Source organism: Hydrogenophaga sp. GW101-3F08 (assembly GCF_059424585.1).
This window is the reverse complement of sequence record NZ_JBWKZP010000003.1, coordinates 394,078-555,643: the sequence shown is the minus strand read 5'-3', so window position 1 is coordinate 555,643 and position 161,566 is coordinate 394,078. Positions and strand designations below refer to the sequence as shown.

Below are 161,566 nucleotides of genomic sequence, written 5' to 3'. Positions count from 1 at the left end.
GGCAACGCCCGCGGCCCGGCCGGTGCCGGCACCCGCTGCCGCGCCGCTCGCCGCCGCCGCGCCCCTGGGCCCCCGGCCGGCCGGGATCGACACCATGGACTGGCCGGCGCTGCAGGCCGCCGTGGCCGGCTGCGAAGCCTGCGGCCTGTGCCGCAGCCGCAAGAACACTGTGTTCGGCGTGGGCGACACCCAGGCCGACTGGATGGTGATCGGCGAAGCGCCGGGCGAAAACGAAGACCTGCAGGGCGAGCCCTTCGTGGGCGCGGCCGGCCAGCTGCTCGACAACATGCTGCGCGCCGTGGGCCGCAGCCGCAGCGGGTCGGGGCAACAGGCGGCCTACATCGCCAATGTGCTCAAGTGCCGCCCGCCGGCCAACCGCAACCCGCAGCCGCAGGAAGTGGCGCAGTGCGAGCCCTACCTGGCGCGCCAGGTGGCGCTGGTCCAGCCCAAGGTCATCATCGCCATGGGCCGTTTCGCGGTGCAGTCGCTGCTGCAGACCAGCGAGCCCATCGGCCGCCTGCGTGGTCAGGTGCACCGTTACCAGGGCGTGCCGGTGATCGTCACCTACCACCCGGCCTACCTGCTGCGCACCCCCGGCGACAAGGGCAAGGCCTGGGCCGACCTGTGCCTGGCGATGGAGACCGTCGCCGCCGAGTCCGGCGGGCAGCCCTGAGCGGCAGGGTTCGCCGCGGCATTGCAAGCGCTGGCAGGGTGCCGACCCGACGGGTGCTGGCAGGCGTGACACTTAAAAACGCGGCTTTTCGCGTTTTCCGGTCATTCCACCATGCACACATCGCCCTTGTCCTCCCCGGGGCCGAGCCCCCGGATGTCCCGTGGGTCAGCCCACCTCCCCACCCTTGAATCCACCCCGCCCGCCCGCCGAGACGAACCGCTGGACCTGGCCAGCGCCTTTCTGGCCTGCCTGCGACCCGAGATCGCGCGCACCGAGCCCCAGCGGCGCGAGGTCCACCGGCTGCGCCACCAGGTGTATTGCGAGGAACTGCGGTTCGAGCCCCTGCGGCCCGACGGGCAGGAGACCGATCCGTTCGACCCGCAGTCGGTCCATGGCATGGTGCGTCACCGGCGCTCCGGCGTGCTCGCCGGCACCGTGCGCCTCGTGGGCAAGCGCCATGCCGGCGAGCAGTTGCCGATGGAGGCGCATTGCGCCCCCGGGCTCACGCACGAGAGCCTGCTGCCGCGCCATTTCCCGCCCCACGAGGTCTGCGAAGTCTCGCGGCTGGCCGTGCCGGCCCGCTTTCGCCAACCGCGCGTCGAGCCGGCCGAAGGCGCCAGCGCCATCGGGCACATGGGTTTTTCGGCCGAGGAACTGCGCACCTTTCCCTACATCGCGGTCGGCCTGTATCTGTCGGCCATCGCCATGGCCCGCCACACCGGCCGCTTCCACATGTACGCGGTGATGGAGCCGCGCCTGGCGCGCGGGATGGGTTTCGCGGGCATCCGCTTCGAGCGCCTGGGCCCGGTCATCGAATACCACGGTCAGCGCGCGGCCTACCACCTCGACAGCCGCATCGCCCCGGAACGCCTCGCGCCCCCGTACCAGGACCTGCTGCAGCGCATCGATGCCCGGCTGTTCCCGGCCGTGGCCGCCCGCGAGGATGTGCCCGGGCTCTGGCCGTTCAGGGTCCCACCGTCCGCTGGGGCCACAGCACCGTCGCAATCGCCACCATGACCAGCGCCACGGCGGCCCAGTCCTGCCAGTGCAGCACCTCGCCCAGCCACCAGGCGCCGCTGAACACGCCCAGCACCGGGATGAACATGACCGACAGCGAGGAGGCGATCGGGGGCAGGTCGCGCGCCAGCATCAGCCAGGCCACCTGGGCAAACGCGAACACACCGACGGCGTTGTAGACGATGGCGCCCCACACCGGCAGCGTGGGCCAGGCCCAGGCGTCGCGCTCGAACAGCAGCGCCAGCAGGCTCATCCACAGCGTGGTGAACACGGTCATCCAGAAACAGATCGCCAGCGTGGGGTGCGGGATGCGGGTGCGCCGCATCAGCTGCGTGCCCAGCGCCCAGGTGGCCGCGGCCACCAGCATCATGGCCACGCCCAGCGGCTTGCCCGAGAGCGTGCTCAGCTCGTGCCAGAGCAGCAGCACCACGCCCAGCGCCGCGGCCGCCACGCCGCCCCAGGCCCGGTGGGGCAGGCGCTGGCCGAACCAGGCCGCGCCGATCAGCGCCGAAAACACCGGCATGGTGTAGCCCAGGATCGCCGCCCGCCCGCTCGACAGCGTCTGGATCGCCAGGATCGCCAGCGTGTGCCAGAAGAACATGTTGAACACGGTGAGCCAGCCCAGCTCACGCCAGTGTTCGCGCCCGATCACGAACGGCACCCGCCGCGCCACCAGGAACAGCGCCAACACCGGCAGGCCCAGCCACATGCACAGCGAGCGAAAGCTCAGCGCGGGAAAACCCGTCACGCCGAACTTCATGATCGGCCAGTTGATGCCCCAGACCAGGGTGAGCAGGGCGAGAATGGCCAGTTGCCGGCGTGAGAGGGCTTGCATGGGGCGTGATCTTAGGCGGAGGGGCCTTTGTAGGCGGAGCGTGGGGGCGAGCGAGCCGGTGCCGGGCCGCCCCAAGCCGGGTCAGCCCCCTCGGGGGGCAGCGACCCGCGCAGCGGCGGAGCGTGGGGGCCAGTCTCCTAAAATCAGTGCCCATGACCTTCCTCGACATGCTCGGCGCGGCAGAGCGCCAGAACCAGTCCCTGCTCTGCGTTGGCCTGGACCCGGACCCGGCCAGGTTCCCCGCCGGCATGAAGGGCGACGCCAGCCGCATCTACGACTTCTGCGCCGCCATCGTCGAGGCCACGGCCGACACCGCGATCGCCTTCAAGCCGCAGATCGCCTACTTCGCCGCCCACCGCGCCGAGGACCAGCTTGAACGCCTGATGGCGCACATGAAGCGCATCGCGCCCCAGGTGCCGGTGATCCTGGACGCCAAGCGCGGCGACATCGGCAGCACGGCCGAGCAGTACGCCATCGAGGCCTTCGAGCGCTACGGCGCCGACGCGGTCACGCTCTCGCCCTTCATGGGCTTCGACTCGGTGCAGCCCTACCTGAAGTACCACGGCAAGGGCGCCTTCCTGCTCTGCCGCACCTCCAACCCCGGTGGCGACGACCTGCAGAACCAGCGCCTGGCGTCGGTGGACGGCCAGCCGCGGCTGTACGAACACATCGCGCGCCTGGCCCAGGGGCCGTGGAACCTCAACGGCCAGCTCGGCCTGGTGGTGGGCGCCACCTATCCCGAAGAAATCGAGCGCGTGCGCGAACTCGCGCCCACGCTGCCGCTGCTGATCCCCGGCGTGGGCGCGCAGGGCGGCGACGCCGTGGCCACCATCCGCGCCGGTTATCGCCGGCAGGGCGACGCGACCACCGGCCCGGTCATCGTCAACAGCTCGCGCGCCATTCTCTACGCCTCCAGCGGTGACGACTTCGCCGCCGCCGCGCGCACCGAAGCCCTGCGCACGCGCGAGGTGCTGAACGCCGCCCAGGGCTGAGCCGCTGAGCCGGGGGCGGCCTGCGCCCCATGATCGAAGACGCCAAGGCGGGGGCGGATTCTGGTGCCGATTCCAGACAGATTCGACCTGCCTTTTCGCTGGGCCGTCAGGTCGGCCCCGTTGAAGCATGGCCAGTGAGTGCATTTTTGGCGCTGGCCACATCCATGTCGCGGGAAAGTGGTACGCCGTTTTTTACCGCCAGCACCTCCGCCATGATGCTCACGGCAATCTCCGGTGGCGTCTTGCTGCCGATGTAGATGCCAATGGGGCCGCGCAGCCGCGCCAGACTTTGCGGAGTTTGTTCGAAGTGTTCGATCAAGCGCGTGTGGCGGGCCTCGTTGTTGCGCCGCGAGCCGATGGCCCCCACGTAGAAGGCCTCGGTGTCCAGCGCCTCCAGCAGAGCAAGGTCGTCGAGCTTCGGGTCGTGCGTGAGTGCGATCAGGCAGCTGCGGCGGTCGAACTTGAAGTCGCGCACCACGTCGTCCGGCATTCCGGTCAGCAGGCTGACGCCAGGCACCGACCAGGAAGCGCGGTACTCCTCGCGCGGGTCGCATACGGTGACCTTGAAGCCACTGAAGAGTGCCATTGTGGCGAGGTATTCGGTGAGTTGGCCTGCGCCGATCAGCAGCATGCGGTACTCGGGGCCGAAAGTGTTGAAAAGCACTTTGCCATCGTCAACCAGTGGCAAGGGCGAGGTGACCGCACGCAACTCCACCCGGCCGCTGACCATCTCCATGCACCGCTGGACCATGTGGCCATCGGTCAGAGATTGCACCAGCCCCAGCAGAGATGCCGGATCGGGGTTGTACTCCAGCACCAGTTCCAGCGTGCCGCCACACGGCAGACCGAAGCGGTGGGCTTCATCGGCGCTCACGCCGTACTTGACCCGCTGTGGCTTGCTGTCCGGAATCTCGTGCGTGATGCCCGTCTCGCTCGTGCTGGCTTCGACCTGCTGGCCTCGGCTGTAGCGGTAAATCAGATCGTCTTCAATGCAGCCGCCCGAGACCGAGCCCACCAACAAGCCACTCTCGCACAGCGCCATGATGGACCCGACCGGGCGCGGGGACGAACCCCAGGTGCGTACCACCGTGGCAAGCAGGGCGCGCTGCCCTTGGGCACGCCAGCCATGCAGCGTGCGAAGGACGGTGACGTCGAGGTTTTCCATGTCGCATTCCGTTGGATGGCCGCAGCACCGAGCTGGTTTGATCGTGGCGTCGCTTGTCCTGCGATGGTGTTCCGTCGTCGAGTGTCGGCTTCCGACGGTCAGCTCAGGCGGCCGCCCGCATCTCCGCGGCTTTGTGGATGGCCGCGCGGATGCGCGGGTAGGTGCCGCAGCGGCAGATGTTGCCGGCCATGGCCGCGTCAATGTCCGCGTCGGTCGGCTTCGGGACTTTCTTCAGCAACGCAGCGGCAGCCATCAGCTGCCCGCTCTGGCAGTAACCGCACTGCACCACGTCGACATCGATCCATGCCGCTTTCAGCACCGCCACCTGCGGCCCGGACAGCCCTTCGATCGTGGTCACCTCGCGCGGGCCGACCGCCGAGATCGGCGTGACGCAGGATCGCGTCGGCTCGCCGTCGACGTGCACCGTGCACGCGCCGCACAGCGCCATGCCGCAACCGAACTTGGTACCGGTCAGCTGCAGCTCGCCACGCAACACCCACAGCAGGGGTGTGTCGGGCTCGGCCTGCACTTCAACGGGTTTGCGATTGATCGTCAACGTGGTCATCGGGCTTCTCCGGGTCAGGTCAGTTTCAGCGGCAGGCTGCGCAGCCGCTGGCCAGTGATGGTGAACAGGGCATTCGCCACCGCCGGGGCAATCGGCGGCGTGCCGGGTTCGCCGACCCCTTCGGGGTTCTCGTTGCTGGCGATGATCTCTGTCTCGATCACCGGGCATTCGTCGAACCGCAGCACCGGGTTGTTGTGGAAGTTGGTCTGCTGGACCTGGCCCTTCTCGATGCGCACTTCGTCGTTCAGCGCGGCCGACAAGCCGTAGACGATGCCACTTTCCATCTGCTGGCAGACCAGGTTCGGGTTGATGGCGATGCCGCAGTCGATCACGCAGACGACGCGGTGGACGCGAATGCGCTTGTCGGTGGACACCGACACTTCGGCCACCTGCGCCACGATGGAGCCGAAAGACTGGTGCAAGGCCACGCCACGGGCACGCTTGCTGCCGTCGGCCGCTGCAGGCAAGGGCTTGTCCCAGCCGGACAACTCGGCGGCGCGCTTCAGCACCTTCAGGTGCCTGGGGTGTTTCGCCAGGAGCGCGGCGCGCAAGGCCACCGGGTCGCGCCCGGCGGCATGGGCCACTTCGTCGAGGAAGCTTTCCTTGAAGAACGCGTGGTGCGAATGCCCGACCGAACGCCAGAAGCCCACGGGAATGGGCAGTTCGAACACCTCGTGGCCAATGCGCGCGGCGGGCCATTCGTAGGGCTGGTCGAAGGCGCCTTCCGAGGTGGTTCGGTCGGGTAGCGCGCTGCCCACGCCGATCATGCGCTCGATGATCTGCGGCATGATGGCCTGGCCGGCCGACGTGTTCACCCAGCCCAGCAGCTGGCCCGACGCATCGAGGCCGGCCTGGAAACGCGCTACGCAAGCCGGGCGGTAGAAGTCGTGCGTCATGTCCTGCTCGCGCGACCAGATGGTCTGCACCGGCGCGCCACCGGCCTCGCGGGCGATGGCCGCGGCCTGCGCGACCACGTCGACTTCGCAGCGCCGGCCGAAGCCACCGCCGAGCAACTGCATCTGCACGTCGACCTGTTCGGGCGCGAGGCCCAGCACCTTGGCCACCGCGTGGCGTGCCATGTCAGGTACCTGCGTGGCCGCCCACACGGTGGCACGGCCGTCCTTGAACTGCACGGTGCAGTTCATCGGCTCCATGGTTGCGTGGGCCAGGTACGGCGCGCGGTATTCGGCCTTGATCGTCTTCGCGGCGCTCTTCAGCGCGGCATCGACGTCACCATGCTGGTAGAAGCTGAAGCCATCGTCCGTGTCCAGCGATTGCGCCAGCCGCCGATAGATCACGTCGGTGGACAACTGGGCGGTCGCGCCATGGTCCCATTCGATGCGCACCGCCTTGACGGCGCGCATCGCGTGGTACGGCGTGTCGGCAATCACCGCGACGCCGCCGGTGCTGCCGTAGAGGCCGGGCACCGCGAGCACCTTCTTCACGCCGGGCAGCTTCTGTGCGTCGGCGGCATCGAAGCTGGCGACGCGGCCGCCGAGGGTCGGGCACATCTCGACGCTGGCGTACTGCATGCCGGGCGGCAGCACGTCGATGCCGAAGCGCGCGCTGCCGTCCATCTTGGACGCCGCCTCCAGGCGCTTGCGCGGCTGGCCGATCAGCTTGAAGGTCTTGGGGTCCTTCAGCACCACCGATTCAGGCAAGGGCTGGCTCGCGGCGGCGGCCGCCAGCTCGCCGAACGAAGCGCTCTTGCCCGACGGGTGCAGCACGCGGCCCGCCTCGGCACGGCACTCACCGGCCGGCACCTGCCACTGCCCGGCCGCAGCGGCCACCAGCATCGCGCGCGCCGACGCCCCGGCCTGGCGCATCGGCAGCCACAGGTCCCGCATGCTGGAGGACGCGCCGGTGAGCATCAGGCCGAACTCGCGCATCGCCTTGCCGGTGACCCGCCCGGCGATGGCCTTCAGCATGCCGTGGTCATCGGGGTGGAAGGGCAGGCTTTCGATCATCCCTTCGACGTTCTGGTAGATCTTGTCGATCGGCGCGCGTTCAACGCGAACCTGCGCCCAGTCGGCGTCCAGCTCCTCGGCCAGCACCATCGCCAGGCCGGTGTAGATGCCCTGGCCCATCTCGGCCTTGCACATCACGATGCCGACCGTGTTGTCTGCGCCGATCTTGACCCAGCCGTTCAGCGCCGACTGGCCCGGGCCGACCGGCAGCGGATCGGACGTGACCAGGCGCGGCTTGGGCGGCAACGCCGTCCAGCCCACCATCAGGGCGCCGAGCGCTCCGGCCACCCCAGCACCGCTGAGTAGGACTGTTCTGCGGGTTACCATGATCACTCTCCTGTTGCGCGGCGTGCGCACGTTCTTCGTCAGTGGGATGCAGTGGAACTCTTTCAGCCAATCGCAAGCTGGATGCCGTGTCGAATTGCTTGCCGTGCTGGCGCCATTAAGAGACCGATAGTCTGCAATATAGCAGACTATCGGTCTCTTGAGGAGATCAACGTTCCCTGACACATCCTTATGAGCAACCCATCACCGTATCTGCGCGCGCGTTCTCCCGAGCAGAAGGAGGAGCGTCGGCGCCATCTGCTCGATACCGCGAAGTTCCTGCTGCTGCAGATGCCCGACGTGCACGCACTGGGCATCAACGAACTGGCGCGGCAGGCGCAGATGACCAAGTCAAACGTCTACCGATACTTCGAGAGCAGCGAAGCCGTCCTGCTTGAGGTGCTTGTTGAGGAGTTCATGGCCTGGCGCAGCGAGCTGGTCAAGGCGCTGAACCGAGGGGGCAAGCGCAGAGGGACCATCGAACACATTGCCTGGGCGTTCACCACCACCTGGGTCGCCCGCCCGCTGCTGTGCAGACTCACCAGCATCTTCCCTTCCATCCTTGAGCGCAACGTCTCCACCGAACGCGTGGTCCAGTTCAAACAAGGCTTGCTGGCCGTGCGCCAGGAGACCGCGATCGACTTCCATCGCTGCATTCCAAGCATCCCGGCCTCGACCTTCGATAGATTCATCCACCTCGCCCTGCCACTGCTCATCGGTCTATGGCCGCTGGCAAGCCCTGGGGAAGTCTCTGCTGTGGTGATTGCACGCCCCGACCTGGCACCGCTGCGATACCGATTCGAGCAGGATCTGGAAGAGGGGATGCTGATGCTGTTGCGCAGTCTTTCCCGGGGATAGCGCATTCGAATGGCTCTTTTTCTTGATGAGGACGGTGAGCTCGAACGGTTTCCAGACCTGCACGGCGTCTTTTTGGGCGCCGACCAGAAGGCGGCTGCTGCCAGGCTGCCGTCGGCGGCCGGCGTGCTGGGCACGGTCTACGACGCCAGGAACCAGGTCGACGCCGCCATCGATACCGCGATGCCGGAGATCCACATGGGCTGAGCGGGTGGTGTGCGAACATCTCGTCCTGTCATTCATAACGAGCATTTTCCAGGGACATCGACATGACCAACTCCACCGAAAACCCACCCGTACCCAAGGTGCTGCAGGAGGCACTCAAGGACTATCCAGAGCTGCTTGCCAAGCTGGAGGAAGGACTCAAGACCGTTGGCCGCTCGCCGGACATGAGCAAGATGCAACGGAGTGACCAGCTGGAACGGGCTTTCTGGTTGCTTGAAGGTGACATGGACGGTTTCGTCGAGCGCGCAAATGACGAGCTGGCCTCTGCTGAGGCTTCCGGCGATGCCGACAAGGGCGCTGAAGTGCGAAAGAAGCTGCACCTTCTGCGGTTGCACCGACGTGATGGTGGCGACGAACTGATGAGGTTCTTCAGCTGGGGTCAGGACTGAGGGAGCGGGCCATGGGAAAGGTGGGCTGGCCCGCACAACGCTGTCAGAGATGGGCGGGAATGCGGCCGTGATCGATCCGGACGATCTGCGCAGCGCTCATCCCGACGCACGCAACCTGCGCGACCATAAGCCATACATCTGGTCTGGAGAGACGCACAGCGATGCCGGTCGCTGGGCGCAGGAGCTTCGGGCCGACGCAGTGGCCCAGCGCAAGAACCTCGTGCTGGACACGACCATGCCTCGCGCCCGCGAATGGCTGGCGTGGGGACAGCGGATGGTGTGCGAACATTCCGCGCTGTCACCCACTCCAACCGTTTCCCAGGGAAGCCACCATGACCGAAAAAATCGACCCCGTCCGACTGAAGGCCGCCGCCGAGCGCCTTGAATGGGTATGCCAGCAGTACCCGAACGAAGAGCGCGTGCAACATGTGTTGAAGGTCATGCAACCCATGATCGACGACGCCAAGGCGGGTCGCATTCTGGAGCCGATACCGGACAGGTTCAAGCTGCCGTTTCGCTGGGCGATGTCGTCTGAAGGTCTGTTTCGCGACTTCGCGGATCCTGACGTCGAGGGTGCCTATGTGGACTTCGGCATCGAACTGGAGGGCGGTCTGTCAGAGCAAGAAAAGCGAATCCTTGCCGACATGGAGGCCCAGCGGGCAGCGATTCTGAAAGGCACTCAATCATGAGTGACCCTGGTCTGACTCCCGATGAACTCAAACGGCCATACGACGAGAAGACCCTCAAGGAAGCACGGACCTTTGAGACCCAGGGCGTCAACCGGCAGGCGGCCCTGGACTATCTGGAAACGCCCGAAGGAAAGTTGTATCGGCAGCGGCTCCTCGAAGCATCTCCCGACACACCGCTGAACAAACTCAACGACCGGGCCATCGACCAGATCACCTCCGGCCGCGAGCTCCCCCGCATGGAGACCCTCCACGAGCCTTTGGTCAAGATCGTCCCCAAAGGCCAGCAGCCTTCGCCGTATTCTCCGTTCTGGGCCAAGGAAGCCGACCTCGACGCTGCGATCAAGGAAGGCCGAAACCTCTCCCAGCACTTCGCCCTGCCGGTCGCCAGCGAATCGCCCCAGTACGACGTCTACAAGATCACCCCGAAAGCGCCCACCGAGGTCTTCGTCAACACCGTGGCGCCGACCAGTGAGCTGGACGGCCAGGTGACGAAATCCGGTGGCGCACGCCAGTACCTCACACCCAACCGCAACCTGTACGAACCGCACGAATTCGTGCGAAGCGTCGACAACCACCTGCACCTCCCCACCAAAGGACGGGCCGTGCGCCCCACGGTCAAGGCCGCCGGCGTGCTGGGCACGGCCTACGGCGCCTACGACGCGAAGAACCAGATCGACGCCGCCATCGACACCGCGCGCTCCAACCGCGAGCAGTGGGTGCGTGGCGGCGAAGAGGCGGCGAACCAGACCGTCAAGACAGCGGTGACCGGCACGGCCGCCACGCTCGGTGCGATTCCCGGTGCGGCCGGCGGCGCACTCACCAGCCCGGTGACGGGGCCGGTCGGTCCGGTGGCGGGCGGCCTGCTCACCGGTGGCGCGGCCGCCGTCGGTGCCGAGAAGCTGTACGAAGACTCGCGCCTGCAGCAGTGGAGCAAGGTCCTCGGGCGCGAGGTGGGCCAGTTGGGTTACGACCACGTGTCCCGGGAAGGCCGCCTGCTGCGCCAAGTCAACGGCCTGAAGGAGGAGCTGCAGCACACCACCGACCCGGCTGAGCGCGCGCGCCTGCAGACCCGGCTGGATTCGACCAGCGCCGCTTTCGGCAATGAGGCCGAGCGCAACGGCCGCTATTTCGAGGGTCGGGCCGGCATCGACCAGGGCTGGGAAGCGATGCATGCGCGTTTCCCCAAGGTCGACAAGGACGATGTCAGCGACGCGCTGGCCAGGCACATCGACGCTGGCAAGCCGCCCGCCGATGCGGTGCGCGGCGCCTACAGTGACGCGGTGCACGAGAAGTACCCCCGCGCCCTGCCGCACCAGCCGCTGGAAAACTACCGGGCACTGAGCAGCGAGCAACTGGCCGACAAACACCGCCAATACGTGGGCGAGGTCGGCCAGGGCCGCAAGGCCGTGATGGCGCTGGCGGCCAACCGGGATTCGCACAACAACCTCGATCAGGGCTGGCCCAGATCGCTGGCGCAGCAGCGCCAGGCGGGCCGGGTGCAGGAAGGCCTGAACGAGCTCTGGCGCGACACCGGCCACCTGGGCGCGATCCGAGAGGCCCACAAGGAACGCGGGCTGATGCCACCCGAACTGCCGGCCGAGCTGCGCCCGGACGCGCGCTCTCGGGACCCGCAGGCGGTGGCGCCGATACGCTCGGGCCAGCTTCCGCTCACGCCCGGGCAGGCGCGCCACCGTCAACTGGCCATGGACCAGCTCGGGCCAGGTCTGCGCGAACGCGGCCTGGACGCCGACGGTATCGACCGCGTCAGCGCCGCCGCCGTGAGCCACGCCCAGACCCATGCGCACCGAGGCGAGGTGCGTGCCTTCCACCTGAGCAAAGACGGGGAGCGCGTGGCGGTGGTGCAGGAACATGCGCCGATCAGCGAGTTCAGCGTGCGGCAGGCACAGGCGCAGCCCGCGGAACAGCATCTCGCGCACGCGCACCAGGCGGCCCATGCCCAGGCGCAGGAGGCGACCCGTACTGCGGAAGCAGCTTCCGCGCCCACACACGCGGCGCCCGAACGCGCGATGGCCTGAGGTTTCTTGCGTTGGTGACAGCCAACCGATGCGGCCGTCCCTACCATGCGGTGTTCCAACCAGGAAAAACCGCATGATCGACTTGTATACCGCCGCCACGCCCAACGGGCACAAGGTGTCCATCGCGCTCGAAGAGCTGGGCCTGCCCTATACGCTGCGGGTGCTGGACCTGGCGCGGAGCGAACAAAAGGCTCCCGCCTTCCTGGCCATCAACCCCAACGGCCGCATCCCGGCCATCGTGGACCGCGAGGCCGACGATTTCGCGGTGTTTGAATCGGGCGCCATCCTCATCTACCTGGCCGAAAAGACCGGCCGGCTCATGCCCGCGGACGCCAGGGGCCGCTCGCGCGTGCTGCAGTGGCTGATGTTCCAGATGGGCGGCATCGGCCCGATGATGGGCCAGGCCAATGTGTTTTTCCGCTACTTTCCCGAGAAGATCCCGGCCGTGATTGACCGCTACCAGGGGGAGAGCAAGCGCCTGTTCCGCGTGCTCGACGGCCAGCTGAAAGACCACGAATACCTGGCGGGCGACTACTCCATCGCCGACATCGCCAACTGGGCCTGGGTGCGCACGCACCGCTGGTCGGGCGTGGACATGGACGACCTGCCGCACCTGCGGCGCTGGCGCGACGCGATCCGGGCGCGCCCGGCGGTGCAGCGTGGCATCGAACAGCCGTCGTCCAGGGTGGACCTCACGCGCGACGGCGACGCGGGCGCGCAGCGTTTCGCCGAAGACGCGCGCCGCATGGTGGAGATGGGGCAGAGCCTGGGCCCCGCCCCGGCGCGCGGAGGCGCCGCATGAAGCTCTACGTGTCGCCGCGAGCACCCAACCCCCGGCGCGTGCTCATGTTCCTGGTGGAAAAGAACATCAACGGGCTCGATCTGGTCAACGTGGACCTCAACGCGCTGGAGCACCAGAGCGAGCAGTACCGCCGCAAGAGCCCGCTGGCGCGCGTGCCCGCGCTGGAACTGGACGACGGACGGATGCTGACCGAAACCCGCGCCATCTGCACCTACATGGAGGGGCTCCACCCCGAGCCCAACCTGATGGGCGCGGACGCCACCGAGCGCGCCTTCATCGAAATGGCCGACCGGCGGGTGGAGTGGTATTTCATGCTGCCGATCGCCAACTGCGTGCGCCATACCCACCCGGGGCTGGCGCCGCTGGAGCAGCCGCAGTTCCCCGAGTTCGGCCAGTCACAAGGCCAGAAGCTGCGCGACACCGCCGCCTGGCTCGATGGTGAGCTGCAGCGCCAGCCCTGGGTGGCCGGTGAGCGCTTCACCATCGCCGACATCACGGCCTTCTGTGCGCTGGAGTTCGCGAAGCTGATGCGCTTCCACGCGGGCCAACAGGGCTTTGCCGCCTTGCAGGCCTGGCGCGACCGGATGGCGGCACGCCCCAGCGCCCTGGCTTGACAAAGGTTCACCTATTCCAGGGGGGCCGGGCGCGTGCTCTCGAACTGGGCGCGGGCGCTGCTGGCCAGTGCCATTTCACCGGGGGTTTCGGGGGTCCAGCGGTTGACCAGCATGGGCCGGCCCTCGGTGTCCAGCGCGATCATCACCACCAGGCATTCCGCGATCTTCTCCATGCGGCCGTCGGTCACGTCGCCGCCGCGCACCTCCACGCCGATGTTCATGTTGGTTTCGCCGGTGAAGGCCAGGCGGGCGCGCACTTCCACCATGTCACCGAGTTTCAGGATTCGCTGAAACCGGATGCTGCTGACGTAGACCGTGCGGCAGCGGCCGCGCGACCAGGCGGTGGCGCAGGCGTGGCCGGCGTCGTCGATCCACTTCATCACGGTGCCGCCGTGCACATCGCCGCCGGGGCCGACGGCGCTCTGTTCAACCAGAAAACGCAAGGTGGTGGACGACATGAGAGCTTCCTTGTGTCACAGGGTGAAGGCCCCATTGTGGGCCGCCAGCGAGGCGTTTGCCAAGCTTTCGGCCGACCGGGGGGCGGAACCGGTCTTACCCCCAGGGCGTGGGGGTGTTCATCAGCGTTCGCTCCAGGCGCGGCAGGGCGCGCAGGTCCTCGCGCAGGCGGGTCTGTGCCCGGTCGAGCAGGTCGTTTGCCACCGGCAGCGGGCAGGCGCCCAGCAGGGTCTGTGCCGTGCTCAGGTCGTTGAGAGAACCCAGCAGCTCCTGGGCTTCGGTCAGGGTCGCGGTGCTGCGCCGCAGCCGCTTGGCGGGCAGCAGGCTGGTCAGGAACTCCTGGGCGTAGCGCAGCTTTTTCAGCTGGATGCGCAGCGCATGCCGGCCTTCGCTGCCCTGGCGCAGGGCCTGGCGGGCCTGCCGCCGCAGCCGCGCGTGCCGCTGGCGCAGGGTGTTGCGCGCCCAGCCCGGCAAGGGACGCGCCGCCCGCCGGGGCGCCGGGGGCGCCAGCGCCAGCAGCGCGCGGGTGAAGGCGAGCAGGTTCAGCGCGTGGGCCGGGTCGGTGAGGGTGGCCATGGCCCGCTGGTGGGCGGCGCGGCGCTCGGTGTCGACCCAGTCGCGCAGGGCCGGAATTTGGGGGTCGGTCCCGGCGTCTTTCGCCTCCTGCAGCAGCTCGGGCAGCCATTCGGTGGCGAACACGTCCCAGTTGCGCGCGTCGCCCAGGCGGTTGGCGGTGGCTTTCCATTGCGCGCCCCAGTGGCTGGCAAAGCGGCGCGGCAGGGCCGGGCCGAACAGCCGCAGTCCGGTGCGCAGCCGGCGCAGCGCCACCCGGGCCTGGTGGACGAACTCCGGGTCGGGCGGGGTCTGCGGGTCGCGCGCCTGCAGCAGCCCGGCCACATTGGCCTGCAGGTGGGCCAGGCAGCTCAGGGCCGCCGCACGGAAAGCGGCGCGGGGGTGCATGTCGGGCGCCAGCAGCACCGGGCCGGCCTTGACCGGCTGCAGGCGCTGCCCCTGGAACAGCGCCAGACCGCGCTCGGCCTTGCTGCGGTCCGAGGGGTGCAGCCACAGGCCGCGCGCGGCGTCGCCGTCGGGGCCCAGCGCCAGGGTGTGCGCCAGATCGAGCAGCGCGTCCACCGGGCCGCTCTTGAGTTCGAGCTCCAGCTCCAGGATCGGCTCGCGCTGCGTGCCCCGGGGCGTGCTGGGCGTGTGGCCGGTGGTGATGGCGCCGTCGTCGAGCGCCACCTCGATCAGGGCCTCGCCGTGGCGCAGCAGCCAGCTGCGGCGCGTGAAGTCGGTGCGGAACACCGGGACCAGCTGCCAGGCCAGGCGGCCGAGCTCCTGCGCCAGGGCCGGGTCGTCCACCAGCGCCGCGAAGTCGAACGCGCCCGCTCGGGTCGGGCCTTCCCATTCGCCGCGCCGCGACAGCCCGCCCACCGACGAGCCGGCGGTCTTCACGGTGAGCAGCGTGCGCCGGCCCACGCGCCGTTCGCGCACCGCGATGCGCCGTTGCAACAGTGCCTGCGTGGGGGTGTCGAAATAGGTGTTGAACAGGCGTTCGCGCCGCGCGGTCTGGGCCAGCAGTGGGTGCGCCAGCAGGCGCGGCAGCTCGTGTGGCCGCAGCGCGAGCTTGAGTTCGGTTTCCAGTGCCATGGCTCCGAGTGTGCCGCAATGGGGCAAATCCTCCGGCACGCTTGCATCTGGTTGCCATTTGCCCCGGCGCGCGCTGGCTATGATGCCCGGATGTCTGGAATCAATTGGTGTGGTGTGTGTTGGGTGGTGGGCAGCTGTCTGGCCTGGGAGGCGCGTGCCGACGATCAGATCGTGATCGGCGGCGATACGGGTTACCTGGTGGGGGCTTCGGTGGTCAGCGCCACCGGGCACGTGGGCAGCGGCGGGCGCGTTTCGCTGGACCTCAAGCCCATGTGGGCCTTTCAGCTCGGGCCGTTCAGGGTGTCGAGATCGCGGGCCAATTCGCTCATGAACACCGGCCGCGAACGGCTGGAAACCGGCCTGAGCACCGAATTCGACTGGTTGACCGACTGGCGGCTCGGCGCCTCGCTGCGCCTGGACAACGGGCGGTCTTTCGACGACGACCCCGTGTTCCGCGGCCTGCCCGACGTGCCCACCACCCTGCGCGGGCGTGTCTCCACCGGCCACCCCCTGGGCGAGCGCTGGGACTGGAGCATGAGCGTCGATCACGACCTGCTGGGGCGCAACGGCGGCATGCGCCTGGGCACGGGCGTGAATTACCGCTATCCGCTGTCGCCCCGCACGAACTGGGATTTTTCGCTTGGGGGCGGTTGGGGCGATTCGAGGTACCTGCGCACCCACTACGGCATCACGAACGAGGCCGCGCAGGCCACTGGGCGCTCCCCCTACCGGCTGGGCGGCGGCTGGGAAAACGTCCGGCTGGCCGCGAACTTCGAAACGGCGATGACCCACCACTGGGTGATCTTCGGGGGGCTGGAGGTGTCGCGCCTGCTCGGGGCCACCTCGCGCAGCCCGCTGGTCGGGCGGGTCACCACGCACGGTCTGAGCGTGGGGCTGGCCTACCGCAGCAAGTGATAGGAGCACCCCCCGCGTCGCCTGCGGCGCCACCCCCCTGAAGGGGGGCGATACCAGCGGCCCGGCGAAGCCGGTTCCGCGGTATCTCTGGGGTGGCGTTGCCTCGTGCGGAACGGGTCACGCTCCGGTTCCCGGTGTCCCTGATTGGGGGCATGTCGCTCCCGCTTCGGGTGCCTTTGGTTGGGGTGCTTCGCGCCTGCGGGCCTCGCTTCGGCTCGGTCGTTCAGCGCTTGAGCAGCCTGGCCAGGTAGCGCCCGGTGTGGCTTTCGCCGTTGGCGGCCAGGTCTTCGGGGGTGCCCACGCCCACCACGGTGCCGCCGCCCGAGCCGCCTTCGGGGCCCATGTCGATCAGCCAGTCGGCGGTCTTGATCACGTCGAGGTTGTGCTCGATCACCACGATGGTGTTGCCGGCATCGCGCAGCTGGTGCAGCACCTTCAGCAGCAGCTCGATGTCGGCGAAGTGCAGACCGGTGGTGGGTTCGTCCAGGATGTAGAGCGTGCGGCCGGTGTCGCGCTTGCTCAGTTCCAGCGCGAGCTTGACGCGCTGCGCCTCGCCGCCGGAGAGCGTGGTCGCGCTCTGGCCGAGCTGGATGTAGGTCAGGCCCACGTCCATCAGCGTCTGCAGCTTGCGGTGCAGTGTGGGCACGGCGCCGAAGAAGGTGTGGGCCTGCTCCACCGTCATGTCCAGGATCTGCGCGATGTTCCTGCCCTTGTACTGCACGTCCAGCGTTTCGCGGTTGTAGCGCTGGCCGTGGCAGACCTCGCAGGGCACGTAGACGTCGGGCAAAAAGTGCATTTCCACCTTCACCACACCGTCGCCCTGGCAGGCCTCGCAGCGGCCGCCGGCCACGTTGAAACTGAAGCGGCCCGGGCCGTAGCCGCGCTCTTTCGCGGTCGGCATCTCGGCCATCAGCTCGCGGATGCCGGTGAACAGGCCGGTGTAGGTGGCCGGGTTGCTGCGCGGCGTGCGGCCGATGGGTGACTGATCGACGTTGATGACCTTGTCGAAATGTTCGATGCCTTCGATGGCGTCGTGTTCGGCCGGTTCTTCGTGCGAGCGGTAGAGCGTGCGCGAGACGGCGGCGTAGAGCGTGTCGTTCACCAGGGTCGATTTGCCCGAGCCCGAGACGCCGGTCACGCAGGTGAGCAGGCCCACGGGGAAGGCCACGCTCACGCCCTTCAGGTTGTGGCCGGTGGCGTTGACCACGCGGATTTCCTGCAGCTCGCCCAGCGAGGCCAGGTGCGCGGCCTCGCGCGCGCTGCGCCGCTCGGCCGCCGGGCTCATGGGGAAGCGCGACTTGATGGGCGCGGCCCTGGCCGCGGCGGCGGATTTGTTCACCGGCAGCCAGGGCGTGCGCCGCGTGGGCACGGCGATCTCGCGCGCACCGCTCAGGTACTGGCCGGTCATCGAACCGGGCGTGGCCATCACCTGTGCGCACGTGCCCTGCGCCATCACGTGGCCGCCGTGCACGCCCGCGCCCGGGCCCATGTCGATCACGTGGTCGGCGCAGCGGATCATGTCCTCGTCGTGCTCCACCACCAGCACCGTGTTGCCCAGGTCGCGCAGGTGCTGCAGCGTGGCGATCAGGCGGTCGTTGTCGCGCTGGTGCAGGCCGATGCTGGGCTCGTCCAGCACGTACATCACGCCCGTGAGGCCGCTGCCGATCTGGCTCGCCAGGCGGATGCGCTGCGCCTCGCCGCCGGAGAGCGTGTCGGCGCTGCGGTCCAGGCTCAGGTAATTCAGGCCCACGTCGTTGAGGAACTTCAGGCGCTGGCGGATTTCGTTGATCACGCGCGCGGCGATGTCGCCTTTGGCGCCCGGCAGCTGCAGGCGCGTGAAATAGGCCAGCGACTCGCCCAGCGTGATGTGGCTGATCTTGTAGATGGGTTGTTTCTGCTCGCCTTCGCCCACGAACACGTGGCGCGCTTCCTTGCGCAGGCGCGAGCCGCCGCACTCGGGGCAGGGCTGGGTGGCGCGGTAGCGCGCCAGCTCTTCGCGCACGTTGGCGCTGTCGGTCTCGCGGTAGCGGCGCTCGAAGTTGCGGATGATGCCTTCGAAGGGGTGTTTTTTGCTGATCTTCTTGCCCGCGCGTTCGCCCGATTCGAGCGCGTAGCTGAACTTGATCTCTTCCTCGCCCGAGCCGTAGAGCAGCACCTGTTGCACCGCTTCTGGCAACGATTCCCAGGCCGCATCGGCGCTGAACTTGTAGTGCGCCGCCAGGCTTTCGATCATCGCGAAGTAGTAACCGTTGCGCCGGTCCCAGCCCTTGATGGCGCCGCTGGCCAGGCTGAGCGTGGGGAAGGCGACCACGCGCTCGGCGTCGAACACCTCCGTGTGGCCCAGGCCGTCGCAGCTCGGGCAGGCGCCCATGGGCGAGTTGAACGAAAACAGCCGCGGCTCCAGCTCGCCCACGGTGTAGCTGCAGACCGGGCAGGCGAACTTGGCGGAAAAGCCGTGTTCGGCGCCGCTGTCCATCTCCACCGCGATCGCTTTCCCCTCGGCCAGGCGCAGCGCGGCCTCGAAGCTTTCGGCAAGCCGTTGGCGCAGTGGATTCACCGCTTCGTCCTCGCCGCCGGTGCGCACCTTGATGCGGTCGATCACCACGTCGATGTTGTGTTTCTCGGTCTTCTTCAGCGCGGGCAGGGCGTCGAAGTCGAGCACCTCGCCGTTGATGCGGAAGCGCACGTAGCCCTGGGCCTGCATGTCGGCGAACAGCTCCAGGAACTCGCCCTTTTTCTCGCGCGCCACGGGTGCCAGGATCATGAGGCGCGTGTCCTGCGGCAGCGCCAGCACCGTGTCCACCATCTGCGCCACGCTCTGCGAGGCCAGCGGCAGGTCGTGGTCCGGGCAGTGCGGCGTGCCGGCGCGGGCGTACAAGAGGCGCAGGTAGTCGTGGATCTCGGTCACCGTGCCCACGGTGGAACGCGGGTTGTGGCTGGTGGCCTTCTGCTCGATGGCGATCGCGGGCGACAGGCCTTCGATCATGTCCACGTCGGGCTTGTCCATCAGCTGCAGAAACTGCCGGGCGTAGGCGCTCAGGCTTTCCACGTAGCGGCGCTGGCCTTCGGCGTACAGCGTGTCGAACGCCAGGCTCGATTTGCCCGAGCCCGACAGCCCGGTGATCACCACCAGCGCGTGCTTGGGGATGTCGAGGTCGATGTTCTTGAGGTTGTGCGTGCGCGCGCCGCGCACGGACAGCACGGCGGCCGTGCGCAGGGCCGCGGCGTGGGCGGGGCTGAGCGGGGCGGGCGGCGCGTCCGGCGCGGTGCCGGTCAGCGGGGTCGGGTTCTGGTTCAAGGCGGGGTCACCAGGGCTGGGTTCTGGCGTCAAAAAGGCAACCCGACATGATACGGCGGGACCACTTCCGGGGTGCGCCCACCGGACCGGGCGGCGTCCAGGGCATGACGGAGCGCAAACACCGCGCAGCGGCGGATGACGGGACTTGGTTTTTCGGGCGGATTGGGCGTACTGTGCAAACCTTGGTGGCAACAAGAAGGGCGGTTCCCCATGGATTTTCTGGACTGGGTGCGCGGCCCGCTGCTGGCGCTGTCGCTTTTCGTCTTTGTCGCGGGCGTCGCCTGGCGGTTGCTGGCGCTCTGGCGCCTGCCCCACTTGGCCGCCCCCGGCGCACCCGAGCGCCAGCCCTTCGGCACCGGTGCGGCGATGCGCGCAGCCTTCACCCGCATGCTGCCGCGCGGCGGTTTTCACCCGAGCGCCACGCTCGTCACCGCGAACCCTTATGTGTTCCACATCGGGCTCGCGCTGGTGTTTTTCGGCTATGCGCCCCACATCGCCTTCATCCGCCGCCTGACCGGCCTGTCGTGGCCAGCCTTTCCCGATGCCGTGATGTACGCCGCGGCGGCGGCCACCATCGTGTCCCTGCTGATGGCCTTGATGTTCCGCCTGACCGATCCGGTGCTGAGACGGATCTCGACCGCCGACGACGGGATCACCTGGGTGCTCACCTTCCTGCCCTTCGTCACCGGCATGGCGGTGATCGGCGATCCGTCGTCGACCATCCTCGCGCGTGACCACGTGATCTACCGCGACCCGCTGGCGGTGCACCTGTTGTCGCTGGAGCTGCTGTTGATCTGGTTTCCGTTCGGCAAGCTGATGCACGCCTTCCTGTTCCTGCCGGCGCGCATGCAGCTGGCCACGTTCTTTGGCCGTCGCGGGGTGCGTTCATGATCAACATGGATGTCTTCCATGGCTTCCTGCAAGCCATCCACCACCTGCCGGAGATGGCGCAGCCCGATGCGCTGAGCGACGCCGACCGCCTGGGCCGCGCCAAGGCGGTCATGCGGGCCAAGACCGACCGCGGTCTGGCGCTGGACCTGGAGGCCTGCGTGAACTGCGGCTACTGCTCGGAAGCCTGTCACTTCTACCAGAGCACGAACGACCCCAAATACAGCCCCAGCCGCAAGCTGGACCTGCTGCGCCGGGTGCACGCGCGCGAAACCTCGGCGTTTGCGCCCCTCAAGCGCCTGTTCCTGCCCGACATCACCCTGGACGACCTCAAGGAATGGCAGGAGCTGGTCTACGACTCGTGCACGGAATGCGGGCGCTGCAGCATGATCTGCCCGATGGGCATCAACACCGCACGCGGGGTGAACGTGATGCGCGAAGCGCTGTTCGAGGCCGGGCTGGCCCCGCTGGAGCTGACGGCGGTGGCGCAGGAACAGGCCGGGCGGGGCACGGTGTTCGGCGTCGGCCCGGGCGAACTCCGGCAGGTGGTGGACCAGCTGCGAGCCCAGGGCATCACGATCCCGCTGGACGAACCGCAGGCCGACCTGATGATGGTGACCACGGTGATCGACGTGCTGCTGTACCAGGACGCGCTGGCCGCCACGGCGCGCATCCTCAACCACCTGGGCGTGCGCTGGACCCTGCGCAGCGCGGGGTTTGAGGCGGCGAATTTCGGCCTGCTGTCCGGCAGCGAATCGCTGCAGAAGGCGGCCAGCCAGCGCCTGATCGACGAGGCGCTGGCCATCGGGGCCAAAACCGTCATCCTGCCGGAGTGCGGACACGCCTACCCGGCGCTGCGCTGGGAAGCGCGGCTCGCCAACGGCCAGCCGTTGCCCTTCGAGGTGCTGGCGGCGTCCGAATTCGTGGGGCGCGAAATCACCGCCGGGCGGCTGCGGCTGCGGCCCCCCGAAGACCCCAGCCGCAAGATCACCTACCACGACGCCTGCAAGCTGGCCCGCCACGGTGGCGTGGTGGACGAGCCGCGCGCAGCCCTGAAGGCCCTGGGCATGGACCTGCGCGAAACCACGCCCACGGCCGAGCAGAACTGGTGTTGCGGCGGCGGCGCGGGCGTGTTCCTGATCAATCGCGCCGAGGGCTTGCGGCACCAGGCCTGGGCCATCAAGCGCGAGCAGATTGACGCCACCGGGGCCGACACGGTGGTGGTGTCCTGCGGCAGCTGCCGCCTGAACGCGATGGCCGGCGCCGAAGCCGACGCCTGGCCCACGAAGATTGAAAGCGTGGTCGAAATGGTGGCCCGGCAGTTGCCGGCCTGATGCCCTCGGTGCCGCGCCAGCGGCGCTTCGGTCCGTCAAACTGCAGCCGCGCGCGCCGGGACCCGTGCCGACCAGCGGCGTGCCAGGCGCATGCCGGGCTGCTCGACCCAGCGGTACAGCCCATAGGAACACAGGTAGATCACCGGCAATGTGACCAACAAATGGATCGGGCCAAAGCGGCCGAGCTTGTAGAAGCCATAGAGGATGAGCGGGACGTGCAGCAGGTAAATCGAATACGAAATCTGACCGGTCCAGGCCAGAAAAGGCAGGCGCAGCGCCGGTGTGTTCAGCATCCAGACAAACAGGGCCGCGACCCCCAGGCCCGCCACCTGCTCTGCCACGGGCAGGAGGTGGAAATAAAACGGCATTGCGCCAAGGCAGGTCAGCCAGACCAGGGCCGGAACCCATGGGTTGAGATCGCGCAGCCGATCGCGCAGGTGAAAGGCCACGGCACCCAGGCCGAAATACACCAACTGAGCGGGGAAGGCGGCGCCCATGAGCACGTTCAATTGACTGGGTGACCAGGGCCGGGTCATGGCCTCCAGCGACGGTCGGTACAAGGTGTCAAGCCCGTGGTGGCGGGCCATCCAGGTCCATGCCACGGAGAGCAGCAACAGCCCCCCGAGCATCCACCAGGGCCGGCGAAGCCCGGCCACCAGCAGCAGGGGCGCCAGCGCGTACCAGACCATCTCGACCGTCAGCGTCCAGGAGACGCTGAGCACGTTGAATTCCAGCAAGGCCACCGCGTGCAGCTGCTGGAGGTTGATCAGGTTGAGGAAAAAGGGGAACGGGTGCTCGCCGATGCGCTCCAGATCGAGCATCCCGAACACCGCCCCGATCGACAGGTAGGTCACCCAGTACGCCGGGAAAATCCGCAGCACCCGGTGCAGCCAATAGACCGATGTGGGGTGCCTGCTGGCGCTGTCGGTGATCAGATAGCCGCTGAGGACAAAAAACAGCTGGACCCCCAGCAGGCCCCCATACGTGCCCAGCATGGGCACCGAAAAGCCCGTGTGAGCGAAGACATGGTGGACCACCACCGCCAGGATCGCCATGCCCCTCAGGACGTCGATGTTCGGCGAGTGGCGGTGGGTCGTCATGCGGGTTTGGTGAGATGAGGCTTCGATTTTGGCCGATTAAAAAAATGCGCCAGTGGCCCGCGACGTGCCATGAGTCCTTGGCCCACGCCGGGCAAGCGGGTTGGCGCACAATCATGACCTGCACCAACAGTTCCATGCCGGCCATCGGGTCGATCGGCCCGATGGCCGGCGTTTTGATCGTGTCCTCCACCCCCGCTCCTGCCATTTCTTCCCCCGCTCCCGCCGCCGATGCCGCCCGCATGACGCCCGAAGAGCGCCGTGCCAGCGGCGCGCTGGCGCTGGTGTTCGCGTTGCGCATGCTGGGGCTGTTCATCGTGTTGCCGGTGTTCGCGCTGGAGGCCGCGCGCCTGCCCGGGGGCGATGACGCGGGCCGCGTCGGGCTGGCGATGGGGCTGTACGGCCTGACCCAGGCCTTCCTGCAGATTCCGTTTGGACTGGCCTCCGACCGTTTCGGCCGCAAACCCACCATCGTGGCCGGCTTGCTGGTGTTCGCGCTGGGCAGCGCCATCGCGGCCTGGGCGCCCGACCTCACCTGGCTCTCCATCGGCCGCGCGGTGCAGGGCGCGGGCGCGATCTCGGCCGCCGTCACCGCCTTCCTGGCCGACGTGACGCGCGACAGCGTGCGCACCAAGGCCATGGCGATGGTGGGTGCGAGCATCGCACTCATGTTCGCGCTCTCGCTGGTGATCGCCCCGCTGCTGGCGGGCTGGGTCGGCCTGGCGGGCATCTTCGGCCTGACCAGCGTGCTCGCGCTGGCCGGCATCGCGGTGGTGATCTGGGTCGCGCCGCCCGAGCCGCGTGTGCACAAGCCGGCCGACATCGCGCAGGTGAAGGGCGCGGGGCTGGGCCTGGTGCTGCGCGACAAGGGTCTGCTGCGGCTGAACCTGGGCGTGTTCGTGTTGCACGCGGTGCAGCTCGCCATGTGGATGGCCGTGCCCGCCATGCTGGTGCAGGCCGGACTGGCCAAACCCGATCACTGGCAGGTCTACCTGCCGGCGGTGGCGGCCTCGCTGCTGGTCATGGGCGGGGTGCTGTTTCCCATGGAGCGCAAGGGCCATCTGCGCACGGCCTTCCTGATCGCCATCGCGCTCATCGGCGCGGTGCAGATCGGCCTGTGGTGGCTGGCCGGCAGCGGCGCGGCGCCGGGCCTGTGGACGCTGGGCGGGCTGATGTTCGTCTTCTTCATCGGCTTCAACACGCTCGAAGCCAGCCAGCCCAGCCTGGTCTCGAAGCTGGCGCCGGCGCATGCGCGCGGTGCGGCGCTGGGGGTCTACAACACGCTGCAGTCGGTCGGTTTTTTTGTGGGCGGCGCGGTCGGCGGCTGGCTGGCCCAGGCGCACGGCGCCACCGGGTTGTTCGCCGCCTGCGCGCTGGCCATGCTGATCTGGCTGGTGGTGGCCTGGCCAATGCGGGTGCCCACCGCGCAGCGCTGAACCTCAGCCGGGGCCCGTGGCCCCACCGTGGCAGGTGCAATGGCCACGACGCCACAGGCCGGCGTCGTGCGCGAGCTGCCAGGCACCGGTCTGCAGCCAGCAGCCCCAGATGCGTTGCCGGCTGCCGAAGAAGCCACTGAGCAGCACGCTGGCTTCGAGGTTCACGACCTCATGCCACCAGCCATGGGGCACGTACAGCGCGTCGCCGGGTTCCATGTCCACCACGCGGGGCGCGGCCAGGCCCTGGGCTTCGAGCCGCTGCGCCAGGGCATCCACCCCCAGCACCGACAGCCTGGCCCAGCGGTCGAACTTGCGCGACACCCCGCGCAACGCTTCCACGCTGCCCGGCGGCAGCAGGTAAAACCGTTTGCGCCCGCGCAGGGTCAGGGCCACGTTGTCCAGCAGGTCGTGGTGCAGACCGGTGCGCGCGTGGGCGGGCCCGATCCAAGCCTGGTGCGAGACCACCGACCCGGGCGGAAACAGCGCGCTGGGGGCCAGGTCGTTGCGCAAGGCCGGAAAGTGCTTCAGGAGATCGAACTCTTTCAGATGGCCCACGGGTTCGCGGGTGGCGCACGCGCCTTGATCCAGCCGCGCCAGGTGCTCGCCCCAGGTGGTGTGGACCAAGCGGGCGGGGGCGGTTTCGCGGTTGCCTTGCACCACCTGGACGGGTCGATGGGGGTCGAGTGCGCCCAGGTGCGCGAAGGTCCAGCGTTGCAGGGCGGGCCAGTCCCGTGCGGCACCGCGCCACAGCTGCGGTGTGTCGCCCCATTCGCGGGGCGGTGGTAGAGGCCGCGTCACGGCAGGCTGGACAGCCAGCGCTGCATCGACTGGATGTGGCTCAACGACACGCGGCGCCACAGCGGCGCCCAGCGGGCACCCGGCACCTGGCCGCGCAGCAAGACGCCATGGTCCAGCGAGCCGGCATGCGGAAAGTAGTCCGGCAGCACCGCTTCGATGTGCCGGAAACCTTTGCCGTGGTAGTAGCGCAGTTGGGGGTCCAGCGGCAGGCCGTGGCGTTGCTGCCGGACGTAGGCCTGGGCATTGCCCTGGGGGTGGCGCTGGAGCCAGTTCGCCAGACCGGGAATCGGTGAGCCCAGAAAGATGTGGCGCCAACCGCCCTTGAGCGCGTGGGGCCAGAAGTACCCGAAGATCGCTTTCACGGCCGCCGGATCGATGCTGCTCAGGCTGATGCCGAACAGGGCATTGCCGGGCCCGGCGGTGGTGCCCGCCGGGTTGCCCTCGACGCAGTCGCGCCATGTCCTGGCCTGCGACATGGCGTGGATGCTGGTGGGTTTCATGAACAGCGAGGCCAGGGCTTTGCCGGTGCGCGGGCAAAACGCGCCCAGGCAATGGCCGGGGTGGCGGCGCATGCGGTCGAGCAGGTCCGATGCCTGCGCGGCTTGTTCGGCGGTCCAGCACGCGTGTTCCAGCGCCATCAGGGCGGGGATGTCGGCTGGCCGCAGCTCTCGAACGGTGATCGGCGCCGATGCCGCCTTGGCCATCGACCAGCGTCTGGGCAGCAGGTACGACGCCCAACCCAGACCGGCGGACCACAGGTCGGGGAGCGCCTGCACCGCCGAGGCGAGGCTGGAGGCCCAGAACCGCGATGGGCTCAGGCGCCCCGTCGCCACGTCGTGCCGGTAGAAGGCCCGCATGTGGCGCAGCACATCGCCCAGCATGGCGGCCGAGGCCACCAGAAACCAGCCCACCCGCGCGCCATAAGACAAGTCCCGCGCCGCCATCAGCTCGACCGTGACACCCAGGTGGGCCATCTCTTCGGCGCAATGCCAGCGCCACAGACGCGTTTGCGCGTTGGGGGTTGCGGTCAGCACCCGTTCGCTGCGCAGGGCCACCGCTGAAATGGTGGCGGTGACGTGCTCGAACGCCGCCGCCAGGCACAGGCGCTGGTCCGCCGACAGGCGGGTCTTGATGTTGCCCAGATCGTGGGCGATGCGCGCTTCCATGGCCGCCACGCCGTGGCCTTGTTGTTCGAGCCGTGCGTTGTAGAGCCGGTGCGCGCGCTGGTGGGCCTCTTCTTCCTTGACGAACCGGGCGCACTCAAGGCGCAGTTCGTCGTCCGGGGGCAGGTGCTGGGCGGCCTCTGTCACGGCGTCCATCACAAAAGCTTCCCCTTCCGGAAGCATCACGGAGAACGCGTCGAAGAGATGGGTTCGGGCGGCGGTCTGATTCCAGAAGATCGTGGGTGAGCCGGTGGTGTGGGTCGAGGCGGTCGTTGGCGGGGAGGACATGTGCAACGGGAGAAGGGCAGACAGAGCCTGTCACCCTAGCGTCGCCATGTTTCATCTGCGTGACGGTACACCCCCCGTCACCTTCGGACCTGCACCGGCCCGGGTTCGCGGACCGGCCGGGCTTATCGGTCCGCGGGCGGTGTGGGCGCCGGCGACCCCTCCAACGGGGCGAGGCCGCTGCTGCGCGGTGCCAGGTTCGCGTCGCCGCGCAGCGACCGCATCATCAGGAGCGACATGGTGCTGTAGAGCGGGCGGCTGATCATGCGCGAGAGCAGGCTGGCCAGCAGCGCGCAGGCCATCAGGCTGAGCACCATGCTGTGGCCGTCGGTCATCTCCATCACGATGATCATGGCCGTGATCGGTGTCTGCGTCACGGCCGCCAGAAAGCCGCACATGCCCAGCGCGATCAGCGCCGGGCCGTGCGGCGAGTCGAGCAGCCAGGCCACGTCGGCGCCCAGGCCGGCGCCCAGCGACAGGCTGGGGCCGAAGATGCCGCCGGGCACGCCGGCCCAGGCCGAGAGCCAGGAGGCGATGAACTTCAGGCCGGTGAACACCAGCGGCTGGTGCTCGCCGCCGCTGTCTGCCGCGTCCAGCAGGGCGTGGGTGTGGTGGTGGCCTACGCCCACCGCGTTGCCGTCGCTCACGATGGCGATCACCGCCACGACGAAGCCGCAGAGGGCCGCGAACGTGACCGGGCGTTTGCGGCGGTAGGCGCAGAAGCGGTCGGGCAGGCCGGTGAACGAGGCCAGCATCAGGCGCGAGAGCAGACCGCCCAGCAGGCCACAGCCCAGCGCCACCAGCAGACCGGGGCCGAGCAGGTTCCACCACGAGACACCGTCGGCGCGGATGCGGCCGAAATACGAGAGGTTGCCGAACGCCGACACCGCCACCAGGCCGGCCACCACGATGGCCGCCAGCATCAGGCCGCTGCTGCGGTCCTGCAGCCGGCGCGAGAGTTCTTCGATGGCGAACACAATGCCGCCCAGCGGCGTGTTGAAGGCCGCGGCGATGCCGGCGGCGCCACCGGCCACCAGCAGCTCGCGCGTGCTGATGTCGGTCTTGGGCGAGAGCCAGCGCCGCGCGTGCAGCATCACGCCCGCGGCGATCTGCACCGACGGCCCCTGCCGGCCGATCGACAGGCCGGCCAGCAGGCCACCCGCAACCGCCGCGATCTTGGCCAGCGAGAGCCGCAGCGACACGAAGCGCGAGCGGCTGGCGATCGGGGTTTCCGGCGCCAGCGCGGTCAGCACCTGCGGCACGCCCGAACCCGCCGCGCCCGGTGCCCAGCGCCGGATGCTCCAGACCACCAGCGCGGTGAGCGCCGGTGTCCAGAACAGTGGCGCCCACCAGACGGCACCGCGCAGGCTCTGGTACAGGCCGAAGGCGGCGTCGGCCAGCAGCGTGAACCCCACCACCGCCAGACCGGTCAGCACCGCGTAGGCGATCACGACGCCCCGGTCCAGCCATTGCCGGCCGTCGCCCATCTCGTCGCGCAGGTTCTGCAGGAAGTCCGGTTCGCCTTTCATCGGGGGCAGTGTAGGGCCCGGGGCGGGGTGGCCGATACCGGCGGGCGGCGTATTGGGCGCGGCCGGCACTTGCGGCACAATGGTTGACCGTTTTGCGGCCCGGGTTCCCGGTGCCGCCCGCTAATTCCCCCAAGGGCACACACATGGCATCCGTCAACAAAGTCATCCTCGTCGGCAACTGCGGCCGCGACCCCGAAATCCGTTACCTGCCCTCGGGCCAGGCCGTGGCCAACGTGAGCGTGGCCACCTCCAGCCGCCGCAAGGACAAGAACAGTGGCGAGATGATCGAAGACACCCAGTGGCACCGCGTCACCTTCTACGACCGCCTGGCCGAGATCGCCGGTGAATACGTGAAGAAGGGCCGTCCGATCTATGTCGAGGGCCGCCTGAAATACGGCACCTACGTCGACAAGGCCACCGGCGTGGAAAAGAACACCGTGGACATCATCGCCACCGAAATGCAGCTGCTCGGCGGCCGCGAAGGCATGGGCGGGGGCGACGAAGGCGGTGGTGGTGGCAGCGGCGGTTATTCGCGCCCGGCCGCCGCGCCGCGCCAGGCACCGCCCGCGGCCCGCCCGGCCCCGGCGCCCGCTGCCGCCCGCCCGGCCAGCGGTTTCGACGACATGGACGACGACATTCCGTTCTGATTTTCCCGATCCCTGATGCCACGTCGATCCCCAAGGACGTGGCCTTGCACCCGCCCGACCCCCGGTCCGGCGGGTTTTTTTTGCCGTGGCGGTGCGCGGCACAGCCGGCACAATCGGGCCCCATGGACACCACCTCCACCGGCGCCGCCACCCCCCACCGCCTGCCCGCCAGCGACCCGCAGCGCGAGCTGCTGCACAACGAGGTGCACGCGCGCCCGCCCGCGCGCATCCGCCTGCCCACGCTGGTCACCTACGTGGCGGTCTTCAACGAGGACGTGACGCGCGAACAGGAGTGTGAACAGCTGCGCCGGCTGCCCGGGCAGGACGCGCTCACCGTGGACGACCTGCAGGGCAACTTCCTGCGGCTGCGCCTGCCGGGCTACACGCTCAAGTGGGAGCGCCACACCGAGTTCACCCGCTACTCCATCGTGCAGGCGCTGCCCGAGGGCTGCGGCCTGGGCACCCGCGAGCCCGACCTGCTCTCGCACATCGCCACGCCCCCAGGCTGGCTGCAGACCATTCCCGGGCGCACCTTCGCCGCCATCCAGCTCGCCATGGTGGTCGGCGAGCTCCACCCGCTGAGCGACGGGCTGGCGCAGGCCCGCACCTGGCTGGGCGAGCACACCGTGGTGGCGTCGCTCATGGGCAACAACGGCCACTCGGTGGCCGTGACCGACTTCTGGCTGCGGCCCGGCGGCTTCGAGCGCATGCTGGTGATCGCGCCCGAGGACACCTCCGAAACGCGCGCCGGGCGCATCGTCTCGCGGCTGTTCGAGCTCGAAACCTACCGCCTCATGGCCCTGCGCGCCCTGCCCGTGGTCAAGCAGCTCGCCCCGCTGCTCGCGGCCTCCGAGCGGCAGCTGGCCGACATCACGGCCCAGCTGCAGAACAAGAGCGCGTCCGACCAGGCGCTGCTCGACACCCTGGTCTCGCTGGCCGGCGGCGTGGAGCGCGCCACGGCCGAAAACATCTACCGCTTCTCGGCCACCCGCGCCTACGACACCCTGGTGGCCCAGCGCATCGCCGAACTGCGCGAACGGCCCATCCAGGGCACGCAGACCCTGGGCGAGTTCATGCAGCGCCGGCTCTCGCCGGCCATGGCCACCGTGGCCGCCACGGCGCAGCGCCTGGCCTCGCTCTCCGAACGCGTCACCCGCACCAGCGCGCTGCTGCGCACCCGGGTGGACATCGCCACCGAAGAGCAGAACCAGCAACTGCTGGCCAAGCTCACCAAAGGGCAGGAACTGCAGCTGCGGCTGCAGAGCACGGTGGAAGGCCTGTCCATCGCGGCGATCTCGTACTACGTGATCAGCCTGCTGCTCTACCTGGGCAAGGCCGGCAAGGCCGCGGGCCTGCCGATCAACCCCGAGATGGCCGCCGGGGCCTTGATCCCGCTGGTGCTGTGGGCGGTGTGGCGCACCACCAAGCGCATCCACGAGAAGCTGCACGCGGGGCACTGAGGCCACTGCGGCCTGAACCATCGACGGCGCGCCGGCTCCAACGCTGGCGCGGCGCTGGCCGCTGGCCGGTGCCGCACGCCTTCAACCCACAGGAGCGCGCCATGAGCACCCACACCTTTCCTTCGCTGGCCCCCGATGCGGCCGGACACGACGCCGAGCGCCGCACCTGGCTGCGGCTCGCCACCTCGCTCGGTGGCGTGGCCACGGTGGGCGTGGCCGTGCCATTCGTGGCCAATTTCGCGCCCAGCGAGCGCGCCAAGGCGCAGGGCGCGCCGGTCGAGGTCGACATCAGCGACGTCGCCCCCGGCGGCCTGAAGACGGTGGAATGGCGGGGCAAGCCGGTGTGGATCCTGCGGCGCACGCCCGACATGCTGGCCGCGCTCGAACAGACGGCCGATCTGGCCGACCCGGCGTCGGAACGCGAGCAGCAGCCCCCCTACGCCGCCAACAACGTGCGCTCCGTGAAGCCCGAGGTGCTGGTGGTGGTGGGCATCTGCACCCACCTGGGTTGCTCCCCGACCAACCAGCCCGCCAGTTCGGACAACCCGAGCCTGCCGGCCGGCTGGAAGGGCGGTTTCTTCTGCCCCTGCCACGGCTCGACCTTCGATTACGCCGGTCGGGTGTTCCGCAACAAGCCGGCCCCCAGCAACCTGGAAGTGCCGCCCTACCGGTTCCTGGCCGACAACCGTTTGTTGATCGGTGAGGATGGCCAGGCCTGAGCTGTCGTGGCCGGTGGTGAGCGGCTCAGAAAGCGTGCCGATCAAGCTCCCTTTCGATCCAGTTGAGGGTGGTGCTGGACCAAGTCCAGAAACCATCCCGTGTCCGACGTGCGGTGCAACAGGAGTATCTGCACCAGCGCTTGCAGCCGATCCTGGCGCAGACCGAAAACGCCGTGTGGGGACTCATCAATGCCCTTGGCCGGTGCCGTACCGGGTGAAGTCGGTGGGAGAATGGATCAAGAGCGGGTGCACCGATATCCTCGGGTGCGCTCAGCCGTCCTCACACCAACCGTCAGCATGAACCCAGAATCACGAAAAAATGAATACCTTCCCTTAAAAATCCTGTTGATTTCATGCCTTGTGGTTTCGTTGTCCTTCGCATGGCAGGGAAATAAAGGATTCAGCCTTTGGGACGAAGGGTTTCTTTGGTACGGCGTCCAGCGGGTGTTGCTGGGCGAAGTGCCGATCCGTGATTTCATGGCCTACGATCCTGGGCGCTATTACTGGTCTGCGGCTTTTCTGCGTGTGGCGGGCGACAACGGCATCATGGGCGTGCGGGCGGCCGTGGCCGTGTTTCAGGTGCTGGGGCTGTTCACGGGCATGTTGCTGATTGCGCGGTCGGGGAAAAGTGAGCGCACAGACCGGTTCCTTTTCTGGATGGTGTCGGCCGCGATCCTTGTGCTCTGGATGTTTCCGCGACACAAGCTGTTTGATATCTCGTTGTCGATGCTGCTGATGGGCGTTCTGACCGTTCTCGTCAAACATCCCACCGCACAAAACCATCTGATCGCCGGCGTTTGCCTGGGGTTGGTCGCCGTTTTCGGGCGCAATCACGGCGTGTACGGTGCCGTCGCGAGCCTGGGTGTCATCGCCTGGCTGTCCTTGAACAAACCCTTGGGGCTCCAGTTCTTGAAGGGCATCGTGCTGTGGGGAGCGGGGATCCTGATCGGTTTTCTCCCGATTGTTTTCATGGGACTTCTGATCCCGGATTTCGCCAGGGCTTTCTGGGAAAGCATACGTCTCTTGTTTGAGCAAAAAGCCACGAATTTGCCGTTGCCCGTGCCTTGGCCGTGGACAGTCGCTTTTTCCACGGTCTCTGTCGACGAAGCGGTTCGTGGCGTGCTGACCGGACTGTTCTTCATGGGCGTGCTGGCCTTTGGTGGAATGTCTGTGCTGTGGGTGGTGTACCGCCAATGGAAAGGGAAAGGCCAACCCGTGGCGCCGGCGTTGGTCGCGTCCGCATTCCTGGCACTTCCCTACGCGCACTACGCGTTTTCACGCGCCGATCTCGGGCATCTCGCACAAGGCATCTTCCCGCTGCTGGTCGGATGCCTGGTGATGTTGTCCACCGCGCGGGCATGGGTCCAATGGCCGCTGGCCCTCGCCCTGTGTGCCGCCAGCTGGGGCGTGGTGCATGCGTCTCACCCAGGCTGGCAATGCATCGAACCCACGGCGTGCGTCGAGGTTGACATTTCCGGGGACACACTCCAGATCGATCCCGGCACGGCGAGCGATGTGGCGTTGCTGCGTCAACTTGCCGAGCAATTTTCCCCCGACGGACGGACGTTTCTGGCGGTCCCTTTCTGGCCAGGTGCGTACGCGTTGCTGGAGCGCCCGTCACCGATGTGGGAGATCTATGCGCTTTTCCCCCGCTCCGGTGATTTCGAGAAAAAGGAAATCGACCGCATTCGAAAATCAAATCCGAGATTTGCATTTGTAGTGGATATTCCACTTGATGGGCGTCAGGATTTGCGATTCCAAAAGACACATCCGTTGATTTATGAATATATCTTGAGTAATTTTGAATCGATGCCGCACTCTGGTAGTCCGGCTTATCAAATATACAAAGCGAGAAGTGCGGGAAAATGAAAAAGGTCGCCATCCTTCAGTCCAACTACATTCCGTGGAAGGGCTACTTTGACCTGATTGCCTCCGTCGACGAGTTCATCCTCTACGACGATATGCAGTACACGCGACGCGACTGGCGCAACCGAAACCAGATCAAGACCCCGCAAGGCGTTCAGTGGCTGACGGTTCCCGTGCTGGTGAAGGGAAAATACCATCAGAAAATCCGCGACACCGAGATAGACGGTGTCGACTGGGCGGCGGCGCATTGGAAGGCGCTGGAGCAGAACTATCGTCGTGCGCCCCATTTCTCGGACATTGCTGAATGGCTGAAGCCCCTCTATCTCGAGGAAACCTTCACCCATCTGTCTCGAATGAACCACCGTTTCATCGAAGCCGTCTGCCGCTATCTGGGCGTCCAGACGGCGATCACCCATTCATGGGATTACACGATGGTCGATGGAAAAACCGAACGGCTCGCGGATCTCTGTGTGCAGGCCGGTGCGACTGAGTACATTTCGGGCCCTGCGGCCAAAGACTATGTGGACGAAACGATCTTTTCGAATCTGGGGATTCGGCTCACCTGGTTCGACTACGCCGGATACCCCGAGTACCCGCAACTGTGGGGCGATTTTTCACACGGCGTCACCGTCTTGGACCTGTTGTTCAATTGTGGCAAGGACGCTCCTCGTTACATGAGGTATGTCGCATGAAGCTTTCGGTTGTCGCCACGCTCTACCAATCCGCTCCGTACATCGATGAGTTCTATCGGAGAGTCAGTGCGGCGGCGCGGCATCTGGTGGGAGAAGACCATGAAATCGTTTTCGTCAACGACGGCTCACCCGATACGAGTTTGGAGCGGGTAATTCGGCTGGCCGAAAGCGACGCCCATGTCGTCGTGGTCGACCTGTCACGCAATTTCGGCCACCACAAGGCCATGATGACGGGTTTGGCCCATGCGAAAGGTGCTCGCGTCTTTCTGATCGACAGCGATCTCGAAGAAGAGCCCGAGTGGCTGCTGAACTTCGACGCGCAGATGAACCGGGAGGGCTGTGACGTGGTGTACGGCGTCCAGGAGTCCCGAAAGGGCGATTGGTTCGAGCGCTGGAGCGGCCGCTGGTTCTATCGCTTTTTCAAGGCACTGACGGGTTTGGCATTGCCAGAAAATATCGTCACCGCCCGGTTGATGACCCGCCGGTATGTGGATGCGCTTTTGCGTCACGAAGAGCGTGAGGTGTTCATGGCGGGACTGTGGCATACCACCGGGTTTGACCAGCGTCCTCACCCCATCAAAAAGCACAAAACCAGCGAAACCACTTACACCTTCCGCCGCAAAATGGCCTTGCTGGTCAATTCGGTGACGTCATTCAGCAATGCCCCATTGGTTGGTATATTTTACATCGGGGTTTCGATTTCGTTGTTTGCTTTGATGTACATCGCCTACCTTGTCGTGCATTGGCTCGTCCTTGCAAGGCCATTGAGTGGATGGACCTCGGTGATGGCATCCATCTGGCTCCTTGGGGGTATGGTGATATCCTTTATCGGGGTGGTGGGCATTTATCTGTCGAAAATATTCTCGGAAACCAAACAGCGGCCGTACACCATCGTTAGGAAGATTTATGCCAAGCAACCAGACTGAGCTGCTCAATGACGTGGCCAGTTACTATTCCGACAAACTGGCGGAATATGGCGACACCCCCCGAGGCGTGGACTGGAACGGTGAAGAAAGCCAGTTCGTCCGGTTTGAGCAGCTGTGCAAGATCATTGCCTCTGATGCACCCGGCTTTTCTCTGAACGATCTGGGCTGTGGTTATGGTGCGCTGTTTGACTTTCTCTCGAAACGGTACCCCTCGTGTTCATACCTTGGGGTGGATGTCTCGGCGCAGATGACACAGGCCGCAGAGGCCCGTCACCCATCACCCGGCCGTGCCCGATTCATCACGGCTGCAGCACCCGATGCGATCGGTGATTATGGTGTGGCCAGCGGCATTTTCAATGTTCGTCTGAAGCGGACGGACGCGGAGTGGTTTGACTATCTTCAATCCACCCTGGATGTTCTGGACCGAACCAGCCGCATGGGGTTCGCCTTCAATTGTCTGACCTCCTATTCCGATGAGGACAAGAAGCGCGATTATCTGTATTACGCCGACCCGTGTCGGATTTTTGATTTGTGCAAGCGCCGCTATTCTCGTCAGGTGGCCCTGCTTCACGACTACGGGTTGTATGAGTTTTCGATCCTGGTGAGGAAGATGCAATGAAAAAACCGCTGGTGATATTCGGTGCGGGCGATATTGCCCAGCTGGCTCATTATTATTTTCATTCCGATACGGAGCATGAGGTCGCTGCATTCACCGTGGACGCGAGCCATATTCAGGCGAATGAGTTCTGTGGCTTACCTGTGGTGGCCTTTGAAGAGGTGGCCCACCGGTATCCCCCTGATCGATACGATTTTTTCGTGGCCCTGAGTTATTCGAAACTCAATGCCATACGGAAAGACAAATTTCTGGCGGCGAAAGAAAAGGGCTACCAGCTTGTCAGCTACATCAGCTCTCGCGCAACGGTGCTCAACAACGGGCTCATCGGAGACAACTGTTTCATTCTGGAAGACAACACGATCCAGCCGTTTGTGAGGATCGGCCACAACGTCTCCCTGTGGAGCGGCAACCATATTGGTCACCACTCGGTCATCCGTGACCATACCTTCATGGCGTCCCATGTCGTGGTGTCCGGCGGGGTGGACATCGGCGAGCAATGTTTTGTGGGGGTGAACGCGACGCTAAGGGATCACATCAAGGTCGGGGACCGGTGTGTGGTGGGTGCTGGCGCTCTGTTGTTGGCGGACGCAGCGGCCGAAGGCGTCTATATCGGGGCCGCCACGGAGCGCTCAAAGGTGCCAAGCAGCCGGCTGAGGGGCATATGAGCACCGCCTGGACCAAACTGGGTCGGCTGTACGTCCCCGCAGCAAGCGGCCGGCACCCCAAGCTGGCCACCCACGCCGCGAACCCCTTGCCCGTACACCTGCAGGGAGATGTCTACCGGGTGTTTTACAGCGGTCGCGACGATACCAACCGCTCGTCCGTGGGAGCGGTTGATATCGACATCGTTCGGCGCGAAGTGGTCACGGATCACCACCACCCCTTCTTCGAGCACGGGCCGGCCGGGAGCTTTTTCGCTGATGGCGTCAGCATTGGCAATTGTTACGAAGCGGGCGGTGTCCGGTACATGCTGTTCATGGGATGGCAGGCACCCGCGGGCGGTCATTGGCGCGGGGACATCGGTCGTCTGGTTGTGGACCCCGACCTTACCCTCCGGCTGGATGGCGTCGGGCCCTTCATGGGCGGCGACGCTACCGATCCGATCAGTTTGTCGTATCCCTGGGTGCTTCGCAGTGGGGTGAGAGGCTTCGATATGTGGTACGGGTCCACGCGCACGTGGGACGCGGGCAACGGGGAGATGCTGCACACCCTTCGGCACGCCCGTTCCGACGACGGTCATCAGTGGACGCGGACTGGTGGGGAGGTGCCTCACGCGCTCGGGCACGCGCAGGCTTTTTCACGGCCGACCGTGGTGAGGAACGGGCGCGGCGATCTGGAGATGTGGTTTTCCTATCGCAGCGGTTCCGGCGAAAGCTACCGCATCGGGTATGCCAGAAGTGATGACGGTATTCACTGGACGCTCGATCTCAATAGCGCTGGCATTTCCATTTCGGACAACGGCTGGGATGCCGAAATGATTGAATACCCCTACGTCTTTGACCACAAGGGTCAACGGTACATGCTCTACAACGGCAATGGTTATGGGCGAACGGGCTTTGGTTTGGCGGTTCTGAATGCCTGACGCACACCAACAGGCGGGGCGAGGCGCTGTCGTTCAGCAGCTGTTCCGTTACGCAGTGATTGGCCTGTTCACCAATCTGATCGGCTATCTGCTGTACCTACTTTTGACGTATCTCTGGGACGCCCCAAAATTGACCATGACCGCACTGTATTCCATCGGGGCATTGGCCGGTTTCTTTGCCAACCGTCGATTGACTTTTCGCCACCGCGGCCAGATCGGGGCGGCGGGGCTGCGCTACCTGGTGGCGCAACTGTCGGGCTATCTCCTGAATCTGTTGTTGCTGGTGCTGTTTGTCGACTGGTTGGGCTTTCCCCACCAGATCGTCCAGGCGGTGGCCATTGTGGTTGTGGCGTTGGTCCTGTTTGCCTTGTCTCGCTATTTCGTGTTTGCGCCCCCGGCAGCGGACCAGGGAGTCGTTCGGTCATGAAAGCCTGCCTTCGGTGCCATCGTGTTTTTTCGTCGGACGGCTGGACGTGTCCCGTGTGTGGGTACGGGCCCGCCAGGCTGAATGGTGTCGAAGCCCACGCCGCAGAGATGGCCCATGGGGGCGGTGGATTCAAGCCCGAGTACTTTGCTGAACTGGCCCGGTCGGAGTCCGCGAACTTCTGGTTCAAGGCGCGCAACGCATTGATTCTGTGGGCGCTGCGTCGCTACAGCCCTGATGCCCAACATTTTCTCGAGGTCGGCTGCGGCACGGGTTTTGTGCTGTCCGGGATTGCCGGGGCGCATCCCGGGATGGCCCTGAGTGGCAGTGAGATTTTTCTGGCCGGGTTGTCCCACGCGGCCCAGCGGGTGCCCTCTGCGCGGTTCATGCAGATGGACGCACGCCATGTTCCGTTCGTGGAGGAGTTTGATGCGGTGGGGGCCTTTGATGTGCTTGAACACATTGCGGAGGATGAGGCGGTTCTGGCTCAACTCCACAAGGCATTGAAGCCGGGCGGGATCTTGCTGCTCTCCGTGCCCCAGCACCCCTGGTTGTGGAGCGCGTCCGACGAGTACGCCTGCCACGTGCGCCGATACACCCGTTCCGACATTGAAGCCAAGGTTCGGGCGGCGGGCTTTTCGCTGCTCAGAAGCACCTCCTTTGTCACCTCGCTGCTGCCCGCCATGGTGTTGTCGCGAGCGCTTCAGAAGCGCCGACCCACGGCGTTTGATCCCGCCGCTGAGCTGAATGTCCATGTGATCCTCAACCAGATTTTCTACGCCGCCATGAAGATCGAGTTGGCGGGTATCCGGTGGGGACTGAATTATCCGGTGGGGGGATCCCGGCTGATCGTTGCCGCCAAGCGATAGCTCGGCCCCTCACATGCGCTTGATAAATTCCTACAAAAAGGCCTTGATTGGCTACGTGGCGGTCATTGCAATTCTGTTTTCGGGGTTCTGGTCTTTTGTTGTGGCGCCCCACCGGCAAGGCCTGGAGATGGGTGTGGAGGCCGCTCCGGCGTCAGACCTTCTGTCTCTCGAAAACAGAAAATTCAGTGATTATTCGAACGCCTATATTCCTGAAATCACCGAGCATTTGACGGCAGCCCGATCGGGATGGTTGGCTTTGTGGACGAAAAACACCGAGCTGGGACGGCCCCTCTACCAGATCTGGGGCTTTGGGGCGGCCTACCCTCCATCCTGGATCATCGCCAAACTGGTCGATCAACCGTGGCGGTTCTTGACCACGTTGTCGCTGAGTTTCTGTTTCATGGCCGGGTTGTTTGTCCTGCTGTTTGCCAGGGAGCGGGGTCTGGCACCTGTCGCCGGGCTGGTGGCCGGCACCAGCCTGGCCACCTCTCCGCTGTTCATGTACTGGCTGACGTTTCCCATGTTCCCGGCGGTGTGGTGTTGGTCGGCCGGAGCCCTGTGGTCGGTCACCCGCTTGGCCAGACGCCCGGACCTCGTGGGCTGGGGCGTGCTGGCCTTCAGCGGCTACAGCCTGTTGATGACGGCTTACCCTCAGCCCGTGGTCTTTCAGGCCTATCTGCTGGGTGGGTACGGCGTTTACCTGGTGCATCGGCTGGCCCGCAATGGCCGGGGTGCGGTGCTGACCTTCATGGCGTTGGCCGTCTCCGCCTTGTTGGTTGGGGCCGCGTTGTCTTTGCCTGTGTACCGGGACCTGGCCTTTCGGGCCTCGGAATCGGCGCGCGTCGCGCCCGATCCCGCCTTTTTCACGGTCGTTTTGCCCACGCTCAACGGCCTGGCCGACCTGACGCGCCTGGTGGTGTTGGGCACCGTGCCTGAGCTGTTCGGTCGCCCGGTGGCGCCGTCGTATCCTTTTGCCTACGACGGACTCAGCGTGACGCCGGTGGTGGTGTTCTTTGCTGTCGTGGCGCTTCTGACCAGGCTCAGGGCCACCTGGGGCTGGTGGCTGGCCGTGGTGATTCTGTGCCTGCTGGCGTTTGTTCACCCGCTCTACGCGTTCGGTGTCCAGCACCTGGGGTTCCATCTGTCGCGCAGCACCCCGCTGGGCAGCGTCCTGCTGCCATTGACCGTGATCACCGCGTTCGGGGTGGACGCGCTGGCCAAACAACGCCCTCATGGCCCGCGCTCGCGCGCCGTCCTGGTGGCGGGTGCCGTGACACTGGCCGTGATCGCATCCGGTGTGGCCTATGGCGCTGCGCAGCAGCTCTCCATCCGTTGGGGCGTGGTGGCCGGCATGCTGGCGGTCGCCGCCTTGCTGGTCTCGCAATACGTGAGATTTCGTCCCGTCTTGGTGATGTTGGCCATGGCATCCGTCATCGCCATGACCTCGTATCCATTGATGCTGAAGCAAGACCCGGCACAGATCGTCACGTCCTCCCTGCTGGTTGACAAGGTTCGAGACCATCTGCCGCCCGGTTCGCGTTATGCGGTTGTGGAGCCGGGGGTGTCGGTGCTGCCGCCCAACCTGAACGCCGCGTTGGGTCTGGCGTCGGTGCACAGCTACAACAGCCTGTCACCCACCCGGTACCACCGCTTCATCCAGGCACTGGGTGGACAGGTTCAAACCTATGGCCGCTGGAACGGTGCCATCGCACCCGACTACGGTGACGCCCTGTTCTGGATGAGCAATATCGGCCTGATCCTGTCGCCTGGCTCTCTGGCGCACGACAATCTCGCGCCGGTGGGCGAGATCTCCGGCGTGCGCCTTTACAAGGTGGTGTCTCGCATGGGTGAGGCCTTGCAGGTGTTTCCTCCGGGGCTGGATGAGGGGGCGAACGCGTGGCGCATCCCCGATCCGCGGAGCCTGCCGCGCCATGCGCCCGACAAGCTGCTGGATCAGGGGGACGTCCTGGAGTTCGAGGTCAAGCCCTCGATCCCCTCCGTGCTGTTGTTGAGCCAAAAATTCCATCGCGACTGGCGCGCGCGCGCGCGTACACCCTCAAAGGGTGGCGCCCGGCTCAAATGACGGAAATCAACGGCGTATTCCAAGGGGTGATGTTGCCCCCGGAGACGCTTCGGGTGCGGCTGGAATTCAAGCCTTTTGCTCGCCACGCGTGGATTGCGCACGCATTTTGGTTTCTATTGCTCCTGCTGGTGGGCGTCAGGTCCTGGCAGGCACATCGACACAAAGCCTTGGAAAGCGCATGAAAAAGATGAACACCACCGTCCCGTTCAACTGGCCTCATATGACAGGCAAGGAGCTCTATTACATCGCCGAGGCCCATTTCAATGGCAGTCTGGCCGGTGATGGGCCATTCACCAAGCGCTGTCACGGCTGGCTGGAGCAGCGGACCGGATGCCATAAGGGGCTGCTCACCCATTCATGTACAGCGGCGTTGGAAATGGCGGCCTTGTTGCTGGATATCCAGCCTGGCGATGAAGTCATCATGCCGTCGTACACCTTTGTCTCCACGGCCAACGCCTTTGTGTTGCGCGGAGGTGTTCCGGTGTTTGTCGATATTCGGGAAGACACGTTGAATCTGGACGAGACGCTGGTGGAGTCGGCCATCACGCCGCGCACGCGGGCGATTGTTCCGGTGCATTACGCGGGGGTTGCCTGCGAGATGGACACCATCCTGGACGTGGCCAAGCGCCATGATGTGAGGCTCGTCGAGGATGCCGCCCAGGGGGTCATGTCCACCTACAAGGGCCGCGCATTGGGCAGCATCGGCGATCTGGGGGCCTTCAGCTTTCATGAAACGAAAAACGTGATCTCCGGCGAGGGGGGGGCCTTGCTGGTCAATAATCCTGCTTTGGCATTGCGTGCAGAAGTCATACGCGAGAAGGGGACCGATCGCAGCCGCTTTTTCCGGGGAGAGGTGGACAAATACACTTGGCAGGAAGTGGGTTCATCGTTCCTTCCCGGAGAGTTGATTGCGGCCTTTCTGTGGGCGCAGCTCGAAGAGGCGGATCGCATCACCCATCAGCGTTTGGCCAGCTGGCAGCGCTACCACGATCTCCTGGCGCCGCTCGAAGCCAGGGGCATTCTGCGGCGTCCCATCGTGCCCGACGAATGTCGCCACAACGCCCACATGTATTACGTGCTGTTGGCGCCGGAAATGGATCGTCAGACCGTGCTGCAGGAGTTCAAGCAAAACGGCATCTCCTCGGTGTTTCATTATGTTCCGCTGCATGCTTCGCCGGCTGGCCGGCGATACGGTCGGGCGCACGGCAGCCTGGATGTGACCGTGCGGCAGTCCGAGCGGCTGGTCCGACTGCCGCTTTGGGTGGGTTTGTCCGACGCGCAACAAGACCGGGTGGTGGCGGTCCTGCAGGGAGTGGCCGATGGATCGGCCCGGAAGCGTTCAGGCTGAGTGCGGGTCCGGCGCTCGACAAGCCCCCACACCCGATCACGATCGATGAGATGTTGGGGGTCAGCCACACCCGTTGTGCCGCTTCCAGGTCGCTTCGAGGCCGATGGCTTTGGCGAAGGCGGACACCTGGCAGCGTTCGGCGTCGGCCGTGCTTGCCTGGCCAGGCGTAGGCTTGAGCCCCATGTCCTCCAGCGTCGCCATGTCGTCAAAGCCACCCAGCGGGCCGGTCTCGTCCACCCAGCCCTTGGCCAGCGTGAGGGCGCCCACGAACAGCACCAGCACGACCGCCTGGGGCAGGGCGATGCCCCAGCCTGGGCGCCGGGCCGGCACCTCGCACACGCCGCCGGGGCAGAGCTGCGCTTTCTCGCGGTTGAAGACGTTGTAGAGCTTGCAGCCCAGGCAGATGCCGAAGGCGGTCTCGAAGAACATCAGCGTCAGGCAGCTGGCGCAGACCAGCATGTTCACCGGGCCCATGAAGCGGTTGAGCACCATCAGGTACAGCATGGCGATGCCCAGCAGCAGGCCCAGGCCCCAGGCGAAGCGCTTTTGCGGCGCGCCCACCCATTCGGGCGTCTGGTGGCGCACGATCCAGCCGCCCACGATCATGCTGGGCGCCCAGCGCGGGGTGAGCATGCGCAGCGTCATGTCGATCAGGAACACGATCACGAACAGGCGCGTGGGCTGGTAGTTGGCCGTGAGCAGGGCGTTCATGAAGGACACCACGGCGGGGAAGAACAGCAGGCCAGCGGCGGCGCGCACCGTGCGCTCGTTGACCACGCGCACCGGGTAGCCGTCCACGGTTTCGCCAAACTGGAACAGGTTATTCATAGTTGCCTCCGAATATTCGGATGGTTATGGTATCGAGGTCCGAGTCCCGTGTCGTGGGGAAATTCCCTCGGTGCCCGATCCGCCATGCATGCCGGAGGGGTTCCATCCCGAACGGTTCCTGTGCTTTTGACAGCGGATCCCAGCCAATGCTTTGAGCTTGCTGGAAAGCGGGCGCTCACTGACGCCCTGGCACTCGATCAGCCCGACGCGGCTGCTGCGCCGCAAAGGCCGACCGCGGCTCAGGCGGGCGCGTTGGCTGCCTCGGTCGTGATCACACCGCCGCCCAGGCAGACTTCGCCGTCGTACAGCACGGCGCTCTGGCCGGGCGTCACCGCCCATTGCGGCTCGGTGAAATGCAGCGTGATGCCGGTGGCGTCGGTTTGCAGCGTGCAGGGTGCGTCGGCCTGGCGGTAGCGCGTCTTGGCCGCGATGTCTGCGACCTGCGGCGCCTCGCCCGCGACCCAGCTCAGGTCTTCGGCGCGCAGGCTGGGCGAGAGCAACCAGGGGTGGTCGTGGCCCTGCACCACCCAGAGGATGTTCTTTTTCATGTCCTTGCGCGCGACGAACCAGGGCTCGTGCTCGTTGCCGCCCTTCTGCGCGCCTTTTTCACGGATCCCTCCGATCCCCAGGCCCTGGCGCTGGCCCAGCGTGTAGAACGACAGGCCCACGTGTTTCCCGATGGTGCGGCCGTTCGGGTCCTTGATCGGCCCCGGTTCCTTGGCGATGTAGCGGTTCAGGAAATCGCGGAACGGCCGCTCGCCGATGAAGCAGATGCCGGTGCTGTCCTTTTTCTTCGCGTTGGGCAGGCCGATTTCTGCGGCGATGCGGCGCACCTCGGTCTTGGGCAGCTCGCCCACCGGAAACAGCGTCTTGCTCAGTTGCGCCTGGTTCAGGCGGTGCAGAAAGTAGCTTTGGTCCTTCAGCGGGTCCAGTCCCTTGAGCAGCTCGTGTTTTCCGGTCGCCGCGTTCAGCCGCACGCGGGCGTAATGCCCTGTCGCGATCTTCTCGGCGCCCAGGCGCATGGCGTGGTCCAGGAAGGCCTTGAACTTGATCTCGGCGTTGCACAGGATGTCGGGGTTGGGCGTGCGGCCGGCCGAGTACTCGCGCAGGAACTCTGCGAACACGCGGTCCTTGTACTCGGCGGCGAAATTGACGTGTTCGATCTCGATGCCCAGCACGTCGGCCACCGAGGCGGCGTCCACGAAGTCGATGTTGGACGAACAGTATTCGCTGTTGTCGTCGTCCTCCCAGTTCTTCATGAAGATGCCGATGACCTCGTAGCCCTGCTGCTTGAGCAGGTGCGCGCTCACCGCGGAGTCCACGCCCCCGCTCAAACCCACCACCACACGCTGTTTGTTTGCCATCCGGGGATTATCCCAGCCGTGTACCAGGCCCTGGGCGCGGTCGACATGGCCCAGCGCCGGCCTTCATCGGCCGGTCGGTGGTTTGCCGGTGAAAACCGCCCGTTGGGCGTCGAAAGCGCGCTGGTAGGCAGGGCGCGCTTCCCCGCGGGCCACGTAGGCGCAAAGGTTCGGGTAGTCGTCCAGCATTCCCGATGGTTTCAACCTGAGCAGCACCGCCACCATCATCAGGTCGCCCGCGCTGAATCCACCATCGAGCCAGTCGGCACGCCCCAGGCGAGCGGAAAGTTCGCCCAGCCGAATGCGGACGCGGCCCTCGACGAGCGGCAGGCGCTGTTCGGACCAGGGCTTGTCGCCCTCCAGGAGTCTGGCGTTCTGGAGTTCAAGGATCGGCGGCTCAACCGTGTTGAGCGCGGCAAACATCCATGTGATCGCGCGCGCCCGGGCATTCGCATCGTCAGGCAGCAGGCCTGCGTGGCGTTGCGCAACATGGAACACGATCGCCCCCGATTCGAAGAGGACAAGATCGCCTTCTTCGTAGGTCGGGATCTGCCCGAACGGATGAAGCGCGCGATGCGCGGTCTCCTTCATGGCGCCGAAGGAAACCAGACGAACCTCGTAGGCTTGGCCCGCTTCTTCAAGCGCCCAGCGAACGCGCATGTCGCGCGCGAGTCCCTTGCCACGATCGGGCGACCGTTCAAAGGCGGTGATGGTGGGGGTCATTGGAAAGGTCATGGCAGTTTCTCCTTGGCTGGGTATCTGGTGGAGCGCCGGCAACGCCATCTGGCCGCCCACTGACCCGACGTTCGAGACGGGCCGGAATCGACAACGGGGGCGGTTTCCGTCGTGGGTGCCGTGAAAGCCCAGGCCGGGGCATGACCCGATTCCAATCGTGGGTACGGCTTCATCGGATCGGCGCCGTGGCGTAAGGTCGCCCCTGAGCGCTGCCCCAGGGCAGTTTTCCATGGCGTCGAAGCGCCCCCGCAACGCATGACACGGTCCAGCCCAGGGCGCCGCCGGGCCACCCCGTGAGGGAGTGCGCGCAGCGCGGCGGGGGTGTTTCATCTCAGGAGAACCCGGATGACCAGCAAGAACGCGATTTGTCTCTGGTACGACGGCACCGCGCTGGATGCCGCGAGCTTCTATGCCGAAACCTTTCCGGACAGCGCGGTGGGCGCGGTCTATCGTGCGCCGGGCGACTATCCCTCGGGCAAGCAGGGCGATGTCCTGACGGTGGAGTTCACGGTGATGGGTATCCCTTGCCTCGGCCTGAACGGGGGCCCGGCGTTCAAGCACAGCGAAGCGTTCTCGTTCCAGGTCGCGACCGACGATCAGGCCGAAACGGACCGCTTGTGGAACGCGATTGTCGGCAACGGTGGTCAGGAAAGCGCGTGCGGCTGGTGCAAGGACAAATGGGGGCTGTCGTGGCAGATCACCCCCCGCGCCTTGACGGCCGCGATCGCCGATCCCGATCCGGCGGCGGCCAAGCGCTCGTTCGAAGCCATGATGGAGATGAGAAAGATCGACATCGCCGCGATCGAAGCGGCCCGACGCGGCTGACGCGTGCCGATGCCGACCGCCATGCCGAGGCGTGCCTCCATCAACAAATTTGACGCCAACCTGCAAACGGCTAGAACCCACGCGCCGGGCCTGCGTCCTAAAGTCTGAGCCATCGCCACCGCCCGGTGGCTCTGCGAAAGACCAGGATGCCCCGACTGCCCACGCTCTTCATCTCCCACGGCTCACCCACCTTCGCCATCGAACCCGGCCTGGCCGGCCCGGCGCTCACCGTTTTGAGCAAGACGTTGCCGCGCCCGAAGGCCGTGCTGGTGGTCTCGCCGCACTGGATGACGCGCGAGCCGCGCGTGTCCACCAGCGCCGCGCCGCAGACCGTGCACGATTTCGGTGGTTTCCCGCCGGCGCTCTACCAGTTGCAATACCCCGCGCCGGGTGCGCCAGCGGTGGCGCAGCGGGCCGTCGAGGTGCTGCGCGCCGCGGGCTGGGCGGTCGAGGCGGCCCCGCAGCAGGGGCTGGACCACGGCGCCTGGGTGCCGCTGCTGTACCTGTTCCCGCAGGCCGATGTGCCGGTGTTTCAGGTGTCGCTGCCGGCGCGGCTGGACGGCGCGCGCGCCTACGCCTTTGGGCAGGCGCTGGCGCCGCTGGCCGAGGAGGGCGTGTTGATCATCGGCTCGGGCAGCCTGACCCACAACCTCCACGAAGTGCGCTTCGACGCACCCGACGCCCGCGCGGAAACCTACGCGGCTGAGTTCGTCGCCTGGATCCAGCAGACCCTGGGTCAGCACGACCACGCGCGCCTGCAGCAGACTATGGCGGTGGCGCCCCACGCGCAGCGCGCCCACCCCACGGCCGAACACCTGTGGCCGCTGATGGTGGCCGCCGGTGCGGCGGGCGCCGAAGCGCCGGCCACGCGCATCGACGGCGGCATCACCCACGGCGTGTTGTCCATGGACGCGTACCTGTTCGGTGCGGTGCCCGACGCGGCTGCCGCTGCGCTGGCGGCCTGAAGCGGGCCGCCATGTCACAGCCCGCCACGTCAACCACCCTGCGGCTGGACGTCGGCGCACGGGAAACCGGTGTCTTGCTGCAGCGCCCGGGCGCGGACGACGAACGTTTCACCTTGCCCATCGGGCTGACCACCTTGTGGCCCATGAGCGGGCCGGGCGGCGGCCCGTCGCCGTGGGCGATCGAGCAGGCCATTCAAGTGGTGGAAGACCAGATCGAAGGGCTGCACCGCCGCGTGCCGGCCGGTGCCCGGCTGTCGCTGGCCCGTGGCGCAGTGGCGCCCTTGCGACGGGATGGAGCCATTCGGGGGGTGGATCATGAGGCCATTTCGCTGGACACGGTCGAGCGGTGGTACCAGGCGCTGGCGGCGCGCGCCGTTGGGGCTGTGTCGGCGCGCGGCACGGGCTTCGACGACCCCGCGGGCGACGCCCTGGTGCTGATCCTGCGCGAGTTCATGCACCACCTGGGCTTTGACGCCGTGCACCTCGCCGGCTGAGCGGCGGCGCGGCGTGCGCCTGTCACACCACTTTCACAGCCTTGACTTATTCTGGCCTTTACCGGATTCTGCGTGCTGCAAATCCGGCGGGCGCCCGCGGCAAAGCTCGCGGGCGTCTTTCTGTTCCGATCTGTCACACACCCACTCTGAAAGCGAGTTCCTCCATGAAGAACAAGTTGTCCACCCTCGTTCTGGCCACACTGGTGTTGGCCGCCGGCGGCGCCCAGGCGCAAGAGAAAACCCTGCGCCTGCTGACCTGGGGCGGTTATGTGCCCAAGGACGTGATGGAGCAGTTCACCAAGGAAACCGGTTTCAAGGTCGAGGTGACCACCTCCAACAACGAAGAGATGATCTCCAAGCTGCGCGCCACCGCGGGCGCCGGCTTCGACCTCGCCCAGCCCAGCCAGGACCGCATCGCCGGCCCGCAGACCGAGTTCAAGATCTACAAGCCGCTGGATCTTTCGAAGATCAAGGCCGATCTGTTCATCCCGTCCATGCTCGATGCGACCAAGAAAAACACCACGGTCGGCGGCAAGGTCTACGGCCTGCCGCACATCTGGGGCACCGACGGTCTGGTGGTCAACACCAAGACCTCCAAGGCCGCCGATTACGCCGACCTGTGCGCGGCCGAAAACGCCGGCAAGGTCAGCATGCGCCTGAAGCGCCCGACGCTGATCGCCATGGCCTTCGCCTCCGGCAAGGACCCGTTTGCCCTCTACGGCGACGCCAAGGCCTACAGCGCGCTGATGGACGACATGGGCAAGAAGCTCACCGAGTGCAAGAAGAACGTGAAGTTCTACTGGGACGGCAAGGACCAGTTGCTCGCCGGCATCCGCTCGGGTGAACTCACCACGGCCATGATGTGGGACACCGGCGGCTGGGAGCTCAACAAGGCCAACCCCGACGTGAAATTCATCGCGCCGAAGTCGGGCGCGCTGGGCTGGGTGGACACCTTCGCCATCCCCGCCAAAGGCAAGAACGACGCCGCCGCCTACGCCTGGATCAACTTCAACATGCGCCCCGAGATCGCCGCCAAGGTGGCGTCCTCGGCCGGCAACTTCACCGCCAGCAAGGGCGCCGACCAGATGATGGACCCGGTGCTCAAGAAACAGTTCGCCGACAGCTTCCCCGAAGCCGCGCTGAAGAACATCAAGTGGTACCCGGCCGTGCCGGCCGGCATCGAGGACATCGAAGGCCGCGTGCTCGACCGCGTCAAGGCCGCTCAGTAAGCCGTGGCGGTGCCGACACCGGCCGCGGGCGGCTCCGCCACGCACGATCTCGACATCCAGGCCGTGCGCAAACGCTATGGCGCGTTTGCGGCGGTGGATGACCTGAGCTTTTCCGTGCGGCGGGGCTCGTTCTTCTCCATCCTCGGCCCCTCGGGCTGCGGCAAGACCACGCTGCTGCGCATGGTGGCGGGCTTCATCGCCCCCGATGCCGGCGACATCGTGATCAAGGGCGCGTCCATGCGCGGCGTGGCGCCCAACCGGCGCCCGGTCAACATGGTGTTCCAGCACCTCGCGCTGTTCCCCATGATGAGCGTGGGCGAGAACATCGCCTATGGCCTGGAGCGCCGCGGCATCAAGGGCGCCGCCGCCAAGGCCAAGGTGACCGACATGCTCCAGCGCGTGGGCCTGCCCGGCAGCGAAGGCAAGCGCATCGACCAGCTTTCGGGCGGGCAGAAGCAGCGCGTGGCCATCGCGCGCTCGCTGGTGCTGGAGCCCGCGCTGCTGCTGCTCGACGAACCGCTGGGCGCGCTCGACCTCAAGCTGCGCGAGCACATGAAGGTGGAGCTCAAACAACTGCAGGCCGAGGTCGGAACCACCTTCGTCTACATCACGCACGACCAGTCGGAAGCGCTGGTCATGTCCGACCAGGTCGCCGTGATGAACCACGGCCGCTTCGAGCAGCTGGGCACGCCGCAGCAGCTGTATTACCAGCCGCAGACCGCGTTCGTGGCGGGCTTCGTGGGCAACAACAACCGCTTCGAGGGGACCATCGAATCGCGCAACGGCGAGCAGGTGCTGCTGCGCACGGCCAGTGGCATGGGCCTGTGGTCGCAGCGTGTGGGCACGCTGGATGTGGGCCAGTCGGCCACCGTGTTCATCCGGCCCGAAGCCATCGAGATCGGGCGCAGCCCGCGCGAGCTGCCCGAGGGCGCTCCCGCCTGGAGCGCCGGCGTGCAGAGCGTGTTGTTCGATGGCGGCAACTCCACCGTGCAGGTGCTCGAAGACCGGAGCCAGACGCCGCTGCACATCGCGCTGCCCCTCACCGGCCGCCTGGCCGATCTGCAGCACGGTGAAACGGTGCATTTCGCCTACCAGCCCGCACAGGCCTGGTGCTTTGCGGCCTGATCCATGAGCACCGCCACGCACCGCCGTTTCCTTCTTGGGGTGCTGCTCGCGCCGGCGCTGTTGTGGTTGCTGGGGCTGGTGATCCTGCCGCACGTGGAGCTGCTCTTCCTGTCGCTGCAGGCGCGCGTGGGGCCGGGCGAGTACGCGGCCAGCCTGGACCAGTTCCGCACCTTCGTGGACGAGCCGCTGTACTGGAACACCTTCGTGCGCACGGCGGTGATGTCGGTGCTGGCCACGGTGATCACGCTGCTGCTGGCGTTCCCCGCCGCCTGGTACATCGCCAAGGTGGCCCAGGGCCGGGCCCGGCTGGTGCTCTTGGTGCTGTGCCTGCTGCCGTTCTGGGTGAGCGAGATGGTGCGCACCCTGGGCTGGCTGATCCTGCTGCGCGAAACCGGCGTGGTCTCGGGCCTGCTGCAGGCCGTGGGCCTGGCCGATCAACCGGTGGAACTGCTGTACCACGACGCCACCATCCTGGTGGGTCTGGTCTACGCCTCGCTGCTGTTCATGGTGATCCCGCTCGTGAACAGCCTGGAGAGCCTGGACGACAGTCTGATCGAAGCCGCCTACGACCTCGGCGGCTCGACGGCCAATATCGTGCGCCGCATCGTGATCCCGCACGCCGCGCCGGGCATCGCCGCCGGCTGCATCGTCGTCTTCATGCTCTGCCTGGGCAACTACCTCACGCCCACGCTGCTGGGCGGCAAGAACTCGCTCTGGTTCACCGAGCAGATCTACACCCAGTTCATCACCCGCTTCAACTGGAACCAGGGCGCGGCGTTTGGCTTCCTGCTGCTGTTCCTCTCCAGTCTGCTGGTGTGGGCCGGACTCAAACTGACCGGCCAGCGCTTCGGCGCCGTGATGAAGGCGAGCTGACATGATCCCCAGCCTGCCCCGCCCCGCCTTGCAGCGCTTCGGCCTCGGCACCTTCGTTGCCGGCTTCTTCGTGTTCCTGTTCGTGCCGCTGCTGGTGGTTGCGCTGTTCGCATTCAACAACGCCGACTACCCCACGCCGCCGTGGATGGGGTTCACGCTGGACTGGTTCACCGCCAACAGCGACGCGCGCACCGGTCTGCTGCACGACGCCGAACTGCTGCAGAGCATGGGCGTGAGCGCCTGGGTGGCGCTGTGGGTCACGCTGCTCTCGGTGGGCGTGGGCACCTGCAACGCGTTCCTGCTGGAGCGTTTTGAATTCCCGGGCAAGAGTGCCATCGCGTTGCTCAGCATGTTGCCGCTGGTGATCCCGGGCGTGATCCTGGGCATCTCCATCCTCGCCTTCGCCAGCCGCATTGCCAACTTCGCCGACGAGACCTGGGGCCTGGAGCTGGACTTTCTGCGGCCCGGTCTGCCGCTGGTGATCCTGGGGCAGTTCTGCTACATCGTGACCATCGCCACGCTCACCATCTCGGCCAGCCTGCGCCGCTTCGACCGCACGCTCGAAGAGGCCGCCTACAACCTGGGCGCGAGCCGCCTCGCGGTGCTCTGGACCATCACCTTGCCCTACCTGCGCCCCAGCATGATCGGCGCCGCGGCCATGGCCTTTCTGATGTCGTTCGAGAACTTCAACACCACGCTGATGCTGGTGGGCTCGGACTCGCCGCTCACGGTGCTGATGTACGGCCGCATGCGCGAGGGCGCCACGCCGGTGCTCAACGCCATCAGCCTTTTTCTGATGGTGGCCTCGGCCCTGCTGGCGTTGATGCTGCTGTGGCGCAGCGGTGCGCGGCGACCCAGCGAACACGCCTGAGTCGGTGGTGTGGGGCATGGCGCGAAGCGCCGAATCCACGCGTTTCGCCCACCTGTAACCGTGCTCACGGGTCGTCACACTTTCACACAGGGCTCTTAAGGCTCGCTTCATGTGAACCCCTTTCAATACGCGCACCAGCACTTGCTGGGGTGCTATTGAAAAAGGATGTTCCATGAAATCATTTGTTGTCTCCGCCCTGTTGATCGCTGTCTCCGGCGTGGCTCTCGCCGGCCCGACCTGCAATGTGCCCAAAGAGAAGTGGATGCCCGAAGCCACGTTCAAGAAGGGGCTGGAAGAAAAGGGCTACCAGATCAAGACCTTCAAGGTCTCCAAGGGCGAGTGTTACGAGATCTACGGCTTCGACAAGGACGGCAAGAAGGTCGAAATCTATTTCGATCCCGCCACCGCGGCCATTCTCGAAACCAAGTGATTCCGATTGAACGATGAAGCCCTCTGCCACCCTCGAAGCCAGCCGACCGGTCTGGGACCTGTTTGTCCGCGTTTTCCACTGGACCCTGGTGGTCTGCGTGCTGTTGAACAGCTTCGTGCTCGACGACGGCGAGACCGTCCACCAGTGGGCGGGTTACCTCGCTTCGGCCCTGGTGTTGGCGCGGGTGGTGTGGGGCTTTGTCGGATCGCGCCATGCGCGGTTCACCGATTTTTTCCCGACGCCGGGGCGCATCGCGCGCCACGTGCGCGGGGTGTTGTCGGGTCGCGCCGAATTCCACTGGGGGCACAACCCGCTGGGCGCGCTGATGATGATGGCGCTCATGGGCCTGGTGCTCGCGCTGGGCGTGACCGGCTGGATGCAGGGGCTTGACGCCTACTGGGGCGAAGAGTGGCTGCAGGATTTGCACGAGGGGATCGGCGAGGCGCTGATCATCCTGGTGGGCCTGCATGCGGCGGCAGCGCTGATCATGGGGCGCATCGAGCGCGCCCGCCTCCTGAAGGCCATGGTCACGGGTGTCAAGGAACGGTATTGACTGAGCCCCCACACTCCGCCGCTGTGCGGGTCGCTGCCCCCCGCGGGGGCTGACCTGCCTTGGGGCGGCCCGGCAGCAGGTCGTTTCATGCGTGGCACACTGCCGCGCATGCCCCGCATCGATCCTTCCGAAGTCGAATTCACCGCCATCCGCGCGCAGGGTGCGGGCGGGCAGAACGTGAACAAGGTGTCCAACGCGGTGCACCTGCGCTTCGCCATTCACGCGTCGTCGTTGCCCGAGGCCATCAAGGAACGGTTGCTGGCCCTGAGCGACCAGCGCATCACCACCGAGGGTGTGGTGGTCATCAAGGCACAGACCAGCCGCAGCCTGGAGCAGAACAAGGCCGAGGCGCTGGAGCGGCTGCAGGCGCTGGTGGACAGTGTGGCCACGCTGCCCAAGGCGCGCAAGCCCACCAAGCCGACCTTCGGCTCCAAACAACGGCGACTCGAAGGCAAGGCCACGCGCTCGCAGGTCAAGCAGCAGCGCGGTCGTGTGCGCGGTCTGGATTGACTTCGGGTCCATTTCGCGCGCTTAAGATGTTTTTAGGGTTCCTTTAAGCGCTATTTAGCAGCGCGCCGAAGGGCCGGTTCCTAGACTGCTTTCCATGGCAGGCGACGCACGGGGCGTCGCCGCCACCCACGAAGCAGCCGGGCCTGGCCCGCGAAAGGAATCCCATGCAATCGAACACCCACGAACTGGCGCAGGTCGCCGCCACCGCCCAGGCCGTCGAGGCCGGAACGGGCCGCGTCAATCTGTACGCCGGTATTCACAAGGCCCTGCGCGCCTTCATGACCGACACCCTGCTGGCCGTGGGCCGGACCGACCCGGCCGACGCCGAGGAGGTGGCCGCCACCCACGAGCGCCTGGGCGCGCTGCTGGACCTGTGCGCCGCGCACGTGCGCCATGAGAACGGTTTCGTGCACCCGGCCATCGAGGCGCGCAGCCCGGGTGTGGTTGAGGGCGTGGCCGACGAACACGTCAGGCATTTGGAGCAGATCGCGCGACTGCGCTCCATGGCCGATGGTCTGCAGGGGCTGGCGCCGGCCGCGTGCGCGCTGGCGCTGCAGAACCTGTACCTGGCGCTGGCGCTGTTCGTGGCCGAGAACCTGCAGCACATGCACATCGAAGAAACCGTGCACAACACCGCCCTCTGGCAAGCCTTCAGCGACGCCGAGCTGGTGGGCATCCACGACGGCCTGCTGGCCACCGTGCCGCCGGCCGAAATGATGCTGGTGATGCGCTGGATGCTGCCGCACATGAACGCGCCGGAACGGCTGGAGATGCTGGGCGGCATGCGCCAGGGCGCACCGGCCCCGGTGTTCCAGGCGGTGCTGGACGGGGTGCGCGCGCAACTGGCGGAGCGCGACTGGGCCAAGCTGGCGCAGGGGCTGGGTCTGGCGCCGGTGGACGGCCTGGTGATGGCCTGAAGCCGCTGGCCTCAGGCGGCGACGTCCTCGAGCTCGACAGGACCGGCGGTGTCGAAGTGGAAACAGCCGCGGCCGGTTTTTTCGATGTGCAGCTGGGGGCATTGCTCGGCCAGCCGGCGCTGCAGCAGCAGCAAGCGCGCTTCGAGGTTGTCGGCCACGTCCGGCAGGCGCAGCGCGCGGTCCAGCCGCAGTTCGCGGTTGGTGAACTCGCGGCGGCCCTGGCGCTGCCGGTCCTGCAGCAGTTTCCACAGGATGGCGCCGGCCACGCCCTTGATCAGGTAGGCGTTGTTGACGAACACGCTGTCGTTGCTGCGGTAGTGGCGCACCTGCAGGCGTGGACCGGCCGGGGCTTTCGCGGGCGCGGCGGGGTGCTCGGTGCCGGGCATGTCGGGGCAGGGCTCGGCGCTTTCCTGCATGAGGTCGATGCCGGCGGCGAGTTGCCCGCCCAGCGTGACCAGCAGGTCTTCGTCCTCGAAGCTGAACTGCAGCTCCAGCGGGCTCTCCACGAACAGCACGCCCAGCACCCGGCCGGCCGAGAGCAGGGGCACGGCCAACTGGCTGCGTGGTTCGGGCAGACCGGGGTAGGGGATGTCGGTGCTGATCGCAGCGCTGCCATCGCCCGCCAGGCTGTCGCGCAGCGCCCGGCTGTACAGGTAGGCGCTGGCCATGTGCATGATGCGCACCGGCGTGCGCTCGCGCGCGGCCACGCCGATCACGCCGTCGCCCAGCGCGATCTCCGAGCCCACGCCCGAGGTGGCGTAGCCCCGGCTGGCCACGGTGTAGAGCCGCTCGGTGACCGGGTCGAGGATGAGCACCATGGCATGCCGGATGCCCAGGTCCTGCTCCAGCGTCTGCAGGGTGGCGTCGAGCAGCGCGTCGAGCGTGGCGCAGGCCGCCAGTCGCGCGCTGCCGCGGCGCAACGCGCCCAGCAGGTTGCAGCGCGGGGGCGCCGGCGGCAGTGGTGTGGACGAAGGGTCGCCGGGCACACGCTCGATCTCGCACACCTCGTGGATGTCCGAGCCCAGCAGGCGAAACACATGGGCCATGCCGCTGTGCGAGGCGATGCCCGCCAACTGGGCCTTCATGCTTTCAAACACCGGGCCGCTGTCTTCGGTGCGCAGGTAGCGCAGGTGCAGGCGGTAGAAGCACGCCGTCAGTGGATGCAGCACCAACACCGTGGAGCGCGGTTGCGCCAGCAGGTTCTTGCGCGTCTTGTTGAAGAACTGGAACGACAGCGCCACGTGCCGCTCGTCGACGTAGAACACCTGGGATATGTAGGCGACGTTGGGTGTGCCGTCGGCCGCGCAGGTGGCCATCATGGCCGGGATCGCGCCTTCCAGACAGGGCCGCAGCTCGGCCAGGTCCACCGCGGTCATGGGGCCGGCCCACCCAGGGGCTGGCCAGCGCGGGGCCCGGGCGTCTGGTCAAAGGCTTCGTCGGGGGTGAATTCCACCGCCACCACGTCGTCGATCCGGTGCGCGAACATCGCCGAGACGAACGCCGGGCCGAAACCAAGGCCACCCAGCTCCTGCTGCATGGCGAGCCGGTAGCGCTGCAGCACGGCGGCGTCTTCCGGGCGCGCCTCGCGCAACCGGGCGCGGCGGGTCTTGAGCTGCACCGTGCGGTGGGTGCTGGGCTCGCTGAACACCACCGCCATGCGGCCGCTGGCGGCCACGTCGCGCAGCAACTGCGCCGAGGGGCGCTGCCCGAGGTAGACCGTGACGAAGTCGCCCGAAGCGCTGATCTGGCTGCCCAGTGCCCGCATGACGCTGGGGGTGAGGTCGTGCCCGCAGGCACTGACGATGACCGACACCCCGCGGGCCATCATGTCGAGCAGGTCACGGTTGAGCTGGGGCGGGGCGGCGGGGTGTTCCAAGGTGGGTGAGCCGAAGGCACCGAACGCCGGAGATCATAGCGATGGCGTGGCCGGCGGCAAAGGGTCGGCGCCACCGGGCGCGTTCACGGACGGTTCGGTGTGCACCAGTTCCATCGGATAGCGCTGGCCCGCCAGGTGGTCCTCCACGCAGCGCAGCACCAGCGGGCTGCGGTGGCGCCCGGCGCTGGCGCGGATTTCGTCGGGCGTCATCCACAGGGTGCGCACGATGCTGGTGTCGAGCTCGCGTTGTGGATCGAAGTCGCCCAGTTCGCCGCAATAGGCGAAGCGCAGGTAGGTGATGTCTTCGCCGGTGCTGGCCCGCTGGAAGCGCGAGAGGTAGACGCCGACCAGGGCCGTGGGCGTGAAGTGGTGGGCGGTTTCTTCCAGCGTTTCGCGCGTCACGCCTTCGGTGGGGCTCTCCCCGGGGTCGAGGTGGCCGGCCGGGTTGTTCAGGCACAGGCCCTCGGGCGTGTGCTCTTCGACCAGCAGGTAGCGGCCGTCGCGCTCGATGATGGCCGCCACGGTGACACTGGGTTTCCAACGGGTGTTCATTCGGGCATTATCCCGACCGATCGTCTGGCTGTCCCTTGAGGTGGTAGTTCTTGCCGCATGATGAAACGTTGCACGGGTGCGGTGGCCTCTGCGCACCCGGTGCTTGGTACAAACCCTTGTGCGACAAGGGCTTGCCGGCGGCGAAGACCCGAAACGCGTCGGTTAAGCTGGCGCGCTGCCAGAAGAGCCCAGGGACGGGTGCCGGCGCCGACCAGGGACGGCGTCCGGCTGGCAAAACAGACGACACCGGGCGGAGGGCCCGGCACACACGATGGGAACCAACAAAAATGTCCAGAAGAATGTGGAAGGCCATGGTCTGCGGGTGCATGCTGTGGGGGGCTGTGACCAGCCACGCGGCCGAGTTCTCGGTCGGGCGGGTGGACATCCGGTTCGCCGACGAGGGCTGGAAGGAAGTGCCGCTGCCGGATCGCGCGCAGAGCTACGGGGGAGAAAAGTCGGGCGCGCTGGCGGTGCAGGCCAAGCTTTTTGTCCGCGACGGGAGCGCCAGCGAAGTGCCTGTGCTGGTCCTGGTGAGCGCCAATTCGCAAGGCATGGGCGGTGGCCGGGGTGGCTACATGACCTACTCGCCCAATTGCAAGTCGGATGAACACAACTATCGCGAAGGCAATGAAGGCTTCAATGCGTCGCTCCTCCAATGCCTGACCGTGATGCCCCGGTACAACGGTTCCAGCGTGATCAAGGCCCTGGCGCCCCAGCTGGAAGGTGCCCTCAAGACCGAAGAAGGCACGGAGCTGCCACCCTTCTACACCGTGTGGAGCCGGCATGCGATCTCCACGGGCTCGTTCGTGGACGTGCGCGTCTTCACGGTGTTTCCGATCAGCGCTGACGGCAGCGCTGCCGTGGGCGCCCTGCCCCAGGACGTGCCGCCCGCCCACGTGGTGTGGGGGCGGCAGCTGAAGGACGCGGTCAAGAGCAGCGTCTATTCGCTCTCCGGCCGTCTGGAGATGCCGCCCATCCAGGTGGTCGTACCGCCGCAGCCTGCTGCTGCGGCCGACGGCGGCTGACCGGCCACCCATCCTGTTTTTTGAACTCCCAGCATTGAGGACCTGTCCATGACTTCTGGCGCACCGACCGACACCGCCGCTGCCACCCCGCAGCGCATCGGCATTCCCCGTGAAACCTTCCCCGGCGAAAAACGTGTGGCCACTGTGCCCGACGTGGTCACCAAACTCGCCAAGCTGGGCTTTGGCGTGGTGGTGGAAACGGGCGCGGGCGAACTGGCCGATCTGAGCGACGAGGCTTACCGCGAAGCGGGCGCCAGCATCGCCGGCTCGGCCACCGAACTCTGGAACAGCGCCGACATCGTCTTCAAAGTGCGCGCCCCCACGCCCGACGAAGTGGCGCTGATGCACGAAGGGCAGACGCTGATCGGCTTCATCTGGCCGGCCCAGAACCCGGAGCTGATGCAGCAGCTGGCCGCGAAGAAGGTCACCGTGTTGTCCATCGACGCGCTGCCGCGCACGCTCAGCCGGGCGCAGAAGATGGACGCGCTGACCTCGATGGCCGGCGTCAGCGGCTACCGCGCCGTGGTCGAGGCGGCCAACGCTTTTGGCCGCTTCTTCAATGGCCAGATCACGGCCGCGGGCAAGGTGCCCCCGGCCAAGGTCTTCATCGCCGGTGCCGGCGTGGCCGGCCTGGCCGCCATCGGCGCGGCCGCCAGCCTGGGCGCCATCGTGCGCGCCAACGACACGCGTGCCGAGGTGGCCGACCAGGTGGTCTCGCTGGGCGGCGAGTTCGTCAAGGTGGACTACGAAGAAGAGGGCTCGGGCGGCGGCGGTTACGCCAAGGTCATGAGTGAGGGCTTCCAGGCCGCGCAGCGCGAGATGTACGCCAAGCAGGCGCGCGAGGTGGACATCATCATCACCACCGCGCTGATCCCCGGCAAACCGGCGCCCAAGCTGATCACCGCCGAGATGGTGAAGAGCATGAAGCCCGGCAGCGTGATCGTGGACATGGCGGCCGAGCAGGGCGGCAACTGCGAGCTGACCGTGCCCGGCGAGGCGGTGGTGCGCCACGGCGTCACCATCGTCGGCTACACCGACCTGGCCTCGCGCATGGCGCGCCAGTCGTCCACGCTGTACGCGACCAACCTGTTCCGCCTGAGCGAAGAGCTGTGCAAGACCAAGGACGGCGTGATCAATGTCAACATGGAAGACGACGCCATCCGTGGCCTGACCGTGATCAAGAACGGCGAGATCACCTGGCCGGCCCCGCCGCTGGCGGCTGCGCCCAAACCGGCGCCCAAGCCCGCTGTCGCGCCGGTGGCCAAGAAGGGCCACGGCGAGCCTTCGGGGCCGATGCCGGCGGGCAAGCTGGCCATCGTGGCCGGTGTCACGGCGGTGTTGTTCGCGCTGGTGGGCGCCTACGCACCGGCCGAATTCCTGTCGCACTTCACGGTGTTCGTGCTGGCCTGCTTCGTCGGCTACATGGTGGTGTGGAACGTGAAGCCCGCGCTGCACACGCCGCTGATGAGCGTGACCAACGCCATCAGCTCCATCATCGCCATCGGCGCGCTGGTGCAGATATCGCCCATGGCCAATGCCACCGAGCGGCCCAACACGCTGATCGTCGCCCTGGCCGCGCTGGCGCTGGTGCTCACCGCCATCAATATGTTCGGCGGCTTCGCCGTCACCCAGCGCATGCTGGCGATGTTCCGCAAATAAGAAGGAGACCCTGAATGTCTGCAAGTCTGGCCACGGTCTCCTACATTGGTGCGACCATTCTCTTCATCCTCAGCCTGGGCGGCCTGTCCAACCAGGAAACCTCGCGCCGCGGCAACCTGTTCGGCATGGTCGGCATGGCGCTGGCCGTCGCGGCCACGGTGTTCGGCCCGCAGGTCACCGCCGCCGGGCTTCCCTGGATCATCGGCGCCATGGTGGTCGGCGGAGCCATCGGCCTGACCGCCGCCCGCAAAGTGCAAATGACTCAGATGCCCGAGCTGGTGGCGCTGATGCACAGCATGGTCGGCATGGCCGCGGTGCTGGTGGGTTACGCCACCTACGTTGACCCAGAGGCGACCAAGGGCTTCGAGGGGGCGGCGCACACGATCCACGCGATGGAGATCTACATCGGCATCTTCATCGGCGCGGTCACTTTCTCGGGCTCGGTCATCGCCTTCGGCAAACTCTCGGGCCGTGTCGGCGGCAAGCCCATGCTGCTGCCCGGGCGCCACTGGATGAACCTGGCCGGTCTGCTGGCGGTGATCTATTTCGGCCGTCTGTTCCTGCAGGCCGAGACGCTGCAGGACGGCATGCTCCCGCTGTTCGTGATGAGCGCCATCGCGCTGCTGTTCGGCATCCACATGGTGATGGCCATTGGCGGCGCCGACATGCCGGTGGTGGTGTCCATGCTCAACAGCTACTCGGGCTGGGCGGCCGCGGCCACGGGCTTCATGCTGTCCAACGACCTGCTGATCGTGACCGGGGCACTGGTCGGCTCCAGCGGCGCCATCCTGTCCTACATCATGTGCAATGCGATGAACCGCAGCTTCATCAGCGTGATCGCCGGCGGCTTCGGCTCCACCAGCGCCGCGCCCAAGGCGGCGGGCGGTGCGGCAGCCGAGCCGGCCGGCGAGGTGACCCCCATCCTCGCCGCCGAGACCGCCGAGATGCTGCGCGAGGCCAAGAACGTGATCATCGTGCCGGGCTACGGCATGGCGGTGGCGCAGGCGCAGCACACGGTGTTCGAGATCACCCGGCATCTGCGCGAAAAGGGCGTGAACGTGCGCTTTGGCATCCACCCGGTGGCCGGCCGCATGCCCGGCCACATGAACGTGCTGCTGGCCGAGGCCAAGGTGCCTTACGACATCGTGTTCGAGATGGACGAACTCAACGAAGACTTTCCCGACACCGATGTGACGATGGTGATCGGCGCCAACGACATCGTGAACCCCGCGGCGCAGGAAGACCCGACCAGTCCCATCGCCGGCATGCCGGTGCTGGAAGTCTGGAAGGCGCGCACCTCCATCGTGATGAAGCGCAGCATGGCCTCGGGTTACGCCGGCGTGGACAACCCGCTCTTCTACAAGGACAACAACCGGATGTTGTTCGGCGACGCCAAGAAGATGCTCGACGAGGTGCTGGTGGCGTTGAAGACCTGAGCGCGCGTTGGCCGCCGTCGATGGGCGGGCCGTGAGGGATGCGGCTTTGGTGTGCACCGGGCCGATGCGGCACCGGAAAAGGCCGTGAGCCTGTGGTGACACGGGCTCTTTGTTTCTGTAGCACCGAGGCAAGGACACCCCAGGTTTTAGAGTAGGCTGTCAGTCGTTCATAAGGGAAAAACACGAGAGCTGGCCCGTGTGCCCCGAAGGAGAATGTCAGGTTATGGTTTCAAACAAAACTAACGGAGATCACGCATGACCGAACCGACGGCCGATCGTCCCTGGCTGGGCGTTTACCCCAGTGGTGTACCCGCCGATATCGATGTCGCGCAGTACCCGTCGCTGGTGCATCTGATGGAGGAGAGTTTTCAGAAATACGCCGGCCGCCCCGCCTACAGCTTCATGGGCAAGGAGCTCAGCTTTGCCCAGGCCGACAGCCTGTCGCAGGCTTTCGCGGCCTACCTGCAGGGGCTGGGTTTGGTCAAGGGCGACCGCGTCGCCATCATGATGCCCAACGTGCCCCAGTACCCGGTGGCGGTAGCGGGCATCCTGCGCGCGGGCTTCGTGGTGGTCAACGTGAACCCGCTGTACACGCCGCGTGAGCTGGAGCACCAGCTCAAGGACTCGGGCGCCAAGGCCATCGTCATCATCGAAAACTTCGCGCACACGCTGGAGCAGTGCATTGCCAGCACGCCGGTCAAGCACGTGGTGCTCGCGGCCATGGGCGATCTGCTCGGTCTGCTCAAGGGCGCGATCGTCAACTACGTGGTGCGCAACGTCAAAAAGATGGTGCCGGCGTTCAGCCTGCCGCAGGCGGTGCGTTTCAACGACGCCATCGCCAAAGGCACCCGGGGCAGCTTCAAGCGCCCCGAGATCCGGCCCGACGACGTGGCCGTGCTGCAATACACCGGTGGCACCACCGGGGTGAGCAAAGGCGCCGTGCTGCTGCAGAGCAACGTGATCGCCAACGTGCTGCAGTCCGAGGCCTGGAACGACCCGGTGATGAAGACCGTGCCGGCCGGCGAGCAGCCCACCAGCGTCTGCGCTCTGCCGCTGTACCACATCTTCGCCTTCACGGTGAACATGATGCTGTCCCTGCGCACCGGCGGCAAGACCATCCTGATCCCCAACCCGCGCGATCTGCCCGCGGTGCTCAAGGAACTGGGCAAGCACACCTTCCACAGCTTCCCGGCCGTCAACACCCTGTTCAACGGCCTGGCGAACCACCCCGATTTCAACACCGTCAACTGGAGCAACCTGAAGGTGTCGGTTGGTGGTGGCATGGCGGTGCAGGCCGCCGTGGCCAGGCTCTGGCTGGAGAAAACCGGCTGCCCGATCTGCGAAGGCTATGGCCTGTCGGAGACCAGTCCGTCGGCCAGTTGCAACCCCACCACCAGCACCGAATACAGCGGCACCATCGGCGTGCCGCTGCCGAACACCTGGATGAAGTGCCTGGACGACGACGGCAACGAAGTGCCCCAGGGCCAGCCCGGTGAGATCGCCATCAAGGGGCCGCAGGTGATGGCCGGTTACTGGCAGCGCCCGGACGAGACCGCCAAGGTCATGACACCCGACGGCTACTTCAAGACCGGTGACGTGGGCGTGATGGACGCGCGCGGCTATTTCAAGATCGTGGACCGCAAGAAGGACATGGTCCTGGTCAGCGGCTTCAACGTGTACCCCAACGAGGTCGAGGACGTGGTGGCCCAGTTGCCCGGCGTGATGGAGTGCGCCGTGGTCGGTGTGCCCGACGAGAAGTCGGGCGAGGCGGTCAAGCTGGTGATCGTGAAGAAGGATGCGTCGCTGACCGAGTCGCAGGTGCGCGACTTCTGCAAGGCCAACCTCACCGGCTACAAGCAGCCCAAGGTGGTGGAGTTCCGCACCGAGATGCCCAAGACCCCTGTGGGCAAGATCCTGCGCCGCGAACTCAGAGACAAGAAGTAGCCCCCCGCGCCGCCTGCGGCGTCACCCCCCCCAGGGGGGCAACGCGAGTGGCCCGGCAAAGCCGGTTCCACCGCGTTTGGGATCGAGGCCCGCGCGCCGGTGAGGCGTTCGCTTCTGGTCCAATACGGGCATGAAGACCAGTGCCCCAATCGCCATTGTCTCGGCTCTGCACGACGAACTTGCCAGTGTGCTGGCGCTGATGCCAGACGAACAGAAAAAGATCGTGGGTGGGCGCGAGTTCTGGGTGGGCCATCTGCATGGGCAGGATGTCGTGGCGGTGCTCAGCGGCATCGGCAAGGTGTCGGCCGCGACCACGGCCACGCTGCTCATTCAGCGCTTCGGTGTGAACCGCATCGTCTTCACCGGTGTGGCGGGCGGGCTGGGCGCTGGCGTCAACGTGGGTGACGTGGTGCTCGCGCGCAGTTTCCTGCAGCACGACATGGACGCTTCGCCCCTCTTCCCGCGCCACGAGGTACCCGGCTATGGCCGCGCGCGCTTCGGCGCCGACGCCTCGCTCACCGACGCCCTGGAACTGGCCTGCGAGCGCATGCTGCACACCCTGCCGCAGCAGCTGGGCACTGAGACGGTAGCGGCCTTCGGCCTGCACGCGCCACGCCTGCACCAGGGGTTGCTCATCAGCGGCGACCGCTTCGTCGCGACCACGGCGGAGGGCGCGGCCCTGCAGCGCGAACTGCCCGAGGCGCTGGCGGTGGAAATGGAAGGCGCGGCCTTCGCGCAGGTGTGCCACGACTTCGGCGTGCCCCTGGCCGTGGTGCGCACCATCTCCGACCGCGCCGACGACGCAGCCCACGTGGACTTCCCGCGCTTCCTGCGCGAGGTGGCCAGCCGCTACAGCGGCGCCATCATCGAATCGATGATGGTCTGATGGACCACCCCCGCGCCGGGCTCACTGCGTGGCCCGTCACCCCCTCAAGGGGGCGGCACTGGCGGCCCGGAAAAGCCGGTTCCGCGGTGCCCTGGCACCAACTCCCCCTCCGGCGTGACGTGCCCTGACCCCGGACGCCGCGAAACTGGTTCCGCCAGGCCGCATGCATCAACACCTTGAGTCGGTTCCGCGGTGCCCCGGCACCAACGTCCTCTACGGCGTGGAGTGCCTTGACCCAGGATGCCGCGGAACTGGCTTTGCCAGGCCGCAGGCATCGCCCCCTTGAGGGGGTGACGGGCGCAGCCCGGCGCGGGGGTGGGCCTACCGCAACCAGCCGCGCTTGCGGAAGTACAGCATCGGCACCACGGCCGACAGCACCATCAGTGCCAGCGCGAACGGATAGCCCCACTTCTGGCTCAGCTCGGGCATGTACTGGAAGTTCATACCGTAGAGGCTGGCGATCAGCGTGGGGGGCAGCAGGGCGACGCTGGCCACCGAGAAGATCTTGATGATCTTGTTCTGGTTGATGTTGATGAAACCGACCGTGGCGTCCATCAGGAAGTTGATCTTGTCGAACAGGAAGGCGGTGTGGCTGTCGAGCGAATCGAGGTCGCGCAGGATCTGGCGCGCGTCCTCGAACTGCTCGGCGCTGAGCATGCGGCTGCGCATCATGAAGCTGACCGCGCGGCGCGTGTCCATCACGTTGCGGCGGATGCGGCCCGACATGTCTTCGTGGCGCGCGATCGCCGAGAGCACCTCGCCGGCCTTGTTGTCCGTCACGTCGCCGGCCAGCACCTGGCGGCTCACATCGTCCAGATCGTCGTAGATGTCTTCGAGCGTGTCGGCGCAGTATTCGGCGTCGGCATCGAACAGCATCAGCAGCACGTCGCGGGCGTTTTCGATCAGGCCTGGCATGCGGCGCGCGCGCATGCGCAGCAGGCGGAACACCGGCACGTCTTCATCGTGGATGGAAAACAGCACCCCCTGGCTCTTGAGCTCGGCGTTGTGCTCGTTGAGGATGAAGGCCACGCGCACCGCATGCGGGCTTTCATCGTCATCGATCAGGAAGTCGGAGCGGATGTGCAGTTCGCCGTTGTCTTCCTCGAAGAAGCGGGCCGATTCTTCGATGTCGTCGTCCATCGCGTCTTCGGGGATCGACAGGCCGAAGTGCTGCTTGACCCAGCGCCGCTCCTCGGGCGTGGGTTCTTCAAGGTCGACCCAGATGGGCTTGAACCGGGCCAGCTCTTCGAGCGACTCGATCTCTTCCTGGAACAGACGGCCATTGGCCAGGGTGAATACGTTGAGCATGGGGCGCTCCCGGCGGGGAATGTCTGAGGGGGGCAGGCCTGCGGGGCCTCGGGGCGGTTCGGGCGGCGCTTTCAGCCGGCCGGCCACCGAATCTCAGGGGCTGCGAGGGGCAGCGCTCAGACGGTCGCGGGGGAGGCTGAAAGCACACAACTGGGGGGTGTGCTTTCCATGGGGGCTCTTTGCGGGTTGAAACTGGTGCCGATTATGGCACCGTGGCCTGCACGTCGGCCTCCAGCGGGAGGCCGAAAAACCCCATCAATTCGTCCTTTCGTCGCCAGGCGTCGCCTTCGCCCAGTTCGATCAGGGCGTTGACGAAATCGGGTTCGAACAGCAGGTAGCTGGCCAGGGCGGCGGCGCTGCCGGCGGCGCCCTGGCCGGTGTCGAGCGCGCCCAGGCCGGTGAGGGTGTTGCGCGTCGGCGCGGGCAGGGCACCGATGTGTTTGCGTGCGAGTTCGTCGAGCGAAAAACTGGGCTGCACCGCCATCACGTGCACCGGCCGGTAGGGCAGGCGCGCGGCCAGTTCGGGGGGGAGCCTGGCCAGCGTCTCGCTCACCCGCTGGGCCTGCTCCACGTCGGCCTGCAGGGTGTCGTGGAACACGCTGGCCATGGCATGTCCGGCGATGGTGCCGGCCGTCGGCTCGTCGTTGGCGCGCGCGACCAGGCCCGAGCGCTGGGGTTGCCCCACGCCGATCACCAGCACCCGGCGCGCCCGGAAGTGGATGGCCGGCGACAGGGGCGAGAGCTGGCGCATCGAGCCGTCGCCAAAATGCTCCTTGTGGCCGTTCACCCACAGGGGCACGGCCGGAAACAGGAAAGGAATGGCGCTGGAGGCCATCAGGTGTTCGATGGTGATGGGCTGGAAGTCGGCGCGCCGCCCGGGGCGGTGCCAGGGCGGCACCGGGTGGTCGGGCCGGGTCTGGCAGAAGGTCCAGTGTTCGCCCGTGGTGTAGCTGGACGCGGTGACCCCCAGCACATCGATGTGGCCTTGCTGCAGCGCGCGCTCCAGCCCGTCGAGGTCGATCGCGCGGTGCAGGGTGTCCACCAGGGGCAGGGTGTCGAGCAGGGCGCGGTAGCGCCGCACCTGGCGCGCCAGGGTGAGCCCGGCGATGATGCGGTTGGCGCGCACCCAGCCCGGTGCTTCGAGCCGGTAGATGTGCTCCGAGCGCAGGCCGCCCCAGAACGCGGCCAGGCGGGGCAGGGCGTGCAGCCCATCGGTGGCGTGGCTGGCGAGGTAGGCCGCGTTGAGGGCGCCGGCCGAGGTGCCGAACAGCCCCTGGAAGGGGAAGGGGGTGGGCGAGGAGCCGGCGGTCGTGGGGGCCCGGCTCGCCAGCATGGACGCCACCGCCTTGAGCACGCCGGCCTGGTAGGCCGTGCGGGCGCCGCCGCCCATCAGCACCAGCGCGCAATGGCCCGAGGCGGTCTCGGACAGTTGGGTGTCGAGCAGGTTGCGCGAGATCAGCGTATCGAGTGACACAATCGGAGCCTTGAGCCCAGGCGCGGGCGGTGCCTGCGATGACGTTGGGCGGTTGCCCAAAATCATGACACATCCCCCCCGTGTTTTCGACGGTTGCCGTGAATATGGAGGGGCCTGGGCGGCCCGTGCACAAGGATGCAACCATGCTCAAAGCCATCTGGAGCCTGCCGCGCACCGTCTGGTTTATCGGGCTCATCAGCCTGGTCAACGACAGCGCGAGCGAGATGCTCTACCCGTTGGTGCCGCTGTATCTCGCCTCCGTGCTGATGGCGGGGCCCCGCGCCCTGGGCATCATCGAAGGCATCGCCGAGGCGACCGCGAGCCTGCTCAAGCTGTTCTCCGGCGTCGTTGTGGACCGCACGCGCAAGTCCAAGCCCTGGATCGTGTTCGGCTATGCCCTGGCCGGCTTTGGGCGGCCCCTGATCGCTTTTGCCAGCAGCTGGCCCTTCCTGCTGGCCATCCGGTTCGCCGATCGCGTTGGCAAGGGGCTGCGCAGTTCCCCCAGGGACGCCCTGCTGGCCGCCAGCGTCACACCGGACCGGCGCGGGCTGGCTTTCGGCCTGCACCGCGCCATGGACAACGCGGGCGCGGTCGTGGGCCCCTTGCTGGCGTTTGGCCTGCTGGCGGCACAGGTGTCGCTCAGGGACATCTTCCTGTGGTCCATCGTGCCCGCGCTCATCTGCGTCGGGCTGGCGCTGGCCATCCGGGAGCCGAAGGCCGAGCCACACCCGGTGAGCGCGGGGTTCGACTGGCGGCTGGGCGACATGCCCCCGGTCTTCCGGCGCTACCTGCTGGTGGTGGCCCTGTTCACGCTGGGCAACTCCTCCAACATGTTCCTGTTGCTGCGCGCCAACGAACTGGGCGTGCCCCAGGCGCAGGTGCCGCTGCTGTGGGCGGCGGTCTCGGTCATTGCCATGCTGTTCGCCACGCCCCTGTCCGCGCTCTCCGACCGGCTGGGCCGCGTCAGGCTGCTGCTGCTGGGCTATGTGGCCTATGCCATCTTCTACGCCACGCTGGGCCTCATCAACACCGATGGCTGGGTGCTGTTTGCCCTGTTCGGCTTCTACGGCCTGTTCATGGCGGCGACCGAAGGGGTGGAAAAAGCGCTGGTGGCCGACCTGGCGCCGCAGAACCGGCGCGGCACGGCCTTTGGCTGGTTCAACCTGACCGCCGGCCTCTTCCTGCTGCCCGCCTCCGTCGTGTTTGGCTGGATCTACCAGGCCATCGCGCCCTGGGCGGCGTTCCTGTTTTCGACCGCCTGCGCGATGGCCGCCGCGCTGCTTCTGCTGTTCACCGTAAAGGAAGGCCGTGGCGATGCGCCGCCGGACGGATCGCCGATCAGTCCAGCAGCGGCAGGATCACGCAGCCTTGTTCGTCCCAATCCACCTGGGTGATGCCGGGTTCCAGGGCTTCGAGCCGGCGCCGCTCCAGCTCTTCGGCGCCGACCTGGCTGGCCACCCACTGCGTGGCCTGATCCTGCTGCGCACGTTGCGCCAGGCTGAAGGCCAGGGCCGATGAAACGTGATGAACCAGCTCGTCGGTGTCCCAGGGTTTGGTGAGGTAGCGGTACAGGCCGAACTGGTTCACCGCCTCCTGGGCGGTCGCGAAATCCGCCGTTCCCGTCAGAATCATCCGCACGCACCCGGGCTGCATGTCCGCCGCCGTGGCCAGCAGCTCCATGCCGCCCATGCTGGGCATGCGCAGATCGCTGACGATGACGTCAAACCGTCGCACCCGCAACTCGGCGAGAGCGTCCGCACCGCTGCAGTGCGTCACGATCGTCACCTGACTGCCCAGGGGGCCGCGCAATGCACGGTGCAGGGCGCGAACGATGGGGGCTTCGTCATCGACGAGGAGAAGGCTGCCTTGAAGTGCTGGGTTCATGGGTGCTCCGACAACGTGGTTCATGCACAGGACATGACGGACAGCTCGCTCACGACGCGCTGCGTCAGACGGCGCAGCTGCGGCTCGCTGGCGTCCAGGACGGACCACATCGGGTCCATCAGGAACTCGGCCTCCGCTTCCGGACCCGCGCCCCCGGTGGGTGCGGCTTCCAGGCCATGGGCCATGTGGTTGGCCAACTGCACCAGGTGCGAGAAGGTCAGACGCTCACCCTCAGGGATGGAAGCCGGAAGATGGTGGGTGGCAATCGCCGCCGAGAGGGTGGCCGGGAAGTTCCATTGCTGGGCCACGGTGGCGCCGACCTCGGCGTGTGACACACCGAGCACCCGCTGCTCCGCCTCGTGCAAGGCCAGCCCTTCGGCCGCGCAGAGCCGCAGCGCCTGTGCCTCCAGTTCCGGGCTGGTGATGGCCAGAATCAGCTTGCCCACGTCGTGCAGCAAGCCCAGCAGAAAGGCCTCGCCGGTGTCCAGCGACGCGATCCGGGCCAATTCCCTGGCCGAGATGGCGGTGCACAAGGTGTGGCGCCAATAGGTGTCGAAGCTGAACCCCTCGCACCGCACCGCCCCGAAGCTGGACCGCAGGGAAATGGCCGCCAGCGTGCTCGCCACGGTTCGCAGGCCCAGCATCTGCACGGCATCGCCGATGCTGGCGACCTGCCCCTGCGCCCCATAGAACGCGGAGTTGGCCAGCCGCAGGATGCGTACGGACAGCGCTTGATCGCGCTCGATCGCTTCGATGCAGGTCGAAGCCGGTGCGTCGTCCTTGCTCAGCGCTTCGACCGCCGCGATGAAGGCGCCGGGCAGCGAAGGCAGCTCGCCGATGCACCGGGCCAGCGTGGCGGGTTTCAGATGTCGCGGCGGGGCCGCAGACTCAACTGGTTCCACATACATGATGAACTCTCCCTGAAGGCACTGTTGTTGGATGACCGACCAGAACCGTTGTCGTGCGCGGGCCCATGCGCCGGGTGACACCGGCGGGATTCTGGGTGCGCAGCGGCGGGTTCATGCCAGCCGGTCCGGGGCCGCGACGGCGGCGTCTTCCAGCAGCTGAACCATCATCAGATGGCCCAGGGGCTTTTTTTGTCCAGGCACCTGGTGGAGCCAGACGAGGGCGTTTCGACCGTTGATGGCGGTGCACAGCCCGTCCGTGTCGGAGCGCTGGGCGGGTTGTCCCAGCGCGGTCAGCAGTTGCAGCATGGAGGGCGCCGGGTCTCCCCCCAAGGCCGACGACCATTCGGGCCATTGGCGCACGGCCAGGCGGTTGACGTAGGCCAGCATGCCGTCTTCTCCGATGCCGAAAACGGCCATCGGCAGCCCGTCCAGGGCGTCCCTGGAGGCGCCCGCGGCGCTCTGCATGGCCAGCCGGCGGGCGCTTTCGTCGCGCGCCATGCGCGAGAGCCGCTGGTTGGCCACGATCAACTCCCGGTTGGCCCGGTGGACCGCGCCCCCGAGGCGGCAGTTTTCCGCGGCCAGTTCACTCTGTTCAAAGGCCTTGGCCACGTGGTTGCGCAGGAGGTCGTCGTCCCAGGGCTTGGTGAGGAACTTGTACACGGAACCCTCGTTGACCGCCTCGATGATCGATTGCAGATCGGTGTAGCCCGACAAGGTCAGGCGCACGGTGTTGGGGTACAGGCGCTTGGCTTCGCGCAGGAACTCGATGCCCGTCATTTCCGGCATGCGCTGGTCCGAAACGATCACGTCCACCGGTTGACTGGCCAGCAGCTCCAACCCCTGGCGGCCGCTGGTGGCGGTGAGGATGTGGTAACCATCGCGGCGAAACAGGCGCTTGAGCGACGACAGGATCGCCGCCTCGTCGTCCACCAGGAGCAGGGTGCGGCGGCGTGGACGCGTGCCCAGCAGGCCCTGGGGCATGGATGCGCCCGCGTGCAGCAGGGCATGCAGACCCTCGGCGGTCTGCGCGGCGCCGAAACAGTCGCCCTGCGCGAGATCGCATCCGTGGTCCACCAGGCGTTGCAGCTGGTCGTCGTGGGTCACGCCGTCGGCCATGACGCGCATGTGCAGCCCATGAACGAGCTGGATCAGCGATCGGGTCAACGAGGTGTCGTGGCTGTCGGTCACGATGTCGGGCACCACGGCGCGGTCGATCCGGATCACGTCCAGAGGCAGCTCCCGCAGTTCGGACAGGCTCGACGCGCCGGCCCCGAAGCCACCCAGGATCACCTCCACGCCCGCCGCGCGCAAGGGCGTCAGCGTTGTCGCCAGCGCCTTGCCATCGGCTGCCGCCCGGCGCTCCGGAACCAGCACCGACAACAGCGAGGCCTTCAGACCCCACGCCGCCAGCGTGGTCAGCCAGTCGTCCACCGTGCCGGGCAGCGCCAGCTCCAGCCATTCCAGGGGAAGGCACAGCCGCACATCGCCCACGTGTCCGTCCAGCACGGTGGCCACTTGTCGGCAGGCGGCCTCCTGGCGCTCGCGCAGCGGGTGACCGCAAGCGTCCAGTCCGTCCAGGATCTCGCCTTGCCAGAGCAGTTCCACCGCGACCAACTGGCCGCTGACCAGGTTCCAGTGTGTCTGGAAGCGTGGCACCGTTGCCGGGTCGGGGCTTTCCGTGTTGATGCGATCCGTCTGCGGCATGGCGCGCTCAGACTGTGTGTTCATGTTCGTGCTCCCACACCGGTGGAATGGTGTCTTTTCCTTGCGCAACGGGTCCCGCGACCGGCAGCCAGACGCGGATGGCTGTGCCCTCCCCGACGGTGGAGCGCACCTGGATCGTGCCGCCGTGTTTCTGGACGATGGAGAACGACAGCGACATGCCCAGCCCGGTTCCCTTGCCCACGTCCTTGGTGGTGAAGAAGGGCTCGAAGATCCGGCGCTGGACTTCGGCACTCATGCCGCAGCCCGTGTCCTCCACCTGCACCCAGACCCAGTCCTGCTCGACGCCGGACAACAAGGTGATCGTTCCCTTGTCCACAATGGCGTGCGCCGCGTTGACGATCAGGTTCATGAACACCTGGTTGAGCTGGGCGGCCAGGCACAGCACCGGTGGCAGCGGCGCGAGCTTCTTGACCACCTCGGCCTTGTATTTCACTTCGTGGCGCACGACGTTGAGGGTGGACTCCAGGCCCACGTTCAGATCGGCCTCCTGCCAGTCCGAATGATCGACGCGCGAGAAGTCCTTGAGGTCCTGCACGATCTTCTTGACGCGCCCCAGGCCCTCGGCGCATTCGTCCAGCAGCAGCGGGAGGTCCTCGCGCAGGAACTCGATCTCGACCTCTTCCCGCTTCTTCGTCAGCGCGGCGGCCGCGGTGGCGTCGCCCGGGGCGGCCACCGCCGCGTCGCAGGCCTCGCTCAGGTCCAGGAGACCGGTGACGTATTGGCGCAGGGAGTTGAGGTTGGAGCTGACGAAGCCGATCGGGTTGTTGATCTCGTGCGCCACGCCGGCCGCCAGTTGCCCGATCGACGCCATCTTGTCCTGCTGAAGCAGCTGGTTCTGCGCTTCCTCCAACTGATGGTTCATCGCATCGAGCTGGTTGATCCGCTCCTGCAGCTGTGCCTGGGCATCGCGGATGTCGGAGCGGTCCTGCATCATCCACCAGGTGCCAAGACCTGGGGCCGCCGAGTTGGCCACGTAAGCATCGACCTGCACCCAGATGGGATGGCCATCGGCGCGGCGCATCCACATCTCCAGGTGAATGGGTTCGCCTTTTTTGAACCGGGGAATGACATGGCTTTCAAAGTTGGCGAAGTCCTCTTCCGTCAGGTAGGTCGCACGGGCCGGCAGACCGGCCATGTCGGACGCGGCATAACCGAACATGTCGGCCATGGCGGGATTGACGCGCTGGATCACGCCTTTCTTGGCATAGGCCACCCCGATGGGCGAATTGGCGATGAACAGCTCCAGGTCACGGGCGGTGGCCGCCAGCTCGGCCGAGCGTTGCCGGACGAGTTCTTCGAGCTCGTTGCGGTGCCGCAGCAGCTCGTCTTCCGAGGTCCTGCGGGCGGTCACGTCCTGCAGGGTTTCGATGGCCCCGATCACCGCGCCCCGGGCGTCGTAGAGGGGGGCGGCCGTGAAAAACAGCCACTTGCCCGAGGTGCCGAACTGTGGAAAGAAGGCCTCGACCTCGACACCGCCGGCGATGATGGAGGAACGGTGCATCTGCCCGCCGTAGAACGACCGCATGGTCGCTTCATCGACCCCATCGACGATCATGTCCGCGAGCAAGGGGCGCTGTTCCGGGTAGAACGCTTTCCAGCCCTCTCGCGACCCGAGCACCTCGTTGCGCTTGATGCCCGTCATGCGCTCGCAGGCCGTGTTCCAGTGCGTCACCCGGTGGTACTGGTCGATCACCAGCGACGCCACCGAGGCCCCGTCGATGATCTGCGACAGCATCTCGGTCATGCCCAGCAAACTGCTTTGCACGTGCATCACGTCGCTGAGATCCACGCAGGTCACCACCACCTGGACCCGATCGTCGAAACAGACCTGCCGGGCATGGATCTCCACCGGACGAAGCCCCCCGTCGGGGGTCATGACCGAACCCGAAACCACGGGCGGTACCTCGCCGTGCTCCGAGCAGGTCAGGATCGCGGCGTGCAGAGGCGCGCGCGTGCTCTCGTCCACCAGGTCCAGCAAGGACATGCCGAGCAGCGCCGACGGACTGCGCGAGCCCAGCCGGCACAACGCATCGTTGGCCGCCAGGATCCGCCCATCTCCCAGCAAGGCCGAGGGAACGGCCACCGCGTCGACGATCTCCCGGGCCACCGCGGCATTCGATTTCTGTTGGTCCGCGACGTCCATCATGACTGGCTCCTCGGCACATCCAGGGCTTTGGCGTCCTGCGGGATCGAGCTCTTGCGGATCCACAGCGTGAGCCGAACGCCTTCCCTCGCGGAAAAGTCGCCCACCTGCTTGACCACGCGTTCGTCGAACACATAGCCCGCCGCCAGCAGGATGGCTCCTCTGGACGACACCAGGTCGCGTGCCAGCACCATGCCGGGACGCAGATCGCGCACATCCATGTGCACGTCCGCCTTGGCCGCGGCCGCCAGGTCATCGACGACCTTGATCATGGTTTCGACCACGGAGCGGTCGTAGCGCGTGTCAATGCCGCCGTGGAGCAATTTCTGCGCGCGTTCCACGGTGCAGCGCTGGTCCCCCAGGTTGCCGTTGATCATGTCGTCCAGATCGCTGGCCGCTGCCACGATGCGCGCGCCCATCACGATCTCGGGCGCCGCCAGGCCATCGGGAAAACCTTTTCCGTCCACGCGTTCGTGGTGCTGGCGCACGATGCGCGCCACCCCTTGCAGCTGCGACAGCGCCATCAACGTGGTTTCGCCGTCGATCGGGTGGCGCCGGTAGCGCTGGGTTTCTTCCGGGTTGTAGGCGGAGACCGACTTGCCCAGCATCGCGTCGGGAAACCCGATGTTGCCCACGTCGTGGACCAGCGCGGCCAGATGGATGTCGCGGATCTCGCGGTCCGACAAGCCCAGGCGCCTGGCGGTCTCGCGGCTCAGATCCGCCACCCGGCGTGAATGGCCGGAGTTGCCGACGCGCATCTCCATCAGGCTGGAAAACACGTTGACCGCCAGCACGAAGGTGTTGTCCAGATCCTCGTATGCCGCGTCCAGCATGCCGTTGATCTGCTGGAGTTCGGCGGTTCGCGCGGCCACGCGCGACTCCAGGGTCTGGTTGGCGTCGCGAAGCTGTTCGTTCTGCCGCTTCGTCAACTCGGTCAGTTCGGCGTTCTGCTGTTCCAGGCCGCGCCGGATCAGGGCTTCGCGCACCACCAGAACGAGGTCCTGGTCGTCCCATGGCTTGGAGATGTACCGGTGGATGGCGCCTTTGTTGATGGCCGCGATCGTGGCTGAAATGTCGGCGTAACCGGTCAGCAGAATGCGCGCGATGCCCTCGTCATGGGAGCGCACCAGTTCCAGGAAACGCGCCCCGTCCATTTCGGGCATGCGCATGTCCGAGATCACCAGATCCACCCGGTGGGTCTTCAGCAGCGCCAGGCCTTCGGCGGCGCTGGTGGCCTGCAGGGTCGCGATGCCCTGTGCCCGGAAGACGCGGCGCAATGCGCTCAATACGGAGGGTTCGTCATCGACGGTCAGAACCGTCGGTGCCGCCAGTGGCCCGGCATTCGCCGCGGCGGATGGTGGCTCTTGAAGGGCAATGGTGGTCATGGCGTCACGGACTCCCGGTGTGTCCTGGGTATTTCGACACCCGGGCATCACACTTGAGCCCCTTCGTGTCCGCCCCCTCCTGGGCGGTGGGAAGTCAGGGCAGCCTGTCAGGGCATTGGCGGTGCGTCGGGAGCGGGGTCGCCTGGCTGCGTATCCTCCACCGCTGGCCTCTCGGAGGGCCGGACCGGACCCCATTCATGAACAACAAGACCATTTCCCTGTCACACCGGCGCGAGCTGTGGTTGCTGATCACCATCGCCGGCATCCAGTTCACCCACATCCTCGATTTCATGATCATGATGCCGCTGGGGCCGCAGTTCACGCGGCTCTTCGGCATCAGCGATGCGCAGTTCGGGCTGCTGGTGTCGGCGTACACGCTCTCGGCCGGCGCCTCGGGCCTGGCGGCGGCCACCTATGTGGATCGTTTTGATCGCAAACGCCTGCTGATCACCCTGTACGGGCTGTTCGCGCTGGCCACGCTGGCCTGCGGCCTCGCGCCCGGCTACGGTTTCCTGATGGTCGCGCGCGTGGCCGCCGGCATGTTCGGCGGCGTGCTCTCGGCGCTGTCGCAGACCATCGTGGCCGACGTGGTGCCCTTCGAGCGGCGCGGTCGCGCCATGGGCATCGTGATGTCGTCCTTTTCGGTGTCCACCGTCGCGGGCGTTCCCCTGGGGCTGTTCCTGGCGAGCCACTGGAGCTGGCAGGCGCCCTTCATCGGCATCGCGCTGCTCAGTGGCGTGCTGGCGCTGGGGGCCGCGCTGACCTTGCCCAGGCTCAACCACCACCTGCTGGTCAAGGACCGGCCCTCGATCTGGCGCGGCATCGGCATGGTGCTCGCGGAGCCCAACCACCAGCGGGCGTTCGCCTTTTCCGCCTTGCTGATGTTCACCGGCTTCACCGTTCTGCCCTACCTCACCATCTACATGCAGACCAATGTGGGGGTGCAGGAGACCCAGATTCCCTACCTGTACCTGTGTGGCGGGGTGGCCACCCTGTTCACCGCGCGGCTGTTTGGCCGGCTGGCCGACCGGCTGGGCAAGGTCCGGACCTTCACCATGCTCGCGCTGGCGGTGATCGTGCCCATGCTCGCCACCACCCTGATGCCGCTGTGGCCGCTGTGGGGCGTGTTGATCGTGTCCACCGCGCTGTTCATCTGCATGAGCGGGCGCATGATCCCCGGCATGGCGCTCGTGACCGGCGCGGCCAACCCCGCCCTGCGCGGCACCTTCATGGCCCTCAATGCGTCGGTGCAATCCGCCGCGATGGGACTGGCCTCGTTTCTGGGCGGGCTCATCATCAGCCGGGACACGGCGGGGCTCGTTCAACACTACTGGGTGTCGGGTCTTTTGGGGGCCTGCGCCAGCCTGGCCGCCATCTTCATGGCGCGCCGCCTGCGCGTGCATGGCGCTGGCGTGGGGCAGGCTGCAACGCCATGACCCATGGGCGGTCAGCTGAGTGCCAAGGTTCGCGTTTTCATCCTTTGTTGCGGTGCGTGCTTGCGTCGCCCCGGTTTCATGGGCATAGTGGGCTCAAGACATCCCCGTGCCGCCGGGAGGTCTGACCGCCCGGCGGCTTGTGTCAACCCGGAGCATTAGGAGGCTCTTCCATGAACTTGACGATCAGCGGTCACCACCTCGAGGTCACGCCCGCCCTGCGCGGTTACGTCACGACCAAGCTTGAACGCATATCCCGACACTTCGACCAGGTGGTCGATATCAAGGTGCTGCTGACAGTGGACAACCTGAAAGAAAAAGACATGCGCCAGAAGGCCGAATGCAACATCCACGTCAAGGGACGGGATCTGTTCGCCGAAAGCGCTCACGCCGATCTGTACGCCGCCGTGGACGAGCTGGCCGACAAGCTGGACCGGCAGGTGTTGCGCTACAAGGACAAAGCACAAGACCATGCCCACGAGAGTGCCAAACGTTTGATGTGATGGAAATCACGGGTCGCCCACCGGCGGCCCGGTCGTTATGTTGCAATGCAGCGAGCCGCTTCAAAAGTCAAGCGGCTTTTTTGTTTTCCCGGTCTAGCCAACGCCGCCCAACTCGGCATAATTTGCGGTCCAAGAGGCCCACATGAACCGACTCTCTGCCATATTGCCCGCCGCGCAAGTGCTCGTCGGCGTCGATGCCACCAGCAAAAAACGCGCCTTCGAAGAAGCGGGCCTGTTGTTTGAAACCCTGCATGGCCTCAACCGTGCGCTGATCACCGACAGCCTCTTTGCTCGTGAACGCCTGGGCTCCACCGGGCTGGGTCACGGCGTGGCCATTCCCCATGGCCGCATCAAGGGACTGAAGCAGCCGCTGGCCGCGGTGTTCCAACTGGCCAGTCCGATCGGTTTCGATGCCCCGGACGAGCAGCCGGTGCAGCTCATGATCTTTCTCCTGGTGCCCGAAGCGGCGACCCAGAAGCATCTGGAAATCCTCTCCGAAATCGCCGAGCTGCTCAGCGACAGCGCCTTGCGCGAGCAGATGAAGACATCGAGCGATGCCGTGGCGCTGCACGGCCAGATCACATCCTGGCAGTCGGCGCACGCCGCCGCCTGAGCTTGTCCGCTCTTTTGCGTCCCTTGCTGGCCAGTCCGTTGCAGGACGCCCATCGCTCGGGGGACGGCCTTCGGCGCGGGCGGGTCCATCGGGGTGAGCGCCGGTCGATCGTCGGGCCCGGCGCCGTTGTTCGGAGAGTCTGCGCTTGAAACCCACCGTCGTCAGTGCCGACGTTCTGTTCGAAGACCACCGGGATGCTCTCAAGTGGCAGTGGATCGCGGGGCTCGGGGCGTCGGAGCGACGGTTTGACGAGGTCGCGATCCGTGAGGCGCGCTCAGGGGCCGATCTGGTCGGTTACCTCAATTACATCCATCCCTACCGGGTGCAGGTGTTTGGCGAGCGCGAGGTGGCCTACCTCACCAGCCCCAGCGAAGACGACAACCGCCGCCGGGTGGCGCGCATCGTGACGCTGGAGCCGCCGGTGCTCGTGGTGGCCGACGGGCAGACCGCGCCCGATGCCCTCATGGCCATGTGCGAGCGGGCGCAGATTCCGATGTTCGCCACCCAGGAGTCGGCGGCCTTTGTCATCGATGTGCTGCGCGCCTATCTGTCGCGCCATTTCGCGGATCGTGCGTCGATGCACGGCGTCTTCATGGACATCCTGGGCATGGGCGTGATGATCACGGGCGAATCCGGACTGGGCAAGAGCGAGCTCGGTCTGGAGCTCATTTCGCGCGGGCACGGCTTGGTGGCCGACGACGCGGTGGACCTCTACCGGATCAACCAGACCAGCATCGAGGGCCGTTGCCCCGAGTTGTTGCAGAACCTGTTGGAAGTGCGCGGCATCGGCCTGCTCGACATCAAGGCCATCTTTGGCGAGACCGCGGTGCGCCGCAAGATGCGGCTGTCCCTGATCGTGCACCTGGTGCGCCGCGAAACCATGGAGCGCGACTTCGAGCGCATGCCCCACGAGCCGTTGTACCAGGATGTGCTGGGCGTGCCGGTGCGCAAGGCGGTCATCCAGGTGGTGGCCGGCCGCAACATCGCCGTGCTGGTCGAGGCCGCGGTGCGCAACACCATCTTGCAGTTGCGCGGAATCGATACCTACCAGGAATTCGTGGCGCGCCACCGCGCGGCCATGGCGCGCGGCGAATAGGGCGGGGCGGCCCGCCCGTGCGGGGGGGCTTCTGCCTTCAGCGATGCCCCGGGTTGTTGTGCCGGTGAGGGCAGTCGGGCTTGCTGCAATTGGCGTACAGCGAGAGCGCGTGCTCCTGCAGGATGAAGCCGCGGGTCTTGGCCACCATCTGCTGGCGTTTTTCAATTTCCGAATCAAAAAATTCCTCGACCCGGCCGCAGTCCAGGCAGACCAGGTGATCGTGGTGCTGGCCTTCGTTGAGTTCGTAGACCGCCTTGCCCGACTCAAAGTTGCTGCGCGTGAGCAGGCCGGCCTGTTCGAATTGCATGAGGACGCGGTAGACCGTGGCCAGCCCGATGTCGGAGCGCTCGTCCAGCAGGACACGGAACACATCCTCGGCCGTCATGTGGCGCTGCTTGGCGTTCTGGAAGACTTCCAGAATCTTCAGCCGTGGCAGGGTGGCCTTGAGTCCCGTGCTTTTCAGTTCATCGATATTGGTCATGGGCGGTGTGCAGGGGTTGAACGGGCCGATTTCAGGGGGTTGTGGTGCCACCCTGGCAGCGCAGGGCGGCAACGTGGGCGGACCTACCCCGGGGCTACAATGAAGATCATATCGCCAGCGTGCGCCGGGGGAGACATTGTCCCCCGTCGGCGCATGCGAATCCGAGTGCCTTTCACGGTTTATCCCTATGCACCAACACACCCCCTTCCCACCGTCCCACCCGGGCCCGCGACAGAAGCCCCGCCACCTGGTGCGGGTGCTGTGCGCGCTCGCGGGAGCCGCCGCGTTGTCCGCCTGTGGCAGCGTCGGGGACAAACTGCCTTCGGTGGGGAGCCTGGTCACGCCGTACAAGATCGACATCCTCCAGGGCAACGTGGTCACGCGCGAACAGGCCCAGGCGCTGCAGCCGGGCATGTCCCGTTCCCAGGTGCGCGATCTGCTCGGTTCGCCCTTGTTGACCAGCGTTTTCCATGCCGATCGCTGGGACTACGTGTTCACCTTCCGCCGGCAGGGGCAATCGCCCCAGCAGCGCAAGGTGGCGCTGTTTTTCAAAGGGGATGTGCTGGAGCGCTTCGAGGCCGATGAGCTGCCCAGCGAGGCCGACTTCGTGGCTTCGCTCGATGTGCGCCGCAAGTCCGACAAGGTCCCCGTGCTCAAAGCCACCGAAGAGCAGTTGAAGAAGTTCCAGGAAAACAACCCCGAGTCCAAGAGCGACACCGCGCCCGCTGCGCCGACCGCCGCACCGGCCACCAGCTATCCGCCACTGGAAACCCCGGGGGCGTCCCGGTGAGCGCCGCGTCTCAGGGACTGCACCGCGTATGTGTCGCCGGTGCCAGCGGACGCATGGGGCATATGCTGGTCGAGGCCGTGCGTGACAGCGCGGACTGCGTGCTCAGCGGTGCGCTGGACAGGGCGGGCAGCCCCGCTGTTGGCCAGGATGCGGGGGCCTTCGCGGGACACACGATGGGCGTGACCATCAGCGCCGATCTCGGTGCCGGGCTCTCGGGCAGCCGGTTCCTGATCGACTTCACGCGACCGGAAGGGACATTGGCGCACCTGCACGAATGTGTGAAGCACGGCGTCAACGTGGTGATCGGTACCACCGGTTTCAGCGAGGCGCAGAAGGTCGAGATCGCCGACGCTGCACGGCAGATCGCCATCGTGATGGCGCCCAACATGAGCGTGGGCGTGAATGTCACGCTCAAGCTGTTGGAGATGGCTGCCAAGGCGCTGTCCACCGGCTACGACATCGAGATCATCGAAGCGCACCACCGGCACAAGGTGGACGCGCCCAGCGGTACCGCGCTCAAGATGGGTGAGGTGATCGCCGACGCACTGGGCCGCGATCTGAAGGACTGCGCGGTCTATGCCCGTGAGGGTGTGACCGGCGAGCGCGATCCGTCAAGCATCGGTTTTGCCACCATCCGGGGGGGCGACATCGTGGGCGACCACACGGTGCTGTTTGCCGGGACGGGCGAGCGCATCGAGGTCACGCACAAGTCCAGCAGCCGGGTCACCTACGCCCAGGGCAGCCTGCGCGCGGTGCGTTTCCTGGCGGACAAGCGCAGCGGTCTGTACGACATGTTTGATGTGCTCGGCTTGCGCTGAGCACGAAGTACCGGAGAACGATCTTGGGTGTCTGGCAAAGTGTGATGCAGGGTGACGCGATCAGTCGCAGCGTGGCCCTGCTGTTGCTGTCCATGTCGGTGTCGAGCTGGGTGGTGATCCTCTGGAAGGCCTGGATGCTGCGCCGCGCGGTGTCCGACGTGCGCCTCTCCACGGCGGCGTTCTGGCAGGCGGCGCATCTGGACGACGCGCAGCAGCGCCTGTCCACGTTTGACGCGCAACGCCTGGTGTTGCCGCTGTTGCAGGCCGCGCGGACCATCGAGCAGGCCATGCCCCAGACACTGGCTGCGGCGGGCGATCGGTCTCAGCAGCTCACCCGTGTGCTGCGCGATGCCCTGCACCGGGTGTTGCACCGGTTGCAGTTTGGCCAGGTGTTGTTGGCCACCGTGGGGTCCACCGCACCCTTCGTGGGTTTGCTGGGCACGGTCTGGGGCATTTACAACGCCCTCATCGCCATCGGGGAAGACGGCCGTTTTCGCATCGAGCAGGTGTCCGGCCCCGTGGGCGAAGCGCTGGTGATGACCGCCGCCGGTCTTGCCGTCGCGATTCCCGCTGTGCTGGCCTATAACGTGCTGGGTCGCCAGATCGCACGCATCGAGGCCGATCTGGAAGGTTTTGCGCGCGATCTGCGCGAACTGCTCCTGCACAAGGAGCCCACCCTGTGAGCTGCCGAACCGCCGCCAGGCCCCTCGGGCCGCGCCTGCGAAGGAGCGAGAGATCATGAGTTTCGGGCGCCTGGAAAAACCCGCGGGCCACCAGCCCATGAGCGACATCAACGTCACACCCCTGGTGGACGTGATGCTGGTTCTGCTGGTCATCTTCATCATCACCGCGCCGCTGATGGCGAGCCGGCTGGAGCTGGAGTTGCCGAAGACCAGCACCCCCGTGCAGGCGGAGGAGCCCGAAGCCTTCGTCTCCATCGGTCTGGATGCGCAGGGACAGATCTTCTGGGATGAACAGCCGATTGACCTCGTCACCTTGCGCCAGCGGCTGGAGGAAACCGCCCGCCGCGATCCGGCCACCGAACTGCAGCTGCGCGCCGATGCGGCCGTGCCTTATGGCAAGCTGGCCCAGCTCATTGGCGTTGCGCAGCAGGCCGGGCTGGCGCGGATCGGGTTCGTGACCGATGCCGAAACCGCCAAGGCGCTGCAACTCCCGGGTGCCAGCGCACAGCCCTGAACGCCGGTGTTTCCGGGCGCGGGTGCCGCCGGATCGCGCATTTCGCTGTCGTTTTCTGTGCACCATCGGGTCCCGGCTTGGGGCTATGCTATAGGCCTTCACGAGCGGGGCGAGGGAACATGCCAGCTCCATCCATTCAGAGTCCGTTTGAAACCCAAGGAGAGCGTTGATGAAGCAGGGACACAAGCCAGCCGGGCGGCGGGCATTCGCACAACTGGCGCTGGCCGGCGCCGCCGCGCTGGTGTTGTCGGCATGCGGTGGCAGCGACAGCGATGACGGTCTGGACAAGCAGGGCGTGCTCAACCTGGAGGGCGCCTACAACACCGTGGGCTCCGGCATGAGCAAGGCGCAGGTCATTGGCATCGTGGGTGAACCACCTCATCAGGAATCCGACTTCATGCTGGGATGGTCGGACTATTCCTATGGCTCGACGCAGGGCCTGACGGTACGGTTCCACACGGTGGGCGGTCAGCTGGTGACCGATAGCGCTTCGTGGTTCGTGCAGGCCAATGGAACGGTGAGCCGTTCCTTGAACAAGAATCTCTGATCTTCTTTTTCGCTGATCGACGGGACGGTCCAGGCCTTGACCGGTCCCCCGCACCGTGGTCTGCCATCCGGCGTGACCCAGAAAGCGGTGCCTGACGGGGTTGTCCGCGTGCGCAGCGGACGGTTCTGTCCACGCCTTTTCCCACTGCCTCCCGCACCCGCTCACGACCGGGCATGGGTGCCGCGTCCGGCCCGGTGTGCCAAGCCCTAAAATCCAGGCTTTGCGACGCACCCGCCCTGGGCCATTCTTCCGGGCCACCGAGGCGGGTCCGCACTGGCTCACACAACCCCTGCCGCCGGGCAACTGGCCCGCTGTTTCATGCAACCGACCTATCAGCACAAAGACGTCGAGCGCGCCGCGCACGCCCACTGGAATGCCAACGACGCCTACCGCGTGAGCGAAGACGCGGGCAAGAAGAAGTTCTACGCCTGCTCCATGCTGCCCTACCCCAGCGGCAAGCTGCACATGGGCCATGTGCGCAACTACACCATCAACGACATGCTCACGCGCTACCTGCGCATGAACGGCCACAACGTGCTCATGCCCATGGGGTGGGACGCCTTCGGCCTGCCGGCCGAGAACGCGGCGCTGAAAAACGGCGTGCCGCCGGCCAAGTGGACGTACGAGAACATCGCCTACATGAAGCAGCAGATGCAGGCGATGGGCCTGGCCATCGACTGGTCGCGCGAAGTGGCCACCTGCGACCCCAGTTACTACAAGTGGAACCAGTGGCTGTTCCTCAAGATGCTGGAAAAAGGCATCGCCTACCGCAAGACCCAGATCGTCAACTGGGACCCGGTGGACCAGACCGTGCTGGCCAACGAGCAGGTGATCGACGGCAAGGGCTGGCGCACCGGCGCCACGGTGGAAAAGCGCGAGATCCCCGGCTATTACCTGAACATCACCTCCTACGCTGACGAACTGCTGGACCACGTGCAACTGGGCAACCCCAAGGCCACGCTCAACGGCTGGCCCGACAAGGTGCGCCTGATGCAGGAAAACTGGATCGGCAAGAGCGAGGGCGTGCGCTTCGCGTTCACCCACGGCATCCAGGGTGCTGATGGCACGCTGATCGGCGACGGCAAGATGTACGTGTTCACCACGCGCGCCGACACCATCATGGGCGTGACCTTCTGCGCCGTGGCCGCCGAACACCCGCTGGCCCACCACGCCGCTTTGAGCAACCCGGCGCTGGCCGCCTTCATCGAAGAATGCAAGACCGGCGGCACCACCGAAGCCGAGCTGGCCACGCAGGAAAAGAAGGGCATGGCCACAGGCCTGTTCGTCACCCACCCGCTGACCGGCGCGCAGGTCGAGGTCTGGGTCGGCAACTACGTGCTCATGAGCTACGGCGACGGCGCTGTGATGGGCGTGCCGGCGCACGACGAGCGCGACTTCGCGTTCGCGCTGAAGTACGACCTGAAGATCCAGCAGGTCGTGGCGGTGGAGGGCGAAACCTTCTCGACCGCCGCCTGGGCCGACTGGTACGGCGACAAGCAGCGCTGTGTGTGCGTGAACTCCGGCGTGCTGGATGGTCTGACCCAGAAGGCCGCCGTCGACAAGGTCGCCGAACTGCTGGCTGCCCAGGGTCTGGGCGAAAAGAAGACCACCTTCCGCCTGCGCGACTGGGGCATCAGCCGCCAGCGCTACTGGGGCACGCCCATCCCCATCATCCACTGCGCCGAACACGGCGCGGTGCCGGTGCCCGCGCAGGACCTGCCGGTGGTGCTGCCGCAGGACTGCATCCCCGACGGCTCGGGCAACCCGCTGCACAAGCACGAAGGCTTCCACGCCGGCGTCACCTGCCCCATCTGCGGCAAAGCGGCGCGGCGCGAGACCGACACCATGGACACCTTCGTGGATTCGTCCTGGTACTTCATGCGCTATTGCGACCCCACCAACAGCGAGAAAATGGTGGCCGAGGGGGCGGACTACTGGATGCCGATGGACCAGTACATCGGCGGCATCGAACACGCGATCCTGCACCTGCTGTACGCCCGCTTCTGGACCAAGGTCATGCGTGACCTCGGCCTGGTGAAGGTGGACGAACCCTTCAGCAAGCTGCTGACCCAGGGCATGGTGCTCAACCACATCTACTCGCGCCGCACCGAGAAGGGCGGCAAGGACTACTTCTGGCCGCAGGACGTGGAGCACGTGTTCGACGAGGCCGGCAAGGTGATCGGCGCAAAGCTGATCAAGGCGGTGGGCGACCTGCCCGTGGGCACGGCCATCGACTACGAGGGCGTGGGCACCATGTCCAAGTCCAAGAACAACGGCGTCGACCCGCAGGACCTGATCGAGAAGTACGGCGCCGACACCGCGCGCCTGTACACCATGTTCACCGCGCCGCCCGAGGCCACGCTGGAGTGGAACGATGCGGCGGTGGAAGGCAGTTACCGCTTCCTGCGCCGGGTCTGGGGCTTCGGCCACAAGCTCAGCGCCATCGGGGGACTGGGCGCCCTGGCCGCTGGCGTGTCGGGCCAGAGTCTGTCCAAGGTCGCCAAGGCGTTGCGCCTGGAGATCCACACCGTGCTCAAGCAGGTGGACTACGACTACCAGCGCATGCAGTACAACACCGTGGTCTCGGGCGCGATGAAGATGCTCAACGCGCTGGACGACTTCAAGTCCGACGGCTCCGCGGGTGACAACGCCGCGCTCGCCGAAGGCTTCGCCATCCTGCTGCGCTGCATCTACCCGGCCACGCCGCACATCGCCCACAGCCTCTGGGTCGAACTCGGCTACGCCGCCGCATCGGGCGAACTGCTTGACGCCCCCTGGCCGCAGGCCGACGAAGCCGCGCTGCAGCGCGACGAAATCGAACTCGTGCTGCAGATCAACGGCAAGCTGCGTGGCTCGATCACCGTGCTGGCCAACGCCGACAAGGCCACCATCGAAGCGGCGGCGTTGGCGAGCGAAGCGTTCCAGAAACAGGCCAACGGCGCCGCCCCGAAAAAGGTGGTGGTGGTGCCCGGCCGGCTGGTCAACCTGGTGGTATAAAACTCCGTGCCATGACGCCCATTTCAAACCCCCACTCCCCCATTTCCGGCCAGCCCTTGACGGGCGCCACTGGCGTCGCCGCCGAACGGCGTGCGCTCCTGCGTGGCTTGGCCGGGGCGGGCGTCGTGCTCTCCGGCGGCCTGCTCACCGGGTGTGGCTTCGCGCTGCGCCAGGCGCCGACATTTGCGTTTGACTCGGTGAGGGTGTCGAACTATGAGAACTCGCCGGTGTCGCGCGCCCTGCAGCGCGCGCTCGCGGCGTCCGATATCCGCGTGTTGAATTCGTCCTCCCCCGCCGCCCAGGCGGCGGCCCAGGTGGTGCTGGCGGTGCTGGTGGACCAGCGCGAGCGCGCGGTGGTGGGGCAGACCGCGGCGGGCCAGGTGCGCGAACTGCAGTTGCGCACCCGGTTTCGCTTCAGCCTGAGCACCACGGCGGGCAAAAGCCTGATCGAGAGCACCGAGATACTGCTGGAGCGCGACATCAGCTTCACCGAAACGGCCGCGCTCGCCAAGGCCTCCGAGGAATACATGATGTTCAACGACATGCAGGGCGACATCGTGCAGCAGGTCATGCGCCGCCTGGCTGCCGTGAAGTCGCTCTGAGCGCCGCCCCATGCAGGTCGCGGCGCCGCAGCTCGCCAGCCAGCTCCAGCGCGGCCTGCGCAGCCTCTACACCTTGTACGGCGACGAGCCGCTGCTGATCCAGGAAGCGGGCGACGCCATCCGGGCGGCCGCGGGCGAACAGGGCTACACCGAACGCACGGTGCACACCGTGGCCGGCGCGCACTTCGACTGGAGCGAGGTGCTCGCCAGCGGCGGCTCGTTGAGCCTGTTCGCCGACAAACAACTGATCGAGATCCGGGTCCCTTCGGGCAAACCCGGCAAGGACGGTTCGCAGGTGCTGCAGCAGCTGGCCGCCAGCGCCGAAGGCAACGACAGCGTGCTCACGCTGGTGGTCCTGCCCCGGCTGGACGCCGCGACCCAGAAGGGCGCCTGGTTTGCCGCGCTCGACAGCTTCGGGGTGACGGTGCGCGTGGACCCGGTGGACCGCAAGGCCCTGCCGCAGTGGATCGCGCAGCGCCTGCAGCAGCAGGGCCAGCGTGTGGCCGCGGGTGAAGAGGGGCAGCGCACGCTGCAGTTTTTCGCCGACCGGGTCGAGGGCAACCTGCTCGCCGCGCACCAGGAAATCCAGAAGCTCGCGCTGCTGCACCCGCCGGGTGAGCTTGGCTTTGACCAGGTGGAGGCCGCCGTGCTCAACGTGGCGCGCTACGACGCCTTCAAGCTCGCCGAAGCGGTGCTGGGCGGCCAGAGCCTGCGTGTGCAGCGCATGCTCGATGGTCTGCAGGCTGAGGGCGAGGCCGCGGTGCTGGTGCATTGGGCCCTGGCCGAAGACATCCGCACGCTCAACCGCGTGCGCCACGCCATGGACGCGGGCCGCCCGCTGCCCATGGCCTTGCGCGAGAACCGGGTCTGGGGCGTCAAGGAAAAGCTCATGGAGCGCGTGTTGCCGCAACTGGGCACCGCCACCCTGGCGCGCTGGCTGCGCGATGCCCACACGGTCGATGGCATCGTCAAGGGCCTCAAACAGCCCGACTGGCCGGCCGACCCCTGGGTGGCGCTGCAGCAGCTCGCGCAGCGCGTGTCCCAGGCCTGTGCGGTGAGATAGGGCCTGTTGACAGAGCTTCAGGCCCTGGTCACCGGGCTTCGGTGTCCAGGGCCTGGCGCAGTGCGGTGTCGCGAAAGTCGCTCGGCGACAGACCGGTGTGTTCGCGGAACACCCGGCTGAAATGCGCGCCGTTGTTGAAACCCCAGGAAAACGCGATGTCGGTGATGGTGCGATGCGCCTGGGCCGGGTCCTTCAGCTCGCGCATGCAGGCCTGCAGGCGCCGACGCAGGATGTGGTGGGCCAGCGTGTCGTCCTCGGCGTTGAAGGCGTTGTGCAGGTGGCGCTTGCTGCAGTTGAGCGACTGCGCGATGCGCTCGATCGACAGCCCGGGGTCGCGCAGGTGCTGGCCGATGTGCTCGCGGATGCGGTCGCGAAAGGCTTCGAGCTGGGTGGTGGCGTTCTCGCGGCCCGCCAGTTCCTGCAGCGACAGCCGCACCAGCTCGATGATCAGCTCACCGGCGCCGCGCGCGGCGTGGTCGCTCATGACCGGCAGCTCCTGGTAGGTGCTGCGCATGGTTTCCAACGCCACCCGTGAGATGCCGCTGGCGCCGCCCACGTGGCGGGCCATCAGCGGCTCCAGCCGCAGGCCGCGCTCGGCCACCTGCTCCTTGGGCAACATCACGATGAGGTGTTCCACCCGCTCCGGGTTGGCGATCTCGTAGCTGCCGGTGGTGTCGTAGATCGCCCAGCCGCCTGGGCGCACCCAGGCCTGTCGGCCCTGCTGTTCCACCGCGGCACTGCCCCGCCAGGGCGCCACGATCTTCAGGTAGCTGGTGTCGCCAGCGCGCGCCAGGCGCGGGCTGCGCAACACGCGGTGGCGGTTGGCTTCGAGCTTGGTCAGCACCACGTCGCCCGCGTGCGAGGCGCTCAGGTGGCCGTCGAAACCGGTGTCGCCGTAGAGGTCGGATTCGAGGCCGCCGAAGTGCTTCCAGATCCAGTCGCGCCAGGCGGGCGCGCGTTCGCTGGGGGCGACGGCGTCGGTGCTCATCACGGAGGAGGGGGTCATGTCGAGGCTCCGGCACTGGGGTGCGCAAATTATGGGCGGCGGTGCACGGCCCTGGGGGGCCTGGGGTTGAGGGTTATCCCGCATGCGTGTGCACGCTCCGGCAAGCGGCTTGTGCACCACCAGCACAGCCGGGCAGGGGTGGGCTGCCTAGCATTCGGGGGTCCGCATCCCGAACACCACAGGAGACCTGCCATGGCCCAGTCCACCCGCCGTCTGATCCTCAAGAGCGCCGCCACCACGGTGGGCGCGATGGCCGTTGCGCCCCGGTTGCTGGCCCAGTCCGCAGCGGTGCGCGTGGGCTACGCCATGGCCCGCACCGGCCCCTGGACCGGTGGTGCCCAGGTCAGCCAGGAGCCCAACTACCTGCTCTGGGCCGAACAGCAGAACGCCGCGGGCGGCCTCAGCGTCAAGGGGGTGAAGCGCCCGATCGAACTCGTCAGCTACGACGATCGCAGCGAGGTCGAAACCTGCGTGCGCACCTACGAAAAGCTCATGGGCAGCGACAAGGTGGACCTGGTGCTGCCGCCCTGGGGCAGCAACGCCAACTTCGCCGTGGCGCCGCTGGCCAACCGCTTTGGCTATCCCTTCCTGGCGCCCACCGCGCTCTCGAAACGGCTGGCGGAAATGAAGCTGCCGTACTTCTTCCTGCTGCTGCAGCAGCCCGCGCCCATGACCGGCGCGCTGGTGGACATGCTCAAGGCCAACGGCTGCAAGACCCTGGCCTGCATCTACGTGGACGATCTGTTCGGCCTGGAAAACTACGCCGCGCTCAAGGTGGCGCTGCAGGGCAGTGGCATCCAGATGGTGGAGGACAAGAGCTACCCCGGGGGCGTGAAAGACCTCTCGCCCGTGCTGCGCAGCATCAAGGACAAGAACCCCGACGCCTTCGTCGGTTTCACCTACCCGCCCGACACCATCCTGGCCAGCAAGCAGGCCAAGGAAGTGGGCTTCAACCCCAAGTTCTTCTACGCCTCGGTCGGCACCGCTTTCCAGCTGTATCGCAACGTGATGACGCCCGCGGGTGCCGAAGGGGTGCTGGGCATGGGCTCGTGGAACGCCAAGACCAGCCCGGCGGCCAAGGCCTACTTCGATGCCCACACCAAGAAGTTCGCTGGCAAGGAACCCGACCGCTGGGCCAGCGGGGCCTGTTGGGCGGGGCTGGAGATCCTCACCAACGCGGTGGCACGCCAGGGGCTGGACCGCAAGGCGATCCGCGACTACGTGGCCGGCACCACGCACAAGACCATCCTCGGCGACATCCGGTTCAACGGCAGCGAGAACGTGGGCACCCCGGGCACGGTGAGCCAGTGGCAGAACGGCGAGTTCGAGGTGGTGTGGCCGAAGAACGTGGCGACGGCTGCGTTGAACCCCAACAAGCCGGCATGGAGATAAGGCCCACCCCCGCGTCGGCCTGACGGCCGCCACCCCCTCTCGGGGGCAACGTCTGCGGCCCGGCCAAGCCGGTTCCGCGACGTTCTGGACAACTTCCTCTTCGCTCGCATGTCTTTTTCTGCCTGGCTCGAACTCCTCGCCTCCGGTCTCATCACCGGAGGCATCTACGCGCTCGTCGCGCTGGGGCTGAACCTGCAGTACGGGCTGATGCGCATCCTCAACATCGCGCATGGCGAGTTCCTGATGGTGGGGGCCTACCTGACCTGGATGGTGCAGACCACGTTCGGCCTGTCGCCGCTGTGGATGGTGCCGGTGTCGTTCGGCCTGCTGATGGGGCTGGGGCTGGTCGTGCATTGGTTGTGTTTCCGGCGCCTGACCGCCACCTCGCCCAACCTCGACATCTTCGAGGCGCGTGGTCTCATGGTGTCGTTCGGCCTGATGTTCCTGGTGCAGAACGTGGTGTCCTACGTCTGGGGCGGCGACCTGCGTGGCTACGACTTCCTGACCGACCCGGTGCCGGTGGGCAACGCGCAGTTCGCCGCCAACAAGCTGCTGGTGTTCGCTCTGGCCTTGCTGTTTTCGGGTGCGCTCATCGCGCTGCTGCGGCTCACCTTGCTGGGCAAGGGCGTGCGCGCGCTGATGCAGTCGCCGGTGGGCGCGCAGCTGGTGGGCATCGACACCCGGCGGCTGCACCCGCTGATGTTCGGCGTGGGCCTGGGGCTCTCGGGCGTGGCGGGCTGCCTGCTCTCCATGGCCTACACCATCAGCCCTTCCATGGGCGAGCCCTACACCGTCACCGCGCTGATCGTGATCACGCTGGGGGGCTTCGGCAGCATGAGCGGCGCGCTCGCCGGTGGCCTGCTGCTGGGCGTGATCGAGGCCCTGGGCATGCATTTCACCAACCCCTCCCTCAAGGCGCTGCTGAGCTACGTCGTGTTCATTGGCGTGCTGCTGCTGCGACCCGAGGGCCTGTTTGCCCGCCAAGGACGCAGGGCATGACCCGCACCGAAAACCCATGAGCTCCCGACAACTCTTCGTGCGCGACCTGCTGGTGTTGTTCGGGCTCACCGGCTGGGCGCTGGCCATCCCCGGTTTCGGCAGCGAGTTCGCCGTGTCCATGGCCCTCACCTGCCTGATGTACATCGCGCTCTCATCGAGCTGGGCGCTGTTCTGCGGCAGCACGCGCTACCTCTCGCTGGCCACCTCGGCCTTCTTCGGCATCGGCGCCTATACCGGCGCGCTGCTGCTGGAGCAACTGGCCTGGCTGCCCGTGATCGCGCTGGGCGCGGCCGTGGCCGCCGCCGTGGCGGTGCTCATGGGCGCGGCCGTGCTGCACCTGCGCGGCACCTACTTCGCGGTGCTCACCTTCGGCATGACCGAGCTGATCCGCCACGCCATCAGCTACTTCGAAAAGAGCGTCACCGGCACCGTGGGCCGCGTGCTCATGGTGGTGCCCGAACGCGACACGGTGTACTTCACCCTGCTCGCGCTGGCCGTGATCGCGGTGGCGCTGTCCATTGCCATCCGCCGCACGCGTTTCGGCCTGGCCATGAGGGGCATCGGCGCCGACGAGCAACGCGCGCAGACCCTGGGCGTGAACACCCGCTTCATCAAGATCGCCGGCTTCGCGCTCACCGCCGCCGTGGCCGGCGCGGTGGGGGCGGCCATGTCGGTGCGCTGGACCTACATCGACCCGCACACCGTGTTCAACCCCTTCATCGGCTTCCAGACCGTGCTGATCGCGCTCATCGGCGGCGCCATGACGCTGTGGGGCCCGCTCATTGCCGCCATCGTGTTCAGCGTGCTGGCCGAGACGCTGCGCCTGCAGGTGCCGCAGCTCTACATGGTGTCGCTGGGGCTGTTGCTCATCTTGTCGGTGCTGTATTTGCCGGGTGGTCTGGCGTCGTTGCGCGCCGAGACCTTCCGGGGCTGGCGCGAGGGTGCCAAGGCCTGGTGGACTGAGACGCGCGACGACCTGAGCGGTGAGACGAAACGCCGCAAACAACTTGAAAAGAGCTTGAGGGAGCGCCGCGATGTGTTTTGAATGGACCCTCACCCCAACCCTCTCCCGCCAGCGGGAGAGGGAGTGCAAGCCCCCTCTCCCGCTGGCGGGAGAGGGCCGGGGTGAGGGTCGCGCGCACCTGGAAGCCATGCCATGAGCGAGCCCCTTCTCGACGCCCGCGACATCACCGTGCGCTTCGGCGGCCTCACCGCCGTGGACGCCGTGAGCGCGCGTTTCCTGCCCGGTGAACTCGTCGGCATCATCGGCCCCAACGGCGCGGGCAAGACCACCTTCTTCAACGCCATCTCGGGCGTCACCCAGCCCACCAGCGGCGCACTGCTGATGCAGGGGCGCGAGCTGAGCGGCCAAGGCCCGCACCGCTTTGCCGCCCGCGGCCTGGCGCGCACCTTCCAGACCCCGCGCGTGTTCGCCGACATGCTGGTGCGCGACAACATCGCCTTCGGCCTGAAGTTCGCCGGCCGCCGGCCGCGCAAGTACCTCTGGTGGGGCGAAGAGACGGCGGTGCCCTGGGTGCTGCGCACGCCCGAGAGCATCCTGGGGTTGATCGGCCTGTCCGCGCAGGCCGAGCTGCCGGCCGCCGCCATCACGCCGTCGCAGCAGCGCCTGCTGGAGATCGGCATGGCGCTGGCCACGCGCCCGCGCATGCTGCTGCTCGACGAGGTGGCCGCCGGCCTGACCGAAAACGAGGTGGAGGAGATGGCCCGCCTGATCCGCCGACTGCGCGATGAACTCGACCTCACCGTGGTCTGGATCGAACACGCCGTGACCACGCTGCTGCGCCACGTGGAGCGCGTGATCGTGCTGCACCAAGGCCGCAAGATCGCCGACGGCCCACCAGCCGAGGTGGTGCGCAACGCCGAGGTGATCGAGGCCTACCTGGGCGACGAGATGGCCGAGGAGAGCCCCGCATGATGTGGTACCGCGACACCCCCTTTGCGCTGGGCGGCAGCGGGCGCGCCCACCTCCGGGTCGAAGGCCTGTCGGCCGGCTACGGCGCCTTCCTCGTGCTGCGCGATCTCAAGCTCGACATCCGGCCCGGCCTGACCGTGGTGCTCGGCCCCAACGGCGCGGGCAAGACCACGCTGCTCAAGGCGCTCAACGGCCTCATCCCACGCAGCGGCACGGTGCTGCTCGACGGCACCGAGATGCCCGAGAAGACCCACGAGATCGTGCAGGCCGGCGTGGCCCTGGTGCCCGAAGGCCGGCAGCTGTTTCCGCAACTCACTGTGGCTGAAAACCTGGAGCTTGGCGGCTGGCTGGTGCCCAAGGCCCGACGCGCCGAGCGCCTGGTGCAAGCCTTCGTGGACTTTCCAAAACTCAAGGAGCGCGCCACGCAACTGGCCGGCACCATGAGCGGCGGCGAACAGCAGATGGTGGCCGTCGCGCGCGCCATGATGTGCGCGCCGCGCCTGCTCATGCTCGACGAGCCGTCGCTCGGCCTCGCGCCCAAGATGGTGGACGAGCTGCTCACCATCGTGCGCCGCATTGCCGACGCCGGCACCACCGTGCTCATGGTGGAGCAGAACGTGAAGAAGGCGTTGGCGGTGGCCGACCGTGGCTACGTGATGGAGCGCGGCACCCTGGTGGCCAGTGGGCCGGCCAAGCTGCTTGCCCGCTCCACCGTGATCCGCGAGGCCTACCTCGGCGCCGACAAGGACCCCGCCACCGGCACCACCAGCGCGGTCGATGCGGTGCAGCGCCGCAAGGCCGTGGCCACCACCTGACAACCCTTTCATCTGAACCCAAGGAGAACCCCATGTCCGACCTGTCCATGCTCATCAACGGCCTCAAGGTCACGGCCGAAAAAGGCGCCACCTTCGAGCGCCGAAACCCACTCGACGGCAGCGTCGCCACGCGCGCCCCGGCCGCCTCGCCGGCCGACGCGGTGATGGCGGTGGAAGCCGCCGCCGAAGCCTTCAAGACCTGGAGCGAAACCGGCCCCAGCGAGCGCCGCGCCCTGCTGCTCAAGGCCGCCGACGCGCTGGAAGCCAAGACGCCCAGCTTCGTGGAGGCTGTGCCGGCCGAGACCGGGGCCACCGCCATGTGGGCCGGCTTCAACGTGATGCTGGCCGCCGGCATGATCCGCGAGGCCGCCGCGCTCACCACCCAGGTGGCGGGCGAGGTGATCCCGTCCGACGTGCCCGGCTCGCTCGCCATGGGCATCCGCCAGCCGGCCGGCGTGGTACTCGGCATCGCGCCCTGGAACGCGCCCATCATCCTGGGCGTGCGCGCCATCGCCACACCGCTGGCCTGCGGCAACACCGTCATCTTCAAAGGCAGCGAGAACTGCCCGCGCACCCACCAGCTCATCGCCGAAGCGTTCGAAGACGCTGGCTTCCCGCCTGGCGTGCTGAACTACATCACCAACGCCCCGGCCGACGCGGGCGCCGTGGTCGAAGCCATGGTCGCGCACCCGGCGGTGCGGCGCGTCAACTTCACCGGCTCCACCAAGGTCGGCAAGATCATCGCCGCCACCTGCGCCAAGTACCTCAAGCCCGTGGTGCTCGAACTCGGCGGCAAGGCGCCCCTGGTGGTGCTGGACGACGCCAACATCGACGACGCCGTCAACGGCGCGGCCTTCGGCGCCTTCGCCAACAGCGGCCAGATCTGCATGAGCACCGAGCGCATCATCGTGGACCAGAAAATCGCCGACGAATTCGTCAAGAAGTTCAGCGACAAGGCCAAGAACCTGCCCCTGGGCGACCCGCGCAAGCCCGATCCGGTGGTGCTCGGCTCCGTCATCGGCATGGGCACGGTCAACCACTGCAATCAACTGATCGACGACGCGCTCGCCAAAGGCGCCAAGCTGGTGTGCGGCGGCAAGGCCGACACCACGCTGATGCCCGCCACCGTGCTCGACCACGTCACGCCCGCCATGCGCATCTACCACGAAGAAACCTTCGGTCCGGTGAAGTGCGTGGTGCGCGTCAAGGGCGTGGAAGAGGCCATTGCCTGCGCCAACGACAACGAATACGGCCTCTCGGCCGCGGTGTTCGGCGGCGACATCGCGCGCGCCTTCAACGTGGCGCGCAAGATCGACTCCGGCATCTGCCACGTCAACGGCCCCACCGTGCACGACGAAGCGCAAATGCCCTTCGGCGGCGTGAAGGGCTCGGGCATCGGGCGCTTCGGCGGCAAGGCCGGCATCGCCGAATTCACCGAACTGCGCTGGATCACGGTGCAGACCACGCCGCGGCACTACCCGTTCTGAAGGAACGGAGGGCGCCGGTGGTGTCCCGGCTCAGGTTTCGAGATCACGCCGCTTCTGTTCGAACTCGTCCCGCTCGATTTCGCCGCGTGCGTAGCGTTCCCTCAGGAGGTCCAGCGCCGCGTTGCGCGGCGGGTCGGGTTGCCTGGGCCTGGCCATGTCGCCCGTGACCAGCCAGCGCACCAGCAGCACCACGCCCACGATCAAGAGTATCCAGAACAGGAGCATGAGCGGGCCCCCGAAACCCATGCCACCCCAACTGTGGTCCCAGTAGCGGTCCATCATGTCCGTCTCCTGCGCGAGCGCCGGGCAGCGGGTTGCTGCGCGAATGCCCACCATCCAAGCGTAGACCGGTGCCCGCCGACCGGCAAGCGCTTCGGGTGTCTGCCCGGGCAACGACCGCATGGCCAGGCGCTGTGGCCCCAGGTCCGTCAGCCGTTTCACGATCGCACGCGGCCCTCGCTTTACGGGCGCTGACTGTTGTCGGATCGACACGCTAAGAGATCCTTAAGTATTCAAACCCTAGCATCGCCATCGCCACGACCCTGGCGTGCTCACCCCTGCCTGGACGGGCCCCACCGACCGGTTTCCGACTGCCTTGTCCGTCCATGCGCGCTCTTGCCATCGCCTTTCTTCGCACGCCGACGCCCGCATTCGCGGTGCTGCGGGCTTTGGTGCTCGGCAGCCTGGTCGCGCTGTCCTTCTTCGCCCTGGAGAACCTCAACAAGGAGTTGAGGCTGTCGCTCTCGGTGTGGACCGCGGGGCGCACCCCTTTGCAGGTCTACCACGCAGCCCGCGACCAGACCTTTGACGAGCGGCAGGTGATCACCCGGTCCGCCTTGGAGGGTGGCTGGCAGCAGCATGTGCTCGATTTCCGGGGCTACCGCGACGTGACCCTGTTCCGCATCGATCCGATGACGACCCGGGGGCCCCTGCAACTGGGGCCGGTGGTGCTGACCGGGCGCTGGACCGAGCTGAAGCTGCAGGGCCCCGACCTGGAGCGTGCCCTGAGCGCCTGGAACGACCTGCGCGTCACGTCGGCCGACCGCGAGACGCTCCGCCTGGAGGCCACTGGGCCCGATCCGCATTTCAACCTGACGGTGCCCGACGCGCTGTTCGACCCGCCCCTGGGCCGGCTGAGCGCTGCGGCGGCTCTGCTGGGCGCCATGGTCGTGCTGGCCTGGCTGACCCTGGAAACCGCGACCGCGTTCTTGCGCCGCTATTTCCCGTTTGCCTACGTCCGCCTGCGCAACACGCTGATGTTCGGCTGGGTGTTGCCGGTGCTGATCTGCGCCGGCCTCACGTACCACGCCTCCGACAACATCACCGACAGCCCTGTCCTGGGTGACGCCATCCAGAACCTGCTGATCGCGCGCAATGTGTATCAGCACAACACCTTTTCCATCGACAACAGCGGCTTATACGCCCGGCCGAGCAATTTCCGGGAGCCGTTGCCGCCCCTGGTCGTGGGGCTGTACCTGAAGGCGCTGCTGCCCGCCGGCCAGCACCCTTCGTTTGCCCAGCTGCGGGCGGGTGACAAGACGCGTTTCGTCAAACTGAGCAACCTGATCTGGGTCTTTGCCGGCCTGGTCGGCGTGTGGCTGCTGATGATCCGGTTGACCCGCCACGGCGCCGCCGGCCTGGCCACCACCTTGCTGGCGTACCTGTACTTCTTTCACGCGCCGGCCTACATCGACACGCTCTACACCGAGCTGCCCACCGCCACCTTGCTCATCTGGTGCACTTACGCCCTGTTCCGGGCGGTGCGCAAGCTGCAGGCGCGTTACTTCGCCACCGCGGGCGTGTTGATGGGGCTGCTGGCGCTGTGCAAGGCCTCGTTTTTCTACATCGGCTGGGCCGCGCTGCTGCTCCTGGTGCTGGCCATGCTGTTCAGCCGTCGCGATCCGAAAGCCACCCGCTGGCAGGTGTTGCGCTGGGGGGCGGTGGCCGGGCTGTGCATGAGCCTGACCCTGGCGCCCTGGATGCTGCGCAACCAGTTGCAGTTCGGTTACAGCCAGGTGTCCGACCGGGGCGGCCTGATCCTGCTGGGCCGCGCGACCCTCAACCAAATGTCGGACGAAGAGGTGCTGGGCCTGCTCTATGAAAAAAGTCCCCGGCTCTACCGCCGGCTGGTGGAAGGCACCCGTTTCGCTGCCCGCCCGGGCGATTTCGAGCGGGGTGGCCGCTGGCAGCGCCTGAACCGGGGCGTCTCGTCGTTTTTTGAAAATGACCGCCGGGCCGCTTACCAGGGGCAACCGGATGGGGTGGTCAGCTTTCACTTCAAGTCCGGTGCCGAGGCCAAGCGGCGGCTCAATGAGTTGCGCGCCCAAGGGGTTCCCCACGCCGAGCAGGTGCTCGATCAGGCCATGAAGCGCGAGGCCATGGCCATGCTGCGGGCCGATCCCTGGCGCCACGTCTGGATGAGCGGCCCTTTCCTGTGGCACGGCTTCTGGAGCTTCCAGAAGTTCGAGATTCCGCTGCTCGATCCCGATCTGCAGGAAGTGCTGGTCGAGTTGCTGAACCTGGTGGCCGGGGCGGCCCTGCTGGCGGCTTTCGTGTTCGGCCTGTTCGCCCTGCGCCCCCGGCTGATCGCCCTGACGGTCATGCCGGTGGGGCTGTTGCTGTTCTACGCCTTCCTGACGCACAACATCCCCCGTTACTCCACACCCGCCCATCCCCTGATGCTGGTCGTGCTCGGGGTGGTGGCGCACCGGGGCCTGGCCTGGGTCCGTCGGCGGGGCCTGCTCCAGGGGTCGCCGCGCCAGGTGTTCCAGCGGTTGCGGCTGGTGGGCCGATGAGCGGCATGGGGCCTGTCTGTGGCGTGAGGGCCACGGCTTAAGGGGCATTTAACTTTGCCTTTCTAAGCTACTGCACCACGACCCCCGAGCCCCCGTGTGGACATGCGGCCCAGCTCCTGCACCGGTCGATCTTGCGCGGAACAGAACAGCATGTTGCATCAGTGGCTCCGGATGTCGCCCTCGGACAGCTTTGACTCGGTGTTGAAGCGCTACCGGGGCGTCGGACCGGGCTTTGATTTTCTGCGCATCTTTCTCGCGTTGGTGATTTTTGTGGGGCATGCCAAGTGGCTGGCCGGTCTCAGCGGCATGGCCATCGAGGCCGTGGCCCACCAGGCGTCTCTCGCGGCGAGCCACGCCGCCGGGCTTGATGGGGGTGTCCTGAATGTCACGCCCTGGACCGGCCTGGGTCGCCCCTTCAAGCTGGCCCTGGTGCCCATGTTCTTTGCCTTGAGCGGCTTTCTGGTCATGGGCAGCGCCGTGCGGCTGAAGAGCACGTCGACCTTTCTCGCCCACCGCGTGCTGCGGATCTTTCCCGCGCTGGTGGTCGAGGTGGCCCTGTCGGCCTGTGTGCTGGGCTGGTGGTTCACCACCGTGCCGCTGGACCAGTATGTCTCCGACCCCCAGTTCTTCCGGTACTTCCGGAACACCTGGGGCGACATCAGCTATTCGCTGCCGGGCGTGTTCGCCAGCAACCCGGTGCCCTTCCTGGTCAACGTCAACCTCTGGACCCTGCCGAGCGAGTTCTACTGCTACCTCACCATGGCGCTGCTGATGGTGACCCGGCTGGTCTACCACCGTGGGGTGTTCTCCGTGCTCATGCTGCTGGTCACCCTGGGCCTGGCCATGGCGCATGCGTTGACCGGCATGTCCGCGCCCCAGGGGCCCTACCCGGCGCATGTGGTGGTGTATTACTTCTTCATGGGCGTGCTGTTCTTCCACTGGAAGGAGCGCATTCCCGCCAATCCGTGGCTGTTTCTGGTCAGCATGCCGCTGAGCTACCTCCTGCTCATGTCCAACGCCATGACCTACGTGGCGCCGGTGGTGGTGGCCTACATGACGCTGTTCGTCGGCCTGTTGCCGATCCCCAAAAGCCGGCTGCTGTCCAGCGGGGACTACAGCTACGGCCTGTACCTCTACGGCTTCCCGATCACCCAGGCGCTGGTGGCCTGGCGCCCGCAGTGGTTCTCGGGCAGCCTGCCGGCGTTCCTGTGGCTGCTGCTGGCCGCCACCGGGCTGTCGTTCGCTTTCGCCGCGATCTCCTGGCACCTGATCGAGAAGCACGCTCTGGCGCTCAAGTCCTGGCTGCCGCCGCGGTGGTTTCCCGTGCCGGCCCGGGGCTCCAAGGCCTGAGGGCCGTGCCCCTGCGCTGCGGCCGCGGGGGAGCCTATGAAAAAAGCCCATGCAATCCCGCGAGGGGTTTGCATGGGCTCAGAGGCTGAGCGTCGTTCTGACGATGGGCGATCAGCCGCGCTTCTGGATCGTGTTGGCCAGATGGCGTTCCCGGAAGCGGCGCATCGCCCGGAACAGCACCGGGGGCATGTAGTCCTGCGAGACGCGCCAGCGCATGCCGCCGATTCTTTCGTGCGGCCGCTCGGCGAAGATCGTCGTGTGGGACTGGTTGGTCTCGTTCGCGGGCCGGCCGTTGGTGTAATAGAACAGCGCCAGCGACTTGCGCGAGTCACCGTCGGGGCAGGTCAACGGGTCGGGGTGGCCGTGAAACGTCTTGCTGGTGGGTGAAAAGATCGCCAGGCGGTTGAAGACGGGCAGGATCTTGACCTCGCACTTCGTCACCTCCTGGTCCCACAGCTCCAGGCTGCCGCCGTACTCTTCCTTCCAGTTCTTGTTCAGGTAGAGGATGACGTTGATGCGGCGGTCCAGGAAGTTGGCGTCGTGCTTGTTGAAGTCGGCGTGCAGCTTGAGCAGACCTCCCTTGGGGGTCTGGTGCAGACCGCCGCCCCGCATCGTGGGGTCGGAGATCATGTTGTCGATGCCCGTGACCTTTTCCAGGAAGCGCAGGAAAGGCGCGGAATTGAACTGGTACAGCATGCTGCGCGTGACTGGGCCGAACTTGGTCTCGTCCACGCAGACCAGTTTCTGCTCGGCCGGGCGGTTGTAGTTGTGCCACTCGATGTCTTGCGCCTTGGGGAATTCGGCGAGCATGGCCTCTGCCACGTCCTGCGGCAGGAAGTTGTCGAAAGCCATGTGGTTGAACGGCGTGCCCAGCTGGTACTTGACCGCGCCTTCGGCGGCCAGCGCCTCGTACCGGGGGTCGTCAAATATGAAACGGTTGCCAAAGTCGCAGATTTGCATGTTCAGGGTTCCTGGGGGAAAAGACACGAAGTGCTCCGGCGGGGATTGGAGCAGTAGCCCGAAAGCATGCGGTTGATCAAGATCAAGAGAGTGGCGGGTTGGTGCGCCGCGGGGCGTCGGGCATCTCATCACCGCGGTCCTTCGGCCGGAGCCTGGCAGCCCTTGGCCCCAAAACGCCCAAACCCCGGCCCCTCTGCGAAAATCTTCCCCATGAACGCGACCAACACCACCGAACTCATGAACACCCTGGGGCTGCAGGCCAAGGCGGCCTCGGCGCTCATGGCCAAGGCCAGTGCGGCCACCAAGCTGCGGGCGCTGCGCTCCCTGGCCGCGCTGCTGCGGGCCAACGTGGCACCGCTGCAGGTGGAAAACGCCAAGGACCTGGAGCGCGCCCGCGCCGCCGGCCTGAGCGAGCCCATGGTGGACCGCCTCAAGCTCACGCCCAAAGTGATCGAGACCTGCGCCGAAGGCTGCGAGCAGCTCGCCGCCATGGCCGACATCATTGGTGAGATCTCGGGCCTGAAGCAGATGCCCAGCGGCATCCGCGTCGGCCAGATGCGCGTGCCCATCGGCGTGTTCGGCATGATCTACGAGAGCCGGCCGAACGTGACCATCGAGGCCGCCTCGCTGTCCATCAAGAGCGGCAACGCCTGCATCCTGCGCGGCGGCTCGGAGGCCATCGACTCCAACCGGGCGCTGGCCGCGCTGGTGCAGCAGGCGCTGGCCGCCGCCGGCCTGCCGACCGACGCCGTGCAGCTCGTGCCCACCACGGACCGCGCCGCCGTGGGCCAGCTCATCACCATGCCGCAGTACGTGGACGTGATCATCCCGCGCGGCGGCAAAGGCCTGATCGAGCGCATCAGCGCCGAAGCCAAGGTGCCGGTGATCAAGCACCTGGACGGCAACTGTCACACCTACGTGGACGACCCCTGCGACATCGCGATGGCGGTGAAGGTGGCCGACAACGCCAAGACCCAGAAATACAGCCCTTGCAACGCCACCGAAAGCCTGCTCGTGGCGCGCGGCGTGGCGGCCGAGTTCCTGCCGAAGATCGGCGCGATCTACGCGGCCAAGGGCGTGGAGATGCGCGGCTGCCCGGAGGCGATGGCCATCCTGTCCGCCGTGCCGGGCGCGAACGTGGCGGCCGCCAGCGAGCAGGACTGGAGCGAGGAGTACCTGGCCCCTATCGTGAGTGTGAAGGTGGTGGCCGGCGTGGACGAGGCCATCGCCCACATCAACCACTACAGCAGCCACCACACCGACGCCATCCTCACCACCGACCACATGCACGCCCAGCGCTTCCTGCGCGAGGTGGATTCGGCCAGCGTGATGGTGAATGCGAGCACCCGCTTCGCCGACGGTTTCGAGTTCGGCCTGGGGGCCGAAATCGGCATCAGCACCGACAAGTTCCACGCGCGTGGGCCGGTGGGGGTGGAAGGCCTGACATCCCTGAAATACGTTGTGTTGGGTGAAGGCGAGGTCAGGAGCTGACCCGTTGGTGCTTGCAAGCCCCGCCATCGCCCCCATATCCTCCAGTCCTCCCCCTAAATCCCTCACTTCCAGCCCACACGCAACGCAAAAGCGTCCAGGGCCAGCACGGAACCGGCTTTGCCGGGCCCAGCTGGCGCCCCCCACCGGGGGGTGACGCCAAAAGGCGGCGCGGGGGGCTCTCCAATATGGTTCCGCACCTCGTCACCGCTCTCACCGGCCCCATCAACGAACTGGAACAGCGCATCCTCGAATCCACCCCCGTGATCGAGCGCTGGTTCCGGCTGGAGTGGATGGAGCACACGCCGCCGTTCTATTCTTCGGTGGACGTGCGCAACGCCGGTTTCAAGCTCGCGCCGGTGGACACCAACCTCTACCCCGGCGGCTGGAACCACCTCACGCCCGAGATGCTGCCGCTGGCGGTGCAGGCGGCCATGGCGGCGATCGAAAAGATCTGCCCCGAGGCCAAGAACCTGCTGCTGGTGCCCGAGAACACGCACGACACCTTCTACCTGAGCAACCTGGCCCAGCTGCAGCGCATCTTCTACATGGCCGGCCTCAATGTGCGCCTGGGCTCCTTGTCCAACGACATCAAGGCGCCCACCACCATCGACCTGCCGGGCGGTGAGTCGATCACGCTGGAGCCGCTGATCCGCAGCCGGCGCCGGCTGGGCCTCAAGCATTTCGACCCCTGCACCATCCTGCTCAACAACGACCTGAGCGCGGGCGTGCCCGGCATCCTGGAAGACCTGCACGAGCAGTACCTGCTGCCGCCGCTGCACGCGGGCTGGGGCACGCGGCGCAAGAGCCACCATTTCAAGGCGTATGAAGAAATTGCCAAACGCTTTGGCAAGCTGCTGGGCATGGACCACTGGCTCATCAACCCCATGTTCAACCAGTGCGGCGAGGTGAATTTCGCCGAAGAACACGGGCTGGAGTGCCTGCGCAGCAACACCGACGCGCTGCTGGGCAAGATCCGCCGCAAATACAAGGAATACGGCATCAACGAGAAGCCGTTCGTGGTGGTCAAGGCCGACAACGGCACCGGTGGCATGGGCATCCTGACCGTGCGCGACGCCAAGGACATCGACGCGCTGAGCCCCAAGGCGCGTGAGCGCATGGCCACCGTGCAGGCCGGTCAGCCGGTCACCGAGGTCATCATCCAGGAAGGCGTGCTGACCAACGAGCGCATCAACGCTGCGGTGGCCGAGCCGGTGGTCTACATGATGGACCGCTACGTGGTGGGCGGTTTCTACCGTGTGCACGCGGAGCGCGGCGCCGATGAAAACCTGAGCGCCCCGGGGTCGAGCTTCGTGCCGCTGGCCTTCGAGCAGAGCGCGCAGCTGCCGCAGCCCGGCGTGAAGCCCGGCGCCAGCGTGCCCAACCGCTTTTACATGTATGGCGTGATCGGGCGGCTGGCCATGCTGGCCGCGAGCTACGAACTGGAAGCGACCGACCCGGACGCAGAAGTTTACGAGTGACCCCCCGCGCCGCGCCTGCGGCGCGTCACCCCCCCAGGGGGCGATGCGAGTGGCCCGGCGGAGCCGGTTCCACCGCATCCTGGTGGCAGGCACGCCGCGCCGGAATGGGGTGGGTTCCGCGATGTTCTGGGTGAGGGCACCTCTCGCGTTTTGAGTTGTTGCGCTGCAACATTTGTCACGCGCCGGCCTTTTCGGCGATACCCCCCCACTGGCGGCGCGCGGGCGGTGGGCGCAGAATCGCCCCCATCCTGACAGCCGAACCCGGGCCGACCAGTCCCGGGTATTTTTTTGTGTCCAGCAACAAGTCTTCGCTCGCCGCGCTCACCCTGGGCGCCATTGGTGTGGTGTATGGCGATATCGGCACCAGCGTGCTGTACGCCATCAAAGAGATCTTCGGGTCCGGCCACGTGCCTTTCACGCACGACAACGTCTATGGCGTGCTCTCCATCGTTTTCTGGACCCTCACCGTCATCGTCTCGCTCAAATACGTGGTGCTGGTGCTGCGCGCCGACAATGCGGGCGAGGGTGGTCTGATCGCCATGCTGGCGCTGGCCTCGCAGGCGGTGAAGGAGCGGCCCGAGCTGCGCAAATGGCTGCTGGCCATCGGCATCTTCGGCACCTCGCTGTTCTATGGCGACGGCGTCATCACCCCGGCGATCTCGGTGCTCTCGGCGGTTGAGGGCCTGGAGGTGGTGTCGCCGGCCTTCAAGCAGTACGTGGTGCCGATCACGCTGGTAGTACTGTTCGGCCTGTTCTTCGTGCAGAAACGCGGCACCGGCGGCATCGGCAAGTTCTTCGGCCCGATCACGGTGCTGTGGTTTCTGGCGATCGCGGTGCTCGGCGTGTCGCACATCGTGGGCCACCCCGAAATCCTGGGCGCGCTCAGCCCGCACCACGCGCTGCGCTTCATGTGGCAGCAGCCGGGCACCACCTTCATCATCCTGGGCGCCGTGGTGCTGTGCGTGACAGGCGGTGAGGCGCTCTACGCCGACATGGGGCACTTCGGCAAGAAGCCGATCCGCGTGGCCTGGTTCGCCATCGTCATGCCCTGCCTGACGCTGAATTACTTCGGCCAGGGCGCGCTGCTGCTGACCGACCCCGCCGCGGTGAAAAACCCGTTCTTCAACATGGCGCCCGACTGGGCGCTGCTGCCCCTGGTGGGGCTGGCCACCATGGCCACGGTGATCGCTTCGCAGGCGCTGATTTCGGGCGCCTTCAGCGTCACCAAGCAGGCGGTGCAGCTCGGTTACCTGCCGCGCCTGAACGTGCAGCACACCAGCGTGCACGACACCGGCCAGATCTACCTGCCTTTCGTCAACTGGGGCCTGTTTGCCGCCATCGTGCTGGCGGTGGTGATGTTCAAGTCTTCCACCAACCTGGCCGCGGCCTACGGCATCGCCGTGACGCTGGACATGCTGATCACCACCGTGCTCACCTTTTTCGTGATCCGCTACGGCTGGAAATTCCCGCTGTGGCTGTGCCTGGTGGCCACCGGGTTTTTCTTCATGGTCGATCTGGCCTTCTTCAGCTCCAACCTGCTCAAGCTGTTCGCCGGCGGCTGGTTCCCACTGCTGATCGGTGGCGTGGTGTTCACCCTGATGATGACCTGGAAGCGGGGCCGTGAGCTGCTGTCACAGAAGCAGCAGGCCGAGGCCATCGAACTCGACAGCTTTCTCGAATCGGTGTTCATGGCGCCGCCCACGCGCGTTGAAGGCACGGCGGTGTTCCTCACGGCCGAGGCCGGCACCGTGCCCAACGCGCTGCTGCACAACCTCAAGCACAACAAGGTGCTGCATCAGCAGAACCTGTTCGTCACCGTGCGCAACCACGAAGTGCCCTGGATCGGGCTCGACAAGCGGCTGGCCGTGGAGCCGCTGGGCCACGACTGCTGGCAGGTGGCGATCCACTACGGGTTCAAGAACGATCCGGATGTGCCCAAGGCCTTGCAGCTCATGAGCGGCCGGGGTTGCGAACTCGAACCCATGGCCACCAGCTACTTCCTTTCGCGCGACCTGGTCGTGCCCACCCTGGGCAGTGGCATGGCGCCCTGGCGTGAAAAGATCTTTGCCCAGATGCACCACAACGCTGGCGCGGCGGCCGAGTTCCTGAACCTGCCGAGCAACTCGGTGATCGAGCTGGGTTCAAAAATAGAGATATAGGGCGCCCGGACAAGGCGTTCGCGCCGTCGCCGACGCGTTGGCGCTGTTTGTGCAACAGTACGGGGCCGCCCGAAAAGCCACCTGACCACGCCCATGAACATCCTCTTCGTTGCCGACCCGCTCGCATCTTTCAAGATCTACAAGGACACCACCTTCGCCATGATGCGCGAGCTGCAGCGGCGCGGCCACACCCTGGCCGCGACCGAGCCGCAGCACATGGCCTGGCAAAGCGGCCAGTCGGTGAGCGCCAAGGTGCGCCACATCGGCCTCACGGGCGATGCCGATGCGTGGTTCCGCGTCAGCCGCGAGGCCATCGAGCCGCTGCACGGTTTCGACGCCGTGATCATGCGCAAGGACCCGCCGTTCGACAGCGAATTCTTCTACGCCACCCACCTGCTGGAGCAGGCCGAGCGCGAGGGCGCGCGCGTGTTCAACAGCCCGCGCGCGCTGCGCGACCACCCGGAAAAGCTCGCCCTCATGGAGTTCGCCCGCTTCGCGCCGCCCACGCTGGTGACGCGCCAGGCCGCCGCGATCCGGGCTTTCCACGCCGAACACCGGGACATCATCCTCAAGCCGCTCGATGGCATGGGCGGCATGGGCATCTTCCGCGTCGGTCCGGACGGGATGAACCTGGGCTCCATCATCGAGACGCTCAACCAGGGCGGCGCCACCAGCGTGATGGTGCAGCGCTACCTGCCGCAGATCGTGGACGGTGACAAGCGCCTGCTGCTGATCGGCGGGAAGGTGGCGCCCTTCGTGCTGGCGCGCATCCCGCAGGGCAACGAGGTGCGCGGCAACCTCGCCGCGGGCGGCAAGGGCGTGGCGCAGCCCCTGAGCGATGCCGACCGCGCGGTGGCCGAGGCCATCGCCCCCACGCTGGCCGCGCGGGGCCTGCTGCTGGTGGGTCTGGACATGATCGGCAACAGCGTGACCGAGATCAACGTGACGAGCCCGACCTGCTTCCAGGAGATCACCGAGCAGACCGGCTTCGACGTGCCGGCGATGTTCGTGGACGCGCTGGAAGCCGCGTTGGGATGAAACACCCCCGCAGCGCTTCGCGCGACCCCCTCAAGGGGGCGGCGCTGTGGCATGCGCAGGGATGGCGCTCCGGCGACATGGAGAACTGACATGAGCGACATCGAAAAGCCCGCAGTGCCGATCAAGCAGGTGCGCAACCCGCTGCACGGCCTGACGCTGGAGGCCATCGTCACCGCGCTGGCGGAGCACTACGGCTGGGAAGAGCTGGGCCAGCGCATCCCGGTGCGCTGTTTCAACGTGGACCCGAGCGTGGGCTCCAGTCTGCGTTTCCTGCGCAAGACGCCCTGGGCGCGTGAGAAGGTGGAAGGCCTGTACCTGTTCATGCTGCGCGAGCGCAGCCGGGCGGCGGGCCGGCAACCCCGCTGAGGGTATCGCGGCACCCTGTCGTGTGGGAACCACGGCAGGGCTCGCCCGCCGGCCGGTGCGCGCGAGGCGAAAGACAACGAAATGGCTCGCAACTTCATGGCCAATTCGGTCAACTCCATCATTGGCCAGAACATGCGCATCTCGCTGGTGAGCGACATCTCCTGCGCCCAGACCACGAGCAGTTGCGCGAGGTCTACCTCGCCTGGGAGCGCAGCCTGTTGAACCACAGCATGGGCGCCCGGCGCCTGCCGGAGTTGCGCGAGAAGCTGTTCAAGGTGCGCTGAGCGGAGCACCGCCCTGGCCCTCGCGAGGGTGCTTCAGTGGGCCGCCGCCTTGGAAAACACGTTGAGCACCACCACGCCGGCGATGATCAGGCCCATGCCGATCAGGCCGGGCAGGTCGATCTTCTGACCGTACATCACCAGCGCCACGAGGGTGATGAGCACGATGCCAAGGCCCGACCAGACCGCGTAGGTGACGCCCACCGGCAGCGACTTGAGCACCAGCGAGAGGCAATAAAACGCCACCGCATAGCCCACCACCACGACGGCCGAAGGCCCCAGCCGCGTGAAGCCGTCGCTGGCCTTGAGCGCGCTGGTGCCGATCACTTCGGCCACGATGGCCAAGCCCAGGGTGAGCCAGGCGTTCACCGGACCACCCCCCGTGCTGCGCAATGCGGGGCTGAGCGCCTTCGGAACGGCCGTGCGGCGCTCACAGGAGTACCTACGCCCTGCGGGCTGCGGTGCGAGCTTGCTTGGGAGCGGCCCTGCGCGGCGCTCATGCCGCGCTCCGCGCCACTGCCAGCGGCAGCCCGTCCACGAACACCTTGAGCTCGTCGGGCTCGAAGGCGGTCCACTGTTCGTTGCGGGTCAGCGGGGTGGTGACGATCACCGCGGCGCGGTCGCCGGGCTGGTTGAGCTCGGCGAAGTTCACCGTCCAGTCCTGGTCCATCAGCGTGGCCTGGGTGAACGGGTGCTGGCGCACCAGGTAGTGCAGCTTGGTGCTGCAGTGCGCCCACAGCGCGTCGCCGTTGGAGAGCAGGAAGTTGACGCTGCCAAAGCGCCGCACCTGGGGCAGGAGCTCGTGCAGGGTCAGCGTGAGTTCTTCGATGCTGGGCAGGCCGGCGTGCGACTTGGCCAGTTCCTGCAGCAACCAGCAGAACGCGCGCTCGCTGTCGGTGGTGCCCACGGGCTGGAACTGGCCGTGCAGCTTCGGGTGGTAGTCCTTGAGGTCGCCGTTGTGGGCGAACACCCAGTGGCGGCCCCAGAGCTCGCGCGAGAACGGGTGGGCGTTTTCCAGCCGCACGTCGCCGATGGTGGCCTTGCGCACGTGGGCAATGATGTTGCGGCTCTTGAGCGGGTAGCTGCGCAGGAACTCGGCCATGCGCGATTCGGCGGCGCACTGGTGGTCCACGAACAGCCGCAGACCGCGGCCTTCAAAGAAGGCAATGCCCCAGCCGTCGGCGTGGTGGTCGGTGGCGCCCCCGCGCTGGCAAAAGCCGGTGAAGCTGAACGAGGCGTCGGTGGGGGTGGCGCAGTTGAGACCCAGCAGTTGGCACATGTGGAATGACCCCCCTGCGCCGCTGCGCGGCTTCCCCCCTGGAAGGGGGGACCGCACTGGTGGCCCGGCAAAGCCGGTTCCACGGTGCGTGCTGGACGAGGCTTCTTCGCTCCAGCGCTGCGCCTCGGTCGGAGGCTTGGTGGTGGTGAAGCTCGTATTGTGCGACGGACTGTTCGCCGTGGGGCGGGGCCGCTTCGGCCGGGTTGCGCGGGTCCACCGTGGGATCAGTCTGCCTCGCGCTGCGCACGCAGCTTCCAGGCTGCCCCCAAGGCCAGCGCGCAGATGGCCGCGAGCATCAGAAAGGTCTCGCTGAACGCCGCCAGCCGCGCAGGGCTGGTGTTGGCGGTGTCCAGGCGGAAACCGTGGGCGGCCACGCGCCATTCGAGCACGATGCCGCACAGGCTCACACCGGCCGCGCCGCCGAGCATGCGCAGGAAGTTGATCACGCTCGAACCCTGCGGGATGTGGCTGCGCTCCAGGCCGCGCATGGCGCCGATGTTGAGCGAGGGCAGGATGAAGCCCAGGCCGATGCGCCCCAGGATGGCCCAGCTCACCAGCAGGGGGATGATCTGCGTGGGCTGGCGCAGGTCGATGGTCGCCATCAGCGCGAACGAGGCCGCCAGCAGCACCAGGCCCACGCTCACCAGCCGGTGTGTGGGCTGCCGATCGGCCAGGCGGCCCACGATGGCGATCGTGACCGCCAGCACCAGCCCGGCCGGCAGCAGGATGCTGCCCACGTAGGACGGCGACAGGCCCAGCCCCATCTGCATGTAGACCGGCAGCAGGTAGGTGGAGCCGAACAGCGCAATGCCATAGATGAAGGCCACGATGCTGCCCATGGTGAAACGCCGGTCGGCGAACATCGAGAGGTTCATCAGGGGGTCCACACCCTCGCCGGGCCGGTGGTGGCGGGCCTTGAGCGTGCGCCGCTGCAGCCACACGAAGAGCAGCAGCAGCGCCAGCGCGCCGCCCAGCAGGGCCAGGCCCTGGGCCGGGGTGTCGCCCTGCAGTTGCACCAGGCCGTTGAGCAGGCACAGCGTGCCCGCGGCGGCCAGCAGCAGGCCGCGCCAGTCCAGCCCCGCGCCTTGGGGGTTGGCTGCGACGCCGCCCGGCGAGGTGGTGGGCACGAATCGGCGCGCCAGCCAGAGCGAGGCCAGGCAGAACGGCACCACCATGAAGAAGATTGAGCGCCAGCCAAAGCCATCGACCAGCAGGCCGCCGATGCTGGGGCCGATGGCCGGGGCCAGCACCACGCCCATGCCGAAGATGCCGCTGGCACGGCCCTGCTCGTGCGGCTCGAAGGCTCGCAGGATGATGATGGCCGGGATGGGCTGCACCACCCCAGCGGCCAGGCCCTCGGCCACGCGCGCGGCCAGCACGAGCGGGAAGTGGTTGGCGAAACCGCCGGCCACGCCACCGGCCATCAGCAGCCACATGCAGCCCGCGTAGGTGCGCCGGTAGCCATGGCGCGCGAGCAGCCAGGGCGTGGTCAGCATGGACACGGTCATGGCCGCCATGAAGCCCGAGGTGACCCACTGCGCGCGTTCCTGGCCCAGCGTGAAGTGCTGGCTCATGTCGGGGATCGCCACGTTGATGATGGTCGAGGACATGATGGCCGCCATCGTGCCCACCATCACCGAGAGCAGCAGCAACCAGCGGTAGCGCGCGCCGTAGCGTTCGCGCAGCGCGGTGATGGAGTGGTCGGGGGGCGGTGTCATGGCGGGGAGGGTGGGAAGGCTGCAACGATAACCGCCCGCGCAATTCCCGGCACCGGGTGCGGCCTCAGTTTCGCCTAAGTTTGGCTTGGGGAGCGCTGGCAGAATGGCCGTGTGGGCCGTTCGGCCCCGGACTTCCGAAGGAATCCACCATGCGGCTGCTGCTGGTTGAAGACGACACGATGATCGGTGAGACCGTGCTCGATCTGCTGCGCGCCGAACACTACGCGGTGGACTGGGTGAAAGACGGCGAGCTGGCCGACACGGCGCTGCGCACGCAGGACTACGACCTGCTGCTGCTCGACCTGGGCCTGCCCCGGCGCGATGGCCTGTCGGTGCTGCGGGCGCTGCGCGCGCGCAGGAACCGCCTGCCGGTGCTGATCGCCACCGCGCGCGACTCGGTGCAGCAGCGCATCGAAGGCCTGGACGCCGGGGCCGACGACTACGTGCTCAAGCCCTACGACATGGACGAACTGCTCGCGCGCATCCGCGCCCTGCTGCGCCGCGCCGCCGGGCGCGCCGAGCCGGTGTACGAGCACCAGGGCGTGAGCATCGACCCGGCCACCCGCGAGGTCACGGTGAACGGCCAGCCGGTGGTGCTGTCGGCGCGCGAATGGGCGGTGCTCGAACCCCTGCTGGCGCGGCCCGGCCTGGTGCTCTCGCGGGCGCAGCTGGAGGAAAAGCTCTACGGCTGGAAAGACGAGGTCAGCTCCAACGCGGTGGAGGTCTACATCCACGGCCTGCGCAAGAAGCTCGGGGCCGAACTGATCCAGAACGTGCGCGGCGTGGGCTACATGGTGAAGAAGATATGAATCCCCCCTGCGCCGCTTCGCGGCTTCCCTCCGCTGGGGGGACGATGCCTGTGGCCCGGCGGAGCCGGTTCCACGGCATCCCTGGGCCAAGGCACGTCGCACCGGCGCTTGGGCGGGGAGTGCTGACGTGAAGCGTTACCTCTCATCCTTGCGCGCCCGGCTGCTGGTCTTCGTGCTGCTGGCCATCCTGGCCACGGCGCTGTTGCAGGCGGGGCTGGCCTGGCGGGCCGCGCGGGCCGAGGCCGACGAGATTTTTGACTACCACATGCAGCAGACCGCGCTGTCGCTGCGCGCCGGCCTGCCGCAGGGCCTCGTCACCGGCGTGATCCCCGTGCCCGCCGAGGGGCAGGACTTCGACTTCGTGCTGCAGATCTGGACGCTCGATGGCGAGCTGGTGTTCGAGTCGGCCGCGCGCGCCGAGCTGCCGCAGCGCGCGGTGTTGGGCTTCACCGATGTGCTGGCGCACGGCACGCGTTACCGCGTGTTTTCGGTGCAGGCGCGCAGCTTTGTGATCCAGGTGGCGCAGGACCTGGCGGTGCGCCAGCGCATGGCCGGTTCGCTCGCGCTGCGCACGGCGGTACCGATCCTGCTGCTGGCGCCGCTGCTCATGTTGCTGGTGGGCTGGGTGGTCAGCACCTCGCTGGCGCCGGTGGCGCGCGCGCGGCGCCAGGTGGCGCAGCGCCAGGCCGACGACCTGACCGAGCTCACCGAGACCGACCTGCCCGACGAGGTGCGCCCGCTGGTGCACGAGTTCAACGGCCTGTTGCGGCGCGTGGCGCAGGCCTTTGACGCGCAGCAGCGCTTCGTGGCCGACGCCGCGCACGAACTGCGCTCGCCGCTGGCCGCGCTCAAGCTGCAGGTGCAGGGCCTGCAAAGGGCGTCCGACGACCTCACCCGCGAGCGCGCGCTGGAGCGCCTGGGCTCGGGCATCGACCGCGCCACGCGGCTGATCGAGCAGTTGCTGGTGCTGGCGCGCCAGCAGGCCAGTGCGGCCTCGGGCGTGCGGCCCGAGCCGGTGGCGCTGGACGAGCTGGTGCGCCTGGCCGTGGCCGAGATGGCACCCGCGGCCCAGGTGCGCAGCATCGACCTCGGCCTGGCCCAGGCCGACGCCGCGCGGGTGAGCGGCCACGCCGAGGCGCTGCGCATCCTGGTGCGCAACCTGCTGGAGAACGCGGTCAAGTACACGCCGGCGGGCGGGCGGGTCGATGTGGCGCTGCGGGCCGGTGCCGGCACGCTGGAGCTCAGCGTGGAAGACAGCGGACCGGGCATTCCCGAGGCCGAACGCGAGCGTGTGCTGGACCGCTTCTACCGCGTGCCGGACGCGGCCTCCGCGGGCAGTGGCCTCGGTCTGGCCATCGTCAAGGCGGTGGCCGATCTGCACGGCGCCACGCTGCAGCTGGACACCTCGCCAGCGCTGGGTGGCCTGCGTGTGCGGGTGGTCTTCCACCCGGGCGCCATGGGGTGAGTGGGGCTTGGGGGCCGGCTTTTTGAGCTTCTTCTCTCCCTTCTTCTGACGGGTGTGTTCGTCGGTGCGCGTTCAGAAGGTGCAGTACCTCGCGCTGCGGCAGGCGCTGTCCGGCGGGGGCTCATACTGGGGCGGTCGGCGCTTTGCGCCGACTCCGCTGCGCCCACCAGCCTGGGGCCGGCGCGGCCAAACTCGCTGCGTTCGCTGCGCTCTCTCCGCTCAAACAATGGCCGCGAGCCAGAAACGAAGCGCGCACTTGCGCGCCCGGCCCAGGCTGGCGGTCACAGCCGCCCCAGAAATCGCCCCCACCGGACAGCGCCTGCCGCAGCAAGAAATGAAATGGCGCTCCACCGGTGGCGAACCCACACCTTTGTCGCCCAAGCGCTGTGGCCTGCCCGCGCACGTCTTGGCTTGCGAGGTGCTGCAAGCGAGATCTCCCGCTCACTGGCGTCGCATCGGGCAAGACCCTGCCAGCAGTGGTTCTTAAGCCCGGTCTAAGTGTCTGCTTCGACAGTGAAGCCATGTCCAACCCATGGTTTCACAAGGAGCACACATGAACACCCGAAACCTCACACCCGCCCGCCTCGTGCTGGCCCTGCTCACCGCTGGTGTGCTGGGCGGCGCCGGGGCCACCTATGTGGTCGGCGGCCTCGCGCGGGCCGAGGCGCCTGTCAGCGCGACGGTGGCCAGCAGCAGCGCCGCCCCGCCGGCCAGCCCGCAGGGCGCGCCCGATTTTTCAAAGATCACCGAGCGCTACGGACCGGCCGTGGTCAACATCAGCGTCAGCGGTGTGCGCCACGCGTCCGCCGAGGGCGAAGAGGCCGCTGCGGCGCGTGGCTTGCCGCCCGGCATCGACCCCAACGATCCGTTCTTTGAATTCTTCCGCCGTTTCCAGGGCCCAGGCGGTGGCATGCCCGACCAGCGCGACACCCCGGTGCGCGGTCAGGGCTCGGGCTTCATCATCAGCGCCGACGGCCTGATCCTCACCAACGCCCACGTGGTGCGCGACGCCAGCGAGGTGATCGTCAAGCTCACCGACCGGCGTGAGTTCAAGGCCAAGGTGCTGGGCTCGGACCCGAAGACCGACGTGGCCGTGTTGAGGATCGACGCCAAGGACCTGCCCACCGTGCCGATGGGCAGCACGCGCGACCTCAAGGTGGGCGAGTGGGTGCTGGCCATCGGCTCGCCCTTTGGCTTCGAGAACAGCGTGACCGCGGGCGTGGTCAGCGCCAAGGGCCGCTCGCTGCCCGACGACAGCTTCGTGCCCTTCATCCAGACCGACGTGGCGGTGAACCCCGGCAACTCGGGCGGGCCGCTGTTCAACAGCCGCGGTGAGGTGGTGGGCATCAACTCGCAGATCTACAGCCAGTCCGGCGGTTACCAGGGCCTGTCGTTCGCCATTCCCATCGAGCTGGTCACGCAGGTCAAGGACCAGATCGTGGCCACCGGTAAGGCCAGCCACGCGCGTCTGGGCGTGACGGTGCAGGAGGTGAACCAGGCCCTGGCCGACTCCTTCAAGCTCGACCGGCCCGAAGGCGCGCTGGTCGCCAGCGTGGAGCCCGGTGGCCCGGCCGACAAGGCCGGCCTGAAGCCGGGCGACGTGATCCGCCAGGCGAACGGCCAGCGCATCGTGGCCTCGGGCGACCTGCCGGCGCTGATCGGCCAGTCCACCCCGGGCAGCCAGATGGCGCTGGAGGTCTGGCGCCAGGGCCAGCGCGAGACGCTCACCGCGAAGCTGGGCGACGCCAGCGACAAGAAGGCCCAGGTGGCGCAGGCCGGCGACGGCGTGGGCCAGGGCAAGCTCGGCCTGGCCCTGCGCCCGCTGCAGCCGCAGGAAAAACGCCAGTCCGGCGTGAGCGCGGGCCTGGTGGTGGAGGGCGTGGGCGGCCCCGCCGAACGTGCGGGGGTGATGCCGGGCGACCTGCTGATGGCCGTGAACGGCACGCCGGTGCAGAGCGTCGAGCAGGTGCGTGCGGTGGTGGCGAAGTCGCCGAAATCGGTGGCGCTGCTGATCCGGCGCGAGGGCGACACGATCTTCGTGCCGGTGCGGCTCGGCTGATGGCGGGCACTGGAAGTACAGGGGCGGGCCCGGTGCCTCGTGGCACCGGCCTGTCGGCCCACATCCTGCCGACCTCGGCCACCATGATCGGGGTCTGCCTGACCGCGCTCTACATCAGCCTGCTCAGCCCCTTCAGCGCCGGGCGGATGGTGGTGGACAAGCTGCTCGCGGTGGACGCGTTGGTGTTCCTCGTCAGCGCGGTGTTGTCGTTCCTGTCCATGCGCGTGCACGGGCGGGCGGCGCGTTTCGAGTCGCTGGCCGAAAACGTGTTCATCGGTGCGCTGGGCCTGCTCGCCCTGGGGGCGCTGGTGCTGGCGTTTGCCGTGAGCTGAAGGCGGATCACGGCGCCGGGTCTGGCGGCGTGGCCGGGCCGGTGGGGCGCTGGTCGAACGCCGCGAGGCAGGCGACGCAGATGCAGGCCTTGCCCCGCGCCTCGGTGGGCAGGCGGTCCAGCAGCTCGGCGCTGAAGCGCTGCGAGGTGCACCAGCACGGCGCCTGCGGCAGGCCGGTTTCCCGCTCGACCTCCATCGCGCAGCGGTTGTCGCCGCCGCACAGCGGGCAGCGGGTGGGGTCGGGGAGTCGGGCGTCGGTGGGCATGGGTGCGGGAAGGGAATGGGCCAGTTTAGCGAGGCTGTGCACGGGGCGGTATGGTATTTTCGAGCTCCCCGAAACCCGTCCGCCACCGCTGCCCGCCGGGCGCCTGCCGCCTCCCCCTGGAATGTTCATGCGCCCCATCTGTCCGCCGCACCGGTCCGCGCGCTCCGCCCGCCGGGGCCCGGCAGGGTGGGGTCTGTTGGGCCTTTGGTTCTGGCTGTGGAGTGTGCCCGCCCTGGGCCTGGCGGCCGACGCTCCCGCGCGCACCGTGCCCGACACCCTCGCCCAGCGCGCCATGGCCTGCACCCTGTGCCACGGCAAGGAAGGCCGCGCCACCAACGCCGGCTACTTCCCGCGCATCGCGGGCAAGCCAGCGGGTTACCTCTACAACCAGCTCACCCACTTCCGCGACGGCCGACGCCAGAACCCCGGCATGGCCACGCTGCTCGACAACCTGTCCGACAGCTACCTGCGCGAGATCGCCGACCACTTCGCGGGCCTCGATCTGCCGTACCCGCCGCCACAGACGGTCAACGCGCCCCGCGATCAGCTCGCGCGCGGCGAGGCGCTGATCCGGCGCGGCGACCCGGCGCGCCAACTGCCCGCCTGTGCGGACTGCCACGGCCAGGCGCTCACCGGAAGGCAACCCGCCATCCCCGGCCTGCTCGGCCTGCCGCGCGACTACCTGATCGGGCAACTCGGCGCCTGGCAAACCGGCCTGCGCCATGCGCACGCGCCCGACTGCATGGCGCAGATCGCCAAGGGCCTGACGCCCGACGACGTGGGCGCGCTCGCCACCTGGCTCTCGGCCCAGCCGCTGCCCGCCGACACGCATGCCGTCGCGCCGTCGGCCCAGCCGCTGCCGATGCGTTGCGGGAGCGTGGCGCGATGAGCTCGCCCCGCAGTCCGCAGGGCGGAGGTCCGCCCATGAACGCCGCGAACCCTGCCGTGGTGCGCCGCCTGCTCGCCGTCGCGCTGGGCGCGGCACTGCTGCTGTTGGTCGCGCTCGCGGTGCTGATCGCGCGGCAGCTCGGCGCCGAGGGGCTGCCACCGCTGACCGCAGCGCCCGCGCCCGCCGACCCGGCGCTGGTCGCGCGCGGCGCCTACCTGGCGCGCGCCGGCAACTGCGCCGCCTGCCACACCACGCGCGGCGGCCCGCCCTACGCGGGCGGGCGCGGCATCGAGACACCCTTTGGCACCGTGTTCGCCGGCAACCTCACGCCCGACCCCGAGCATGGCCTGGGCCGCTGGAGCGCCGAGGCCTTCTGGCGCGCCCTGCACCATGGCCAGTCGCGCGACGGCCGGTTGCTCTACCCCGCGTTTCCCTACACCAGCTTCACCCAGATCAGCCGCGAAGACAGCGATGCGCTGCACGCCTTCCTGCGCAGCCTGCCGCCGGTGGCGCAGCCCAATCGGCCCCATGCGCTGCGCTTTCCCTACCGCACCCGGGCCGCGCTGGCGGTCTGGCGCGCGCTGTATTTCGAACCAGGCGGTTTCCAGCCCGACCCTGCGCAGCCGGCCGACTGGAACCGCGGCGCCTACCTGGTGCGCGGGCTGGCCCACTGCGCGGCCTGCCACGCCCCGCGCGATGCGCTCGGCGGCGTGGCGGCGGGGCGCGAGTTCGACGGCGGGCTCATGGCCGGGCAGGGCTGGTACGCGCCGTCGCTGCGCAACCGCTTCGAAGCGGGCCTGGCCGACTGGGCGGCGCAGGACATCGTGGACCTGCTCAAGACCGGCGTGGCGCACGGCGGCACCGGCGCGGCCAAGGGCGCGGCCATGGGGCCGATGGCCGAGGTGGTGTTCCACAGCACCCAGCACCTGAGCGACGCCGACCTGCGCGCCATGGCCCGCTACCTGCGCAGCCTGGGCCTCGACGCTGGGGCACCGCCACCGGCCGCGCCGCGCGCCGCCTCGGCGCAGCTGGCGCTCGGCCAGCGGGTCTACGAGGCGCAATGCACCGACTGCCATGGCGCCCAGGGCGAAGGCGCGCGCCAGGCCTACCCGCCGCTGGCCGGCAACCGCGCGCTCACCCTGGCCTCAGCGGTCAACCCGGTGCAGGCCGTTCTCAACGGCGGCTTCGCCCCCGCCACCGCCGGCAACCCCCGGCCCTACGGCATGCCGCCCTACCGCACCCTGCTCAGCGACGCCGAGATCGCCGCCGTGATCACCTACGCGCGCCAGAGCTGGGGCAACCAGGCCGCGGCGGTGTCGCCGCTGGAGGTGCAGCGGCTGCGCTGAAAGGCTTGCGCGCTAAGCGGCGTGCCCGCCGGCGATCCACTCGGCCCAGAAGTCGATGCAGGCCTTGATCTTCGGCAGCCGCTGGCGCGCGCTGGCGATGACGGCGTAGACCGGCACCGGCTGGGGGTCGATGCAATCGGCCAGCACCGGCACCAGCCGCCCCTGCCGCACCAGCGGGTCGGCGGCCACCGTGGCGAGCCGGCCGATGCCCAGGCCCTCCAGCACCATGTTGGCCGCCAGGCCGGTGTCGTTGGCGCGCCAGTAGCCTTCGGCCGTCAGCCGCACCGGGGCCCCGTCCACGATGAACGGCCAGTGGTTGAGGTGGGGAGCGGCGCTGTTGACGATGAGCCGGTGCTCGCGCAGCTCGTCGGGGTGCCGGGGCAGGCCGGCCCGGGCGGCATAGTCCGGCGCCGCGTACAGCGCACGGCCCAGCAGCCCGATCTGCCGCGCCACCAGGGTCTCGGGCAGCGAGGTGCTGGTGCGGATGGCGATGTCGATGCCGTCGCGCGCCAGATCGGCCATCCGGTCGCTCACCTCCAGCTCCAGGCGCAGCTGCGGGTGTCGCTCGTTCAGGGCCTGCAGGCTGGGCAGCAGCAGGTACTGCGCCATCACGGAGCTGACCGCCACGCGCACCAGGCCGCGCGCTTCGCCGGCCTGGGTGGCGAACTCGCTCTCCAGCTGTTCCAGCGTGCCGGTGATGCGGTGGCAATAGTCCAGAAAGGTCTCGCCCTCGGCGGTGAGCGCGAGCCCGTGGGTGGAGCGGTGGATCAGGCGCGCCGCGCAGGTCTTTTCGATGCGGGTGAGCGCGCGGGAAATCTGGCTCACCGGCACATCGCGTTCGCGCGCCACGGCCGACAGATTGCGCAGCGCCGCGACGCGGGCGAACAGCTGGAGGTCGTCGAAGGCCAGATCGTTCATGACCGCGATGGTAGGCCAGGTGGTTTTGCGCCGGGCGCAAAACGCTTTTGAACCGCATGCCGTTTCCCCGACACCCGGCCTTGCCTAGAGTTCAGGCACCCCTTCAAAGGAGCTTCACCATGAACACCGAGCACCTCCACCAGACCCTTTCCCCCCAGGCCTACGCGGCCCTGCTCGACGGCCTGCAGGCCCAGGCCGAGCGCCAGCGCCGGGCCGAGCAGCGCGCCTTTGGCACGGGCGGGTGGCGCCGCATCTGGCGGGCCGCCCTGCGGGCACAGACGCCGACCGCGCCGTTCAGCGCCTGCGCCGCCGCTCGGAAGGCCTGAGCATGCCCACCTTGCTCCTCAAGATCGCCCCGCTGCAGAACCCCGAGCGCTACCAGGCCCTGGCCGCCGCGCTGACCGCCATCACCGCCGACACCCTGGGCAAACGGCCCGAAGTCACGGCGGTGGTGATCGATGACCTGCCGCTGGCACGCTGGGCCGTGGGTGGGCGCACGGTGCAGGGAGCCACGGCGCTGCTGGAGATCAGCGTCACAGCGGGCACCAATACCGAGGCGCAGAAAGCGCGCTTCATCGGGGCCGCGTTCAACGAACTGCGGCGCCAGCTCGCCCCCGATGGCGCGCTCGAAGAGGCCAGCTACGTGATCGTGCGCGAGCTGCCGGCCAGCGACTGGGGCTATGGCGGGCAGACCCAGGCGGCGCGTCGCGCGGGTCCGGTGGCCAGCGCAACGGGTGGGTAGGCCCAGAGGCCCAGAGGCCCGGGCTGCTCGGTCAGGCGTTCGCCAGGCTCACCACATGGGCTGTGCGCGGGTCGGTGCGGCCGGCCTGCAGCTCGGCGATCACCTCGCTGGCGGCGGCGAACCCCTGGCCGTGCCGGATCTGCATCCACGGTTGGTGCGGGTCGCTGATCGTGCGCAGGAACCGCGTCTGCGCGGCCCGCAGGCGCTGCTCGAACCCCTCGGCGCCCCAGTCGGCCCGGCGCTTCTGGATCTGCGTCGGGGCGAAGAAGAACGTGGGGCGGGGATCCGGCCAGCGCACCCCCGTGGCCTCGCCGCTGGGGTTCGCCGAGCCGACCACGCAGTCGTACACCAGCGCCGGCCCGAAGTGCTCGCGCACCTGCGCGCGCACATCCGGGCTGCCGGCGAAATCGAGGTAGAGCGTGGGCGTGGTGGCCGGCAGGCTGGCCAGCCCGTCGTAGCCGAGCACGCGGTCGTAGCAGCCGAGCGAGCGCAGAAAGTCCTGGTGGCGCGGCGAGGTCAGGGCGATGCGCGTGATGCCCGGGTGCGCGCCCAGGCAATGGGCGGTGCCATAGGCCGTCTTGCTCGACGCGCTGGAAATGACCACCTGCTGCGCGCCGAAAAACGCCTGATCGGCCAGGAAATCCGCGCAGACAAAGGACGTGGTGAACAAGGGGCGCACCACCAGCAGCGGGTGCTCCAGCCCGGGCTGGTGGGCCGGGTCGGCGCTGCAGCGCTGGTAATGGTTGTACACCGGCGCCAGGAGCTGGCGGTGCTCGGCAGCGTCGGAAAAGCCGTGCGGTTTCACCCGGGTGGCCCGCACCTTGAGGTGGCTGGCGATGGGGAAGAACCCATAGAAGCGTTCACCCACCGCGATGCCCTCGGCGCTGGACAGCACGACATCGCCAAACCCCCACACCGGTATCTGCCCCCAGCCGGCCTCGCCGGTGGGAAACAGGTCCCAGTAGTGCATGCTGTCGCCGAACGCGGCGTAGGTGAGGTTGTTGGTGGTGAGCGCGAAGCAGTCCAGCCGGAAGACGACTTCGCCGGCCTGCAGCGGAAGGGGCATGGACACGGTGTCCAGGCGGGAGGTGGCGACCGCGTCCTTGCGCGTGCGCAGGCTCGTGACCGAGAGGGCATCGCGCATGGCGCGTCTCCTGGGAATGGGGTGGAAGGGCGAGTCTCCCCGCGACGGGCGGGCGGCGCTGAAACCTGGGTGACAGCGGCGGGCCGTCGGCCCCTGCGACGGCGCGGCTGGAGCGCCGGGAGAGGCTCAGTCGGCCGGCGTGAAATGCGCCACCAGCGCCTCGCCCCATTCCCAGGGCCCGGTGATCGTCAGCGTCACCGTGGTCCAGCCGCCATCGGTCTGCGCCTGCTGGTCGGCGTCCCAGGTGCCGCCCTCGTCCAGCGGGCCACGCAGGCCGGGGCTGTGGCGCTCGGCCCAGTCCAGCACGGTCCGCACCTCGGCCATCACCGCGGGCAGCTCAGCCGCGCGCACGCTGGCCATGGCGTCCCAGGTGCCAGTGCCTTCGCCATCGTCGCTGGCGTCGAAGATCAGGTATTGAAGCGTCATGCCGCGATTGTCTTCGTGGCTTCTCTGCGCCATGCAAAACGGCGCCCGAAGGTGCCGTTTGAACGAAGGGTTGGCTCGGGGAGAGCCCTCACCCCCAGCCCTCTCCCAGAGGGAGAGGGGGCAAGAGGGGACGCCTCTCCCGGAATGTGCATGCGGGATCAGGCCGCCTTCACTTTCAAGCGCCAGGCATGCAGCAGCGGCTCGGTGTAGCCGCTCGGCTGGGCCAGGCCCTTGAACACCAGGTCGCAGGCGGCCTGGTAGGCCATGCTGGTGCTGAAGTTGCCGGCCATCTTCTTGTAGAACGGGTCGCTGGCGTTCTGCTGGTCCACCACGGCGGCCATGCGCTCGAAGGTTTCCTTCACTTGGGGCAAGGTCACCACGCCATGTTTGAGCCAGTTGGCCATGTGCTGGCTGGAAATGCGCAGCGTGGCGCGGTCTTCCATCAGGCCCACGTTGTGGATGTCGGGCACCTTGGAACAGCCCACGCCCTGGTCGACCCAGCGCACCACGTAGCCCAGGATGCCCTGGGCGTTGTTGTCCAGCTCCTGCTGCTTCTCGGCGGCGCTCCAGCTGGGGCTGGCGGCCACGGGGATGGTCAGCAGGCCGGTGAGCAGGTTGTCGCGCTCCTTGGTGGCGTCGATCTTCTCCAGCTCCTTCTGCACGTCGGACACCAGCACCTGGTGGTAGTGCAGGGCGTGCAGGGTGGCGCCGGTGGGGCTGGGCACCCAGGCGGTGTTGGCACCGGCCTTGGGGTGGGCGATCTTCTGCTCCATCATGGCCTTCATCAGGTCGGGCATGGCCCACATGCCTTTGCCGATCTGGGCCTTGCCGCGCAGGCCGCAGGCCAGGCCCACCAGCACGTTGTTGCGCTCGTAGGCCTGGATCCAGGCGCTGGTCTTCATGTCGCCCTTGCGCACCATGGGGCCGGCCAGCATGGCGCTGTGCATCTCGTCGCCGGTGCGGTCCAGGAAGCCGGTGTTGATGAAGGCCACGCGGCTGGCGGCGGCGGCGATGCAGGCTTTGAGGTTGACGCTGGTGCGGCGCTCTTCGTCCATGATGCCGAGCTTGACCGTGCTCTCTTTCAGACCCAGCACCTGCTCGACGCGGCCGAACAGCTCGTCGGCGAAGGCCACTTCCTTGGGACCGTGCATCTTGGGCTTGACGATGTAGACCGAGCCCTTGCGCGAGTTGCGGATCGGATCTTTCTTGGTGCGCTTGAGGTCGTGCATGGCGATGGTGGTGGTGACCATCGCGTCCAGGATGCCTTCGGGAATCTCTTGGCCTTCCGGTCCCCACAGCACGGCGGGGTTGGTCATGAGGTGGCCGACGTTGCGCACGAACATGAGCGAGCGGCCGTGCAGGCGCACACCCTTCTTGCCCGTGGGCGCGGTGTATTCGCGGTCGGCGTTCAGGCCGCGGGTCAGCGTCTTGCCGCCCTTTTCGAACGATTCGGTCAGCGTGCCCTGCAGGATGCCGAGCCAGTTGCGGTAGGCCAGCACCTTGTCTTGTGCGTCCACCGCGGCCACGGAGTCTTCCAGGTCGAGGATGGTGGAGAGCGCGGCTTCCACCACCAGGTCGCTCACGCCGGCGGCGTCGCTCGCGCCGATGGGCGTGGCGCGGTTGATCTGGATCTCCAGGTGCAGGCCGTTGTGCTTGAGCAGCACGGCGGTCGGGGCCTTGGCCTCGCCCTGGTAGCCGATGAACTGGCTCTTGTCGGTCAGTTTGCTGGTGCCGCCTTCGGCCAGGCCGACCACGAGTTCACCGTCCTTGTTGACCTTGTAACCGGTGGAGCCGACGTGCGAACCCTTCTTCAGCGGGGCGCAGCGGTCGAGCACGTGGCGCGCGTATTCGATGACCTTGGCGCCGCGCTTGGGGTTGTAGCCACCCTTCTTGCCGACTTTCTCGCAGCCCTTGTCTTCGCTCAGCACGTCGGTGCCGTAGAGCGCGTCGTACAGGCTGCCCCAGCGGGCGTTGGCGGCGTTGAGCGCGTAGCGCGCGTTCAGGATCGGCACCACCAGCTGGGGCCCGGCCTGAACGGCCAGCTCGTCGTCCACGTGGCGGGTCGTGGCCTTGACCTTTTTGGGCTCGGGCACCAGGTAGCCGATGGATTCGAGGAACTGGCGGTAGGCCGCCATGTCGGTGATGGGGCCGGGGTGGGCGCTGTGCCAGGTGTCCAGTTCGGTCTGCAGGCGGTCGCGTTCGGCCAGCAGGGCGGCGTTCTTCGGGGCCAGGTCGGCCACGATGGCGTCAAAGCCTTTCCAGAAAGTGGCGCTGGCCACGCCGGTGCCGGGCAGCACGCTGTTGTTGATGAACTCGTAGAGCTCGGTGGCGACCTGCAGGCCGTGGACGGGGGTGCGCGGGGTGGATGCGGACATGGCGGACCTCGAAAAAAGGAAGAACAGGAAACGGGAGAAGGGCAAGGGCTTCCAACCGGGCCGGCGGCGTCTGGCGCGGGCGGGCCAGCGCGGGGCGCACCGACCGTGGGCCACGACAGCATGTTATTTGATACCTGGTTCGGTATTAAACAACTCGATGCCGAAGAATAAGTGACATTTATGGTGGTAATGGTGGTGTCGGCTGATTTCAGACCTGCCCGCTCAGACGGCGGGCGGCGGCCAGCACCGGCTTGACGTGCCGCTCTTCAAAACGGTGGGCCGGCATGGTCAGCGTCAGGGCGGCGGCGATGCGGCCGTCGGCGTGGAACACCGGCGCGGAGATGCCCGCCACCTCGGCCAGGCGGTCCCCTTCGGCGATCCAGTAGCCCTGTTCGCGGATGGTCGCGCTGATGCGTTTTTCGCCCTGCGTCGGGCGGTGGCTGTCGTCGCCCGCGCCGAAGGCCGTGAGCACGCGCCCGCCGCTGCCCCGGTTCAGCGGCAGCACCTCGCCGGCCCGGATGTGGTCGCGCACGGGCTGCGGCGAATCCACCCGGTACAGGCACAGCCGGGTCTGGTTCGGGGCCTGGCCTTGCCGCACGTGGTAGGCCGCGCTTTCGCCGGTCTGGCGCACCAGCTCGCGCAACACCGGCAGCACGATGCGGTCGAGCGAAAACGAGGCGGCGTAGATGCCGTGCAGCCGTGCTACCTCGCCGCCGAGCGCGTAGCGGCCGTCGTCGAGCCGCTGCAGCAGCCGTGCGTGCTCCAGCGAGGCCAGCAGCCGCAGCGCCGTGCTTTTGTAGAGTCGCGTGCGCTCGGCCAGCTCGGCCAGCGTCAGCGCGGTGTCGCCAGCGCGGAACGCGCCCAGCAGCGAAAGCGCACGATCGACCGCCGCGGCGCCACCGGGGGCGGCGTTGTCGTCGGCCATGGAATGGGTCTGGGCTTTGCGGGGCATGGGGCTGGATTGACACGGGGGCAAGGCTCTGCCATGATTTCTTTAGAAAGAATACTGTTCTAACTAACAGAACGCAAGCCCATTCATGAATTTTTCCAAACACGGCCCCGCTGGGCCCCAGGTGCTGATCAGCGAGGTCGGCCCACGCGACGGTCTGCAGTCGGTGCGCGCCACCATGGCCACGGTCGACAAATGCCGCTGGATCGACGCGCTGGCCGCCGCCGGTCTGCGCGAGATCGAGGTGGGCTCTTTTGTTCCGGCCAAGCTGCTGCCCCAGATGGCCGACGTGGCCGAGGTGGTGCGCCACGCGCTCACCCTCACGGCCCGGTACCCCGGCCTTACCGTGATGGCCCTGGTGCCCAACCGGCGCGGTGCCGAGGCGGCGCTGGCCGCGGGCGTGCACAAGCTCACTCTGCCGGTGTCGGCCAGCGAGGCGCATTCGCTGGCCAATGTGCGCAAGACGCGCGAACAGATGCTGGACGAGCTGCGCGAGGTGCTCGCGCTGCGGCGCGAGCGCGCGCCCGGCGTGTTGGTCGAGGTGGGGCTGTCCACCGCGTTCGGCTGCACGCTGCAGGGCGTGGTGGACGAAGACGACGTGATCCGCCTGGCGGTGGCCTGCGCGCAGGCGGGTGTGGACGAGGTTGGCCTGTCCGACACCACCGGCATGGCCCACCCGGCCCAGGTGCGCCGCCTGTTCACCCGACTGCGCGCCGAGCTGGGCGGGCACGCCGGCGCGGCCCACATGCACAACACCCGTGGCCTGGGCCTGGCCAACTGCCTGGCCGCGTTCGACGTGGGCGTGCGCACGTTTGACGCCTCGCTCGGCGGCCTGGGCGGTTGCCCGTATGCGCCCGGCGCCTCGGGCAACGTGGTCACCGAAGACCTGGTGTTCATGTTCGAGGCCATGGGCCTGCGCACCGGCGTCGATCTGGAAAAGCTCATCGCCGCGCGCGCGCCGCTGCAGGCCGGCCTGCCCGGCGAGCCGGTCTACGGCATGATCCCCGAGGCCGGCCTGCCCAAGGGCTGGCACGTCGCCTGAAGCTTTCTGATTCAACCCCATGCAAGACAACACCGCCACCACCGAGTTGCCCCGCCACCTCCCCTACGAAGGCATCCGCGTCGTTGAATTCACCCACATGGTGATGGGCCCCACCTGCGGCATGGTGCTGGCCGACCTGGGTGCCGAAGTCATCAAGGTGGAGCCGCCCGCGGGCGACAACACGCGCCGCCTGCTCGGCTCGGGCGCGGGCTTCTACCCGCTGTTCAACCGCAACAAGAAGAGCCTGGTGCTCGACCTGCAGTCGCCCGAGGGCAGGGAAGCCGCGCTCAGGCTCATCGCCACCGCCGACGTGGTGAGCGAGAACTTCAAGCCCGGCACCATGAAGAAGCTCGGGCTCGACCACGAGAGCCTGAAGGCGCTCAACCCGCGCCTCATCTATGTGAGCCACAAAGGCTTCCTGCCCGGCCCCTACGACCACCGCACCGCGCTCGACGAGGTGGTGCAGATGATGGGCGGCCTGGCCTACATGACCGGGCGCCCCGGCGACCCGCTGCGCGCGGGCTCCAGCGTGAACGACATCATGGGCGGCCTGTTCGGCGCCATCGGCGTCATGGCCGCGCTCAGCGCGCGCGAGAAGACCGGTCGGGGCTGCGAGGTGCAGAGCGCGCTGTTCGAGAACAACGTGTTCCTGGTGGCGCAGCACATGATGCAGTACGCCGTGACCGGCCAGCCCGCCGCGCCCATGCCCGAGCGCATCTCGTCCTGGGGCATCTACGACGTGTTCAAGGTGCAGGGCGGCGAGCAGATCTTCCTGGCGGTGGTGAGCGACACGCAGTGGGCCATCTTCTGCGACGCCTTCGGCTACGCCGACCTGCGCGACGACCCGCGCCTGCAGACCAACAACCACCGCGTGCGCGAGCGCGACTGGCTGATTCCGCTGCTGCGCGAGCGCCTGGGTGCGCGGGCCGCGAGCGAGCTGGCCGAGGTGTTCGAGGCCCATGGCCTGCCGTTCGCCCCCATCACACGGCCGCACGACCTGCTGGACGACCCCCACCTCAAGGCCACCGGCGGCCTGGCGCCCATCACCTTGACCGACGGCGCGGCCGCGGGCCGGCAGGCGCAGACGGTGCTGCTGCCGTTCACGCTCGACGGCGAGCGCCCCGGCGTGCGCATGAGCCCACCCCGGCTGGGCGAGCACAACGAGGAACTGCTGCGGGCGCTGGGCTACGACACGCAGGCCATAGACCGTCTCAGCGGGCGCTGACGGGACGACCCGCCGGGCATAAACTGCGCGCTGGCGGGTGATCCGTGTGGACGCCCTGTGTGGTCTTTGTGACTTTGCATCTTTTCAAGGAGGTTGGTATGACGGACTCTCAATCGCTGCGCTGGACCGCGGCACTGCTGGTGTCTCTGACGGTGGCCGCTTGCGGCGGGAATGACGACGGCTACGGCGCGGTTGCGGTGAGCACGTCCACGAACCGGGTGGCCATTTCCGCCGGGGAACTGACCCAGTCGGTCGCCAACGACGAGGCGCGCGACGAGTGCGACGCGAACGACTGCACGGTGGTGCTGCAGTTCGAGGACTGTGGGGCCGCGTCCGCCGGCACCATCGGCCAGACCCTGGTGATCGCGGCGGCGGCCGGCGGCTCGGCGTTCGACGCCCAGACGGCGGCCAACAACGCGTGCACCGCCCAGGGTGCGGTGGGTTGTGGCGAGATCCCCAATCTGCCGGCGCAGTGCAACTGAACGGTTGAGCGGATACGGCGGCGTGGCCGCCAATGTTGCGAATTTGGTAAAAAATGAACCCGAGGTGGCCGTTGATTACCCCGCTTTGATGCGGTAATCTGGCCCCCCATGGACAAGCTCAAGCAGCTCGAAACCTTTGTGGCCGTGGCCACGCGCGGCAGCCTCACCGCCGCGGCCAAGGCCGAGGGGGTGGCGCCGGCCATCATCGGCCGCCGGCTTGACGGGCTGGAGTCCCGTCTTGGCGTCAAGCTCATGGTGCGCACCACGCGCCGCATCACGCTCACGCACGAAGGCAGTGCCTTTCTGGAAGACTGCCAGCGCCTGCTGACCGACCTGGCCAATGCCGAAGCCAGTGTCAGCGCCGGCGGCGTCAAGGCCAGTGGGCATTTGCGCCTCACCGCGCCGGCCGGCTTTGGCCGCCGCCACGTGGCGCCGCTGGTGCCCCGCTTTCGAGAGCTGCACCCCGAGGTGACGATCTCGCTCAACCTGAGCGACCGCGTGGTGGACGTGGCCGGCGAGGCCTACGACTGCGCGGTGCGCGTGGGCGATCTGGCCGACTCTTCCCTGGTGAGCGTGCGCCTGGCCGACAACCGCCGCCTGTGCGTGGCCACGCCGAGATACCTGCAGCAGCACGGCCGCCCCGCGAACCCGGCCGATCTGGTGCGCTTTGACTGCCTCACGCTGTCCTCCGACGCGTCCCAGACGCGGGGCTGGGCGTTTTCCGTGCCGGCGGCCGGCGGCGAGGGCGCCGAGATCGTGCACCTGCGCCCGGGCGGCCCGCTCGATTGTTCGGACGGGCAGGTGCTGCACGAGTGGTGTCTGGCGGGCTACGGCATCGCCTGGCGCAGCGCCTGGGAGGTCGAGGCCGACATCGCGGCCGGGCGGCTGCAGAGCGTGCTCGACGAATTCGCCGCCCCGCCCAATGGCATCTTTGCCCTGTTTCCACAGCGCAAACACCTGGCGTTGCGCGTGCGGCTGTGGATCGACTTCCTCAAGCACCACTACAGCCAGCCCGATTTCTGGTCGGCAGGACGGGCCTGAATTGGCGCTACAGTGATGCCCGGGCGCAAGCCCTCCGCGATGTGCGGAATCTGTTGAAAACCACCCACCAATGGAAAGAGGGAGCGATATGCGGCGATGGATTCAAGGTCTGGGGATGGCGCTGGTGCTGTTGCTGGCCGGCTGCGGCGGCGGCGATGGCGCATCGGTCGCCGAAACGCAATGTGGCAGCCTGGGCCTGTCGCCCAAGGTCCTCAATGGCACCAACTGCGCCACGCCCGAGCTCTCGCCCGTGGTGCTGCTGTATGTGGTGAATTCCGCGGGTGCGGTGTCCGCCTGCTCCGGCACCATGATCAGCAGCGACAAGATCCTCACCGCCGCCCACTGCGTACGCGGCAGCGTGCGCCGGGTGGTGACGCCGGTCTGGCGCGCCGACGGCAGCGCGGGCGAGATGAACGCCAGCCGCTGGGTGGCCCACCCGGGGTTCCAGTGGACGGCAGAGGGGTTTGTGAACGACGTGGCGGTGATCTTCCTGCCCGCGGCGCTGCCCAACCCCACCATGCCGCTGCTGGTGAGCCAGCCGGCTGCGGTGGGGCAGTCGGTGTTCGTGGCGGGCTGGGGTGGTCCCGGGTTCCAGCTGGCCGTCGGCACGGTCACCCTTGAAATGGTCAAGACGGCGCAGCTGGGACACCATTACACGGGCGGCGCTGGCAGCAACACCTGCGGCGGCGATTCCGGTGGCCCCATGTACCGCCAGACCGGTGCGGGCAATGGCCTGATCGGCATCACCTCGTTTGGCACGGCCACCAGTTGTGGCGCCGACGATTATTCGTACTACACCAACCTGCAGAGCCCGGCGGTGCAGAGCTTCATCCGGGCCCAGGTGCCTGAGGCGGCCACGATCTAAACAGGGGTTGACGGGGTTCCGATGAGTGGGCCGTACAGCCCGCTGCGCCGGCTCTCCAGATAGCTGTGCCCGCGAGCTGCGGCCAAAGCGCTCGGGTCCAGCGTCACCCACAACAGTTCCTCGCCGCGCCCGGCGCGCGCCAGCACCGCGCCCGTGGCGTCGGCCACGGTGCTCAGGCCACCATAGGCGGTGCCGTTTTCCTGGCCACAGGCGTTGGCGTAGGCCACGAACACCCGGTTTTCGCAGGCCCGCGCGGGCACCAGCAGCTGGGGTACCTCGTCGAACGCCGCCATGTTGGCCGTGGGCACCAGCACCGCGTCCACCCCTTGCAGCGCCAGCAGGCGCACGGTCTCGGGAAACTCCACGTCGTAGCAGATCAGCAGGCCCAGGCGCCAGCCGCGCCATACGAACACCTGCGAGGCCGTCTCGCCCGCGCTGAACTGCGCGCGGTCCATGGCGCCGTAGAGGTGGGTCTTGCGGTAGCGGGCCTGCGACCGGCCGTCGGGGCCGATGGCCTGCACGGCGTTGAAGGGTGGGCCCAGCGGGTTGTGTTCGGGGTAGCCGTAGACGATGCCGAGGCCGTGGCGCTGCGCGATGACGGCCACGGCCTGCGCCAGCGCGCCGTCGGCCGGCTCGGCCAGATCCCGCACGCGCTCGGCGCCGATGGCGTAACCGGTGAGACCCATCTCGGGACACAGCAGCAGCTGCGCGCCCTGCGCGCGGGCCCGGGCGGCCGCGTCGTCGAGCCGCTGCAGCGCCTCGGCTGGGGTGGCGGCGTAAGGGGTTTGCCAGAGGGCGAGGGTGAGCGGTTCGGTGTTCATGGAGGTGCGCGGCGGGGGTGTTTCATCTACTCGGGCAAGGCCATCGGGCCGATCTGCGCGAACACATCGCCCGGCCCCGGGTTCGCGGCGTGGCACCGTCCGCCCAGGTGGCGCACGATGCCCCAGACCGCGTTCAGCGAGGTCTGTACCGCGCCCTCGACCCAGGCCGGCGTCCAGGACACGTCGTCGCCGGCGATGAAGATGCCGCGCTCGGCTTCGGGAAAGGCGTCCTGCATGAAGTGGCTGTACATGCGGTGGTTGTAGCGGTAGTGGCCGGGCAGGGCGCCCTTGAAGGCGCCGAGGAAATGCGGGTCGGCTTCCCACGACACGCTGATCGGGTCGCCCACGATGTGGCTGGCGATGTCCACGTCGGGGTAGATCTTCTGCAGCGCCGAAAGTGCGAGCTGCACGCGCTTGTGCGTGTCGTGCGGCAGCATCTTGAGCGCGTCGCCCATCCAGGCGTAACTCAGGCAGATCACGCCCGGCTGGTCCGGCCCGTTGTCGAACAGGTAGGTGCCGCGCGTGAGGCGGTCGGTGAGCGTCATGCCCAGCGTGGGCCAGCCGTTGGCCTTCAGGTCGTTCCAGAACGGGCGGTCCACCATGACGAAGGTCTTGCTCGACTGCATGTAGCGCGTGCGGTCCAGCGCCATCCAGTGCTTCTGCGAAAACAGCGTCTCTTCCACCGCGATCTGCGTGGTCAGCAGCCAGCTCTGGCAGGTGGTGAGCGCGGCCGGGTAGTGGCGCGTGTTGCCCCAGGTGTCGGTCAGCGCGAGCTGGCCGTCGGGCGCGCGCGCGATGGCCGTCACGCCCGGGCGCGGCGCGCCGTGGTGCAGGCCGGCCAGCGTGGTGCCCGCCGGCCAGTGGCGCAGCTCGTGCGCGGCGGGCGCGTGGTGCCACAGGCCCACGGGCACCTGCTGGGCGCCGCCCACGATCAGGTGCTGGTTTTCGTCGCAGCCCGTGAGCACCACGCGCAGGATCTCCAGCATGGAGTTGGGGAAGTCCGAGTCCCAGCCGCCGGTGCCGAAGCCCACCTGGCCAAACACCTCGCGGTGGCGGAACGAGAGCGCGGCAAAGGCGGGGGACTGCGCCACGAAGTCGTAAAAGGTGCGGTCGTCCCACAGCGGCACCAGGCGGTCCCACAGGGCTTTGAGGCGCGGCACGTCGCGCTCGCGCAGCGCCTGCTGCAGGCCGCTGAAGCCGGCGCCGTCTTCCAGCGCGCTGGCCCAGGCTTCGGCCACCTCGGCAAACAGCGGCGGCAGATCGGCCAGGTCGCGCGCCCAGTGGGTCTGGCCTTCGAGGTCGATCACGGTGCAGCCCGCGGCGGGCGTGAGCGGGTTGGGGAAGGGCCGGGTCCGCAGGCCGAGCCGGTTCACGTAATGGAAAAACGCCGTGCTCGACGCCGGAAAGCGCATGCCGCCGAGCTCGGCCACCACGCCCTGGCCGCCCTCAAACGGCTGCGAGCGCAGCCGCCCGCCCATGCGCGAAGCCTCGTAGACCACCGGCTTCAAGCCCAGTTTCATCAGCTCGTAGGCCGCCACCATGCCGGCCATGCCCGCGCCCACGATGGCGACCTCGCTGCCCAGCCGCTCCGGCGGCAGCTCGCCCAGCCCCTGCGGGTGGGTGATCCAGTCGTCAAAGGCGAATGGGAAGTCCGGGCCGAAGATGGTGACGGGGGCGGTGGCGGGGCGGGTGGTGTTCATGGGGCGCAATCTGGAGAGGGGAGGTGCCGCGTTGATCCGGTTCAGGTGTGTGTGTGGCGACGGCCAGAAGGTCGGCGCGGGGGTTAGGTCAGGCTCATCATGAGCCAGCCCGCCGTGCCCCACATCATGAGCGCGACCAGGCCGTCGAGCGCGCGCCAGACCCGCAGCGAGTTGAGCCGGCGGCCGAGCCAGAACGCGGCCGCGCCCAGCGCGAAGAACCACACCACCGAGCCCGCCGCAGCGCCCAAGCCGAACACGGCGCTGCGCTGGCCATAGGCCAGGGAGGCCGAGCCGATCAACACGGCGGTGTCGAGCCAGGCGTGCGGGTTGAGCCAGGAAAAAGCCAGGGCCGACAGCACCGCCCGGCTGCGCGAGACCGGCTTCGCCACCGGGCCGGCGGCCTCAGTGGGCGCGTCGCCCATGGCGCCGGGCAGCTCGCCGGGGCGCAGAAAACGCTGGAACGCCTGCCAGCCGTACACCGAGAGGAACAGCATGCCGGCCCCCACCAGGGCGCCCTGCAGCTTGTCGGACAGGCCACCGAGCTGGGCCAGACCGAGCACCCCCAGCGAGATCAGCACCACGTCGGACAGCGCGCACACCGCCACGGTGAGCCACAGGTGCTGGCGCTGCAGGCCCATGCGCAGCACATGGGCGTTTTGCGGGCCGATCGCCATGATCAGCGACATGCTCAGCACCATGCCGGCGGTGAAGGCGGGCGAGAGAAAAGCGGGCAGGGGCGGCAGTGTGAAGGCCAGGGCGGACATGGTGGGTTCCTCGCAAGCGGGTTCGGTTCGGGCGTTGGCCCGGGTGTGTGACGCGAACCGAGTGTGCTTGAACCGCGCTTGAAGTTAATGGGTATTAACCAAAACTGAGTTTGGTTTAATTTTTATTAACTTAATGAGGTCAGCAGTACAGGGGAGAACCTCTCCGGAGCGCCGCACCCCAACCGAGAACGCGGCGGAACTGGCTTCGCCAGGCCGCACGCGTTGCCCCCTTTCAGGGGGTCGCGCGCAGCGCGGCGGGGGTGTTTCAAATCTGCTGGCGGGTCTGCGACGGTGTCTCGCCAAACAGGACCTTGTACTCCTGGGAGAAGTGGCCCATGTGCCAGAAGCCCCAGCGCGCGGCGGTGTCGGCGATGGTGGTCGCGGGCGGTCCTTCGCGCAGGGCGCGCCGCACCGCGTTGAGCCGCACGGTGCGCAGGTAGCTCGCCGGGCTCATGCCCAGCGCCTCCTGGAAACAGTTCTGCAGGGTCCGCCGCGTCACGTGCAGGCGGGTGCACAGCTCGGCCACGCTCAGCGGTTCGTCGGGCTGTTCGAACACCAGCTCCCGCACCCGGTGCACCAGCTCCTGGCGCCGCTGCTGCCGGGGGTTGACGGCCTCGCTCAGTGTCTGGGGCATCACGATGTCGCTGAGCACGGTCAGCAGGGCTTCGCGCAGCGTGCGGCGGCTGGCCGCGTGGAGCAGCACCTCGGGCTGGCTCTGCAGGCTGCGCAGCACCTCGCGCACCAGGCCCACCAGCCGGTAACGCTGCAGCGCCGTCAGCGCCTGCACCTGCGGCACACCGGCCCAGTCCTCGGGCCAGGGCCGGTGGTGCAGCGCCTGGGCGTGTTGCACCAGCTGTGCCTGGTCCAGCACCATGCCGTAGAGGCCGTGGCCGGCCGGCACCTGGAGGTCGAACGGGGTGTCGCCACAGGCCAGCATGAGCTGCAGGCCGCTGGTCGGGCGGCCCATGAAGCGCAGCCCGCCATCGGTCTCCGGCACGGCCAGGCCGATCCAGACGCCGCCGTGCCAGGGCCGGCAGCGCTGGTTGGTGGCGCAATTGGCCACCTCCTCGAACACCTGCAGGTCGTGGTCGACCAGCTCGCGCACCTCGCCGCTGAATGCGCCGGCGGACGTCTGCTCGTAGTGTTGCTCCCAGGCGTCCAGGTTGCGGGCGTGGATGTCCACATCCTGCGTGCGTTTGACGCGGAAGCAGGCGGCGGCGGTGTCGGACTGCACCAACATGGCGTGCTCCTTCGGACGGGGTTCTGGCCGGGCCTGAGTATCAAGTTTCATGCCACCGGGCGCTCTGCAGGAAAACCCGCCCCACGCTATCCCGAATCGGAAAAAATGCGGCCCGGGCCCCGACGCTTGCCCAAACGGGATACCACCGGGCGCACCGGATTGGACACACTGCGCCCCAGGCTGCCCGAGCCGTTTCGGGCGACTCTGGATGCGAGCAACAACATGTCAACCCCCCCCAAACAGGTATCGCGCGAGCTCAAGCCCGTGCTGGGCGTCTTCTCCCTCTGGGGCATCGCCGTCGGTCTGGTCATTTCCGGCGAATACTTCGGCTGGAGCTATGGCTGGGCCAGCGCGGGCACCCTGGGCTTTCTGCTGGCCACGGTGTTCGTGGCGCTGATGTACACCACCTTCATCTTCAGCTTCACCGAGCTGTCCACCGCCATCCCCCACGCCGGCGGTCCCTTCGCCTACGCCCGGCGCGCCTTCGGCCCCACCGGCGGTTTCATCGCGGGCTTCGCCACGCTGGTGGAGTTCGTCTTCGCGCCGCCGGCGATCTCGCTGGCCATCGGCGCCTACCTGGGGCTGCAGTTCCCCTCGCTCGACCCCAAGATGGCGGCGCTGGGCGCCTACGCCATCTTCATCACCCTCAACGCTCTGGGCGTGGGCATCGCCGCCATGTTCGAGCTGGTGGTGACCCTGCTGGCCGTGGCCGAGCTGCTGGTGTTCGCCGGCGTGGTCGCGCCCGGCTGGTCGCTGGCCAATTTCACCGCCAACGGCTGGGCCGGTTCCAGCGAATTCACCATGGGCACCTGGGCCGGCATCTTCGCCTCCATCCCCTTTGCCATCTGGTTCTTCCTGGCCATTGAAGGCGCCGCCATGGCCGCCGAAGAAGCCAAGGAACCGCGCCGCACCATCCCCGTGGCCTACATCACCGGCATCCTCACCCTGGTGGCGCTGGCCTTCCTGGTGATGGTCATGGCCGGTGGCGTGGGCGACTGGAAACAGCTCTCCAACATCAACGACCCGCTGCCCCAGGCCATGAAGATGGTGGTGGGTGAGTCCAGCACCTGGCTGCACATGCTGGTGTGGATCGGCCTGTTCGGCCTGGTGGCCTCGTTCCACGGCATCATCCTGGGCTACTCGCGCCAGATGTTCGCCCTGGCCCGCGCCGGCTACCTGCCCGCCTACTTCGCCAAGGTGCACCCGCGTTTCAAGACCCCGGTGCGCGCCCTGGTGGGCGGCGGCGTGATCGGCGTGATCGCCGTCTTCAGCGACGAATGGGTCAGCTTCGGCGGCCTGCCGCTCACCGCCAACATCGTGACCATGGCCGTGCTGGGCGCGCTGGTGATGTACATCATCTCCATGGCCGCGCTGTTCAAGCTGCGCGCCAGCGAACCGCTGCTGGAGCGTCCGTTCCGCGCACCGTTCTACCCGCTGTTTCCGGCGATTGCCCTGGTCTGTGGCCTGGTGTGCCTGCTCGCGGTGGTGTACTTCAACGCCATGCTCTCGGTGCTGTTCCTGGGCCTGATGGCACTGGCCTACGGCTACTTCCGGGTCACTTCCGCGCAGCGCGACGCCGCCCCGGTGGATGCCATGCTGGGCGTGGTGGAATGAAAGCTCCTTAGACTGAACACCCCCCGCCGCGCTGCGCGCGACCCCCTCCAGGGGGCGACACCAGTCGTCCGGCAGAGCCGGCCCGACGGTGTCTCCCGGCTGGACCACTTCGTGCGCCATGGGTCGCGCACGGCGTGGTGGAAGAACTGGGATCAGGTCGAACCTGCTGGCTGAAAGGATGCATCCGTGAGTCTGGGCACCACCCTCGGGCAGCGCGCCTACCGTTTCGAGAACCTGCGCGAGGTCATGGCCAAGGCCACGCCCCTGCGCTCGGGCGACTGCCTGGCCGGCCTGGCCGCCGCCACCGAGCAGGAGCGCGTGGCCGCGCGCTGGGTGCTGGCCGACGTGCCGCTGCGGCGCTTTCTGGACGAAGCACTCATCCCCTACGAAGACGACGAGGTCACCCGGCTCATCATCGACAGCCACGACGCCGCCGCCTTCGCCCCGGTGGCCTCGCTCACCGTGGGCGGTTTTCGCGACTGGCTGCTCGGCGTGCAGGCCACGCCCGAGGCGCTGTGCCGGCTCGCGCCCGGCCTCACGCCCGAGATGGTGGCCGCCGTGAGCAAGCTCATGCGCAACCAGGACCTGATGCTGGTGGCGCGCCGCTGCGAGGTGATCACCCGCTTTCGCAACACCCAGGGCCTGCGCGGCCACCTCTCGGTGCGGCTGCAGCCCAACCACCCCACCGACGACCCCGCCGGCATCGTCGCCAGCATGATCGACGGCCTGATGCACGGCGCGGGCGACGCGGTGGTCGGCATCAACCCGGTGTCCGACAGCGTGCCCGACCTGGTGCGGCTGAACCACCTGCTGGCCGAGGTGCTGGCGCGCGGCGCCATCCCCACCCAGACCTGCGTGCTTACCCACGTCACCAACACCATGCAGGCCATGCAGCTGGGCGCGCCGGTGGACCTGGTGTTCCAGTCCATCGCCGGCACCCAGGCCGCCAACCACTCCTTCGGCATCGACCTGGCCCTGCTCGACGAAGCCCACGCCATGGCCCAGGCGCTGGGCCGGGGCACGGTGGGCCACAACGTGATGTATTTCGAGACCGGCCAGGGCAGCGCCCTGTCGGCCAACGCCCACCACGGCGTGGACCAGCAGACCTGCGAGGCCCGCGCCTACGCCGTGGCGCGGCGCTACCAGCCGCTGCTGGTGAACACCGTGGTCGGCTTCATCGGCCCCGAGTACCTGTACGACGGCAAGCAGATCACCCGCGCCGGCCTGGAAGACCACTTCTGCGGCAAGCTGCTGGGCCTGCCCATGGGCTGCGACATCTGCTACACCAACCACGCCGAGGCCGACAGCGACGACATGGACAACCTCATGGTGCTGCTGGCCACCGCGGGGCTGAACTTCCTGATCGGCGTGCCCGGTGCCGACGACGTGATGCTGAACTACCAGAGCACCTCGTTCCACGACGCGCTGGTGCTGCGCGAGCTGCTGGGCCTCAAACGCGCGCCCGAGTTCGAGGCCTGGCTGCAGGGCGTGGGTGTGACCGGCGCGCAGGGCCAGCTGCTGCCCGCGCCGCGCCAGCCCGCCTTGCCCGCCACGCTGTGGGCGCTGCCAGAGACGCCATGACCCAACCCCCACCGCCCACGCTCCCCGTGCTCCCCGTGCTCCCCGATGCGCCCGGCCCGGACCCCTGGGCCCACCTGCGCCGCCACACGCCGGCGCGCATCGCGCTCGGCCGCAGCGGGGTCAGCCTGCCCACGCGCGAGGTGCTGGACTTCGCGCTCGCCCACGCCCAGGCGCGCGACGCGATCCACCTGCCACTGGACACCGAGGCGCTGCAGGACGGCCTGCGCTCGGCCGGCTGGCCGGCCCCGCTGGTGCTGCAGAGCCAGGCGCGCGACCGGCACGAATACCTCCTGCGGCCCGACCTGGGCCGGCGCCTGGACACCGACAGCGCCACCCGCCTGGCACAGAGCCGGGTCGACGCGGCGCCCGCCGGCGGCGCACCCGATCTGGTGCTGGTGCTGGGCGACGGCCTGTCGGCGCTGGGCATCCAGCAGCACGCCGTGCCCCTGCTCGGCGCCATCCGAGACGCGCTCGACCCGGCCCTGCGCCTGGGCCCGCTGGTGCTGGTGCGCCAGGCCCGTGTGGCGGTGGCCGACGAGGTGGGCCAGCTGCTGGGCGCGGCCATGGTGGCCATGATCGTGGGCGAACGCCCGGGCCTGAGCTCGCCCGACAGCGTGGGCATCTACCTCACCCACGCGCCCCGGCTGGGCTGCACCGACGCGCAACGCAACTGCATCTCCAACGTGCGGCCGGCCGGGCAGGACGTGGTCACCGCCGCGCGGCGCCTGGCCTGGCTGGTCGGCGAAGGCCGCCGTCTGGGCGTCACGGGCGTGGGGCTCAAGGACCACAGCGGCCTGCCCATGGTGAGCCCGGCGGCCATTGCTGGGGGTTGAGGGGCCTCTTCCGGGTTTTGCCGGATGCCGTGTGGGTGAACGGAAGGTCTCGTTCGTGGCACCTCGCGTGCCAAGGCGTGCGCGGACAGGCCGCAGCGCTTCAGTGAGGCGGTCGGCGCGATGCGCCGACTCCCCTGCGATGCTCGCGGCCGTGGCCCGTCGCACAACTCGCTGCGTTCGCTGCGCTCTCTCCGCTCAAACAAGTGCGACGAGTCAGACAACGAAGCGCGCTGCGCGCGCGGCCACGGCCACTGCGCTTCTCGGCGCCTCACAAGGCGCGCTGCGGCTTGCCCACGCACGCCTTGGCAGAAAAGGTGTGGGTTCTCCACCGGTAGAGAGCCACTTCATTTCTTGCTGCGGCAGGCGCTGTCCGGTGGGGGCGATTTCTGGGGCGGCTGTGACCGCCAGCCTGGGGCCGGGCGCGCAAGTGCGCGCTTCGTTTCTGACTCGCGGCCATTGTTTGAGCGGAGAGAGCGCAGCGAACGCAGCGAGTTTGGCCGCGCCGGCCCCAGGCTGGTGGGCGTAGCGGAGTCGGCGCAAAGCGCCGACCGTCCCAGTATGAGCCCCCGCCGGGCAGCGCCTGCCGCAGCGCGCGAGGTGCAACGAACGACACCGCCCGTTCAGCGACAGAGCATCTAGGCAGACGATGAAAAGGAGGGAGCGAGCAGCGCCCCTCGGCAGGCTACTGGCTGGCGAGGGAAAAGATACGGTCCATGAATACCCACTTTTCCCCTGCCGGCGTCCAGGGCGTGGGTGCCTGGTAGGTCCACATCAGCGTCTCCCAGCGCTGAATGTCCGGGTTGGCCAGCGAGGCCTCGGCCATGGCCTGCACGCTGTACACGGCGGGGTCCACCTCCATCACCATGAACAGGCGCGTGCCCAGGCGGTAGATCTCCATGTCCAGCACACCCTGCGCGCGCAGGTGGTCGCGCACCTCGGGCCAGATGCGTTCGTGGGCCTGTTCGTACTCGGCGATGCGTTGGGCGTCGTCCACCAGATCGAGTGCCAGGGCGTAGCGCATGCGGGCTCCTTCGGTGGCTTGCTCAGGACAGGGCGCGGTCCAGATGGGTGTAGCCCCCATCGACGAACAACCATTGCCCGGTGGTGTGGGACGAGGCGTCCGACAACAGGAACACGCAGGTGCGCGCGATCTCTTCCGAGGTGGTCATGCGCTGGCCGAGCGGGATCTTGCGCGTGATGCTGGCGAGCTTGTCTTCGGGGTTTTCGAAGCTCTCGATCCAGCGCGCGTACAGCGGTGTCATGACCTCGGCGGGCAGCACCGCGTTCACCCGCACGCCGTCGGCGAGCAGGGAGGCGGCCCACTCCCGGGTCAGGGACAGTTGCGCGCCCTTGGACGCGGTGTAGCCGCTGGTGTTGCCCTGGCCCGTGAGCGCGGTCTTGGACGACACGTTGACGATGGCGCCGCGCGTGGCCTTCAGGTGCGGCACGCAGTAATGCGCCATCACGTAGTAGTGGATCAGGTTGCGCTCCAGCGAACCGAGGAAGGCGTCGCGCCCGGCGTCCAGGCCCACGCTGTCGTTGACGCCTGCGTTGTTCACCAGGCCGTCGATGCGGCCGAACTCGCCCACCGTCTGCGCCACCGCGGCGGCGCAGGCGGCCTCGTCGGACAGCTCCAGCTGGATGAACCGGTGGCGCGCCCCCGTGGCCTGCAGCTGCTGCGTGAACGCCGCCGACATCGGGCTCTTGCCCAGGATCACGGGCACGGCGCCCTCCTGGGCCAGGGTGAGCGAGATGGCGGCGCCGATGCCGCTGGCGCCACCGGTGACGATGACCACTTTGTCTTTCAGATGCAGGTCCATGGAAACGTTTCTCTTTGGGGGTTGTCGGGGTCTTATGGAATGGCGGGCGGCGGCGGGCTCAGGTCGTAACAGCGCAGGGCGTTGCCGCTCCAGAACGCCTCTTGCTCCGCGGCATTCAGGCGCGAGCGCGCCCACTGCTCGGCCAGGCCGTGCACCACGTCGTACGAGGATGACAACTGGCACACCGGCCAGTCGGAGCCGAACATCAGGCGCTGCGGGCCGAACGCCTCCAGCGCCTGGTCGAAGCAGGCGAGGATGTTGCGGGTGTCTTGCAGCGTCAGGCCGTGGTTGTTCAGCCAGTCGGTTTCGGTCACCGCGCCGGAGAGCTTGCACATCACGTGCGGCATCGCCGCGAGCTCGCGCAGGGCGTGGCCCCAGCCGGGCGAGGCCTGCGCTCCTGCGTCAACCCAGTCGCGCAGCGCGGGTTTGCCCACATGGTCGAGCACCAGCCAGTGCGCGTCGTGGCGGGCGCACAGCGCCACCGCGGCGGGCAACTGGTGTTCAAACACCAGCACGTCGTACACGCGCTGCTGCCGTTGCAGCGTTTGCAGGCCGCGCTGGTGGGCCGGCGCGGCCACCCAGGCCGATGCATCGGCCTCGTCCTGCAGGATGTGGCGCAGGCCCTTGAAGGCCGGGTGTGCGCACCAGGCCCGCAGCCGGGGCTCCAGATCGGCGGCGCCCAGGTCGGCCCAGCCCACCACGCCCAGCACCTCGGGGCACTGGTCGGCCAGCCCCAGCAGGAAGTCGGTCTCGTCGGCCAGCGTGCGCGCCTGCACGGCCACCACACCGTCCACGCCGGCCGTGCGCATGGCCGCCGCGTTGTCGGACGGCAGGCAGTCGCGCCGCAGGGCCGGCATGGCCTCGCTGATCCAGGGAAACTCCGGCGCGCTGTAGCGCCAGAAGTGCTGGTGGGTGTCGATCTTCATGCGGCCCGGGGCTGGAATTCGTACTGCTTCAGGGACGCCGGCTTCATCTCGATCGAGAAGCCCGCGGCCCGCGGCGGCATGTAGGCCGCGCCCCGGATGACGCAAGGATCCCTGAAATGTTCGTGCAGGTGGTCCACGTACTCGATCACGCGACCCACGCGGGTGCCGGCGATGCACAGGTAGTCGATCATCGAGAGGTGTTGCACGTACTCGCACAAGCCCACGCCGCCCGCGTGCGGGCACACCGGCAGCTTGTACTTGGCGGCCATCAGCATCACGGCCAGGATCTCGTTCACACCGCCCAGGCGGCAGGCATCGATTTGCACCACGTCGATGGCGCCGCGCATGATGAGCTGCTTGAAGACGATGCGGTTCTGGCACATCTCGCCCGTGGCCACCTTCACCGGGGCCACGCCCTCGCGGATCACGCGGTGGCCTTCGATGTCGTCCGGGCTGGTGGGCTCTTCGATGAACCAGGGCTTGGCGAAAGCCAGTTCGCGCACCCAGTCCACGGCCTGGTTCACTTCCCACACCTGGTTGGCGTCGATCATGAGGTGGCGGTTCGGCCCGAGCACCTCGCGCGCGATGCGCAGGCGGCGGATGTCGTCGGCCTTGTCGCGGCCCACCTTGAGCTTGATGTGGTTGAAGCCGGCGTCGATGGCCTCCTGGCAGAGGCGGCGCAGTTTGTCGTCGTCGTAGCCCAGCCAGCCGGCCGAGGTGGTGTAGCAGGGGTAGCCTTCGCGCTCCAGCGTTTCCCAGCGCTCTTCCTTGCCCACGGCGCGCTCCTTGAGCAGGGCCAGGGCTTCTTCGGGTGTGATGCAGTCGGTGATGTAGCGGAAGTCGATCAGCTTGACGATTTCCTCGGGGCTCATACGCGCCACCAGTTCCCACACCGGCACGCCTTCCTGCTTGGCCCACAGGTCCCACACGGCGTTGACCACCGCGCCCGTGGCCAGGTGGATCGCGCCCTTGTCGGGGCCGATCCAGCGCAGCTGGCTGTCCGACGTGATGTAGCGCCAGAAGCGGCCCATGTCCTCGGTCACCCAGGCCATGTCCAGGCCCACCACCAGGTGGCGCATGGCCTCGATGGCGGCGCAGCAGATTTCATTGCCGCGCCCGATGGTGAAGGTCAGGCCGTGGCCCTCCAGACCGGGCAGGTCGGTCTCCAGAATCACATAGGCCGCGGAATAGTCCGGGTCCGGATTCATGGCGTCCGAGCCATCCAGGTGTTGGGACGTGGGGAAGCGCACGTCTACGACGCGCATGGAAACGATGACGCTCATCTCGGTACCTGTGTCGGGGGTCGGGGCGGGCCTCTCAGGCCTGCACCGTGGTTTGTGTCTGGATGCCCAGGCCGTCGATGCCCAGGCGCATGGTCTGTCCGGCGCGCAGGTAGACCGGGGGTTTCTGCCCCAGGCCCACGCCCGGAGGGGTGCCGGTGGAGATCACGTCGCCCGGTTGCAGGCTCATGAAACGGCTCAGGTAACTGATCAGGAAGGCCACGCCGTAGACCATGGTGGCGGTGCTGCCGTCCTGGTAACGCTTGCCGTCCACCTCCAGCCACATCTTGAGCGCCTGCGGGTCGGGCACTTCGTCGGCGGTCACCAGCCAGGGGCCGGTGGGGCCGAAGGTGTCGCAGCCCTTGCCCTTGTCCCAGGTGCCGCTGCGGTCGAGCTGGTATTCGCGTTCGGACACGTCGTTCACCACGCAGTAGCCCGCCACGTGGGACAGCGCGTCGGCCTCCTCGATGTAGCGCCCGCCGCGGCCGATCACCACGCCCAGCTCCACTTCCCAGTCGGTCTTCACCGAGCCGCGCGGAATCTCCACCGCGTCGTCGGGGCCGACGATGGCGCTGGTCCATTTGTTGAACACCACCGGCTCGGGCGGCACCGGCATGCCGCTCTCGGCCGCGTGGTCCGAGTAGTTCAGGCCGATGCAGATGAATTTGCCCACCTGGCCCACGCAGGCACCCAGGCGCAGGTCCTGTTGCGGCGTGCCGGCCACCAGCGGCAGGCTGTCGATGTTGAGGCTTCGCAGGCGCGCCAGGCTCTCGGGCAGCAGGGCCGAGCCGGCCACGTCGGCGATCACGCCGGAGAGGTCGCGCACGCGACCCTGGGCGTCGAGCACGCCGGGTTTTTCCTGGCCGGGGGATCCGTAGCGCAAGAGTTTCACAGTGAGTCCTTAGATGACCCCCCGCGCCGCGCCAGGGCGCGTCACCCCCCAGGGGGCAACACGAGCGGCCCGGCGAAGCCGGTTCCGCCGTGTTCTGGAGCGGAGCGGGAGTGGGTTGGTAGGTCGTGGATCAGTCGTACAGAACCGCGGCGATCTTGGGATCGTTCATGTTCGACTTGTCGTAGTAGTAGAAACCGGTGTCGATGATTTTGGGCAGCTTCTCGCCCTTGAGCGCCTTCACGGCCGCTTCCACCGTCTTGTAGCCAATGCCGACCGGGTTCTGGGTGATCGCGCCGGCGATGGTGCCGTCGTTGATCATGTCCTTCTGGGCCTTGCCGGAGTCGAAGCCGATGATCACCACACCCGTCTTCTTGGCTTCCTTGACGCCCTTGCCCGCGCCGATGGCGCCGGGTTCATTGGTGCCGAAAATGCCCTTGAGCTTGGGGTGTGCCTGCATCAGCGCCTTGGCGATCTCGGCCGACTTCAGCTGGTCGCCACCGTACTGCACGTCCACCACCTTGATCTTGGGGTACTTGGCCTTGATCTGGTTCAGGAAACCATCGCGGCGGTCCACGCCGGTGCGGCTGGTCTGGTCGTGGGCGATCACCGCCACTTCGCCTTCGCCACCGATCTTCTCGGCCAGCTTGTCGGCGGCCAGGGCCGCGGCCGACACGTTGTTGGTGGTCGCCGTGGTCACGGGGATGTCGCTGTCCACACCCGAGTCAAAGGCGATCACCGGAATCTTGGCCGCTTGCGCCTTCTTCAGCAGGGGAATGGCGGCCTTGCTGTCGAGCGCGGCGAAGCCGATGGCCGCCGGTTTTTTCGCCATGGCGGCCGAGAGCATGTCGATCTGCTTGTCCACCTGCTGTTCGGTTTCCGGTCCTTCGAAAGTCACCTTCACCTTGTAGTCCTTGGCGGCCTGATCGGCTCCCTGCTTCACGGCCTGCCAGAACTGGTGCTGGAAGCCCTTGGACACCAGGGGGATGTACACCTCCTGGGCCGATGCGAAGCTGGTGAAGCCAGCCAGTGCCAGGCCGGCGGTCAAGGCCAGCAGTTTTCTCTTTGCGTTCATGTTTGTCTCCAGTTGAAAAAGTGCGTTTGAAACGGAATCACGGGAAGGAAAGCGGGGGCAGGTGAAGGGCTTGTGGCGTGGCGCGGTCTCCTTGTCTATTTCTTGTTGCGACGCAGGTTGTCGGTGTAGACGGCCAGGATGATGATCAGCCCGGTCAAGACCATTTGCCACTCCTGCGCCACCGACATGATGCGCAAGCCGTTGATCAGCACGCTCATGATGAAAGCGCCGATGATGGTTCCCAGAATCGTGCCCACCCCCCCGCTGAGCGAGGTGCCGCCGATCACCACGGCGGCGATGGCGTCGAGTTCGTAGCCCTGGCCCAGGGCCGGTTGGGCCGAATTCAGGCGCGAGGCGATCAGCAGGCCCGAGATGCCGCAGATACCGCCCGCGAAGGTGTAGATGATGACCTTCCAGCGGTCCACGTTCACACCCGACAGGCGCACCGCTTCCTCGTTGCTGCCCAGGGCGAAGGTGTAGCGGCCCAGGGCGGTCTTGTTCAGCACCACCGCGCACACCGCCGCCACCAGGAACAGGATCAGCACCCCGTTGGGAATCGGCAGGCTGGGGATCAGATCGCCGATCAGCGAGCCCAGCGAAATCTGGTCGAAACCTTCCACGTCGCTGAAGTAGATCGGGCGTGTCTGCGTGATCAGCAGCGACAGGCCTTTGAGCAGCATCATCATGCCCAGCGTGGCGATGAAGGGCGGCACCTTGAGTTTGGTGATGACCAGCCCTGAGATGCAGCCCGACAGCGCGCCCATGGCCAGGGCACACGCGATGCCCAGCGGCAGCGGGAAGCCCAGGTTCACGATGAAGACGCCCGCCATCACGGCACAGAAGGTCATCAGCACGCCCACCGAGAGGTCGATGCCCGAGGTGATGATGACGAAGGTGCTGGCGATGGCGAGCACGCCGATCACCGTGGTGGACTGCAGGATGCCGATGATGTTGTCCTGCGTCATGAAGGCGTCGGGCTTGAGCACACTGAACACCACGAGCAGCGCGATCAGGCTGGCAAAGGCCAGCAGCTTTTGTTTGGCCTGCGCCCCGAAAAAGCGGGCCAGCCAGGAGAAGGGGGAAGTGGTTTGTGTCATGGAATGCCTAGTTGGTCTGAATCAGTCGCGGCGGGTGGCCAGGGCCATCAGGTTTTCCTGCGTCGCCTGGTGGCCCGGCACCTCGCCGGTGATGCGGCCTTCGCACATCACCAGCACGCGGTGGCTCAGCTGCAGCACCTCGGGCAGTTCGGAGGAGATCACCACGATGGCGCGACCCTGGGCGGCCAGGTCGATCAGCAGTTTGTAGATCTCGCTCTTGGCACCCACGTCGATGCCGCGCGTGGGTTCGTCGAAGAACAGGATCTCGCAGTCCTGCACCAGCCATTTGGCGATCACCACCTTCTGCTGGTTGCCGCCCGAGAGCAGGCGCGCGGTCTGGGTGAGCGAGGGCGTCTTGATGCGCAGCTTGTCCACCATCTGCTGCGACACCTGGTGGATCGCCGCGCGGTTCAGGAACATGCCCCACTTCAGCCAGCGCTTGAGGCTGGGCAGGGTGATGTTGGACTCCACGTCCATGCCCGTGGCCAGGCCGAAGTGTTTGCGGTCTTCGGAGAGGTAGCCCATGCCCGCGCGCACCGCGTCCTGCGGCGAGCCGATGCGCACGCGCTGGCCGCGCACAAGAATCTCGCCCGAGTCCAGCGGGTCGGCGCCAAACACGGCGCGCGCCACCTCGGTGCGCCCCGCGCCCATGAGGCCGGCGAAGCCGACGATCTCGCCGCGGCGCACCGAGAAACTCACGTCGCGGATCGTGCGGCCCCGGTTCAGGCCACGCACCTCCAGCAGCACCTCGTTGGCCGAGGTGTCGGGGATGTGTTTGTCGGCATGCTCCAGGTAGCGCCCCACCATCATCGCGATCACCTGCGGCATGGGGGTGTCGGCCGGCACGGTGTCGATGGTGGTGCCGTCGCGCATCACGGTGACGCGGTCGGCGATGCGCTGGATCTCGTCCATCTTGTGCGAGATGTAGACGATGCCCACGCCCTCGCTCTTGAGCTTGCGGATGATGCGGAACAGCTCCTCGATCTCGGCGTTGTTCAGCGCGGCGGTGGGCTCGTCCATGATGAGCACGCGCGTCTTGAACGACAGCGCCTTGGCGATCTCCACCATCTGCTGGCGCGCCACCGTGAGCTCGCCCACGGGGGTGGTGGGTGCGAGCACCAGGTGCAGGCGGTCGAACAGCGCCTGGGTGTCGCGGTTGAGCTGGTCTTCGTCCAGCAGCAGGCCCGCGGCCTTGCGGGGTTCGCGCCCCAGAAAGATGTTCTGCGCCGCCGTGAGGTGCGCCATCAGGTGCAGCTCCTGGTGGATGATGCCGATGGCCAGCGACTGCGCGTGCGCCGGGCTTTCGATCTCCACCGGTTCGCCGTCGAGCCGCACCTCGCCGCTGTCCTTGCGGTAGACCCCCGCCAGGATCTTCATCAACGTGGACTTGCCCGCGCCGTTTTCGCCCATCAGGGCGTGGACCTCGCCGGCGCGCAGGTCGAAGCGCACCCCGTCCAGCGCCTTGACACCGGGGAAGGACTTGCTGAGGTTCTGGACCGAAATCAGAGGTGTCACGACGTGACCCTGGCTGGACAGGCTGTCCATGGTCAGATGGTCACGCCGCCGTCGACCAGCAGCGTCTGCCCGGTCACGAAGCGCGATTCGTCGCTGGCCAGGTACACCACCATGGGCGAGATGTCGTCCACCGTGGCCAGGCGGCCCATGGGCTGGCGGGCGATGAAGTCCTTTTCGGCCTGCACCGGGTCGGCCGCGGAGGCGATGCGCCCGCGCAGCGACGGCGTGTCCACCGTGCCCGGGCACAGCGCGTTGGCGCGCAGGCCCTGTTTCACGTAGTCGGCCGCGAGCGACTTGGTCAGCCCGATCACGGCCGCCTTGGTGGCCCCGTAGGCGCAGCGGTTGGCAAAACCCTTGATGCTCGACGCCATCGACGCCATGTTGATGACGGACACGCTGCCGTCCTGCGTGCGGGCCTTTTCCAGCATGGCCGGCATGAAGGCGCGTGTCATGCGGAACATGCTCTTCACGTTCAGGTCGAAGCTCAGGTCCCAGTCGGCCTCGGTGCAGTCGAGCACGCTGCCATTGGCCACCATGCCCGCGCAGTTGAACAGGGCATCGAGCGCGGGGGTGCGCTGCGCCAGTGCCTGCACGGCTTCGCTGTCGCGCACGTCCAGCCACACCGCCTCGATGCCCGGGTGTTCGGCGGCCAGCTGGTCGAGCAGCGGCTGGTTGATGTCGGTGGCGATCACCCGGGCGCCCTCGGTGGCACAGGCCAGGGCGCTGGCGCGGCCAATGCCCTGCGCCGCCGCGGTGATGAGGATGGTTTTGCCTGCCAGACGACCTTCACGCATACGGGAAACCTCGGTTGAATAAATTCACAGATAAACAAACAATCCATGTATGAATAAAATCATAGGTGCAAATCGCCCACAACCGGCTCGGTAGTTTCCCTAGCCACGGCTGCGGTACAAAGCAGCTCGACCCGAGTCACCCCATTGAGAGACCCGCATGCCAGCCACCGCCCCCAAACCCCGCGGCCGCCGCCCCAAGACCGACGCCGCACCCGACACCGCCGCCTCTGCCGACGACCGCTACCGCGCCCCCGCGCTGGACAAGGGGCTGGACATCCTGGAGCTGCTGGCCACCCAGCCGCACGGCCTCACGCGCGCCGAGATCGTGAAAGAGATGGACCGCAGCGCCAGCGAGATCTACCGCATGCTCGAACGCCTGGTGGCGCGCCAGTACGTGATGCGCACCCTCTCGGGCGACCGCTACGCGCTGAGCCTCAAGCTGTTCGCGCTGGCCCACATGCACCCCCCGCTCAGCCGCCTGATCAACCAGGCGCTGCCCATCATGGACGACTTCACGCGAAAAGCCGAACAGTCGTGCCATATGGGGGTGTACGACCGGGGCAACGTGCTGATCAGTGCGCAGATCAACAGCCCCAGCGGCTGGAGCTTTGCCGTGCAGCGCGGCGCCCGCGTGGGCCTGCTGGACACGGCCTCGGGCCACCTGTTGCTGGCCTATGCCGACGAGGGGCGCTTCAACCGCATGCTGGCCGAGCACACCCCGCTGGACGGGGAGGTGCCGATCACCCAGGACGAGCTGCGGGCCACGCTGGGCAGCATTCGTGAGCGCGGTTACCTGGAGCGCGAGAGCGCGCAGACCCTGGGCGTGGTGGACATCTCCTTCCCCATCCTCGGCCCCGACAACACCGCCCTGGCCACGCTCACCTGCCCCTACATCCGCCGCATCGACCGCCACGTGGGCCCCGACATGGTGCAGGTGCGCGAATACCTGCGCGACGCGGCCAACGCGTTGTCGCTGACCCAGGGCATGAACGCCGCGTGAATCCCGGACCGGGTGGCCCTCGTGTGGCCCGTGTGGGCGGCTGGCCGGATGGCATAGACTGGATCGGCATGAAACCCGGTTCGGTTAAATTTTTTTAAAACATGCTCGACGCCCGCCAACTGGAGGCCCTCACCGCCGTGATCGAGCACGGCAGCTTCAGCGCGGCCGCGGCCTCCCTGCACCTGACCCTGGCGGCGGTGTCCTTGCGCATCAAGGCGCTGGAAGACGCCCTGGGTCAGCGCCTGCTGGTGCGCGGCAAGCAGGTGCGCGCCACGCCGGCCGGGCAGGCCCTGCTCGGGCATGTGAAGCAGCTGCGGCTGATGGAGGCCGACCTGCTGGACGGCCTGCGCACCGGTGGCCCGGGCATCCGCGACGGCGCGCGCTGGCAGAGCCTGAGCGTGGCGATCAACGCCGACTCGGTGGCGAGCTGGTTCCTGCCCGGGGTGGCGGCCATGCTGCAGCGCCACCGCCTGCTGCTCGACATCATGATCGACGACCAGGACCACACGCACGACGCACTCAAGAGCGGCGACGTGATCGGCTGCGTGACCACGCTGGCCGAGCCCATGCGCGGCTGCGTGGCCGAACCGCTGGGCGTGATGCGCTACCGCTGCGTGGCCGCGCCCGAGGTGGTGCAGCGCTGCACCACGCCGCAGGGCGAGGTCTCGCCGCACCAGCTGCTGGCCCTGCCGGCCATCATCTTCAACCGCAAGGACGCGCTGCAGGACAGCTTTCTGGAACAGCATTTCGGCCTGCGCCAGCCCAACTACCCGCGCCACTTCGCGCCCGCCGTGGACGCCTTCGAGACCGCCATCGAACTCGGGCTGGGCTGGGGCATGGTGCCCGAGCACCACCTCGCGGGCCGCCCGCGCCTGCAGGAAGTGCTGCCCGGATCGACGGTGGACGTGGCGCTGTACTGGCAGCACTGGGCGCGCGAACCGCTCAGCGCGCAGCGCCTGACCCAGGCGGTCAAGGCGGCGGCGCGGACCAGCCTGTCGCCGCTGGCGGCGGCGCCTCCGCCCGCCCCGTAAAATCCCGCCCCATGCTCTCTGTCAAACACGAACTGCTGGGTGGCCTCGCCGCCGAGCTGGAACTGCTCTCTCCTGGTGCGGGCAGCCGCGCCGCCTTCGAATCGCCCAAGGTGGCCGCGCACGGCGACTTCGCCTGCACCGCCGCCATGCAACTGGCCAAACCGCTCAAGCTCAACCCGCGCCAGCTCGCCGACACCCTGCGCACGGCCCTGTTGGCGCAGCCGGTGTACCAGCAGTGGGTGTCCGACATCGACATCGCCGGACCCGGTTTCATCAACATCCGCCTCAAGCCCGCGGCCAAGCAGCAGATCGTGCGCGAGGTGCTGCGGGCCGGCGAGGGCTTCGGGGTGGTTCCGCCCAACGGCCAGCGCCTGATGGTCGAATTCGTCTCGGCCAACCCCACCGGCCCGCTGCACGTGGGCCACGGCCGCCAGGCTGCGCTCGGTGACGCGATCTGCAGCCTGTACCAGACGCAGGGCTGGGACGTGCACCGCGAGTTCTATTACAACGATGCCGGCGTGCAGATCGGCACGCTCGCCAACAGCACCCAGCTGCGCGCCAAGGGCTTCAAGCCGGGCGACCCCGAATGGCCCGAGGCCGCCTACAACGGTGACTACATCCAGGACATCGCCAACGACTACCTGGCGAAAAAGACCGTGCACGCCGACGACCGCGACTTCACCGCCAGCGGCGACGTGGACGCGCTCGACGACATCCGTCTCTTCGCCGTGGCCTACCTGCGCCACGAGCAGGACCTCGACCTGCAGGCCTTCGCCGTCAAGTTCGACCACTACTACCTCGAATCCAGCCTCTACACCAGCGGCAAGGTGGACGCCACGGTCCAGAAGCTGCGAGAGGCCGGCAAGACCTACGAGCAGGACGGCGCGCTGTGGCTCAAGTCCACCGAGTACGGGGACGACAAGGACCGCGTCATGCGCAAGGGCGACGGCTCCTACACCTACTTCGTGCCCGACGTGGCCTACCACATCAGCAAGTGGGAGCGCGGTTTCACCAAGGTGATCAACATCCAGGGCACCGACCACCACGGCACCATCGCCCGCGTGCGCGCCGGCCTGCAGGCCGCGAACGTCGGCATTCCACAGGGCTACCCCGACTACGTGCTGCACACCATGGTGCGCGTGGTCAAGGGCGGTGAAGAGGTCAAGATCAGCAAGCGCGCCGGCAGCTACGTGACCCTGCGCGACCTGATCGAATGGACCAGCAAGGACGCGGTGCGCTTCTTCCTGCTCTCCCGCAAGCCCGACACCGAGTACACGTTTGACGTGGACCTGGCGGTGCAGAAGAACAACGACAACCCGGTCTATTACGTGCAGTACGCCCATGCGCGCATCTGCTCGGTGCTGGCGGCCTGGGGTGGCGACGCGGCTTCGCTGAAAGACGTGGACCTCTCGGCGCTGGACAGCCCGGCCGCCCAGGCGCTGATGCTGCTGCTGGCGAAATACCCCGCCATGCTGGCCGACGCCGCGCGCGACTTCGCGCCGCACGATGTCACTTTCTACTTGCGCGAGCTGGCCGCCTGCTACCACAGCTACTACGACGCCGAGCGCATCCTGGTGGACGACGAGGCGGTGAAAAAGGCCCGTCTGGCCCTCGTCGCGGCCACCGCGCAGGTGTTGCACAATGGTTTGAAGGTGCTGGGCGTGAGTGCCCCGCAGAAGATGTGATGACGAAAGCCCGTATGAAAACCCGTTCTCCTTCCGCCCGTTCGCACGTGGGCGGAACCCTCATTGGCTTCGTGATCGGGGTGCTGGTGGGGCTGGCTGGCGCGCTGGCGGTGGCGATCTACGTCACCAAGGTGCCCATGCCCTTCGTGGACCGCGGGGTGTCGCGCAAACCGGCGCAGGATGCGGCGGAAGCCGAGCGCAACAAGGGCTGGAATCCGAACGCGGTGCTGGGCGGCAAACCCGCCCCGGTGCCCGGTACGGGCAACGAAGCTGGGGCCATCGTGGTGCCCCCGGCCGATGGCAAGCCGCTGCCGCCGGCCGCCGCTCCGAAGGCGCCCCCCGCGTCTGCCGCGCAACCGCAGGGCGACCCCATCGAGGATCTGCTGCGTTCGCGCCCGAAGGCCGACAGTGCGCCCGCCGCGCCCACCGCAGAGGCTCCCGCCAGCGGTGCCCCGAACCCGGCCACGGCCGACCCCTTCACGTATTTCGTGCAGGCCGGGGCGTTCAGAAACCCCGACGAGGCCGATGCGCAGCGCGCCAGGCTGGCCATGCTGGGCATGGCCGCCGAGGTCAGTGAGCGCGAGCAGTCCGGGCAGAAGGTGTACCGGGTGCGCGTGGGGCCGTTCGCGCAGAAGGCCATGGCCGACGCCACGCGCGAGCAGCTCGAAGCCAATGGTGTGGCCGCTGCGCTGGTGCGCGTGCAACGTTGAGCGCGCTGAACGCCTGAGCCGAGGCGGTGCCGCGGAACTTTTTTCCGCAGGGCCGGCCCCAACCAAGCCCATACAAGGAGTCCGATTTCATGCAACGCCGAGTTTTTTCCCGCACCCTGTTGAGCGCTGGCGCCTTGAGTGCCGCTGGGGCCCTGCGTCCCGCGCTGGCCCAGCGCATCGGTTTCAAAGAAGGCACCGACTACCAGCGCCTGAGCAAGCCCGCGCCGGTGGTCAGCCCGCCGGGGCAGGTCGAAGTGGTGGAGTTCTTCGCCTACAGCTGCATCCACTGCTTCAACTTTGAACCCGTGTTCAACGACTGGATCGGCAAGAAGCCGGCCCACGTGACGGTGCGGCGCATGCCGGTGGCGTTCAGCCCGGACTTTGTCCCCATGCAGCGCCTGTATTTCACGCTGGAGGCCATGGGGCTGGTGGACAAGCTGCACCGCAAGGTGTTCCAGGCGATGCACGAGGAGCGCCTGCCCCTGACCACGCCTCCGGCGATCGCCGCCTGGATCGAAAAGCAGGGTGTCGACAAGGCCAAGTTCGCGGCCATCTACAACGGCGCGGCGATCCAGCAGTCCAGGGAAGCCACGGCCTTGCAGGAAGCCTATATGGTGGAGGGCACGCCCGCGCTGGGTGTGGCGGGCCGTTTCTACATCGGTGGCCAGGGTCCGCGCACCCTGTTGATCGCGGACAACCTGATCGCCCAGGCGCGCAAGTCCTGAAGAACCGGGCGCCGGCACGACCAAGGCCCGCCCTCTGGCGGGCCTTGTGTTTTCCGGGCCGCGACAAAGTCCGGTGAGGTGCCTGCGGGCGGGGTTTGCGCCGCTACAATGAATGCAAGATTTGTGCCCCTGAAAAGCCATGCCTCAAAACACCTTTGCCCCCAGATTGCTTTCGCGCTTCATCATCGCGGCCCTTGGCCTGACGTTGGTCGCCGCTGCTCACGCAGAGCTGGCCGACAAGGACAAGCCGATGAACATCGAGGCGGATGCGCTGCGCTACGACGACGCCCGACAGAGCAGCGTGTTCACCGGCAACGTGGTCGTCACCAAGGGCACCATCGTGATGCGGGGCACGAAGATGGATGTCCGCCAGGACCCGCAGGGCAACCAGTTCGGCAACCTGTACGGCTCCGCGGCCAAGCCCGGTTTCTTCCGCCAGAAGCGCGAGGCGCTGGAGGAGTGGATCGAGGGTGAAGGCGAACACATCGAATACAACAGCCAGGCCGAGACGGTGGTTTTCACCGGCAGCGCCGTGCTGCGCCGCTACCGCGGGACCCTGATCAACGACGAGAGCCTGGGCAACCAGATCACCTACAACAGCCGCACCGAGGTCTTCACCGTCAAGGGCGGCGAGAGCAACCGCACGGCGGCCAATCCCTCGGGCCGGGTGCGCGCCATGCTCACGCCCATCCCCGACGAAGAGAAGGCGCCCGCGAAGCCCGCAGCGCCGGCCGATCCGGCCAAATTGCGCCCCAGCGAACAGCTCAACGAGAAAAACAAGTGACCGCAGCAGGTTTGGGCAGCGTGCCCGCTCCCATGGCCGTGCGCAGTCAACTGGAGGTGCACGGACTGCAGAAGGCCTACGGCAGCCGCAAGGTGGTCAAGAGCGTTTCACTCACGGTGGACAAGGGTGAGGTGGTGGGTCTGCTGGGCCCCAACGGCGCGGGCAAGACCACCTCGTTCTACATGATCGTGGGGCTGTTGCGCGCCGACGGCGGCGAGATCCTGCTGGACGGGCAGCGCATCGAGGCGCTGCCCATTCACCGGCGGGCCCGGCTGGGCCTGGGCTACCTGCCGCAGGAAGCCTCCATCTTTCGCAAGCTCACGGTGGAGCAGAACGTGCGAGCCGTGCTGGAGTTGCAGCGCGACGAGGACGGCAAACCCCTGTCCGCCACCGAGATCACGCACCGGTTGGACGAGCTGCTCAAGGACCTGCGGGTGGACCATCTGCGCGACTCGCCCGCGCCCTCGCTCTCCGGCGGGGAGCGGCGCCGGGTGGAGATTGCCCGCGCGCTGGCCACCCGGCCGCGCTTCATTCTGCTGGACGAACCGTTTGCCGGTATCGATCCGATCGCCGTGATCGAGATCCAGCACATCATTGGCTTCCTGAAATCGCGTGGCATCGGGGTACTGATCACCGACCACAACGTGCGCGAGACCCTGGGTATCTGCGATCACGCCTACATCATCAGCGACGGACAGGTGCTCGCCAGCGGCACCACGGCCGAGATCGTGGAGAACGCCGAAGTGCGCCGGGTGTACCTCGGCGAGCATTTCAGGATGTGATGCATGAGGCCCCTGTGTGTCTCGTGCCCGCCGGCCCGACCCGGCTCCCGCACCGCTGCGCGACCCGCGCGCCGGGTCGCTGTCCCTCCGTTTTGCCGGCCTGACGCATGAAACAAGGCCTGTCGCTGCGCGTCTCCCAGCATCTGGCGCTCACGCCCCAGCTGCAGCAGTCGATCCGTCTGCTGCAGCTGTCCACGCTGGAGATGGCGCAGGAGGTCGAGCAGATGCTCGACGAGAACCCGTTTCTGGAGCGCACCGAGGAGCTCGCCGAACGCGAGGCGTTTGGTCTGGAGCAGATCGACGCGCCGGTGAGCGCGGGCGAGCAGATCGCCGAAGCCACGGTGGCGGCTGCCAGCGACCTGGCCCCGGCCGCCGAATTCGACGGCCCGTTGCCGCCTGCGTCGTCCACCGTGTCGCCGGTCGACGGCGGCGAAGGCGGTGAGGGCGAGGCGCTGGAGAGCCGGCTCGATGGCGCCGCGCCGATGGAAGAGAGCTGGGAAGGCGACGGCACGGTCGAGATGGCGCCCGATGACAGCGAGTGGGGCGGCGACGCGCCGCCGCGCAACAACAACTCGTCGGGCGACGACGACGAAACCGCCAGCGCAGCCGACCTCGCGCGCGTGCCCGTCAGCCTGCAGGACCACCTGCACGACCAGGCCCGCTGCCTGCGCCTGAGCGACGAGGACAGCGCCGCGCTGTATTTCCTGATCGAGTCGCTCAACGACGACGGTTACCTCGAAGAGCGCCTGTCCGAGCTGGCTGGCGCCTGGTTGCGGCTCTCGGCCCCGCCGGGCAAGCCGGTCGATCCGCAGGAGCACCTGGAGGAACTCGAAGCGCTCGAACAGCGCCTGGGCGTGGCGCTGCAGCTGCTGCAACACATGGAGCCTTCGGGTGTGGGCGCGCGCGACCTGGGCGAATGCCTGCGCCTGCAGATCCTGGAGCTGCGCAACAGCCCCGAGGCGCGGGCCGCGCTGGCCATCTGCAGCCAGCCGCTGGAGCTCATGGCCAAGCGCGACATCAAGCGCCTGTGCAACCTGTGTGGCCTGGACGACGCCACCGTGCGCGCCGCCCTGGCCTTGATCGCCCGGCTCGAACCCAAGCCCGGGCGCCGCTTCGTCGATGTCGAGCGCAACGTGGTCGTGCCCGACGTCATCGTCACCCGCGCCGGGCGCGGCTTCAAGGTCCAGCTCAACGCCGAGGTCATGCCGCGCCTGCGCGTGCACGACGTGTACGCCAATGCCATGCGGCAGAACCGGGGCGGACGCGACAACGGCGGCGAAGCCGGCCACGCCGCCATGCAGCAGCGGCTGCAGGAAGCCCGCTGGTTCATCAAGAACATCCAGCAGCGCTTCGACACCATCCTGCGCGTCTCCAGCGCCATCGTCGAGCGCCAGCGCAACTTCTTCATGCACGGCGAACTCGCCATGCGCCCGCTGGTGCTGCGCGAGATCGCCGACGAACTCGGCCTGCACGAGTCCACCATCAGCCGCGTGACCACCGCCAAATACATGGCCACGCCCTTCGGCACCTACGAACTGAAGTATTTCTTCGGCTCCAGCCTGGGCACCGAAACCGGCGGCAACGCATCGAGCACTGCGGTGCGCGCGCTGCTCAAGCAATTCATCGCCTCCGAAGAGCCGGGCAAGCCGCTGTCGGACAACCAGCTCTCCGACCTGCTGCGCGAGCAGGGCATCGAGTGCGCGCGCCGCACCGTGGCCAAGTACCGTGAGGCCTTGCGCATCGCGCCAGCGAACCTGCGCAAAGCGCTCTGAACACCCCCTGCCGTGAACCAACTCCAACTCTTTCTTCCCTGCGCCGCCGGCGTCGAGGACTTCCTCGCCGCCGAGGTGCAGCGCATCACCAACGAGCCGCTGGCCTTCAAGGCGCGTGGCGGCGTGGGGGTGCGGGCATCGTGGCGCGACGCCATGCGCCTGAACCTGCACAGCCGCCTGACGCAGCGCGTGCTGGTGCAGCTCTGGCACGGCGAGTACCGCAACGAGAACGACCTGTACAACGCCGCGGGCGACGTGGCCTGGGAAATCTGGTTCACCCCGGCGCAGACCATCAAGGTCGAGATCACCGCGCAGCACAGCCCGCTGACCTCGCTCAACTTTGCCGCGCTCAAGATCAAGGACGCCATCTGCGACCGCTTCCGTGCCAAGCGCGGCGAGCGCCCCAGCGTGGACACCACCTGGCCCGACGTGCGCATCTACGCCCACCTCACCACCGACAGCGTCACGCTCTACATCGACACCTCGGGTGAGCCGCTGTTCAAGCGCGGCTGGCGCGAAGACAAGGGCGACGCGCCGCTGAAGGAAACCCTGGCCGCCGCCATGATCGCCGCCACCGGCTGGGACGCCTGCGCCGACCAGCCGCTCGACGACATTCCCCCGCTCTACGACCCCTGCTGCGGCAGTGGCACGGTGGTGATCGAAGCCGCGCAGATTGCACTGAACATTCCGCCCGGCCTGCTGCGCCGTTTCGCGTTTGAAAAGATGCTGCCGTTCCAGGCCCACGTGTGGCAGGCCATCCGGGACGATGCCGCGCGCCAGCAGCGCGAGTGGCCGGCGGGCCACGCGCCCATCGTCTTCGGCAGCGACGTGTCGTTCCGCATGGTCGACTTCGCGCAGCGCAACGCCGAGCGCGCCGGCGTGGCCCACGCCATCGAGCTGCGCGGCGGCGACGCCCTGCAGCGCATGCCACCCAGCCAGACGCCCGGCGTGATGCTGCTCAACCCGCCGTATGGCGAGCGCATCGCCGCCGCCGGTGTGGCCGGTGAAAACGCCAGCGCGCGTGCGCTGCGCCAGGCGCCGCGTACACCGCGCACTTTCAGCGTGGGGCAGGCCGCGCCGCCCGCGCCCGGCCAGGGCCGCGGGGAGCCGGAGGTTTCGCGGCTGGGCCGCGAGAGTGCGCAGATGGCCGATGGCGGCGACGGCAGTGAGTTTTTCCAGCAGCTCGCGGCCCACTGGAAGAGCCACTACGCCGGCTGGAGCGCCTGGCTGCTCACGCCCGACCTCAAGCTGCCCGGCAAGATGCGTTTCAAGGAATCGCGCCGCGTGCCGCTGTGGAACGGCCCCATCGAGTGCCGGCTGTTCCGCTTCGACCTCGTGGCGCGCAGGACGTGAATCCCCCCCGCCGCGCGACGCGCCCAAGGCACTTCGCTCCGGTGGCGCTGGACGCGAGACGCTGAGCGATGCCCGTGGACGCGCTGGTGCTCGACACCAACATCGTGCTCGACCTGTTGGTCTATGAAGACCCGGCCACCGAGCCCCTGCGCGCCGCGCTCGCCGAACCACAGACGGCCTGGCTGGCGACGGACGCGATGCGCGAAGAACTCGCGCGCGTGCTGGCCTATCCGCAGATCGCCAAACGCCTGGCCGCCCGCGCCTTGCCCGCCGGCGACGTGCTGGCCGCGTTTGAGCAGCGCGTGCGCATCGTGCCCGACGCGCCCAAGGCGCCCTACACCTGCAAAGACGCCGACGACCAGAAATTCATCGACCTGGCCGTGGCCCATGGCGCAGCGCTGCTGAGCAAGGACGCCCACGTGCTCTCCATGGCCCGGCGGTTGGACAAACTCGGCGTGCGCGTGAGCCGCCAGTGGCCAGGCGCTCTCAGCCCGGCCGCAGTTTCGCGCTGACCTCCGCGGCGTCCGGCGGATCGGCGAACACCGTGTTGTGCCGCCCGGTCAGCGGCCCACCGCCAGGGACCAGCTCTCCGTGCGCCGTGTAGCCCACGGCCTTGAATTTCCACACCGCGCCGATGCGTTTGAGGTTGCCCACATGCCGGCCCTGCGCGTCCAGCACCGCGCAGGCGGTGTCGTTGATGGGCTGGAGCGTGAAGGTGTCGTGGGTCATGGGGGCATGGTAGCGGGCCAGGCAAGGCGCGGGTCCATACTCGCGTTGTTGCCACCGCCGTCGGCCACACCATCATCACCATGCACCGTCTGACGAAATTCGGGTTGGGCGCCGTTGTCGGCAGCTCGCTGGTTCTTGCCTGGGGGTATTGGCACGCGCTCGGCCACGCCCATCTTCATCTGCGGGTGGACGACCACGCGCTGAAGTCGGCCCATGTCCTGTACGGCAGTCCGCACGACGTGCACCTGACGCTGCGCGATCGCGCCGGTGGCCTGCTCGCGGTTGCGCAGTCGGTCGAGCCACAGGGCTACATCCTGGCGGTCCACCCGGACGCTTCCATCGGCAACTGCGAGCGCCGTGATGGCCCCGGGGCTGCGGTTCAGGCCCCGCCGGGCGGCTACGCGGCGTGCTACCAGCGGTATTCGGCCTGGTTTGCAGAATGGGTGCCCCGCGTTCACAGCGCGGACGTGGTGGTGGGGGCCTGCGCACTGCGGGGGGTCCCGGTGGTGGTTCACCGGTCCAACAGCGAATGGCTGCTCTGGTGGGTGCCGCTCCCCCACGTGGGTGGTCTGCCGCGACAGTACTTCGAACTCTCGCTGGCCATCGACAGCCGCGCGTGCACCCCCTTGACCTGATCCCCCTGCAGCGCTTCGCGCTACCCCAAGGGGCGGCACCGTTTCAGGCGTCGGTATGGGTGTCTACGTCCCCGGGGAGCGCGGGCTTGTGGACAGGGCCACCAGCCGGGCGAGTTCGGGTGTGTTGATCGGGAAGCGTTTGACCACCTCGATCACCGCGGCCCACAGATCGGCGTCGTGCTGGTGGGACTTCTGGTCGGACTCGCGCCAGTCGAACGGCTGCCAGCCGTTGTGGCGTGACACGCGGTCGCCTTCCTGCGCCAGCGCTTCGAGCAAGGCCTTCATGAACGCCGCGCCGTGCAGGCGAGTGCCTTCGAGCACGGGTCGGCCATCGGCGTAGCGCATGGCCTGCAGGGTGTCGGGCACCGGCATCTGGCCGGCCGGGTCCAGCAAACGCGTCAACCGGTTCCAGAACGCCCCGGCCTGGTAGGACGAGGCCCACAGGGCGCTGAGTGCCGCGGGCGTGGCCGGCAGGGTGTTGGTGCTGGTGGTGTCGGTGCCCGGGCCGAGCGCCGACTCGGCCCAGCGCGCCGTGCCTTCGCTGAACCAGGCCGCCTTGAACGGGGTGTAGCCGTTCTGGAACAGGTGAAACAGTTCGTGGGCCGGCGTCTGGTTGGGGGGGCTCCAGCGCGTGTCCAGGTCGATGCGCAGCGCGCAGCGCGCCGAAGGCGCACCCGCGCCATGGGCGTACCGCCGGACCTCGTCGTAGGCCCGGCCGTGCGACACCGCGTTCTCCGGTCCGAGGGCGAGCAGGTGGATGTCGATGCCTTGCGCGCGGGCGCGGTAGCGGGGCTGCTGCAGGGGATGTGTGAGGCCGATCACCTCGACGAACAGGCGCCGTGCCGCGATCAGCTGGCGGGCGGCGTCCTCGACCCCGTCGGGCACGCCATTGCCGTCCGCATCCTGGGTGTGGCGCAGGGCATGGGGCCCGCGCAGGGTGTAGAAGAGCCGGAACTCCTCGACGTGATGAACGCGGTCCAGCGCGGCGAGATCGGCCGGCCGACGCACCGGGCAGGCGCCCGGCTCCGCGGCGCGGGCGGGCGTTCCGCTCCCCAGCATCAGCCCCACCATGAGAGTCCCCAGGCCCAGCCCGATGCGCGCTGGCCTGTTGCGCGCTTGCGCAGCCGGTCCGAGGCCGTTTGACGCCCGGGCCGCCCGGTGGATCGGCGTGGCCAGGGGGTGAGCCGTTGCAATGACCTTGAGCATGTGCGTCCCATCGCTTCGGAACGTGTTCGCGTGCTCCCCGGGGCTCCGGGAGTTTGCGAACGTCCGTGGATGGAACGATAGCGGATCAGGCCCCGCTGCGGGGAGTGGTCAGAGCGGCCGGGCCACCCCGGGCAATCCGGTGTGGGCCGCCCATGGGCGCGGGGGCTCGGCGGCCATCAGGCGGGGGTGTGTGCCAAACACCTGTTGCAGTGTTTTCTGTTCCGGCAACACGTAGATCACCGCGCGCCGGGTGGCGAAGGTGGGGGCGATGTGCGCGTCGAAAAACGCCGCCGGCACATTGATGCAGCCGTAGGAAATGCGCTTGTCGGCCACCGAGGGGGAGGCCAGACGCTGCAGCCGGCGCTCCCGGGGCTGCGTGGTGCGCACCCGGTGCATGGAGACGGCGGCGTCGTGGTCCACCCACACCACGTCTTCACCGGTGTGGTTGCGCCCGCGAATGCCCAGGAAGCGCCCTGCGGGCGTGGTGCGCTCTTCGGGTCGCACCTCTTCGATGGGCCGCAGGCCGATGCCGGGCACCGTGTCGTCGCCCTGCGCCGAGCCCAGCAGCACCGGCGTCGAGGCGCTCAGGCGCGCAGCCGCGTCGAACAGGTGGAGCTGGGCCGCCTTCTTGTCGATCACGACGAAGGCCATGCCGGCGTTGTCGCCGGTCTCGACCACCCAGTGGGCGAGCAGGCGGGTGTCGTCGGAGGTGGCGGCGCTGCCCAGATCGGGGAGGCGAGGGGGCTGGCCGCTGGCCGCACTGGCCACGGCCGGTCCTTGCCGCGGCGCCAACTGGTGCGGCGGCAGCAGCAACGCCAGCACGGCGATGCCGAGCAGCGCGCCGCGCCGGATGTCTTCGGTCCGACCCAGGCGGGTTGCCTCCGGTGGGTCGGACAGGGGATTGGTATGGGCGTTCATGGTGTCACCCGGAGAGCCGCAGGACATGGACCTGGTGGACATGCAACGCCGCCCCGAGCGCGGTGGCCGGGGCGGCGCCGGGCCGGAGCGGGCTGACGTGGATCGGCCCGCGGACCCCGGGGGCATCAGTTGCGGTCGGCGCGCACCATGGGTTCGGTCATGCCGGTTTCGGGTGCGGTGGTGCCCGGTGCCGCGGGGGTGGCGGCCGGTGTGGTGGTGTCCGCTGGCGGCGTCGTGGGCTGCTGTGCTTCGGTCGCGGGTGGCTGTGCCTCAGCCGGGCCCGGGGTGGACTGGGCGTACGCCAGACCGACCGCGCCAACGATGGCCAGGGCGGACAAGGAGGTGGTGACGAATTGCGTGGCTTTCATGAGAGGTTCCTTCAACGTGACTGCACAGGGCAGGAGGTGGATGAATCCAGCCGGGAAATGCCGACCGGATTGCAGACTAGGGTTGGCTGCACGAAGCGTCTGTGCGAAAACACACACAAACGAAGCTTGCTTCCCAAGCCCGTTCACCGTTCACACCTCGCGGACGGGCCCCGTGCCCGGCCCGGAACGGGCCGTGTCTTGGGGCCGTTGTGTGCGGCAGCGCACCGACCGGACAGGGCCGGGTGGTGATGCTGAGTGCGTCACCCCGGAGGAACCTCATGACACAGACCGCTCGTATTGTTGGCACGGTGGAATACCGCGAAGGCGATGGCCCGAACATCGTGATCCGCCGCGGCCCGGTGGCGGTGGAGATGGGGGACAGCGACGTCACCCTGAGCTGGGTCGACGAAGACACCCACGGCGCGGCGGCCATGCCCCTGGTCGACTTCAGGCGCTACGTGGCCGAAGGGACGATCGTGCTCGACGCCTGAGCGGTTGAGGGCAATTGGGCGGCCGCCTCGCGCAGCAGGTCGCGCAGCCAGATCAGGCCTGGGTCGCGGGTGCGGTACTTGTGCCACTGCATGGCCTGGTGAAGGGTTTTCATCGGCATCGGCACCGGCCGGATCTCGATCGGCAGCAGGCTTTGCAGCTTGCTGGCGAGCCGCGAATGCACGGTGCCGATCAGGTCGGTGCCGACCACCAGGTAGGGCATCACGCTGAAGCTGTAGGTGGTGAGGCCGATCTCGCGGGTCAGCCCGTGGTCGTTCGCCAGCCAGGTGTCGAACACCGGCAGGCTGCCATCGGGTGGGCGCATGGACACATGGCGTGCCTTCATGTAGCGCTCCATCGTCAGCTCGCCCTGCGCCAGCGGGCTGTCCCGCCACACCACGCACACAAAGCGGTCCTCGAACAACTGATCCAGCGGATGGTCCGGTGAACAGAAGTTCTCCGGAATGATCAGCAGGTCGGTCTCGCCGCGCTCCAGGTGGCGGTAGGGCTGGTTCACCTGGGGTTTGAGGTTGAAGCCCACCCGGCTGCCGCGCTGGTGGGCCAGTGCCAGCATGCCCGGGATCAGCACCTCCATCGAGTAGTCCGAAACGAACAGCGTGAACTCGCGTTCCGATGCCATCGGGTCGAACGCGGGCCGCGCGGCCACCGTGGTGTCGATGCGCACCAGCACGTCGCGCACCGCCTCTTGCAACAGCTCGGCCCGTGGCGTGAGTTCCATGCGGCCCCCCACCGTGACCAGCAGTTCGTCGTCGAAATACTGGCGCAGCCGCGAGAGCGCGTTGCTCATGGTGGACTGGCTCAGGAACACGCGCTCGCCGGCCCGTGTGACGTTCTTTTCGGTCAGCAGGGCGTCCAGCGCGACGAGCAGGTTGAGGTCGAGTTTCTTGAATCGCATGGCTTGTTCGGCGGTAAGGGATGCTCTGCACAACCCGCGCCGTGCGCGGCGTGGCTTTTGCGGGATGAGCCGCAAGGCGCGAATTCCTGGGCAAGCCTGGACGGCTTGCCCGAATTCGCAACGCAGCGGATCGCCCGCAAAACCACGGCCCGCAAGGGTTCGGCCAAAAACGGGCGTCTTGCACACCTGTTGGCTTGTGTGTGCCACCGGCACACACGGCGCCAAGCAGGCGCGCAATCCATCCCGTTTTTGACCCGAACGCGCATGGCTGGGTTTGTGCAGAGCATCCCCAGTGTGCATCAGCCCTGAGTGCCCGGCGAGCGGCGCGCGCGGGGCACAAGGGTTTGCCCTGATATTTCAGAAACCGATGGAAAGGATTCGCACAACCCATTTCCCAGGGGCAGCCCTTCTCCCTAAAGTCGCGACTCGTTTGATCTGGATCAAGTGGTCCGGATCGACGAGGACCCCACACCTACAAGGAGACAAGCCATGCCCGTTCGAGCACATGCCCGAAAAGCCCCTGCGCGCAGGTCCGCCGCACGTCCCGCGTTTTCCTGCCTCTTTCTGGCGCTGTTGACGGCCCAGTCGGCCTCGGCGATCGAGATCGACACCGGCAACCCCGACTGGACCCTGCGGTGGGACAACACCGTGAAGGTCAGCCTGATGCAGCGCCTGAAGGACGCTTCGCCCACGCTCTCGGCGCAGGTGCCGTTGACGGTCAATCAGGACGATGGCGACAACAATTTCAAGAAGGGCCTGGTGTCCAACCGCCTGGATCTGCTGACCGAGCTGGACCTCGCCGGCCCGGGTTATGGCGCCCGGATCAGCGGCGCCGCCTGGTACGACAGCGTCTACAACGGCAAGACCGACAACACGGGCTTCACCGCAAACCACCGGCCGGGCAGCGCATTCGCCACGGAAACCCGCGACCTGATGGGTCGCAAGGCCGAGCTGCTCGATGCCTTCGTCTATGGCAAGTTCGACCTGGGTGAGCGCCCAGCCTCGGCCCGCCTGGGCCGCCACACCCTGCTCTGGGGCGAGAGCCTGTTCTTCGGCGCCAACGGCATCGCGGGCGGCCAGGCGCCGCTGGACCTGATCAAGCTGCTCTCGGTGCCCAACGCGACCTTCAAGGAAGTCGCCATGCCCACCGGCAAGCTCTCGGGCCAGGTGCAGCTCACGCCCGAGGTCTCGCTGGGGGCCTACCTGGCTTATGAGTGGGAGAAGACCCGGCTGATGCCGGCGGGCGCCTACCTCTCCAGCAGCGACTCGCTGGGCCCGGGTGCCGAACGCATCCTGGCCGGGCCCACCGCCGCTTTCGAGCGCCAGCCCGATCTGGACGCCAAGGACAGCGGGCAGGGCGGTGTGCAGCTGCGTTTCCGTGCGCCGTCCATCGACACCGACTTCGGCCTCTACGCCATCCGCTACCACGCCACCACGCCGAGCAACATCAACACCGTGCTCACGGGTGTGCCGCCCGCCGTGGCACCCAGCAGCTACCGCTGGATGTACCACGAGGGCGTGCGCGCCTTCGGCGCCAGCTTCGCCAAGTCGGTCGGCGAATGGGGCTGGGCCGGCGAGGTCTCGCTGCGCCAGAACACGCCGCTGGCCAGCTCGGGGCAGTCCACGCTCTCGACCATCGGTGTCAACGCCGGCCTGAACAACAACAGCAACCCCGGCTACGCCGTGGGTGAGACGGCGCATGCGCAGGTCTCGTGGATCGCCTCGCTCGGGCCGTCCTTCCTCGCCAGAGAGTCGTCGTTCGTGGGCGAGGTGGCGTGGAATACGCGGCTGAAAGTCACCCGCAATCAACACATGCTCAACCCCAATGCCGACAAGTCGGCCGTGGCCACGCGCATGGTGTTTTCGCCCAGCTACCGCCAGGTGCTGCCGGGCCTGGACCTCTCGCCCAGCATCGGCCTGGGCTACACCAAGGGCAAGTCTTCGGCCGTCGGGCCGGGCTTCGGCGTCGACGGTGGCGGCGACATCAGCCTGGGCCTGAACGCGGTCTACCTCGGGTCGTGGAACCTGGGCGTGAACGTCGTGCACTTCCTGGGCAAGGCCGCGCCCACGCTCGACGCCAACAACAACGCCGTGTACCAGCAGGCGCTGAAAGACCGGAACTACCTGACCGTGTCGCTGCGCACCACCTTCTGATCGAGGAGACATTCATGAAACCCATTTCCCATTGGGCCCCGGCGCTGTTGTGCGCCCTGGTGGCCACGACCGCCGCACACGCCGGCGTGACCGCGCAAGAGGCCGCCCGCCTCAAGACCGAGCTCACCCCGCTGGGTGGCGAGCGCGCC

Annotated in this window: 154 protein-coding genes and 1 pseudogene (1 of these 155 cut by a window edge); 100 read left to right on the top strand and 55 right to left on the bottom strand. The window is 67.6% G+C overall.

Going from position 1 to position 161,566, the window contains the following annotated elements:
* Nucleotides 1-673 (top strand): uracil-DNA glycosylase (locus tag AC07YZ_RS12050; RefSeq protein ID WP_494794895.1); only part of this gene is annotated, 673 nt, incomplete at its 5' end.
* A 153-nt stretch (nt 674-826) separates the two neighbouring features.
* A complete protein-coding gene (locus AC07YZ_RS12045) occupies nt 827-1,690 on the top strand; it encodes a PEP-CTERM/exosortase system-associated acyltransferase (RefSeq protein WP_226491093.1) in 864 nt (287 codons plus the stop codon).
* Here the strand turns inward: AC07YZ_RS12045 and AC07YZ_RS12040 are convergent.
* Nucleotides 1,638-2,525: a DMT family transporter gene (locus tag AC07YZ_RS12040; RefSeq protein WP_226491094.1), complete on the bottom strand. Its 888-nt coding sequence runs from the start codon at nt 2,523-2,525 to the stop codon at nt 1,638-1,640. The two genes, AC07YZ_RS12045 and AC07YZ_RS12040, sit on opposite strands and share 53 nt — an antisense overlap.
* A gap of 152 nt (nt 2,526-2,677) precedes the next feature.
* On the opposite strand from AC07YZ_RS12040, the gene pyrF reads away from it, so the two are divergent.
* The gene (gene pyrF, locus AC07YZ_RS12035; protein WP_226491095.1) at nt 2,678-3,517 is read left to right on the top strand and encodes an orotidine-5'-phosphate decarboxylase; all 840 of its coding nucleotides are present in this window, start codon (nt 2,678-2,680) and stop codon (nt 3,515-3,517) included.
* A 106-nt stretch (nt 3,518-3,623) separates the two neighbouring features.
* Here pyrF and AC07YZ_RS12030 read toward each other — a convergent pair whose 3' ends face one another.
* The 3 genes from AC07YZ_RS12030 to AC07YZ_RS12020 form a co-directional block, all read right to left on the bottom strand.
* Nucleotides 3,624-4,682, bottom strand: a complete 1,059-nt coding sequence (locus AC07YZ_RS12030) for an XdhC family protein (RefSeq protein ID WP_226491096.1) — start codon at nt 4,680-4,682, stop codon at nt 3,624-3,626.
* Between the two features lie 103 nt (nt 4,683-4,785).
* Nucleotides 4,786-5,247 (bottom strand): (2Fe-2S)-binding protein, encoded by a 462-nt coding sequence (locus AC07YZ_RS12025; RefSeq protein WP_494794894.1) that lies wholly within the window; start codon nt 5,245-5,247, stop codon nt 4,786-4,788.
* Nucleotides 5,248-5,261: 14 nt separating this feature from the next.
* Complete coding sequence (locus AC07YZ_RS12020) at nt 5,262-7,541, bottom strand: xanthine dehydrogenase family protein molybdopterin-binding subunit (RefSeq protein ID WP_494794893.1); 2,280 nt, start codon at nt 7,539-7,541, stop codon at nt 5,262-5,264.
* 189 nt (nt 7,542-7,730) lie between these two features.
* Between AC07YZ_RS12020 and AC07YZ_RS12015 the strand changes: the two genes are divergently transcribed.
* From AC07YZ_RS12015 to AC07YZ_RS11980, 8 genes and pseudogenes are all read left to right on the top strand, one after another.
* Complete coding sequence (locus tag AC07YZ_RS12015) at nt 7,731-8,396, top strand: TetR/AcrR family transcriptional regulator (RefSeq protein ID WP_226491099.1); 666 nt, start codon at nt 7,731-7,733, stop codon at nt 8,394-8,396.
* Nucleotides 8,397-8,405: 9 nt separating this feature from the next.
* Nucleotides 8,406-8,600 (top strand): hypothetical protein, encoded by a 195-nt coding sequence (locus tag AC07YZ_RS12010; RefSeq protein ID WP_494794892.1) that lies wholly within the window; start codon nt 8,406-8,408, stop codon nt 8,598-8,600.
* A gap of 62 nt (nt 8,601-8,662) precedes the next feature.
* Nucleotides 8,663-9,007 carry a hypothetical protein gene (locus tag AC07YZ_RS12005; protein WP_494794891.1) on the top strand — a complete coding sequence of 115 codons (345 nt, stop codon included), beginning with the start codon at nt 8,663-8,665 and terminating at the stop codon, nt 9,005-9,007.
* Between the two features lie 16 nt (nt 9,008-9,023).
* Nucleotides 9,024-9,392 (top strand): annotated as a pseudogene (locus AC07YZ_RS12000) (zeta toxin family protein); the annotation flags it as partial.
* A complete protein-coding gene (locus AC07YZ_RS11995; RefSeq protein WP_494794890.1) occupies nt 9,340-9,696 on the top strand; it encodes a hypothetical protein in 357 nt (118 codons plus the stop codon). The pseudogene AC07YZ_RS12000 and the gene AC07YZ_RS11995, both read left to right, overlap by 53 nt.
* The gene (locus AC07YZ_RS11990) at nt 9,693-11,732 is read left to right on the top strand and encodes a hypothetical protein (RefSeq protein ID WP_494794889.1); all 2,040 of its coding nucleotides are present in this window, start codon (nt 9,693-9,695) and stop codon (nt 11,730-11,732) included. The genes AC07YZ_RS11995 and AC07YZ_RS11990 overlap by 4 nt, the downstream gene beginning before the upstream one ends.
* A gap of 73 nt (nt 11,733-11,805) precedes the next feature.
* Nucleotides 11,806-12,534 carry a glutathione S-transferase family protein gene (locus AC07YZ_RS11985; RefSeq protein ID WP_494794888.1) on the top strand — a complete coding sequence of 243 codons (729 nt, stop codon included), beginning with the start codon at nt 11,806-11,808 and terminating at the stop codon, nt 12,532-12,534.
* Nucleotides 12,531-13,148, top strand: a complete 618-nt coding sequence (locus AC07YZ_RS11980; RefSeq protein ID WP_494794887.1) for a glutathione S-transferase family protein — start codon at nt 12,531-12,533, stop codon at nt 13,146-13,148. The genes AC07YZ_RS11985 and AC07YZ_RS11980 overlap by 4 nt, the downstream gene beginning before the upstream one ends.
* Before the next feature lie 11 nt (nt 13,149-13,159).
* On the opposite strand, the gene AC07YZ_RS11975 is transcribed toward AC07YZ_RS11980, so the two are convergent.
* A complete protein-coding gene (locus AC07YZ_RS11975; RefSeq protein ID WP_494794886.1) occupies nt 13,160-13,606 on the bottom strand; it encodes an acyl-CoA thioesterase in 447 nt (148 codons plus the stop codon).
* Nucleotides 13,607-13,700: 94 nt separating this feature from the next.
* A complete protein-coding gene (locus tag AC07YZ_RS11970; RefSeq protein WP_494794885.1) occupies nt 13,701-15,254 on the bottom strand; it encodes a CYTH and CHAD domain-containing protein in 1,554 nt (517 codons plus the stop codon).
* Between the two features lie 90 nt (nt 15,255-15,344).
* Here AC07YZ_RS11970 and AC07YZ_RS11965 point away from each other — a divergent pair, with 90 nt between their 5' ends.
* Nucleotides 15,345-16,169: a MipA/OmpV family protein gene (locus AC07YZ_RS11965; RefSeq protein WP_226491108.1), complete on the top strand. Its 825-nt coding sequence runs from the start codon at nt 15,345-15,347 to the stop codon at nt 16,167-16,169.
* A gap of 223 nt (nt 16,170-16,392) precedes the next feature.
* Here the strand turns inward: AC07YZ_RS11965 and uvrA are convergent, their stop codons facing one another.
* Nucleotides 16,393-19,386: an excinuclease ABC subunit UvrA gene (gene uvrA / locus AC07YZ_RS11960; protein WP_494794903.1), complete on the bottom strand. Its 2,994-nt coding sequence runs from the start codon at nt 19,384-19,386 to the stop codon at nt 16,393-16,395.
* Nucleotides 19,387-19,677: 291 nt separating this feature from the next.
* On the opposite strand from uvrA, the gene AC07YZ_RS11955 reads away from it, so the two are divergent.
* Both AC07YZ_RS11955 and AC07YZ_RS11950 read left to right on the top strand, forming a co-directional pair.
* The gene (locus tag AC07YZ_RS11955) at nt 19,678-20,358 is read left to right on the top strand and encodes a hypothetical protein (protein ID WP_494794884.1); all 681 of its coding nucleotides are present in this window, start codon (nt 19,678-19,680) and stop codon (nt 20,356-20,358) included.
* Nucleotides 20,355-21,689, top strand: coding sequence for a (Fe-S)-binding protein (locus tag AC07YZ_RS11950; RefSeq protein WP_494794883.1), 1,335 nt, complete (start codon nt 20,355-20,357; stop codon nt 21,687-21,689). Before AC07YZ_RS11955 ends, AC07YZ_RS11950 begins: the two co-directional genes overlap by 4 nt.
* A gap of 35 nt (nt 21,690-21,724) precedes the next feature.
* Here the strand turns inward: AC07YZ_RS11950 and AC07YZ_RS11945 are convergent, their stop codons facing one another.
* The gene (locus AC07YZ_RS11945; protein WP_494794882.1) at nt 21,725-22,789 is read right to left on the bottom strand and encodes an acyltransferase family protein; all 1,065 of its coding nucleotides are present in this window, start codon (nt 22,787-22,789) and stop codon (nt 21,725-21,727) included.
* Nucleotides 22,790-23,028: 239 nt separating this feature from the next.
* Here AC07YZ_RS11945 and AC07YZ_RS11940 point away from each other — a divergent pair, with 239 nt between their 5' ends.
* Nucleotides 23,029-24,222, top strand: coding sequence for an MFS transporter (locus AC07YZ_RS11940; protein WP_494794902.1), 1,194 nt, complete (start codon nt 23,029-23,031; stop codon nt 24,220-24,222).
* Nucleotides 24,223-24,225: 3 nt separating this feature from the next.
* Here the strand turns inward: AC07YZ_RS11940 and AC07YZ_RS11935 are convergent, their stop codons facing one another.
* The 3 genes from AC07YZ_RS11935 to AC07YZ_RS11925 form a co-directional block, all read right to left on the bottom strand.
* Nucleotides 24,226-25,020 carry a cupin-like domain-containing protein gene (locus AC07YZ_RS11935; protein ID WP_494794881.1) on the bottom strand — a complete coding sequence of 265 codons (795 nt, stop codon included), beginning with the start codon at nt 25,018-25,020 and terminating at the stop codon, nt 24,226-24,228.
* Nucleotides 25,017-26,471, bottom strand: coding sequence for a metal-dependent hydrolase (locus AC07YZ_RS11930; protein ID WP_494794880.1), 1,455 nt, complete (start codon nt 26,469-26,471; stop codon nt 25,017-25,019). The genes AC07YZ_RS11935 and AC07YZ_RS11930 overlap by 4 nt, the downstream gene beginning before the upstream one ends.
* Nucleotides 26,472-26,593: 122 nt before the next feature.
* Nucleotides 26,594-27,997 (bottom strand): chloride channel protein, encoded by a 1,404-nt coding sequence (locus AC07YZ_RS11925; RefSeq protein ID WP_494794879.1) that lies wholly within the window; start codon nt 27,995-27,997, stop codon nt 26,594-26,596.
* Nucleotides 27,998-28,140: 143 nt separating this feature from the next.
* On the opposite strand from AC07YZ_RS11925, the gene ssb reads away from it, so the two are divergent.
* The 13 genes from ssb to rffA all read left to right on the top strand — a co-directional run bounded on the left by ssb (nt 28,141) and on the right by rffA (nt 41,229).
* A complete protein-coding gene (gene ssb, locus AC07YZ_RS11920; protein WP_226491135.1) occupies nt 28,141-28,644 on the top strand; it encodes a single-stranded DNA-binding protein in 504 nt (167 codons plus the stop codon).
* Nucleotides 28,645-28,766: 122 nt separating this feature from the next.
* Entirely contained in the window at nt 28,767-30,104 is a 1,338-nt protein-coding gene (locus AC07YZ_RS11915) for a DUF3422 family protein (RefSeq protein ID WP_494794878.1), read from the top strand.
* Between the two features lie 101 nt (nt 30,105-30,205).
* Nucleotides 30,206-30,823, top strand: a complete 618-nt coding sequence (petA, locus tag AC07YZ_RS11910) for a ubiquinol-cytochrome c reductase iron-sulfur subunit (protein WP_226491209.1) — start codon at nt 30,206-30,208, stop codon at nt 30,821-30,823.
* A 297-nt stretch (nt 30,824-31,120) separates the two neighbouring features.
* Nucleotides 31,121-32,692: a hypothetical protein gene (locus tag AC07YZ_RS11905; RefSeq protein ID WP_494794877.1), complete on the top strand. Its 1,572-nt coding sequence runs from the start codon at nt 31,121-31,123 to the stop codon at nt 32,690-32,692.
* Entirely contained in the window at nt 32,689-33,381 is a 693-nt protein-coding gene (locus AC07YZ_RS11900; protein WP_494794876.1) for a WbqC family protein, read from the top strand. The genes AC07YZ_RS11905 and AC07YZ_RS11900 overlap by 4 nt, the downstream gene beginning before the upstream one ends.
* Complete coding sequence (locus AC07YZ_RS11895) at nt 33,378-34,307, top strand: glycosyltransferase family 2 protein (protein WP_494794875.1); 930 nt, start codon at nt 33,378-33,380, stop codon at nt 34,305-34,307. Before AC07YZ_RS11900 ends, AC07YZ_RS11895 begins: the two co-directional genes overlap by 4 nt.
* Nucleotides 34,288-34,926: a class I SAM-dependent methyltransferase gene (locus tag AC07YZ_RS11890; RefSeq protein WP_494794874.1), complete on the top strand. Its 639-nt coding sequence runs from the start codon at nt 34,288-34,290 to the stop codon at nt 34,924-34,926. Before AC07YZ_RS11895 ends, AC07YZ_RS11890 begins: the two co-directional genes overlap by 20 nt.
* Complete coding sequence (locus AC07YZ_RS11885; protein ID WP_494794873.1) at nt 34,923-35,588, top strand: acetyltransferase; 666 nt, start codon at nt 34,923-34,925, stop codon at nt 35,586-35,588. Before AC07YZ_RS11890 ends, AC07YZ_RS11885 begins: the two co-directional genes overlap by 4 nt.
* A complete protein-coding gene (locus AC07YZ_RS11880) occupies nt 35,585-36,505 on the top strand; it encodes a glycoside hydrolase family protein (RefSeq protein ID WP_494794872.1) in 921 nt (306 codons plus the stop codon). Before AC07YZ_RS11885 ends, AC07YZ_RS11880 begins: the two co-directional genes overlap by 4 nt.
* The gene (locus AC07YZ_RS11875) at nt 36,498-36,932 is read left to right on the top strand and encodes a GtrA family protein (protein WP_494794871.1); all 435 of its coding nucleotides are present in this window, start codon (nt 36,498-36,500) and stop codon (nt 36,930-36,932) included. The genes AC07YZ_RS11880 and AC07YZ_RS11875 overlap by 8 nt, the downstream gene beginning before the upstream one ends.
* Nucleotides 36,929-37,798 (top strand): class I SAM-dependent methyltransferase, encoded by an 870-nt coding sequence (locus AC07YZ_RS11870; protein WP_494794870.1) that lies wholly within the window; start codon nt 36,929-36,931, stop codon nt 37,796-37,798. The genes AC07YZ_RS11875 and AC07YZ_RS11870 overlap by 4 nt, the downstream gene beginning before the upstream one ends.
* Before the next feature lie 43 nt (nt 37,799-37,841).
* Nucleotides 37,842-39,881, top strand: coding sequence for a hypothetical protein (locus AC07YZ_RS11865; RefSeq protein ID WP_494794869.1), 2,040 nt, complete (start codon nt 37,842-37,844; stop codon nt 39,879-39,881).
* Nucleotides 39,882-40,059: 178 nt separating this feature from the next.
* Nucleotides 40,060-41,229, top strand: coding sequence for a dTDP-4-amino-4,6-dideoxygalactose transaminase (rffA, locus tag AC07YZ_RS11860; RefSeq protein ID WP_494794868.1), 1,170 nt, complete (start codon nt 40,060-40,062; stop codon nt 41,227-41,229).
* 60 nt (nt 41,230-41,289) lie between these two features.
* Here the strand turns inward: rffA and AC07YZ_RS11855 are convergent, their stop codons facing one another.
* The 3 genes from AC07YZ_RS11855 to AC07YZ_RS11845 all read right to left on the bottom strand — a co-directional run bounded on the left by AC07YZ_RS11855 (nt 41,290) and on the right by AC07YZ_RS11845 (nt 44,141).
* The gene (locus tag AC07YZ_RS11855; RefSeq protein ID WP_494794867.1) at nt 41,290-42,057 is read right to left on the bottom strand and encodes a DUF4395 domain-containing protein; all 768 of its coding nucleotides are present in this window, start codon (nt 42,055-42,057) and stop codon (nt 41,290-41,292) included.
* Between the two features lie 239 nt (nt 42,058-42,296).
* Nucleotides 42,297-43,421, bottom strand: a complete 1,125-nt coding sequence (gene mnmA / locus AC07YZ_RS11850; RefSeq protein WP_494794866.1) for a tRNA 2-thiouridine(34) synthase MnmA — start codon at nt 43,419-43,421, stop codon at nt 42,297-42,299.
* Between the two features lie 63 nt (nt 43,422-43,484).
* Nucleotides 43,485-44,141 (bottom strand): glutathione S-transferase family protein, encoded by a 657-nt coding sequence (locus AC07YZ_RS11845; RefSeq protein ID WP_494794901.1) that lies wholly within the window; start codon nt 44,139-44,141, stop codon nt 43,485-43,487.
* A gap of 357 nt (nt 44,142-44,498) precedes the next feature.
* On the opposite strand from AC07YZ_RS11845, the gene AC07YZ_RS11840 reads away from it, so the two are divergent.
* The 11 genes from AC07YZ_RS11840 to AC07YZ_RS11790 all read left to right on the top strand — a co-directional run bounded on the left by AC07YZ_RS11840 (nt 44,499) and on the right by AC07YZ_RS11790 (nt 52,945).
* The gene (locus AC07YZ_RS11840; RefSeq protein ID WP_494794865.1) at nt 44,499-44,978 is read left to right on the top strand and encodes a VOC family protein; all 480 of its coding nucleotides are present in this window, start codon (nt 44,499-44,501) and stop codon (nt 44,976-44,978) included.
* Nucleotides 44,979-45,124: 146 nt separating this feature from the next.
* On the top strand, nt 45,125-45,943 hold the full coding sequence (locus AC07YZ_RS11835; RefSeq protein ID WP_494794864.1) for a dioxygenase family protein: 819 nt from the start codon (nt 45,125-45,127) through the stop codon (nt 45,941-45,943).
* A gap of 11 nt (nt 45,944-45,954) precedes the next feature.
* Nucleotides 45,955-46,437: a hypothetical protein gene (locus AC07YZ_RS11830; RefSeq protein WP_494794863.1), complete on the top strand. Its 483-nt coding sequence runs from the start codon at nt 45,955-45,957 to the stop codon at nt 46,435-46,437.
* A 164-nt stretch (nt 46,438-46,601) separates the two neighbouring features.
* The gene (locus tag AC07YZ_RS11825) at nt 46,602-47,666 is read left to right on the top strand and encodes an extracellular solute-binding protein (protein WP_226491216.1); all 1,065 of its coding nucleotides are present in this window, start codon (nt 46,602-46,604) and stop codon (nt 47,664-47,666) included.
* A 3-nt stretch (nt 47,667-47,669) separates the two neighbouring features.
* A complete protein-coding gene (locus tag AC07YZ_RS11820) occupies nt 47,670-48,791 on the top strand; it encodes an ABC transporter ATP-binding protein (protein ID WP_494794862.1) in 1,122 nt (373 codons plus the stop codon).
* A 3-nt stretch (nt 48,792-48,794) separates the two neighbouring features.
* Nucleotides 48,795-49,664 (top strand): ABC transporter permease, encoded by an 870-nt coding sequence (locus tag AC07YZ_RS11815; protein WP_226491218.1) that lies wholly within the window; start codon nt 48,795-48,797, stop codon nt 49,662-49,664.
* A 1-nt stretch (nt 49,665) separates the two neighbouring features.
* The gene (locus AC07YZ_RS11810) at nt 49,666-50,535 is read left to right on the top strand and encodes an ABC transporter permease (RefSeq protein ID WP_494794861.1); all 870 of its coding nucleotides are present in this window, start codon (nt 49,666-49,668) and stop codon (nt 50,533-50,535) included.
* Nucleotides 50,536-50,707: 172 nt separating this feature from the next.
* Nucleotides 50,708-50,965, top strand: coding sequence for a PepSY domain-containing protein (locus tag AC07YZ_RS11805; protein WP_226491220.1), 258 nt, complete (start codon nt 50,708-50,710; stop codon nt 50,963-50,965).
* A 13-nt stretch (nt 50,966-50,978) separates the two neighbouring features.
* Nucleotides 50,979-51,518 carry a cytochrome b/b6 domain-containing protein gene (locus tag AC07YZ_RS11800; RefSeq protein ID WP_494794860.1) on the top strand — a complete coding sequence of 180 codons (540 nt, stop codon included), beginning with the start codon at nt 50,979-50,981 and terminating at the stop codon, nt 51,516-51,518.
* An 87-nt stretch (nt 51,519-51,605) separates the two neighbouring features.
* Complete coding sequence (arfB, locus tag AC07YZ_RS11795; protein ID WP_226491222.1) at nt 51,606-52,028, top strand: alternative ribosome rescue aminoacyl-tRNA hydrolase ArfB; 423 nt, start codon at nt 51,606-51,608, stop codon at nt 52,026-52,028.
* Between the two features lie 164 nt (nt 52,029-52,192).
* A complete protein-coding gene (locus tag AC07YZ_RS11790) occupies nt 52,193-52,945 on the top strand; it encodes a hemerythrin domain-containing protein (protein WP_494794859.1) in 753 nt (250 codons plus the stop codon).
* 11 nt (nt 52,946-52,956) lie between these two features.
* On the opposite strand, the gene AC07YZ_RS11785 is transcribed toward AC07YZ_RS11790, so the two are convergent.
* From AC07YZ_RS11785 to AC07YZ_RS11775, 3 genes are read right to left on the bottom strand one after another with little or no spacing between them, the layout of a single operon-like run.
* On the bottom strand, nt 52,957-54,321 hold the full coding sequence (locus AC07YZ_RS11785; protein ID WP_494794858.1) for a GAF domain-containing protein: 1,365 nt from the start codon (nt 54,319-54,321) through the stop codon (nt 52,957-52,959).
* Nucleotides 54,318-54,821 (bottom strand): hypothetical protein, encoded by a 504-nt coding sequence (locus AC07YZ_RS11780; protein ID WP_226491225.1) that lies wholly within the window; start codon nt 54,819-54,821, stop codon nt 54,318-54,320. The genes AC07YZ_RS11785 and AC07YZ_RS11780 overlap by 4 nt, the downstream gene beginning before the upstream one ends.
* 33 nt (nt 54,822-54,854) lie before the next feature.
* Complete coding sequence (locus AC07YZ_RS11775) at nt 54,855-55,373, bottom strand: NUDIX hydrolase (protein ID WP_494794857.1); 519 nt, start codon at nt 55,371-55,373, stop codon at nt 54,855-54,857.
* A gap of 287 nt (nt 55,374-55,660) precedes the next feature.
* Here AC07YZ_RS11775 and AC07YZ_RS11770 point away from each other — a divergent pair, with 287 nt between their 5' ends.
* The 5 genes from AC07YZ_RS11770 (at nt 55,661) to AC07YZ_RS11750 (ending at nt 62,323) form a co-directional block, all read left to right on the top strand.
* Complete coding sequence (locus AC07YZ_RS11770; protein WP_494794856.1) at nt 55,661-56,398, top strand: hypothetical protein; 738 nt, start codon at nt 55,661-55,663, stop codon at nt 56,396-56,398.
* 48 nt (nt 56,399-56,446) lie between these two features.
* Complete coding sequence (locus tag AC07YZ_RS11765) at nt 56,447-58,057, top strand: Re/Si-specific NAD(P)(+) transhydrogenase subunit alpha (protein WP_494794855.1); 1,611 nt, start codon at nt 56,447-56,449, stop codon at nt 58,055-58,057.
* 14 nt (nt 58,058-58,071) lie between these two features.
* Nucleotides 58,072-59,493, top strand: coding sequence for a Re/Si-specific NAD(P)(+) transhydrogenase subunit beta (gene pntB / locus AC07YZ_RS11760; RefSeq protein ID WP_494794854.1), 1,422 nt, complete (start codon nt 58,072-58,074; stop codon nt 59,491-59,493).
* A gap of 255 nt (nt 59,494-59,748) precedes the next feature.
* Nucleotides 59,749-61,437, top strand: coding sequence for a long-chain-fatty-acid--CoA ligase (locus AC07YZ_RS11755; RefSeq protein WP_494794853.1), 1,689 nt, complete (start codon nt 59,749-59,751; stop codon nt 61,435-61,437).
* Between the two features lie 130 nt (nt 61,438-61,567).
* The gene (locus AC07YZ_RS11750; RefSeq protein ID WP_494794852.1) at nt 61,568-62,323 is read left to right on the top strand and encodes a 5'-methylthioadenosine/adenosylhomocysteine nucleosidase; all 756 of its coding nucleotides are present in this window, start codon (nt 61,568-61,570) and stop codon (nt 62,321-62,323) included.
* 321 nt (nt 62,324-62,644) lie between these two features.
* On the opposite strand, the gene corA is transcribed toward AC07YZ_RS11750, so the two are convergent.
* Both corA and AC07YZ_RS11740 read right to left on the bottom strand, forming a co-directional pair.
* Nucleotides 62,645-63,631, bottom strand: a complete 987-nt coding sequence (gene corA, locus AC07YZ_RS11745) for a magnesium/cobalt transporter CorA (RefSeq protein ID WP_226491232.1) — start codon at nt 63,629-63,631, stop codon at nt 62,645-62,647.
* Nucleotides 63,632-63,833: 202 nt separating this feature from the next.
* Nucleotides 63,834-65,105, bottom strand: coding sequence for a patatin-like phospholipase family protein (locus tag AC07YZ_RS11740; RefSeq protein WP_494794851.1), 1,272 nt, complete (start codon nt 65,103-65,105; stop codon nt 63,834-63,836).
* A 143-nt stretch (nt 65,106-65,248) separates the two neighbouring features.
* Between AC07YZ_RS11740 and AC07YZ_RS11735 the strand changes: the two genes are divergently transcribed.
* Nucleotides 65,249-66,499, top strand: a complete 1,251-nt coding sequence (locus AC07YZ_RS11735) for an MFS transporter (RefSeq protein ID WP_494794850.1) — start codon at nt 65,249-65,251, stop codon at nt 66,497-66,499.
* On the opposite strand, the gene AC07YZ_RS11730 is transcribed toward AC07YZ_RS11735, so the two are convergent.
* The 5 genes from AC07YZ_RS11730 to nosR all read right to left on the bottom strand — a co-directional run bounded on the left by AC07YZ_RS11730 (nt 66,444) and on the right by nosR (nt 73,150).
* Complete coding sequence (locus AC07YZ_RS11730) at nt 66,444-66,989, bottom strand: response regulator (protein ID WP_494794849.1); 546 nt, start codon at nt 66,987-66,989, stop codon at nt 66,444-66,446. The two genes, AC07YZ_RS11735 and AC07YZ_RS11730, sit on opposite strands and share 56 nt — an antisense overlap.
* 20 nt (nt 66,990-67,009) lie before the next feature.
* On the bottom strand, nt 67,010-67,897 hold the full coding sequence (locus AC07YZ_RS11725) for an HDOD domain-containing protein (protein ID WP_226491236.1): 888 nt from the start codon (nt 67,895-67,897) through the stop codon (nt 67,010-67,012).
* Between the two features lie 111 nt (nt 67,898-68,008).
* Nucleotides 68,009-69,625 (bottom strand): EAL domain-containing protein, encoded by a 1,617-nt coding sequence (locus AC07YZ_RS11720; RefSeq protein WP_494794848.1) that lies wholly within the window; start codon nt 69,623-69,625, stop codon nt 68,009-68,011.
* Nucleotides 69,609-71,768 carry a PAS domain S-box protein gene (locus AC07YZ_RS11715; RefSeq protein ID WP_494794847.1) on the bottom strand — a complete coding sequence of 720 codons (2,160 nt, stop codon included), beginning with the start codon at nt 71,766-71,768 and terminating at the stop codon, nt 69,609-69,611. The genes AC07YZ_RS11720 and AC07YZ_RS11715 overlap by 17 nt, the downstream gene beginning before the upstream one ends.
* Nucleotides 71,765-73,150 (bottom strand): response regulator c-di-GMP phosphodiesterase, NosR family, encoded by a 1,386-nt coding sequence (gene nosR, locus AC07YZ_RS11710; RefSeq protein WP_226491239.1) that lies wholly within the window; start codon nt 73,148-73,150, stop codon nt 71,765-71,767. Before nosR ends, AC07YZ_RS11715 begins: the two co-directional genes overlap by 4 nt.
* A gap of 197 nt (nt 73,151-73,347) precedes the next feature.
* Between nosR and AC07YZ_RS11705 the strand changes: the two genes are divergently transcribed.
* The 4 genes from AC07YZ_RS11705 to hprK all read left to right on the top strand — a co-directional run bounded on the left by AC07YZ_RS11705 (nt 73,348) and on the right by hprK (nt 76,795).
* Nucleotides 73,348-74,586, top strand: a complete 1,239-nt coding sequence (locus AC07YZ_RS11705; protein WP_494794846.1) for an MFS transporter — start codon at nt 73,348-73,350, stop codon at nt 74,584-74,586.
* Nucleotides 74,587-74,756: 170 nt separating this feature from the next.
* Nucleotides 74,757-75,086 (top strand): ribosome hibernation-promoting factor, HPF/YfiA family, encoded by a 330-nt coding sequence (hpf, locus tag AC07YZ_RS11700; RefSeq protein WP_226491241.1) that lies wholly within the window; start codon nt 74,757-74,759, stop codon nt 75,084-75,086.
* 142 nt (nt 75,087-75,228) lie between these two features.
* Nucleotides 75,229-75,699, top strand: a complete 471-nt coding sequence (locus AC07YZ_RS11695) for a PTS sugar transporter subunit IIA (RefSeq protein ID WP_226491242.1) — start codon at nt 75,229-75,231, stop codon at nt 75,697-75,699.
* 145 nt (nt 75,700-75,844) lie between these two features.
* Nucleotides 75,845-76,795: an HPr(Ser) kinase/phosphatase gene (gene hprK, locus AC07YZ_RS11690; protein WP_068167658.1), complete on the top strand. Its 951-nt coding sequence runs from the start codon at nt 75,845-75,847 to the stop codon at nt 76,793-76,795.
* A gap of 37 nt (nt 76,796-76,832) precedes the next feature.
* Here hprK and fur read toward each other — a convergent pair whose 3' ends face one another.
* Complete coding sequence (gene fur, locus AC07YZ_RS11685; RefSeq protein ID WP_226491243.1) at nt 76,833-77,276, bottom strand: ferric iron uptake transcriptional regulator; 444 nt, start codon at nt 77,274-77,276, stop codon at nt 76,833-76,835.
* Between the two features lie 187 nt (nt 77,277-77,463).
* Here fur and AC07YZ_RS11680 point away from each other — a divergent pair, with 187 nt between their 5' ends.
* The 8 genes from AC07YZ_RS11680 (at nt 77,464) to holA (ending at nt 85,290) form a co-directional block, all read left to right on the top strand.
* The gene (locus AC07YZ_RS11680) at nt 77,464-78,066 is read left to right on the top strand and encodes an outer membrane protein assembly factor BamE (RefSeq protein ID WP_226491244.1); all 603 of its coding nucleotides are present in this window, start codon (nt 77,464-77,466) and stop codon (nt 78,064-78,066) included.
* Entirely contained in the window at nt 78,063-78,884 is an 822-nt protein-coding gene (gene dapB, locus AC07YZ_RS11675) for a 4-hydroxy-tetrahydrodipicolinate reductase (RefSeq protein WP_494794845.1), read from the top strand. Before AC07YZ_RS11680 ends, dapB begins: the two co-directional genes overlap by 4 nt.
* 23 nt (nt 78,885-78,907) lie before the next feature.
* Entirely contained in the window at nt 78,908-79,567 is a 660-nt protein-coding gene (locus tag AC07YZ_RS11670) for a MotA/TolQ/ExbB proton channel family protein (protein WP_494794844.1), read from the top strand.
* Between the two features lie 55 nt (nt 79,568-79,622).
* The gene (locus tag AC07YZ_RS11665) at nt 79,623-80,081 is read left to right on the top strand and encodes an ExbD/TolR family protein (protein WP_494794843.1); all 459 of its coding nucleotides are present in this window, start codon (nt 79,623-79,625) and stop codon (nt 80,079-80,081) included.
* A 169-nt stretch (nt 80,082-80,250) separates the two neighbouring features.
* The gene (locus AC07YZ_RS11660; protein ID WP_226491246.1) at nt 80,251-80,628 is read left to right on the top strand and encodes a hypothetical protein; all 378 of its coding nucleotides are present in this window, start codon (nt 80,251-80,253) and stop codon (nt 80,626-80,628) included.
* A gap of 318 nt (nt 80,629-80,946) precedes the next feature.
* On the top strand, nt 80,947-83,625 hold the full coding sequence (leuS, locus tag AC07YZ_RS11655) for a leucine--tRNA ligase (RefSeq protein ID WP_494794842.1): 2,679 nt from the start codon (nt 80,947-80,949) through the stop codon (nt 83,623-83,625).
* An 11-nt stretch (nt 83,626-83,636) separates the two neighbouring features.
* Nucleotides 83,637-84,227, top strand: a complete 591-nt coding sequence (locus AC07YZ_RS11650) for an LPS-assembly lipoprotein LptE (RefSeq protein WP_494794841.1) — start codon at nt 83,637-83,639, stop codon at nt 84,225-84,227.
* A 10-nt stretch (nt 84,228-84,237) separates the two neighbouring features.
* The gene (gene holA, locus AC07YZ_RS11645; RefSeq protein WP_494794840.1) at nt 84,238-85,290 is read left to right on the top strand and encodes a DNA polymerase III subunit delta; all 1,053 of its coding nucleotides are present in this window, start codon (nt 84,238-84,240) and stop codon (nt 85,288-85,290) included.
* A gap of 28 nt (nt 85,291-85,318) precedes the next feature.
* Here holA and AC07YZ_RS11640 read toward each other — a convergent pair whose 3' ends face one another.
* Nucleotides 85,319-86,296, bottom strand: coding sequence for an AraC-like ligand-binding domain-containing protein (locus AC07YZ_RS11640; protein WP_494794839.1), 978 nt, complete (start codon nt 86,294-86,296; stop codon nt 85,319-85,321).
* Between the two features lie 192 nt (nt 86,297-86,488).
* On the opposite strand from AC07YZ_RS11640, the gene AC07YZ_RS11635 reads away from it, so the two are divergent.
* From AC07YZ_RS11635 to AC07YZ_RS11610, 6 genes are all read left to right on the top strand, one after another.
* A complete protein-coding gene (locus AC07YZ_RS11635) occupies nt 86,489-87,688 on the top strand; it encodes an amino acid ABC transporter substrate-binding protein (RefSeq protein WP_494794838.1) in 1,200 nt (399 codons plus the stop codon).
* Between the two features lie 108 nt (nt 87,689-87,796).
* A complete protein-coding gene (locus tag AC07YZ_RS11630; protein ID WP_494794837.1) occupies nt 87,797-88,687 on the top strand; it encodes a branched-chain amino acid ABC transporter permease in 891 nt (296 codons plus the stop codon).
* A 16-nt stretch (nt 88,688-88,703) separates the two neighbouring features.
* On the top strand, nt 88,704-89,732 hold the full coding sequence (locus tag AC07YZ_RS11625; protein ID WP_494794836.1) for a branched-chain amino acid ABC transporter permease: 1,029 nt from the start codon (nt 88,704-88,706) through the stop codon (nt 89,730-89,732).
* 111 nt (nt 89,733-89,843) lie between these two features.
* Nucleotides 89,844-90,623, top strand: coding sequence for an ABC transporter ATP-binding protein (locus AC07YZ_RS11620; protein ID WP_494794835.1), 780 nt, complete (start codon nt 89,844-89,846; stop codon nt 90,621-90,623).
* Nucleotides 90,620-91,435 carry an ABC transporter ATP-binding protein gene (locus AC07YZ_RS11615; RefSeq protein ID WP_226491255.1) on the top strand — a complete coding sequence of 272 codons (816 nt, stop codon included), beginning with the start codon at nt 90,620-90,622 and terminating at the stop codon, nt 91,433-91,435. The genes AC07YZ_RS11620 and AC07YZ_RS11615 overlap by 4 nt, the downstream gene beginning before the upstream one ends.
* A 32-nt stretch (nt 91,436-91,467) precedes the next feature.
* Nucleotides 91,468-92,922, top strand: a complete 1,455-nt coding sequence (locus AC07YZ_RS11610) for an aldehyde dehydrogenase (protein WP_494794834.1) — start codon at nt 91,468-91,470, stop codon at nt 92,920-92,922.
* A gap of 30 nt (nt 92,923-92,952) precedes the next feature.
* Here AC07YZ_RS11610 and AC07YZ_RS11605 read toward each other — a convergent pair whose 3' ends face one another.
* On the bottom strand, nt 92,953-93,204 hold the full coding sequence (locus tag AC07YZ_RS11605) for an SHOCT domain-containing protein (RefSeq protein ID WP_494794833.1): 252 nt from the start codon (nt 93,202-93,204) through the stop codon (nt 92,953-92,955).
* A 323-nt stretch (nt 93,205-93,527) separates the two neighbouring features.
* Here AC07YZ_RS11605 and AC07YZ_RS11600 point away from each other — a divergent pair, with 323 nt between their 5' ends.
* Entirely contained in the window at nt 93,528-95,717 is a 2,190-nt protein-coding gene (locus AC07YZ_RS11600; protein WP_494794832.1) for a glycosyltransferase family 39 protein, read from the top strand.
* 150 nt (nt 95,718-95,867) lie between these two features.
* Nucleotides 95,868-97,067, top strand: coding sequence for an acyltransferase family protein (locus AC07YZ_RS11595; RefSeq protein WP_494794831.1), 1,200 nt, complete (start codon nt 95,868-95,870; stop codon nt 97,065-97,067).
* A gap of 111 nt (nt 97,068-97,178) precedes the next feature.
* Here the strand turns inward: AC07YZ_RS11595 and AC07YZ_RS11590 are convergent, their stop codons facing one another.
* Nucleotides 97,179-98,027 carry a 2OG-Fe(II) oxygenase gene (locus tag AC07YZ_RS11590; protein WP_226491259.1) on the bottom strand — a complete coding sequence of 283 codons (849 nt, stop codon included), beginning with the start codon at nt 98,025-98,027 and terminating at the stop codon, nt 97,179-97,181.
* Nucleotides 98,028-98,237: 210 nt separating this feature from the next.
* Here AC07YZ_RS11590 and AC07YZ_RS11585 point away from each other — a divergent pair, with 210 nt between their 5' ends.
* The 5 genes from AC07YZ_RS11585 to AC07YZ_RS11565 all read left to right on the top strand — a co-directional run bounded on the left by AC07YZ_RS11585 (nt 98,238) and on the right by AC07YZ_RS11565 (nt 104,559).
* Nucleotides 98,238-99,518, top strand: coding sequence for a glutamate-5-semialdehyde dehydrogenase (locus AC07YZ_RS11585; protein WP_494794830.1), 1,281 nt, complete (start codon nt 98,238-98,240; stop codon nt 99,516-99,518).
* Between the two features lie 185 nt (nt 99,519-99,703).
* Complete coding sequence (gshA, locus tag AC07YZ_RS11580; RefSeq protein ID WP_226491261.1) at nt 99,704-100,996, top strand: glutamate--cysteine ligase; 1,293 nt, start codon at nt 99,704-99,706, stop codon at nt 100,994-100,996.
* Nucleotides 100,997-101,286: 290 nt separating this feature from the next.
* Nucleotides 101,287-103,155: a potassium transporter Kup gene (locus AC07YZ_RS11575; RefSeq protein ID WP_494794829.1), complete on the top strand. Its 1,869-nt coding sequence runs from the start codon at nt 101,287-101,289 to the stop codon at nt 103,153-103,155.
* A gap of 93 nt (nt 103,156-103,248) precedes the next feature.
* Nucleotides 103,249-104,193, top strand: coding sequence for a glutathione synthase (gene gshB / locus AC07YZ_RS11570; RefSeq protein WP_494794828.1), 945 nt, complete (start codon nt 103,249-103,251; stop codon nt 104,191-104,193).
* A gap of 90 nt (nt 104,194-104,283) precedes the next feature.
* The gene (locus tag AC07YZ_RS11565) at nt 104,284-104,559 is read left to right on the top strand and encodes a VF530 family protein (protein WP_226491264.1); all 276 of its coding nucleotides are present in this window, start codon (nt 104,284-104,286) and stop codon (nt 104,557-104,559) included.
* Between the two features lie 317 nt (nt 104,560-104,876).
* Here the strand turns inward: AC07YZ_RS11565 and AC07YZ_RS11560 are convergent, their stop codons facing one another.
* From AC07YZ_RS11560 to AC07YZ_RS11550, 3 genes are all read right to left on the bottom strand, one after another.
* The gene (locus tag AC07YZ_RS11560) at nt 104,877-105,209 is read right to left on the bottom strand and encodes a DMT family transporter (RefSeq protein ID WP_226491265.1); all 333 of its coding nucleotides are present in this window, start codon (nt 105,207-105,209) and stop codon (nt 104,877-104,879) included.
* Nucleotides 105,210-105,336: 127 nt separating this feature from the next.
* A complete protein-coding gene (locus AC07YZ_RS11555; RefSeq protein WP_226491266.1) occupies nt 105,337-106,119 on the bottom strand; it encodes a class II glutamine amidotransferase in 783 nt (260 codons plus the stop codon).
* A gap of 224 nt (nt 106,120-106,343) precedes the next feature.
* Nucleotides 106,344-107,837, bottom strand: a complete 1,494-nt coding sequence (locus AC07YZ_RS11550; protein ID WP_494794827.1) for an MFS transporter — start codon at nt 107,835-107,837, stop codon at nt 106,344-106,346.
* Nucleotides 107,838-107,986: 149 nt separating this feature from the next.
* Between AC07YZ_RS11550 and AC07YZ_RS11545 the strand changes: the two genes are divergently transcribed.
* From AC07YZ_RS11545 to AC07YZ_RS11530, 4 genes are all read left to right on the top strand, one after another.
* Nucleotides 107,987-108,646: a response regulator gene (locus AC07YZ_RS11545; RefSeq protein ID WP_494794826.1), complete on the top strand. Its 660-nt coding sequence runs from the start codon at nt 107,987-107,989 to the stop codon at nt 108,644-108,646.
* Between the two features lie 127 nt (nt 108,647-108,773).
* Nucleotides 108,774-110,111, top strand: coding sequence for an ATP-binding protein (locus AC07YZ_RS11540; protein ID WP_494794825.1), 1,338 nt, complete (start codon nt 108,774-108,776; stop codon nt 110,109-110,111).
* 553 nt (nt 110,112-110,664) lie between these two features.
* The gene (locus tag AC07YZ_RS11535; RefSeq protein WP_494794824.1) at nt 110,665-112,170 is read left to right on the top strand and encodes a DegQ family serine endoprotease; all 1,506 of its coding nucleotides are present in this window, start codon (nt 110,665-110,667) and stop codon (nt 112,168-112,170) included.
* 32 nt (nt 112,171-112,202) lie between these two features.
* Nucleotides 112,203-112,502 (top strand): hypothetical protein, encoded by a 300-nt coding sequence (locus tag AC07YZ_RS11530; RefSeq protein ID WP_226491271.1) that lies wholly within the window; start codon nt 112,203-112,205, stop codon nt 112,500-112,502.
* Between the two features lie 7 nt (nt 112,503-112,509).
* On the opposite strand, the gene AC07YZ_RS11525 is transcribed toward AC07YZ_RS11530, so the two are convergent.
* Nucleotides 112,510-112,809 carry a cysteine-rich CWC family protein gene (locus AC07YZ_RS11525; protein WP_494794823.1) on the bottom strand — a complete coding sequence of 100 codons (300 nt, stop codon included), beginning with the start codon at nt 112,807-112,809 and terminating at the stop codon, nt 112,510-112,512.
* A 181-nt stretch (nt 112,810-112,990) separates the two neighbouring features.
* Between AC07YZ_RS11525 and AC07YZ_RS11520 the strand changes: the two genes are divergently transcribed.
* Nucleotides 112,991-113,656 (top strand): c-type cytochrome, encoded by a 666-nt coding sequence (locus AC07YZ_RS11520; protein WP_494794822.1) that lies wholly within the window; start codon nt 112,991-112,993, stop codon nt 113,654-113,656.
* Nucleotides 113,657-113,691: 35 nt separating this feature from the next.
* The gene (locus AC07YZ_RS11515) at nt 113,692-115,002 is read left to right on the top strand and encodes a c-type cytochrome (RefSeq protein ID WP_494794821.1); all 1,311 of its coding nucleotides are present in this window, start codon (nt 113,692-113,694) and stop codon (nt 115,000-115,002) included.
* Between the two features lie 12 nt (nt 115,003-115,014).
* Here the strand turns inward: AC07YZ_RS11515 and AC07YZ_RS11510 are convergent, their stop codons facing one another.
* On the bottom strand, nt 115,015-115,920 hold the full coding sequence (locus AC07YZ_RS11510; RefSeq protein WP_494794820.1) for a LysR family transcriptional regulator: 906 nt from the start codon (nt 115,918-115,920) through the stop codon (nt 115,015-115,017).
* 119 nt (nt 115,921-116,039) lie between these two features.
* On the opposite strand from AC07YZ_RS11510, the gene AC07YZ_RS11505 reads away from it, so the two are divergent.
* Both AC07YZ_RS11505 and AC07YZ_RS11500 read left to right on the top strand, forming a co-directional pair.
* Nucleotides 116,040-116,246 carry a hypothetical protein gene (locus AC07YZ_RS11505; protein WP_494794819.1) on the top strand — a complete coding sequence of 69 codons (207 nt, stop codon included), beginning with the start codon at nt 116,040-116,042 and terminating at the stop codon, nt 116,244-116,246.
* Nucleotides 116,247-116,248: 2 nt separating this feature from the next.
* Nucleotides 116,249-116,662 carry a tautomerase family protein gene (locus AC07YZ_RS11500; RefSeq protein ID WP_226491276.1) on the top strand — a complete coding sequence of 138 codons (414 nt, stop codon included), beginning with the start codon at nt 116,249-116,251 and terminating at the stop codon, nt 116,660-116,662.
* 31 nt (nt 116,663-116,693) lie between these two features.
* Here the strand turns inward: AC07YZ_RS11500 and AC07YZ_RS11495 are convergent, their stop codons facing one another.
* The 4 genes from AC07YZ_RS11495 to AC07YZ_RS11480 form a co-directional block, all read right to left on the bottom strand.
* On the bottom strand, nt 116,694-117,806 hold the full coding sequence (locus tag AC07YZ_RS11495) for a DUF2855 family protein (protein WP_494794818.1): 1,113 nt from the start codon (nt 117,804-117,806) through the stop codon (nt 116,694-116,696).
* Nucleotides 117,807-117,932: 126 nt separating this feature from the next.
* Complete coding sequence (locus tag AC07YZ_RS11490; RefSeq protein WP_226491278.1) at nt 117,933-118,232, bottom strand: hypothetical protein; 300 nt, start codon at nt 118,230-118,232, stop codon at nt 117,933-117,935.
* A gap of 158 nt (nt 118,233-118,390) precedes the next feature.
* Entirely contained in the window at nt 118,391-120,607 is a 2,217-nt protein-coding gene (locus tag AC07YZ_RS11485; RefSeq protein ID WP_494794817.1) for a malate synthase G, read from the bottom strand.
* Between the two features lie 208 nt (nt 120,608-120,815).
* A complete protein-coding gene (locus tag AC07YZ_RS11480; protein WP_494794816.1) occupies nt 120,816-121,559 on the bottom strand; it encodes an IclR family transcriptional regulator in 744 nt (247 codons plus the stop codon).
* An 85-nt stretch (nt 121,560-121,644) separates the two neighbouring features.
* Here AC07YZ_RS11480 and AC07YZ_RS11475 point away from each other — a divergent pair, with 85 nt between their 5' ends.
* The 5 genes from AC07YZ_RS11475 (at nt 121,645) to AC07YZ_RS11455 (ending at nt 126,211) form a co-directional block, all read left to right on the top strand.
* Nucleotides 121,645-122,598: a hydroxymethylglutaryl-CoA lyase gene (locus AC07YZ_RS11475; protein WP_494794815.1), complete on the top strand. Its 954-nt coding sequence runs from the start codon at nt 121,645-121,647 to the stop codon at nt 122,596-122,598.
* Nucleotides 122,599-122,617: 19 nt separating this feature from the next.
* Nucleotides 122,618-123,823, top strand: a complete 1,206-nt coding sequence (locus AC07YZ_RS11470) for a CaiB/BaiF CoA transferase family protein (protein WP_226491282.1) — start codon at nt 122,618-122,620, stop codon at nt 123,821-123,823.
* Between the two features lie 98 nt (nt 123,824-123,921).
* Nucleotides 123,922-124,305, top strand: coding sequence for a DUF4189 domain-containing protein (locus AC07YZ_RS11465; protein WP_494794814.1), 384 nt, complete (start codon nt 123,922-123,924; stop codon nt 124,303-124,305).
* A gap of 108 nt (nt 124,306-124,413) precedes the next feature.
* Nucleotides 124,414-125,346, top strand: coding sequence for a LysR family transcriptional regulator (locus tag AC07YZ_RS11460; protein WP_226491284.1), 933 nt, complete (start codon nt 124,414-124,416; stop codon nt 125,344-125,346).
* An 88-nt stretch (nt 125,347-125,434) separates the two neighbouring features.
* Nucleotides 125,435-126,211, top strand: a complete 777-nt coding sequence (locus AC07YZ_RS11455) for a S1 family peptidase (RefSeq protein ID WP_494794813.1) — start codon at nt 125,435-125,437, stop codon at nt 126,209-126,211.
* Here AC07YZ_RS11455 and AC07YZ_RS11450 read toward each other — a convergent pair.
* From AC07YZ_RS11450 to AC07YZ_RS11435, 4 genes are all read right to left on the bottom strand, one after another.
* Nucleotides 126,208-127,032: a carbon-nitrogen hydrolase family protein gene (locus tag AC07YZ_RS11450; protein ID WP_494794812.1), complete on the bottom strand. Its 825-nt coding sequence runs from the start codon at nt 127,030-127,032 to the stop codon at nt 126,208-126,210. The genes AC07YZ_RS11455 and AC07YZ_RS11450 overlap by 4 nt on opposite strands.
* 26 nt (nt 127,033-127,058) lie before the next feature.
* Complete coding sequence (locus tag AC07YZ_RS11445; protein WP_226491287.1) at nt 127,059-128,732, bottom strand: flavin monoamine oxidase family protein; 1,674 nt, start codon at nt 128,730-128,732, stop codon at nt 127,059-127,061.
* Between the two features lie 83 nt (nt 128,733-128,815).
* A complete protein-coding gene (locus tag AC07YZ_RS11440) occupies nt 128,816-129,496 on the bottom strand; it encodes a LysE/ArgO family amino acid transporter (protein WP_494794811.1) in 681 nt (226 codons plus the stop codon).
* A 265-nt stretch (nt 129,497-129,761) separates the two neighbouring features.
* Nucleotides 129,762-130,736: a helix-turn-helix domain-containing protein gene (locus AC07YZ_RS11435; protein ID WP_226491289.1), complete on the bottom strand. Its 975-nt coding sequence runs from the start codon at nt 130,734-130,736 to the stop codon at nt 129,762-129,764.
* Nucleotides 130,737-130,958: 222 nt separating this feature from the next.
* Here AC07YZ_RS11435 and eat point away from each other — a divergent pair, with 222 nt between their 5' ends.
* From eat to eutC, 3 genes are all read left to right on the top strand, one after another.
* The gene (eat, locus tag AC07YZ_RS11430) at nt 130,959-132,350 is read left to right on the top strand and encodes an ethanolamine permease (protein ID WP_226491290.1); all 1,392 of its coding nucleotides are present in this window, start codon (nt 130,959-130,961) and stop codon (nt 132,348-132,350) included.
* A gap of 246 nt (nt 132,351-132,596) precedes the next feature.
* Complete coding sequence (locus AC07YZ_RS11425) at nt 132,597-133,931, top strand: ethanolamine ammonia-lyase subunit EutB (RefSeq protein ID WP_494794900.1); 1,335 nt, start codon at nt 132,597-132,599, stop codon at nt 133,929-133,931.
* Nucleotides 133,928-134,764: an ethanolamine ammonia-lyase subunit EutC gene (eutC, locus tag AC07YZ_RS11420; RefSeq protein ID WP_494794810.1), complete on the top strand. Its 837-nt coding sequence runs from the start codon at nt 133,928-133,930 to the stop codon at nt 134,762-134,764. Before AC07YZ_RS11425 ends, eutC begins: the two co-directional genes overlap by 4 nt.
* A gap of 682 nt (nt 134,765-135,446) precedes the next feature.
* Here the strand turns inward: eutC and AC07YZ_RS11415 are convergent.
* From AC07YZ_RS11415 to AC07YZ_RS11375, 9 genes are all read right to left on the bottom strand, one after another.
* A complete protein-coding gene (locus AC07YZ_RS11415) occupies nt 135,447-135,785 on the bottom strand; it encodes an L-rhamnose mutarotase (RefSeq protein ID WP_494794809.1) in 339 nt (112 codons plus the stop codon).
* A gap of 22 nt (nt 135,786-135,807) precedes the next feature.
* Complete coding sequence (locus tag AC07YZ_RS11410; protein WP_226491294.1) at nt 135,808-136,584, bottom strand: L-fucose dehydrogenase; 777 nt, start codon at nt 136,582-136,584, stop codon at nt 135,808-135,810.
* Nucleotides 136,585-136,616: 32 nt separating this feature from the next.
* Nucleotides 136,617-137,510: an L-fucono-1,5-lactonase gene (locus tag AC07YZ_RS11405; protein ID WP_226491295.1), complete on the bottom strand. Its 894-nt coding sequence runs from the start codon at nt 137,508-137,510 to the stop codon at nt 136,617-136,619.
* On the bottom strand, nt 137,507-138,793 hold the full coding sequence (locus tag AC07YZ_RS11400; RefSeq protein WP_226491296.1) for an L-fuconate dehydratase: 1,287 nt from the start codon (nt 138,791-138,793) through the stop codon (nt 137,507-137,509). Before AC07YZ_RS11400 ends, AC07YZ_RS11405 begins: the two co-directional genes overlap by 4 nt.
* A 34-nt stretch (nt 138,794-138,827) precedes the next feature.
* Nucleotides 138,828-139,682 (bottom strand): fumarylacetoacetate hydrolase family protein, encoded by an 855-nt coding sequence (locus AC07YZ_RS11395; protein WP_494794808.1) that lies wholly within the window; start codon nt 139,680-139,682, stop codon nt 138,828-138,830.
* Nucleotides 139,683-139,812: 130 nt separating this feature from the next.
* Nucleotides 139,813-140,754: an ABC transporter substrate-binding protein gene (locus AC07YZ_RS11390; RefSeq protein WP_226491298.1), complete on the bottom strand. Its 942-nt coding sequence runs from the start codon at nt 140,752-140,754 to the stop codon at nt 139,813-139,815.
* Between the two features lie 95 nt (nt 140,755-140,849).
* A complete protein-coding gene (locus AC07YZ_RS11385) occupies nt 140,850-141,851 on the bottom strand; it encodes an ABC transporter permease (RefSeq protein WP_494794807.1) in 1,002 nt (333 codons plus the stop codon).
* A 21-nt stretch (nt 141,852-141,872) separates the two neighbouring features.
* Entirely contained in the window at nt 141,873-143,396 is a 1,524-nt protein-coding gene (locus tag AC07YZ_RS11380) for a sugar ABC transporter ATP-binding protein (RefSeq protein ID WP_494794806.1), read from the bottom strand.
* Nucleotides 143,397-143,398: 2 nt separating this feature from the next.
* Entirely contained in the window at nt 143,399-144,160 is a 762-nt protein-coding gene (locus AC07YZ_RS11375; protein ID WP_494794805.1) for an SDR family oxidoreductase, read from the bottom strand.
* Between the two features lie 157 nt (nt 144,161-144,317).
* Between AC07YZ_RS11375 and AC07YZ_RS11370 the strand changes: the two genes are divergently transcribed.
* The 10 genes from AC07YZ_RS11370 to AC07YZ_RS11325 all read left to right on the top strand — a co-directional run bounded on the left by AC07YZ_RS11370 (nt 144,318) and on the right by AC07YZ_RS11325 (nt 154,514).
* On the top strand, nt 144,318-145,160 hold the full coding sequence (locus tag AC07YZ_RS11370) for an IclR family transcriptional regulator (protein ID WP_226491302.1): 843 nt from the start codon (nt 144,318-144,320) through the stop codon (nt 145,158-145,160).
* Nucleotides 145,161-145,261: 101 nt separating this feature from the next.
* Nucleotides 145,262-146,191, top strand: coding sequence for an HTH-type transcriptional regulator ArgP (locus AC07YZ_RS11365; RefSeq protein ID WP_494794804.1), 930 nt, complete (start codon nt 145,262-145,264; stop codon nt 146,189-146,191).
* Nucleotides 146,192-146,202: 11 nt separating this feature from the next.
* Nucleotides 146,203-147,876, top strand: coding sequence for an arginine--tRNA ligase (gene argS / locus AC07YZ_RS11360; RefSeq protein WP_494794803.1), 1,674 nt, complete (start codon nt 146,203-146,205; stop codon nt 147,874-147,876).
* A 14-nt stretch (nt 147,877-147,890) separates the two neighbouring features.
* Nucleotides 147,891-148,586 (top strand): SPOR domain-containing protein, encoded by a 696-nt coding sequence (locus AC07YZ_RS11355; RefSeq protein WP_226491305.1) that lies wholly within the window; start codon nt 147,891-147,893, stop codon nt 148,584-148,586.
* An 89-nt stretch (nt 148,587-148,675) separates the two neighbouring features.
* The gene (locus AC07YZ_RS11350; RefSeq protein ID WP_226491306.1) at nt 148,676-149,311 is read left to right on the top strand and encodes a thiol:disulfide interchange protein DsbA/DsbL; all 636 of its coding nucleotides are present in this window, start codon (nt 148,676-148,678) and stop codon (nt 149,309-149,311) included.
* A gap of 139 nt (nt 149,312-149,450) precedes the next feature.
* On the top strand, nt 149,451-150,095 hold the full coding sequence (lptA, locus tag AC07YZ_RS11345; protein WP_494794802.1) for a lipopolysaccharide transport periplasmic protein LptA: 645 nt from the start codon (nt 149,451-149,453) through the stop codon (nt 150,093-150,095).
* A gap of 32 nt (nt 150,096-150,127) precedes the next feature.
* Complete coding sequence (lptB, locus tag AC07YZ_RS11340) at nt 150,128-150,877, top strand: LPS export ABC transporter ATP-binding protein (protein ID WP_226494639.1); 750 nt, start codon at nt 150,128-150,130, stop codon at nt 150,875-150,877.
* A 107-nt stretch (nt 150,878-150,984) separates the two neighbouring features.
* The gene (gene rpoN / locus AC07YZ_RS11335; RefSeq protein ID WP_226491308.1) at nt 150,985-152,649 is read left to right on the top strand and encodes an RNA polymerase factor sigma-54; all 1,665 of its coding nucleotides are present in this window, start codon (nt 150,985-150,987) and stop codon (nt 152,647-152,649) included.
* A 12-nt stretch (nt 152,650-152,661) separates the two neighbouring features.
* The gene (locus AC07YZ_RS11330; RefSeq protein WP_494794801.1) at nt 152,662-154,002 is read left to right on the top strand and encodes a THUMP domain-containing class I SAM-dependent RNA methyltransferase; all 1,341 of its coding nucleotides are present in this window, start codon (nt 152,662-152,664) and stop codon (nt 154,000-154,002) included.
* A gap of 68 nt (nt 154,003-154,070) precedes the next feature.
* A complete protein-coding gene (locus AC07YZ_RS11325; protein ID WP_494794800.1) occupies nt 154,071-154,514 on the top strand; it encodes a putative toxin-antitoxin system toxin component, PIN family in 444 nt (147 codons plus the stop codon).
* Here the strand turns inward: AC07YZ_RS11325 and AC07YZ_RS11320 are convergent.
* Nucleotides 154,489-154,731 carry a hypothetical protein gene (locus AC07YZ_RS11320; protein ID WP_494794799.1) on the bottom strand — a complete coding sequence of 81 codons (243 nt, stop codon included), beginning with the start codon at nt 154,729-154,731 and terminating at the stop codon, nt 154,489-154,491. The two genes, AC07YZ_RS11325 and AC07YZ_RS11320, sit on opposite strands and share 26 nt — an antisense overlap.
* A gap of 80 nt (nt 154,732-154,811) precedes the next feature.
* Between AC07YZ_RS11320 and AC07YZ_RS11315 the strand changes: the two genes are divergently transcribed.
* Nucleotides 154,812-155,366 carry a hypothetical protein gene (locus tag AC07YZ_RS11315; protein ID WP_226491312.1) on the top strand — a complete coding sequence of 185 codons (555 nt, stop codon included), beginning with the start codon at nt 154,812-154,814 and terminating at the stop codon, nt 155,364-155,366.
* Between the two features lie 63 nt (nt 155,367-155,429).
* Here AC07YZ_RS11315 and AC07YZ_RS11310 read toward each other — a convergent pair whose 3' ends face one another.
* From AC07YZ_RS11310 to AC07YZ_RS11300, 3 genes are all read right to left on the bottom strand, one after another.
* Nucleotides 155,430-156,572, bottom strand: coding sequence for a hypothetical protein (locus AC07YZ_RS11310; protein ID WP_494794798.1), 1,143 nt, complete (start codon nt 156,570-156,572; stop codon nt 155,430-155,432).
* Between the two features lie 108 nt (nt 156,573-156,680).
* Nucleotides 156,681-157,490: a hypothetical protein gene (locus AC07YZ_RS11305; RefSeq protein ID WP_226491314.1), complete on the bottom strand. Its 810-nt coding sequence runs from the start codon at nt 157,488-157,490 to the stop codon at nt 156,681-156,683.
* A 125-nt stretch (nt 157,491-157,615) separates the two neighbouring features.
* Nucleotides 157,616-157,858, bottom strand: a complete 243-nt coding sequence (locus AC07YZ_RS11300; RefSeq protein WP_226491315.1) for a hypothetical protein — start codon at nt 157,856-157,858, stop codon at nt 157,616-157,618.
* Between the two features lie 278 nt (nt 157,859-158,136).
* On the opposite strand from AC07YZ_RS11300, the gene AC07YZ_RS11295 reads away from it, so the two are divergent.
* A complete protein-coding gene (locus AC07YZ_RS11295) occupies nt 158,137-158,349 on the top strand; it encodes a hypothetical protein (protein ID WP_494794797.1) in 213 nt (70 codons plus the stop codon).
* Here AC07YZ_RS11295 and AC07YZ_RS11290 read toward each other — a convergent pair.
* Nucleotides 158,313-159,263 (bottom strand): LysR family transcriptional regulator, encoded by a 951-nt coding sequence (locus tag AC07YZ_RS11290; protein ID WP_226491317.1) that lies wholly within the window; start codon nt 159,261-159,263, stop codon nt 158,313-158,315. The genes AC07YZ_RS11295 and AC07YZ_RS11290 overlap by 37 nt on opposite strands.
* A gap of 489 nt (nt 159,264-159,752) precedes the next feature.
* Between AC07YZ_RS11290 and AC07YZ_RS11285 the strand changes: the two genes are divergently transcribed.
* Complete coding sequence (locus tag AC07YZ_RS11285; RefSeq protein WP_494794796.1) at nt 159,753-161,417, top strand: DUF1302 domain-containing protein; 1,665 nt, start codon at nt 159,753-159,755, stop codon at nt 161,415-161,417.
* Nucleotides 161,418-161,431: 14 nt separating this feature from the next.
* Nucleotides 161,432-161,566: the 5' portion of a DUF1329 domain-containing protein gene (locus tag AC07YZ_RS11280; protein WP_494794795.1), read on the top strand. Its footprint extends 1,218 nt past the window's final position; the window shows 135 of its 1,353 coding nt (coding positions 1-135); it begins with the start codon at nt 161,432-161,434; its stop codon lies beyond the right edge, outside the window.

What these genes read in the sequence shown, in the direction of transcription:
- AC07YZ_RS11855 (WP_494794867.1), bottom strand. Translation starts at nt 42,057, where the DNA reads ATGAATAACCTGTTCCAGTTTGGCGAAACCGTGGACGGCTACCCGGTG.
- AC07YZ_RS11415 (WP_494794809.1), bottom strand. Translation starts at nt 135,785, where the DNA reads ATGCGCTACGCCCTGGCACTCGATCTGGTGGACGACGCCCAACGCATC.
- AC07YZ_RS12020 (WP_494794893.1), bottom strand. Translation starts at nt 7,541, where the DNA reads ATGGTAACCCGCAGAACAGTCCTACTCAGCGGTGCTGGGGTGGCCGGA.
- AC07YZ_RS12045 (WP_226491093.1), top strand. Translation starts at nt 827, where the DNA reads ATGTCCCGTGGGTCAGCCCACCTCCCCACCCTTGAATCCACCCCGCCC.
- AC07YZ_RS11425 (WP_494794900.1), top strand. Translation starts at nt 132,597, where the DNA reads ATGGCCAAGGCCACGCCCCTGCGCTCGGGCGACTGCCTGGCCGGCCTG.
- rffA (WP_494794868.1), top strand. Translation starts at nt 40,060, where the DNA reads ATGAAAAAGATGAACACCACCGTCCCGTTCAACTGGCCTCATATGACA.
- lptA (WP_494794802.1), top strand. Translation starts at nt 149,451, where the DNA reads ATGCCTCAAAACACCTTTGCCCCCAGATTGCTTTCGCGCTTCATCATC.
- AC07YZ_RS11375 (WP_494794805.1), bottom strand. Translation starts at nt 144,160, where the DNA reads ATGCGTGAAGGTCGTCTGGCAGGCAAAACCATCCTCATCACCGCGGCG.
- AC07YZ_RS11840 (WP_494794865.1), top strand. Translation starts at nt 44,499, where the DNA reads ATGACCAGCAAGAACGCGATTTGTCTCTGGTACGACGGCACCGCGCTG.
- AC07YZ_RS11405 (WP_226491295.1), bottom strand. Translation starts at nt 137,510, where the DNA reads ATGAAGATCGACACCCACCAGCACTTCTGGCGCTACAGCGCGCCGGAG.
- ssb (WP_226491135.1), top strand. Translation starts at nt 28,141, where the DNA reads ATGGCATCCGTCAACAAAGTCATCCTCGTCGGCAACTGCGGCCGCGAC.
- AC07YZ_RS11870 (WP_494794870.1), top strand. Translation starts at nt 36,929, where the DNA reads ATGAAAGCCTGCCTTCGGTGCCATCGTGTTTTTTCGTCGGACGGCTGG.
- AC07YZ_RS11295 (WP_494794797.1), top strand. Translation starts at nt 158,137, where the DNA reads ATGACACAGACCGCTCGTATTGTTGGCACGGTGGAATACCGCGAAGGC.
- mnmA (WP_494794866.1), bottom strand. Translation starts at nt 43,421, where the DNA reads ATGGCAAACAAACAGCGTGTGGTGGTGGGTTTGAGCGGGGGCGTGGAC.
- AC07YZ_RS11750 (WP_494794852.1), top strand. Translation starts at nt 61,568, where the DNA reads ATGAAGACCAGTGCCCCAATCGCCATTGTCTCGGCTCTGCACGACGAA.
- gshB (WP_494794828.1), top strand. Translation starts at nt 103,249, where the DNA reads ATGAACATCCTCTTCGTTGCCGACCCGCTCGCATCTTTCAAGATCTAC.
- AC07YZ_RS11325 (WP_494794800.1), top strand. Translation starts at nt 154,071, where the DNA reads ATGCCCGTGGACGCGCTGGTGCTCGACACCAACATCGTGCTCGACCTG.
- AC07YZ_RS11990 (WP_494794889.1), top strand. Translation starts at nt 9,693, where the DNA reads ATGAGTGACCCTGGTCTGACTCCCGATGAACTCAAACGGCCATACGAC.
- AC07YZ_RS11500 (WP_226491276.1), top strand. Translation starts at nt 116,249, where the DNA reads ATGCCCACCTTGCTCCTCAAGATCGCCCCGCTGCAGAACCCCGAGCGC.
- AC07YZ_RS11930 (WP_494794880.1), bottom strand. Translation starts at nt 26,471, where the DNA reads ATGTCCTCCCCGCCAACGACCGCCTCGACCCACACCACCGGCTCACCC.
- rpoN (WP_226491308.1), top strand. Translation starts at nt 150,985, where the DNA reads ATGAAACAAGGCCTGTCGCTGCGCGTCTCCCAGCATCTGGCGCTCACG.
- AC07YZ_RS11510 (WP_494794820.1), bottom strand. Translation starts at nt 115,920, where the DNA reads ATGAACGATCTGGCCTTCGACGACCTCCAGCTGTTCGCCCGCGTCGCG.
- AC07YZ_RS11925 (WP_494794879.1), bottom strand. Translation starts at nt 27,997, where the DNA reads ATGAAAGGCGAACCGGACTTCCTGCAGAACCTGCGCGACGAGATGGGC.
- AC07YZ_RS11455 (WP_494794813.1), top strand. Translation starts at nt 125,435, where the DNA reads ATGCGGCGATGGATTCAAGGTCTGGGGATGGCGCTGGTGCTGTTGCTG.
- AC07YZ_RS12010 (WP_494794892.1), top strand. Translation starts at nt 8,406, where the DNA reads ATGGCTCTTTTTCTTGATGAGGACGGTGAGCTCGAACGGTTTCCAGAC.
- AC07YZ_RS11555 (WP_226491266.1), bottom strand. Translation starts at nt 106,119, where the DNA reads ATGTGCCAACTGCTGGGTCTCAACTGCGCCACCCCCACCGACGCCTCG.
- AC07YZ_RS11940 (WP_494794902.1), top strand. Translation starts at nt 23,029, where the DNA reads ATGACGCCCGAAGAGCGCCGTGCCAGCGGCGCGCTGGCGCTGGTGTTC.
- lptB (WP_226494639.1), top strand. Translation starts at nt 150,128, where the DNA reads ATGGCCGTGCGCAGTCAACTGGAGGTGCACGGACTGCAGAAGGCCTAC.
- arfB (WP_226491222.1), top strand. Translation starts at nt 51,606, where the DNA reads ATGCGTGGCACACTGCCGCGCATGCCCCGCATCGATCCTTCCGAAGTC.
- AC07YZ_RS11810 (WP_494794861.1), top strand. Translation starts at nt 49,666, where the DNA reads ATGATCCCCAGCCTGCCCCGCCCCGCCTTGCAGCGCTTCGGCCTCGGC.
- AC07YZ_RS11725 (WP_226491236.1), bottom strand. Translation starts at nt 67,897, where the DNA reads ATGTATGTGGAACCAGTTGAGTCTGCGGCCCCGCCGCGACATCTGAAA.
- AC07YZ_RS12015 (WP_226491099.1), top strand. Translation starts at nt 7,731, where the DNA reads ATGAGCAACCCATCACCGTATCTGCGCGCGCGTTCTCCCGAGCAGAAG.
- AC07YZ_RS11880 (WP_494794872.1), top strand. Translation starts at nt 35,585, where the DNA reads ATGAGCACCGCCTGGACCAAACTGGGTCGGCTGTACGTCCCCGCAGCA.
- corA (WP_226491232.1), bottom strand. Translation starts at nt 63,631, where the DNA reads ATGCTCAACGTATTCACCCTGGCCAATGGCCGTCTGTTCCAGGAAGAG.
- AC07YZ_RS11970 (WP_494794885.1), bottom strand. Translation starts at nt 15,254, where the DNA reads ATGGCACTGGAAACCGAACTCAAGCTCGCGCTGCGGCCACACGAGCTG.
- AC07YZ_RS11305 (WP_226491314.1), bottom strand. Translation starts at nt 157,490, where the DNA reads ATGAACGCCCATACCAATCCCCTGTCCGACCCACCGGAGGCAACCCGC.
- AC07YZ_RS11290 (WP_226491317.1), bottom strand. Translation starts at nt 159,263, where the DNA reads ATGCGATTCAAGAAACTCGACCTCAACCTGCTCGTCGCGCTGGACGCC.
- AC07YZ_RS11470 (WP_226491282.1), top strand. Translation starts at nt 122,618, where the DNA reads ATGCAAGACAACACCGCCACCACCGAGTTGCCCCGCCACCTCCCCTAC.
- AC07YZ_RS11400 (WP_226491296.1), bottom strand. Translation starts at nt 138,793, where the DNA reads ATGAGCGTCATCGTTTCCATGCGCGTCGTAGACGTGCGCTTCCCCACG.
- AC07YZ_RS11805 (WP_226491220.1), top strand. Translation starts at nt 50,708, where the DNA reads ATGAAATCATTTGTTGTCTCCGCCCTGTTGATCGCTGTCTCCGGCGTG.
- AC07YZ_RS11595 (WP_494794831.1), top strand. Translation starts at nt 95,868, where the DNA reads ATGTTGCATCAGTGGCTCCGGATGTCGCCCTCGGACAGCTTTGACTCG.
- AC07YZ_RS11370 (WP_226491302.1), top strand. Translation starts at nt 144,318, where the DNA reads ATGCCAGCCACCGCCCCCAAACCCCGCGGCCGCCGCCCCAAGACCGAC.
- AC07YZ_RS11705 (WP_494794846.1), top strand. Translation starts at nt 73,348, where the DNA reads ATGAACAACAAGACCATTTCCCTGTCACACCGGCGCGAGCTGTGGTTG.
- AC07YZ_RS11845 (WP_494794901.1), bottom strand. Translation starts at nt 44,141, where the DNA reads ATGACCCCCACCATCACCGCCTTTGAACGGTCGCCCGATCGTGGCAAG.
- petA (WP_226491209.1), top strand. Translation starts at nt 30,206, where the DNA reads ATGAGCACCCACACCTTTCCTTCGCTGGCCCCCGATGCGGCCGGACAC.
- AC07YZ_RS11350 (WP_226491306.1), top strand. Translation starts at nt 148,676, where the DNA reads ATGCAACGCCGAGTTTTTTCCCGCACCCTGTTGAGCGCTGGCGCCTTG.
- AC07YZ_RS11800 (WP_494794860.1), top strand. Translation starts at nt 50,979, where the DNA reads ATGAAGCCCTCTGCCACCCTCGAAGCCAGCCGACCGGTCTGGGACCTG.
- AC07YZ_RS11315 (WP_226491312.1), top strand. Translation starts at nt 154,812, where the DNA reads ATGCACCGTCTGACGAAATTCGGGTTGGGCGCCGTTGTCGGCAGCTCG.
- AC07YZ_RS11565 (WP_226491264.1), top strand. Translation starts at nt 104,284, where the DNA reads ATGAGCGACATCGAAAAGCCCGCAGTGCCGATCAAGCAGGTGCGCAAC.
- AC07YZ_RS11790 (WP_494794859.1), top strand. Translation starts at nt 52,193, where the DNA reads ATGCAATCGAACACCCACGAACTGGCGCAGGTCGCCGCCACCGCCCAG.
- AC07YZ_RS12040 (WP_226491094.1), bottom strand. Translation starts at nt 2,525, where the DNA reads ATGCAAGCCCTCTCACGCCGGCAACTGGCCATTCTCGCCCTGCTCACC.
- AC07YZ_RS11310 (WP_494794798.1), bottom strand. Translation starts at nt 156,572, where the DNA reads ATGCTCAAGGTCATTGCAACGGCTCACCCCCTGGCCACGCCGATCCAC.
- AC07YZ_RS11550 (WP_494794827.1), bottom strand. Translation starts at nt 107,837, where the DNA reads ATGACACCGCCCCCCGACCACTCCATCACCGCGCTGCGCGAACGCTAC.
- AC07YZ_RS11900 (WP_494794876.1), top strand. Translation starts at nt 32,689, where the DNA reads ATGAAAAAGGTCGCCATCCTTCAGTCCAACTACATTCCGTGGAAGGGC.
- AC07YZ_RS11300 (WP_226491315.1), bottom strand. Translation starts at nt 157,858, where the DNA reads ATGAAAGCCACGCAATTCGTCACCACCTCCTTGTCCGCCCTGGCCATC.
- AC07YZ_RS11635 (WP_494794838.1), top strand. Translation starts at nt 86,489, where the DNA reads ATGGCCCAGTCCACCCGCCGTCTGATCCTCAAGAGCGCCGCCACCACG.
- AC07YZ_RS11650 (WP_494794841.1), top strand. Translation starts at nt 83,637, where the DNA reads ATGACGCCCATTTCAAACCCCCACTCCCCCATTTCCGGCCAGCCCTTG.
- gshA (WP_226491261.1), top strand. Translation starts at nt 99,704, where the DNA reads ATGGTTCCGCACCTCGTCACCGCTCTCACCGGCCCCATCAACGAACTG.
- AC07YZ_RS11610 (WP_494794834.1), top strand. Translation starts at nt 91,468, where the DNA reads ATGTCCGACCTGTCCATGCTCATCAACGGCCTCAAGGTCACGGCCGAA.
- AC07YZ_RS11585 (WP_494794830.1), top strand. Translation starts at nt 98,238, where the DNA reads ATGAACGCGACCAACACCACCGAACTCATGAACACCCTGGGGCTGCAG.
- AC07YZ_RS11285 (WP_494794796.1), top strand. Translation starts at nt 159,753, where the DNA reads ATGCCCGTTCGAGCACATGCCCGAAAAGCCCCTGCGCGCAGGTCCGCC.
- AC07YZ_RS12030 (WP_226491096.1), bottom strand. Translation starts at nt 4,682, where the DNA reads ATGGAAAACCTCGACGTCACCGTCCTTCGCACGCTGCATGGCTGGCGT.
- AC07YZ_RS11885 (WP_494794873.1), top strand. Translation starts at nt 34,923, where the DNA reads ATGAAAAAACCGCTGGTGATATTCGGTGCGGGCGATATTGCCCAGCTG.
- AC07YZ_RS11895 (WP_494794875.1), top strand. Translation starts at nt 33,378, where the DNA reads ATGAAGCTTTCGGTTGTCGCCACGCTCTACCAATCCGCTCCGTACATC.
- fur (WP_226491243.1), bottom strand. Translation starts at nt 77,276, where the DNA reads ATGACCAATATCGATGAACTGAAAAGCACGGGACTCAAGGCCACCCTG.
- AC07YZ_RS11830 (WP_494794863.1), top strand. Translation starts at nt 45,955, where the DNA reads ATGTCACAGCCCGCCACGTCAACCACCCTGCGGCTGGACGTCGGCGCA.
- AC07YZ_RS11995 (WP_494794890.1), top strand. Translation starts at nt 9,340, where the DNA reads ATGACCGAAAAAATCGACCCCGTCCGACTGAAGGCCGCCGCCGAGCGC.
- AC07YZ_RS11620 (WP_494794835.1), top strand. Translation starts at nt 89,844, where the DNA reads ATGAGCGAGCCCCTTCTCGACGCCCGCGACATCACCGTGCGCTTCGGC.
- AC07YZ_RS11390 (WP_226491298.1), bottom strand. Translation starts at nt 140,754, where the DNA reads ATGAACGCAAAGAGAAAACTGCTGGCCTTGACCGCCGGCCTGGCACTG.
- AC07YZ_RS11640 (WP_494794839.1), bottom strand. Translation starts at nt 86,296, where the DNA reads ATGACCCCCTCCTCCGTGATGAGCACCGACGCCGTCGCCCCCAGCGAA.
- AC07YZ_RS11945 (WP_494794882.1), bottom strand. Translation starts at nt 22,789, where the DNA reads ATGACGACCCACCGCCACTCGCCGAACATCGACGTCCTGAGGGGCATG.
- AC07YZ_RS11535 (WP_494794824.1), top strand. Translation starts at nt 110,665, where the DNA reads ATGAACACCCGAAACCTCACACCCGCCCGCCTCGTGCTGGCCCTGCTC.
- AC07YZ_RS11365 (WP_494794804.1), top strand. Translation starts at nt 145,262, where the DNA reads ATGCTCGACGCCCGCCAACTGGAGGCCCTCACCGCCGTGATCGAGCAC.
- eutC (WP_494794810.1), top strand. Translation starts at nt 133,928, where the DNA reads ATGACCCAACCCCCACCGCCCACGCTCCCCGTGCTCCCCGTGCTCCCC.
- AC07YZ_RS11815 (WP_226491218.1), top strand. Translation starts at nt 48,795, where the DNA reads ATGAGCACCGCCACGCACCGCCGTTTCCTTCTTGGGGTGCTGCTCGCG.
- AC07YZ_RS11980 (WP_494794887.1), top strand. Translation starts at nt 12,531, where the DNA reads ATGAAGCTCTACGTGTCGCCGCGAGCACCCAACCCCCGGCGCGTGCTC.
- AC07YZ_RS11490 (WP_226491278.1), bottom strand. Translation starts at nt 118,232, where the DNA reads ATGACGCTTCAATACCTGATCTTCGACGCCAGCGACGATGGCGAAGGC.
- AC07YZ_RS11630 (WP_494794837.1), top strand. Translation starts at nt 87,797, where the DNA reads ATGTCTTTTTCTGCCTGGCTCGAACTCCTCGCCTCCGGTCTCATCACC.
- holA (WP_494794840.1), top strand. Translation starts at nt 84,238, where the DNA reads ATGCAGGTCGCGGCGCCGCAGCTCGCCAGCCAGCTCCAGCGCGGCCTG.
- AC07YZ_RS11720 (WP_494794848.1), bottom strand. Translation starts at nt 69,625, where the DNA reads ATGAACACACAGTCTGAGCGCGCCATGCCGCAGACGGATCGCATCAAC.
- AC07YZ_RS11435 (WP_226491289.1), bottom strand. Translation starts at nt 130,736, where the DNA reads ATGTTGGTGCAGTCCGACACCGCCGCCGCCTGCTTCCGCGTCAAACGC.
- AC07YZ_RS11890 (WP_494794874.1), top strand. Translation starts at nt 34,288, where the DNA reads ATGCCAAGCAACCAGACTGAGCTGCTCAATGACGTGGCCAGTTACTAT.
- AC07YZ_RS11440 (WP_494794811.1), bottom strand. Translation starts at nt 129,496, where the DNA reads ATGTCCGCCCTGGCCTTCACACTGCCGCCCCTGCCCGCTTTTCTCTCG.
- AC07YZ_RS11445 (WP_226491287.1), bottom strand. Translation starts at nt 128,732, where the DNA reads ATGAACACCACCCGCCCCGCCACCGCCCCCGTCACCATCTTCGGCCCG.
- AC07YZ_RS11825 (WP_226491216.1), top strand. Translation starts at nt 46,602, where the DNA reads ATGAAGAACAAGTTGTCCACCCTCGTTCTGGCCACACTGGTGTTGGCC.
- AC07YZ_RS11875 (WP_494794871.1), top strand. Translation starts at nt 36,498, where the DNA reads ATGCCTGACGCACACCAACAGGCGGGGCGAGGCGCTGTCGTTCAGCAG.
- AC07YZ_RS11785 (WP_494794858.1), bottom strand. Translation starts at nt 54,321, where the DNA reads ATGACCGCGGTGGACCTGGCCGAGCTGCGGCCCTGTCTGGAAGGCGCG.
- pyrF (WP_226491095.1), top strand. Translation starts at nt 2,678, where the DNA reads ATGACCTTCCTCGACATGCTCGGCGCGGCAGAGCGCCAGAACCAGTCC.
- AC07YZ_RS11480 (WP_494794816.1), bottom strand. Translation starts at nt 121,559, where the DNA reads ATGCCCCGCAAAGCCCAGACCCATTCCATGGCCGACGACAACGCCGCC.
- AC07YZ_RS11735 (WP_494794850.1), top strand. Translation starts at nt 65,249, where the DNA reads ATGCTCAAAGCCATCTGGAGCCTGCCGCGCACCGTCTGGTTTATCGGG.
- AC07YZ_RS11730 (WP_494794849.1), bottom strand. Translation starts at nt 66,989, where the DNA reads ATGAACCCAGCACTTCAAGGCAGCCTTCTCCTCGTCGATGACGAAGCC.
- AC07YZ_RS11915 (WP_494794878.1), top strand. Translation starts at nt 28,767, where the DNA reads ATGGACACCACCTCCACCGGCGCCGCCACCCCCCACCGCCTGCCCGCC.
- AC07YZ_RS11600 (WP_494794832.1), top strand. Translation starts at nt 93,528, where the DNA reads ATGCGCGCTCTTGCCATCGCCTTTCTTCGCACGCCGACGCCCGCATTC.
- leuS (WP_494794842.1), top strand. Translation starts at nt 80,947, where the DNA reads ATGCAACCGACCTATCAGCACAAAGACGTCGAGCGCGCCGCGCACGCC.
- AC07YZ_RS11380 (WP_494794806.1), bottom strand. Translation starts at nt 143,396, where the DNA reads ATGGACAGCCTGTCCAGCCAGGGTCACGTCGTGACACCTCTGATTTCG.
- pntB (WP_494794854.1), top strand. Translation starts at nt 58,072, where the DNA reads ATGTCTGCAAGTCTGGCCACGGTCTCCTACATTGGTGCGACCATTCTC.
- AC07YZ_RS11770 (WP_494794856.1), top strand. Translation starts at nt 55,661, where the DNA reads ATGTCCAGAAGAATGTGGAAGGCCATGGTCTGCGGGTGCATGCTGTGG.
- hpf (WP_226491241.1), top strand. Translation starts at nt 74,757, where the DNA reads ATGAACTTGACGATCAGCGGTCACCACCTCGAGGTCACGCCCGCCCTG.
- AC07YZ_RS11460 (WP_226491284.1), top strand. Translation starts at nt 124,414, where the DNA reads ATGGACAAGCTCAAGCAGCTCGAAACCTTTGTGGCCGTGGCCACGCGC.
- AC07YZ_RS11715 (WP_494794847.1), bottom strand. Translation starts at nt 71,768, where the DNA reads ATGATGGACGTCGCGGACCAACAGAAATCGAATGCCGCGGTGGCCCGG.
- AC07YZ_RS11950 (WP_494794883.1), top strand. Translation starts at nt 20,355, where the DNA reads ATGATCAACATGGATGTCTTCCATGGCTTCCTGCAAGCCATCCACCAC.
- AC07YZ_RS11975 (WP_494794886.1), bottom strand. Translation starts at nt 13,606, where the DNA reads ATGTCGTCCACCACCTTGCGTTTTCTGGTTGAACAGAGCGCCGTCGGC.
- AC07YZ_RS11965 (WP_226491108.1), top strand. Translation starts at nt 15,345, where the DNA reads ATGTCTGGAATCAATTGGTGTGGTGTGTGTTGGGTGGTGGGCAGCTGT.
- AC07YZ_RS11410 (WP_226491294.1), bottom strand. Translation starts at nt 136,584, where the DNA reads ATGGACCTGCATCTGAAAGACAAAGTGGTCATCGTCACCGGTGGCGCC.
- AC07YZ_RS12025 (WP_494794894.1), bottom strand. Translation starts at nt 5,247, where the DNA reads ATGACCACGTTGACGATCAATCGCAAACCCGTTGAAGTGCAGGCCGAG.
- AC07YZ_RS11485 (WP_494794817.1), bottom strand. Translation starts at nt 120,607, where the DNA reads ATGTCCGCATCCACCCCGCGCACCCCCGTCCACGGCCTGCAGGTCGCC.
- AC07YZ_RS12005 (WP_494794891.1), top strand. Translation starts at nt 8,663, where the DNA reads ATGACCAACTCCACCGAAAACCCACCCGTACCCAAGGTGCTGCAGGAG.
- nosR (WP_226491239.1), bottom strand. Translation starts at nt 73,150, where the DNA reads ATGACCACCATTGCCCTTCAAGAGCCACCATCCGCCGCGGCGAATGCC.
- argS (WP_494794803.1), top strand. Translation starts at nt 146,203, where the DNA reads ATGCTCTCTGTCAAACACGAACTGCTGGGTGGCCTCGCCGCCGAGCTG.
- AC07YZ_RS11545 (WP_494794826.1), top strand. Translation starts at nt 107,987, where the DNA reads ATGCGGCTGCTGCTGGTTGAAGACGACACGATGATCGGTGAGACCGTG.
- AC07YZ_RS11755 (WP_494794853.1), top strand. Translation starts at nt 59,749, where the DNA reads ATGACCGAACCGACGGCCGATCGTCCCTGGCTGGGCGTTTACCCCAGT.
- AC07YZ_RS11680 (WP_226491244.1), top strand. Translation starts at nt 77,464, where the DNA reads ATGCACCAACACACCCCCTTCCCACCGTCCCACCCGGGCCCGCGACAG.
- AC07YZ_RS11465 (WP_494794814.1), top strand. Translation starts at nt 123,922, where the DNA reads ATGACGGACTCTCAATCGCTGCGCTGGACCGCGGCACTGCTGGTGTCT.
- AC07YZ_RS11605 (WP_494794833.1), bottom strand. Translation starts at nt 93,204, where the DNA reads ATGATGGACCGCTACTGGGACCACAGTTGGGGTGGCATGGGTTTCGGG.
- AC07YZ_RS11450 (WP_494794812.1), bottom strand. Translation starts at nt 127,032, where the DNA reads ATGAACACCGAACCGCTCACCCTCGCCCTCTGGCAAACCCCTTACGCC.
- AC07YZ_RS11695 (WP_226491242.1), top strand. Translation starts at nt 75,229, where the DNA reads ATGAACCGACTCTCTGCCATATTGCCCGCCGCGCAAGTGCTCGTCGGC.
- AC07YZ_RS11505 (WP_494794819.1), top strand. Translation starts at nt 116,040, where the DNA reads ATGAACACCGAGCACCTCCACCAGACCCTTTCCCCCCAGGCCTACGCG.
- AC07YZ_RS11355 (WP_226491305.1), top strand. Translation starts at nt 147,891, where the DNA reads ATGAAAACCCGTTCTCCTTCCGCCCGTTCGCACGTGGGCGGAACCCTC.
- AC07YZ_RS11495 (WP_494794818.1), bottom strand. Translation starts at nt 117,806, where the DNA reads ATGCGCGATGCCCTCTCGGTCACGAGCCTGCGCACGCGCAAGGACGCG.
- AC07YZ_RS11835 (WP_494794864.1), top strand. Translation starts at nt 45,125, where the DNA reads ATGCCCCGACTGCCCACGCTCTTCATCTCCCACGGCTCACCCACCTTC.
- AC07YZ_RS11775 (WP_494794857.1), bottom strand. Translation starts at nt 55,373, where the DNA reads ATGAACACCCGTTGGAAACCCAGTGTCACCGTGGCGGCCATCATCGAG.
- AC07YZ_RS11955 (WP_494794884.1), top strand. Translation starts at nt 19,678, where the DNA reads ATGGATTTTCTGGACTGGGTGCGCGGCCCGCTGCTGGCGCTGTCGCTT.
- AC07YZ_RS11475 (WP_494794815.1), top strand. Translation starts at nt 121,645, where the DNA reads ATGAATTTTTCCAAACACGGCCCCGCTGGGCCCCAGGTGCTGATCAGC.
- AC07YZ_RS11515 (WP_494794821.1), top strand. Translation starts at nt 113,692, where the DNA reads ATGAACGCCGCGAACCCTGCCGTGGTGCGCCGCCTGCTCGCCGTCGCG.
- AC07YZ_RS11765 (WP_494794855.1), top strand. Translation starts at nt 56,447, where the DNA reads ATGACTTCTGGCGCACCGACCGACACCGCCGCTGCCACCCCGCAGCGC.
- AC07YZ_RS11320 (WP_494794799.1), bottom strand. Translation starts at nt 154,731, where the DNA reads ATGACCCACGACACCTTCACGCTCCAGCCCATCAACGACACCGCCTGC.
- AC07YZ_RS11615 (WP_226491255.1), top strand. Translation starts at nt 90,620, where the DNA reads ATGATGTGGTACCGCGACACCCCCTTTGCGCTGGGCGGCAGCGGGCGC.
- AC07YZ_RS11590 (WP_226491259.1), bottom strand. Translation starts at nt 98,027, where the DNA reads ATGCAAATCTGCGACTTTGGCAACCGTTTCATATTTGACGACCCCCGG.
- eat (WP_226491290.1), top strand. Translation starts at nt 130,959, where the DNA reads ATGTCAACCCCCCCCAAACAGGTATCGCGCGAGCTCAAGCCCGTGCTG.
- AC07YZ_RS11625 (WP_494794836.1), top strand. Translation starts at nt 88,704, where the DNA reads ATGAGCTCCCGACAACTCTTCGTGCGCGACCTGCTGGTGTTGTTCGGG.
- AC07YZ_RS11660 (WP_226491246.1), top strand. Translation starts at nt 80,251, where the DNA reads ATGAAGCAGGGACACAAGCCAGCCGGGCGGCGGGCATTCGCACAACTG.
- AC07YZ_RS11665 (WP_494794843.1), top strand. Translation starts at nt 79,623, where the DNA reads ATGAGTTTCGGGCGCCTGGAAAAACCCGCGGGCCACCAGCCCATGAGC.
- AC07YZ_RS11385 (WP_494794807.1), bottom strand. Translation starts at nt 141,851, where the DNA reads ATGACACAAACCACTTCCCCCTTCTCCTGGCTGGCCCGCTTTTTCGGG.
- AC07YZ_RS11905 (WP_494794877.1), top strand. Translation starts at nt 31,121, where the DNA reads ATGAACCCAGAATCACGAAAAAATGAATACCTTCCCTTAAAAATCCTG.
- AC07YZ_RS11985 (WP_494794888.1), top strand. Translation starts at nt 11,806, where the DNA reads ATGATCGACTTGTATACCGCCGCCACGCCCAACGGGCACAAGGTGTCC.